The 230686-nt window shown below is 59.4% G+C and carries 204 protein-coding genes, 13 tRNA genes, 3 other RNA genes, 1 pseudogene and 1 riboswitch (2 of these 222 cut by a window edge); of the genes and pseudogenes, 108 read left to right on the top strand and 113 right to left on the bottom strand.

Annotated features, from left to right (window positions below; translation table 11 throughout):
* From L085_RS23065 to L085_RS23025, 9 genes are all read left to right on the top strand, one after another.
* Positions 1-307, top strand: the 3' portion of a protein-coding gene (locus L085_RS23065; RefSeq protein WP_004940264.1) for a YbaB/EbfC family nucleoid-associated protein. It extends 23 nt beyond the left edge of the window; only the last 307 of its 330 coding nucleotides appear in the window; the start codon falls outside the window, past its left edge; the stop codon is at positions 305-307.
* Positions 307-912 (top strand): recombination mediator RecR, encoded by a 606-nt coding sequence (gene recR / locus L085_RS23060; protein WP_004940263.1) that lies wholly within the window; start codon positions 307-309, stop codon positions 910-912. The genes L085_RS23065 and recR overlap by 1 nt, the downstream gene beginning before the upstream one ends.
* 143 nt (positions 913-1055) lie before the next feature.
* Positions 1056-2921, top strand: coding sequence for a molecular chaperone HtpG (gene htpG, locus L085_RS23055; RefSeq protein WP_044031822.1), 1866 nt, complete (start codon positions 1056-1058; stop codon positions 2919-2921).
* Positions 2922-3123: 202 nt separating this feature from the next.
* Positions 3124-3768: an adenylate kinase gene (gene adk, locus L085_RS23050; protein WP_004940261.1), complete on the top strand. Its 645-nt coding sequence runs from the start codon at positions 3124-3126 to the stop codon at positions 3766-3768.
* A gap of 166 nt (positions 3769-3934) precedes the next feature.
* Entirely contained in the window at positions 3935-5068 is a 1134-nt protein-coding gene (locus L085_RS23045) for a sugar diacid recognition domain-containing protein (protein WP_044031821.1), read from the top strand.
* Between the two features lie 119 nt (positions 5069-5187).
* A complete protein-coding gene (locus tag L085_RS23040; protein WP_015376868.1) occupies positions 5188-6453 on the top strand; it encodes an SLC13 family permease in 1266 nt (421 codons plus the stop codon).
* A gap of 9 nt (positions 6454-6462) precedes the next feature.
* Entirely contained in the window at positions 6463-7626 is a 1164-nt protein-coding gene (locus tag L085_RS23035; RefSeq protein WP_044031820.1) for a glycerate kinase, read from the top strand.
* Between the two features lie 119 nt (positions 7627-7745).
* Positions 7746-8708, top strand: a complete 963-nt coding sequence (gene hemH / locus L085_RS23030) for a ferrochelatase (RefSeq protein WP_044031819.1) — start codon at positions 7746-7748, stop codon at positions 8706-8708.
* Between the two features lie 90 nt (positions 8709-8798).
* Complete coding sequence (locus L085_RS23025; RefSeq protein ID WP_004940249.1) at positions 8799-10103, top strand: inosine/guanosine kinase; 1305 nt, start codon at positions 8799-8801, stop codon at positions 10101-10103.
* A gap of 55 nt (positions 10104-10158) precedes the next feature.
* Here the strand turns inward: L085_RS23025 and ybaL are convergent, their stop codons facing one another.
* Positions 10159-11850 carry a YbaL family putative K(+) efflux transporter gene (gene ybaL, locus L085_RS23020; protein ID WP_033633981.1) on the bottom strand — a complete coding sequence of 564 codons (1692 nt, stop codon included), beginning with the start codon at positions 11848-11850 and terminating at the stop codon, positions 10159-10161.
* Positions 11851-12096: 246 nt separating this feature from the next.
* Positions 12097-13317 carry an MFS transporter gene (locus L085_RS23015; protein WP_004940244.1) on the bottom strand — a complete coding sequence of 407 codons (1221 nt, stop codon included), beginning with the start codon at positions 13315-13317 and terminating at the stop codon, positions 12097-12099.
* A 178-nt stretch (positions 13318-13495) separates the two neighbouring features.
* Between L085_RS23015 and ushA the strand changes: the two genes are divergently transcribed.
* Together ushA and dacB are read left to right on the top strand one after the other, a co-directional pair.
* A complete protein-coding gene (gene ushA / locus L085_RS23010) occupies positions 13496-15148 on the top strand; it encodes a bifunctional UDP-sugar hydrolase/5'-nucleotidase UshA (protein ID WP_044031818.1) in 1653 nt (550 codons plus the stop codon).
* Positions 15149-15296: 148 nt separating this feature from the next.
* On the top strand, positions 15297-16763 hold the full coding sequence (dacB, locus tag L085_RS23005; RefSeq protein WP_044031817.1) for a D-alanyl-D-alanine carboxypeptidase/D-alanyl-D-alanine-endopeptidase: 1467 nt from the start codon (positions 15297-15299) through the stop codon (positions 16761-16763).
* Between the two features lie 10 nt (positions 16764-16773).
* On the opposite strand, the gene ybaK is transcribed toward dacB, so the two are convergent.
* From ybaK to L085_RS22920, 17 genes are all read right to left on the bottom strand, one after another.
* Positions 16774-17253 (bottom strand): Cys-tRNA(Pro)/Cys-tRNA(Cys) deacylase YbaK, encoded by a 480-nt coding sequence (gene ybaK / locus L085_RS23000; protein WP_004940240.1) that lies wholly within the window; start codon positions 17251-17253, stop codon positions 16774-16776.
* A 228-nt stretch (positions 17254-17481) separates the two neighbouring features.
* On the bottom strand, positions 17482-18288 hold the full coding sequence (locus L085_RS22995) for a TraB/GumN family protein (RefSeq protein WP_044031816.1): 807 nt from the start codon (positions 18286-18288) through the stop codon (positions 17482-17484).
* A 133-nt stretch (positions 18289-18421) separates the two neighbouring features.
* Positions 18422-21133 carry a copper-exporting P-type ATPase CopA gene (copA, locus tag L085_RS22990; RefSeq protein WP_044031815.1) on the bottom strand — a complete coding sequence of 904 codons (2712 nt, stop codon included), beginning with the start codon at positions 21131-21133 and terminating at the stop codon, positions 18422-18424.
* 205 nt (positions 21134-21338) lie between these two features.
* Positions 21339-22067 (bottom strand): DUF1295 domain-containing protein, encoded by a 729-nt coding sequence (locus L085_RS22985; protein ID WP_015376876.1) that lies wholly within the window; start codon positions 22065-22067, stop codon positions 21339-21341.
* A gap of 18 nt (positions 22068-22085) precedes the next feature.
* Positions 22086-23144, bottom strand: coding sequence for a prodigiosin biosynthesis protein PigM (locus tag L085_RS22980; protein ID WP_044031814.1), 1059 nt, complete (start codon positions 23142-23144; stop codon positions 22086-22088).
* On the bottom strand, positions 23141-23788 hold the full coding sequence (locus L085_RS22975; protein ID WP_044031813.1) for a 4'-phosphopantetheinyl transferase superfamily protein: 648 nt from the start codon (positions 23786-23788) through the stop codon (positions 23141-23143). The genes L085_RS22980 and L085_RS22975 overlap by 4 nt, the downstream gene beginning before the upstream one ends.
* Complete coding sequence (locus L085_RS22970; protein WP_004940233.1) at positions 23772-24086, bottom strand: RedY-like protein; 315 nt, start codon at positions 24084-24086, stop codon at positions 23772-23774. The genes L085_RS22975 and L085_RS22970 overlap by 17 nt, the downstream gene beginning before the upstream one ends.
* A 13-nt stretch (positions 24087-24099) precedes the next feature.
* Positions 24100-26388, bottom strand: coding sequence for a polyketide synthase (locus L085_RS22965; protein ID WP_044031812.1), 2289 nt, complete (start codon positions 26386-26388; stop codon positions 24100-24102).
* Positions 26385-27860, bottom strand: a complete 1476-nt coding sequence (locus L085_RS22960; RefSeq protein WP_226988560.1) for a D-alanine--poly(phosphoribitol) ligase — start codon at positions 27858-27860, stop codon at positions 26385-26387. Before L085_RS22960 ends, L085_RS22965 begins: the two co-directional genes overlap by 4 nt.
* Before the next feature lie 4 nt (positions 27861-27864).
* Positions 27865-29811, bottom strand: a complete 1947-nt coding sequence (locus tag L085_RS22955; protein ID WP_044031810.1) for an aminotransferase class I/II-fold pyridoxal phosphate-dependent enzyme — start codon at positions 29809-29811, stop codon at positions 27865-27867.
* Positions 29808-30071: an acyl carrier protein gene (locus tag L085_RS22950; RefSeq protein WP_004940224.1), complete on the bottom strand. Its 264-nt coding sequence runs from the start codon at positions 30069-30071 to the stop codon at positions 29808-29810. The genes L085_RS22955 and L085_RS22950 overlap by 4 nt, the downstream gene beginning before the upstream one ends.
* A 23-nt stretch (positions 30072-30094) precedes the next feature.
* Positions 30095-31111, bottom strand: a complete 1017-nt coding sequence (locus tag L085_RS22945; RefSeq protein WP_004940222.1) for a methyltransferase — start codon at positions 31109-31111, stop codon at positions 30095-30097.
* A gap of 10 nt (positions 31112-31121) precedes the next feature.
* The gene (locus L085_RS22940; RefSeq protein ID WP_015376883.1) at positions 31122-33683 is read right to left on the bottom strand and encodes an aminotransferase class III-fold pyridoxal phosphate-dependent enzyme; all 2562 of its coding nucleotides are present in this window, start codon (positions 33681-33683) and stop codon (positions 31122-31124) included.
* Positions 33680-36283: a hypothetical protein gene (locus L085_RS22935; protein ID WP_044031809.1), complete on the bottom strand. Its 2604-nt coding sequence runs from the start codon at positions 36281-36283 to the stop codon at positions 33680-33682. Before L085_RS22935 ends, L085_RS22940 begins: the two co-directional genes overlap by 4 nt.
* Positions 36284-36453: 170 nt before the next feature.
* A complete protein-coding gene (locus L085_RS22930; RefSeq protein ID WP_044031808.1) occupies positions 36454-39120 on the bottom strand; it encodes a PEP/pyruvate-binding domain-containing protein in 2667 nt (888 codons plus the stop codon).
* Positions 39117-41132: an FAD-dependent oxidoreductase gene (locus L085_RS22925; RefSeq protein ID WP_226988559.1), complete on the bottom strand. Its 2016-nt coding sequence runs from the start codon at positions 41130-41132 to the stop codon at positions 39117-39119. The genes L085_RS22930 and L085_RS22925 overlap by 4 nt, the downstream gene beginning before the upstream one ends.
* Positions 41129-42301: an acyl-CoA dehydrogenase family protein gene (locus tag L085_RS22920; RefSeq protein ID WP_226988558.1), complete on the bottom strand. Its 1173-nt coding sequence runs from the start codon at positions 42299-42301 to the stop codon at positions 41129-41131. The genes L085_RS22925 and L085_RS22920 overlap by 4 nt, the downstream gene beginning before the upstream one ends.
* Before the next feature lie 392 nt (positions 42302-42693).
* Here L085_RS22920 and cueR point away from each other — a divergent pair, with 392 nt between their 5' ends.
* Entirely contained in the window at positions 42694-43095 is a 402-nt protein-coding gene (cueR, locus tag L085_RS22915) for a Cu(I)-responsive transcriptional regulator (RefSeq protein ID WP_015376888.1), read from the top strand.
* Here cueR and L085_RS22910 read toward each other — a convergent pair.
* The 3 genes from L085_RS22910 to allS all read right to left on the bottom strand — a co-directional run bounded on the left by L085_RS22910 (position 43092) and on the right by allS (position 45448).
* A complete protein-coding gene (locus tag L085_RS22910) occupies positions 43092-43553 on the bottom strand; it encodes an NfeD family protein (RefSeq protein ID WP_015376889.1) in 462 nt (153 codons plus the stop codon). The genes cueR and L085_RS22910 overlap by 4 nt on opposite strands.
* Before the next feature lie 2 nt (positions 43554-43555).
* Positions 43556-44461, bottom strand: a complete 906-nt coding sequence (locus L085_RS22905; protein WP_004940203.1) for an SPFH domain-containing protein — start codon at positions 44459-44461, stop codon at positions 43556-43558.
* Positions 44462-44533: 72 nt separating this feature from the next.
* Positions 44534-45448 (bottom strand): HTH-type transcriptional activator AllS, encoded by a 915-nt coding sequence (gene allS, locus L085_RS22900; protein WP_044031807.1) that lies wholly within the window; start codon positions 45446-45448, stop codon positions 44534-44536.
* A gap of 352 nt (positions 45449-45800) precedes the next feature.
* On the opposite strand from allS, the gene L085_RS22895 reads away from it, so the two are divergent.
* From L085_RS22895 to L085_RS22865, 7 genes are all read left to right on the top strand, one after another.
* Positions 45801-46286 carry an ureidoglycolate lyase gene (locus L085_RS22895; RefSeq protein WP_015376891.1) on the top strand — a complete coding sequence of 162 codons (486 nt, stop codon included), beginning with the start codon at positions 45801-45803 and terminating at the stop codon, positions 46284-46286.
* Positions 46287-46356: 70 nt separating this feature from the next.
* Positions 46357-47172, top strand: coding sequence for an HTH-type transcriptional repressor AllR (gene allR, locus L085_RS22890; protein WP_015376892.1), 816 nt, complete (start codon positions 46357-46359; stop codon positions 47170-47172).
* Positions 47173-47292: 120 nt separating this feature from the next.
* Positions 47293-49074 (top strand): glyoxylate carboligase, encoded by a 1782-nt coding sequence (gcl, locus tag L085_RS22885; protein WP_044031806.1) that lies wholly within the window; start codon positions 47293-47295, stop codon positions 49072-49074.
* A gap of 11 nt (positions 49075-49085) precedes the next feature.
* Entirely contained in the window at positions 49086-49865 is a 780-nt protein-coding gene (gene hyi / locus L085_RS22880) for a hydroxypyruvate isomerase (protein WP_044031805.1), read from the top strand.
* Positions 49866-49875: 10 nt separating this feature from the next.
* Positions 49876-50757, top strand: coding sequence for a 2-hydroxy-3-oxopropionate reductase (glxR, locus tag L085_RS22875; RefSeq protein ID WP_015376895.1), 882 nt, complete (start codon positions 49876-49878; stop codon positions 50755-50757).
* A gap of 255 nt (positions 50758-51012) precedes the next feature.
* Positions 51013-52266 (top strand): MFS transporter, encoded by a 1254-nt coding sequence (locus L085_RS22870; protein WP_226882941.1) that lies wholly within the window; start codon positions 51013-51015, stop codon positions 52264-52266.
* A 128-nt stretch (positions 52267-52394) separates the two neighbouring features.
* The gene (locus L085_RS22865) at positions 52395-53537 is read left to right on the top strand and encodes a glycerate kinase (RefSeq protein WP_044031803.1); all 1143 of its coding nucleotides are present in this window, start codon (positions 52395-52397) and stop codon (positions 53535-53537) included.
* A gap of 53 nt (positions 53538-53590) precedes the next feature.
* Here L085_RS22865 and allE read toward each other — a convergent pair whose 3' ends face one another.
* The 4 genes from allE to allD form a co-directional block, all read right to left on the bottom strand.
* On the bottom strand, positions 53591-54376 hold the full coding sequence (gene allE, locus L085_RS22860; RefSeq protein ID WP_015376898.1) for a (S)-ureidoglycine aminohydrolase: 786 nt from the start codon (positions 54374-54376) through the stop codon (positions 53591-53593).
* Positions 54377-54433: 57 nt separating this feature from the next.
* Complete coding sequence (locus L085_RS22855) at positions 54434-55693, bottom strand: MFS transporter (RefSeq protein ID WP_044031802.1); 1260 nt, start codon at positions 55691-55693, stop codon at positions 54434-54436.
* Positions 55690-56937 carry an allantoate deiminase gene (allC, locus tag L085_RS22850; RefSeq protein WP_019454127.1) on the bottom strand — a complete coding sequence of 416 codons (1248 nt, stop codon included), beginning with the start codon at positions 56935-56937 and terminating at the stop codon, positions 55690-55692. Before allC ends, L085_RS22855 begins: the two co-directional genes overlap by 4 nt.
* A 172-nt stretch (positions 56938-57109) precedes the next feature.
* Entirely contained in the window at positions 57110-58159 is a 1050-nt protein-coding gene (gene allD / locus L085_RS22845; RefSeq protein ID WP_044031801.1) for an ureidoglycolate dehydrogenase, read from the bottom strand.
* 358 nt (positions 58160-58517) lie between these two features.
* On the opposite strand from allD, the gene L085_RS22840 reads away from it, so the two are divergent.
* The 5 genes from L085_RS22840 (at position 58518) to cfa (ending at position 64616) form a co-directional block, all read left to right on the top strand.
* A complete protein-coding gene (locus tag L085_RS22840) occupies positions 58518-60185 on the top strand; it encodes an acyl-CoA synthetase FdrA (RefSeq protein ID WP_044032130.1) in 1668 nt (555 codons plus the stop codon).
* Between the two features lie 9 nt (positions 60186-60194).
* Positions 60195-61460, top strand: a complete 1266-nt coding sequence (locus L085_RS22835) for a DUF1116 domain-containing protein (RefSeq protein WP_015376903.1) — start codon at positions 60195-60197, stop codon at positions 61458-61460.
* Positions 61461-61476: 16 nt separating this feature from the next.
* Positions 61477-62346 carry a DUF2877 domain-containing protein gene (locus L085_RS22830; protein ID WP_044031800.1) on the top strand — a complete coding sequence of 290 codons (870 nt, stop codon included), beginning with the start codon at positions 61477-61479 and terminating at the stop codon, positions 62344-62346.
* A 21-nt stretch (positions 62347-62367) separates the two neighbouring features.
* Positions 62368-63270 (top strand): carbamate kinase, encoded by a 903-nt coding sequence (locus tag L085_RS22825; protein WP_044031799.1) that lies wholly within the window; start codon positions 62368-62370, stop codon positions 63268-63270.
* A gap of 194 nt (positions 63271-63464) precedes the next feature.
* Positions 63465-64616, top strand: a complete 1152-nt coding sequence (gene cfa, locus L085_RS22820) for a cyclopropane fatty acyl phospholipid synthase (RefSeq protein ID WP_015376906.1) — start codon at positions 63465-63467, stop codon at positions 64614-64616.
* Positions 64617-64741: 125 nt separating this feature from the next.
* On the opposite strand, the gene L085_RS22815 is transcribed toward cfa, so the two are convergent.
* The 3 genes from L085_RS22815 to tesA form a co-directional block, all read right to left on the bottom strand.
* On the bottom strand, positions 64742-65596 hold the full coding sequence (locus tag L085_RS22815) for a co-chaperone YbbN (protein ID WP_004940198.1): 855 nt from the start codon (positions 65594-65596) through the stop codon (positions 64742-64744).
* 77 nt (positions 65597-65673) lie between these two features.
* Positions 65674-66450 carry an SDR family oxidoreductase gene (locus L085_RS22810; protein ID WP_004940195.1) on the bottom strand — a complete coding sequence of 259 codons (777 nt, stop codon included), beginning with the start codon at positions 66448-66450 and terminating at the stop codon, positions 65674-65676.
* A 26-nt stretch (positions 66451-66476) separates the two neighbouring features.
* Positions 66477-67115, bottom strand: coding sequence for a multifunctional acyl-CoA thioesterase I/protease I/lysophospholipase L1 (tesA, locus tag L085_RS22805; protein ID WP_162472522.1), 639 nt, complete (start codon positions 67113-67115; stop codon positions 66477-66479).
* Between tesA and ybbA the strand changes: the two genes are divergently transcribed.
* A complete protein-coding gene (gene ybbA / locus L085_RS22800; protein WP_004940192.1) occupies positions 67086-67772 on the top strand; it encodes a putative ABC transporter ATP-binding protein YbbA in 687 nt (228 codons plus the stop codon). The genes tesA and ybbA overlap by 30 nt on opposite strands.
* Positions 67769-70201: a putative ABC transporter permease subunit YbbP gene (ybbP, locus tag L085_RS22795; protein ID WP_044031798.1), complete on the top strand. Its 2433-nt coding sequence runs from the start codon at positions 67769-67771 to the stop codon at positions 70199-70201. The genes ybbA and ybbP overlap by 4 nt, the downstream gene beginning before the upstream one ends.
* A 70-nt stretch (positions 70202-70271) precedes the next feature.
* On the opposite strand, the gene purK is transcribed toward ybbP, so the two are convergent.
* The 4 genes from purK to ppiB form a co-directional block, all read right to left on the bottom strand.
* Positions 70272-71339, bottom strand: a complete 1068-nt coding sequence (gene purK / locus L085_RS22790) for a 5-(carboxyamino)imidazole ribonucleotide synthase (protein ID WP_044031797.1) — start codon at positions 71337-71339, stop codon at positions 70272-70274.
* Positions 71336-71860: a 5-(carboxyamino)imidazole ribonucleotide mutase gene (gene purE / locus L085_RS22785; protein ID WP_004940188.1), complete on the bottom strand. Its 525-nt coding sequence runs from the start codon at positions 71858-71860 to the stop codon at positions 71336-71338. Before purE ends, purK begins: the two co-directional genes overlap by 4 nt.
* 149 nt (positions 71861-72009) lie before the next feature.
* Complete coding sequence (locus tag L085_RS22780) at positions 72010-72732, bottom strand: UDP-2,3-diacylglucosamine diphosphatase (protein ID WP_015376912.1); 723 nt, start codon at positions 72730-72732, stop codon at positions 72010-72012.
* A gap of 10 nt (positions 72733-72742) precedes the next feature.
* Positions 72743-73237 (bottom strand): peptidylprolyl isomerase B, encoded by a 495-nt coding sequence (gene ppiB / locus L085_RS22775; RefSeq protein ID WP_004940183.1) that lies wholly within the window; start codon positions 73235-73237, stop codon positions 72743-72745.
* Positions 73238-73546: 309 nt separating this feature from the next.
* On the opposite strand from ppiB, the gene cysS reads away from it, so the two are divergent.
* Entirely contained in the window at positions 73547-74932 is a 1386-nt protein-coding gene (gene cysS / locus L085_RS22770) for a cysteine--tRNA ligase (protein WP_015376913.1), read from the top strand.
* A 60-nt stretch (positions 74933-74992) separates the two neighbouring features.
* Here cysS and ybcJ read toward each other — a convergent pair whose 3' ends face one another.
* Both ybcJ and folD read right to left on the bottom strand, forming a co-directional pair.
* Positions 74993-75205 carry a ribosome-associated protein YbcJ gene (gene ybcJ / locus L085_RS22765; RefSeq protein ID WP_015376914.1) on the bottom strand — a complete coding sequence of 71 codons (213 nt, stop codon included), beginning with the start codon at positions 75203-75205 and terminating at the stop codon, positions 74993-74995.
* Between the two features lie 10 nt (positions 75206-75215).
* The gene (folD, locus tag L085_RS22760) at positions 75216-76082 is read right to left on the bottom strand and encodes a bifunctional methylenetetrahydrofolate dehydrogenase/methenyltetrahydrofolate cyclohydrolase FolD (protein ID WP_004940177.1); all 867 of its coding nucleotides are present in this window, start codon (positions 76080-76082) and stop codon (positions 75216-75218) included.
* 205 nt (positions 76083-76287) lie between these two features.
* On the opposite strand from folD, the gene L085_RS22755 reads away from it, so the two are divergent.
* From L085_RS22755 to L085_RS22740, 4 genes are all read left to right on the top strand, one after another.
* The gene (locus L085_RS22755) at positions 76288-76497 is read left to right on the top strand and encodes a hypothetical protein (protein ID WP_044032129.1); all 210 of its coding nucleotides are present in this window, start codon (positions 76288-76290) and stop codon (positions 76495-76497) included.
* Positions 76488-76769, top strand: coding sequence for a hypothetical protein (locus tag L085_RS25530; RefSeq protein WP_158499090.1), 282 nt, complete (start codon positions 76488-76490; stop codon positions 76767-76769). The genes L085_RS22755 and L085_RS25530 overlap by 10 nt, the downstream gene beginning before the upstream one ends.
* 140 nt (positions 76770-76909) lie before the next feature.
* Positions 76910-76986, top strand: a tRNA-Arg gene (locus L085_RS22745).
* A gap of 175 nt (positions 76987-77161) precedes the next feature.
* Positions 77162-78373, top strand: a complete 1212-nt coding sequence (locus L085_RS22740; protein ID WP_044031795.1) for an integrase arm-type DNA-binding domain-containing protein — start codon at positions 77162-77164, stop codon at positions 78371-78373.
* Positions 78374-78422: 49 nt separating this feature from the next.
* On the opposite strand, the gene L085_RS22735 is transcribed toward L085_RS22740, so the two are convergent.
* Complete coding sequence (locus tag L085_RS22735; protein ID WP_044031794.1) at positions 78423-80297, bottom strand: UvrD-helicase domain-containing protein; 1875 nt, start codon at positions 80295-80297, stop codon at positions 78423-78425.
* Positions 80294-82591 (bottom strand): AAA family ATPase, encoded by a 2298-nt coding sequence (locus L085_RS22730; protein ID WP_044031793.1) that lies wholly within the window; start codon positions 82589-82591, stop codon positions 80294-80296. The genes L085_RS22735 and L085_RS22730 overlap by 4 nt, the downstream gene beginning before the upstream one ends.
* Positions 82592-83196: 605 nt before the next feature.
* Between L085_RS22730 and L085_RS22725 the strand changes: the two genes are divergently transcribed.
* The 3 genes from L085_RS22725 (at position 83197) to L085_RS22715 (ending at position 90210) form a co-directional block, all read left to right on the top strand.
* Positions 83197-86718 (top strand): AAA domain-containing protein, encoded by a 3522-nt coding sequence (locus tag L085_RS22725; RefSeq protein ID WP_044031792.1) that lies wholly within the window; start codon positions 83197-83199, stop codon positions 86716-86718.
* A 125-nt stretch (positions 86719-86843) separates the two neighbouring features.
* Complete coding sequence (locus L085_RS22720) at positions 86844-88118, top strand: HlyD family secretion protein (RefSeq protein ID WP_044031791.1); 1275 nt, start codon at positions 86844-86846, stop codon at positions 88116-88118.
* Positions 88111-90210 carry a peptidase domain-containing ABC transporter gene (locus L085_RS22715; protein WP_044031790.1) on the top strand — a complete coding sequence of 700 codons (2100 nt, stop codon included), beginning with the start codon at positions 88111-88113 and terminating at the stop codon, positions 90208-90210. The genes L085_RS22720 and L085_RS22715 overlap by 8 nt, the downstream gene beginning before the upstream one ends.
* A gap of 68 nt (positions 90211-90278) precedes the next feature.
* Here the strand turns inward: L085_RS22715 and L085_RS25475 are convergent, their stop codons facing one another.
* The 9 genes from L085_RS25475 to L085_RS25470 all read right to left on the bottom strand — a co-directional run bounded on the left by L085_RS25475 (position 90279) and on the right by L085_RS25470 (position 98588).
* Positions 90279-90491 (bottom strand): hypothetical protein, encoded by a 213-nt coding sequence (locus L085_RS25475; RefSeq protein WP_139159378.1) that lies wholly within the window; start codon positions 90489-90491, stop codon positions 90279-90281.
* Positions 90492-90552: 61 nt separating this feature from the next.
* Positions 90553-90897, bottom strand: a complete 345-nt coding sequence (locus L085_RS24940; protein ID WP_071841658.1) for a hypothetical protein — start codon at positions 90895-90897, stop codon at positions 90553-90555.
* 553 nt (positions 90898-91450) lie between these two features.
* Positions 91451-92218 carry a Qat anti-phage system TatD family nuclease QatD gene (qatD, locus tag L085_RS24935; RefSeq protein WP_071841657.1) on the bottom strand — a complete coding sequence of 256 codons (768 nt, stop codon included), beginning with the start codon at positions 92216-92218 and terminating at the stop codon, positions 91451-91453.
* Positions 92215-93591, bottom strand: coding sequence for a Qat anti-phage system QueC-like protein QatC (gene qatC / locus L085_RS22705; protein WP_044031788.1), 1377 nt, complete (start codon positions 93589-93591; stop codon positions 92215-92217). Before qatC ends, qatD begins: the two co-directional genes overlap by 4 nt.
* Positions 93588-94187, bottom strand: a complete 600-nt coding sequence (gene qatB, locus L085_RS22700; protein WP_343309668.1) for a Qat anti-phage system associated protein QatB — start codon at positions 94185-94187, stop codon at positions 93588-93590. Before qatB ends, qatC begins: the two co-directional genes overlap by 4 nt.
* Positions 94188-94421: 234 nt before the next feature.
* Positions 94422-96380: a Qat anti-phage system ATPase QatA gene (gene qatA, locus L085_RS22695; RefSeq protein ID WP_044031786.1), complete on the bottom strand. Its 1959-nt coding sequence runs from the start codon at positions 96378-96380 to the stop codon at positions 94422-94424.
* A 297-nt stretch (positions 96381-96677) separates the two neighbouring features.
* Positions 96678-96884, bottom strand: coding sequence for an AlpA family transcriptional regulator (locus L085_RS22690; protein ID WP_044031785.1), 207 nt, complete (start codon positions 96882-96884; stop codon positions 96678-96680).
* A gap of 143 nt (positions 96885-97027) precedes the next feature.
* Positions 97028-97597 (bottom strand): inovirus-type Gp2 protein, encoded by a 570-nt coding sequence (locus L085_RS22685; protein WP_044031784.1) that lies wholly within the window; start codon positions 97595-97597, stop codon positions 97028-97030.
* Between the two features lie 784 nt (positions 97598-98381).
* A complete protein-coding gene (locus L085_RS25470) occupies positions 98382-98588 on the bottom strand; it encodes a hypothetical protein (protein ID WP_144240709.1) in 207 nt (68 codons plus the stop codon).
* Between L085_RS25470 and L085_RS22675 the strand changes: the two genes are divergently transcribed.
* The 9 genes from L085_RS22675 (at position 98587) to L085_RS25525 (ending at position 103778) form a co-directional block, all read left to right on the top strand.
* Entirely contained in the window at positions 98587-99438 is an 852-nt protein-coding gene (locus L085_RS22675) for a hypothetical protein (protein WP_044031782.1), read from the top strand. The two genes, L085_RS25470 and L085_RS22675, sit on opposite strands and share 2 nt — an antisense overlap.
* A gap of 771 nt (positions 99439-100209) precedes the next feature.
* Positions 100210-100557, top strand: a complete 348-nt coding sequence (locus L085_RS22670; RefSeq protein ID WP_044031781.1) for a hypothetical protein — start codon at positions 100210-100212, stop codon at positions 100555-100557.
* A gap of 81 nt (positions 100558-100638) precedes the next feature.
* A complete protein-coding gene (locus L085_RS22665) occupies positions 100639-101115 on the top strand; it encodes a hypothetical protein (RefSeq protein ID WP_049870700.1) in 477 nt (158 codons plus the stop codon).
* A 311-nt stretch (positions 101116-101426) separates the two neighbouring features.
* Positions 101427-101885 (top strand): antirestriction protein, encoded by a 459-nt coding sequence (locus L085_RS22660; RefSeq protein WP_071841656.1) that lies wholly within the window; start codon positions 101427-101429, stop codon positions 101883-101885.
* A 27-nt stretch (positions 101886-101912) separates the two neighbouring features.
* Positions 101913-102392, top strand: coding sequence for a DNA repair protein RadC (gene radC / locus L085_RS22655; protein ID WP_044032126.1), 480 nt, complete (start codon positions 101913-101915; stop codon positions 102390-102392).
* Between the two features lie 28 nt (positions 102393-102420).
* Positions 102421-102759 carry a type IV toxin-antitoxin system YeeU family antitoxin gene (locus tag L085_RS24930; RefSeq protein WP_071841655.1) on the top strand — a complete coding sequence of 113 codons (339 nt, stop codon included), beginning with the start codon at positions 102421-102423 and terminating at the stop codon, positions 102757-102759.
* A 58-nt stretch (positions 102760-102817) separates the two neighbouring features.
* Positions 102818-103186, top strand: a complete 369-nt coding sequence (locus L085_RS22650) for a TA system toxin CbtA family protein (protein WP_044031780.1) — start codon at positions 102818-102820, stop codon at positions 103184-103186.
* On the top strand, positions 103183-103512 hold the full coding sequence (locus L085_RS22645; protein ID WP_049870699.1) for a DUF5983 family protein: 330 nt from the start codon (positions 103183-103185) through the stop codon (positions 103510-103512). Before L085_RS22650 ends, L085_RS22645 begins: the two co-directional genes overlap by 4 nt.
* A 104-nt stretch (positions 103513-103616) precedes the next feature.
* Positions 103617-103778, top strand: a complete 162-nt coding sequence (locus L085_RS25525; RefSeq protein ID WP_158499089.1) for a hypothetical protein — start codon at positions 103617-103619, stop codon at positions 103776-103778.
* A 202-nt stretch (positions 103779-103980) separates the two neighbouring features.
* On the opposite strand, the pseudogene L085_RS24925 reads toward L085_RS25525, so the two are convergent.
* Both L085_RS24925 and L085_RS22640 read right to left on the bottom strand, forming a co-directional pair.
* Positions 103981-104176, bottom strand: a pseudogene (locus L085_RS24925) (tyrosine-type recombinase/integrase); the annotation flags it as partial.
* Positions 104177-104296: 120 nt separating this feature from the next.
* Positions 104297-104608: a hypothetical protein gene (locus tag L085_RS22640; protein ID WP_044031779.1), complete on the bottom strand. Its 312-nt coding sequence runs from the start codon at positions 104606-104608 to the stop codon at positions 104297-104299.
* Between the two features lie 357 nt (positions 104609-104965).
* On the opposite strand from L085_RS22640, the gene L085_RS25645 reads away from it, so the two are divergent.
* Together L085_RS25645 and L085_RS22635 are read left to right on the top strand one after the other, a co-directional pair.
* Positions 104966-105109: a hypothetical protein gene (locus tag L085_RS25645; RefSeq protein ID WP_015376917.1), complete on the top strand. Its 144-nt coding sequence runs from the start codon at positions 104966-104968 to the stop codon at positions 105107-105109.
* Between the two features lie 125 nt (positions 105110-105234).
* Positions 105235-106767: a glycosyltransferase family 39 protein gene (locus tag L085_RS22635; protein WP_044031778.1), complete on the top strand. Its 1533-nt coding sequence runs from the start codon at positions 105235-105237 to the stop codon at positions 106765-106767.
* A 180-nt stretch (positions 106768-106947) separates the two neighbouring features.
* Here L085_RS22635 and L085_RS22630 read toward each other — a convergent pair whose 3' ends face one another.
* Positions 106948-108012, bottom strand: a complete 1065-nt coding sequence (locus tag L085_RS22630; protein WP_044031777.1) for an aldo/keto reductase — start codon at positions 108010-108012, stop codon at positions 106948-106950.
* Positions 108013-108109: 97 nt separating this feature from the next.
* Here L085_RS22630 and L085_RS22625 point away from each other — a divergent pair, with 97 nt between their 5' ends.
* From L085_RS22625 to L085_RS22615, 3 genes are all read left to right on the top strand, one after another.
* A complete protein-coding gene (locus L085_RS22625) occupies positions 108110-109015 on the top strand; it encodes a LysR family transcriptional regulator (protein ID WP_015376920.1) in 906 nt (301 codons plus the stop codon).
* Positions 109016-109133: 118 nt separating this feature from the next.
* Positions 109134-109685: a flavodoxin family protein gene (locus L085_RS22620; protein ID WP_004940045.1), complete on the top strand. Its 552-nt coding sequence runs from the start codon at positions 109134-109136 to the stop codon at positions 109683-109685.
* A 628-nt stretch (positions 109686-110313) separates the two neighbouring features.
* Positions 110314-111762 carry a GGDEF domain-containing protein gene (locus L085_RS22615; protein WP_044032123.1) on the top strand — a complete coding sequence of 483 codons (1449 nt, stop codon included), beginning with the start codon at positions 110314-110316 and terminating at the stop codon, positions 111760-111762.
* A 23-nt stretch (positions 111763-111785) separates the two neighbouring features.
* On the opposite strand, the gene L085_RS22610 is transcribed toward L085_RS22615, so the two are convergent.
* Positions 111786-112265, bottom strand: coding sequence for a cold shock domain-containing protein (locus L085_RS22610; protein ID WP_021504633.1), 480 nt, complete (start codon positions 112263-112265; stop codon positions 111786-111788).
* Between the two features lie 166 nt (positions 112266-112431).
* On the opposite strand from L085_RS22610, the gene L085_RS22605 reads away from it, so the two are divergent.
* Entirely contained in the window at positions 112432-112941 is a 510-nt protein-coding gene (locus L085_RS22605) for a VOC family protein (RefSeq protein WP_044031776.1), read from the top strand.
* A 36-nt stretch (positions 112942-112977) separates the two neighbouring features.
* Here L085_RS22605 and L085_RS22600 read toward each other — a convergent pair whose 3' ends face one another.
* The 6 genes from L085_RS22600 to L085_RS22575 all read right to left on the bottom strand — a co-directional run bounded on the left by L085_RS22600 (position 112978) and on the right by L085_RS22575 (position 118896).
* Positions 112978-113805 carry an amino acid ABC transporter ATP-binding protein gene (locus L085_RS22600; RefSeq protein WP_015376924.1) on the bottom strand — a complete coding sequence of 276 codons (828 nt, stop codon included), beginning with the start codon at positions 113803-113805 and terminating at the stop codon, positions 112978-112980.
* 9 nt (positions 113806-113814) lie between these two features.
* Positions 113815-114702, bottom strand: coding sequence for an amino acid ABC transporter permease (locus L085_RS22595; protein WP_033647216.1), 888 nt, complete (start codon positions 114700-114702; stop codon positions 113815-113817).
* Between the two features lie 31 nt (positions 114703-114733).
* A complete protein-coding gene (locus tag L085_RS22590; protein ID WP_004940037.1) occupies positions 114734-115261 on the bottom strand; it encodes a GNAT family N-acetyltransferase in 528 nt (175 codons plus the stop codon).
* 9 nt (positions 115262-115270) lie between these two features.
* Complete coding sequence (locus L085_RS22585; protein WP_004940036.1) at positions 115271-116191, bottom strand: ABC transporter substrate-binding protein; 921 nt, start codon at positions 116189-116191, stop codon at positions 115271-115273.
* A 26-nt stretch (positions 116192-116217) separates the two neighbouring features.
* Positions 116218-117543: an LLM class flavin-dependent oxidoreductase gene (locus L085_RS22580; RefSeq protein ID WP_044031775.1), complete on the bottom strand. Its 1326-nt coding sequence runs from the start codon at positions 117541-117543 to the stop codon at positions 116218-116220.
* A 189-nt stretch (positions 117544-117732) separates the two neighbouring features.
* Positions 117733-118896, bottom strand: coding sequence for a M20 peptidase aminoacylase family protein (locus L085_RS22575; RefSeq protein WP_044031774.1), 1164 nt, complete (start codon positions 118894-118896; stop codon positions 117733-117735).
* Between the two features lie 344 nt (positions 118897-119240).
* Between L085_RS22575 and cspE the strand changes: the two genes are divergently transcribed.
* Positions 119241-119450 carry a transcription antiterminator/RNA stability regulator CspE gene (gene cspE / locus L085_RS22570; protein WP_004940030.1) on the top strand — a complete coding sequence of 70 codons (210 nt, stop codon included), beginning with the start codon at positions 119241-119243 and terminating at the stop codon, positions 119448-119450.
* Positions 119451-119507: 57 nt separating this feature from the next.
* Here the strand turns inward: cspE and L085_RS22565 are convergent, their stop codons facing one another.
* From L085_RS22565 to crcB, 3 genes are all read right to left on the bottom strand, one after another.
* Positions 119508-120698, bottom strand: coding sequence for a multidrug effflux MFS transporter (locus tag L085_RS22565; protein ID WP_044031773.1), 1191 nt, complete (start codon positions 120696-120698; stop codon positions 119508-119510).
* A 6-nt stretch (positions 120699-120704) separates the two neighbouring features.
* Entirely contained in the window at positions 120705-121301 is a 597-nt protein-coding gene (locus tag L085_RS22560) for a TetR/AcrR family transcriptional regulator (protein WP_021504627.1), read from the bottom strand.
* 288 nt (positions 121302-121589) lie between these two features.
* Positions 121590-121973 (bottom strand): fluoride efflux transporter CrcB, encoded by a 384-nt coding sequence (gene crcB / locus L085_RS22555; RefSeq protein WP_004940022.1) that lies wholly within the window; start codon positions 121971-121973, stop codon positions 121590-121592.
* A gap of 78 nt (positions 121974-122051) precedes the next feature.
* Positions 122052-122114, bottom strand: a riboswitch (Fluoride riboswitch).
* A gap of 83 nt (positions 122115-122197) precedes the next feature.
* Here crcB and L085_RS22550 point away from each other — a divergent pair.
* Entirely contained in the window at positions 122198-122626 is a 429-nt protein-coding gene (locus L085_RS22550; RefSeq protein WP_021504626.1) for a GNAT family N-acetyltransferase, read from the top strand.
* A 1-nt stretch (position 122627) separates the two neighbouring features.
* Here L085_RS22550 and L085_RS22545 read toward each other — a convergent pair whose 3' ends face one another.
* Positions 122628-123695: a diguanylate cyclase gene (locus L085_RS22545; RefSeq protein ID WP_044031772.1), complete on the bottom strand. Its 1068-nt coding sequence runs from the start codon at positions 123693-123695 to the stop codon at positions 122628-122630.
* 218 nt (positions 123696-123913) lie between these two features.
* Here L085_RS22545 and tatA point away from each other — a divergent pair, with 218 nt between their 5' ends.
* On the top strand, positions 123914-124129 hold the full coding sequence (gene tatA, locus L085_RS22540; RefSeq protein WP_004940019.1) for a Sec-independent protein translocase subunit TatA: 216 nt from the start codon (positions 123914-123916) through the stop codon (positions 124127-124129).
* A 93-nt stretch (positions 124130-124222) separates the two neighbouring features.
* On the opposite strand, the gene lipA is transcribed toward tatA, so the two are convergent.
* The 13 genes from lipA to leuS all read right to left on the bottom strand — a co-directional run bounded on the left by lipA (position 124223) and on the right by leuS (position 137721).
* Positions 124223-125188, bottom strand: coding sequence for a lipoyl synthase (gene lipA, locus L085_RS22535; RefSeq protein WP_004940018.1), 966 nt, complete (start codon positions 125186-125188; stop codon positions 124223-124225).
* Positions 125181-125849 carry a lipoyl(octanoyl) transferase LipB gene (gene lipB / locus L085_RS22530; protein WP_015376934.1) on the bottom strand — a complete coding sequence of 223 codons (669 nt, stop codon included), beginning with the start codon at positions 125847-125849 and terminating at the stop codon, positions 125181-125183. The genes lipA and lipB overlap by 8 nt, the downstream gene beginning before the upstream one ends.
* Positions 125850-125983: 134 nt before the next feature.
* Positions 125984-126250, bottom strand: coding sequence for a DUF493 family protein YbeD (ybeD, locus tag L085_RS22525; RefSeq protein ID WP_004940012.1), 267 nt, complete (start codon positions 126248-126250; stop codon positions 125984-125986).
* Between the two features lie 104 nt (positions 126251-126354).
* Complete coding sequence (gene dacA, locus L085_RS22520; RefSeq protein WP_004940010.1) at positions 126355-127566, bottom strand: D-alanyl-D-alanine carboxypeptidase DacA; 1212 nt, start codon at positions 127564-127566, stop codon at positions 126355-126357.
* Between the two features lie 180 nt (positions 127567-127746).
* The gene (rlpA, locus tag L085_RS22515) at positions 127747-128829 is read right to left on the bottom strand and encodes an endolytic peptidoglycan transglycosylase RlpA (protein ID WP_044031771.1); all 1083 of its coding nucleotides are present in this window, start codon (positions 128827-128829) and stop codon (positions 127747-127749) included.
* Positions 128830-128839: 10 nt separating this feature from the next.
* Positions 128840-129952 carry a peptidoglycan glycosyltransferase MrdB gene (mrdB, locus tag L085_RS22510; RefSeq protein WP_044031770.1) on the bottom strand — a complete coding sequence of 371 codons (1113 nt, stop codon included), beginning with the start codon at positions 129950-129952 and terminating at the stop codon, positions 128840-128842.
* 8 nt (positions 129953-129960) lie between these two features.
* Positions 129961-131856 (bottom strand): peptidoglycan DD-transpeptidase MrdA, encoded by a 1896-nt coding sequence (gene mrdA / locus L085_RS22505; protein ID WP_004940004.1) that lies wholly within the window; start codon positions 131854-131856, stop codon positions 129961-129963.
* Positions 131857-131894: 38 nt separating this feature from the next.
* Positions 131895-132365: a 23S rRNA (pseudouridine(1915)-N(3))-methyltransferase RlmH gene (gene rlmH / locus L085_RS22500; RefSeq protein WP_004940002.1), complete on the bottom strand. Its 471-nt coding sequence runs from the start codon at positions 132363-132365 to the stop codon at positions 131895-131897.
* Between the two features lie 3 nt (positions 132366-132368).
* Entirely contained in the window at positions 132369-132686 is a 318-nt protein-coding gene (gene rsfS, locus L085_RS22495; protein WP_015376937.1) for a ribosome silencing factor, read from the bottom strand.
* A 194-nt stretch (positions 132687-132880) separates the two neighbouring features.
* Positions 132881-133543 (bottom strand): nicotinate-nucleotide adenylyltransferase, encoded by a 663-nt coding sequence (gene nadD / locus L085_RS22490; RefSeq protein WP_015376938.1) that lies wholly within the window; start codon positions 133541-133543, stop codon positions 132881-132883.
* Entirely contained in the window at positions 133533-134567 is a 1035-nt protein-coding gene (holA, locus tag L085_RS22485; protein ID WP_033633934.1) for a DNA polymerase III subunit delta, read from the bottom strand. Before holA ends, nadD begins: the two co-directional genes overlap by 11 nt.
* Positions 134564-135124 carry an LPS assembly lipoprotein LptE gene (lptE, locus tag L085_RS22480; protein ID WP_015376940.1) on the bottom strand — a complete coding sequence of 187 codons (561 nt, stop codon included), beginning with the start codon at positions 135122-135124 and terminating at the stop codon, positions 134564-134566. Before lptE ends, holA begins: the two co-directional genes overlap by 4 nt.
* A gap of 14 nt (positions 135125-135138) precedes the next feature.
* Positions 135139-137721 (bottom strand): leucine--tRNA ligase, encoded by a 2583-nt coding sequence (gene leuS, locus L085_RS22475; protein WP_044031769.1) that lies wholly within the window; start codon positions 137719-137721, stop codon positions 135139-135141.
* A 286-nt stretch (positions 137722-138007) separates the two neighbouring features.
* Here leuS and L085_RS22470 point away from each other — a divergent pair, with 286 nt between their 5' ends.
* Positions 138008-138490, top strand: coding sequence for a zinc ribbon-containing protein (locus tag L085_RS22470; RefSeq protein WP_004939988.1), 483 nt, complete (start codon positions 138008-138010; stop codon positions 138488-138490).
* 40 nt (positions 138491-138530) lie between these two features.
* Here the strand turns inward: L085_RS22470 and L085_RS22465 are convergent, their stop codons facing one another.
* The 12 genes from L085_RS22465 to miaB form a co-directional block, all read right to left on the bottom strand.
* Positions 138531-139235: an FMN-dependent NADH-azoreductase gene (locus L085_RS22465; RefSeq protein ID WP_015376942.1), complete on the bottom strand. Its 705-nt coding sequence runs from the start codon at positions 139233-139235 to the stop codon at positions 138531-138533.
* A 148-nt stretch (positions 139236-139383) separates the two neighbouring features.
* The gene (gene rihA / locus L085_RS22460; protein WP_044031768.1) at positions 139384-140316 is read right to left on the bottom strand and encodes a pyrimidine-specific ribonucleoside hydrolase RihA; all 933 of its coding nucleotides are present in this window, start codon (positions 140314-140316) and stop codon (positions 139384-139386) included.
* Positions 140317-140429: 113 nt separating this feature from the next.
* Positions 140430-141155: an amino acid ABC transporter ATP-binding protein gene (locus tag L085_RS22455; RefSeq protein WP_004939983.1), complete on the bottom strand. Its 726-nt coding sequence runs from the start codon at positions 141153-141155 to the stop codon at positions 140430-140432.
* Entirely contained in the window at positions 141155-141829 is a 675-nt protein-coding gene (gltK, locus tag L085_RS22450) for a glutamate/aspartate ABC transporter permease GltK (protein WP_004939982.1), read from the bottom strand. The genes L085_RS22455 and gltK overlap by 1 nt, the downstream gene beginning before the upstream one ends.
* Positions 141829-142569, bottom strand: coding sequence for an amino acid ABC transporter permease (locus L085_RS22445; RefSeq protein WP_004939979.1), 741 nt, complete (start codon positions 142567-142569; stop codon positions 141829-141831). Before L085_RS22445 ends, gltK begins: the two co-directional genes overlap by 1 nt.
* A gap of 213 nt (positions 142570-142782) precedes the next feature.
* Positions 142783-143679: an amino acid ABC transporter substrate-binding protein gene (locus L085_RS22440; protein WP_004939976.1), complete on the bottom strand. Its 897-nt coding sequence runs from the start codon at positions 143677-143679 to the stop codon at positions 142783-142785.
* A gap of 394 nt (positions 143680-144073) precedes the next feature.
* The gene (gene lnt, locus L085_RS22435; RefSeq protein ID WP_044031767.1) at positions 144074-145603 is read right to left on the bottom strand and encodes an apolipoprotein N-acyltransferase; all 1530 of its coding nucleotides are present in this window, start codon (positions 145601-145603) and stop codon (positions 144074-144076) included.
* A 7-nt stretch (positions 145604-145610) separates the two neighbouring features.
* Complete coding sequence (gene corC, locus L085_RS22430; protein ID WP_004939973.1) at positions 145611-146489, bottom strand: CNNM family magnesium/cobalt transport protein CorC; 879 nt, start codon at positions 146487-146489, stop codon at positions 145611-145613.
* Positions 146490-146574: 85 nt separating this feature from the next.
* Complete coding sequence (gene ybeY / locus L085_RS22425) at positions 146575-147048, bottom strand: rRNA maturation RNase YbeY (RefSeq protein WP_004939970.1); 474 nt, start codon at positions 147046-147048, stop codon at positions 146575-146577.
* A complete protein-coding gene (locus L085_RS22420) occupies positions 147045-148100 on the bottom strand; it encodes a PhoH family protein (protein WP_004939969.1) in 1056 nt (351 codons plus the stop codon). The genes ybeY and L085_RS22420 overlap by 4 nt, the downstream gene beginning before the upstream one ends.
* A gap of 234 nt (positions 148101-148334) precedes the next feature.
* Positions 148335-148670 carry a zinc ribbon domain-containing protein YjdM gene (locus tag L085_RS22415; protein WP_004939967.1) on the bottom strand — a complete coding sequence of 112 codons (336 nt, stop codon included), beginning with the start codon at positions 148668-148670 and terminating at the stop codon, positions 148335-148337.
* 117 nt (positions 148671-148787) lie between these two features.
* Complete coding sequence (gene miaB, locus L085_RS22410) at positions 148788-150212, bottom strand: tRNA (N6-isopentenyl adenosine(37)-C2)-methylthiotransferase MiaB (RefSeq protein WP_033633929.1); 1425 nt, start codon at positions 150210-150212, stop codon at positions 148788-148790.
* Positions 150213-150409: 197 nt separating this feature from the next.
* On the opposite strand from miaB, the gene ubiF reads away from it, so the two are divergent.
* Positions 150410-151591, top strand: a complete 1182-nt coding sequence (gene ubiF / locus L085_RS22405) for a 3-demethoxyubiquinol 3-hydroxylase (RefSeq protein ID WP_044031766.1) — start codon at positions 150410-150412, stop codon at positions 151589-151591.
* Between the two features lie 87 nt (positions 151592-151678).
* Here ubiF and L085_RS22400 read toward each other — a convergent pair.
* From L085_RS22400 to nagB, 12 genes are all read right to left on the bottom strand, one after another.
* A tRNA-Gln gene (locus tag L085_RS22400) sits at positions 151679-151753 on the bottom strand.
* Between the two features lie 4 nt (positions 151754-151757).
* Positions 151758-151834, bottom strand: a tRNA-Met gene (locus L085_RS22395).
* 41 nt (positions 151835-151875) lie between these two features.
* Positions 151876-151950, bottom strand: a tRNA-Gln gene (locus L085_RS22390).
* A gap of 44 nt (positions 151951-151994) precedes the next feature.
* Positions 151995-152069, bottom strand: a tRNA-Gln gene (locus tag L085_RS22385).
* A 30-nt stretch (positions 152070-152099) separates the two neighbouring features.
* Positions 152100-152184 (bottom strand) — tRNA-Leu (locus L085_RS22380).
* Between the two features lie 16 nt (positions 152185-152200).
* Positions 152201-152277: transfer RNA gene (locus L085_RS22375), tRNA-Met, on the bottom strand.
* Positions 152278-152496: 219 nt separating this feature from the next.
* Positions 152497-154161 carry an asparagine synthase B gene (gene asnB / locus L085_RS22370; RefSeq protein ID WP_044031765.1) on the bottom strand — a complete coding sequence of 555 codons (1665 nt, stop codon included), beginning with the start codon at positions 154159-154161 and terminating at the stop codon, positions 152497-152499.
* Positions 154162-154445: 284 nt separating this feature from the next.
* Positions 154446-155888 carry a glycosyl hydrolase family 18 protein gene (locus tag L085_RS22365; RefSeq protein WP_021504616.1) on the bottom strand — a complete coding sequence of 481 codons (1443 nt, stop codon included), beginning with the start codon at positions 155886-155888 and terminating at the stop codon, positions 154446-154448.
* Positions 155889-156078: 190 nt separating this feature from the next.
* Entirely contained in the window at positions 156079-156831 is a 753-nt protein-coding gene (locus tag L085_RS22360) for an HAD-IIA family hydrolase (RefSeq protein ID WP_044031764.1), read from the bottom strand.
* Between the two features lie 67 nt (positions 156832-156898).
* The gene (locus tag L085_RS22355) at positions 156899-158119 is read right to left on the bottom strand and encodes an N-acetylglucosamine repressor (protein ID WP_004939956.1); all 1221 of its coding nucleotides are present in this window, start codon (positions 158117-158119) and stop codon (positions 156899-156901) included.
* A gap of 27 nt (positions 158120-158146) precedes the next feature.
* Positions 158147-159286 carry an N-acetylglucosamine-6-phosphate deacetylase gene (gene nagA / locus L085_RS22350; RefSeq protein ID WP_015376951.1) on the bottom strand — a complete coding sequence of 380 codons (1140 nt, stop codon included), beginning with the start codon at positions 159284-159286 and terminating at the stop codon, positions 158147-158149.
* Positions 159287-159304: 18 nt separating this feature from the next.
* Positions 159305-160105: a glucosamine-6-phosphate deaminase gene (nagB, locus tag L085_RS22345; RefSeq protein ID WP_004939952.1), complete on the bottom strand. Its 801-nt coding sequence runs from the start codon at positions 160103-160105 to the stop codon at positions 159305-159307.
* A 334-nt stretch (positions 160106-160439) separates the two neighbouring features.
* On the opposite strand from nagB, the gene nagE reads away from it, so the two are divergent.
* From nagE to L085_RS22320, 5 genes are all read left to right on the top strand, one after another.
* Positions 160440-162476 carry an N-acetylglucosamine-specific PTS transporter subunit IIBC gene (gene nagE, locus L085_RS22340; RefSeq protein WP_044031763.1) on the top strand — a complete coding sequence of 679 codons (2037 nt, stop codon included), beginning with the start codon at positions 160440-160442 and terminating at the stop codon, positions 162474-162476.
* Between the two features lie 241 nt (positions 162477-162717).
* On the top strand, positions 162718-164382 hold the full coding sequence (gene glnS / locus L085_RS22335; RefSeq protein WP_015376953.1) for a glutamine--tRNA ligase: 1665 nt from the start codon (positions 162718-162720) through the stop codon (positions 164380-164382).
* 578 nt (positions 164383-164960) lie between these two features.
* A complete protein-coding gene (locus L085_RS22330; RefSeq protein WP_004939945.1) occupies positions 164961-166364 on the top strand; it encodes an OprD family outer membrane porin in 1404 nt (467 codons plus the stop codon).
* Positions 166365-166410: 46 nt separating this feature from the next.
* Positions 166411-166737 (top strand): ChiQ/YbfN family lipoprotein, encoded by a 327-nt coding sequence (gene chiQ, locus L085_RS22325; RefSeq protein WP_004939944.1) that lies wholly within the window; start codon positions 166411-166413, stop codon positions 166735-166737.
* A 13-nt stretch (positions 166738-166750) separates the two neighbouring features.
* Positions 166751-169414, top strand: coding sequence for a beta-N-acetylhexosaminidase (locus L085_RS22320; RefSeq protein ID WP_044031762.1), 2664 nt, complete (start codon positions 166751-166753; stop codon positions 169412-169414).
* A gap of 248 nt (positions 169415-169662) precedes the next feature.
* On the opposite strand, the gene fur is transcribed toward L085_RS22320, so the two are convergent.
* The 4 genes from fur to ybfF form a co-directional block, all read right to left on the bottom strand.
* A complete protein-coding gene (gene fur, locus L085_RS22315) occupies positions 169663-170109 on the bottom strand; it encodes a ferric iron uptake transcriptional regulator (RefSeq protein WP_004939939.1) in 447 nt (148 codons plus the stop codon).
* A gap of 329 nt (positions 170110-170438) precedes the next feature.
* Entirely contained in the window at positions 170439-170978 is a 540-nt protein-coding gene (fldA, locus tag L085_RS22310; protein ID WP_004939938.1) for a flavodoxin FldA, read from the bottom strand.
* A gap of 255 nt (positions 170979-171233) precedes the next feature.
* On the bottom strand, positions 171234-171521 hold the full coding sequence (ybfE, locus tag L085_RS22305) for a LexA regulated protein (RefSeq protein ID WP_004939936.1): 288 nt from the start codon (positions 171519-171521) through the stop codon (positions 171234-171236).
* 256 nt (positions 171522-171777) lie between these two features.
* On the bottom strand, positions 171778-172551 hold the full coding sequence (ybfF, locus tag L085_RS22300) for an esterase (RefSeq protein WP_081835542.1): 774 nt from the start codon (positions 172549-172551) through the stop codon (positions 171778-171780).
* 224 nt (positions 172552-172775) lie between these two features.
* On the opposite strand from ybfF, the gene seqA reads away from it, so the two are divergent.
* The 4 genes from seqA (at position 172776) to L085_RS22280 (ending at position 176168) form a co-directional block, all read left to right on the top strand.
* The gene (gene seqA / locus L085_RS22295; protein ID WP_015376957.1) at positions 172776-173318 is read left to right on the top strand and encodes a replication initiation negative regulator SeqA; all 543 of its coding nucleotides are present in this window, start codon (positions 172776-172778) and stop codon (positions 173316-173318) included.
* 77 nt (positions 173319-173395) lie between these two features.
* Entirely contained in the window at positions 173396-175039 is a 1644-nt protein-coding gene (gene pgm / locus L085_RS22290) for a phosphoglucomutase (alpha-D-glucose-1,6-bisphosphate-dependent) (RefSeq protein ID WP_044032120.1), read from the top strand.
* Positions 175040-175230: 191 nt separating this feature from the next.
* On the top strand, positions 175231-175869 hold the full coding sequence (locus tag L085_RS22285; protein ID WP_015376959.1) for a PadR family transcriptional regulator: 639 nt from the start codon (positions 175231-175233) through the stop codon (positions 175867-175869).
* The gene (locus L085_RS22280; protein WP_044031761.1) at positions 175869-176168 is read left to right on the top strand and encodes a DUF3861 domain-containing protein; all 300 of its coding nucleotides are present in this window, start codon (positions 175869-175871) and stop codon (positions 176166-176168) included. The genes L085_RS22285 and L085_RS22280 overlap by 1 nt, the downstream gene beginning before the upstream one ends.
* A gap of 27 nt (positions 176169-176195) precedes the next feature.
* Here the strand turns inward: L085_RS22280 and kdpE are convergent, their stop codons facing one another.
* The 6 genes from kdpE to L085_RS22250 all read right to left on the bottom strand — a co-directional run bounded on the left by kdpE (position 176196) and on the right by L085_RS22250 (position 184133).
* Entirely contained in the window at positions 176196-176885 is a 690-nt protein-coding gene (gene kdpE, locus L085_RS22275; protein ID WP_033637458.1) for a two-component system response regulator KdpE, read from the bottom strand.
* A 16-nt stretch (positions 176886-176901) separates the two neighbouring features.
* Positions 176902-179598 (bottom strand): two-component system sensor histidine kinase KdpD, encoded by a 2697-nt coding sequence (gene kdpD, locus L085_RS22270; RefSeq protein WP_044031760.1) that lies wholly within the window; start codon positions 179596-179598, stop codon positions 176902-176904.
* Between the two features lie 73 nt (positions 179599-179671).
* On the bottom strand, positions 179672-180241 hold the full coding sequence (gene kdpC, locus L085_RS22265; protein WP_015376963.1) for a potassium-transporting ATPase subunit KdpC: 570 nt from the start codon (positions 180239-180241) through the stop codon (positions 179672-179674).
* A gap of 18 nt (positions 180242-180259) precedes the next feature.
* Positions 180260-182329: a potassium-transporting ATPase subunit KdpB gene (gene kdpB, locus L085_RS22260; protein WP_044031759.1), complete on the bottom strand. Its 2070-nt coding sequence runs from the start codon at positions 182327-182329 to the stop codon at positions 180260-180262.
* Positions 182330-182355: 26 nt separating this feature from the next.
* Positions 182356-184044, bottom strand: coding sequence for a potassium-transporting ATPase subunit KdpA (kdpA, locus tag L085_RS22255; protein WP_044031758.1), 1689 nt, complete (start codon positions 184042-184044; stop codon positions 182356-182358).
* The gene (locus L085_RS22250; RefSeq protein WP_016928742.1) at positions 184044-184133 is read right to left on the bottom strand and encodes a K(+)-transporting ATPase subunit F; all 90 of its coding nucleotides are present in this window, start codon (positions 184131-184133) and stop codon (positions 184044-184046) included. The genes kdpA and L085_RS22250 overlap by 1 nt, the downstream gene beginning before the upstream one ends.
* 441 nt (positions 184134-184574) lie before the next feature.
* Between L085_RS22250 and L085_RS22245 the strand changes: the two genes are divergently transcribed.
* The 12 genes from L085_RS22245 to nei all read left to right on the top strand — a co-directional run bounded on the left by L085_RS22245 (position 184575) and on the right by nei (position 194866).
* On the top strand, positions 184575-184784 hold the full coding sequence (locus L085_RS22245; protein ID WP_004939916.1) for a YbfA family protein: 210 nt from the start codon (positions 184575-184577) through the stop codon (positions 184782-184784).
* A gap of 142 nt (positions 184785-184926) precedes the next feature.
* A complete protein-coding gene (locus L085_RS22240) occupies positions 184927-185883 on the top strand; it encodes a DUF523 and DUF1722 domain-containing protein (protein WP_021504608.1) in 957 nt (318 codons plus the stop codon).
* A gap of 16 nt (positions 185884-185899) precedes the next feature.
* Entirely contained in the window at positions 185900-187330 is a 1431-nt protein-coding gene (gene phrB / locus L085_RS22235) for a deoxyribodipyrimidine photo-lyase (RefSeq protein WP_044031757.1), read from the top strand.
* 22 nt (positions 187331-187352) lie between these two features.
* Complete coding sequence (locus L085_RS22230; RefSeq protein ID WP_044031756.1) at positions 187353-188333, top strand: MBL fold metallo-hydrolase; 981 nt, start codon at positions 187353-187355, stop codon at positions 188331-188333.
* An 18-nt stretch (positions 188334-188351) separates the two neighbouring features.
* The gene (locus L085_RS22225; RefSeq protein ID WP_044031755.1) at positions 188352-189095 is read left to right on the top strand and encodes a type 2 GTP cyclohydrolase I; all 744 of its coding nucleotides are present in this window, start codon (positions 188352-188354) and stop codon (positions 189093-189095) included.
* A gap of 156 nt (positions 189096-189251) precedes the next feature.
* Positions 189252-189908 (top strand): 5-oxoprolinase subunit PxpB, encoded by a 657-nt coding sequence (pxpB, locus tag L085_RS22220; RefSeq protein ID WP_099982407.1) that lies wholly within the window; start codon positions 189252-189254, stop codon positions 189906-189908.
* Entirely contained in the window at positions 189902-190834 is a 933-nt protein-coding gene (gene pxpC / locus L085_RS22215) for a 5-oxoprolinase subunit PxpC (RefSeq protein ID WP_044031754.1), read from the top strand. The genes pxpB and pxpC overlap by 7 nt, the downstream gene beginning before the upstream one ends.
* Complete coding sequence (gene pxpA, locus L085_RS22210; RefSeq protein ID WP_044031753.1) at positions 190824-191564, top strand: 5-oxoprolinase subunit PxpA; 741 nt, start codon at positions 190824-190826, stop codon at positions 191562-191564. The genes pxpC and pxpA overlap by 11 nt, the downstream gene beginning before the upstream one ends.
* Positions 191565-191619: 55 nt before the next feature.
* Complete coding sequence (locus L085_RS22205; protein ID WP_015376970.1) at positions 191620-192351, top strand: DUF969 domain-containing protein; 732 nt, start codon at positions 191620-191622, stop codon at positions 192349-192351.
* Entirely contained in the window at positions 192348-193367 is a 1020-nt protein-coding gene (locus L085_RS22200) for a DUF979 domain-containing protein (RefSeq protein WP_044031752.1), read from the top strand. Before L085_RS22205 ends, L085_RS22200 begins: the two co-directional genes overlap by 4 nt.
* Positions 193368-193375: 8 nt before the next feature.
* Positions 193376-194020 carry a pyroglutamyl-peptidase I gene (pcp, locus tag L085_RS22195; RefSeq protein WP_004939899.1) on the top strand — a complete coding sequence of 215 codons (645 nt, stop codon included), beginning with the start codon at positions 193376-193378 and terminating at the stop codon, positions 194018-194020.
* 54 nt (positions 194021-194074) lie between these two features.
* Positions 194075-194866 (top strand): endonuclease VIII, encoded by a 792-nt coding sequence (gene nei, locus L085_RS22190; protein WP_044031751.1) that lies wholly within the window; start codon positions 194075-194077, stop codon positions 194864-194866.
* A 57-nt stretch (positions 194867-194923) separates the two neighbouring features.
* On the opposite strand, the gene L085_RS22185 is transcribed toward nei, so the two are convergent.
* Positions 194924-196216, bottom strand: a complete 1293-nt coding sequence (locus L085_RS22185) for a citrate synthase (RefSeq protein ID WP_004939895.1) — start codon at positions 196214-196216, stop codon at positions 194924-194926.
* 729 nt (positions 196217-196945) lie between these two features.
* On the opposite strand from L085_RS22185, the gene sdhC reads away from it, so the two are divergent.
* The 8 genes from sdhC (at position 196946) to sucD (ending at position 206702) form a co-directional block, all read left to right on the top strand.
* Entirely contained in the window at positions 196946-197335 is a 390-nt protein-coding gene (sdhC, locus tag L085_RS22180; RefSeq protein WP_004939893.1) for a succinate dehydrogenase cytochrome b556 subunit, read from the top strand.
* Positions 197329-197676 (top strand): succinate dehydrogenase membrane anchor subunit, encoded by a 348-nt coding sequence (gene sdhD, locus L085_RS22175; RefSeq protein WP_004939891.1) that lies wholly within the window; start codon positions 197329-197331, stop codon positions 197674-197676. Before sdhC ends, sdhD begins: the two co-directional genes overlap by 7 nt.
* Positions 197677-199443, top strand: a complete 1767-nt coding sequence (sdhA, locus tag L085_RS22170) for a succinate dehydrogenase flavoprotein subunit (RefSeq protein WP_015376974.1) — start codon at positions 197677-197679, stop codon at positions 199441-199443. It begins immediately after the preceding gene.
* Between the two features lie 16 nt (positions 199444-199459).
* A complete protein-coding gene (locus tag L085_RS22165; RefSeq protein ID WP_015376975.1) occupies positions 199460-200176 on the top strand; it encodes a succinate dehydrogenase iron-sulfur subunit in 717 nt (238 codons plus the stop codon).
* A 275-nt stretch (positions 200177-200451) separates the two neighbouring features.
* On the top strand, positions 200452-203259 hold the full coding sequence (gene sucA, locus L085_RS22160; RefSeq protein ID WP_044032119.1) for a 2-oxoglutarate dehydrogenase E1 component: 2808 nt from the start codon (positions 200452-200454) through the stop codon (positions 203257-203259).
* Between the two features lie 64 nt (positions 203260-203323).
* On the top strand, positions 203324-204541 hold the full coding sequence (odhB, locus tag L085_RS22155; protein WP_015376977.1) for a 2-oxoglutarate dehydrogenase complex dihydrolipoyllysine-residue succinyltransferase: 1218 nt from the start codon (positions 203324-203326) through the stop codon (positions 204539-204541).
* 122 nt (positions 204542-204663) lie between these two features.
* Positions 204664-205830, top strand: a complete 1167-nt coding sequence (gene sucC, locus L085_RS22150) for an ADP-forming succinate--CoA ligase subunit beta (protein ID WP_015376978.1) — start codon at positions 204664-204666, stop codon at positions 205828-205830.
* A complete protein-coding gene (gene sucD, locus L085_RS22145) occupies positions 205830-206702 on the top strand; it encodes a succinate--CoA ligase subunit alpha (protein ID WP_004939878.1) in 873 nt (290 codons plus the stop codon). The genes sucC and sucD overlap by 1 nt, the downstream gene beginning before the upstream one ends.
* A 72-nt stretch (positions 206703-206774) precedes the next feature.
* On the opposite strand, the gene L085_RS22140 is transcribed toward sucD, so the two are convergent.
* Positions 206775-208673 (bottom strand): 5'-nucleotidase C-terminal domain-containing protein, encoded by a 1899-nt coding sequence (locus L085_RS22140; RefSeq protein WP_044031750.1) that lies wholly within the window; start codon positions 208671-208673, stop codon positions 206775-206777.
* A gap of 683 nt (positions 208674-209356) precedes the next feature.
* Here L085_RS22140 and cydA point away from each other — a divergent pair.
* From cydA to pnuC, 22 genes are all read left to right on the top strand, one after another.
* The gene (cydA, locus tag L085_RS22135) at positions 209357-210925 is read left to right on the top strand and encodes a cytochrome ubiquinol oxidase subunit I (protein ID WP_004939873.1); all 1569 of its coding nucleotides are present in this window, start codon (positions 209357-209359) and stop codon (positions 210923-210925) included.
* 14 nt (positions 210926-210939) lie between these two features.
* Positions 210940-212079 (top strand): cytochrome d ubiquinol oxidase subunit II, encoded by a 1140-nt coding sequence (cydB, locus tag L085_RS22130; RefSeq protein WP_015376980.1) that lies wholly within the window; start codon positions 210940-210942, stop codon positions 212077-212079.
* 17 nt (positions 212080-212096) lie between these two features.
* The gene (gene cydX / locus L085_RS24920) at positions 212097-212210 is read left to right on the top strand and encodes a cytochrome bd-I oxidase subunit CydX (protein ID WP_004939868.1); all 114 of its coding nucleotides are present in this window, start codon (positions 212097-212099) and stop codon (positions 212208-212210) included.
* Positions 212210-212506 carry a cyd operon protein YbgE gene (gene ybgE, locus L085_RS22125; RefSeq protein ID WP_004939866.1) on the top strand — a complete coding sequence of 99 codons (297 nt, stop codon included), beginning with the start codon at positions 212210-212212 and terminating at the stop codon, positions 212504-212506. The genes cydX and ybgE overlap by 1 nt, the downstream gene beginning before the upstream one ends.
* 130 nt (positions 212507-212636) lie before the next feature.
* On the top strand, positions 212637-213041 hold the full coding sequence (gene ybgC, locus L085_RS22120) for a tol-pal system-associated acyl-CoA thioesterase (RefSeq protein WP_004939863.1): 405 nt from the start codon (positions 212637-212639) through the stop codon (positions 213039-213041).
* Complete coding sequence (gene tolQ, locus L085_RS22115) at positions 213038-213721, top strand: Tol-Pal system protein TolQ (RefSeq protein WP_004939862.1); 684 nt, start codon at positions 213038-213040, stop codon at positions 213719-213721. Before ybgC ends, tolQ begins: the two co-directional genes overlap by 4 nt.
* Before the next feature lie 12 nt (positions 213722-213733).
* A complete protein-coding gene (tolR, locus tag L085_RS22110; protein ID WP_004939859.1) occupies positions 213734-214162 on the top strand; it encodes a colicin uptake protein TolR in 429 nt (142 codons plus the stop codon).
* 81 nt (positions 214163-214243) lie between these two features.
* On the top strand, positions 214244-215470 hold the full coding sequence (gene tolA, locus L085_RS22105) for a cell envelope integrity protein TolA (RefSeq protein WP_044031749.1): 1227 nt from the start codon (positions 214244-214246) through the stop codon (positions 215468-215470).
* 132 nt (positions 215471-215602) lie between these two features.
* Entirely contained in the window at positions 215603-216895 is a 1293-nt protein-coding gene (gene tolB, locus L085_RS22100) for a Tol-Pal system beta propeller repeat protein TolB (protein ID WP_004939856.1), read from the top strand.
* A 44-nt stretch (positions 216896-216939) separates the two neighbouring features.
* Positions 216940-217455, top strand: coding sequence for a peptidoglycan-associated lipoprotein Pal (gene pal / locus L085_RS22095; RefSeq protein ID WP_004939853.1), 516 nt, complete (start codon positions 216940-216942; stop codon positions 217453-217455).
* A 9-nt stretch (positions 217456-217464) separates the two neighbouring features.
* Complete coding sequence (gene cpoB / locus L085_RS22090; protein ID WP_004939852.1) at positions 217465-218259, top strand: cell division protein CpoB; 795 nt, start codon at positions 217465-217467, stop codon at positions 218257-218259.
* A 178-nt stretch (positions 218260-218437) separates the two neighbouring features.
* A tRNA-Lys gene (locus tag L085_RS22085) sits at positions 218438-218513 on the top strand.
* Positions 218514-218542: 29 nt separating this feature from the next.
* Positions 218543-218618 (top strand) — tRNA-Val (locus L085_RS22080).
* Positions 218619-218625: 7 nt separating this feature from the next.
* Positions 218626-218701, top strand: a tRNA-Lys gene (locus tag L085_RS22075).
* Positions 218702-218716: 15 nt separating this feature from the next.
* Positions 218717-218841: non-coding RNA, RtT sRNA (locus L085_RS24915), on the top strand.
* A gap of 152 nt (positions 218842-218993) precedes the next feature.
* Positions 218994-219069 (top strand) — tRNA-Lys (locus tag L085_RS22070).
* A 13-nt stretch (positions 219070-219082) separates the two neighbouring features.
* Positions 219083-219206: non-coding RNA, RtT sRNA (locus L085_RS24910), on the top strand.
* 45 nt (positions 219207-219251) lie between these two features.
* Positions 219252-219327: transfer RNA gene (locus L085_RS22065), tRNA-Val, on the top strand.
* 6 nt (positions 219328-219333) lie between these two features.
* Positions 219334-219409: transfer RNA gene (locus L085_RS22060), tRNA-Lys, on the top strand.
* A gap of 75 nt (positions 219410-219484) precedes the next feature.
* Positions 219485-219607: non-coding RNA, RtT sRNA (locus L085_RS24905), on the top strand.
* 321 nt (positions 219608-219928) lie between these two features.
* The gene (gene nadA / locus L085_RS22055) at positions 219929-220990 is read left to right on the top strand and encodes a quinolinate synthase NadA (RefSeq protein WP_015376982.1); all 1062 of its coding nucleotides are present in this window, start codon (positions 219929-219931) and stop codon (positions 220988-220990) included.
* Between the two features lie 20 nt (positions 220991-221010).
* Complete coding sequence (gene pnuC, locus L085_RS22050) at positions 221011-221736, top strand: nicotinamide riboside transporter PnuC (protein ID WP_021504601.1); 726 nt, start codon at positions 221011-221013, stop codon at positions 221734-221736.
* Between the two features lie 36 nt (positions 221737-221772).
* Here pnuC and zitB read toward each other — a convergent pair whose 3' ends face one another.
* From zitB to L085_RS22035, 3 genes are read right to left on the bottom strand one after another with little or no spacing between them, the layout of a single operon-like run.
* On the bottom strand, positions 221773-222735 hold the full coding sequence (gene zitB, locus L085_RS22045; RefSeq protein ID WP_015376984.1) for a CDF family zinc transporter ZitB: 963 nt from the start codon (positions 222733-222735) through the stop codon (positions 221773-221775).
* The gene (locus L085_RS22040) at positions 222735-225935 is read right to left on the bottom strand and encodes a transporter substrate-binding domain-containing protein (protein ID WP_044031748.1); all 3201 of its coding nucleotides are present in this window, start codon (positions 225933-225935) and stop codon (positions 222735-222737) included. The genes zitB and L085_RS22040 overlap by 1 nt, the downstream gene beginning before the upstream one ends.
* Complete coding sequence (locus tag L085_RS22035) at positions 225932-226537, bottom strand: response regulator transcription factor (RefSeq protein WP_015376986.1); 606 nt, start codon at positions 226535-226537, stop codon at positions 225932-225934. The genes L085_RS22040 and L085_RS22035 overlap by 4 nt, the downstream gene beginning before the upstream one ends.
* 212 nt (positions 226538-226749) lie before the next feature.
* Here L085_RS22035 and aroG point away from each other — a divergent pair, with 212 nt between their 5' ends.
* The 3 genes from aroG to L085_RS22020 all read left to right on the top strand — a co-directional run bounded on the left by aroG (position 226750) and on the right by L085_RS22020 (position 230305).
* Complete coding sequence (gene aroG / locus L085_RS22030; protein WP_044031747.1) at positions 226750-227802, top strand: 3-deoxy-7-phosphoheptulonate synthase AroG; 1053 nt, start codon at positions 226750-226752, stop codon at positions 227800-227802.
* A gap of 267 nt (positions 227803-228069) precedes the next feature.
* Positions 228070-229260 (top strand): DUF898 family protein, encoded by a 1191-nt coding sequence (locus L085_RS22025; RefSeq protein WP_015376988.1) that lies wholly within the window; start codon positions 228070-228072, stop codon positions 229258-229260.
* Positions 229261-229267: 7 nt separating this feature from the next.
* Entirely contained in the window at positions 229268-230305 is a 1038-nt protein-coding gene (locus L085_RS22020) for a M48 family metallopeptidase (RefSeq protein WP_044031746.1), read from the top strand.
* Between the two features lie 46 nt (positions 230306-230351).
* Here the strand turns inward: L085_RS22020 and gpmA are convergent, their stop codons facing one another.
* Positions 230352-230686, bottom strand: partial view of a 2,3-diphosphoglycerate-dependent phosphoglycerate mutase gene (gpmA, locus tag L085_RS22015; protein ID WP_004939834.1) — the final stretch only. Its footprint extends 418 nt past the window's final position; the window shows 335 of its 753 coding nt (coding positions 419-753); its start codon lies off the right edge, out of view; it ends in the stop codon at positions 230352-230354.

The following is a 230686-nucleotide window of genomic DNA, read 5'->3' as shown; positions in this document are numbered from 1 at the left end:
CAACCTGATGAAGCAAGCCCAGCAAATGCAAGAAAAAATGCAGCAGATGCAGGAAGAAGTCGCCAAATTGGAAGTGACCGGCGAATCCGGCGCGGGCCTGGTGAAAGTCACCATCAACGGCGCGCACAACTGCCGCCGCGTGGAGATCGATCCTAGCCTGATGGAAGACGACAAAGAGATGCTGGAAGATCTGATCGCCGCGGCGTTTAACGACGCCGCGCGCCGCATCGAAGAGACCCAGAAAGAGAAAATGGCCTCCGTCTCCAGCGGCATGCAGTTGCCGCCTGGCTTCAAGATGCCGTTCTGATGCAAACCAGCCCGCTCCTTGAATCCCTGATGGAGGCGCTGCGCTGTTTGCCGGGCGTCGGCCCGAAATCGGCGCAGCGCATGGCGTTTCAACTGCTGCAGCGCGATCGCAGCGGCGGCATGCGCCTGGCGCAGGCGTTGACGCGCGCGATGTCGGAGATTGGCCACTGCGCCGACTGCCGCACCTTCACCGAACAGGACGTCTGCACCATCTGCGCCAATCCGCGCCGCCAGCAAAACGGCCAGATTTGCGTGGTGGAAAGCCCGGCGGATATCCACGCCATCGAGCAGACCGGCCAGTTCGCCGGGCGCTACTTTGTGCTGATGGGGCATCTGTCGCCGCTGGACGGCATCGGGCCGGGCGATATCGGTCTGGATCGCCTGGAGCAACGGCTGGAAAAGGAAAGCATCACCGAAGTGATCCTCGCCACCAACCCGACGGTGGAAGGGGAGGCGACCGCCAACTACATCGCCGAGATGTGCGGCCAGTATGGCGTGCTCGCCAGCCGCATCGCCCACGGCGTGCCGGTGGGCGGCGAGCTGGAGATGGTCGATGGCACCACGCTGTCGCATTCGCTGGCCGGGCGCCACGCCATCAAGTTCTGATGTTTTCCCGGATGGGGCCTCCCGGCCCCATTGTTTTTTGCCAAAAAAATCCCGCCGTCCGCTTGAAAAACAACACCCTGACCCTCATCTGATCCTCATTGTTCGATTTTGGTAGCCATTGTCTTTTGAGGTAATCAATGAGTATGAAAGGTCAAGAAACCCGCGGGTTCCAGTCTGAAGTAAAACAGCTGCTTCATTTGATGATCCATTCGCTGTACTCCAACAAAGAAATTTTCCTGCGTGAGCTGATTTCCAACGCCTCTGACGCCGCCGACAAGCTGCGCTTCCGCGCCCTGTCCGTGCCAGAGCTGTACGCCGGCGACGGCGAGCTGCGCGTACGTTTGTCCTTCGATAAAGAGCAGCGCACCCTGACCATCGCCGACAACGGCATCGGCATGCGCCGCGAAGAAGTGATTGAAAACCTCGGCACCATCGCCAAGTCAGGCACTAAAGCGTTCCTGGAATCCATCGGTTCCGATCAGGCGAAAGACAGCCAACTGATCGGCCAGTTCGGCGTCGGTTTCTACTCGGCGTTCATCGTGGCGGACAAAGTGACCGTGCGCACCCGCGCCGCCGGCGCCGCCGATGACGAAGGCGTGTTCTGGGAGTCCGCCGGCGAAGGCGACTACACCATCGCCGACATCACCAAAGAGACCCGCGGCACCGAAATCACCCTGCATCTGCGCGAAGGCGAAGATGAGTACCTCGACGCCTGGCGCCTGCGCTCGGTGATCGGCAAATATTCCGATCACATCGCTTTGCCGGTGGAGATCGAAAGCAAGAACGAAGAAGACGATACCGTCACCTGGGAGAAGATCAACAAGGCGCAGGCCCTGTGGACTCGCAGCAAGGCTGACGTGACCGACGAAGAGTACAAAGAGTTCTACAAACACATCGCCCACGACTTCACCGATCCGCTGAGCTGGAGCCACAACCGGGTGGAGGGCAAGCAGGAATACACCAGCCTGCTGTACATCCCGGCGCAGGCGCCGTGGGACATGTGGAACCGCGATCACAAGCATGGCCTGAAGCTGTATGTGCAGCGCGTGTTCATCATGGACGACGCCGAGCAGTTCATGCCGAACTACCTGCGCTTCGTGCGCGGCCTGATCGACTCCAACGATCTGCCGCTGAACGTGTCGCGCGAGATCCTGCAAGACAGCCGTGTGACGCAAAACCTGCGCGGCGCGCTGACCAAGCGCGTGTTGCAGATGCTGGATAAGCTGGCCAAAGACGACGCCGAAGGCTACCAGAAATTCTGGCAACAGTTCGGTCTGGTGCTGAAAGAGGGCCCGGCGGAAGACAACGGTAACCAGGAAGCGATCGCCAAACTGCTGCGCTTCGCCTCTACCCACGGTGACAGCTCGGCGCAGACCGTATCGCTGGAAGAGTACGTCGGCCGGATGGCGGAAGGGCAGGAGAAGATTTACTACATCACCGCCGACAGCTACGCCGCGGCCAAGAGCAGCCCGCACCTGGAGCTGTTCCGCAAGAAAGGCATCGAAGTGCTGCTGCTGTCCGATCGCATCGACGAGTGGATGATGAGCTACCTGACCGAGTTCGACGGCAAGCCGTTCCAGTCGGTCAGCAAGGCGGATGAAGCGCTGGATAAACTGGCGGATGAAACCGAAGAGCAGAAGGCCGCCGAGAAGCAACTGGAACCGTTCATCGAACGCGTGAAAACCCTGCTGGGCGATCGCGTGAAGGATGTGCGCCTGACGCACCGCCTGACCGATACGCCGGCGATCGTGGTAACCGACGCCGACGAAATGAGCACCCAGATGGCCAAGCTGTTCGCCGCCGCCGGTCAGCAGGCGCCGGAGGTGAAGTACATTTTCGAGCTTAATCCGGAACATGCTCTGGTCAAACGCGCATCCGACGTGGGCGATAACGAACATTTCGCCGAATGGATCGACCTGTTATTGGATCAGGCGCTGCTGGCTGAACGCGGCACGCTGGAGGATCCGAACCTGTTCATCCGCCGCATGAACAAGTTGCTGTCCGCCTAAAGTTGAAGATATGCGCCCTTAACGGCACCGTTAGGGGCGCATTTTCGGTTTTTCCCCGTCTTTTCTCGCCTTTTGTTCGTCGGTTTTTTTGCACATTCCGCAATCGATTTCCTTCGCGCGCCTTGAGCCTGCCCCCCCTGAAATGGTATCGTTGAGCGTTTTCGCAATTTTATAAAAACTACATAGCAAGGGGATTTACGCAATGCGTATCATTCTGCTGGGCGCTCCGGGCGCTGGTAAAGGTACTCAGGCTCAATTCATCATGGAGAAATACGGCATTCCGCAAATCTCCACCGGTGATATGTTGCGCGCAGCCGTGAAGGCCGGCAGTGAACTGGGCAAGCAGGCGAAAGAGATCATGGACGCCGGCAAGCTGGTGACCGATGAGCTGGTGATCGCGCTGGTCAAAGAGCGCATCGCTCAGGAAGATTGCCGCAAGGGCTTCCTGCTGGACGGTTTCCCACGCACCATTCCGCAGGCTGACGCGATGAAAGAAGCCGGCATCAACGTGGACTTCGTGCTGGAGTTCGACGTGCCGGATGAGCTGATCGTTGACCGCATCGTTGGCCGCCGCGTGCACGCGCCATCCGGCCGCGTATACCACGTGAAATTCAATCCGCCGCAGGTGGAAGGCAAAGACGACGTGACCGGCGAAGAGCTGACCACGCGCAAGGACGATCAGGAAGAGACCGTGCGCAAGCGTCTGGTGGAATACCATCAGATGACCGCGCCGCTGATCTCTTACTACAGCAAAGAAGCGGCAGCGGGCAACACCCAATACCGCAAAATCGACGGCACCCGCAAGGTGGCCGAAGTGAGCGCAGAGCTGGCGACCATCCTCGGTTGATCGCAAGCGCATCGTGCATGACGCCGGGCCCGTGGCCCGGCGTTTTTTTTGGCCGTTTTCCCGTTAAATTGTGATCGCGGCGGCTTGTTGCAACCGTGCCCGTTAATCGCCCGCGCCAAATGGCGTATAACAAGCCTGCGTTTTCACCCTCAGCAGGGAGCCGGGCATGCTCAGACAAACCACTCTTCTGGCGGAAGCCACCGCGCGCCAGATCGTCCAGCGGGCGATGGGCATCATCAGCCATTCCGTCAACGTGATGGACAGCAACGGCGTGATCATCGCTTCCGGCAATCCGCAGCGTCTGTTTCAGCGCCATGAGGGCGCAGTGCTGGCGTTGGCGGAGAATCGGGTGGTGGAGATCGATCGCGCCACTGCCGAGCATCTGAAAGGGGTGCGGCCTGGCATCAACCTGCCGTTCAGCTTTCGCAATCAGCGGGTGGGAGTGATCGGCATTTCCGGCGAGCCGGCCGAGGTGCGCGCCTACGCCGAGCTGGTCAAGATGGCGGCGGAGATGATGGTGGAGCAGGCGGCGCTGCTGGATCAGCACCAGTGGGAAAAACGCTACCGGGAAGAGCTGGCGAATCAGCTGCTGCAGCCGCAGCCGAACACCGCGTCGCTGGAGGCGATGGCGGCGTATCTGGGGTTGGATCTGCGCCAGGCGCGCATCGTCTGGATCGTCGAACTGCAAGAGGCGCAGCCGCACCTGCTGCGCGAGCTGTTGGCGGAGCTGGAGGCCACCCAGCGCGACGCGTTGATCGCCATTACCGGCTTCAATGAAATGACTCTGTTGCGCCCGGCCAGCATGGCGCAAGGCGAATGGAGTTTGAAGCTGGAGCGCCAACAGGCGCAGCGTCTGCAAAACCAGCTCAAGCACCGCTTTCGGGTGCGGCTGATCGTCGGCGGTTTCTACGACGATCCGCAAAGCGCCTACCGCTCCAGCCTGACCGCGCGCGCCACCCAGGCGATGGCGCAGCGCCTGAAATTGCGTCACGCCACGCTGTTCTACCACGACTATCCGCTGCCGTCGCTGCTGTGCGATCTCGGGGAGGACTGGCGCGCGCAAGAGCTGGGGCGCCCCTGGCGAACGCTGGGCGAACAGGACGAAAAAGGCGTGCTGCGCAGTACGCTACGCCACTATTTTTCGCAGAATTGTGATCAGACGCAGACCGCCGCGCAGCTGCATATTCACGTCAATACCCTGCGTTATCGCCTGCAGCGCATCGAGGTGATAACCGGCATGAAAATCAATCAATTAACTGACTCTCTGCGGTTGTATATCGGCATGCTGATGCACGACTGAATTGTGCCAACCCACAAATTCCGCGCCGTTCCCCCGGCGATTTTTTGTTGTTTTCCCTCAGGTCTGCGCCGGGCGCGCGCGATATGTTGGCCTGCACATCAACCACGGAGAAAACAACAATGACAACCGTATCCACTCTGGGGGCGCTGGTGGCGTTAGCCGTCGCCATCGTCCTGATTCTACGCAAGGTGCCGCCGGCTTACGGCATGATTGCCGGCGCGCTGGCGGGCGGGCTGTGCGGCGGCGCCGATCTGGTGCAGACCGTGACGCTGATGATCGGCGGGGCGCAGGGCATCACCAACGCCGTGATGCGCATTCTGGCGGCGGGGGTGCTGGCCGGGGTGCTGATCGAATCCGGCGCGGCGCACACCATCGCCGAAACCATCGTGCGCAAGGTGGGCGAAACCCGCGCGCTGCTGGCGCTGGCGGTGGCTACACTGATCCTGACGGCGGTGGGGGTGTTTATCGACGTGGCGGTGATCACCGTCGCGCCGATCGCCCTGTCGATCGCCCAGAAGGCCGGTATTTCACGCGCGGCGATCCTGCTGGCGATGATCGGCGGCGGCAAGGCCGGCAACGTGATGTCGCCCAACCCGAACACCATCGCGGCGGCGGACAATTTCCACGTGCCGCTCACCTCGGTGATGATGGCCGGCATCGTGCCGGGGCTGTGCGGCCTGGTAGTGGCCTATCTGCTGGCGCGCCGCCTGAGCGATAAAGGCAGCAAGGTGATGGCCGAAGAGCTGACTCAGCATGCCGAAGGGGCGCGGCCGGGCTTCGCGGCGGCGATCAGCGCGCCGCTGGTGGCGATCCTGCTGCTGTCGCTGCGGCCGATCGCCGGGATCGCCGTCGATCCGCTGATCGCGTTGCCGGCCGGCGGTTTGGCGGGCGCGCTGTTGATGGGGCGTATTCGCCAGTGCAATCAGTTCATGGTCTCCGGCCTGTCGCGCATGGCGCCGGTGGCGATCATGCTGCTCGGCACCGGCACATTGGCGGGCATTATCGCCAACTCGGCGCTGAAGGATGTCCTGATTAACGGTTTGACGCATACCGGGCTGCCGGCCTGGCTGCTGGCGCCGCTGTCCGGCGCGCTGATGTCGATGGCAACCGCGTCGACCACCGCCGGCACCGCCGTGGCTTCCGGGGTATTCAGCTCCACGCTGCTGGAACTGGGGGTGAGCGGGCTGGCCGGCGCGGCGATGATCCACGCGGGCGCCACGGTGCTGGATCACCTGCCGCACGGCAGCTTCTTCCACGCCACCGGCGGCAGCGTCAATATGGCGGTGCACGAGCGGCTCAAGCTGCTGCCGTATGAGACGCTGGTGGGGTTCACCATCGCGGCAATCTCGGCGCTGATGTTTGGCGTATTTAACCTGGCGGGATAAGGAACAGTGATGAAAACGCTGAAAAAAGTGGTTATTGCCCCGGATTCTTTCAAAGAGAGCCTGAGCGCGCTCGGCGTCGCCGACGCCATCGAGCGGGGATTCCGTCAGATTTATCCGCAGGCGCACTACGTGAAGCTGCCGATGGCGGACGGCGGTGAAGGCACGGTGGAGTCGATGGTGGCGGCCACCGGCGGCGAGATCGTCCAGGTGACGGTCACCGGGCCGCTGGGGGAGCCGGTGCAGGGATTCTATGGCCTGCTGGGCGATGGCGAAACCGCGGTGATTGAAATGGCCGCCGCCTCCGGGCTGCATCTGGCGCCGCCCGGCCGGCGCGATCCGCGTATCACCACCAGTTACGGCACCGGCGAACTGATGTTGGCGGCGCTGGAACGCGGCGTGAAGGCGATCATTCTCGGCATCGGCGGCAGCGCCACCAACGACGGCGGCGCCGGGATGATGCAGGCGCTGGGCGTTAAATTGCTGGATAAGGATCGTCGCCCGCTGCCGGTGGGCGGCGCGGCGCTGGCGCAGCTGGCGCACCTCGATCTCGCCGGGCTGGACGCGCGCTGGCAACGGGTGAGCGTGACCGCCGCCTGCGACGTCGATAACCCGCTGTGCGGCGAAAAGGGCGCCTCGGCGGTGTTCGGGCCGCAGAAGGGGGCGACGCCGGAGATGGTGGCGCAGCTCGATGCGGCGCTGCACCACTACGGCGAGCTGCTGGAACGGGAAACTGGCCGCGCCGTGCTCACCCAGCCGGGCGCGGGGGCGGCGGGCGGCATGGGGGCGGCACTGCTCGGCATGCTCAGCGCGCGCTTGCGGCCGGGCATCGAGATCGTCACCGAAACTCTGCGCCTGGATGAGGCGGTGCGCGATGCCGATCTGGTGATCACCGGCGAAGGGCGGCTGGACAGCCAGTCGATTCACGGCAAAACGCCGATCGGCGTGGCGCGGGTGGCCAAGCGCCACGGCGTGCCGGTGATCGCCATCGCCGGCAGCCTGACGCCGGATTATTCGGTGGTGCATCAGCACGGCATCGATGCGGCGTTTTCGGTGCTCGATCGCATTGTGACGCTGGAAGAAGCGCTGACGGACGCCGATCGCAATCTGCAGGTGACGGCGCGCAACGTGGCGGCGGTATGGCAGCTGGCGAAGGGAAGAAGCTCACAGGCATAGCCTGTTGCTGTTATCGGTTTCGATGCAGGACTTTTCCGTTACAATAGCCGGCATTAATGGCTGCTGACATCCCGACCCAGAACGGAATGCCGGCCGGAAAGGAAATGAGGGGAACTGAGATGAAGCAAGAGAAACACGGCGTATTGCTGGTGAACCTGGGCACGCCAGATGCGCCGACCTCGTCTGCGGTCAAACGCTATCTGAAGGAATTCCTCAGTGACGATCGCGTGGTCGACACGGCGCCGCTGATTTGGTGGCCGATCCTCAACGGCGCGATCCTGCCGATCCGCTCACCACGCGTGGCGAAACTCTATCAGTCGGTGTGGATGGAAGAGGGCTCGCCACTGCTGGTGTACAGCCGCCGCCAACAGCGGGCGCTGGCGGCGCGCATGCCGAATACGCCGGTGGAACTGGGCATGAGCTACGGTTCGCCAAGCCTGGCGGAAGCCATCGACAAGCTGCTGGCGCAGGGCGTGACCAACCTGGTGGTGCTGCCGCTCTATCCGCAATATTCCTGTTCCACCAGCGCGGCGGTATGGGATGGCGTGGCGCGGGTGCTGAAAGGTTATCGCCGCTTGCCTTCTGTGGCCTTCATTCGCGATTACGCCGAACACCCGGCCTATATCGCCGCGCTGCAGCAAAGCGTGGAGCGCTCGTTCGCCGAGCACGGCCAGCCGGACCGGCTGGTGTTGTCGTTCCACGGCATCCCCAAGCGCTATGCGCGGCTCGGCGACGACTACCCGCAGCGCTGCGAGGATACGCTGCGCGCGCTGAGCGCCACGCTGCTGCTGGCGCCGGAGCGGGTGATGATGACGTACCAATCACGCTTCGGCCGCGAGCCGTGGCTGACGCCGTACACCGATGAAACCCTGAAGGGGTTGCCGGCGCAGGGCGTGAAGCACATTCAACTGATTTGCCCCGGCTTCTCGGCAGACTGCCTGGAAACGCTGGAAGAGATCAAAGAGCAGAACCGCGAGATCTTCCTTAAGGCCGGCGGCGAGAAGTTTGAATATATCTCGGCGTTGAACGACGAGCCGGCGCATATCGACATGATGCAGCAGCTGGTGGCGCAGCGTCTGTAATCATCCATAATCTGTCTATTAGGTGCATCGTGATCGGGCGGGGATGTGTTAACATTCTCCGCTTGTTAAACCGTCACCACCGCCAATCACATGAAATTTCCTGGTAAACGCAAGTCCAAACACTATTTTCCGGTGAGCGCCCGCGATCCGCTTCTGCAGCAGGCCCAGCCCGAAAGTGAAATCAGCACCTCGTATATTGTCGGCATCGACCAGACGCTGGTGGATATCGAGGCAAAAGTGGACGATGCTTTTGTCCAGCGTTACGGCCTGAGCCTGGGCCACTCTTTGGTGATCGAAGACGACGTCGCCGAGGCGCTGTATCAGGAACTGAATGAAAACAACCTGGTCACCCATCAGTTCGCCGGCGGCACCATCGGCAATACCATGCACAACTATTCGGTGCTGGCGGACGACCGTTCGGTGCTGCTCGGCGTGATGTGCAGCAACGTGAAAATCGGCAGCTACGCCTACCGTTATCTGTGCAATACCTCCAGCCGCACCGATCTTAACTATTTGCAGGGCGTTGATGGCGCCATCGGCCGCTGTTTCACACTGATCGGCGAAAGCGGCGAGCGCACCTTCGCCATCAACCCCGGCCAGATGAACCAGCTGCGCCCGGAAAGCATTCCTGAAGAGGTGATCGCCGGCGCGTCGGCGCTGGTGCTGAGTTCTTACCTGGTGCGCTGCAAGGAAGGGGAGCCGATAAAGGACGCTACCCTGCAGGCGATCGAGTACGCCAAAAAACACGATGTGCCGGTGGTGCTGACCCTGGGTACCAAGTACGTCATTGCCGACAACCCGCAGTGGTGGCGCGACTTCCTGAAGGAAAATGTGACGATTCTGGCGATGAACGAAGACGAAGCGCTGGAGCTGACCGGGCTGAGCGATCCGCTGACCGCCTCGGACATGGCGCTGGAGTGGGTGGATCTGGTGCTGTGCACCGCCGGGCCGAATGGCCTGTATATGGCGGGCTACACCGAAGAAGCCAATAAGCGCCAGACCCAGCACCCGCTGCTGCCGGGGCATATCGCCGAGTTCAACCGCTACGAGTTCAGCCGCGCCATGCGCCGCGAGCACTGTGAAAATCCGCTGCGCGTTTATTCGCATATCGCGCCGTATATGGGCGGGCCGGAGAAGATCATGAACACCAACGGCGCCGGCGACGGCGCGCTGTCGGCGTTGCTGCACGATATCGCCGCCAACGGCTATCACCGCCACAACGTGCCGAACTCCAGCAAGCATGTGCGCAGTTACCTGACCTACTCCTCCCTGGCGCAGGTGTGCAAATACGCCAACCGCGTCAGCTACCAGGTGTTGAACCAGCATTCGCCGCGCCTCACGCGCGGCCTGCCGGAGCGCGAAGACAGTCTGGAAGAGTCCTACTGGGAGCGTTAACCCGCTGAAAAAGAAAAGGTCCGGCAATGCCGGACCTTTTTTTATGCGCGGTGCCTCAGATCGGGCAGCCGCCCATTTTTTCTTCTTCGCTCAGGGTGTCCAGCTGCAGGATGTTCAGCATGCTGTTGGCGATCTCGCGTTCGCCCATGACCACCTGATTGGCGCCGCGATCGGTGATGTAGGCCACTTCATCGTCGTAGTGGGCGCGGGCGATGATCTCGATATTCGGCCGCTTGGTGCGCGCCGAGGCGACGATCTCGCCGGCCTCGTAACCATTCGGGATGGTCAGCAGCAGCCAGCGCGCGCAGTCGAGCCTAGCCAGATCCATCACTTCCGGATTGGCGGCGTTGCCCAGCACCGTCTTGATACCCTGTTCGCGCAACGCTTCCACCCGCGGGCGGGAGTTCTCGATCACCACCAGCGGAATGCCCGCCTCGGCCAGTTTGCCGCCCAGCAGGCTGCCGACGCGGCCGTAGCCGACCACCAGCGCGTGATTGCACATATCCACCGGGATCTGTTTCTCTTCTTCCACCGCCTCTTCGAGGATTTGCTCTTCGATGGTTTCGGTTTTGGCCAGATAGCGTTCCAGCAGGGTGAACAACAGCGGGTTGAGCATGATGGACAGAATGGCGCCGGCCAGCACCAGATTGCGGCCGTGCTCCGACATCATGCCGAGCGCGATGCCGAGGCCCGCCAAAATAAAGGCGAACTCGCCGATCTGCGCCAGGCTGGCGGAAATGGTCAGCGCGGTGCGCTTGGAGTGACCGAACATTTTAACCAGCAGGAACGCGGCGGCGGATTTGCCGAACACGATGATCGCCAGCGTCGCCAGCACCGCCAGCGGTTCGTTAATCACGATCATCGGATCGAACAGCATGCCGACCGAGACGAAGAACAGCACCGCGAACGCGTCGCGCAGCGGCAGGGTGTCGTGCGCCGCGCGGTGGCTCAGCTCGGACTCGTTCAGCACCATGCCGGCGAAGAAGGCGCCCAGCGCGAAGGAAACGTCGAACAGCTTCACCGCGCCGTAGGCGATGCCGAGCGCCAGCGCCAATACCGCCAGGGTGAACAGCTCGCGCGAGCCGGTGCTGGCGGTTTTCGACAGGATCCACGGCACCAGGCGGCGGCCGACCACGATCATCAGCGCGATGAAGGCGATGACTTTACCGATGGTCAGCGCCAGCTCCATCAGCAGCTGGCTGCTGCTGGCGTTGTCATTGCCCAGCATATTGCCGAATGCCGGCAGCAATACCAGCGTCAGCACCATCGCCAAATCTTCGACGATCAGCCAGCCGATGGCGATTTGCCCGCGCTGGCTGTCGATCAGTTGCCGTTCCTCCAGGGCGCGCAGCAGCACCACGGTGCTGGCGGTGGAGAGGCAGAGGCCGAACACCAGACCGGAGATCAGATCCCAGCCGAGCAGCTTGGACAGCCCCATGCCGAGCAGGGTAGCGACGGCTATCTGCGCCACGGCGCCGGGAATGGCGATAGATTTTACTGCGAGGAGGTCTTTCAAAGAGAAGTGCAGGCCAACACCGAACATCAACAGGATAACGCCGATTTCCGCCAGTTCCGGCGCCAGTGAGGTGTCGGCGACGAAACCGGGGGTGAACGGGCCGGCGAGCACCCCTGCGGCCAGATACCCCACCAGAGGGGAGATGCGCAGGCGGTTCGCCAGCATGCCGAGGAGGAAGGCGAGTACTAACCCTCCGACGATGGTGGTGATGAGCGGTGTTGAATTATGCATCCATACTCCTTCTGGCTATGCATCGCGGTACGGGAGAAACGCAACAAAGTTACGAAAAGATACATTTAGTTTATTGCATTTGTTCGCGGCTTGCTTGGCTAATTTGGCCTTTTTTGTAAAAAAAGCAGAGGATTTCACTTAAGGAATGGCAATGAGGGGGTTTTGGGGCTGATAAACAAAATAACATTGATTTATCCGTAGGATAACCCGGATGAATAAATAATTTCATCCGGGCAGACAGCGGGGTTATTGCGCTTTATGCTCCATATTGGGCAGTAGTGCGGTAATAATACCGATAAGCGGCAGGAAAGCACAGATTTGGTAGACCAGTTCGATACTGGTCAAATCGGCGACATAACCAAGAACTGCCGCACCTAACCCGCCCATACCGAAAGCAAAACCGAAGAATAAGCCGGAAACCATGCCCACTTTACCGGGGATCAGCTCCTGAGCGTAGACCAGAATGGCGGAGAACGCCGAGGCGAGAATAACCCCGATGATCACCGTCAAAATGCCGGTCCAATAGAGGGATGCATAGGGTAAAACAAGGGTAAATGGCGCAGCGCCGAGAATAGAGCCCCAAATCACGTATTTACGCCCTATCTTGTCGCCAAGAGGCCCGCCGATAATGGTACCTGCTGCTACCGCAAACAGGAAGGCGAACAGGTGAATTTGGGCATTCTGCACTGAAACACCGAACTTATGTATCAGATAAAAGGTGTAATAGCTGCTGATACTGGCCAGATAGAAGTATTTGGAGAAAATCAGCACCAGCAGGATGCCCAGTGAGTAGGCCACGGTACGTTTTGGCAGCGGTTTCAGCAGCGACGGGCTTTTCGGCTGCCCTTTAGTTGCCCGATGCTGATGTTGATACCACTTGCTGACCTGCAGCAACACCACGATCGCCAGCAGCGCCGCCAGCGAGAACCAGGCGACGTTGCCCTTGCCGTAAGGCGCGATGATCAGCGCCGCCAGCAGCGGGCCGAGCGAGCTGCCGAAGTTGCCGCCGACCTGGAACAGCGACTGCGCCAGGCCGTGCCGCCCGCCGGAGGCCATGCGCGCCACGCGCGAGGATTCCGGGTGGAAGACCGATGAGCCGGTGCCCACCAGCGCCGCCGCCAGCAGCACCAGCGGGAAGGTGCTCGCCACCGACAGCAGCAGCAGGCCGGACAGGGTAAAGCCCATGCCGATCGGCAGCGAGTAAGGCTGCGGGTGTTTATCGGTGTAATAGCCGATCAGCGGTTGCAGCAGCGAAGCCGTTAGCTGATAGGTCAGGGTAATCATGCCGATCTGCACGAAGCTGAGGTGGAAATCGGCTTGCAGGATCGGGTAAATCGCCAGGATCAGCGACTGGATCATATCGTTGAGCAGGTGAGACACGCTGATGGCGCCAAGGATGGAGAAGGCGGTGCCTTTCACCGCACTGCCTTTGGCGGGCGGTATCGCGCTTTGGCTACTGTCGGTCATATTATTATTAGCCTGATAAGTTGTTGAGCACAGAGATGACATCTTAGGCAGGACGTTCAATTTTTACCATATCTGAAATAATCAGACTCACATCGCAAAAAATAGAAATCAGCTGTCATTAATTCGCGCTACAATTTCGGCCTCATCATAAAAGCCATTTAATACACGGAGATCCGCCATGCGTTTTTCGCTGAAAACCACCGCATGCGCGTTGGCCGTTTCCCTGACGTTGCTGTCGGGGGCCGCCAGTGCCTGGGAAAAGGATAAGACCTACGCCATCACCATTCTGCACACCAACGATCATCACGGTCACTTCTGGCAGAACGATCACGGCGAATATGGCCTGGGCGCGCAGAAAACGCTGGTGGACGGCATTCGTCAGGAAGTGGCGGCGCAGGGTGGCAGCCTGCTGTTGTTGTCCGGCGGCGATATCAATACCGGCGTGCCGGAATCGGATCTGCAGGACGCCGAGCCGGACTTCCGCGGCATGAACCTGGTGGGTTACGACGCGATGGCGATCGGTAACCACGAATTCGACAACCCGCTGAGCGTGCTGCGCCAGCAGGAGAAGTGGGCGACCTTCCCGCTGCTGTCCGCCAACATCTACCAGAAAAGCACCGGCCAGCGCCTGTTCAAGCCTTACGCCCTGTTCGACAAGCAGGGCATCAAGATCGCGGTGATCGGCCTGACGACCGACGATACCGCCAAGATAGGCAACCCGGAGTACTTCACCGACATGGAGTTCCGCGTGCCGGCGCAGGAGGCGAAGCAGGTGGTGGAGCAACTGCGTAAGGACGAGAAGCCGGACGTGATTATCGCCGCCACCCACATGGGGCACTATGACAACGGCGAACACGGCTCTAACGCGCCGGGCGACGTAGAGATGGCGCGCAGCCTGCCGGCCGGATATCTCGACATGATCGTCGGCGGCCACTCGCAGGATCCGGTGTGCATGGCCGGCGACAACCGCAAACAGGTGGATTATGTGCCGGGCACGCCGTGCTCGCCGGATCGCCAGAACGGCACCTGGATTGTGCAGGCGCACGAGTGGGGCAAATACGTGGGGCGCGCCGATTTCGAATTCCGCAACGGCGAGCTGAAGCTGGTGCATTATCAGCTGATCCCGGTGAACCTGAAGAAGAAAGTGGAGAAAGCGGACGGCACCAGCGAGCGGGTGTACTACACCCGGCAGATTGCGGAAGATCCGGCCATGATGAAGCTGCTGACGCCGTTCCAGGATAAGGGCAAGGCGCAGCTGGAAGTGAAGATCGGCAGCGTCAACGGCAAGCTTGAAGGCGACCGCAGCAAGGTGCGCTTCGTGCAGACCAACCTGGCGCGGGTGATGCTGGCCGCGCAGAGGGAGCGCGCCGACGCCGACTTCGCCGTGATGAGCGGCGGCGGGGTGCGCGATTCGATTGAAAGCGGCGATATCACCTACAAGAATGTGCTCAAGGTGCAGCCGTTCGGCAACACCCTGGTGCATGTCGATATGAAAGGCAGCGAGGTTGAGGAGTATCTGGCGGTGGTGGCCAACATGAAGCCGGATTCCGGCGCCTACGCCCAGTTCGCCAACGTCAGCCTGGTGGCGGACGGCAAGGGCGTCAGCGAGGTGAAGGTCAATGGCCAGCCGCTGCAGGCGGATAAAATTTACCGCATGGCGACGCTGAACTTCAACGCGCTGGGCGGCGACGGCTATCCGAAGCTGGACGGGCTGCCGAGCTACGTCAACACCGGCTTTATCGACGCCGAAGTGCTGAAGCAATACATCGAGAAACACTCGCCGCTGGATGCGGCGGCTTACGAACCGAAGGGCGAAATCGTTTATCGCTAATCGCCACCGCAGCGGCCTGCCCCATGGGCGGGCCGCCTGTTTTCCCGCCGAAAACCCCGCCCCAAACGCACGCAAAAGTCGCCGCCGCCGCCTTCCAATGATAGCCTGAGCGACAATTTGGTTTTGATAACGCAAACAGGAAGATGACATGTTGAAAACCGCAGGCTGGCTGCTGCCCGCCATCGTGGCGCTGGCGGGGTGTTCGTCATCCGGCCAACGTCACGAACAAACCCTCAGCCAGGCGCTGGCGGCCATCGGCCAGGACAAGGCGCTGGTTGGGGCGTCGAGCGGCGTGATGGTGCGCGATGCCGAGAGTGGCAAGGTGCTGTATCAGGCGCACGCGGATCAGCGTTTGGCGCCGGCTTCCAACATGAAGATGTTCACCTCTCTGGCGGCGTTCGGCGTGCTGGGGGCCGATTACCGCTTTGAAACCCGGCTGTTGACCGCCGGCGAGCAGCGCGGCGACACCTTGCGAGGGGATCTCTATCTGCAGGGCAGCGGCGATCCGACGCTGCATCCGGACGATCTCGACACCTTCGCCGCAGCGCTGGCGAAGCGCGGCATCCGTCATATACAGGGGCGGTTGTTGCTGGATGCCGGCGCCTTCGATCAGACGCCATTCGGCGCCGGTTGGAGCTGGGACGATGAACCCTTCGCCTTCGCTGCGCCGATCTCGGCGCTGAACTACGCCTTTACTCCCGGCGGCGATATCAACGTGGTGCAGGTGGCGGTGCGGCCGGGCGCCCGCGCCGGCGCGCCGGGACGGGTGAGCTTCTATCCCGCCAATGACGCGGTGACGCTGGTCAACCGCACCACCACCGGCAGTGACACCGCGCTGACGTACGAGCGCCGGCCGGGCAGCAACCGGATCGTGGTCAGCGGCACCATCGCCGCGCAGGCGGAGGCCAGCTCGCGATTGATTACCGTCGATCAACCGTCCCTTGTCGTCGGCGCTTTATTGCAACATGCTCTGCGCGCGCACGGCATCACCCTGCGCGGCAAGGTTGAAGAGGGCGTGACGCCGGCCGGCGCACAGCTGCTGGCGGAAAAAACCTCGCCGCCGCTCTCCCGCCTGGTCGTAACCTTCCTGAAAGTCTCCAATAACGGCTACGGCGAGATATTGACCAAGGCGATGGGCCGCAAGACGCAGGGTAAAGGGGATTGGGCCGCCGGCCTTCAGGCGATAAACGGATTTGTGCAAAGCCAGGGCGTCGCGGCCGACGCGTATCGCCAGGTGGACGGTTCCGGGCTGTCGCGCATGAACCAAATCACGCCGCAGCAGCTGACGACGCTGCTGCTGGCGGCCAGAAAACAGCCGTGGTTTGCCGACTGGTATCACGCCTTGCCCGTCGCGGGCGAGCCGGGGTTGCTGGTGGGCGGCACGCTGCAAAGCCGCATGGTGAACAGCGCGGCGGCGGGGCGCGCCCACGCCAAGAGCGGTTCCATGACCGGCGTATCGTCGCTCAGCGGCTATGTCGATTCGGCGACCGGGCGGCCGCTGGCATTCGCCATCATCAGCAATAACTATCTGGTGCCCGGCGCGCAGGTGAAGGCGCTGGAGGACCGCCTGGTGGAGACGCTGGCGGCCTGTGACGCCACGGTGGTGTGCCGCTGAGCGCGCGGCGTCAGTCGCGTTTGGCGATGTCGGCGAAGCTGCCGGCCAGCAGGCGGCACAGATCGGCGGCGGCCAGTTCGATGTCCAGCCCGCGTTTGCCGCCGGAAACGTAGATGGTGGCGAACGCTTGCGCCGGGCTGTCGATCACCGTCGGCAGCCGTTTTTTCTGCCCCAGCGGGCTGATGCCGCCCACCAGATAACCGGTGACGCGCTGCGCCAACTGCGGATCGGCCATCTCGGCCTTTTTGGCGCCGAGCGCGCGGGCGACCTTCTTCAGGTCCAACTGGGTCGCGACCGGGGTGACCGCCACCGCCAGGTGTTTGGCGTCGCCGTTCAGCGCCACCAGCAAGGTTTTGTAAACCCGATCGGCATCCAGCCCCAGCTTTCTCACCGCCTCGTCGCCGAAGTTGGTTTCGTCGCTGTCGTGGTGATAAGGATGGAGGGTGAAGGCGACCTTTTGTTTCTCAAGCAGAACGACTGCGGGCGTCATGATGTGTTGTCCAAAATGTCCCCGGCGGGGAAAGGGTGATAACCAGCCTTAAAAATACAAAAATCCAACCTGCCCGGCAACCTGAGCGGCTGTTACATAAAGCGGGTTGCCAAGATATTCACCGGGTTGCTACCCTGTTTACTGTAACCGTTAACACGGTTGCTATGCGTATAACTAGAATACAAGAAATTCCTCTTTGACTGGCCAATAGCGATATTGGCCTCTTTTTTACCCCTGCGGCTGCAGCATCGCCGGCAGGTTATCCTCGCCGTACAGGTGCAATGCGCCAACCGCCACCACATACTCACCGGCAGGCAGCGCCTCCAGCTGATGCCGCCAGTCGCGATTGCGCTGATGCATCAGCACGTCATACAGCCCGGCGCTGAAGGTGGCGGGCAGCGTGTCCAGCGTACCGCGCGGTTTGGCGTCCAGCCACCAGCTCACCATGGTTTGCAGCAGCCGCGCGTTGGTATGCCAGTGCTCCAGCGTATCGCGCAGCAGCGCAATGCCGCCCTCCGGCAATTGTTCCAGCATCGCCAGCTGCTGCTGCGCGCCTTCCAGCTCGATCACCGGTTTGTCCTGCGCCCGGGCGGCTTGCAGCAGCTGATAGTCCACGCCATATTCCGCGCGCAGCCCCAAACGCTGAGCCTGGCGCGCCTGCATCATCAGCGCCACCTGCCAGCCGGGCAGGGTAGCGAAGGCGTGCGGGTCGGCGCCCAGCTCATGGCACAGCGCCAGCAACCGTTGATATTCTTCGGCGGACAGGCGCTGTTCCAGCTCCGGCTGCAGCTCGGCGTGGTCGAAAGGGGAGGCGGAGTCGGTGATATCGGCTTCGACGATCAGCGCGTCGGCCTGCTGCAGCCGGGCCGCCAGCCGGGGCGGCAACGGCGACATATCGACGGTGCCCATATGGATGCTGCCCACCAGATGCAGCCGACGATCGCCAGGCAGGGTGATGTCCAACGCCGGATAAGCGTAACGCTTGGGCGAGATCAGGCCGAGAAAGGCGGCGAGGCGGCGTAACAGTTGACCCATACGGCGTGGCTCCTGAATAACGGGTGCGCGTTTCAGCATGAAAGGCGAGGGGAAATCGTTATTCATGCTAAACGCTATCCGCCGCGCAGGAAAGCCCGGAAAACAGCGGGGCGCCATGACGGCGCCCCAGCGATCACTTCTGCGGTTTAAAACGCAGCAACCGGTTGGCGTTGCTGACCACGGTAATGGACGACAGCGCCATCGCCGCGCCCGCCACCACCGGGCTGAGCAGCGTGCCGGTCAGCGGGTAGAGCACGCCGGCGGCGATCGGAATGCCCAGCGTATTGTAGATAAAGGCGCCGAACAGGTTCTGCTTCATGTTGCGCAGCGTGGCCTTCGACAGCTCCACCGCATCCGCTACGCCGTGCAGGCTGTGGCGCATCAGGGTGATGGCGGCGGTCTCGATGGCGATGTCGCTGCCGCCGCCCATCGCGATGCCCACGTCGGCCTGCGCCAGCGCCGGGGCGTCGTTGATGCCGTCGCCGACCATCGCCACGCGCTGGCCCTGCGCCTGCAACTGTTTGATCGCCGCCGCTTTGCCGTCCGGCAGCACGCCGGCAATCACCCGATCGATACCGGCCTCTTTGGCGATGGCGTTGGCGGTTACCGGGTTGTCGCCGGTCAGCATCACCAGCTGATACCCCTGCTGGTGCAGGCGCTGCAGCGCCGCGACGCTGTCCTCGCGCAGCGGATCGCGAATGGCGAACAGCGCGGCCGGTTTACCGTCCACGGCCAGCAGCACCGGCGTTACGCCGCGTTCGGCCTGGGCGCGCATCGGCGCATCCAGTTCGGCGGTCGCGACCTGATGCTGTTCCAGCAGCGTGGCGTTGCCCAGCAGCACCTGCACGCCGTCGATCTCCCCGCTGACGCCGGCGCCGCGCAGGGTGCGGAACTGCGCGACCTGCGGCAGCGTTTGCCCGGCGGCGCGTTCCATGATGGCGCGCGCCAGCGGGTGGTTGGAGCCTTGTTCCAGCGCGGCGGCCCAGCCGATCGCCTGCTGTTCGCTGACCTGATTGAAGGTCAGGATCTCCACCACCTGCGGTTTCCCTTCGGTCAGGGTACCGGTTTTGTCGAACACCAGGGTGTCCAGCTGGCTGGCCTGCTGCAGGGCGTCGGCGTCGCGCACCAGCACGCCGAACTCCGCCGCGCGGCCGACGCCGGAGATGATCGACATCGGCGTCGCCAATCCCAACGCACATGGGCAGGCGATGATCAGCACCGTGGTGGCGATCACCAGCGTATAGACCAGCTGCGGCTGCGGGCCAAAGAAGTACCATATCGCCGCGCTGAACAGGGCGATCGCCACTACCGCCGGCACGAACACTGCCGAGACGCGGTCAGCCAGTTGGCCAATCGCCGGTTTGCTGCTCTGCGCCTGACGCACCAGTTTGATGATGCGCGCCAGCGTGGTTTGGCTGCCGATGGCGGCGGCGCGGAACAGCACGCTGCCGTCGTCGACCACCGTCCCGGCATGCACCGTGTCGCCGGCGCCTTTCTGCTGCGGCACCGCTTCGCCGGTCAGCATCGCTTCATCAAGCCAGACTTCACCCTGTACGATTTCGCCGTCGACCGGCACGCGATCGCCGGTAGTCAGCCGCAGCGTCATGCCGAGCTGCACCTCCGCCAGCGGGATATCGCGCTCGCCGTCGTCGGTCACCAGCCGGGCGGTGGGCGGCGTTAGATCCAACAAGCGCTCCAGCGCCTGCGAAGAACGCTGGCGGGCGCGCTGCTCCAGCGCATGGCCGAGGTTGATCAAACCGATGATCATCGCGCTGGCCTCGTAATAGAGGTGGCGCGCCGCCATCGGGAAGAAATCGGGCCAAATGTTGACGGCGATCGAGTAAAGCCAGGCGGCGCCGGTGCCGAGCGCCACCAGGGTGTCCATGGTGGCGCTGCCGTTCATTAGCGCGCGCCAGGCGTTGCGGTAGAAGTGCCCGCCGGCGAACACCATCACCGCCAGGGTGATGACGCCGACCAGCAGCCAGGGGCGCTGGGTTTCCGGCGTCAGCGTCATGCTGCCGCCGAACAGCCCCCAGGCCATCAGCGGGATCCCCAGCGCCAGACCGAGCGCCGCCTGCCAGCTAAAGCGCTTCATGTTGGCGCGAGCGGTCTGCTGTTGCCGTTCGCGACGTTCGGTCTCGTCCTGGATCATCTCGGCGCCGTAGCCGGCTTTTTCCACCGCCGCCACCAGCGCTTGCGCATCGGCGGCGCCGGTCACCAGCGCGCTGCGCTCCGCCAGGTTGACGCGGGCGTGCTCCACGCCGGGTACGCTTTGCAGCGCCAGCTGCACTTTATTGACGCAGCTGGCGCAGGTCATGCCGCTGAGCAGCAGCTGTACGCTGTCGTCCGCGCTGTCGGTTGCCGGAAGGGAAGGTTGCGCCGCTGGCTGAACGTCCGGCAACGAAGGTGTTGCGTCAGTCAACGGCTCAGTTTTTGGGACGACGGCGCCCGCCACGCTGGCGTGATAACCGGCGTGTTCTACTGCGGCGATCAGCGCCTGCGGATCGGCATCGCCGTACACTTTCGCGCTGTCGATCTCGACGTCGGCGGCGAACACGCCCGGCACCGCTTCCAGCGCCTTGCGGGTGGTGCCGACGCAGTGCATGCAGCTCAGGCCGCTCAGCTGCAGTTCGGTATCGGCGCGCGGCGCGACTTCGGCCTGATAACCGGCGGCGATCACGCTGTCGATCAATGCGCTGTCCGGCGCTTCGCCGGTCACTTTGGCGTATTGGACGTTAACCTCGGCCTGTTCGACATCGCTGCGACTTTCCAGGGCTTTTTTCACCCGCTGCGCGCAGTTCATGCAGGACAGCCCCTGCAATGCCAGCATAGTGGTGTGTGACATGATTGGACTCCTTGCTTAAGGGCGGTGTTTAAAGGTTAACCGCCTGACCTGTTTTCACTAAGAATGGAGCTTAAACCTTCCAGCAAGGGTAAGGTCAAGGCGGTTTTTACTTGCGCGGGCGTGACGGTCGTTTTGTGTTGTATAACAAGGTGTTTTATCGGCGGCAGCGCGGTCGGCTTGCCCGAACCGCGCTGCCGCGTTGGGGTTACAGCACGAAAGGAATGAAACATTTAACCTGACGTTTATAGTTGCGCCAAACCTCGCCGTAGCGCTTCTCTGCCATTTTCTCGCTTTTGGGAATGGCGTCGGCGAAATACTGCACCAGGTTAGTCAGCGGTGCGATCAGGCCAAACAGGTTGCCGGCAAGCAGCCCGAAGCTGACGAAAATAAGAAAGTCGCCGAAATAATTCGGATGGCGCGCCAACCCCCAAAAGCCACTGTTCAGCAGCCGGCCTTTATTGTTCGGATCCTGTTTGAAGCGCCGTTTTTGATAATCGCTGCCGAAGTGGAACAGCGTGCCTATCAGGTAGACCCCAATGGCCAGCCATTGCAGCGCGCTCCACGGCCCCTGCAGCTGGCTGGCCCAGTAGAAGGGCAGGCAGTACAGGCCGCCGAAGATCATGACCATCATCACCGCCAGCCATGGCACCTGCTGCGTGGGCATCACGTCCTTGAGTTTGGCCGCGGCGGTGTTGCCGTACCAACGTGTCAGCACGATGTTCATGCGCAGCAGGTACAGGCCGACCATGACAAGGATCAGGGCTTTGTGGCTCAGATCGCCCTCGCCGAAATAGCAATAGACCAGGGTAACCGGCCCCATGGCGTTGAACCCCCACAGAAACATCGGGCGAGTGTCCTGAGCGCCGCGGCTGGTAATAAACGCCAGCAGGGCAAGGATCAACAAAACAGCGGCCAAAGCAATCCATACGTTCATTGTGTTCTCCTCAGCGGATTAGGGGAAATCGTTCCCCGGGGGCGCGCATTCGCCGGATGGCGGCGCGGTCAAAATGCTTTGCCAGCTGCGTCTGGGTGCTGCGCTGCCCCATTGTTGCAGGTGGCCGAAGCGGGCAAAAAACACCGGGGGAGCGCTGAGCGCCAGGGTTGCTGCGAGCTCGCGACGCGCCTCGGCGTGTTGCACCAGAACGCTGATCGGATGCAATCCCCAACCCCAGTGTTGCAGCGTGAGCCACAGACGTCCAAGCCGCATGCCGGTGGCGAACAGGTGCTCGGCACTTTCGTCGTTCAGACACAGCGCCAGGTATTGCGGGCCTTCCGCGACGCGTTGCGCCAGCCCTTGCGCCATATAAGCCGGCAAGCGCAGCCCGGTCGCCAGCCTGCTTAAGCGAGGATGAAACGCCACTTGGAAGAAGCGCTTGAATGCTGGGGATACCGGGCCAAACAGGTGGTGCAGGTGAAAACCGTCGTCGGTAGGCTGCCGTTCGTTGAAGCGGATGTATTGATAGGTTTCGCGCCAGGCTTGGCGATCCGAGAAATCGAGCGCGGCGTGACGAGCGGTGAGCTGCGCGACCCGACGGCGAGCGCGTTCGTCACCTGCGATACTGAGCGAACTCGCCGTTCCGTCGAACAGGGTCTGCAGCTGCATCCGCTGCGCTTCATTGATTGGCGTAGGCTGATAGGCCGCTCGTGCGGTATGCCGCTCGCCGATCAGCTGCGCCAATTGGCGATGGGCGGCGCGATCGGGCGCGGCAGGTGCGGCGGGGGCAAAGCTCAGTAAATGCGTGGGGCCATGCTCCCAACGCCAGGCGAGAGGCAAGCCTGCACAGTTGAGCAGCGCGCTGAGGTACTCGAAGAAAATCCCGCAGCTCATCAGCATCTCGCGTTCCAGCGAAGGCAGACTCTGCAAGGCGCGACGGCGGTCGATAGCCAACCGGCCACATCGGGCGTCGGCGTCATAGTGGAGAGACCAGGGTTGGCAGTTGTGTGAAGAGGGCGCCTGCCGCGCGATGTCCACGGCCTGTTGCAGCGCCGCGGCGAAAAGGTCTTGGGTCATGATAAGGCTCCGAAAGCGGAAGGGGCGGGCAGGGAAAATACGGTAACGTTCGCTCTGAACGACATGCTCTCCTCCGCCGGAAAGCAGAGTGCGCATGCCCAGTCCAGGCTGCGCCACAGCCAGAAGCGTCTGCTCGCCAAACTGCCGTCGGCGCTTGAGACCAACCCGGTGTGCCAGTCGATGCCGATCGTCCGCAATTCGTAGGGCAGGCCGCGGCCGTGGCTTTTTAAAAATGCTTCGCGAATGGCCCAGACGGCGCAGGCCTGTATGCGTCCCAATCGCTGTTCCGCCTCGCCAAAGGCCCAGCGCAGCGCCGCGCCGGAGAAGGGGCGATAATGCTGCAGATCGATGCCGAGCGGGATATCGCCGGTGGCGCTGGCGTACCAGGCATGCGAATGGCTGAGAGAAACGTGGCGGCGTCCCAGCAGGAGGTGTTCGCCGAACGGTTGTCCACTCGCCTCATGGCGCAGCGTAAAGCCGGTCGCGTCCCCCCGGCACCATGTCCGGTTCAGCAGCGCGATGGCCTGTGCCCGCGCGTGGTTTTTCACCGCCGACAGATGCCGCAATCCCCGAACGGCGGCGCAGCGGTGGGGGCCGCCCAGCGCGATGACGATACGTGGCGCCACGCTAAGCTCGATAACCATCGGCGATGCGTTCTCCGCTGATTTCGTCAACGACTTCCGCCAACTGATTAAAGCGTTCAACCAGGCTTTGAAACAGCGGGGTCTGCATCTCGCGCTCGAACATTTTCAGCGAGTTCAGCTGAATGATTTCGATAAAGTGAAACGGCGCCTCCGCCGAAGGGCTGACTTCGATGACATCGAAGGCGCGTACCGCATCGAGGTGGCGGCAAGCCTGGTAATCGGTCGTCTCCACCCAGTCGCGAAACGCGGCGCGGTGGGCGATGTCTTTTAGCCGAATCTTATGGACGATAATGTGCATCTGGGCGGCCTTTTTAAATGGGTTGATGGATAAGCAAATGGTAATTGATGCCACCGGTGCCAAAGCCGTTGATCGCCGCCCGACGCCCGTCTTCACCCTGTGGCCAGTCGAGCGCGATTTGTGGGATTTCGGCCGGGATCGCCGCCAGCGGCAGTTCGGCATTCAATGTCGCCACCGGCGTGGGCGGGATTTGACCGTGTTCGAAAGCGCTCAGCACTTTACACAGGCTGAGCGCACCGGCGCCGGCGAAACAGTGGCCGAAGTTGTACTTCACCGAACCGATGTACAAAGGGGCGCGTGCGGCGCGGTGATACCCCTGATGCAATGACGCGACTTCTGCCCGATCGCCCAGTTCGGTGCCGGTGCCGTGCGCTTCGAGATACTGTATATGGCGCGCTTCGACGGCGCTCAGGCTCTGGGTTTTTTCGATTGCCAACGCCTGGCCCTCGGGATCGGGCGCGGTCATGGAATAGCTGTCGCAAGATCCCGATATCGCTTCGATGGTGGCGATGGCCCGCGATGTCGCCTGGCCGGTCAGAATGAAGAAGCCGCCACCGTCGCCGGGAGTAAAACCGTCGGCTTGTCGGGCGAAAGGCCGCATACGCGAAGCGGAAAGCATCATTTGCGCGCTGCACAGCACCATATCGCGTTCGAGCGTCGCCGTTTCTATGCCGCCGACGAGCACCGCATCGTAGCGGCCGGCCTGTAACGCCCTGACCGCATTGTGCAAGGCGGCCAGCGAACTGGCGCAGGCCGCCTCGACCGCGTAGCAGTCCGCCTCGACGCCGAGCTGTTGCGCCAACAGCTGCGCGGTGCCGAGGCCGCAGGCGCCATGCCAGCTCCAGCGGTTGATCGCGGGTTGGGGCGGTGGCGAAAGGGGGACGTCGGCGGAAGGCAATGCCGGCCACAGCGCGCTCATGGCCTGTTGTCGATCGGCGCTCAAAGACAGGTTGCTGGCGACGATAATGGCGATGCGTTCAAAGCGTCGCAGGCTGTCGGGCCACGCCGCGCAGCCGTTGAGGGCGTGCAGTTGTGTGACGTCGAGGCGCTGCTTTTTGGCCGGCATCATAGGCCGCGTCAGCTCAAGCCGCACCGGATCGTGCGTTGGGAAGCACATGGCATGAGCGGTGTAGGCGCTGAGCTTTTGCGGCGTGGGTCGCACGAAGGCGCCGGGGTGCAACTGCTCGGGGCTGTGATCGCGCAGGGCGTCCTCACCGTTGCGCAAGGCCTGCCAGAAACGCGCTTTATCCAGCCCCTGCGCGGTGATGGGCTGATAGTCGATGATGCTGATGCGTGGCGAAGCCGTCGGTTTTAATGAGGGGGGAGACGCCGCGTCAATCCGCCAGCGGTAGCCGGTGAACGAGTGGCCGGCGCACGTCTGTTGCCGTTGCAACAGCATGTCGAGGAGATGGCAGAAAACCTGATTGGCACCGGCAAAATAGCCGGCGCTCGGCGCGGCATCCTGTCGTTCGGCGATCAGGGTCGACAATTGCGCTATCGCTGGCCATCCCTGTTCCTGAGCGACGTCCAGCGGGCAAACGACCAGGCTGATCGCCCCCTCCAGCCAACAGGCCGAAGAGGAAACGCCCTGCGCCAACAGCATGTCCGCCTGGGGTTGATGGTGGAAGCATTGTACGGCGGTCAGCACCGCCATGCGGCTGTCGGCATGGCGAAAACAGTCTTGCGCCAACTGCAGCAAGCGCAGGCCGCCCAGATCGGCGCCGTCGAGGGTTTGGCATTTACCGCGCGTGCGGGCGAAATGGGCGATGCGCGCGGGAATGCTGGAGGCCATTTCCCCTACGCGATCGTGGGATGAACTGCCGAACGCCTGGGCCAGCGGCTGTTTGTAATCGTCAATCCGGCGCATGACCGCTGCCGGTGAGAGCCCCTGAGCGTCAAGCCGTTCGGCCAGCCTGCGCAGCGCGCCGATTTTGGTGGCGTTGCGATAGGCCGCATCACTGCCCAAATGGGTGGCGCAAAATTGATCGCAGCGGTCGCGCAACGCGTCGGATAACGTCAGATGCTGCATGGCGGCGGAGGCGGCCTGCAGCGCCAGGCGGGTCTCGCGGCTGACCGCCAGTCGAAACAGCGGCGGGATGGCGAATTTTTTGAAATCAAACGCGGCGTCGTCGATCTGGCGACCGCGGATCGGCGCGGCCGCATCGCTCCACGGCATCGGCGGCGGGGCGTCGAACAGCGCCGACCAGGCGGCGCCGTTGGACAGATCGATACGATCGATGCCGGGCAGTGCGCAGCCGATGCCGACCAGCGCCAGCGGCGCGGCATGAATTTCCTGGTTCATCGCGCGTTCACCTCGGACAAACGTCCTCTGTCCACCTTGCCGTTGGCATTGGTGGGCAGACTGTCGGCGACCACCAGTTGGCTGGGGAGCATATAGGCGGGCAGCCTGGGCTGCAGGAACTGCTTGAGCTCCAGCAGGTTGGGGCGGAGCGCGCCGGGATGGAGGGTGATCACGGCGATCAGTCTTTGCTTCAGCTCGCCGAGCTCGACATACAGTGCGGCCTGGCTGACCGAGGGATGGTGATGAAGGATCGATTCAATCTCACCCAATTCCACCCGGTAGCCGTTGATTTTCACCATGTCGTCCAGCCGGCCGCGGTAGACCAGCCCATTCGCCGTCGTCTCCACCCAGTCGCCGGTCGCGTGACATTGGCGCGGATGCCATTGCGCTTGCCGCGATGAGGCGACGTTGCTGTAGCCGGGGGTAACGCACGGTCCGCCGATCAGCAATTCTCCGCGTCGGCCCGGCGTACCGTCAATCGGCTGCAGGCGCCCCTGTTCATCGACCAACTGCGCCGTCAAGCCGGGCAACGGATGGCCGATGGGGATCTGCTCCAGCGTCGCCAACTGCGTTCGATCCAGCGCGTAGGCGGTGCAGACATTGGTTTCCGTCGGGCCATACCAGTTGCTGACGCGGCACCGGGCCGGCAGATGCGCAACCAGACGCTTCAGCGCGGCGGCCGGATAAGGCTCACCGGCGAACGTGACCTGGCGCAGCGTTTTCACCGTCGATGGCGCCAGCAACGCGCTCTTTTCCAGCATGGCTAAAATCGAAGGCACGCTGTACCACAGAGTGACGCCGTGCGTTTGCAATCCGCGAACGAGAGCCTGGCAATCTTTCTGTTCATCTTCGCGCACGATCCAGGTCGCGGCGCCGGCGCAAACGCCGGCGAACAGATCGAAGGTGCTCAGATCAAAGGCGAAACTGGCATGATTGGCCAGCACGTCGCGCGCCGTCAGTTGTGTATCGCTGACGGCCCAGCCGATGAAAAACGTCAGCATGTCATGGGTGATTTGCACCCCTTTCGGGGTGCCTGTGGAGCCTGAAGTATAGAGAATGGCGGCGAGGGGGGAGCCGAGCGCGGCGATCGCTTCCGGCCAGGCGCCATCGAGATCGGTGCGGCCATCGAGCGCGCTCAACCAGCCCTCATCGACGATCAGCGCGGGTGAGGCGGCGGCGATAATGCGTTCGATGCGCGCCGTCGGTTGGCTGAAATCGATAGGGACATAGTGGTTGCCGCTCAGCCAACATGCGTACATGGCGGCGACGGCGTCGGGCCCTTTCTGCAGGTTGAGCAGCACGGCCTGCTGCTTTAACCCGGCATGTCGCAGCGCCGCCGCCATCATGCAGGCGCGATCGGCCAGGCGACGATAGCTCCAGCGTCGATCGCCGCACAGCAGAGCGGTGCTTTCCGGCGCTTGGCGGGCGTGCCGGAACAGGGCCTCCAGTATCGGTGAAATGAAGGTTGCCATGATGTCAGACCTCGGCGGCGCGTGCGCGCTCTTCCCGTCGGACATCGCCGTTGACCGGCACGCCGGTCTCCAGCGCCGCCGCCACCAAAATGGCGTAGGCTTCATCCAGATCTTCACGCGTGTGTTCACTGGTCACGCTGATGCGTAAGCGGGCGTCACCCACGCTGACGCCCGGGAAGACCACGGTCTGGCAGAATAGCCCGCGCGCCCGGACGGCGCGGCCGAACAGCAGCGTTTTGGCGTCGTCGCCCACCACCACCGGAATGATGGCCGAGTCGGAATGCTCAAGGTCAAAACCGGCGTTAAGCAGCAGCGTGCGGAAGTAGTAGATGTTGTCCCACAGCTTGGCCAGTCGCTCGGGTTCACGCAGCATCACGTCGATGGAGGCGATCACGCCGGCGGCGACTGCGGCGGGGATGGTGGCGGCGAAAACATAGGAGTTGGAGTAGAAACGCAGGTATTCGACCACTTCGCCATCGGCGCAAACGAAGCCGCCTAACCCCGACAGCGCCTTGCTCATGGTGCCCAGCTCGAGATCCACCCGGCCTTTCATATTGAAGTGTTCCGCCGTGCCCGAGCCGGTTTTGCCCAAGACGCCGGTCGCGTGCGCGTCGTCGACCAATACGCGTGCGCCGTAGCGTTCGGCCAGCTTCATCAGGCGCGGCAGATCGACAATATCGCCGTGCATACTGAAAACGCCATCGGTGACGATCAGCTTGCCGCCGGGGTGATCGGCGTATTTGGCCAGCGATTTCTCAAGGCTGGTCAAAGAGTGGTCATAAATTTTCCGCTGCGCGCCCGCCAACTTGCAGCCGTCCTGGATGCTCATGTGGTTGATGGCGTCGGTGAACACCAGGTCGTGTCGGCTGGTCAGAGCCGAGATGCATCCCAGGTTGGCCGAGTAGCCGGACGGATAGACGATGCAGTCTTCGCGCCCTTTGAGCTTGGCCAGTTTGCGCTCCAATTCCAGATGCAGCACGTTGCTACCGGCGATGATGCGGCATCCGGTATTGGTGGCGCCGTACAGGCCGGCGGCGTCCTGGATGGCGTGGATCACTTCCGGATGGTTCGACAATCCCAGATAGCTGTTGGAGCCGAACATCAGAAATTCGCGGCTTTTGCCGGTGACCTCGTCGAACATGACCGCGCGGTTTTTGCACGGCGTTTCAAGCGGCATGCCGTACCAGTAAAGCTGACGCTGTTTTTTATCGCGATAAAAAGCGCCAAACTCACGCGTTTTATGGAACAAATCCGGGTGCTCGATGCCGACGAAGTCCCGCATGGTGCGCGGATCGCCGAGCTCATCGCGCGCGTCCGGCGACGCGGGCGCCTTGGTGGGCTGCGGCGCAGCGGATGCGGCGGTGTGCTGGCCAAAGCGGCTGAACCACGCTTCGCCCTGTTCCTGAAGCAGCCGCGCCGCCAGGTTGTGCTCCAGCTCAGCCAACGTGCGGCACTCCGCCAGCGCTGTGTTATCGTCCAGGCTCAGCGTTTTGAGCAGCTCGTTGCGCGCCATCACCACCGCGACGGAGTCGATCCCCAGGTCGCCTTCGATGGCGGCGTCGGGGGGCAGATCACGCACTTCATATCCGCTGTGGGTGGCGAACACCTGGCGCACGAGAGCGCTCAACCAGGCCTGAGGCGTCTCGGGGGCAGGTTGCGCGGCGGCGTTCGGCGTCGGCAGCGTGAAACCGCGCTGCAAAATACCATCGAGCGCATCCTGAATGGTTTTGATCTCCTGGATCTCCAGCGGCGTATTTAATTGAAACTGACGGTTCAGCACCATGGCAATTTCCGCCAGCGCGATGGAGTCGACGCCCAAATCGTTTTCCAGATGGCTGGTCAGGGCCAGTGCCGACAGTTCATACTCGGTCAGCCGGGCGAAGGTGTGCAGCACCGACTGCCGGACGGCTTCATGCGCGTTTGCGGCGCTATCGACGGCGTGAACGCTCATGCGACACCCCCTGCGGCGACTTGCGCTTGCAACCGTTGCACCAGCGCGACCATCGCCTGCACCGAGGCGAAGTTCGCCGGATGTATCTCATGCATGCCGATGGCGACATGAGACTCCTGACGCAGAAAATCCACCAGATCGAAAATGGAGGCGGAATCGACGACGTTCAGTTCAAACAGCGGGGTTTGAGCGTTCAGGCCGTCGTGATCGCCATCCAGATACTGGGTGGCGATATGCTGGATCAATTTGCTTTCTAACATTGCGAGCTCCCGTTGCTAACTGGTTATTTTTCGCCGACGATCAGGGTGCGTGGGCCGGCAATTTTCATGATGCGCGCGTTGCTGAACCCCGCCAGACGGAATCTGTCCAGGTATTCCTGCGCGCTGCTCTCTATGCCACCGTCGGTGGAGACCAGCATGTTCAGCGACAGCAGGGCGGTAAATTCCGGCCCTGACTTGTCTTCGTTCAGCGGCGTTTCGGAAGCGATGAAGCGACCGCCGGCCGGCATCGCCCGATAGATGTTGCGCAGGATGGTCAGTTGGGTTTCCGGGGCGTAGTCGTGCAGCATCCATCCCAGGTGGATCAGGTCATAGCCGCCGATCGGCAGATCGCCGCTGATGACATCGCCCTCCACGACGTCAATGCGTTCGCCATAGCCTTGCAGCGTCAGCTTGTCGCGCAAAAACGCCGAGGCCTGCGGCAGTTCGCAGATCGCCAGTGCGATCCCCGGATAAGCGTCGGCGATCGCCATCGGCAGGCTGCCGATCCCGCTGCCGATATCCAAAAACGCACGGTGTTGCGAGAAGTCGTAATCGCGAACAAAGCCGGCGATAAAGGGCGCGGCGAATTTACCGAGAAACTCCTGGAAGTCCGCTACGTCGTCCGGATTTTGGTACAGGATGTCGAACCAACTGCGGTCATCGCCGAATACCGTGCGGCGTTGGTGGGCATCGTTTCGCACCGCCGTTTTCAGCTCGCCCCACAGCGGATACAGGAAGGTATCGATGTGGCGGCCCAGCCATCCCAGCCACTGCGGTTCGTCGCTCAACAGAAAAGCCCGGTGGGCGGCGGGCAGATGATAAAGGCCGTCTCGTTGGTCGAGATACCCCATGGCCCGCAGCGCGATGAGCAACTGCTCGGTCGAACGCGCCGGGCAGTCAAGCCGCGCGGCGATGTGCGCCGCGTCGGCGTCCCGATCGCGCAGCTGATCGAACAGCTTCAGCGCCAGCGCGGCGGTCAGCGCCTTGGCCTGGAAAAAGCCCATCATCTGATTGACGGCATCTTGCTTGGTTAAAGGCATTGCTGGCTCCCTAGTCTAAAAAGGTGGAGAGTTCCTCGCACACCGTGGCAAAGGCGCCGACGAAACGGTCGATCTCGGCTTTGCTGATGATGAGCGGGGGTTGAATACGGATCACCGTCGAGCTGTTGGCGGTAATGAAGGTCAGGATCTTGTGGTCCTGGCACAGCTTGGTGACGAATTTCATGCAGAACATTTCGCCGAGCGCCTGTTCCATGCGATCCATCGCCGCCCGCAGATGGGCTTGCACCGGATCGGGCAAGAATTTCCAGGTGGTGTGCCAATCGCCCGGCAGCCGGGTGGCGAATTCGCGGGCGGAGGCGTTGACCGCGCCGGTGAACGCCTGGTCGAACTGGATCCCCAGCATCAGGCCGCGGCCGCGCACCTCGCTGACGAACGGATAGCGGGCGGCGATCTCGCTCAGTGCCTGCTTAAAGTAGGCGCCCATCCGTTCGGCATGGCCGACCAAATCCTGCGCCAGGATCTCGCGCAGCGCGCTGAGGGCGACGACCGAGGCGAGGTTGCCGCCGCCGTAGGTGGAGCTGTGCACCAGGAAGCGATCCGCCGTGCCATAGGCTTTTTGCCAAAGATCGGCTCGGCACAGCGTGGCGCCGATGGGGATCAGGCCGCCGGACAGGGATTTCGACAGCATCAGCACGTCCGGTTCGATACCGTCCCATTCGCAGGCGAAAAGTTTGCCGGTGCGCCCAAGCCCGGTTTGCACTTCGTCCACCATCAGCAGCACGCCGGTCTCGCGGCAGAGCTGCTGCACCGCCTGCAGGTAACCGGCGGGCGGGATATGCACGCCGCCTTCGCCCTGGATCGGTTCGATCATCAGCGCGCCGACGTCTTCACGGTTCAGCGCTTCCCGCAGCGCGGCGAGATCGCCGAACGGCACTTCCACCATCGCGTCCAGCAGCGGTGTGAAATAGCGGCGGTGTTTGTCTCGTCCGGTGATGGACAACGCGCCCAGCGTTTTACCGTGGTAACTGTTGCGCAGATAGGCGATGCCCGGCTTGCCCGTCGAGGCCTTGGCGATCTTCATCGCGGCCTCGACGGCTTCGGTGCCGGAGTTGCTGAAGAACACCCGGCCCATGTTGCCCGGCGCCAGACGACAGAGCACTTCGGCCAGCTTGGCGGTCTGTTCGGGAATGGAAATGTATTGAATGAAGTTGGGGCCTTGAGCGTCGAGGTAGTTTTTCAGCGCGTTGACCACTGGCTGCGGGTTGTGGCCCAGGTTTAGGCACCCGTAGCCCGCCACCATGTCCAGGAAAGCCTCGCCCGCATCGTCATACAACTGGGTGCCGGCGGCGCTGCGGAAAACGTTGTCGCAGCGCTGCAACTTGAGGAAGTCCACCATCATGGGGTTGATGTATTGATGATAGCGGTCGAGGGTGTCTTCCCTGGCCGGCGTTTGGGCGATGACCGCGTCGATAAACGCCAGGCGCGATGCGGGCAACGCCGCATCAGCCGATTCCCCGGCATAGATGTCATGGTGGTAGTAGCGCTTGAGATTGGTCACGCTCTGCCGATCGATGCGCTCGCCGTACGAGGCCAGCGGATAGGCGAAGAACCCGTGGCGCTCGGCGATTTCACCGATCTCCAGCACTTTTTCCGGCGCCAGATAGCGGCCCAGCGAAAAGTTTTCCCGCCGGTTTTCCAGCGCCAGCACAATGGTTTCCGCCATGCAGCCGTTCAATTGTTGCTTGATGGTGACGTTGAGCGATTCTCCACCCAACTTGACCGCATCGGTGGCGGTGACGCAGCCGCCGTCGATGATCAGAATGTCATCCCGCGCCGGGCGCGTTTCCGAAGCGATATCGCGCGGCAGCGCCACGTCGATGAAGATCGAGCCGGGTTGCAGTCTGGCGGGGTCGATCACGCCGCCGGCGGAGGTCGCGGCGGCAAACAGTTTGCAGCGCGGGTAGAGATCTTCGGGATCGCTGGTCAGGGTGACGCGCGAGTGATACTCCTCGGGCAAATGGCTGAGCAGTTCGCTGCGATCGTGGTTGCCGGCGCGGTGCAGCAAATGGAGAGAGAAACCGTGCGCCAGCAGCAGACGGCTTAGCGCCAGGCAGATCGATCCCGGATAGCCGACGATGGCGACGGGTTCCTCCTCCGGGCGGATTTCCAGCCAGGACTGGATCTGCATCAAGGCCTTGTAGCCGGCGTAGGTGGTCAGCGAGTTGCCGGAGGTGACCGGCACCGGCGACTTTTCCGCAGTGGCTTCGCCGCGTCGCCCAACGATAGAGGTAAAACCGCCGAGACCGACCAGTTCGGCGCCATCGCCGGCCAGCTCTTCGATGCCTTGGACCACCCTGGCGGCGATACCGCGTGCGTCGGCCAGCATTTCATCCGCCACCAGCGGCATGTATTTGATCACCCCTTCGCAAGTGGCGCCGGTCGCCGAGGTGATCCTGGCGAAGTTCATAAAGGGAACCAGGTTTTGTCGTTCCCACAGTTCACGCGTATAGCCGCTGTGCTGCTCGGTCGAGTTGCGTTGCAGCAGATCGAGCATTTTGACGTAACGTTTCAACCCCAGCGAGGTGGGATGAGCGATGAATCCGAATTTCATGAGGTGGCTTCCTGTGTAGGATCTTGGTCGAAGGCGGTGCTGGTCGATTCGGGCTGTTGGGCCGCCCAGGCTTTGCGCTCCTGCAGGGCGTCGTGGTCGCTCGGATCGCGCTGCCAGCCTTTGGCGGTGGCCAGCGAGATACCGTCGCCTTCATTGTTGTGCCCCAGCACCACGGAGAACAGATTGAGTCGGTGCGGCGTGGTCAGCGCCTGGCGAATGACGTCTTCGTCGAAATGCGTAAGCGTTTTGCTCTGGATATGGAAGTTATTGACCGTTTGTTCGACGTCCGGCTGTTCGACGTTCACCAACCGCATTTGCCGTGAGGTGCGGTTGAACAGAATGCGTTCCTGATAGGTATTGATGACGGACAGCCCGCCGTTGCATAAATAGAAGACGGTGATGCTTTTATTCAGCAACTGTGGATGGGTAAGAATGTTGTCGATAAAAGCCGGCAGGATGTCCGGTACGATCCCTTTAGCGCCGTCGCCGATAAACGCCATCACGTGGCTTGGGCTGGTGTAAGCCAGGTAGCCGGTGGCCAGCAGAGCGTCGCCCATCAGGGCGCGGCCATACCAGCCGGAAAAGCCGCGGCGCGTTTTGGCGACGTTGCGCGCGGCGGAGATGCCGCACCGGCCGACGTCATATACGCCGGTAAAATCGAACCCCTCCGTTTCGATCAGCTCTTCAATCACTCGGTTCAACTGGCAGAAGAAGTAGTTGGCCGACATGGGCAGACTGGGAAGCTGGCTGACCACGTCGGAAGGCGAGTCGAGATAGGCGGCGATCAGCGCGCGGCGTCTTTCCCGCAATGCCGGATCGACGTCGAGATGCGCTTTCACCGTGCGCAGGAACGCCAGACAGTTCATGTGCAGGTGCAGATCGGCATAGGGCGACAGATGGCGCTCATCGTGCGTAAGCTGCACCAGGTGAACCTTGCGCTCCAGCCTGCCGTCGGAGAAGGGGGTGGTGATCTGAGCGACGCGGCTTTTGATCATAAACAGGCTCTGCTCGCTCATGGCGTTGAGCTTGTCGTTGGTGTGCAGGAAGTTGTAGACGCGCGGGCTGTAGCCGTAAATCGCCAGGGTGCCCAGGTAGTGGGGATTGCGCCGACCCTGATAATATTTCGGCGCCGAGCCTGGATGGGCCAACGAGTCCACCAGGGCGATCCCGGCGGCGTCGGCGATGTCATGGATCAGGGCGTATTCGTCGTCGCTGACCGGGCCCAACTGCCACACCAGCCGTTCCGGCCCGCGGTTGATCAGCGCTATCGCCTGGGCCAGGCTTTCGCTCATCGGCAGCGGATCGTCCGCCGACAGAACCGGGATCGGCGAGGGATCGCAGACGGCGCCCTCCAGCGACAGGGTCGACTCCAGCACGTTTTGCGTCGCCAGAATCACCACCGGCCCCTGGCCTTGATGATAAAGGCGGAAGGCTTCCGTCAAACCGGTGCCGATCGTTTCGACGTCATCGATATAAACGAACGGGATGCGGCGGGCGACGAGCACTTCACGCATGTCTTCCGTCGGCGTCAGCGTTCCCTGGAAGCTGTACCATTGATTGCCGCGGTTTTCCGCCGCGACGATGATGCCCTGGGCGGCGGTTTCCTTGAGGTTGGCCAGCGTCCCCTTGAATTCATCCATCATCCCGGAGGTCACTACGCCGAGGAACGGCATGCGATACAGCTGCCAGTTGGCCATGGCGCCGCAGGCGATGGCGTGTTCGTTAGGGCCGCGCAGGATCAGCGCGCCGCGCGCCTCCGCATGCCGATCCAGATAGCCGATCAGATTGGAGATGATCGACCCGGTGTAATAGGACACCAGCCAGCGTTCGGCGGCGGTACGCTCGAAAAATTGAATCAACTGCTCACCCAGCGTGTTGTGCAGCGCCAGCGCGCCGATCGGCTTGACCCGGCGGTTGGTGTAGTTCATCTCGAAGAAGTCCATCCACAGGCACAACAGCTCGGTTTGGAAGATCGCCGGATCTTCGCTGCGCACGATTTCGCGGTATTGCTGCGGCAGGTAGCGGAAGGGCGATCGCAGCTGGCGAATGAACGCAACGGTGGAGAAGGTGGTGTAAAACGCGGGAATGCCGCTGCGCTGCAAGGCGCTGTAAAAGGCGTCCAGATCGCGATCGATCTGTTCGATGCTGTCATCGACGCCGGCCGGCGTGGTCTGATCGTAGAACAGCATGCCCAAATGAAATTCGGGACGCTGTTCCAGCGCATGGGTATAGATGATCTTGCCGGTGGCTTCGGCCAGGCTGGCGCATTGGATGATGCGAACGTTGATAGCCTTGTTTTGGCCTTTGAGAAAGTGCAACGCCTTTTCGCGCGCGGCCAGATAAAGCGAGTCCGCCGCCAGATCCAACAGTTTCAGCGGCATCTCGGACTGTATATGCACGCGGTTGAAAACATAATCGCGGATATCGTTCAGTACGCTGAGCCCGGTTTGGAAAAACACCGGGTTGCGCGTCACCACCACCACGCCGACCGTCAGAGTGTCGGGATCTGCGTCGGTGCGGCAGGCCTGGCGCTCCGCTTGCCACACTTGCTCGTAGGCGGCGGAGTTGGTGAGTCTTGCTTGTCCTGTCAGGGTCGTCATGATGAGTTCCTTGTGCAGCCAAAATGGAGTGACGGCTTCAGCCAGGCGGGCAAATTCGGCACGACAAAGCCCGCGACGGTCTCTGCAGGCGGCGGTTGCCGCGCGCATCACCTTCGTTGAATTGTGCTGTTTTCAGGCGGATGGTTTACCTTCGCCGGATGTGGTGCTGACTAGCCATCGGCACGTTCTCCGCGTTGAATAATGACCGTCCCGCTGTCGCCGTCGAGAATCAAGGTGTCGCCGCTGTTGATCAGCTGGGTGGCGTTCTTGAGATTGACCGCCGCGGGGATGCCGAATTCGCGTGCGACGATGCAGCTGTGGGACAGCGCGGAGCCGATATCGGTGACGATGCCCGCCGCCAGCGCGAAGAGCGGGGTCCAACTGGCGTCGGTAAAGCGCGCCACCAGGATTTCGTTGGGCTGCAGCTCGCCGGCCTGCGCCAGCAGATCGGTGATGACGCGCGCCTTCGCCACCACTTTGCCAGGGCTGGCCGCCAGGCCGGACAGCATGCCGGCGGCGTTTTCCGCCGTGGGGGCTTTCATCCTGGGCTGATACCCCCCGACGATCGCCATCGGCGGCTCTTCCGCATGCAGGTTCAGCAGATGCTGGTGGCGATTGCGCTCGATCAGATCGGCGGCGAACGCCTCCTGCGCCGACTGTTCCCCCGCCATAAACGCGCGGAAGCGCTCGAAGTCCACATAGGGCAGATCGGCCTGTTTGACCAGGCCTTGCGCCTCCAGGCGCCGCAGCACTTCCAACATGATGCGGCGGTAGAACCAGGTTTCGGTGACGAAGGTTGGCCGGGTCGCTTCGCGGCGTTCGGCCATCACGCCATACAGTTTGGTGATGAACTTCAGCTTCATCCGGCCAAACCAGGGCATCGCTTTAAGCAGCGTCGCGCTGTCTTCATGGCGCAGCCGCTCTGTTTCCCGCAGTTTCGTGTGCAGATCCACCGGATGTTGCAGATACATTTTCATCACTTGCAGCAGGTAGCTGGGATCGTCGTTCCAGCGCGGAAGACTCAATTCGAACTCCTGGCGGCCACGGGCGCCGAACTCGAACAGGAAGGCGCTGAAGTCGCTTTGCCAGAAGGCGCGCGATTCGGGATCGGTGGGCAGGACGGTGACCAGTTCCTGTGCGCTGTGTCGCTCGAACACGGCCTTCAACGCCGGTTGACGATTGACCGTCTCCACCAGGCTGAGAATGCCCAGCGTGACTTCGATGGTGCGCAGGTTGTTCATCGACGCCTTGATGCGATTTTGCAATCCGTTGCCGCGGCCTTTGAGGTAACGTTCGCAGGTCAGCGCCAGCGCATCGTAGAGCGCGAACGACTGAAGGAAGAAGGGCATATAGGCGGCGCAGCTGTCGAGGAAGTAATCGTCGATGCGGCTGAGTTCCCGCTCCAGCTCCTGATGCGTCATGGTGGTCAGATCCAGCGCCAGAAAGCGGCGCGTCTCGCGCTGGCGCAGGGCGATCATGGCATCGACGGTCGCGCCGGCGCTGCGCAGGTTATGCCTCTGCTGTTTCAGCCAATGCCAGGCGCTCTTGAGATAGGCCCATCCCTGTACGCCGGGACCATAGGGGTTTTTGTACCCGCTGAAATCGATATCGGCGGTGGCGTAGCGGGTCGTGAACTTCATTTCGTCGCGGGTGGGCGGGCATTGGCGGAGCATGTAGGCCGATCCGGAGATATTCAGATAGACGTAGCCTTGCAAATACCCCATATAAATCTGCCAATCGCCGATATCCGCCAGCCCCATGGTTTTGATCGCCGGGCCATGAATATGCTTTTGGTAGAACTGGCAAAACGACAGCCCCAGCGGCGTCATCAAGCCGGTGACGATCTCGCCGGTGTCCATTCGGGAGAAAAAGGCCCGTTCCTTGATCGCCGGATCGCTTTCCCACGGGTTGGCGTAAAGCATCTGAACCGGTTTGGCCTGCGTGGTGATCGGCCGCGCCTGCAGGAGCCACACGCGATCGTCTTTCACCGCCCATTCGATATCCAGTTCCGCGCCGTAAATCATCCGCGTTTGCCTGGCCAGCCTGGCAAGCTGTTGCAGCTGTTCCGGGGTTAGGCTGGGAGCGTCTCGCCTGGCTTCAGGCGTTTGCAGCAGCGTGACCCGTCCCTGCGGATCGCGTTGGCAATAGTGCGGTTTGTGACGAATTTGCTGCTCGCGGATCTCGCCGCTCGCCTTATCCAAAATGAAGCTGTCGGTGGTGACCTGTCCGGAGACCACGCCTTCCCCCAGCCCCCAGCAGCTGTCGATGACGATGTGGTTGGCATCGCCTGTCAGCGGATCTTGGGTAAACATGACGCCGGCGGCGTCTGCATCCACCATGATTTGCAAGACGACGGCGATATCGCTCTGCGCCGCCGATGTCCGGCTATACTGGGCGGCGCGTTCCGCCCAGAGCGACGCCCAGCAGGATTGCACCTTGCGCACCACCTCGTCATCCCCGCGCACGTGCAGGTAAGTGTCGTATTGCCCGGCGAAAGAGTGGGTCAGGCCGTCTTCTTCCAGCGCCGAAGAGCGCACGGCGAGCGAGGCGCCGTCGCCCAACTGTTTGCAGGCGTGACGGATCGCCAGATCGAGCGGGGCGGGGATGGCGGCGCTCAAAATCATATCGCGCACGTTGCCCGGCGCGCCCGTGTCGAGCAGCGCTCCCGGCACGGCGAATTCGATAAACTGCCGGTAAGCCTGCGCGGTGATGCAAAACGCCGGCGGCACCGGCAAGCCCGCCTGAATCAAATGATTCAACGAATGGGCTTTGCCGCCCAGGCGATGGGGTTCCAGCGTTTTATCGCCGGAAAGTTCAACCACCAGGGTAGGATTCATGACATCACCTCCGCAGGCGTAACGGGTATTGCGAGGCGTTCTCTCACCGCTTTGGCGGCGTTCAGCCCGGCTAACACCGCGCTTTCGATATTACCGATGCCCACGCTGTCCTGATTGGCGAAGTGAATATTCTCAAACGGCATGCTGGCCTGGTGAAACACGCCCTGAGCCTGTTGTCCGGCGACCGAGGTCACCAGACCCGCGGGCCAGAACCAGATTTGAATGTCTTCAATGATGTCGGCGTCAATGCCCATGTTGCCCAGCACTTTGGCGATTTCGACATAGGTCTGTTGCTGCAGCGCCGGGAACTCGTTCTGCGCGGTGCGACCTTGCCGCTCTGGGCGAGTGGTCGGTTTGAGCAGGGTTAATACCCCGGTTTCCGCGCTGAGGTGATTGTCCATCCAATTGGCGATCAGGCAGGTGCCGGCTTTGCTCCAATAGTAAGGTGTGCGGGTGTTTTCCGGCTCGATCAGATAGCCGCCGAACGAGTGTTCGAGGATCGGCTTTTTCAACAGCACGTTCGCCAGGTAGTAATCTTCATGGCGGATCTGACGGATCGCCGCCAATTGCTCTTTGGGCAGGGTGGGTAACCAGGTGGGCACATGCGTTTTGGGGGCTGCCCAGATCACTTGTTTGGCTCTGATTTCGCTGGCCGCGCCATTGACGCTGAACCGGATCACCGTTTCGTCGCCGCCGGGCGTGATGCTTTGAAGCTGTACGCGGCTTTGCAGCCTGACGTTGTTTTGCTCCTCAAGATAGTCGAGCAGCCCGGCGCTGATGCTGCCGTTACCGCCCGGCAGCGTGACCAGATTGCCGCGTAAATACCCCACCAGAAAGTGCAATCCGACATAGGCGGAGACTTCGCGAATATCGAGACATTCCACGCGCAGCGTGGTGCTGACGGCATTCTCTACCAGCTTGCCGAATTTTCTCGGTGGCCGCAGATCCGCCGGGATCTGATCCAGTTTGTGCGGTTCGAACAGATAAGTGTACAGCGGGATAGTGTCGAGCAGCGCCATATTCGCTTTGCTCCAGGCGCTCTGCGGCGTCCAGGGCAGGCTGGGGTACCGCTCGCCGCGCGGCGAGAAGGTATCGAGGAAGGCGTACAGATCGGCAAAGATCGGATCGCCCAGCTGTTTTGCCGCGATAACATAAGGTTTACCGATCAAGGCATGCAGGAATAGTTGTCCCGTCAGGCGCCAGACGGCGGGTTTCAGCAGGTAGACCGGCTGTTTGAGAAAACCAACGACGACTTCACCCAGGCATCGGAGCAGCAAGAAGGTGTCGAAAAACACCAGCGTGTCCTTTTCATTGGACTTGTAGGCGCCGCTCAGACCGATTTTCTTCAGCAGTTGCAACATGAACGAACCCGGCAATGGCTCCTGGAAGCAGACGCCGGCGATGGGAAACTTCAGGCGATTCACCGCGCGGTAGCGCGCGTTGCCGCCAAAGGAAGCGCTTTTTTCCAGCACCAGAACCCGGCGTTCGGTCAGTTCGCTGGCCGCGGCCAAACCGGAGACGCCGCCGCCGATGATCACCACGTCATACTCGCCGTCCAGCGTGGGGGTTACCGAGCCGGCTGACGCCGGCGTGGGCGTGGAAAAGTCGCGCGTGGGGAACGTGCGTGGCTTGGGTTTGCGGTGGTGTTGCTGCCGCAGCATGTACAGCGCCGCCAGCGCGAAAATCGCATCGAGCAATATGACCTGCGGCTGGGCGCGGTGCAGGATCGTGACAAATCCCGCCATCATCAGCAGCTGGCAGTAGATGATCAATGGCGTCCAACGCGGGTTGAACATCAAGACCGCACCGGAGGCAAACAGCGCCACGCCGATCAGCGCGTTAACCGCTGTACCCTGCGCCGCCAGCCAAGCCGTCGCCCCGGCGTACCAGGTGCCCTGGTTCGCCACGGCCGCCTGCTGCAGAATATCGGCGACGTTTTCCAACTGAGGGAAGGCTTTCGCCAGGCCGGCCAACATATAGAGCACGGCAAAAACGCGTTGAACGATCATCATGCGCCTCCCCTCAGACCCAGCTTGCGGGCGACAATTTCTTTTTGTATCTCGTTGGTGCCGGAGAAGATCCGGCTGGGGATCACGTTCAGCAAGTGGCGCACCAGACCGAGTTCTTGATCCATGCCGGCTCCGCCGAAGATTTGAATCGCGTCCAGCGCGGACTGCACGGCATATTCGGAAATCAACAGTTTGCTCATGGCGATGTCGATCTCGGCATCCTGGCCCCGATCGTGTTTCCAACAGGCGCGGTAGAGCATTAGCCGACACTGTTCCAGACGCAGTTTCATCTCGATGATGCGGTTGGAGACGGACTGAAATTGGCCAATCGCTTTGCCGAATTGTCGGCGTTGTTTGGCATAGTCCAGCGCGCTGTCGAACACGCGCTCCATTGCGCCGATAAACAGAGCCGACAGGCAGCCTTTTTCCCAGATCATTGAATCGTGGAAGATGGCGCCGCCGGCGCCCGGCATGCCGAGCCGTTGGGCCTCTGGAATGAAGACGTCGTTGAAGGTCAGTTCGCTCCACGGGCAGTTGGAGAGGCAATCTTTCGGGCTGACGGCGCCTACGTTTAAGCCTGGCATCCCTTTCTCGAGCACAAATGCGGACACGCCCATAAAGCCATGTTCGGGATGGGTTTTCGCATAGACGATGAAGATGTCGGCAATCGGCGCGTTGGTGATGAAAATTTTGTTTCCGTTGAGCCGGTAGCCGCCTTCACAGGGTTGAGCGGTTGATTTCATGGCATAAATATCGGAACCGGCGTCCGGCTCCGTCGCCGCATTCGCCGCGATCAGTTTTCCGGCCGCCAACGCTTCGAGATACTGCGCTTTTAATGCTTCGGAACCGAAGCGGGAAAGCGGGATCACGCAGGCGCACAGATGGGCGCAGAGCGAAAAGGACATGCCGATGTCGCGGCTGCCTTTACCCAGCGCTTCAATCATCAGCGCAGTATCGAGCGCGCTCATGCCCAATCCGCCGAACGCGGTCGTCACGGGGGCTCGGGTAAAACCATAGGCGGCGGCTTGTCGCCACAAATCCAGGCTTAATACCTGCCGTGAAAGCCGATCATGCGCATCCTGATCCAGCACCTCGCGGGCAAAACGCTGAGCGGATTCGCTTAGAGCCTGCTGCTCGCTTGATAAGTTAAAATCCATGACGAACTCCGCCATCGGGTTGAGAGATTAAATTAGCTAATATTTCTAGTTTGGAGGTGGCCAAAACTCAAACAGGCGCAGTAATGGCAAATGTAAATAAATGTTTATTTGTGTGGTCTATTATTACAATTTTGTTAATTTGTGTTTTTATTTTGTTGTTTTAATTGTGTTTTATTTTGTGTTATTTATACACAAAAATTTACATATAATAAAAATCTTAATTTGATCAAATTTTAATAGGTTAGATTGTCTATTGTTTTTTTGATGAATACTTTGCAGGTGAAGTATCTATCTTTTGGCTGTGGCTATCGGTTTCTCATCGCTATCGACGGTAGGGCGTTGAGGCTTGGTGAGTGGCGGAAAGCGTCTTAAGATAGAAGGTGAGCAGGAGCATTCCGGAGGAAAAAATGAATATTAGCGACGTCGCGAAAAAGACCGGGTTAACCAGCAAGACGATTCGTTTTTACGAGGAGAAAGCGCTGATTACCGCCCCGATCCGCAGCGATAACGGTTATCGCCATTATTCCGCCAGGCACGTTGAAGAGCTGACGCTGCTGCGCCAGGCGCGGCAGGTGGGCTTCAACCTGGACGAGTGCCGTGAGCTGGTGGCGTTGTTCAACGATCCGGCCCGCCACAGCGCCGACGTGAAGGCGCGCACGCTGCAGAAGGTGGCGGAGATCGAAAGGCACATCAGCGAACTGGGAGAAATGCGCCAACGCCTGTTGACGCTGGCGGAACAATGTCCGGGCGACGAGGGGGCCGAGTGCCCCATCATCAATAATCTGGCGGGATGCTGTCGTTCGAATTAACGGCTGATGGCGCGGATCACCAGTGTGACCCCTTCCACCGCCACCACTTCCACTTCGGTACCGGCGGGCAGATCTTCCGCCGCCTGCGCGCGCCAGCTGCTGTCGCCGATATTGATGCGGCCCATGCCGTTGTGCATCGGTTCCGTCAGCGTGGCGCGGGTGCCGATCAGCTGACGGTTGCGCTGGTTGAGCACCGGTGAACCGCCGGACGCGGCCGCCGGGCGCCGGCGCAGCCAGTACCACCACAGGTAGGCGACGACGACGGTCAGGACGGCGAAGATCACGCCTTGCCATTCCCAGGTGAGCGTCGGCAGCAGCCAGATCAAGGCGCCGACCAACAGCGCCGCCACGCCGCTCCACAGCAGGTAGCCTCCGGCGCCGAGCATTTCCGCCGCCAGCAACACGCCCCCGAGGGAGAGCCAGAACCACAGCGGATTCGCCGCGATCAGTTCGAGCATGATTATTTGCCTTTGCTTTCTTTCAGCAGTTCGGTAATGCCGCCGATCGAGCCGAGCAGGCTGCTGGCGTCCAGCGGCATCATCACCACTTTGCTGTTGTTGGAGGAACCGATCTTCTGCAGCGCGTCGGTGTATTTCTGCGCCACGAAGTAGTTCACCGCCTGAATGTTGCCGCTGGCGATGGCGTCGGACACCAGCTGGGTGGCGCGCGCCTCGGCCTCGGCGGCGCGCTCACGCGCTTCCGCCTGCAGGAACGCCGACTGGCGTTCGCCCTCGGCCTTCAGGATTTGCGATTGTTTCTCACCCTCGGCGCGCAGAATGGCCGCCTGGCGCACCCCTTCCGCCTCCAGGATGTCGGCGCGCTTGGTTCGCTCGGCCTTCATCTGGGCGTTCATCGAGGCGATCAGTTCCGCCGGTGGGCGCACGTCGCGGATCTCGATACGGGTGATCTTCACCCCCCAAGGGTTGGTCGCTTCATCGACGATGTGCAGCAGGCGGCTGTTGATGCTGTCGCGCTGCGACAGCATTTCGTCCAGCTCCATCGAGCCGAGCACGGTGCGGAAGTTGGTCATGGTCAGGTTGACGATCGCCTGTTCGAGGTTGCTGACCTCGTAAGCGGCGCGCGCCGGATCGACCACCTGGATAAAGCACACCGCATCGATGGCCACGTTGGCGTTATCGCGGGAAATCACTTCCTGCGAAGGGATGTCCAGCACCTGCTCCATCATATTGATTTTACGGCCGATGCGGTCCATGAACGGCACCACCAGGTTCAGGCCCGGCATCAGCGTTTTGGTGTAGCGGCCGAAGCGTTCTACCGTCCATTGGAACCCCTGCGGCACAATTTTGACGCCGGCGAACACCACAATCAGCGCGACGACGATCACGATGGGAATAAAAGTAAGCATGCAAACCTCCTGTCAGACATATGTAAACAGATATTACGCCAGCGCAGGAAAAATGCCTACCGATACCGCGACTTAATCCAGGGCGCTGACCAAACCCGCGATTAACGGATCCCGCGTCTGGAACAGGCTGATCAGGGTGCGCACCGCTTCGCCGCCGCGAGCATCGGACCAGGCCAGCGACAGGGGTGAAGGTTGGCGCGGATATCTGAGCTGCTTGGCCACCAATTCGCCGCTATCAAGATAAGTTTGGCACAGCTGGCGCGGAAGGAAACCGATCCCGAGACCGCGCAGATGGCATTCCAGCTTGGTGCGCAGATCCGGCACCTTGATCTCCTGCTGGCCGGACAGCAACCAGGCGGTACGCTTGGCCAGATGGCGCGCGGTATCTTCGACGTTGATTGCGGCATAAGGGCGCAGCTGCGTTTCGTTCAACGGATCGGCGGCAGCGGCCAGCGGATGCGTCGGCGAAATGGCGAACACCCAATCGATCTTGCCGAGCGGCAGCACCTTGATGCTGTTTTCCAGCGATTCATTGCCCGCCGCGCCGATCGCCAGATGGCAATCCTCATTCAGCAGCGCGTCCCACACGCCCATGTACACCTGGCGGGAAATGTGGAATTGGGTGAACGGGTATTTGTCGTGCAGGTGAGTCAACAGCCCGGCTACGGCGGCGGCGTCGTACAGCAAGTTGTTGATCACGATATTCACCTGATGCTCTACGCCGTCGTTGATTTGCCGCAGTTCGCCCGGCATGGCGTCCAGCCAGGTGTGCCACTGGCGGCAGCGCTCCAGCAAATACTCCCCGGCCGGCGTCAGGTTGACGGTGCGGGTGGTGCGGATAAACAGCTGCGTGCCGATGCTCTCTTCCAGCGTTTTAATGCGGTAGCTGATGGTGGCGGTGGTTTTATGCAGCAACTCTGCCGCGCGCGAGAAGCTTTGGCACTCGGCAACTTTGATAAACGAACGAATGGTTTCGTGATCCAGCATGTGGGGTCCTTGGCTGACACCGCCTTTTCGGTTATCGGTGAGAAGAATCTACTGATGTTGCGACACGATAGGCAGCGGCAAAGCCCAACCCCACGATCCAGGTCACAGAATCACCGGATAGCGATGAGCATACGCAGCCCTATTCTTGTCGATAGTGGAACAGGTGTTTTTTAATTCATTGATTTCAAGCAATTAATATGGGCTTCCGATCGTGAAATGTGCGGACGATCTTGTTGTGGAAAAATTTTCCAAAAAATTGCTGTCAAATTTGCCATGCGCTGTCTAGAGTGAAGGCGTTGGGTGAAATATCGCCGTTTAATCGTCGTCTGGGTCATGCGCTTTGGAGAATCACATGGATTTAGTCATCGAAGAATTAACGCCGGCGGCCTTTGCGCCTTATGGCGATGTATTGCAGATAGAAGGCTCGCGTTTCTTTCATATCAATGACGGAAAAACCGAGCGTTATCACGATCTCGCCAAGATTGAGGTGTCGGACGGCAACCGGGTGCTGGCCAGCATCAACCGGGCGGAACCCTGCGAGCTGCCGATGACCTTTTCCCTGTTGGAAAAGCATCCGCTCTCGTCGCAGGCCTTTGTGCCGATGAATGGCGAACGCTTCGTGGTGATCGTCGCCGAACCGGGCGAAACGATCCCCGTTGGCACGTTGCGCGCCTTTATCACCAACGGCAAACAGGGGATCAACTATCATCGTAACGTCTGGCATCACCCGCTGTTCGCCTATGCGAAAGTCACCGACTTTTTCACCATCGATCGTGCAGGCGCCGACAACTGCGTAGTCAGCCGCTTGCCGGAGCCGTATCGCATAGTTTTGGCATAGCGCTGGCCGCATGCCGCGCAGGGCGTTTATCATAGCGTCACCCATGCCGTCACTGACAAAGGAAGCTTGAATGACCGAATTACGCAGGAAAGGACGACCCGCCACCGAAGCCGGCGCGACCAAAGGGGCGCAGGCGTTGGATCGCGGGCTGGAGATCCTCCAGTATCTGGCCAACGCCGGGGGAAGCTCGTCGGTTTCCGTGCTGTCCGAGAAGCTGGAGTTGCCGCTGTCAACCACCTTCAGATTGTTGAAAGTGCTGGAGAAATCGGAATTCGTCTTTCAGGATCCGCAGCTGGGCTGGTGGCATATCGGCATTCAGTCATTCACCGTCGGTTCCGCTTACATGAACGATCGCGACGTGGTATCGGTAGCCGGGCCGTTCATGCGGCGGCTGATGCTGCTGTCCGGCGAGACCGCCAACCTGGCGATCCGCAACAATTTCGATGCGGTGCTGATTCGCCAATGCGAATGCCAGGCGATGGTGCGCATGTGCGCGCCGCTGGGCAGCCGCTTGCCGCTGCACGCATCGGGCGCCGGCAAGGCGCTGCTGTATCCGCTGGCGGAAGAAGAGATGCTGGATCTGATCGTGCGTTCGGGGCTGCAATCCTATACGCCGAAAACCCTGACCAGCGTGAACCTGCTGCGCAAGGATCTGCATCAGTCGCTGGAGCAGGGCTACACCATCGACGATGAAGAGCACGCGCTGGGCCTGAACTGCCTGGCTTCGGCGATTTTCGATCGCAACAACAACGTGATCGCCGCTATTTCCATTTCCGGGCCCAGTTCGCGGGTCGGCAAAGAGCGGTTCAAAGAGCTGGGTGAATTGGTGGGTGAAGTGGCCAGAGATATCAGCGCCGCGCTGGGTGAATCGCGCAGCAAGGCGTAATCGCCGCGCGCCGGGGTGCGCCGGCGCGGAACAAGACTCCCCGTTTGATGAGCAAACGGGGTTTTTTTGACGGCATTTTAAGTTTGGAAAATTTTTCCAATAAATTAAGGAGAGCATCACATGGCAATTATGCGAGCGGTAGACGCGGCAATGCACGTGCTGGAAAAAGAAGGGATCACCACCGCGTTCGGCGTGCCCGGCGCGGCGATTAACCCGTTCTACGATGCGATGCGGCGACACGGCGGCATCAAACACTACCTGGCGCGGCACGTGGAAGGGGCCTCGCACATGGCGGAAGGTTATACCCGCGCCGCCGCCGGCAACATCGGTGTGTGCATCGGCACCTCCGGCCCGGCGGGCACTGACATGATCACCGGCCTTTACTCCGCCTCCGCCGATTCGATTCCGATCCTGTGCATCACCGGCCAGGCGCCGCGCGCGCGTTTGCACAAAGAAGATTTTCAGGCGGTGGACATCGAGTCGATCGCCAAGCCGGTGACCAAGATGGCGGTCACCGTGCAGGAACCGGCGCTGGTGCCGCGCGTGCTGCAGCAGGCGTTCCATCTGATGCGTTCCGGCCGGCCGGGCCCGGTGTTGATCGACCTGCCTTTCGACGTGCAGATGGCGGAGATCGAGTTCGATCCGGACACCTACTCGTCGCTGCCCGCCTATAAGCCGGCGGCCACCCAGGCGCAGATCGACAAAGCGCTGGATCTGTTGTGCGCGGCGAAAAAGCCGTTGATCATCGCCGGCGGCGGCATTCACAACGCCGATGCGGCGGATCTGCTGCAACGGCTGGCGGAGATCTGCAATGTGCCGGTGATCCCGACGCTGATGGGCTGGGGCGCCATTCCGGACGATCACCCGCTGATGGCGGGCATGGCGGGCCTGCAAACCTCGCACCGCTACGGCAACGCCAACCTGCTGGACTCGGATCTGGTGTTCGGCATCGGCAACCGCTGGGCCAACCGCCACACCGGTTCGGTGGATAAGTACACCGCCGGGCGCAAGGTGGTGCATATTGATATCGAGCCGACACAGATTGGCCGGGTGATCTGCCCGGACCTGGGCATCGTTTCCGACGCGCGCATCGCGCTGCAAATGCTGGTGGACACGGCGCAGCGCCGTTTCGAACGCGGCGAGTTGCCGAATCGCGACGCCTGGTGCGCCGCCTGCCTGCAGCGCAAGCAAACGCTGCTGCGCAAGACCCATTTCGACAACGTACCGGTCAAGCCGCAGCGGGTGTATGAAGAGATGAACCGCGCCTTCGGCCGCGACGCCTGCTACGTCACCACCATCGGGCTGTCGCAGATCGCCGCCGCGCAAATGCTGCACGTTTTCGAACCGCGTCACTGGATCAATGCCGGTCAGGCCGGCCCACTGGGTTGGACGCTGCCTGCGGCGCTGGGCGTATGCGCCGCCGATCCGCAGCGCAAGGTGGTCGCGCTGTCGGGCGACTATGATTTCCAGTTCATGATCGAAGAGCTGGCGGTCGGCGCGCAGTTCAAGCTGCCGTATATCCATGTGCTGGTGAACAACGCCTATCTGGGGCTGATCCGTCAGGCACAGCGCGGGTTCGATATGGATTACTGCGTGCAGCTGTCGTTTGAAAACATCAACAACGCGGAAATTGGCGAGTACGGCGTCGATCACGTCAAGGTGGCGGAAGGCCTGGGTTGCAAGGCGCTGCGGGTGTTCAAACCGGAAGAGATCGCGCCGGCGTTCCGTCAGGCCCAGGAACTGATGCGGCAGCACCGGGTGCCGGTGGTGGTGGAAATCATCCTGGAGCGCGTCACCAATATTTCCATGGGCACCGAGCTGGATAACGTCAACGAGTTCGAGCCGGTGGCGGCAATGCCGGAAGACGCGCCGACCTCGGTCAACTTCTTTGATTACCGCTGAGGAGCCTTACCATGCCGAAATTTTCAGCCAACCTGTCGATGCTGTTCACTGAAGTCGATTTTATGCAGCGTTTCCGCCGGGCGAAGGAGCAGGGCTTCAGCGCGGTGGAATACATGTTCCCTTACGACTATCCGATCGCGGCGCTGCGCAGCGAACTGGAGGCGCACCGTCTGAGCCAGGTGCTGTTCAACCTGCCGGCCGGCGACTGGGCGGCCGGCGAACGGGGCATCGCCTGCTTGCCGGGGCGCGAAGCGGAGTTCCGCGACGGCGTCGGGCGCGCGATTGAGTATGCGCAGGCGTTGGGCTGCGATCGCATCAACTGCCTGATCGGCAATCCGGATCCTGCCGTCAGCCGCCACACCACTGACGAACGGGTGAAGGAGAACCTGAGCTACGCCGCCGACACCCTGGCGCGGCAAAATATTCGCCTGCTGATCGAACCGATCAACCGCTACGACATGCCGCAGTTCTACCTGCAAACCTCCCGGCAGGCGATCGAACTGATCGAGGCGATCGGCAGCCCCAACCTGTATCTGCAGTACGACCTCTACCACATGCAGCGCATGGAAGGAGAGCTGACGCAGACCCTCGAGCGCCTGCTGGCGAGGATCGACCACATCCAGGTCGCCGATAACCCGGGGCGGCACGAGCCCGGCACCGGCGAAATCAACTGCGAGTTTATCTTCGCGCAGCTGGATCGCATGGGGTATCGCGGCTGGATCGGCTGTGAATACAAACCGCTCACCACCACGGAAAGCGGCCTGTCATGGATTAAAAAATACCTGTCTTGAGGAGATGAAAATGAAAGTGGGATTTATCGGTCTGGGCATCATGGGCGCGCCGATGGCGGAAAAGCTGCTGGCGGGCGGGCACACGCTTTACGCCCACACCCGACATGAGGTGCCGGCAACGTTACTGCAACAGGGGGCCATCGCCTGCCGCGATCCGCAGCAGGTGGCGGATGAGGCGGACGTGATCTTCATCATGGTGCCGGATACGCCGCAGGTGGAGGAGGTGCTGTTTGGTGAACGCGGCTGCGCCGCCGGCAAGCTGAACGGCAAAGTAGTGGTGGACATGAGCTCCATTTCACCGCTGGAGACCAAAGCGTTTGCGCAGCGCATCAACCAGCTGGGCGCCCAGTACCTGGACGCGCCGGTTTCCGGTGGCGAAGTGGGCGCCAAACAGGGCACGCTGACCATCATGGTGGGCGGCGAGCAAGCGACCTTCGAACGGGTGCAACCGCTGCTGGCGCTGATGGGCAAGAACATCACGTTGATCGGCGGCAACGGCGACGGGCAAACCTGCAAGGTCGCCAATCAGATCATCGTGGCGTTGACCATCGAAGCGGTCAGTGAAGCGCTGGTGTTCGCCTCGCGCGCCGGCGCCGATCCGGCCCGGGTGCGTGAAGCCCTGATGGGCGGCTTCGCCTCGTCGCGCATCCTCGAGGTGCACGGCGAGCGGATGATCAAGCGGGCGTTCGCGCCGGGGTTCCGCATCTCGCTGCACCAGAAGGATCTCAATCTGGCGCTGCAGGGCGCGAAGGCGCTGGCGCTCAGCCTGCCGAATACCGCCACCTGCCAGGAGTTGTTCAACGTCTGCGCCGCCAATGGCGACGGCGAACTGGATCACTCCGCGCTGGTGCGGGCGCTGGAAATCATGGGCAACCACCGGGTAGCCGGCTAAGGCGCCCGCCGGCGTTTCATTCGCCGGCTTATCATTAGAATCAGAGATGTTCGACATTAATAACGCCCTCTTTATGATAAATAAAGAGGGTCCCCGCCAATCCAATAAAAAATGATTCAGCACAATAAAAAGTAAAAAGCAGGATGCCAACCCAAGGAGACACTGAATATGGCAACCGATAATGCTGTTATTAATAAAGATATTCTTACCGCCCCTGACAAAAATCGTTTATATCGAAAAATCGCCTGGCGTATTATGCCCATTCTATTAGTGAGCTATATCGTCGGTTATCTCGATCGGGTGGGGATTTCGTTTTCGAAATTCCAAATGATGCCCGATATTCTGAACGGCAATGTCTCGATGGCCGAAGCCGTTTACGGGCTGGGGGCCGGGGTATTTTTCATCGGCTATATCATCGCCGGGGTGCCCAGCAATATTCTGCTGAGCCGCTACGGCGCCAGAAAGATCATCGCGCTGCTGATGGTGGTGTGGGGGGCGATTTCGATGCTGAGCATCTTCATCACCAACCCCTGGCAATTCTACCTGGCGCGTTTTCTGCTGGGGCTGGCGGAAGCCGGCTTTTACCCCGGCGTGATCCTCTACCTGACGCTGTGGTTCCCCTCCAGCCAGCGCGCCAAGATGACGGCGCTGTTCGTGTGCGGCATCCCGGTCAGCAACATCATCGGCGGCCCGCTGTGCGGCTGGATCATCGAACACATGAACGGCCTGATGAACCTCTCCGGCTGGCAATGGCTGTTCTTTATCAGCGGCCCGCGCGCGCTGTTGATCGCCATCGTCATTTTTTGCTTCCTGGATAATACCTATCAGAGCGCCAAGTGGCTCAGCCCGCAGGAGAAGGCGCTGATCAAAGAGGATATGGCGCAGAGCGCGCCGCGTCAGGGCGCCGCCGGCGGGCAGGAGTGGACGATGAAAAGCATGCTGAGGTCGTCCGCGTTCACCAAAATGTGGCTGATTTGCTTCTGTACCGTGATGGGGCAAGGCGGGCTGGCGTTTTGGGTGCCCACCATCATTCGCGACACCGGCGTGACCTCGGTGATGGATATCGGGCTGCTGACCATGCTGCCGTATATGCTGGCGGTGGTGGCGATGCTGGTGGCCGCGCGCAGTTCGGACAAGCATCGCGAGCGGCGCTGGCACATTATCGTGCCGTTCTGCATCGCGGCGGTGTCGCTGATCTTTATCGGCCTGTTCCCGGACAACAAGCACGTGGTGATGGCGGCGCTGTGCGTGGCGGTGGCGTCGAGCCTGGTGCCGTCGCCGCTGTTCTGGAGCCTGCCGAATGCCATCTTTACCGGCACCTGCGCCGCAGCGGGCATTGCGCTCATCAATTCCATCGCCAATATCGGCGGATTTATTTCACCTTACATTATCGGCTATTTCAAACAGCTGACCCACAGTAACTTGGCGGCGATGTGCGTTTTGTCGGCGATGATGATCGTGGGCGCATTATTGACCTACAGCGTGCCGGCGAAATGGGTCAATAAATAACACTTTTCTTCATCTCAATTAAATAGTCGGCAACAGTTTTATTTTATTCCGCCATGCGTTCTTCATCTGATTAATTCAGCGGGAGAAGGCATGGCCGTTTTTATTTCCGTTCGAATAAAGGATGCGTCATGAAAATTGTTATTGCACCGGATTCATTTAAAGAAAGCGTCAGCGCGGAATTGGCGGCGCGGGCGATCGCGCGCGGCTTTCACGAGGTTTATCCCGATGCCGAGTGCGTCTGCCTGCCGATCGCCGACGGCGGCGAAGGCACGGTGGACGCGCTGGTGGCCGCCACCGGCGGGCGCAAGGTGAGTGTGACCGCCACGGGCCCGCTGGGGGAACGGGTGGCGGCGTTTTACGGCGTCAGCGGCGACGGCAAGACGGCGGTGATCGAGATGGCGGCGGCCAGCGGATTGATGCTGACGCCGGCGGAACGCCGTAACCCGCTGCTGGCCACCAGCTACGGCACCGGCGAACTGATCCTGCATGCGCTGGATCAGGGCATTCGCCACCTGATCCTCGGCATCGGCGGCAGCGCCACGGTGGATGGCGGCGTCGGCATGGTGCAGGCGTTGGGCGGCCGTTTTTATCGTCCGGACGGCAGGGCGCTGCCGTGGGGCGGCGGCGAGCTGGCGACGCTGAACGGTATCGATCTCAGCAGGCTGGACGTGCGCCTGCGGCAGTGTCGGATTGAGGTCGCCTGTGACGTAGACAACCCGCTGGTGGGGCCGCGCGGCGCGGCGACGGTGTTCGGCCCGCAGAAGGGCGCGACGGCGGCGATGGTGGCGCAGTTGGAGCAGGGCCTGGCGCAGTACGCCGAGGTGATCCGTCAGAGCTCCGGACGCGACGTGCGGCAGGTCGCCGGCGGCGGGGCGGCGGGCGGAATGGGGATCGCCTGCCAGGTATTTCTCGGCGCAACGCTGAAGCCGGGTATCGAGATCGTGATGGCGGCGCTGGGCCTGGAGCAGGTGTTGGCGGAGGCAGATCTGCTGGTCACCGGCGAAGGGCGCATCGACAGCCAAACGCTGGGCGGCAAGGCGCTGTCCGGCGTCGCCCGTCTGGCGCGGGCGCGCGGCCTGCCGGTCATCGCATTGGCCGGCGTGGTGGAGGAAGGGGCGGAGGCGCTGCACGCGCAGGGGATCGACGCGATGTTCAGCATTTTGCCGCGTCTGAGTACGCTGGAGGTTGCGCTGTCGCAAGGCGAGCTTAACCTGCAGCGCAGCGCCGCCAACGTCGCCCGCGCGATGCGCGTCGGCCAGCTATTGGGATAAAAAAGAAGGCCACGCTGCGCGGGCAGGTGGCCTGGGTTTTGGCGGCGAAGTGCTTATGGCTCGACGTCGCGGTTGCAATCCTTGGAGTAGATGTAGCTGAAGGTTTCCTGGCCCACCGCATAGCCCGCCTGCTGCACATAGGCGCCCATGAAGATGTAATCGCCTTGCTTCACCGGCATCCATTCATTGTCCAGGTTGTACACGCCGGCGCCGCTGAGAATATAGGCGCCATGCTCCTGCACGTGGGTCTCGATATAGCCGTGGCTGGCGCCGGGGGCGAAGGAGAGGATGTGCATATTCATGTCGAAACCCAGATCTTTCGGCAGAAGATCCTGCAGGATCACCTCGCTCATGCCCTCGTAGTGGATCTGCTCCAGGTTGGCGACGTTGTTGCTGACCACGTGCGCCTCGTAGCCCTTGATGCGCTGGTAGCGGCGCTTGTAGAGGAACAGGCGGCTGGATTGGCCGCCGTTGGCGTTTTCCAGCCGCATCGTGACGCCCGCCGGGCAGTAAAGGTAGCCGCCGGCGCTCAGCGGGTAATCGGTGGCGTCGGCGGAAGCGGTGATGGCGCCGTCGATGACGTACACGAAGGTTTCGATCTCTTCGCCGCCAAAGCCTTTGGTGTTGCGGCCGCAGTCGTGCAGCGTCACCAGATAATCGACGAAGGTGGCGCCCAGTTTCGGCGTCGACAAGATGGTGACGTCGCAGTTTTCAAAACCGGGAATGACGTTGCGCACCAGGCCGTTCGGCGGGATCAGCGCATAGTTGCCGCGTTTGATGATGGCGCGCGTTGACAGAATGTCGGTTGGATAACCGGTTTGATTGTTGAAGTAACCCACGTTGATTCTCCTGATCGTTGAAAGGGCGCCGCGGCGGCGCCCGGTAAAAAAGCGCCGTCAGGCCTCGGTGGCCGTTCGGGTTGGCGTAGTGCGTTTCATCAAGACATTGACGGTGAAGAAAATGGCGGTGCCCACCAGCAGGATGGCGGCGGAGATGTAAAAGCCCATCACCTTGGAGCCGGTGCTGTCGGAGATCACGCCGGTGAGGAAGGGGGCGATCACCGACGAGGACATGCCGAAGAAGTTGAACACGCCGAAGCTGGTGCCATAGCCTTTCTTCGGTGCGTTGTCGGCGACGAAGGAGATCATGATCGGATCGACCGCCAGCTTACCCAGCAACCCGTACAGGATCAGGCTGATCAGCAGCATGGTGGAGTCCGGCGAAATGACGGTGCAGACCAGCATTACCGCCGCGCACAGCTCGAGGAAAATGATCAGCTGCACCTTCTTGTTGCGGAAACGGTCGGACATGCGGCTGAAGAACAGCGCGCCCGGCACCGACGCGAAGGCCACCAGGGCGGAGGAGAAGCCGATGGCTACCCCTTCAAAGCCGCGTTCTTGCTGCAGGAACGAGGGCAGCCAGGTGACTATCATGTAGTAGCCGTAGCAGGTGGCGAAGTACATCGCGTAGGCGGAGATCATGCGCAGGCTGAACAGGCCGCTGGCCTGGCCATCTTCTTCGGGCGCGAGCGCCGCCGGCGCAACGGTCTGGCTGACGGCTGCCGGGGCTCGGGGTTGCGAACCTTTGATGACCACGGCGAATACCAGCGTCATCACCACCAGCAGGCCGGTGATGATGAACAGCATGATCTGCCAGTTCATGTTGAAGCTTTTCACCAGCAGGCTGGAGGCGATCAGTCCGATGGCCATGCCGAGCGCCGAGCCGCTGTTGATCACCGCGGTCGCCAGGCCACGGCGCTCCAGGGGGATATTCTCCGACGACAGGGAGTAGGCCGAGCCGTAATAAGAGCCGCAGCCCATGCCCGCCAGCAGGCTGCCGGCATAGACCATGGTCAGGCTGGTGGCGTTGCCGATCAGCAAGGTGGCGATGATGAACAGGCAGAAGCCCGGGATCAACACCACCTTCTTGCCGAATTTGTCCACCAGGATGCCCGCCGGGATCTGCATGCCGGTATAGGCGAAGAAGTAGAAGCTGGCGATCAGCCCCATTTCCGCATTGGAGTGCGCGCCGATGGTCTGTTGGATCTCGGGAAAGATCGGCGTCAGGACGGTGCGGTAGATCCAGATCACCGCCCAGCCCAGGCAGAGCACGACGACGATCTTTTTCCAGTAGCGCGGGTCGATGTCGTTGCTCATGCCTCGGCCCCCTGTTCGGTGTAGGCCAACTGATACAGCGTCTGCGCCAGGATTTTCACCCCTTCGTTCAGATCGGCGACGGCGGTTTTTTCCGCCGGGTTATGGCTGATGCCGGCGATGCTCGGCACGAACATCATCACCGTCGGCACGCGCGGGGCGAAAATTTGCGAGTCGTGCCCGGCGCCACTGTGCATCATGCGGTAATTCAGCCGCTGCGTTTCGCACAGGCGGCTGACGCAGGCCACCAGCTGTTCGTTCATCGGGATCGGCGCTTCATCCATCCACAGATCGATCTCGGCCTCGATGCCCATCTCGGCGCAGATGCGCTGGATATCCTGCTCGATCTCCTGCGTGAAGCGCAGCAGCGCGGCCTGGTCGGTATGGCGGCAGTCGAGGGTGAAGTGGGTGAAGCCCGGCACCACGTTGACGGTGTTCGGCTTCGGCTCCACCTTGCCGAAGGTCAGCACCAGCGGATCGCCCTCTGCGCGCGCCTTGGCGATCGATTCGCAGCAGATGCGGCTGAAGGCGTGCACGGTATCCCGGCGGTAGCTCATCGGGGTGGTGCCGGCGTGGTTGGCTTCGCCCTGCAGCCGCACGTCATAGCGCCGTTGGCCGACGATGCTGGTCACCACGCCGAGGGTTTTGCCTTCGGTTTCCAGCACTTTGCCCTGCTCGATATGGATCTCGACGAAGGCCGCGATATCACTGCGCAGCGGCTGATGCGGCGGCGGGAAATCGAAACCGGCGTCGCGCATGGCGTTGACGAAGCCGACGCCCTTGGCGTCCGTAATGTGTTGCACGTCCTCCCGCCGGGCCAGGCCGACGATGTTCTTGCTGCCCCAGAACACATAGGGGAAGCGGCTGCCTTCTTCTTCCGCCAGCGCGATGACTTCCAGACTGCGCAGCGGCGGGCCGTAGGTATCCTTGAGGTATTTGATCGCCATAAAGGCGGCTTCGATGCCGAACTGGCCGTCGAGGTTGCCGCCGTTGACCACCGTATCGATGTGCGAACCGGAGAGAATTACCTGGTCGGGGTATTTGCTGCCCTCCAGCCGCCCGAACAGGTTGCCGACCGCATCAAAATGGGTGCTCAGCCCGGCGGCGTCGAAGGCGTTTTTCAACGCGTGCTGCGCCTCGATCCATTCCGGGGTATAAAGCAGACGCGTCATGCCGCCGCTGGGGTCGGCGCCGATTTTCGATAACCAGCCGGAAATATCACGGATTTCTTGTTGGAAGTCTTTCATGTTTACCTGCCCGCATGTTATGTCTCAGCGGCGATGCGGCCAGGGCGGATGATATTCGCCGCCGGCCGACCTATTGCGCTGAGCGCGCTGATGAAGGTTTTCTTTTTTCTCCCCGGCTCTGAAATATCAATCGCGAGCCGTGGCGTAAAAAGCCCACGATAATAAGATTGCGTTAACTGGCGAAGGGGTCTTTGTGGTCGTAAGAACGCTGGTAAATAGCATTTGAAATTAAGTATTGATAAATATCGTCGACGATTTCGATACCGTTTTTCTCGCTTTCCATTTCACGCGCATGGCTGTTCTGTCCCGGGTAAAGCACTTTACTGACGCCCGGCGCCGGTTTAACGGCGTTCAACTCTTTCATGACCTGGCTGATATTTTTACGGAACGCCGATTCGTTGGTGAAATAACCTGGGTTCAGGACGATATGCAATTGGCCCAATTCCCGGCCGGCGCTGAGATCGTGATACATCGAGCTGACGTGTTTGCCGAACGGCAGGCCGAGCAAAATGCCCGACAGCACGTCGACCATCATCATCAGGCCGTAGCCTTTCGGCCCGGCGATCGGCAGCAGCCCGCTGACGGCGAACGGATCGGTGGTGTGCTTGCCCTCGGCGTCCACCGCCCAGGTGTCGGGAATGGCGGCGTTGCGCGAGCGGGCGTCCAGCACTTTCCCCCAGGCTTGCACGGTGGTGGCCATATCGAAGGTGATCAGCTCGTCGCCTTCGCCTGGTGCGGAGAAGGCGATAGGGTTGGTGCCGTAGTAGACCTCGGCACCGCCGTACGGCACCACCATCGGATCGGATTGGCACAGCGAGATGCCGACCATGCCGGCGCGCGCCGCCTGCTGCACGAAGTACGACAGCGCGCCGCTGTGGCCGATGCGGCGAACACCCACCACCGCAACGCCGTTCTCTTTCGCCATCTCGATGGCGCGATCCATGCTCAGCTTGGCCGCCACGTGCCCGGCGCCGTTGTCGCCGTCGAAAATGGCGCTGCATGGGCCGGTTTTTTCAAAGGTGAAATGGGGGTGATTGTTGGTGCCACCCTTGCTGATGCGTTCGGAATAGTATTCGACCCTGACCGCGCCGTGGGAGTGGATGCCGCGCGCATCGGCATGAACCAGCACGTCGGCGACGATGCCGGCGTGCTCCTGGCTCAGGCCGGCGGCGTGAATTTTTTGCTGGATAAGCTTATGCAATTGTTGTTTAGAGACCTTCATATACAGTCCTTTTATCACTACGGTTTATTTAATTCGCCTCTGCGTTGTAATGTATAAATACCGGGGGGGAATAATGTGATCCAGATGCGTTTTATTCTATTGAATTAAAAATTCGTTGAATTAAATCGTCATTGTTAGAAGTTTTTTATAAATGATTTTCCCACGTCTGGATTAACTAATATTCAGACGATTAAGTTATTTTTTCTAACAATGAATAAAGTGTGACCGCACTCACCTCTGGGCGTGATTTTAATTTGTAGCTTGATAATTAACCTTTTCGCTGGATTCAATGCATCGCCGCGCCGCCGGTGCGGGAAATATTGCCGATATTATTAAATGCTGTCGTAAGGATATCACCATGATCCATGCTTTTATTAAAAAGGGGAGCTTTCAGGATTCCGTCAGCCTGATGTTGATCTCCCGCAAACTCAGTGAGTCTCCCAAGGTTGAGGAAATATCCGTCATGATGGGGACGCCGGCCAATAAATCCTTATTGGAGGTGACCGGTTTCTGGCATCCGCAGTTTAGCGAAGCGACGCCGAACGATATTTGCGTGGCGATCAAAGCGGAGTCCGCCGACGAGTCGATCGCCGAGGAGATCGGCGCGGCGCTGGAGGCGGCGCTCAAGGCGATTGCGCAGGGCGGCCAGGGCGGTAAAAAACTGCTGCGGGCGCGCAGCTGGCGCACCGCCCGGCAGAAGCTGCCGGCCGCCAATCTGGCACTGATCTCGATCGCCGGCGAATACGCGGCGGAGTTGGCGGATCGGGCGCTGGAAGACGGCTGCAACGTGATGATGTTCTCCGACAACGTCAGCCCGGCGCAGGAAGTGGCACTGAAAACCAAGGCGCGCGAGCGTGGGCTGATCGTGATGGGGCCGGACTGCGGCACTGCCTGCATCGCCGGCGCGCCGCTGGCGTTCGCCAACGTGGCGCCCGCCGGATCCATCGGCGTGGTCGGCGCCTCCGGTACCGGCATTCAGGAGCTGATCTCGCAAATTACCCTGGCGGGACAGGGCATCTCGCACGCTATCGGCCTGGGCGGGCGGGATCTGACGGCGGAGATCGGCGGCATCAGCGCCATCAGCGCGCTGCGCATGCTGGCGGCGGATCCGCAGAGCCAGGTGCTGGCGTTCGTGTCCAAACCGCCGGCGCCCGAGGTGCGTCAGCGGGTGATCGACGAAATGAAAGCGCTCGGCAAGCCGGTGGTGGCGCTGTTCCTCGGCGCGCAGTCCGCCGTGCGTCAGGATGGCAACATCACGTTCGCCGCCACGCTGGATGAAGCGGCGCGGCTGGCGGCGATGCTGGGCTGCGTGCAGCAACAGGCGGCGCAACAGCCCGCGGTGCCCGGCGGCAAAATCGCCGGACTGTACGCCGGCGGCACGCTGGCGGCCGAATGCGCGATGTTGCTGGCGGAAAAACTGCGCTTGCCGGTGGATAGCGAACACCCGCGCGGAGCCATGCTGGTGGCCGACGGCCATCGCATCATCGACATGGGCGATGACTTTTATACCCAGGGGCGCCCGCACCCGATGATTGATCCGACCGCCCGCAATCAAGAGATCGCCCGCCTGGCGCAGCAGCCGCAGACCGGCGTGTTGCTGCTGGACGTGGTGATCGGCTTTGGCGCCCAGGACGATCCGGCGGCGTCGCTGGCGGACGAGGTGGCCAACGTGCGCGCGGCGCGCGGCGCGGCCCACCCGCTGGCGGCGATCGCTACCGTCACCGGCACCGAACAGGATCCGCAGCAGCGCTCGCGGCAAATCGCCACCCTGCAGGAGGCCGGCATCGCGGTGATGCCGTCGCTGCCGGCGGCGGTCGCGTTGGCGCATCAGCTGATTACCCCCGTCTTACCCGCACCTGAACGTGAACGGCCGGCCTTGCTGGACGGCGTCGCGGTGATCAACGCCGGGCTGCGCAGCTTCGCCGATGACCTGCAAACCAGCGACATCCCGGTGGTGCATTACCAGTGGGCGCCGGTGGCCGGCGGCGATCAACGATTAGCCAACATCTTGAAAAAATTAAAGTAAGGAACCGCTATGTACGCAACGATTGAGCAAGCAAACGCCGCCGTTATCGCCCGTATCCGCGAGGCGCGCCCGCACTGGCAGGATGTGGATCTGGCGCATCGGTTGATCCCGCAGCTGGCTGAAGGACGCAAGCTGCTGCACGCCGGGCCGCCGGTCACCTGGCAAGAGATGAGCGGTCCGGTGCGCGGTGCCTGCATCGGCGCCTGCCTGTTCGAAGGCTGGGCGCAGGATGAACAGCAGGCGCTGGCGCTGCTGGAGCAAGGGGAAATCGAGTTCATCCCATGCCACAGCGTGAGCGCGGTGGGGCCGATGGGCGGCATCACCTCGGCCCACATGCCGATGGTGGTGGTCAGGAACACCGTCCACGGCAACTACGCCTACTGCAACATGAACGAAGGCATCGGTAAGGTGATGCGCTTCGGCGCCTATGGCGAGGATGTGCAGCAGCGTCTGCGCTGGATGCGCGACTCTTTGGCTCCGGTGCTGAAAGCGGTGCTGGCGACGCTGGAGGAGGGGATCGATCTGACCGCGCTGATGGCGCAGGCGATCAGTATGGGGGACGAATTCCACCAGCGCAATATCGCAGCCTCAGCGCTATTGATGCGCAGGTTGGCGCCGGAGATTAGCCTGCTGCCTCGCGATAAGGCGGAGCTGGCGCAGGTGATGCAGTTCCTCAGCATCACCGATCAGTTCTTCCTCAATCTGGCGATGGCTTACTGCAAGGCGGCGATGGATGCGGGAGCAGAAATTGAGCAGGGCACTATCGTCACGGTAATGACCCGCAACGGCAAGAACTTTGGCATCAAGATCAGCGGCATGGGCGATCGTTGGTTCACCGCGCCGGTCAATACGCCGGAAGGGCTGTTCTTCTCCGGCTTCAGCCAGGCGGACGCCAACCCGGACATCGGCGACAGCGCGATCACCGAAACCTTCGGCATCGGTGGGGCGGCGATGGTCGCGGCCCCGGGCGTGACGCGTTTCGTCGGGGCTTCCGGCGGCATGAGCGCCGCCACCGACATCTCCGAGGAAATGGCGGAGATCTATCTTGAGCGCAACATGATGCTGCAGATCCCGACCTGGGACTTCCAGGGCGCCTGCCTGGGGCTGGATGCCCGGCGGGTGGTGGAAACCGGCATCACGCCGCTGATCAACACCGGCATTGCTCACCGCGAAGCCGGGGTCGGGCAGATCGGCGCAGGCACGGTGCGTGCGCCGCTCGGTTGTTTCGAGAAGGCGATCGAAGCGCTGGCCGATAAGCTCGGCATCACGGCGTAAGTGAACGGAGGGGCGTATGGACATTGTCGCGCTGGCCGGCAGCCGCCATGTGACGCGGGACTATGGCGCGCTGCGCTGCGTCGGCAGCTTCACCAACGCGATCAATTTCCTGACGGAAAACGCGCGGCTGCTGACGCTGCACCGCGCCGGCAGCGGCCTGAGCCCGATGGGGTGGCAGCTCGGCGCGCGGGATTTCGATCGCGTGCGGCGTGCGGTGCCGTCTGTACGACGCTGCACTTTCTCCGCCGCAGGCATCACGTTGGATGCGCTCCTTGTTCGGCCCGCCGCGACGGCGCGGGATCTGGGGCTGGCGCAGCGGGCGGCCATTGCCGATCGGCCGCTGGCGGCGGTATTGCAGCGCTGCACGGCGCAGTGCGGGTTGCACGGCGAAATCGGTCGGCTGGTGAAGCGGCCGTTAACGCCGGAGCCGGCCGGGCTGGCGCGGGATTTCTCCCGTTGGCTGCGGGGCGGCGCGGTCGACTGGCGCCATACGCTGGGCAAAGGGCCGGGGCTGACGCCGAGCAACGACGACACCTTGCTCGGTCTGTTGCTGAGCGCGCACCTCGACAGCCGCATCCAGGTCGCCGGGCTGACGCCGTTTTTCGCCCAGACGCCACCGCTGGAAGCGTTGACCACGCTGGTGAGCGCGCACTACCTGCACTACGCCGAGCGGGGCGTGTTCGCCACGCCGCTGCATATGCTGGCGCAGGGGATGCAGGTACCTAACGGTGTATCGGCGGCGGTGGCGGCGGTGCTGAACCTGGGGCATTTCTCGGGGGCGGACACGCTGCTGGGCGTGTGGCTGGGGGTGACGACGATTAACGCACTGTGCGGCGCGCGGTGTGAACATGAGGGCCGGATCGCGGATCCGGCCGGGACGGTATGATTTCAACTACGGGTGCAAACCATGAAAACCTTGGTCATTGCGTTGGGCGGCAACGCCTTATTGCAACGCGGAGCCGTGCTCTCTGCGGAAAATCAGTATAAGAGCATCGCCCTCATCGCCGACGCCATCGGCAAGCTGGCGCAGAAATACCGCATCGCCATCGTGCACGGCAACGGCCCGCAGGTGGGGCTGCTGGCGTTGCAAAACCTGGCGTACCGCGATGTGCCGCCCTATCCGCTGGATATTCTGGTGGCCGAAAGCCAGGGCATGATCGGCTATATGCTGGCGCAGCAGCTGAATGCCAGCCATCCGCAGCAGCCGGTGTCCACGCTGCTGACGCGGGTGCTGGTGGATGCGCAGGATGCGGATTATCAGGCGCTGAGCAAGTTCATCGGGCCGGTGTATGCGCCGGAACAGCGGCAGGCGCTGGAGGCCAAGTTCGGCTGGACGCTGAAGGCGGACGGCAACTATATCCGCCGGGTGGTACCTTCGCCGGCGCCGCAAAAGATCCTCGACATCGAGGCGATCACCTTGCTGCTGTCGCAGCGGCATATCGTGATCTGCAACGGCGGCGGCGGCATCCCGATGATCGCCGGCGAGCATGGGCTGACGGGCAGCGAAGCGGTGATCGACAAAGATCTGGCGGCGGCGCTGTTGGCGGAACAGGTGGGGGCCGATCATCTGGTGATCCTCACCGACGCCGACGCGGTGTACCAGGAGTGGGGCACGCCGCGCCAGCGCGCCATTCGTCGCGCCACCACGCAGGAGCTGGCGCCGATGGCGGTGGCGGACGGCGCCATGGGGCCGAAGATCATGGCGGTCAGCCGCTTCGTCGATCGCACCGGGCGGACGGCGCATATCGGTGGCCTGCAGGATATCGACGCGGTGCTGGCGGGCCAGGCCGGCACCTCTATTTTACCTTAGCTGCCTTCGGTTTATCCGCGCCCGCGTTGGCGCGGATAAGTATGCCTAAATGGCATGATTTCAATAATTTTTATTCATTTCATGATGTTGCTCGCCTTGGCTAGAGTAAAAACACCCCCGTGTTTACCGTCAAAAATTTGTCATTTTTATTTGCGACTATGCTTTTTGAAATGACATTTCGGCCAAGGATTGTTATGGATTCGCTCAGTGTTGATGAACTCGCCCAGAAGAAAGACCGCTGGTATCGCATTGTAGAGGAGATGCTGGCCGAAGCCGGCGTCGCCATCAACGGCCCGCGTGCCTGGGATATCCGGGTGCATAACCCGGCGCTGTTCAAACGCATTTTGCAGGAAGGCTCGCTCGGCTTCGGCGAGAGCTATATGGACGGCTGGTGGGAATGCGAACGGCTGGACATGCTGTTTACCCGCATTCTGCAGGCCGGCGTCGATGAGCGGCTGCCGAAAAGCCTGAGCGACATCGCGCGCATCGCCTATGCCCGGCTGTTCAACCGCCAATCGCGCAAGCGCGCCTGGCAGGTGGGCAAAGAGCATTACGACATCGGCAACGACCTGTTCCGGGCGATGCTCGATCCTTACATGCAATACTCCTGCGGCTACTGGAAAGAAGCGCAAACGCTGGAGCAGGCGCAGCAGGCCAAGCTCAGGATGATCTGCGAAAAACTGCAGCTGAAACCGGGCATGACGCTGCTGGATATCGGCTGCGGCTGGGGCGGGTTGGCGCAGTTTGCGGCGCAAAACTACGGCGTCTCGGTGCACGGCGTGACCATTTCAGCCGAGCAGCAGAAGCTGGCGCAGGCACGCTGCGCCGGGCTGGACGTCGAGATCTTGCTGCAGGATTACCGCGATCTGGATCGTCAGTTCGATCGCATCGTGTCGGTCGGCATGTTCGAGCACGTCGGGCCGAAAAACTACGAGACCTATTTCAGCGTCGCGGCGCGTAACCTGAAGCCCGACGGCCTGTTTTTGCTGCACACCATCGGTTCCAATCAAACCGACCTTAACGTCGACGCCTGGATAGACAAATACATCTTCCCCAACGGCTGCCTGCCTTCGGTGCGGCATATCGCCGAGGCCAGCGAAGGGCGTTTCGTGATGGAGGATTGGCACAACTTCGGCGCCGATTACGATCGCACGCTGATGGCCTGGCTGGAGAATTTCAAACGGGCGTGGCCGGAATTGGCGGGCGGTTATTCCGAGCGCTTCGAGCGCATGTTCACTTATTACCTGAACGCCTGCGCCGGCGCGTTTCGTTCGCGCAACATTCAGCTGTGGCAGGTGTTGTTCAGCCCGGCGGGCGTGGAGGGCGGGGTGCGGGTCTATCGTTGATATCCCTGCGTCTTTTCCGCCGCATCGTTGTTGGCTGCACGTTCGATCCCCTGGTCACTTAGTTATCTAAGCTCCCAGGGCTTCTCACGTTTGCCGCCTGGATGCAGCTTCAGGTATGACGGATATCAGTACAGCAGGGAGTACAGCTGGCGGCGATATTTAGCGGCCAGCGCGTCGCCGGTGCCGAGTGCGGCCAGAATGTCCATCAGGGTCTTGCGCGCGTTGCCGTTGGCGGCGGCCAGATCTTTCTTCAGATGCCCCATCAGCAGTTCCAGCGCTTCTTCGTTACGCCCGACCTGATGCAGTTGCAGCGCCAGCTGCACCGCCAGCTCGACGTTGTCCGGCTCTTGCTGCACCTGCTGTTGCAGCTGTTGGATTTCCGGCGTGTCCGCTGCCTGCTTCAACAGTTCAATCTGCGCCACCAGGCCCTGATAGCGCGTATCGCGATCCTGCAGCGGGATAGTCGCCAGCACCGCTTCAGCGTCTTCGCTGCGGCTGAGCGCGATCTGCGTTTCGGCCAGCGTCAGGCCGATGTCGCTGCGCTGCTGGCTGCTCTGCCAGGCGTCTTTCAGCAGCGGCAGCGCTTCGGCGGCGTTGCCGGCGGCCAGCAGTTCCTGCGCCTGCGCCAGTTTCAGATCTTCTTCCTTCGGCAGGAAACGCTGCAGCAGGTCACGGATCGCTTCTTCCGGCTGCGGGCCCTGGAAGCCGTCGACCGGTTGGCCGTCTTTAAACAGGTAGACCGTCGGAATGGAACGCAGCCCGAATTGGGAGGCGATCATCTGTTCGGCGTCGCAGTCCACCTTGGCCAGAATGAACTGACCGGCGTATTCCGCCGCCAGCTTGTCCAGCACCGGCGTGAGCTGCAGGCAGTGTTGGCTGCGCTCGGACCAGAAGTAGAACAGCACCGGAATGGACATCGACTGTTCCAGCGTCTGGTGCAGGTTAGTTTCGTTAATATCAACAACAGCTTGAGCTAGCATCTTTTTTCTCTCTGATCGTGCGGAGCCATGGGGTGTAAATGGGGGCGCGCCGCCATTCTTCAACCCCGTCGGGCGAATTAAGCGTTGCTGCGCAGCAGCCAATCCAGACAGCGGCCCGGCAAAATGCGGCGCAGCACGCTCATCGCGTGCGCCAGCAGGGTGACCGGATAGCGCAGTTTGGCGCGTGGGCTTTCCAGCGCGTGGCGCAGTTTGGGCAGGATGGCCTCCGGCGGCAGCGTCAGGCGCTTGGCGATGCCGGGGTTGTGCACCGGCTTGTCGCTCTGCGCCTGGTTGACGTTCTGGCTAAAGTGGGTGGAGATCGGCCCCGGTTCGATCAGGCTGACCTGAATGCCGCTGCCGTGCAGTTCCATGCGCAGCGCGTCCGACCAGGCTTCCAGCGCGAACTTGCTGGCGGCGTAGGCGCCGCGCCCGGCGCTGGAGACCAGGCCCATCACCGAGCTGGTCTGAATGATGCGCCCTTCGCCGTGCGGCAACATCGCCGGCAACAGCAGCTGGGTTAGCTGGTGGGTGCCGAACAGGTTGGTGGCGAACTGCCGCTCCAGCTGGCTGCGCGAAATGCGGCTGAGCGGGCCGTAAACGCCGAACCCCCCATTATTGAACAGGCCGTACAGGCGGCCGTCGGTCAGCGCGATCACCTCGGCGGCGGCGCGCTCGACACTGGCGCTGTCGTCCAGATCCAGCTCGATGCCTTCCAGCCCGAGCTGGCGCATGTTTTCCACGTCCTGCGGCTTACGGCAGGCGGCCAGCACCCGGTAGCCGCGGTTGCGCAGATCCTGCGCCGCAATCAATCCAATCCCGCTGGAACAGCCGGTTATTAATACCGCTTTTTGCATAACTTTACCTAGTGTACGACCCTAATTTAGTGAGACTCATGCTTTACTAGCGGTTCCAGGCGCTCCGCCATCCAGGTGGCGATAAACGGCTGAGCGTCCCCATTGGGGTGCAATCCGTCATCCTGCATCCATTCCGGCTTCACCACCACCTGTTCCATATAGAACGGCAGCAGCGGAATGTTGAACTGCTTGGCCAGCGCCGGGTAGACGGCGCCGAACGCTTCAGTATAGCGGCGGCCGTAGTTCGGCGGGATGCGGATCTGCATCAGCAGCGGCTGCGCGCCGGCCTGCTGCACCAACGTGATGATTTGGCCGAGATCGCGCTGTACGTCCTGCGCCGGGAAGCCGCGCAGGCCGTCGTTGGCGCCCAGCTCGATCAGCACCCAGCGCGGCTGATGCTGTTTCAGCAGCGCGGGCAGACGCGCCAGCCCCTGAGCGGCGGTGTCGCCGCTGATGCTGGCGTTGACCAGCTGCGGCGCGCCCGGTTTTTTCTGCCACTGTTCGGCCAACAGCGTCGGCCAGGCCCGCTCGATCGGCAGGCGATAGCCGGCGCTTAAACTGTCGCCCAAAATCAATAAGGTATCGGCGGCGGCAGCGCGTAAACTGAATAATCCCAACAGCAAAAGGAAGGGAAGATGCCAGCGGAAAACGTTCTTGAAGTTCATCATCTTAGTAAACACGTTGGTCAAGGTGAGCATCAGCTCACCATCCTTACCGGAGTCGAGCTGCTTGTCAAACCCGCGCAGACGATCGCCCTGATCGGCGAATCCGGATCGGGGAAATCGACCTTGCTGGGCATTTTGGCCGGACTGGACGACGGCAGCGAGGGCGAGGTGCGTTTGCTCGGCGAGTCGCTGACCGCGCTGGACGAAGAAGGCCGCGCCGCGCTGCGCGCCAGGAACGTCGGCTTCGTGTTTCAGTCGTTCATGTTGGTGCCGACGCTGAACGCGCTGGAGAACGTGCAGCTGCCGGCGCTGCTGCGCGGCGAGAGCGACAGGCAGAGTCGCGAGCAGGCGGTGCAGTTACTGGAACAGTTGGGGCTGGGCAAACGTCTCGATCACCTGCCGGCGCAGCTGTCCGGCGGCGAGCAGCAGCGCGTGGCGCTGGCGCGCGCCTTCAGCGGCCGGCCGCGGGTGCTGTTCGCCGATGAACCGACCGGCAACCTCGATCGTCAGACCGGCGATCGCATCGCCGACCTGCTGTTCTCTCTCAACCGCGATTTCGATACCACCCTGATCCTGGTGACCCATGACGAAACCCTGGCGGCGCGCTGCCAGCGGCGGCTGCGGCTGCGTGAAGGCAAGCTGTGGGAGGAAGCATGATCTGGCGCTGGTTCTGGCGCGAATGGCGCTCGCCGTCGCTGCTGATCGTGTGGCTGGCGCTGACGCTCTCCGTCGCCTGCGTGCTGGCGCTGGGCAGCATCAGTGATCGCATGGACAAAGGGCTCAGCCAGCAGAGCCGCGATTTTATCGCCGGCGATCGGGTGCTGCGCAGCGCGCATCCGGTGCCGGAAGGCTGGCTGCTGGACGCGCAGCAGCAGGGGCTGAAGGTGAGCCGTCAGCTGTCGTTCACCACCATGACCTATGCCGGCGATCGGCCGCAGCTGGCGGACGTGAAAGCCACCGATTTGGCCTATCCGCTGTACGGCAAGCTGGAAACGCGCCCGGCCAACATCAAACCCGAACCGGGCAGCGTGCTGGTGGCACCGCGTTTGCTGGCGCTGCTGAACGTGAAAGTGGGGGATTCGCTGGAGGTGGGCGATACCACGCTGCGCATCGCCGGTGAAATCATTCAGGAGCCGGACGCCGGTTTCAATCCGTTCCAGACCGCGCCGCGCATCATGATCAACCTGGCGGACGTTGATAAGACCGGCGCAGTGCAGCCGGGCAGCCGCCTGACCTACCGCTACATGTTCGCCGGCGCCGAGCCGGATATTCAGCGTTACGAAGCGCGGCTGACGCCGCAGTTGACGCCGGATCAGCGCTGGTTCGGGCTACAGGAATCCGGCAGCGCGCTCGGCAAGTCGCTGCAGCGCTCCCAACAGTTCCTGCTGTTGTCGGCGCTGCTGACGCTGCTGTTGTCGATCGCCGCCGTGGCGGTGGCGATGAGCCACTATTGCCGCAGCCGCTACGATCTGATCGCGGTGCTGAAAACCCTTGGCGCCGGGCGCGGCGCGCTGCGCAAATTGATCGTCGGCCAGTGGCTGGCGGTGATGGCGCTGGCGGCGGCGTGCGGTGGAGCAATCGGGCTGGCGTTTGAAGCGTTGCTGATCCGCCTGCTGAAGCCGGTATTACCGGCTGCGTTGCCCGCCGCCGGCGCCTGGCCGTGGCTGTGGGCGCTCGGCGCGCTGGTGCTGATCTCGCTGCTGGTCGGGCTGCGACCGTATCGCCAACTGCTGGCCACCCAGCCGCTGCGGGTGCTGCGCCGCGACGTGACGGCCAACGTCTGGCCACTGCGCTACTTCCTGCCGGTGACGGCGGCGATCGTGGTGGCGCTGTTGGTGGCGCTGATGGGGGCCAGTACGCTGCTGTGGGCGATTTTGGCCGGTATGGCGGTGCTGGCGTTGCTGTTGGGCGGCATCGGTTGGGGCAGCCTGCTGCTGCTGCGCCGCATCACGCTCAAGAGCCTGGCGCTGCGGCTGGCGGTCAATCGCCTGCTGCATCAGCCGTGGGTGACCATCAGCCAGCTGGCGGCGTTCTCGCTGTCGTTCATGCTGTTGGCGCTGCTGTTGGTACTGCGCGGCGATCTGCTCGAACGCTGGCAGCAACAGCTGCCGCCGGACAGCCCGAACTATTTCCTGCTCAACATGACCGAGGCGCAGGTGCCGCAGGTGAAAACCTTCCTGCAGCAGCACCAGATCAAGCCGGAAACCTATTACCCGATCGTCCGGGTGCGCCTGACCGAGATAAACCAGCAGGTGGCGACCGAGCGGGTGCATGAAGACGATCCGGGCGGCGAGGCGGTGAACCGTGAGCTGAACCTGACCTGGCTGGCTGAACTGCCGGATCACAATCCGCTGGTGGCGGGCAATTGGCCGCCGAAAACCGGTGAGGTTTCGATGGATGAAGGCATCGCCGGGCGGCTGAAGATCAAGCTGGGCGATACGCTGACCTTCAGCGGCGATACCCAGGCGTTCAGCGCCAAAGTCACCAGCCTGCGCCAGGTGGATTGGGAAAGCCTGAAGCCGAACTTTTACTTTATCTTCCCGCCGGGCGCATTGGACGGCCAGCCGCAGACCTGGCTCACCAGCTTCCGCTACGACGGTGACGGCCAGATGCTGACCCAGCTCAATCGCCAGTTCCCGACGCTCAGCCTGCTGGACATCGGCGCGATCCTGAAACAGGTCGGCGGCGTGCTGCAACAGGTCAGCCGCGCGCTGGAAGTCATGGTGGTGCTGGTGGTGCTGTGCGGCGGCCTGCTGCTGCTGGCGCAGGTGCAGGTCGGCATGCGTCAACGCCGCCAGGAGCTGGTGGTGTACCGTACGCTGGGGGCCGGCAAGCGGCTGCTGCGCCGCACGCTGTGGTGCGAGTTTGCTCTGCTGGGGTTGGTAGCGGGCATCGCGGCGGCGGTGGGCGCCGAGGCGGCGCTGTGGCTACTGCAGAGCCGGGTGTTTGACTTCCCGTGGACGCCGACGCCGGTGCTGTGGTGGGCGCTGCCGCTGGCCAGCGCGCTGCTGCTGTCGTTGTGCGGCGGCTGGCTGGGCGTGCGCCTGCTGCGCGGCAAGGCGCTGTTCCGCAGTTATGAGGGGTGATGTTGGCTTAGTTCGATGAAAAAAGGGGTTAGCTTAAGGCTAACCCCTTTTGCTTTCGGTGGCGTGCGCTTTAGGCCAGCTTCTTCTGTGCCCAGGCCAGCCCGCTTTGGTACTCGCCCGGCAGCAGCGGCACCAGCGCCTGCAGCGCCTGGCGCAGATCGGCGGCGCTCGGATCGTTCAGATTGAGGTGGCCGACCTTGCGGCCCGGGCGCACCTCTTTCTCATACCAGTGCAGATGCACCAGCGGCAGCGACAGCCACTGTTCGTTGACGGCGGTGCCGATCAAGTTGACCATCACCGATGGCGTGCTCACCACCGGCTGCGGCAGCGGCAGGCGGAGGATGGCGCGCAGGTGCAGCTCGAACTGACTGATGGACGCGCCGTTTTGCGTCCAGTGGCCGCTGTTGTGCACGCGCGGCGCCAGTTCGTTGATCAGCAGCCGATCGCCGACGATAAAGCACTCCATCGCCATCACGCCGACGTAGTTCAGCTCGTTCAGGATCGCCGCCAGCATCTGCTCGGCCTGTTGCTGCAGCGCCGGGTTGGGCTGCGGCAGCGCCACGCTGGTGCGCAGGATGCCGTCTTCATGCAGGTTATGGGTCAGCGGGTAGAATACCGAACGGCCGTCGTGGCCGCGCGCGCCCACCAGCGATACTTCGCCGGAGAAATTGATGCCTTGCTCGACGATGCACTCGCCATAGGCGTCGGCCGGCAGTTCGGCTTCCTGGCCCGGGCGCAGGCGCCACTGGCCGCGGCCGTCATAGCCGCCGACCCGGCGTTTGACGATCGCCAGCTCGCCCAGCGAAGCGAATACCTGCGGCCATTCGGCGGCGCTCGCCAGCAGCTGCCACGGCGCGGTCGCCAGGCCGAGCTGGTCGAGCAGCTGTTTTTGCGTCAGGCGATCGGCCAGACGCGGGAAGATGTCGCGGTTGACGAAGGCGCTGTGGGTCGCCAGTTCGCGCGTCAGCGCGGTTTCCGGCCAGCGTTCGATCTCGGCGGTAATGACGCTGTTCTGATACGGCACCGCCTCGGGTTCGGCATCGATGCCGATGGGGTAGACGGCGATGCCCAGCGGTTCGCCGGCCTGGCGCAGCATGCGCCCCAGCTGGCCGTTGCCCAGTACGCAAACCGGCTTCATGCGTCCTCCCGCGGATCGGGGTGGTTCAAAACGTCTTCAGTCTGCGCCTGACGCCAGTCCGCCAAACGCTGCGCCAGCGCGGCGTCGTGCAGCGCCAGGATCTGCATCGCCAGCAGCCCGGCGTTGGCGGCGCCGGCTTTGCCGATCGCCAGCGTCCCCACCGGAATGCCGCGCGGCATCTGCACGATGGAGTAGAGGCTGTCTACGCCGCTCAGCGCGGCACTTTGCACCGGCACGCCCAGCACCGGCACCAGGGTTTTCGCCGCCAGCATGCCCGGCAGATGCGCCGCACCGCCGGCGCCGGCGATGATCACGTCAAAGCCGTTGGCGGCAGCCTGCTCGGCGAAGCTGAACAGCTTGTCCGGCGTGCGGTGAGCGGAAACGACTTCGACATGGAAGGGGACATCGAGTTGGGTCAGGACTTCGGCGGCGAACTGCATGGTGGCCCAGTCACTTTTCGATCCCATTACAATTGCGATTTTAGCCCCGGCATTGGCGGCTGAAGCGGCGTTGGCTCCCATGGGTGTAAGGCTCCTGTGATTTGTCTGGCGTCGGCTGAGGGCCGAATGAGGGCGTAGAGCATACCATGAGCGCACGGCGAGGAAAACGGTTGCGTCGCCGGTTTTCACCGGCGAAAGCGCGAATTTTCACTCGCGCGCCTGCGCGGAACTCAGAATGGGAATTGGATCAGCTCGACGGCGTCGGCGCTGACTTTGATCATCGATCCTTCGACGTGCCAGGCACCCAGCACCGCGCGATGGGCTTCGCCGTTGCTCAGCGCCAGCCGGTGCACCGCCGGGCGATGGGTATGGCCGTGGATCATCCAGTGCACGTCGTGGCGCAGCATCGTTTGCTCGACCGCCTGCGGGTTGACGTCCATGATGGCTTCCGACTTGTACTGGTTGGATTGCTGGCTGCGGGCGCGCATGTTGGCGGCGATCTTCAGTCGCCAGCGCAGCGGCAGCGCGAGGAACAATTTTTGAATCAGCGGGTTGTGCACTTTACGGCGGAATTGCTGATAGGCTTGATCGTCGGTGCACAGGGTGTCGCCGTGCAGGATCAGGATCCTGCGGCCGTACAGTTCCAGCACTTTTTCTTCCGGCAGCAGCTGCATGCCGCTGGCGCGGGCGAAGCGCTTGCCGAGCAGAAAATCGCGGTTGCCGTGGATGAAATAGCAGGGCACGCCGGCCTGTTGCAGCGCTTTGAGCGCCGCGGCGATCTCCGCGTGCAGCGGCTCGGGATCGTCGTCGCCGATCCAGGCTTCAAACAGGTCGCCGAGGATGTACAGCGCGTCGGCGTGCACCGCTTCGCGCCGTAAAAAACGCAGAAAACCGGCAGTGATTGCCGGTTCCTGTGCGCACAAGTGCAGATCTGCGATGAACAGCGTACTCATGCAGCCGCGATTACTCGCTGACGGTCACGCTGTTGATGACGACGTCTTCTACCGGTACGTCCTGGTGCATGCCGCTGCGGCCGGTTTTCACGCCTTTGATCTTGTTGACCACGTCCATGCCTTCAACCACTTCAGCGAACACGCAGTAGCCCCAGCCCTGCACGTTTTCGCCGCGGAAGTTCAGGAAGTCGTTGTCAGCCACGTTGATGAAGAACTGTGCGGTGGCGGAGTGCGGATCGTTGGTGCGCGCCATTGCCAGGGTGCCGATGGTGTTTTTCAGACCGTTGTTGGCTTCGTTCTTGATGGTCGCGTTGGTCGCTTTCTGGTTCATGCCCGGTTCGAAACCGCCGCCCTGGATCATGAAGCCGTTGATCACACGGTGGAAGATGGTGTTGTCGTAGAAACCGGCGCGGCAGTAGTTCAGGAAGTTTTCAACGGTAACCGGCGCTTTGTCAGCAAAGGTCTTGATAACGATATCGCCGTGATTGGTGTGGAAAGTAACCATAGTTTTAATCCTAACAAGGTGAAGTGAGACGTCACGTAAAGCGAGTGAACATTCAGACCGCCCTTATAACATATCCGCCCCAGCGAGTCAGCAGCGGCTCAACCGCGCACTGTCTGTGGTAATTGCATTTGTGTTATATTATAACAATTGCGCCGGCCGGCGAATTTCGCGCATTTTATTCGCGTGAAGTCAGCAAAGCTTGGCCTTAACCTTGCAATAGATCAGGCTTCAGGTTTCAATACGCTACCGGGCGTAAAACCTGAAGCCCGGTTATCTTTTTTGTTATCACGCACACCACGGAATCTCCCGATGCTAAAGATTTTTAATACCCTGAGTCGTCAAAAAGAGGAATTCAAACCCATTCATGCCGGGAAAGTGGGCATGTACGTGTGCGGGGTAACCATCTATGACCTGTGTCACATCGGCCACGGTCGTACCTTTGTCGCTTTCGACGTGGTGGCGCGTTATCTGCGCTATCTCGGCTATTCGCTGAACTACGTGCGCAACGTCACCGACGTAGACGACAAAATCATTCGCCGCGCGGCGGAAAATCATGAGACCTGCGACCAGCTGACCGAACGCATGCTGGCGGAAATGCACGCCGACTTCGACGCGCTGCTGATCGATCGCCCGGATCAAGAGCCGCGCGCGACCCAGCACATCGCCGAGATCATCGAGATCACGCAGCGCCTTATCGATCGCGATCACGCTTACGTGGCCAGCAACGGCGACGTGATGTTCTCCATCGACAGCGATCCGCAATACGGCCTGCTGTCGCGTCAGGATCTGGATCAGCTGCAGGCCGGCGCGCGCGTGGAGATCGACGACGTGAAGCGCAATCCGATGGACTTCGTGCTGTGGAAAATGTCCAAGCCGGGCGAGCCGAGCTGGCAGTCGCCGTGGGGGCCGGGCCGTCCGGGCTGGCATATCGAATGCTCCGCCATGAACTGCAAACAGCTGGGCACCCACTTCGACATCCACGGCGGCGGTTCCGATCTGATGTTCCCGCACCACGAGAACGAGATCGCGCAGTCGAGCTGCGCCCACGACGGCCCGTACGTCAATTACTGGATGCACTCCGGCATGGTGATGATCGACAAAGAGAAGATGTCCAAATCGCTGGATAACTTCTTCACCATCCGCGACGTGCTCGGCCATTACGATGCGGAGACGGTGCGTTACTTCCTGATGTCCGGGCACTATCGCAGCCAGCTGAACTACAGCGAAGAGAACCTTAAGCAGGCGCGCACCGCGCTGGAGCGCCTCTATACCGCGCTGCGCGGCACCGACGCCGATGCCGCGCCGGCCGGCGGCGAAGCGTTCGAAGCCCGCTTCCGCGAAGCGATGGACGACGACTTCAACACTCCGGAAGCCTACTCGGCGCTGTTCGATCTGGCGCGCGAAGTTAACCGCCTGAAGAGCGAAGACATGGCGGCGGCCAACGGCATGGCGGCGGAGCTGCGCAAGCTGGCGAAAGTGCTCGGCCTGCTGCAGCAGGAGCCGGAGCAGTTCCTGCAAGGGGGCGCACAGGTTGACGACGGTGAAGTGGCGGAGATCGAAGCGCTGATCAAACAGCGTAACGAAGCGCGTGCCGCCAAGGACTGGGCGCTGGCGGACGCCGCTCGCGATCGCTTGAACGAGATGAACATCGTGCTGGAAGATGGGCCGCAGGGCACCACCTGGCGCCGTAAGTAAGCCGGCCGAAGTGAAAACAAAAAAGGCGCTGAATTCAGCGCCTTTTTCTATGGCTGCAGGTTAGGGTTTAACCATGACCTTGCCGCCGTTGAACTCCACCACCTGATCGGCGACGATCTTGCAGCGCTTGCGGGTTTCGACCTTGCCGTCGACTTTCACCAGCCCTTCGGCGATGACTTCTTTGGCGGCGCCGCCGCTTTCACACCAGCCCTGGAACTTCAGCAGATCGCACAGTTCGACGTGGGGATGATTGTCCAGATTGAAAATTTCCATACTGCCTTACTTATTTAGGTTGAACGTCGTGATATTCCTCGCAGGCCTGCAAGGTATTTTGGATCAGTGTAGCCACGGTCATCGGGCCAACGCCACCCGGCACCGGGGTGATGTAGGCGGCGCGCTCGCTGGCGGCGTCGAAATCGACATCGCCCACCACTTTACCGCTTTCCAGACGGTTGATGCCGACGTCTACCACGATGGCGCCCGGTTTGATCCAGTCGCCCGGGATGAAGCCCGGTTTACCGACCGCCACCACCAGCAGATCGGCGTTCTCGACGTGGTGACGCAGATTTTTGGTGAAACGGTGGGTGACGGTGGTGGTGCAGCCGGCCAGCAGCAGCTCCATGCTCATCGGGCGGCCGACGATGTTGGAGGCGCCGACCACCACGGCGTTCAGGCCGTAGGTATCGATGTTATAACGCTCCAGCAGGGTGACGATGCCGCGCGGCGTGCACGGGCGCAGCTTGGGCGCACGCTGGCACAGGCGGCCGACGTTGTAGGGGTGGAAGCCGTCGACGTCTTTATCCGGATGGATGCGCTCCAGCACCTTGACGTTATCGATGCCGGCCGGCAACGGCAGCTGCACCAGAATGCCGTCGATTTCCTCATCGGCGTTCAGCTGGTCGATCAACGCCAGCAGCTCGGCTTCACTGGTGGCAGCGGGCAGGTCGTAGGAGCGGGAGAGGAAGCCGACTTCATCGCAGGCGCGGCGCTTGCTGGCGACGTAAATTTGCGAAGCCGGGTTCTCGCCGACCAGCACAACCGCCAGGCCTGGGGCGCGTTTGCCGGCCGCCAGACGTTGTTTCACTTGCTCAGCCACTTCGTTTCTAACCTGCTGCGCAATCGTTTTACCATCAATAATCTTTGCTGACATCAGTGTGGAAATCCATCAATTAAGAAAAGCGGGGATGCCGCTATTCTGGCAGAAGCTGAGCGCGCTGTCAGGCGCAGAATCACCCTCGCCGCCGTTGGCGAGGCCGATTTATGCTTTTTTTATGCCGGCTTCAGGAACCTCTACGCCATTTTTACCGGCATTTGCATACGCTGGGGCCATACACAGGGCGAAAGAGGGCAGGATCATGAGAGCGATAACCCGGCTTTATCCGTTGCATCACCAGCCTGGCGCGCAACCGGCGCAGCCTAAACACGTGGGGGAGACGGTGTTCGATTCTTCGCTGCATCCGGCGGACAGTGAGCAACTCACCGCGCTGCATCAGCTCGGCAAGCATGAGGCGGCGCCGTCGTGGCGGGCACGCCTGAATGCGCTGTGGCGGAAGTTATGCGTATGAAGGGCTGCGCCTGGGCAGGCTGTACGCTGTTGCTGGTTTGGGCATCGGGGAGCCAGGCTTCTTTAAACAGCGCACGCCCTAACGTTGCATGGGTTGAAAACGTGGCGGCGACGTGCAACACACGGGTGATTGAGCATGCCGATTGGGGGGACATTGCCGCAGTGGTGATGTCTGCTCGCCTCTGCCAGCGGCGGGACAACGGGCGGCAAGGGCGTGAGCACGCGCCGATTTACGTAGGCGCCGGGCTGGCTCAGCGTAACGGCGCCCGTTGACGAGAACCCTCGCCGCGCGGGCGCTGGTGGAAAAAACGCCATAAAGCACGGCCGCCGCCGTAACGTCATGAAAAGGCATTGACTCGCTAACCTCTGACCGTATAATCGCAACCCGCAGCCGCAGGTTGCCGCATCTCAATGCGCCCTTAGCTCAGTTGGATAGAGCAACGGCCTTCTAAGCCGTAGGTCATAGGTTCGAATCCTATAGGGCGTGCCATTTTGAAGTCAACTCACCTCTACTGAATTCGCTTTTTATCCCTTATACTCCCTGAAATTACTGAATTTTTCTGTCACGAGCTCTATCGAGGTCAACTCAGTTATACCCAAATCAAGTGGTGTCTGGGGGCCTTTGAGGGGGCTCATCTCGTTCAATGGAAATTAGGGGCCCCTTTATGCCACTAAATGCACGACAGATTGATACTGCAAAACCCAAAGAAAAAGAATACAAGCTCACCGATGGTGGTGGTCTGTATCTGTTGGTGAAGCCTAACGGTGCGAAGTACTGGCGCTTGAAGTACCGTTTTTTAGGGAAAGAGAAAAAGCTTTCTATCGGTGTTTATCCTGATATCTCTCTGGCCGACGCTCGCCTGAAGCGTGAGGAGGCTCGGAAGATCATCGCTTTGGGCGGTGATCCTGGAGAAGAAAAGAAAGCTGAAAAGTTGGCTAAAAAAACCAATGCCGAAAATACCTTTAAAGCTATTGCACTGGAATGGCATGGCTACAAACGGCCCAACTGGTCGAAAGGCTATGCTGACGATCTGATGGAGGCGTTCGAGAACGATATCTTCCCTGATATTGGTAAGCGCCCTATTGCTGAGATCAAGCCTCTTGAAGTGCTCAATACGCTGCGCAAACTTGAAAAGCGAGGTGTGCTCGATAAGCTGCGTAAAATCCGCCAGGCCTGCAATCAGGTGTTCCGCTATGCCATTGTTACCGGCAGAGCCGAAACGAACCCTGCCTCAGAATTGGCGAGCGCGCTGACTGCACCTAAATCTACCCATTATCCCCATCTGCTAGCTGATGAACTCCCTGATTTCTTACAAGCCCTTGCCGCTTATTCTGGTAGCCCGATAACCCGACTGGCTACTCGAATTCTAATGTTGACCGGCGTTCGCACCGTCGAACTCCGCCAGGCTGAATGGAAAGAGTTTGATTTCGATAAACGTATTTGGGAAGTCCCGGTCGAAAGAATGAAGATGCGCCGCCCGCATCTGGTCCCGCTATCCGATCAAGTTGTGGTATCACTTCGTGAGATCCAGGCAGTGACGGGCCGTTACAACTTAGTGTTTCCAGGCCGTAACGACATTACGAAACCTATGAGTGAAGCGAGTATCAATCAGGTACTGAAACGGATTGGGTATCATGGGAAGGCTACAGGACACGGTTTCCGGCACACGATGAGTACTATTCTGCATGAACAGGGCTATAACACAGCTTGGATTGAGTTACAGCTTGCTCATGTGGATAAGAACACCATTCGTGGCACCTACAACCATGCACAGTATCTGGAGCAGCGTAGGGAGATGTTGCAGTGGTATGGGGATTATGTGGATGCGTTAATGAATGGGATAGTGTTATCCGAATCTTTTGGGAAAACAGGATGACTCAAGGAGATGCCGGGCCATTGTAATGGCCCGGCATCTCCATCCACGATTACTCTGGTATTCCGATGACAATTTCACCAGCATTAAACCAGTCTTGGTTTATCACGAATTGGCGAACTTGTTCCGGTGACGTTGCATAGGCCACGAGAGCCAAGCTTTGCTGCGCCCTGCTGCAGGTAACGTAGAACAGTCGGCGAACCGCTTCAACCGAGGGATCGGCCACGCTTTTCGCCCCGAAAAGGTTCTCATATTTGAACATAAAACCCCGGGCTTCTTCATCGTCCATAATGACCATCACTCTCTCAAATTCCAGCCCTTTCACGCCTTGGTGCGTATCGAAAGGCGCTTTTCCAGATACGTAGGATGCAAATTTCTCGACCTGAGAGAAGGGTGCAAGTAAAAACTCGCCTATCGCCGCTGTACGCTCAGTCTGGTGGTCGGCATCACTTTCATCGACATGCGGTGTTACGTTAGATGGCGTATTATCGCTCGTTACGCTGAGCAGCAGAGATTCAGGAATAGGCAAGAGCGCGCTATCCGCTACGAAACGAAGGACATCGCCAAGCGAAGGATCAGCACCCTGTGCGAACAGCGTCATAAGGCGTTCCAGTGCTGCCGATGCTAACTTCAGTTGCGAGCGTTGATCTGTTGCGTATTGCAAGGCATCTGGGCTGACTAGCGACGATCGTTTTTTTAGAATTCTGGCGATGGCAAAACGGTCTTCGGCAAACTTTGCCTGAATTAATGGCAGCATCTCATCAGTAAAGAATCGAACGCAGGGCAAAGATCCATCGAGAAGATTGGTTCGCCAACTTTTCACGCTATACAAAGGGGCAAACAGCTCTAAAAAGCCTAACCGACTGGCGGCCATGTGGTGCTCCAATGTGAGGCATTTGCAGAGTGCCAAATTCCGCCATTGTTCATCATCGGCAACCTCGGCCATATGCATCGCAATTTTTCGCTCGGCAGCAGGTTTATCAACGGTATGACTAGGAAGGACGAAAAGCCTCACGCTGCCTTCAAGGCTGTTGGTTCGTGGCCGTTGTACCTGTTTGTCCACTGCGCTACGTACGGCGTTAATTAATTTTACGATGCGTTTTGGGCAACGGTGATTCATCTGTTTTCCGGGGGTTGCCCAGTCGGCAGGCAGATTGTTATCCAGTCCGTCTTTACCATCGCTATAAATACGCTGCATCATGTCACCAATCAGGCCGAGAACGAATGTCTCTTTATGTTGAGCCTGAACGGCAAATAAGGCATCTATCAGAAGTTTATTGGTATCCTGACTCTCATCGATAAGCAGAATGGGGTTACGGCCGATCAAGATGTTCTGCATGGTCGGTTTTGTTGTTAAAAAATAGGCGGTGAGATGAATCACTTCGGCATGGTTCAGCGAGTCGCGGCCGAGATTTTCTCCGGTTGGGCTGTAAACGAAGCGTTTAACGTTATCGAGGCTTTGAAGGCGTTTGGTTCTCGAGGCGATTTTTTTTAAGCGGGTTCTTGATGCTTCCGTACCTTTTCTCCCTTTTGCTTCTTCTGCTTCAAGCTTTGTGATATCGGTGGTTATTTTCGCGCGAAGCCATTCACGGATATCACGGTTAAGCCCTTCTATCAGAGACCAGGCGAAGCTATGTATAGTCGAAACGTCTATAGTTGGATCAAAATCCAGGCGGCGTTGAATTTCTTCGCTCGCCGCATTGGTATAAGTGATGACAGCGACTCGTTGTCCTTTCAGCCGAAGTTCATCCCCGAAGGTGTCGCGCACATACTGGAGAGCGGATACCAACGACCTTGTCTTTCCTGAACCGGCGCCGGCAAAAAGAAAGAAACTTTTTGGGGAGCTGAGGTCAAGACATTTTCTGATTTCCGCATCAGCCGACATGTCTATCTCATCGTCGGGAATTATCACTTCCAGCCTGCTCATTCTCCCACCTCCGCTTTTCCAAGAACATCATGCTCTTTACGTTTTAGCTGTTCTGCTAGCCAGACTAACCCTTCGTCAATGTACTGAGGGACCTTCAGCCGATCGATTTCCTCACTAAAAAGGACATCGAGAGCGAATTCGGCCTTTGTCCCATTTTTCAGTGCCTCAAAAATCCTTGTTGCCAACTCGCTGAGATCGGCGGACTCCTTTAGCGCTTCACGAAACTTTGCGATGAGTCCATGACCGTCCAGGTTGGAGAATAGCGCCGGATTTTCATACACGAGGGCATCTTCGAAAGTGTTGGCCACTGCTTCAAGCACTTCTGCAGACTTGAATGGCATGAAAATAGGTGTTTGATACGCCACTCGGATAGCATAGCCGCTTGGTTCGGCAAGCACTTTGCGCTCACTTTTCATGTCGAGGAGTGCATCGAAAGATTCTTCCTTAGGTAGCCACGTTTTCACCGTCTCATTGCGGGCTCGTTGGCCCATGCCTCGTTTCGGAACAACCGCAGTATTGGTGGTGCCGTCTTTGGCGTCAATGTCTGTGATGATCAAGGTATTGATCCCCAGATGTTCAATCAAATTCTTCAATCGGTGTGCATGGCTCCCGCCTATTTCAAGCCATGTGATATAGCTACGCTTTAAGTAAGCATAGGCTTCACGCTCACGAACAAAATGGGGAACGAGAATACGCTCAGCCGGACCTTCCACGAGTATCGCTCCATCGGCGAAGAATAGATCGCAGTGAGTAGCTTTCAAATATCGTTTCACGAAACGTTCGGTTTTGTCTTTGCCATCGAAGACTTCCGAAAGATTGATAACGGAAGTTAAGGGTACGGCACCGCTTTGTGCGAGTGCCGGTAGCCGCCGAAAGTAACGCAAAGACGAAAACTCAGCTTCATGGGTAAGGTGGCTGGAGTGGGTACTGATGATCAGTTGAGTTTGAAGGTGTGGAGAGTCCTCTAGCTTGTCATGTTTTCGCAGAACTCCGTAGGCTTGCTTAATAAAAACCTGCTGAACTTGTGCATGTAAATGCGCTTCAGGTTCTTCAATCAAAACAAGATGAAGCGGTGGAATGAGCGTTTCTTCCGCCCCTTTTGATTTTCCAGCCTTTCCGACCTTCATCCAGTTATCACGAAATGCCATGAGTGCGAAGACGATGGAGACGAGATTTTGGTAACCGAGTCCGTTCGAGTCTTCGGGAAGGCGATGTGCGCCAAAAGAGCCGGTAACATGGGTCGGCACTTCGTATTGCACTGCGGACGGATGATTAAGCCCATCGATAGGCCTGATATTGGTGGTTATGGTCAGCTTGGGGTCGGTAACGCCGGGATAGCCAATATTTTCCAGTTCGGTCAAGGCATCTGAGAAGCAATCTGCTAAACGCGTGCCGAAAGCCGTTTGTGCTTCATGCAATGCCATCAACGCCTGAAGGTCTTTGGGTTCCGGCGTATCGAAAGGATCCAAGTGTTGGCTATAGTAGTTGCGCAGCTGGCTGGAAAGTTTTTTCCCCATTCTGGGTTCAGTTATGTCCTCTCGTGATTCGTTACCCTGCGTATACCCTGTTTGATCGCTGTGCCCAAATCCACGCTGTGCGCTAATCTCGTCGATACGAATAAGACCATTAAACGGATCCCCGCCATCGATGGGGTCACTGTTTTCTGGGAGTGTTTGAGGGGAGGCTCTACCTTTTTCCGGCATGTTCAGTTTTGAAGGATCAAGCAAATAAGCACGGATCTCGAAAGTAGAGCGCATTCTTTGGGCTAAAAACTCCATCATCGAACGTGGCCAAAGTGCAAATGCAGTCGTGGAGCCCGCTTGTTCACCGAATTCTTTGGCTTGTGCCATAACTTCGGCCGCTGCGCGTTTTGCCGTGAGATATTCGTGTTGCAGTGCGTCGGGGTCTTTGGGTTCAAAACGCAGGCGCACACCTATGCTTTCCCCATCCCAATCCAGCGTGGGTAAAATCTTTTGTACGTGATGAAGTTCATTAGGTGGGACGTCGAGCCATACATCCAGGAATGGTGAGAAGCGCTCCCATTGAATCGGTTCTTGAGCATCAGGGGCAGCTTCCCACTGCATTGCTGCTGCATCAATTTGTGGCCAATAAGATAAGGTGAGATCATTGATGGAGAAACCGGAGCGATCAACCAGAAATCGACGGAGTGCAATCATGGCGGATGTTTTCCCGCTGTTGTTTGCTCCGACGAAAATGGTTGTTTCTTCTGAGAAATCTATATGAACTGCTTTCAACTTGCGAAAGTTAGCGATTTCTATGTGTTTTATCCGCATAATTACCCCACGAGATATCTTATTTGTTGAACTGCTAGCGTGGAAAGAGAGGATTATTCCCTGTTTTTCATGTTGGCAGAGTTTTACTCATTAAACCATTAACTTAATACAGGTGTACGAGCATGGCCAAGCCTTGTTTAGAAATCATGTGACCGACCATTCATTGTACGCTTTATATAGACAATTATTCAGGTATTAAGTAAGGCTAACCAAAACAATGGTTTCAAGCTAATTATTATCATGAAAATAATCTCATTGTGGATTTAATGGCTAAGGTTTTAATAAAATAAGCGACAGTCCCCTGCTTAGAAATTCTATGGGGGCGGCTGGCGGCTATAATAACTCTGATTTATGAGGAAATTACCGGGTATATGGTGACCTGAATGAGATCGGGGAAGCCTGCGATCGGGTGTAAACTGGAGTCAGCATTTCATCTTGGCCTTAATTTATGTGTTGCCAACCGTCAGCGCAGGTATCTTTCATGACTCGATCAATCCCAATACAAACAAATTATTGCGATCGTGTGCGCATCGTGGACAATGTTTAATCATGAATTGCATGTATATCAACGAAATCAATAAATCTCATTAGATTATGGGGCATGGATGGACAGTAATACTCAAGGATTTACATCATACTGGCGTAACTCCTTAGCAGATGCCGAATCTGGCAAAGGGGCATTTGAGCATAAAGATGCAGATAAATTCACCCGGTGGATAGATATCACCACGGGACGGCTGGATGAAGAGAGCGCCCGTGCGTTCTTTGAGGGAGAAGGCGATACGGTTAAAACGGTCGAGGTGATATTGCGGCCAAAAGTCTGGAATCGTCTGCTAAAGCATGGCAAAGCGCGGACGGCAGGCGCGCCAGCTATCATTACACCATTGGTGACTTCAGCACTCCTGAACCGCGAAGGTTTCCTATTCCCCATAGCACCTGCCACTATCCCTCGTGACCTGCTCGAACCGCTTCCCAAGGGCACCTTCTCTATCGGCGAGATGGAGCAGTATGACAAATACAGAACGACGCACAGTTCATTCACCTTTGGTGTTGATGGCGAACAGGAACGGCGTGAAGAAACCGATGAACAGCGGTCAGAGCGGTGTGCCAGATATCAGCAGTTGTGGCAGAGGTACCTGACCGAGACAAACATTCTTTTGAAAAATGTGGCTGGAAAATGGGTTGACACCCACGAGCAATATGAATTGGCAGGATATGGCTATATTATTAAAGCCAACCAACCCGGTGGGGCCAGCATCCATATTCTTCCTCTGTACGATCATCTGTTGATGTGTAAAAAAGATGTTCCGCTACTATCTCGTTTTGCCTCGATGGCCAGGCCGCTTGTAGAGCCGCTACTTGCCGCTAATGTAAAATTCAGTGAGCGGCTGGGGCATTCCGGGGATGAGTTCCCGCTGGCTATGGCGCAGCGCGATGCTCTGAGCCATTACCTCACCCAGCAGCCGGGTGATATCCTCGCCGTCAATGGCCCGCCAGGAACCGGAAAAACCACTCTGGTTCTCTCTATTATTGCTACTGAATGGGCACGAGCGGCCCTTAATAAAACTGAGCCACCGGTAGTGATTGCTACATCAACCAACAATCAGGCTGTGACCAACATCATTGAAGCGTTCGGTAAAGATTTTGCCATCGGCAGCGGAACAATGGCTGGACGCTGGTTGCCTGAGCTGAAAAGTTATGGTGCTTACTTCCCGTCTTCGGGCCGTAAGGCCGAAGCGGTTAACAAATACCAGACGGATGACTTTTTTAATCGCGTTGAATCCCTGGAGTATGTTGAAGATGCGCGGGTATTTTATCTTGAAAGAGCGAGGATGGCGTTCCCATCGTCGGATTGCAGCTCGCCCGAACGTGTCGTGGCTCTTCTACATGACTGTTTAACCAAGCAGTACGCGCAGCTTAAGCAAATCGAGCTCGCATGGGACAGACTGAGCTGCATCCGCCAGGAACGGAATGCCATCAGCGAAGATCTTGACCAGTATATTCAGGACAAAAGTACGCTACTGCTCGGCAGCACGGATGAGATCACATTTTTAAACCAAGGTAAAAAGCAGTGGCAGCAATATCGCGCTAGCGAGTCGATGATATATGCGTTCTTTTCATGGATCCCTGCTATCCGTACTAAGCGCCATTATAAGATCAAGCTCTTCTTGGACGCTACGTTTGGCCCAAAAATGACCGAGTTCCAGGGGATTGTGCCGGAAGGAATAGACGCCTATATCGACGGTCTTATTGCTCAAGTACAAAAAGAGCAAAGCGGGTATCAACAGCAAATCGATCTTGCTCAGGGCGTTTCCCAACGTGAAAGTGAGGCTGCCCGATGTTGGCACGTTCTGCTCCAGTCATTAGGTCATACGGGCGAGGAGGAGTTTAGTTTAGCTGAAGCCGACGGGCTTGCTGATACACAAATCCGCTTCCCTGCATTCCTGCTCGCGACCCATTACTGGGAAGGGCGCTGGCTGATGGATATGAGCGCTATTGATAATCTTCAAAAAGAAAAAGGTCTTAAAGGGGCTAGAGCGATTAAGGCTCGCTGGCAGCGCAGGATGAAGCTCACCCCTTGTGTAGTGATGACCTGCTATATGCTTCCTCGTCATCTGGCCATCAGGGAACATGTTGGTGGGAAAACATTTGAGGATAGTTATTTATATAACTTTGCCGATCTGCTGATCGTCGATGAAGCGGGGCAGGTGCTTCCAGAAGTAGCAGCTGCTTCCTTCGCGTTGGCGAAAAAAGCGTTAGTGATTGGCGATACGGAACAGATTGCGCCTATCTGGAACAGTTTACCTGCCATTGATATAGGCAATATGGTGGAGGAGAAAGTCCTCCCTGGAGGCACTCAGGAAGAACTGACGGATGCCTATTCTCTGATATGTGATTCAGGTAAAAGCGCTGCGTCGGGTAGCGTAATGAAGATTGCACAGTTTAATTCTCGCTATCACTACGACCCGGATCTGGCACGTGGGATGTACCTGTATGAGCACCGTCGTTGCTTCGATAACATCATCAACTACTGTAACGCGCTTTGCTACCATGGCAAGTTACAACCTAAGCGGGGGAACGAAAAAGAGACTCTTCTTCCGGCGATGGGCTATTTGCATATTGATGGTCTGGGTCAGCAGGCGAATGGTGGGAGCCGTTACAACACTTTTGAGGCTGAGACGATAGCCGCTTGGCTAGCTGTGCATAAAGAGGAAATAGAGCGTCATTACGGCAATTTGCTGCACAAAGTGGTAGGGATCGTTACGCCATTTTCGGCGCAGGTTAACGCCATCAAGGCCGCATTGCATAAGCTCAATATTAACTGTAACGGTGATGACGATTCGCTAACGGTTGGTACAGTGCACTCCCTGCAAGGAGCAGAGAGAGCGCTCATACTCTTTTCCCCCGTCTATTCCAAACATGAGGATGGTGGGTTTATCGATAGCGAAAGCAGCATGCTGAACGTTGCCGTCTCCCGGGCAAAAGATAGTTTCCTAGTCTTCGGTGATATGGATCTGTTTGAGGTCCAACCGGGCTCTTCGCCGCGAGGATTGCTGGCAAAATATCTGTTTGCTTCGAATAGCAACGCATTGCAGTTTGAGTTCCAGGAACGTAAAGATTTAAGTGCAAAGCAAACGCAGATATCGACCCTGCATGGCGTGGAGCAACATGATGCGTTTTTGAACCAGACCTTTGACTCCATTGGGAAGAGTATTACCATCGTTTCTCCGTGGTTGACCTGGCAAAAGCTAGAACAAACCGGATTTCTGGCGTCTATGGTCCAAGCACGTTCACGAGGTATTGAAATTACTGTCGTGACGGACAAAAGCTTTAATACTGAACATGCTAATTATGAAAAGCGCAAAGAGAAACAACGGCGCCTTAACGACGCCATGGAAAAATTAAACGATATAGGCATCACTACGAAGTTGGTCAATCGTGTGCACAGTAAAATTGTGATTGGGGACGAAAGGTTACTATGTATAGGTTCGTTTAACTGGTTCAGTGCTGCGCGAGAAGAAAGGTATCAACGGTACGATACATCGATGGTGTACCGAGGCGAGAGCTTGAAAGGAGAAATTCAAACGATTTATACCAGTTTGGAACAGCGTCAATTGCAAGGCTAGTTTATGGCGTAGATACCTCAATTGTTAAACAGGGGCTGACGCTAAAATGATTTTTTTTGGCTGTAATTCTGTGGGGTATTCCCTTCCGCCAATAATATTGGATTGATGAACAAGGCAGGTATACATTGTTTCGCCAGGAAGCGATCGATAATCAGAAAATGAAATGGCGTGGCCGGGCATTGCTGTTGCCCGGCATTCCCTTTTGGCTCACGGCAGGGCTCTGCCTCTTTTTCCTCGTTGCTTTTCTCACCTTCGTTATCGCCGGTACTTATACCCGGCGGCTCAACGTGACCGGAGAGATCAGCACCTATCCCCGCGCGGCCAACGTTTACTCCACGGTTCAAGGGGTAGTGGTCAAACAATTTGTCACCGAAGGGCAGGTGATCACCGTTGGTGCCCCCATTTACCAGATTGACGTCAGCAAAAGCACACGCAGTGGTGTAGTCAGTGATAACCAGAGACGGGATATCAATGGCCAGTTGGCACGCATTGCGCAAATCATCAGCCGACTGGAAAGCAGCAAGCAGGCCACGCTTATCATGCTGGAACAACAGAAGGCGCAATACACCGCTGCATTCACCCGTTCCACCGATATCCTCAAACGTGCCCAGGAAGGGATACGTATCATGAAGGAAAACATGGAGAACTACCGGCACTATCAGACCAAGGGGCTGATCAATAAGGATCAACTCACCAATCAGGTGGCGCTGTATTACCAGCAGCAAAACAACCTGCTGGGCTTGTCCGGCCAGAACGAACAGAATGCCCTGCAGATCACTGCGCTGGAAAGCCAAATCCATATTCAGGCTGCCGAATTTGACAATCAGATTTACCAGATGGAGCTGCAACGTTATGAGCTGCAAAAGGAGTTGCTCAACATCGATGCCGGCGGGGAGATCATCGTTCGTGCGCTGGCCGACGGTCGCGTCGATTCGCTGAGCGTCACGGTTGGCCAAATGGTCAACGTAGGCGACAGCCTATTGCAGGTACTTCCCCATGACATCGATCACTATGCCCTGGTGCTCTGGGTGCCTAACGACGCCATCCCTTACATCGCCGCCGGCGATAAAGTTAATGTGCGCTATGACGCCTTTCCGGCGGAGAAATTCGGCCAGTTCGCCGGTACGGTGGCCGTCATCTCCAAAGCCCCGGCCTCGCCGCAGGAAATGCTGACCTACCAGGGAGCGCCCAAAGCGGCGCTGACCGCTGCCGTGCCGTACTACAAGGTGATCGTTATCCCGGAAAAACAATCCATTGCTTACGACGGTAAACGTCTGAGCCTGGAAAACGGCATGAAAGCGCAAAGCACCCTGTTTCTGGAAAAAAGGAAGATTTATCAATGGATGCTGTCACCGTTCTACGACATGAAGCACAGTGCAACGGGGCCGGTCAATGAATAAGCTCTCGTTCAAAAAATTGGTTAGCCAGTTGGATCTGCGGCTGCGCCACCGGGTTCCGATGGTGCATCAGACCGAGTCTTCGGAGTGCGGACTCGCTTGTCTGGCGATGATTTGTGGCCACTATGGCAAAAATATCGACCTGATCGCGCTGCGCCGACAGTTCAATCTGTCAACCCGCGGTGCCACATTGGCTGGATTGAGCGGTATTGCCGAACAGCTGGGGTTGAGTACCCGCCCTCTGTCGCTGGATCTGAACGAACTTGGCGCACTGAAAATGCCTTGTCTGTTGCACTGGGAATTCAACCACTTTGTGGTTCTGGTCAGCGTCAAAGGCCACCGCGCAGTGCTGCATGATCCGGCGCGCGGGCGCCGAACTGTCAGCCTGACGGAACTGTCGCACAGCTTCACCGGCGTAGCGCTTGAGGCCTGGCCCGGCAGCGCCTTTACCGCCGACAGCGTTCGCCACCGCATACACCTGCGTACGCTGATTGGCAGCGTACACGGTCTCAAGGGGGCGCTCGGCAAAATCTTTTGCCTGTCTCTGGTGTTCGAAACCATCAACCTGGTGATGCCCATCGGCACGCAGCTGGTGATGGATCACGCCATTCCTGCTGGCGATCGCGGGTTACTGACGCTCATCTGCGCCGGGTTGATGCTCTTTATCTTGTTGAGGGCTGCCATCGGCATGGTGCGTTCCTGGTCCGGACTGGTCATGGCAACGCTTATCAACGTTCAGTGGCAGTCCGGGTTGTTTACCCACCTGCTGCGCCTGCCACTCGGTTACTTTGAACGTCGTAAGCTGGGTGACATTCAGTCACGCTTCGGTTCACTGGATACGCTGCGTAGCACTTTCACCACCAGTATCGTCGGCGCCATCATGGACGGCATCATGGTGATCGGCGTGCTGGTGATGATGGTACTGTATGGCGGCTGGCTGACCTGGGTAGTGCTCACTTTCACCGCGCTTTATGTGTTGATGCGGCTGCTTACCTATGGATATTACCGTCAGCTGTCCGAGGAGGCGCTGGTGAGAGAGGCTCGGGCCGGCTCGTATTTTATGGAAACGCTGTACGGTATCGCTACCGTCAAAATGCAGGGTATGGCAGAACGCCGCATCGCTCACTGGCTAAACCTTGAAATTGATACCATCAACACGGGTATCCGTGTCACGAGGATGGACATGCTATTTGGCGGGATCAACACCTTCATAGCGGCGTGTGACCAGATCGTCATTCTGTGGCTGGGAACCAGCCTGGTGATCGATAACCAGATGACCATCGGCATGTTCGTGGCGTTCGGCGCCTTTCGGGGCCAGTTCTCCGACCGCATCGGGTCGCTGACGGAATTTTTGCTGCAGCTGCGCATGATGAGCCTGCATAATGAACGTATTGCTGATATCGCCCTCCATCCGCGGGAGGACCGCAAACCTGACCTTCCTTATGCACCGGACTTAAAGCCTCTGGGATTGATGACCCATGCTCTGAGTTATCGTTACGACAGTCAGTCACCGGCTATTTTTGATGGCCTGGACATCAGCGTTGCGCCGGGCGAAAGCGTGGCCATCGTGGGTCCGTCCGGTGCTGGTAAGACAACGTTAATGAAGGTGCTATGTGGGCTGTTTCCCCCGGATGCAGGGCGTGTTGAGGTAAATGGTATAGATATCCGCCAGATCGGCATTAATAATTACCACAAGATGATTGCCTGTGTGATGCAGGACGATAAATTGTTCTCCGGCTCGATCCGAGAAAACATTTGCGGGTTCGCGGACGAGATGGACGATGCCTGGATGGAAGCCTGTGCCCGTGCCAGCTATCTGCATGAAGTGATTTTACGCATGCCTATGGGATATGAAACACTGATTGGCGAACTAGGGGAGGGGCTGTCCGGTGGGCAAAAGCAACGATTGTTCATTGCCAGAGCCATTTACAAGAAGCCGGCAATTTTGTTTCTGGACGAGGCCACCAGTGCGTTGGATCAGGAAAGTGAAGCGAGTGTGAATCAGGCGATAAAGGCGCTTAGCATTACGCGGGTGATCATTGCTCACCGAGAAACGACGATTGCTTCCGCCGATAGAGTTATCCGATTAGTCTAGTAATCTCCATCCGTACTCGCGAGTACGGATGGAGGATATAGTTACCCCTGAAAACAATACTCTAAAATCTATTTCTTTCTTGATGTATTAGGAAAGCAAAGTTTGGTAGCTATATCAAAAATTTTCACGATCGCAAGTACGAAGATAATTGTAATTACAAAAACAGAAAGGTTTTTAGGCGCTGCATAAAATGTCGTAAATGCTACGCCCGCACCGCTAAGCAGTGATGCAGCAACAATAATTCCTACAATGGTGCTAAAAGAGCGAAAAATAATGTTCATATTCATCCCTATAATTATCAAGCATAGGCAATGTATTGCCTATGCTTGAATTTAACTAAAATTACCAGCTGCAACCACCAGAACCGTTTTTACCACTGCAGCTACCTGCACTGCTTTTATTGCCGCCTTTGCCCATGCCAACGTTACCACCACCACTTTTCGCATCTTTGAAACAGCCTCCCGTAAGAGCGCCTACTGCCAATCCGACTGGGCCTCTCAAGGTACCGCCGATTATGCCGTTAACGCAGTCTGGCGAAGTATACTTTCCGTACATATCACCCGAGTAGTTTCCATTTCGTCCGTTTTTAGAACTTGAAGTTCGGCCTCCGTTATCTGTGCGATCACCGCCATTATTACCGCGTCCCCCAGAGACAAAATCCAGCATAGATGGATCAATAACTTTCATAAACAACTCCTTTTGATGATGAAGCCACTATGTAAATTTGTGTAAAGCACTCAATTATTAACCTACTCGCGAGAAGGATTCAAGAGGGATCTGTTAGAAAGATTTAAGTTTTCTTCTTACAATCGTTACTGGCTGAATGAGTCTTTCTTTCGCATTCGCTTGCGTTATTACCCAGTGCGATCATTTCTAAATGCGTTTGAAATGGTAAGTTAGCTTGCTCAGTTTTATGTTGATGCTGGCTTGACCTGCTTCAGCCCGCTGTTCACCACTGATATTGCCGGGGCTGATTATGTTCGTTAAAAATCTACGTTGTTTAGAACAATGCCCTAGCTTTGATAGAACTTAGGAAGCAGTGTCTCTAAAGTGGTTAATGATAGTGTTATGTAACCATTCGCATTCAGGAACATCGCGGAGCTGCTGTAGTAGGGATCGGAACCCAACACGGCTCCGGCTTTATGGACCACCGGTAGGATGGTTGGTGAGTTCTAACACCGGTCGGCGTTCCATGAACCGGAAGCTCAATACCGACAGTGAGTTCCAGACAATTCCTCTATCAGGGAGTAACCAGTCGTTTGAGGTTGCGCAAGACAAGTGTTGCCATCTGTTCTACAGCCAGTCCATGTATCTCGGCAATGGCTTCCACCGTGCGATCAACTTGGCAGGGGCGCAGTGACCTGCCGTCGCGTATGACGAACGGGCCATCCGTCTCAGTCAGCAGATGTTCCACTGGCAGGCCGGCGACCAGTTTGCGGTGCCGGGGAGAGCGAAGCATCTCCTCGTTAACCGAGAAGTAGCAGCCCATCTCTGCGGCTCGCCGGGCTTCGGCAACAGAACCCGTGAACCAGTGCAGGATAACTTTTCCTCGATCGGGCAAGAGCGAACGTTCAAGGTGCCCGAGCACTTTGCCGACTGTGCGGACACTATGAATGCTCAGGATCTTGTCACCGTGTTCAGCGCATGCCTGCAAAATACGCGTGAATATCCTTTCCTGGATTTCGAAGCTACTGTAAAAACGCGGTCCGGCATCCAGGCCGATCTCTCCGACATAACGAGCATCTGGCAGATAGCGTTCGAATAGAGGAAGCTCTCCCGCTCGCTCGGCGACGAGTTGCGGGTGTAACCCCAGGCCGACCCGAACATAGGGTGAATCCCACGCCAATTCACAGTTGCGCGGCCAAGCTTTCGGCGTAGTCGTCACGGCAAGGGTTGCCACCTGTTCGCGATTGCACTCGGCAATGAGCGCCTCATGATCCTGATAAAGGTCCAAGTGACAATGAAAGTCGACCAAGCGGGGGGCTGGTATGGATATTGGGGCTGTCATGATAAAGGACTCGACTGTACACCTTGCAACAGGCGCCCAACTTCACGCAGCCCTCTGGTATAGACCCCGGCGTAGTCCGATATCCTGTCGGGGTAGTCGATCAATGGTCCGGGTTGGTGAATATCGAATCGCGCCCGGCCAGGATTTTTCTCCAGCCTCGCTAACGCGAGCTGGAACGAACGCACATGTTCGCCCTCTGCTTTAGTACTATCGAGCACCTGCGCGCCCAAATCCTGTATTCGATACGGTGTAGCATCGGTGCCAAAGGCCTCGAGCAGCGCGGCACGCCTGATCAGGCATGGAACGCAGCGACCACAGTGCTTGGGCTGGCGCTCTGTCGGATCGGGATCATAACGGCGACTCAAGGGGGACGAGCAGGACATGGTGCTAGCGGCTGTGCTCTGCAGGAGCGCTGGTTCGCGACATTGTGCCGCCATCTCCCCCTTCGTCATGAATGCATAAGGGTTTTCAAGGTGTGCGTGGATCCCCAAGCAATGTAGTAATTCGTCGAAACGCGCCATGTAGAATGGGTGCGTTGTTCGCGTACTCAAGGCCCCTACACGCAGCGGATCCAGCGGTACGTTGAGAGAGATCAGGCCGTTTTCCGGAACGTGAATGACTACCTCGGAACCATCGCCCACGGCATCCGCCGCCATGGCTGCGAGTGAGAAGAAGAGGAAAGAGCGCCCTCGCAACGTATCTTCGCCACCATTCGTGTCCACGGTGTTATTGGGAAAGCCAACTCTCGCGCGGATATGGTGTAGTTCCCCAAAGCGGGACGTCAGAAGTTCGGAACAAAGCGACTGATGCGAACTGGTGACCCCATCCCAGTAATGACTCACCAGCAAGGGAGCCTGCCCGTCGGAGTACAAATCGATCGCACCGATGAAACTGTCCAGGCCACCGGAAAACAGACACACGGAGGAGGGTTCAACAAGGCGAAGACCCTGTTGCTCTCCGACAAATTTGCCTAAGGTGGGCGGACGGCGGTGGAAGTGAATGCTCCAACGATCCCCGGTAAGGAAGTTCAGCAATGTTTCGAGTAGCGAAGTCTGACTGTTCCACAGAGCCGGGTCAGCAACCGGCAGGTGGATATCGATTTCCCGGGTCCAAGAATCCTGAGCATCCGTATTGCGAGAAATTCGGGTATCAGCCGCAGTTACCGCAGCGGCTAGCAGAGCCAGATCGACAGCGGTTTCCGTAGGTGTCAGGCCAAGCTCGTTCAATGCATCCAACGCGTGCCCCAGCCCGAAACCAAGACGACCTTGTCCATCCAGGAAGTTGATCGGTGTCGTCTGTGTCGTCTGTCTGCGAAGATTGATCCCGTATGTATCTGTGTTACCGAGCCTGGCGATGATGGTGTGATGGGTCACTCGACGTCCTCCCCTGCGATGGCGATCAGATTGAACGCCGCCTCATAGATTTGATTGACTCGCTGCTCGATGTCGCGATCCGATAGGCTCACAATGCCCTCCAGACGTCCGGCAAGCTGTCCACGTGTTGCACCCGAAATGAAATCGTGCAGTTCGTCCTGCATATGCTCAACCGCCGCGATATCATTCGAGACCTGGACGCCGCGGTGTCCCAGATCGGCAATAACCCGCCCCTCGATTGAGTGAGCGATAAAATTCAGGAACATGTCGTTGAGTTGTTCCCGGCTCAGGGTATCGAACGAACCCAGCCCAGCTTCGGCCATGTCTGTGATCGTCTCCATCATCGCATGCCGGGCAATACCCTCATCGACGCTTCCTCCCGGCGGACAGAGGAACTCTACCAGTGACACGAACACGTCCGCCGCCGGTTGCCCAGCCAAGCCACCGAGATTAAGTTGACGTAATGTCTGGGCGGCACCCTGGCTCTGTATATCGCGGACAATGCCGAGCAAGCCCCTGGCCGCCGCCTGGGAAGATCCCATGCGGCGACTGGCTCGTCGGGCTCCACCATTGCCGCCACGTACGTAACTTGACATTGCCTTGCCCAGCGAACTTCGGCTGCTGGTACGGGCAAAACGGGTGAAATTAGCCCGAGCCCCTCTGAAACTACCCGCTGCGCCAGTATCTGGGGCAGATGCCGGCTGTGCCGGTGCACTTCCCGGTGCTACTTGCGGTTGCGGGCGAGGTGAAGTCGGTGCGGGAGGGGTGTCCACAAAGGAAGGCACCAGGCCATTCGAAGGGCCACCATAGGCTTTGGAAGTCCCCATCGTTTATCCTCTCTGGCCGAAATCGAGAATACCCTGCGCCGCGACACGAAGCTTCTGGTTTCCGTCCTGGACAGCCCAGGCTGCCAGGATCTGGCGAAACTCATCAGCGATCCCTCCGTCCTTGAAGCAACTGCTCCAACTGGAAGCCGCCCACGCGCCAATTTTGCCGACAGGCAGGTCGCGCACGAACTCCAGCAATCGGCGTTGCAGCTGAGGGTGAATCTCCACGACGCGTACTAGGCCATCGATTCCCTTAGGCTGCCGGATAAAACGATCCTCCTGAAGAACCCGGGCCCGGATAGTTTCGAAGACCTCCTCTTGTTCCGGAGGTGTCAGTTTGCCGATCTCGTCAGTTAGACCGCTGACCGCCAGCGAACGCCCCATTAGCTTCTCAACCAAGGCCTCAAGATGGCTGGCGGCGATCAACCCGCCCAGCGAGCTACGCTTATCCCGCGTGACAAAGACATATGGCCGCAGATCCAATCCTCCCAGCGCCGGCTCAATGGCCGCCCATCCGGACGCCCATTCGTTCTTGCTCCACACCTCTACTTCGGAAGTCGTTGAGTGCACATCGGCGACCTTGTGCGTCTTTCTCTGGGGTTCTGTTTCGCACCCCTCTTTGATATCTGTTTTACCGACTACGCGGATCTTCTGCTCAAACTGGGCAAGTGCCTCCGGTTTACCCTCCGGATGAGCCGCCGCCAGACGAGCAAGCTGTTCGTAAAACTCTGGGTAGAAACGCTCGGCGAGCATGATCTTTGCCAGAACAGGTCGTTGGAGCTCGTTACCGAAGCCGCGTTCTTCGGCTATGGCATGGCGCAGCATCAACGAGTTCAGGAAGCGTTTAACCTGTCGTGGGTTCCCCCGCGTTCCCTCGCTAAGGAGTCTGGTCACGTGCGCACTAATCACCAACGCCTGATCGACCTCCTTCGGCACATTACCCTTCAGGGTGTCCTCGACCATTCTTCTGTCCAGGCCTCGACTCATCCATGGCCGTCGCATGTCCTCGCGTGCAACTTCCAGCAGTTTCTGGAACTCGATGCTACCCGCACCCAACGCATTCTCGGCCAACAACAGTGTTACATACACGCGAGTCTCCGCGACGCCTAACGCAGGAATACGAAATGGGACCTGGATCAGTTTCTCCAGGTAGTTGCGTGCGTAAGTCGCAGGCCCAATGCTCTGCGGCAGATCCGGGAAATGTTCGCGCACCGCATATTCGATCATCGCTTCGTCCGCTCCTATGACAAACGCTGTGCGTTCGACGAAGAGGAACAGCCGGATGGCCTCCAGCGTAGCGATAGCAGTCTTCGGCAAGCAACGGTCCAGGTCGTCGACGATAACGACCAGCTTGTCGATATCGGCAGCATTGAGCAATTCTTTGAACTCTTCGCGGAAGGCATGGATATGTTCGGGCAAGTGTTCGGCCACATAATCAGCATCCTTGATGAAGTCACCAGCCCGCTCAGCAAAGGTCTTGATGTCCTCGGCTGAAATATGGTCCTGTGGCTTGGCCAAGATTCCGGAGACCATATCGTAGGCCCCCTTTAACTGATCCAGCGTCGGGATCCCGGTGACGGCAGTCAGCGCAAATCCGCCGGTCTTGCGCGCAAGTTTCAACCAATCGACGCGCTTGAGTACCTTCTTCGCCGCCTCGGCGACCTTTGCGCTCCCGGGTCTGGCCCGACGTAGTTCATCAACAAGTGTCTCGATGACGACGGTCTTGGCATCTTCGAATCCTTCGAAGGTCCAGCCGTTGAACCAGAGGCACAAGGTTCGCTCGTCATCAGTATAGGAAGCCTCCAGCATTTTGAGCACGCTGGACTTTCCCGCGCCCCAGTCGCCATGGACGCCGATGGTGATCGGCGCCGTTGGAGTGTTTCCGACTAGCTTGACCACTGTTTTGGCAATCGCTTCGTAGTACAGCAAATCGGTTGCCGTTTCCTGATCGTTCAAAAACATGCGGTTCCCTCCTAACCTAAGCCAACACGTACCTCAACCATCGCTCGCCAGCCGGCTTCGCGAATGAAAAGACATCAGGAAGCTGGTGACGCAATCTCCCCGACATCGACGCAAGAAATTCCCCCTATTGCGCCAAGACATTCACTTTCCATTTAATTAGTCTTATATTCAAGCTCACATCAGGGATCGTCATCACGTTTTTGAGCGCAATAGATATCTGGAAACCAAATTCTCGCTCACAAAGCCAAGGATAACTCAGGCGTTTATCGATAATACCCCGGTATTGGTACTGATGAATTACGCACGGGATTTATCTATACGACATTGCAGCCAGATGTTAACTTCGCTTTGCAACCAGCGAGAGCTGCGTCCCAGCTTTATGGGTTTCGGAAAGTCCCCGTCTTTTATCAACTTGTAGAACCACTTATCCGTCAGGCCTGTCAGCCGAGTGATAAAGGCCATGTCAACAAATTGGTCGCTGAGTAGAGGGTATTTGTTTGTCATCGTTTTATCTCCTGAGGTGGAAGGGAGAAGGCGTTTGTGAAACCAGCGAAACGTCTTCAAACGATGTCGGAGCGACGTAATTTTTAACCTCTTGCCTTATGCCATCCCTGGCGGGTTAAGACCTCGCTGTCCAGGCCGGCTTGTCAGCGGCGAGGTCGCCCTCTTCTGACAGGGGGCGGAACAGTACTCACCCGGTAAATGGGCCGCGCCGTACGTTGCTCCTGTTTCCCCATATAGCTCAGAATGTATTGCATCCCTCTGCGGCCTCGCACATCAGACGCCGCCACAACTCTCTCGCCCCGAACCCGATAACAGGACTTGGGCTCACACCAATGTGCATATCCTTCAAGTTCCGTGATCCTCTCCCAGAGATGTTTTATCTGTTCCCAGAACAACCAGATCTTCCGGTGGTGTTGTCCATCGATATAAAATGCGGCATGGACATGGAAGCGATGCCGTTCCGCGTATTCCATCACCCATGCATACCCGACTATTCCCGGGATATCAGAACACTGCTGCATTAGGTAAGTCATTTGGGCAGCCATTTGATTTTCGTCAGCAAAATGAAATGACAAGCTTTCACGCCGATAGGCAAAATCCACACGGAACATCAGTAGTTTTGAATAGCGTTCAAACAGCGCATCCTGATGCGTTAACAAAATACGCTGTATCGACTTATCCGCGGGGTGATTTTCGTTTATGACATGATTCATCGGTTTTCCTGTTTACTGTTTAGGTCCTCATGGAATACCCCGATGGCGTATTTTATTATCTCCGACCCCAGATGCATGACTCGATTGCGTCTCCTCAGCGTTACACGGAAGATGCGCCTACCGATATTCAGTGCACCCTGCATTTTTCAGAATGGGCTATTAATTCGTGGCGATGACATTAACTACATCGCTAAGCGACATAAACTAATAATTGAAGAGTGGTAGCAGAAGCACACGCGATGCGATTGGACGTGTGGTATGACACTGAATCGTCACCCGCGTTATGCATAAACGCGAGCTGAATGTGTACAGTGATATGCCTGATGAAATATTGACACCATAGACTCTAATGAGTGGTTCCATAAATCGACCTGTTATTCGATATCACAATGATAACGTACAGATGAGAGTGGAGCCCAGTAAATATTCATGGATGCGGATGATTCATAGAAATGAGTGCGTGGATGCACAGATGAAAATACGTATTGTTACTTTCTTTATTAAATAACACTAAGTACCTTAATGTTTTATTTCGTCGTCTAAAATACTGCTGATGTTCATGCCATAAAAATGTTCCCACCTATGTTGCTACCGGGCTTCTTAGGTGCGGAAGTGGATGAATACGGTATTATTTGCTGTATACCAGGGTACCACCTCCTTGCTCACTCAGTCGCCGATTTTATAATGTCATGCATCAAGATAGCTTCCAGGGGGCCACTCAGATCCCCCCTCTTCGAAAACATCCTTATACCGACAGACTGTCAGCCGCGACACCTCATTCTGGTTAACCCTGGGTCATGGCGATAATGGCGGGATAGAGAAATCCCGAGAGAACAGGCATCCCTGCGATAAAAACAGTGAAAATAGTCAGTGAAAAATTCTGCGAAAACAACGGAATAACAAGATGAAAAACGCGCAATAATCGTGCTATAATCACGCCATAATTACGGTGTAAATACACTGTTTTTCTCGGCTCAGGAGAACTGTCCATGTCACCGCCTAAAATTGCCTTGCTGTTTACCCATGATTGGGATGAATGCGATTTTTTCATCGACTATTTAGATCGGAAGAATATTATAAGAAAAAACAGGTTCGCGAATTTTGATGGCCCGGCAGATATCTGCCACTATCTCACTGACTCGCTGCAGAAACACTTCAGGGATACCCCTGAAAAAATTAATGGCGTGGTCTCTGACATGCTTTATGCACTCAACGAAAAAATCCCGTCTGAGGAAGAGGTCGCCTGGCTGAAGAACGACAAGCGCGCCTGTTTTTGGTTATGGACAGAACTCAACAATATCATTCTTGACGTCTTGCCACTTGAGAAAGTTAAAGAAATCATTCCACACAGCCATCAGGAACGGCTTCGAGAGGTTTTAAAAAAACATAAAGTATTCCACCTGAAAGATGAACATCAGCGTTGGGGGGAACTGGTTAGCCAGTGGAGTGAAATAAAAGAAGATGGTTCACTGGTGGGCCATCTTTCGCCAGATGATGAGGATGTTGTTTCGTATGCGTGGAAATACTTATGCTCCCATGGGCATGACATCGCGCAGAAATACGCCCCGTTAGAAAATGAGGAGCGTTACTTTTCCATCCTGAATTACATGGATTTTTACCTCACCAATCCTCTGGAAAAAGAATTGCTCCTTAGAAAAATAAAACCGGCAATTCATCAGTACAGTTACAGAGTGAAAAAACAAGACACCAGCGTCAGTAAGAAATTTTATCTAAAAAATGAAAATGCGGGCAAGCTAAAAGCATTGCTGAATAAAAACAGAATGACCCTGGATGAATACTTTAATGCGCTCATTGAGCAGGAGTCTGACAAACTGACGTAAACAGGGTGCAGGAAACAGGTCACGTAATACTCCCCAGCACAACGGAACGGTATGTTGGGGAAATACTCTACACAATGGCTATCAGCGCTTCCTCATCGAACAACACTTTCGAAAAAATCTCACGCTTATATTCCCGGTATGCATATCCAGCAGAACCGTATTTCTGTTTATTGACCACATCACAACTGGAGATATTGCCATGCCTTCTTCTTACCATGCGCTGAAGCAACGACGCTGGACTCTCTTTTTTTCCTGGCAAACCCTGTGCCGTATTTTTCGAACGCTCGGCACGTTACTGACTTTAGTCCTGCGTCTGTGGCTCATGCTGCAACCCGGTGGGCCACCGTTTCCATCGGTCCCAAAATCGTCCTCTTCCACCCGGTCCGACGCACACGGGCCCGACAAGCACAAGGGTTGAACTGCCTCTAACCTTCCCATGTCACTCCGAGCAGATATGAAATAAAACGCGTTACAACAATGCGTTACGCGTTATCGTATCTGCACTATCGCGGCCCCATCGATTGATCGTTTTCAACGATCGGTTTCGCGTTATTGATCTGTACAACCCATTATCTTTGGCCTTCAACCGTCATTAAGATCGGCCAGGGCGCCGTTGCGGATACCGTATTTCTCTCCTCCCAACGGATTTCAGCCCTTCAAGCAACCACGCCGGAATCCTTTCCCTGCGCGTTGGTACACCACCATACCCGGCAGCAGGAAGCCGGACTGCCGTTCCTCACGATATGACTGTCACACAGGAGACAACCGTCTATGGAGACTTCGCCACAGCATGCACCTTCACGCCTTACCCCTTCTTTACTTGGCTGGGGGATTGGCGCTTTGCTGTTTTCACTTCTGGTGGTTACGCGCAATACCGCCGGCCAGATCCAGGAGGCTGGCACCGGTACGCTGATACTCGCGGTTATCGTCGGCACGGCGCTGGGATGCCTCGGTGCCTTGCTGGGCCAGTTCTTGCGTAATCTCGCGCATCCCGATGCGGTCTATACCACCGGCGGCTTCTTCAGCCTGGTGGGGCTGCGTCTGTTCTGGCTTTGTGGCCCCCAGCTGATTGGCCTAGCCGGTGGCGTATTCTTGGGCATTGCGCTGATAGTGCACTGATAACGACTGACTGGCAGGGGTGAGCGCACCTGACCTACCGCAATAAATTGGAAAACACGATTAACGAAAGGAAACAACCTCATGAAGACACTGATGAAAGGGCTTTTTTGCTGTGCCCTGGCGGCACCTTTTATGGCTCAGGCCGAAACCGGCCCATGGACCAGCGGGTGGGGGCAGGGAACGACAGAATACAGCGTGCGTGGTCAGGGACAATCGCAGCTTTACATCGGCTGCAATCCCTATAAGGCCATGTTCGTGATGTTCACCGATGCTGCGGGGCGCTCACTGACCAACTATGATGCGCGGACGCAAACGCGGTCATTTTATGTCTCTGTTGATGGCAGTGACCCCATCCTATTCAACGACGTGCTCTCCCGCGTGGGTGCGGATAGCGTACGCTTCGCCTGGGACAAGCTGCGCAAAGGCAAGACGGTGATCCTTAGCGGTGAAGGGATGCAAACCACCCGTTTTACGCTGAAAGGCGCCGGACAGGTTTTGCCCGCGTTTTCGCAATCCGACTGTAAAGTCGGCGCCGCCATTCCCAACGGTGAAAACTAATCTTTACCCCTCCACGTTTGTTCGCTAACGATAACTCACTTCCCGTGCCGGGCTCTCAGGTCGGGGAGTGAGTTCAGCCTCAACACGTAGGGACTCCCCCCCAACGTGATAGCTGGCTGAGGCGCCTCAAAACTACACTCTTGTCAGAGAGGCCTCTCCGGCAATGACAACCTGTCATCTCCGAGCAACACCAAAATGCCCCGTTCATCTGAGCGGGGCATTTTTTATGGCGTGATACCACCGTTTCTAGCTGTACCCATCGTGGCCGGCCGTTGCCCGGCCCAGTCCACCTCTATGTAAGGATAATTCCTGTGAAAGAGAATACTGCCAATAACACACCATCAACACGTCCGATAAGCAACCACTCAACACTGACAGCGAGTCTCGTTCGCGACGCGGATCGCCTGTCATTTTGGCTACAGCATTTTGGTGACATTCCGCAATGGCTTCATATCGAGTCACCAATATTTTCCTGGCTCAACCTCTTGTGTAAGGACTACCACGGAGATTATTGGGAGTTTTACACCCTCAGTAACAGCGGCGCCTTTATCATCCCTTCAACGGAGAGAAAATACGCCCTCTTTAACGCCCTTAACGGCAATAGTGCAACGGTGGGACATGAAGCCGCCGGCATCATTGCTTGCCTTATCACTTACAGCCACCATGCCTGCCGCACCGAATGCGATGCCATGACCGAACACTACTATCGCCTGCGGGATTACGCCCTCAGCCATCCCGAAAGCAACGCCATTATGCGCATCATCGACTAACCCTCCAGACAACGGCACCCCATCATGATGAATATCACCTTATCTCCGGCAACCTCCGATCTGCCCTTACCCACCCAACGCACCATTCAACGCGCACTGGCGTTGTTGGAGCAGCATTTACGCAAACCGGGTGAGCCCTTCACAGCCCCGTTCATGGTGCGTGACTGGTTGCGCCTGCAGATGGCCCGGCTGGAGCGCGAAGTCTTTATGGCGCTCTATCTCGATAACCAGCATCGCTTGCTGGCGCATGAGTCCCTGTTTAGCGGCAGCATTGCCAGCACCCAGGTGCATCCGCGTGAAATCGTGAAGGGCGCACTGAAACATAATGCCGCCGCAGTTATCGTTGCGCACTGCCATCCCTCAGGTCATGCCGACCCCAGCGAGGCCGACCAGCTCATCACCCAGAGAATACAGGATGCGCTGGCACTGATTGATGTCCGGGTCCTGGACCACTGCATTGTCGGCGGCCTGACGGTGTACTCGTTCGCCGAACACGGGCTCTTATGATTTATCCGACTCAATCAGGAGGTACTACATGCCATCACCCCATAATGTTCCCGCCTGGGGACTAAAACGTAATGTCACGCCGCAGTTTGGCGCCCGTTTGGTACAGGAGGGGGAACGACTGCATTTTCTGGCCGACCGCGCTGACATCGGCGGAATTTTCAGCGACGCCCAGCGCCGTGACTTGGAGAATGCTTTTCCGCGATTTATCAAGCATCTGGAATTGATGCTGCTATCTGGCGAGCTCAATCCGCGCCATCAGCACTGTGTCACGCTGTATTGCCATGGCCTGACCTGTGAAGCAGACAGCCTCGGCTCATACGGCTACGTCTACATTTCGATTTATCCGACAACTGAAACGCCCAGGTAAAACGCCCTGCATTTTTAACCTCACGCCATTCTTACTATCCAACAAAGAGATATCCCTTATGCGAACACTACACGCGCCACCCTCACGGGCGGCCCAAACATGCCAGTCCCCCATCACTGTCTGGCAATCCTTGCTCACCTACCTGCTGGCGCAGCACTATGGCCTGACACTCAACGACACCGCATTCAGCGACGATGCCGTAATACAGGCCCATATCGGTGACGGTATATCCCTCGCGGATGCGCTGAATGCCATGGTGGAAAAGTTTGATCTGGTACGCATTGACCGCCGGGGCTTCAGCTGTGAGGCTCAATCGCCCCTCGTGACCGCCATAGATATTCTACGTGCCCGCCGGGCCTGCGGCCTGATGACGCGAGCCGGTTACCAGGATGTCACACGAACGATTCAGGGAGGCAAGCGCCCATGAACCGCGACACACTTCCTAGTGACGCACTGCTCAAAGGGATCCAGTGTAGTACGGCACACATCACCGATGAGGACAACACGCTGCTGTATCACATTTCACATCGAAGAGAAGAGTTCGGGCACTGCGAGTGGTGTCATTTCACCGGTACGGGGTACCTCATTCGGCTCAACGCCTGGCTGCACCCGGTATTGCAGCTTAAACGCCTGGGGCTATCAAAAGCCGGCTGCCGGCTGGTTGTTACGCTGATGCAACGCCACCACATAGCATTCCTGCACTTGGACGCTGCGGGCGATCTTTTGCCTGGATTTTCCACGTTTGACTGGTGACCCCTGCAGCATCGCTACCGCCATTTCCCCAGGATACATTCCCCGACATCACTGTATAACGCCCGCCTCTCAACTGGCGGGCGTTTGTACTTATGGAGAAAAACATGCAGAACGAACCTGAAGTGCGCACCGGGCATATCAAGGCGGGACGAGCGAACGTATTGTCACAGGGTGCAACGCCGCGCTGGCGCAGATTGAGAACCGCACATCTGACATCCAATCACTTGAGGCCTATAGAAAAGATGAGCGACATCTTCGCCAAGTAACATTTGGAGATGTTGGCAGCATGGTAGTTTACCGTTACCATCACCGGGCTCGAAATTGCTGATGTTTTCAGCGAAATACGATTGGGGGCCTAATTGGGGGCTCCTGCGTTTTTTGAACAGATAAAAAGCTAGTAATAACAATGGTTGCATGGCCGATATTCGAATCCTATAGGGGCCATTAAGTATCAATGAGTTACGCATTTCATCCCGTCTTTCCAATTTCATCATGGGACAGATTTGGGACTAAACCTTCGAAAATCGCATCAATTTGCCTCGCATGCTCAGTGTGCAAGGTGAGCGTATCGCTGTACCATTCCTATGCTCTCCCAGTCGCCCATTTCTTGCAGTACCGAAAGTGGCACACCGGTCTGAAGCAATTTGCTTGCCCACGTATGCCGCTGTTTTTTGCGTCATGTGGGCGCGATATGAGAAAGGCATAAAAATGGCCACGCCAAAGGATAGGCTATTTGATAGAGCGGCAATTAATACGCGAAAAGGATTAAAGGCGCTGAAGTGAATTAAAGAATTTTCCCTTCCATCACGTAAAAATCTCCACTCATCGTTGTGTAGTAAGCATAAGAAATGTGTTTTTCGAAGTTATCGCAGTGAACAACGGTATTTTTATCGGATTCTTGCCAGGAAATCATGAAATAGCCGTCAGCCAATGAACGCCACTGGAAAGGCACATTCATAATGGTTCCGCGAAGTTCTCCGTTTAGAAACTCAACGGTAATGGTGTTTTCACTGGCATGGTAGGCGTTTTTAACTTCGAGACCATTGTCCATCTTGATGGTAAAAGATTGGCCTGCATAAGGAAATTTTACAGCCATTGTCGCAACTCCTTTAATGTGTCGTAGCTGAAAAGCGGCGGTGAAGCACGCTGCTATCCCGAATCACTCATGCCTAAGGCGGTAGTGAGGTCAGCCAGCTGAGCGTTAAGCGGCTGGATAGGTCCAATAGTAGAGAGGGCGCATCGGTGGAAAAAGGGACCGGCGGGCAATTCACTTTTCTCTTTTTGTTCATAAAGGGGATGGGCGGCAGGTTACTGTTCACTGCGGGGGTTGTGGGGTTTAAGTGACGGGACTTTGTCTGACACCGAGCGCGGTCACAGGAAACGGCAAGAGGCATTGAACCTTCGTTTAGTTTGTCGCGCTACAATAGGCGAAAATTTCCCCATGGAGCCTATCGTGCGCAAATCCAGATTCTTTCTCGTGACCTTGCTGTGCCTGTGCGCCGCCGCCGTGCTGTACGTGATGGCATATCGGGCGCTGGGGCATTACCTCAGTGACGGCGAGAAGGCCTACCCGGATATCAGCGTTGAAATTCGCTGAGAGCCGTGCGGCCTGAAGGGGACTGCGCCGACTTTTTCGCACTGATTTACCCGCCATTTACCCGCCGTCGGCAATGATGACGCAGCGTCTCCACACGGTGTGGTTCTTTTGGGCGGAATGCGGTTATGTCATTGCAGCAGGTTTCGAATGTCTCTTTAAGCAACAACGGCTTAAAGGGCATCGGCTATAAACATTACGCGTTGGCGATCGTGGCGTTTGCGGCGGTCGTGCGGTTTATTTCCTTAACGGACAGGTATTTTTGGTGCGATGAGGCCTCCAGCGTGCTGACCAGCCGCTATGACGTAGGCGCTTTGCTGTACCACGCTTCCTTCGATGTTCACCCGCCGCTGTATTACCTGTTGCTGCATGGCTGGATGGCGCTGTTCGGCGACGGCATTCTGGCGGCCCGTTCGCTGAGCCTGGTGCTCGGCGTGGCGACAGTGGCGCTGGCGATGCGCTTTACGCGTTGGCTGGCCAACGAGCGGGCGGCGCTGATAGCGGGCTGGCTGATGGCGATCATGCCGATGGCGGTGCGTTACAGCCAGGAGGCGCGCATGTATGCGCTGATGGGGCTGCTGGCGATCGCCGCCGCCATGGCGTTGGCGAAGTGGCTGAAAACGCCGGATAACCGCCGTTATCTGGCGCTGTATGCGCTGTTGATGACGCTGAGCTTTTATACCCATTACTTCACGATTTTTACCCTGATCGCGCATTGGCTGGTGGTATTGGCGCTGTCGTGCCGCCGCGAAGGCGAGTGTTATATCAAGCAACCGGCGTGGTGGCTGGCCAATGCGGCGATCGGGGTGGCCTACATTCCCTGGCTGCTGGTGTTGTTCAATCTGCTCGCGCATATCGCCGAGCTGCGGGTCGGCGGCGACGTCGGTTGGATCCCTCAGGTTTCCTGGAGCGATCTGCCGGCGATGTTCTGGCGTTTTCTCACCGGCCATGATGGCAGCAACTATCCCACGATCATTCTCTGGCTGTTGCCGGCGATGTTTGTCGCTTTATGTTCACTGCTGCTGTGGCGGCGCCAGATGCAGAGAAAATACGCTCTGCTGCTGCTCGGCGGCATGCTGATCCCGGTAATGTTGGTATTCGCCATTTCCTGGCGCTCGCCGCTGTTTGTCGATCGCTATCTCTATTCCGCCGCGCTCGGCATTCCGCTGGTGTTGGGCGTGCTGATCGCCGGAACGAAAAACCGAGTGCGCGGGATCTCTTTGCTACTGTTCTTCAGCCTGCTGTTCGGCTGCGGCGTGCGTAACGACTACCCGGTCGAGAAAGATGAGTTCAAGGTGATGGTGCACTATATCAACAGCCACTATCAGCCTAACGATGCGGTGGTGGTCAGCAACATGTTCAACTACCTGAGCTATGTGTATTACAACAAGCAGGGCTACCGCGCCTTGCTGTATACCCCGGCCAGGCCCAACGGCATCTCGGGTAAGCCCAATGCCTATGGTTTCGGCACCTTTTTCCACGATCGGGCGGCGCAGACCTACGTCGATAAGCTCAGCGCCTTATCGAAGGGCCATCGCCGGATTTGGCTGGTCAGCGGCGGCGATTTCAACCAGGACTTCGGCCGTTCGCCGCCGGGGTGGGTCAACACTGTTACCTTCAAGAGCGGCGGGTTCGAGTCGCGCCTGTTCGTGGTGCATTGAGCGAAATGTCATATTTCCCATTCGGCGTTACATCTGGCCGAGCAAACTTACGCGGGGATGACAGTTCTATACATTGAGATTGATACTGTAGCTCTACCCGATGATGTTGTGTGTTATCCATTCCCTGTAGTGTATTACCCCATCCCTGTTAAGTTTATCCCGCCTTGTGCGGGATTTTTTTTATCTGCGCGGGGCGAGATGCAGGCCGCCGGTCATGATGTTGCGGGTGGCCGGCAGGGCGAGAAAATCGTGTGGGAATCCCAGCTCGATGGCACTGAGATCGTCCAATCGCCGCCAATGATCTTCCGTCAGCGCCACCTTCAATGCACCGAGGTTATCTTCCAATTGCGCCAGGGTTCGGGCGCCGACGATCGGCGCGGTGACCGTCGGCTGGCGCAACGTCCAGGCCAGCGCGATTTGTGATGGGGTATACCCGGTCTCGTGAGCGATCAGGTTGACGACATCGGCGATACCGAGATTGCGTGCGTTCAATGTCCCCTTGGCGCGTACGGCTTCGCGCCGAGTGCCCGCTTCATCTGGCGATGGCTGCAGATCCTGTCGCCGGTATTTGCCGCTCAGCACGCCGCCGGCCAGCGGCGACCAAGGGATAACGCCCATCCCCAATTCTTGCGCCATCGGCAGCAGTTCGCGCTCGACGGTGCGTTCCAGCAGGCTGTACTCGATTTGCAAGGCGATAAGCGGCGACCAGCCGCGCAGGTCCGCCAGCGTTTGCATCCTGGACGCCTGCCAGGCAGGGAGATCAGACACCGCCACATACAGCACTTTTCCGGCGCGCACCAGGTCGTCCAGGGCGCGCATGATCTCTTCCACCGACGTGGTGAAATCCCAGGCGTGCAGATAGAGCAGATCGATGTAATCGGTATTGAGCCGTTGCAGGCTTGCTTCAACCGATCGCAGCATGCTTTTGCGATGGTTGCCGCCGGAATTGGGATCGTCTGGCTGCATCGGCAGGGTGTATTTGGTGGCGATCACCAACCGATCGCGGCGCCCGGCGGCGAACTCACCCACGAAAAGTTCGGCGCTGCCCTCGGTATAGCGGTTGGCGGTATCGATAAAGTTGCCGCCGCGTTCGACATAAACGTCAAACAGACGTCGAGCCTCGGCCAGTTCGGCGCCCCAGCCCCAGTCGGCGCCGAAGGTCATGGTGCCGAGCGCCAACGGTGAAACGCGCAGACCGGAACGGCCCAGCAGGCGATAGTGATCCAGTGAAAGTGTGGTGTTCATAGGCATTCTCCCGTGTAGATGCCGTCCACGATAGCGCCCGTAGGTTGTTTAAGGAATGGGCTATAATCTTCATGAATTATTAAGTAGGAAGAGCATAATGAGGGGCAGTGATTTCGCCGAATTGCGCGCCTTTGCCGCTATTGTCGAGCACGGCGGCTTCGCCCGCGCAGCCGCACATTTGGGTATATCCGCTTCGGCGCTCAGCCAAACGCTGCGCAACCTGGAGGCGCGTCTGGGTGTGCGTTTACTGAATCGCACCACTCGCAGCGTGGCGCCGACTGAAGCCGGAAGACTGATGTTGGCGCGCCTGACGCCCGCGATGGCCGAGATCGACGCGGCGGTGGCGCAGGCGGTAGAGCAACGCCAGAACCCCTCGGGTCTTTTGCGGCTTAACGTAACCCGCGTGGCGGCGTTGCATTTTCTGGCGCCCTTGATCGCGCCGTTTCATCATCAATACCCCGATATTACGCTCGATCTCAATGTTGAGGAGCGGCTGGTGGATATCGTTGCCGGCGGTTTTGATGCCGGCGTGCGGCTGCACGAGAAATTGGCGAAAGATATGGTGGCGGTCAAGCTGGGCGGGGAGGTGCGGATGCGTGTCGTTGCTTCGCCGGCGTATTTGGCGCGTCACGGCCGGCCGTTAACACCGGGCGATCTGCATCGGCATCGGTGTTTGAATTACCGCTGGCCGACCAACGGCAATGTGTATCGCTGGGAGTTTGAGTGTGACGGTGAAAAGCAGGAGATCGCCGTGAAAGGGCCGGTGACAGTCGATGAGCCGGAAATATTGGTGAGGGCTGCGATGGATGGGGTAGGCATTGCCTACCTGTTTGAGCAACAGGTTGCCACCGGCCTGGCCGAGGGGAGGCTGTTACCGCTGCTCGATGCCTGGACCCCTCCGTTCCCCGGTTTCTATCTGTACTATCCGGCAAACCGCCAAACGCCGCGCCCGCTACGCGCTTTTATCGACTTCGCCCGTCAACAGGCAGAACAGGGCGCGTAACGCGATTTTTTTGAATAACACCGTCAGTTTTATTCGGTATTCAGTCGCTGTGCGCTTGATTAGATTGAACGCGAGAGGGGCGCCGTCGGCGCCTTTGTGCAATGAGTGGAGAATTTCTATGGCGAAGACAGTAGTGGTGTTTCATTCCGGCTACGGCCATACCGAGCGTTTGGCGAAAGTGGTGGCGGAAGGCGCCGGGGCGGAACTGATCGCCATCGATCAGAACGGCGATATCAGCGACGAAGCCTGGCAGACGCTGGATGAGGCGGACGCCATCATCTTTGGTTCGCCGACCTATATGGGCGGCCCATCCTGGCAGTTCAAGAAATTCGCCGACGCCAGCTCTAAAGCCTGGTTCGGCCGCAAGTGGCAGGATAAAGTGTTCGGCGGTTTTACCAACAGCGCCAGCCTGAACGGCGACAAACAGGTGACGCTGATCGCGCTGCAGACGCTGGCTTCGCAACATGGCGGCCTGTGGGTCAGCCTGGGGCTGCTGCCGGCCAACACCAAATCGGCGCAGCGCACCGACGTCAATAACCTGGGCGGTTCGGTGGGGCTGCTGGTGCAGACCCCGGCGGATGCCGGCGTGGATGAGATGTTGTCGGGCGATCTGGCGACCGCCAAGCTCTATGGTCAGCGCGTAGCGGGCTTTGCCGCCAAACTGGCGTAAGACCTATCGTGTAGATGGGACGGCGGTGCGGTTGAACGGATGCCGCGTTCATTTTCTCTGCACAATTGGCGTGTAATCTGCGAAATGTTATTAGCCTGCTTGGGCTAACACTGCATTTCGTACAAATATTCCCGGTTCCTAGGCCGGGTTTTTTGTTGCTAAGGTCTGCTTAAGCTTTCACCGCTATACTGCGCGTCAGCACGGTCATGCAATGCATGGCCGTGTCGTAACTGTCGATTTGCTGTTGTTCAAGCAAGCCCGCTTCATGCGGGCTTTTTTTGGGTTGTTATTGCACAGGCGGCCCAGTTGCAGGAAAATAATCGCACAGTGATTCAAACATCATTTAATGACCAATAACCACAAGTTTATTAATGTAATTAACGCTCTCGGCGGCCTATTACGCTATGCGCTATGCTGACAGCAGAGCGAGCATTATTTGCTGACGCTATGCGGGGAGTTACGCCGCGGCCGCATCAGGCTAAGAAAATTCTGTTAATTAAATGTTAATGTTTTTATTGTTGATTTGTCTGGCTTTTTTGGTTGAAATTCGGATTGACTATCCCTCACTGGCCGGGCGAGAGAGTATGCATATTATTATTCTGGTTATTAGCAAAATATGGGCGAGGCGATGAGCGCCAGAATAAACGCCAGGCATGGCCTGCCGCTAACGGTGCAGCTGATCAATCTTTTCATGCTGGCCTTTTTACTCTCCCTGGTGGGTATTCTTAGCCGGCCGATAGGTTCACTTTCTTTATTTTGGCCGGTCAACGCGATTCTGCTCGGGCTGCTGCTGCGTAAACCCGTTTACGCTACGCCGCTCGGCTGGCTCACCACTTATCTGGGCATGGTCGCCGCCGATCTCAGTACCGGCGAGGGCTGGTCCCTGGCGCTGTGGCTGAACGCCTGCAACATGTCGCTGATCGCCGTCGGTTACGGCATCATGCTGATGCTGCCGCAATCTCAACGGCGCATGGGCAAACCCCAGGCGATACTCTATATGTTCAGCGCCAGTCTGGCCGGATCGGCGGTGGCGTCGACGCTGTCGGTGCTGCGTAACGACAGCCTGTACAACAATACGGTGGTGGTCGCCTGGTTGGCCTGGTTCAGTGAGCAGTTCTCGACGACCTTGCTGTTGTTGCCGGTGCTGATGGCGGCGCCGCGGTTGAAACAGCTGTTTCGCATGCAGGTGCGTTGGCGCCTGAAAGGCTGCCTGCCGCTATTGGCGCTACTGCTGTCGCTGGCGTTCAGCGTCTATATCGGCGGGCCGGGCGCCATCGCCTTCCCGATCCCGGCGCTGCTGTGGTGCGCAGTGCGCTACCAGTTGTTCCCCGTGACGCTGTTGACGTTGTTGACCGGCATGACCGAGATCAGCAACATTTCAGCCAACCTGGTGCTGTATGAAACGCCGAACAATCACAACGCCTTCCTCGACACCCTGATGTCTGCCCGCTTGGGCATCGCCATGCTGGTGATGGGGCCGCTGATCCTCGCCAGCTCTATCGCCGCCAATCGCAAGCTGATGCGGCGTCTGGAGCACAGCGCCAACCACGATTTCCTGACCGGGGTGCTGGCGCGCAGCGCGATGACGCGCAAAGCGGGCGAGCTGCTGGAGCACAAGCACCGCTCGAAAGAGGCGGTGTCGCTACTGCTGATCGACATCGATCATTTCAAGCAGATCAACGATACGCACGGCCACAGCGCCGGCGATCAGGTGTTGGCGTCGTTCGCGCACATCGTGCGGCGCGAGCTGCGGCACGATCAGCTGTTCGGCCGCCTGGGCGGGGAAGAGTTCGCCATCATGCTGCCGCGCGCGCTGGCGGCGCAGGGCGTGGCGCTGGGGGAGCATCTGCGCCGGTTGGTGGAGCAGACGGAACTGCAGGCGGAAGGCAAACAGACGCTGAAAATCACCATCAGCGTCGGCGTCGCCAGCCTGGCGATGAACGAGGTGAAATCGCTGGAGCAGCTGATGAATATGGCGGATATCGCGCTGTATCGCGCCAAATCGCAGGGGCGGAATCGGGTGGAGTCGTTCAACGTGGTGAACGGCAACAGCGTCGAGCATATTCTGTTCCGTTAAGCTCGACGCTGGGTGAGCGGCGCTTACAGGTTTTTCAACGCCTTGATGGTTTCATCCATGTCGATCTCGTGCTCGGAGAAGGTATGGGTGGTGTTCTGGAAGGTGGTGATGGTCAGCATGCGCAGCGTTTGCATGGCCTGCGCCTGGTCTTCGGACTGCGGGCGAATGCGGTTCATCAGCAGGCCGACTGACAGCACGGTGTTCTCTTTATCCACGTCGGCTTTGACCGGCACTTCCTTGGTGAAGGTATTGAAAGACTTGATGCTGGCGATCTTGATTCTTTCATTGGCGATGATGATGTATTTGCTGGGCGCCAACACTTTGACCGCATAAGCCGACGGGCCTTTGGTGTTGTTGGTCGGTTCGAAGGTCACCGCCGCGTTTTTCTTAATCAGCTCCGGATTTTGCACTTTAATCACGTGAAAATAACGATTTTCTCCGTTCTCGTCGGTAATAAAGCCGAAGCCTTTGTCTTCAAAAAAAGTCGTTATCTTGCCGTTCATCGTTATTCTCACAAAAGGGATCAATACAGCGCTTATGATAGCGCGGAATGCCTTGCAGCGACAGATTGCGCGGGCGGCATTTAGTCATGCGATAACGGCATTTAGCGGCTTTTCCCCCACATGCTATGTTCATGCTGACTTCATTCAATGCGAAAAAGGAATATCGATGGGTATCAAACGTCTCAATCACGCCGTGCTGTATGTCAGCGACGTGCGGCAGAGCGCCGACTTTTATCATCAGGTCTTGGGCTTCAAGCTGAAGCCGTCCGACAGCCCCGATCGGGCGGTATTTACCCAGGCCGCCGACTCGGACAACGATCACGATTTGGCGTTGTTCAGCAAGAACCTGGGCCAGCAGCGCGCCGGGGTGTTTCGCGCCAACGGCGAGCCGCCGGCGGAGCATGAGCCGCCGGCCGGGCTGTACCATCTGGCCTGGGAAGTGGACAGCCTGGAAGAGCTGGAGCGCATTCGCCATCAGCTGGCCGAACACGGCATTCTCGGGCTGGAAGAGGATCACGGCGTGCACAAAAGCATTTATGGTCACGACCCGGACGGGCTGCTGTTCGAGGTGACCTGGTTTATTCCCCCGGCGTTGCTGACCGAAGAGGACAAAAACCAGCAGGGGATCCGCCCGCTGGATTTCGCCGCCGAGAAGCGGCGTTTCGCCGGCCTCTAACCTGCTCCTGCGCGGGACGCATCGGCGCCCCGACGCTCACAGCACTTTGTTGAGAAAGTTAACGGTGCGGGGGTGCTGCGGCTGAGCCAGCACCTGTCTGGCATCGCCCTGCTCGACGATCTGCCCGTCGACCATAAACACCACCCGATCCGCCGCTTCGCGCGCAAAGCCGATTTCATGCGTGACGACCACCAGCGTGACGCCCAGATCCGCCAACCCTTTAATCACGTCCAGCACTTCGCCGACCAGCTCGGGATCGAGCGCGGAGGTCGGCTCATCGAACAGGATCACCTTCGGGTTCAGCGCCAGCGCGCGCGCGATGGCGATGCGCTGCTGTTGGCCGCCGGAGAGGTGGCGCGGATAGGCATCCGCCTTGTGGCGCAGCCCGACGGTATCCAGCAGCTCATAGGCCACCGCCTTCGCCCGTTCGCGGGAGTGAATTTTGTGCACCACCGGCGCTTCGATGATGTTTTCCAGCACCGTCAGGTGCGGGAACAGGTTGAAGTTTTGGAACACGTAGCCGACGTTGATACGCTGCCGGAGAATGGCCTTTTCCTTCAGCTCGTACAGCCGGTTGCCCTTGCGGCGGTAACCGACGTAGTCGCCGTCGATGCGGATAAAGCCCTCGTCCACGCGCTCCAGATGGTTGATCGCCCGCAGCAGCGTCGATTTGCCCGAGCCGGAAGGGCCGAGGATCACGGTCACGGTGCCCGGCTGCAGCGTCAGGCTGACGTCGTCCAGCGCCTTGTGTTTACCGAAAAACTTGCTGACGTTGCTGATTTCGATCAGGCCGCGCGCCGGCACCGGGGTGAGGTTGCGTGCCGGCTGTTCGGGCAAGGCGTAATAATCAATGGCTTCAGACATGCGGGTCTCCTAACGTTTTAGCCAGCCGGCCAGTTGCTGCCAGGGCGTCGGCGGCAGTTCGCGCACCGCGCCCCGGGCGAAATAGCGCTCGATGTAGTATTGGATCACCGACAGGGCGGTGGTGATGAACAGATACCAGACGGTGGCCACCATCAGCAGCGGTATCACCTGCTGGGTGCGGTTATAGATCACCTGGATGGTGTAAAACAGCTCCGGCAGCGCCAGCACGTACACGATCGAGGTGCCTTTCGCCAGGCTGATGATCTCGTTGAAACCGGTCGGAATAATGGATCGCAGCGCCTGCGGCAGAATGATGCGGAAGGTGCGGCGATAGCCCGGCAGGCCCAGCGCCGCCGCCGCCTCGTGCTGGCCGTAATCCACGCCCAGGATGCCGCCGCGTATGATCTCGGCGGTATAGGCGGACTGCACCAGCGTCAGGCCCAGCACCGCCACGGCGAACTGGCCGAGGATATCGATGGTCGGGTAGCTGGCGAACACCACCGAGGTAAAGGGAATGCCCAGCGAGATGGCGTCGTACAGATAGGAAAAGTTATATAGGATGATCAGCACCAGGATCAGCGGCAGCGAACGAAACAGCCAGATATACCCCCAGGCCAGCGACGCCAGCAGGTAAGAGCGCGACAGCCGCGCCAGCGCCAGCAGGGTGCCGAACAGGATGCTGAACAACGTGCCGAGCAGCGTCAGCAGCAGGGTCTGCCCCAGCCCCGCCAGCACCGCCGGGGCGAAGAACCACTCGGCGAACACGCCCCATTCCCAGCGCGCGTTGCCCGCCACCGATTGCACGATGGCGGCCAGAATAAACAGCGAGAACAGGGCGCCGATCAGCCGCAGCGGATAGCGGGCGGGCACCACTTTCAAGACTTCTTGTTTGGACATGTCATGTCTCCTGACTACAGATAAAGGGGGGTTAGGCGATTTTCCTTTCCGACGCGCAACAACACGCGTCCTCTGCAATCAGGCTTTTGCGGAACGGCAGGCGGCCATCGTAGGGCGGGTGGCTGTAAACCTCGCTGTCAACGGTGGGATCGAACTGCGGCTGATAACCGTTGCTCAGGTACAGGCCCACCGCTTCGGGCTGGCGAAAGCCGGTGGTCAGGTAGAGCCGGCGATACCCCTGCGCCAGCGCCAGCGTTTCCAACTGCTGCAACACCCGCTGCGCCAGGCCCTGGCGGCGCAGATCGCCCCGGGTCCAGATGCGCTTCAGCTCGGCGGTTTGCGCGTCATAGCGTTTGAAGGCGCCCATGGCGATCGGCGCACCGGCGCGCAGCAGTACGATGAAGGCCCCTTGCGGCGGTGCATACAGGTCCAGCGGTTCCGGTTCCTGGTCACCAAAATAGTCGCCGTAACGCTGGCGATATTCACCGAACAGCCCCTCGATCACCGGGGCGATCAGCGGGTCGGTCGGCAACGTCTGAATGAAGGTGTCTTGCGTCATTGCGCGCTCCTAATCGCCCAGGCCGGGCGGGTTGATTTCCGACTGCGCAAGGCGTTCGACGCTCTCGCCCCAGCGATTGAGCACCTGATCGTACTGTCCGCCGCGGATCGCGCCGTTCAGCGCTTCATTCACCGCCTGCACCAGCCCGTTGCCTTTACGGGTGGTGACGGCGATGTGCGCCGCCTTGGGCCAACCGCCTTCCACCGTGCCCGCCAGCCGGGTACGGCCGTTCAGCGCCGCTTTATAGGCGCCCAGCACGTTCGGCCCGAAATAGGCGTCGGCCCGGCCGGACTGGATCGCCAGCGTGGCGGCCGCATCGTCGGTCACGTAGATCGGCTGGAAGGGTTTGAGCCCCTGCTGCCGGTTCTGTTTGTCCCACGCCAGCAAGATGGCTTCCTGATTGGTGCCGGAGCCGACGATGATCTTTAATCCGGCGATATCGGCAGGCTGTTTGATCGTTGCGATCTTGCCGCCGGTTTTGACGTAAAAGCCGAGCGAGTCGATGCGGTAGGTGGCGAAGTCGAAGCGGGTTTTGCGCTCTTTGGTCACGGTGACGTTGGTGATGGCCGCGTCATACTTGCCGGAAACCACCCCCAGCGGCCAGTCTTCCCACGACGTTTGCACTACGTTCAGCTCCAGGCCCAGGCTGTCGGCCACCAGCTGCGCGATATCCACTTCGCTGCCGATAAGCCGCCGGTTGTCGGCAGCGAACAGCGCCAGCGGCGGCGTGTTGAGCGCGGCGATTGCAACGGTGAATTGGCCCGGCTTCACGAAGTGGAAATCGGCCGGCAGTTTGGCGATCGCCTGCGGGTTTTTCGGCGCGTGGATCGGGGTTTCATTGGCCTGTAAATCGATGCCGGTGCCCGCCTGCGCGGCGCCGGTCAGGCTCAGCAAGGCCGCCACGAGAGCGGCGGTAACGGTTTTCTGCATAGCGGGTATCCCTGAAAACGATCTTATTATTGGGTGAATCTGTTCAACGGGCGCGTGAGGCCCAGGTGTTCGCGCAGCGTATCGCCGTGGTACGCCCGGCGGAACAGGCCACGTTGTTGCAGGATGGGCACCACCCGATCGACGAAGTGCCCGAAGGCGTTGGGCGTACCGCCGCTGATGATGAAGCCGTCGGCGGCTTCGCCGTCGAACCAGCGTTGCAGGCCGTCCGCCACCGCCTCCGGCGTGCCGCTGAACACCGGGCGTGGCGAGGCGGCTTCCAGCGCCACCTGGCGCAGCGTGAGGTTCCGCTCGCGGGCGTTGCGCTTGATGGCGTCGGTGGTGCTGCGGAAGCTGTTTTGCCCCAGATCGCCGATGTCCGGGAAGGGGGCGTCCAACGGATGGCGGGAAAAGTCGTAATGTTCGAAGTAGCGGCCAAGGTAGTTGAGGGCGTTCTCGATGCTGACCAGACGGGCGGTCTCCTGGTACTGACGCTCGACGTCCGCATCGTCGTCGCCGACGATCACGCTGACACCCTGGAAGATGCGCAGGTCGTCCGGTTCGCGCCCCTGTTCCACCAACTGCCGCTTCACGTCCTGGTAGAAATCCTGCGCCTGCTCCAGCGTGTCGTGATGGGTGAAGATCGCATCGGCGTGCTTGGCCGCCAGCCGTTTGCCGTCTTCAGAGGCGCCGGCCTGGAACAGGATCGGGCGGCCCTGCGGCGTGCGGCCGATGTTCAACGGCCCCTGCACCGAGAAGAACTCCCCCTGGTGATTGAGGGTGTGCAGTTTCCCGGCGCGGAAAAATTCGCCGCTGGCCTTATTGCGCACGAAGGCATCGTCTTCCCAGGAGTCCCACAGCCCTTTGGCGACGTCGAGAAACTCGCCGGCAATGCGGTAACGCAGGCTGTGCTCCGGGTGTTCTTTGCGCGAGAAGTTTTTTGCCGACCCCTCCAGCGGCGATGTCACCACGTTCCAGCCCGCGCGCCCGCCGCTCAGGTGATCGAGACTGGCGAACTGGCGGGCGACGGTGAACGGATCGCTGTAGGAGGTGGAGAGCGTGCCCACCAGGCCTATTTTGTCGGTGGCGGCGGACAGCGCGGCCAGCAGGGTGAGCGGTTCGAAACGATTAAGAAAATGCGGAATGGACTTTTCGTTGATATATAACCCATCGGCGACAAACACGAAATCGAATTTCCCCTGTTCGGCTTTTTTCGCCGAGGCGATATTAAATTCGAGGTTAATGCTGGCGTCGGCGGTGGCATCCGGGTGGCGCCAGGCGGACATATTTCCCGATGCGCCATGCAGAATGGCGCCCAGCCGTAATTGCCGTTGATTATTCGCGTTGTCGCTCATCGTGATTATCCTGTCATGCGCCGCAAAGGCGCGCGGTGTCTGATGCGTCCACTATTGATGAGCGGCAACGGGATGTAAAACAACAAAACAGCATATTCAAATGTTGAAAACTGCAAATATCACGGCGAGCGAAAATAATAATCCCCGCCGCGGCATCAGCGGCGTCGGGGAAATACTATTTCATGTTATTCAGGCGTTGCTGAGGGCTTTTTTCGCTGCGGTGGTTAATTGTTGCAGCGTGCGCTCCGCCAGCAGCGAAAAATAGTGGGCGGCAGGGAAGAGGGCGCGCTCATCGGGATTGAAACGCGGATGGTGCAGGCCGAATTCGCTGGCGGAGCCGATGCTGACGAACGCGCCCGGCACGTGATGCAGATACAGTGCGAAATCCTCGCCGCCCATCTGCAGCTCCGCCTCTTCGACCCGGTAGCCGGCTTCGGCGGCGACGGTTTTGCTGAACGCCGCCCAATGGGCGTCGTTGATCACCGCCGGCGGTCCCGGCTGCCAGTGCAGTTCGGCCTGCGCGCTGAGCGCGGCGGCGACGCCGTCGATCACCTGGCGAATTTTATCCGGCACCTGGCGGCGCACCGCGTCGCTGTGGGTGCGCACCGTGCCTTCCAGCTCCACGGTTTGCGGCAGCACGTTCCAGGTATTGCCGCCTTCGATGCGCGTCACGCTCACCACCAGCGATTCCAGCGAGCTGAAGCTGCGGCTGGGCAGCGTCTGCAGCGCGCCGACGATCTGGCTGGCGGTGACGATGGTATCGACGCCCTGTTCCGGTTTGGCGGCGTGGGCGCCTTTGCCGGTGATGCGGATCTGGAAGCGATCGACGTTGGCGTAGAACGGCCCGGCGCGGGTGGCGAAGGTGCCGGTGGGCAGCTCCGGCGCGTTATGCAGACCAAATACCGCCGCGACGTTATCCAGCGCGCCGGCGTCGATCAGGTGCCGGGCGCCGTTGAAGGTCTCTTCCGCCGGCTGGAAGAAGATGCGCACCGTGCCGGGCAGCTCGGCTTCACGCGCTTTGAGCAGGTGCGCGGCGCCGAGCATCACCGAGGTGTGAAAGTCGTGGCCGCAGGCGTGCATTACGCCGCTGTTTTGCGAGCTGAAGGGCACGTCGGCGATTTCGTCGATTGGCAGGGCGTCGATGTCGCCGCGCAGGGCGATGATCGGCCCCTTGCCGCTGCCGATCTCCGCCACGACGCCGGTTTTCAGCGCCAACGGCAGAATACGAATGCCCGCCTCTTGCAGCCAGCGGGTCAGGCGGGCGGTGGTGGCGAATTCGTGATTGGAAAGCTCCGGGTTTTGGTGCAGTTCACGCCGATAGGCGATGATCTTGTCTGCCAACTGGCTGGTCATAGGCTTGGCTCACAGTGGGAAATAAACCCTAACCCTAGTGCAGGGGCCGCCGAAGCAAAAAGACCATCTGGTTATATTTCATAGCGATTGTGTCTGCTCGACGCGTCAACGATGGGGGAAAGGGCAGGTTTAGGCGTTCGCGCGTTGTTCGCCGGCGCAGGGAGAGGATTGGCCTGGAACGGTAACGTATCGCAACCGGTGCAATGCATTTACACCGGGCAACACGGATTTTTTCACTCTTTATCGGATTTCTGTGATCGCGGTGGTGGACAAAATCCTGCCTGCTTGCTGTACTGTAATCGACACAGGTTTTGTGTCTTTCATTCACGTTAAAGGTAAGTTTGATGTCTAAGATTAAAGGTAGCGTTAAGTGGTTTAATGAATCCAAGGGCTTCGGTTTCATTACTCCGGAAGATGGTAGCAAGGACGTTTTCGTTCACTTCTCTGCCATCGTTAGCAACGGTTTCAAAACGCTTGCTGAAGGCCAGCGTGTAGAATTTGAAATCACGAACGGTGCCAAAGGCCCATCTGCCGCTAACGTTACTGCTATCTAAGCTGCGTAGCTGAATTTCTTAAAACCCGCTCATTGAGCGGGTTTTTTATTGGGCGCGTTATGCGTCGCTGCGGCGGGCCAACAGGCTGAACAGCAGGATGGCGACGGCGTAACAGCCGACGATGGTCAGCGCCATCGACAGGCCTGAGGTGCCGCCCAGCCCGGTGAGCGGCACGGCGCAGGCGCCGAGCGCGAACATGCACACGCCGATCAAGGCCGACGCGCTGCCGGCTTTGTCCCCCTGGCTTTGCATCGCCAGCGACGAGGCGGTCGGGCCGACGATGCCGATCACCGCCACCGAGAAGAACAGCGGCACCAGCAACACGACCAGCGGCGCATGCAGCGCGGCGGCCAACAGCAGCAACAGCGACGCGACGGCCGCCAGCGTTAACCCGCCCCTCAACACCCGGCGTTCCCCCCAACGTGAACTGAGACGGCTGGCCAGCTGCGCCGCAATGATCAGCCCGACGCCGTTAATGGCGAAGCACAGGCTGAACATCTGCGGGCTGAGGCCGTAGATCTGCTGCAAGACGAAAGGCGAAGCGCCGATATAGGCGAACATGCCGGCCATTACGAAGCCCTGCGTCAGGCACAGGCCCATGAAATAGCGCTGGGTCAGCAACCCGCCGAGCGACATCAGCATCGCCAGAATGCCGCCCTGGCTGCGGCGCTCGACCGGCAGGGATTCGCGCAGCTTCAGCGCCGACAGGCTGAACAGCAGCACGGCGATGGCCGCCAGCACGCCGAAGATGCCGCGCCAGTTCATCACCTGCAGCATCACGCCGCCCAGCACCGGCGCGACGATCGGCGCCAGGCCGTTAACCAGCATCAGCAAGGCGAAGAAACGGGTCAGCTCATGGCCGGCGTACAGATCGCGAGCAATGGCGCGAGAAATCACCGCGCCGCCGGCGCCGGCGATGCCCTGGAGCAGGCGAGCGATCAGCAGTTGGTCAATGGTGGGCGCCAGTGCGCACCACAGCGAAGCGACCAGCAGCAGGATCAGCGACAGCAGGAGCGGACGCATACGGCCCAGCTTGTCGCTGTAAGGGCCGAAAATCAGCTGGCCGACGCCCAGGCCGAGCAGCCCGGCGGTCAGGCTGAGCTGAGCGGCGGCAGTGGAAGTATTCAGCTCGCCCGCCATTTCCGGCAGGGCGGGCAGATAGAGATCGGTGCACAGCGGCCCCAGCGCGGCCAACAGGCCAAGCACGACGGCGTACACCAGACGTTGTCTGGCTAAGTGTTTGGTCATGGGAGATTAAGATTTCCTGAACAGGTGAGAAATGGCCTGCTGATACAGATCGCGCAGCAGGGACGCATCGGCTTTTTGCGTGGTAAGGATACGGTAACCGGTGCCTTCGCTCATGACGGCGATAAACTCCACCCGGGCGGCGATCTCTTCCGCGCTGAAATCGGGATACAGCCGCTGCAGGTTGTGGCACACGTGGCGAAACAGCCGCGCTTCCGCATCGCTGAGCAATTTGGCCACCACCGGGTTGCGCGTGGCCTCGGCGGTCACTTCCAGCATCAGCATGTGATCGGTTTCGCTCTCGCCCGGTTGCTGAAACAGCGTGCGCGCCGCCAGCGTACCGGCGATCAGGTTGATGTGATCGCCAAGGTTTTCCAGGCGCTGCATCTTGCTGGTGATGATGCGGTTGACGATCTCTTCGATGATCGCGTCTTTATTGGCGAAATAGCGATAGATTTGCCCGACGCTAAGCTGCGAGCCTTGGGCGATCTCCGCCATGCTGGCGGCGTGGAAGCCGTGGCGGCGAAAGCTGGTTTTCGCCGCTTCGACGATCTGATCGCGGCGAGCCTGCACTTTGGCCTGTTTACTGTCGTTGGGGGGGAGCATCTGCCCGATCCTTTGCTACGCGTGAGCCGGGTTCACATTTTTGGGTGTGAACGTTCATTCTCAATTGTAGTGTAACCGACCGGAAAGACGCAAGATGAACGCGTGCTGCGATAAAAGGCGTTTAAGCGAACAGGTAGGATTTGATAAAGGCGGCGACGATCAGCACGCACAGCGCAACGGCGATCGCTTCGGCGGCGGTTTTCGGCAGGCTAAACATAGCGATTTCTCATCCAGTCAGGGGTACTGGATGAGATTATGCGCATGCAAGATTAAGGAAACATTAAGGCCTTATCGCCCGTTGACCCACATCACCAGCATAAAGGCCAGCAGCGTCATCGCCAGCGAGCCGGCCAGGTTGAGCAGCATGTTGGCCAGCGCCCAGCCGAAGCGGCCATCCTGCATCAGGTATACCACCTCCAGCGAAAAGGTGGAGAAGGTGGTCAGGCCGCCGCAGAATCCGGTGGTGATCAGTAATTTCCAGGTGGGATCCAGATGCGTCATGCGGGTGAAAATCGCCATCGCCAGGCCGATGATAAAACCGCCGATCAGATTGACCATCAGCGTACCGAGCGGAATGTGGGCGTTCAGCGGATTCATTTTCATACTTACCGCCCAGCGCAAAACGCTGCCGACGCCGCCGCCGATAAATACGGCCAGTAAAGAGCTCAACATGGGGCAACTACCTTTCAATCAGAGAAATTCACGAGGCTCGGAAAGGACAGGCGTAACGCTACGCGCCTCTCTCCGAGAGGTTACGTAGACATCATCAGCCTGTGAAGGCGGTTAGGGAGGAATGTCATCTCCAGCGTGCCGCACGGCCTTTTTCGCCGCACCCGGTGGATGTTACACCTAATGCCGCCTATTTTGTAGTATCGACACTCTGCGAGGTAAAACGGATGGAAATCAGAACGGCGCGTCTGAGCGACCGGCACGCTATCGCTGAATTAATGGCGGCGCTGGATTATCCCGGCACCGAGGCGTTTCTGACACAGCGGATGCACCAACTTCTGGCGCACCCGGACGAGGCGTTGCTGGTGGCGGAGCAGGGCGAACAAGTGCTGGGCGTGTTGTCGTTGCATTTTCTGCCGCAGTTGGCGTTGGCCGGCGACATTGGCCGCATCAGCTATTTTTGCGTCGACGATCGGGCGCGCGGCGCGGGCGTAGGGCGGCGGTTGCTGGCGGCAGGCGAGGCGCTGGCGCACCGTCGCGGCTGCGATCGGCTGGAAGTCCATTGCCACAGCCGCCGCGAGCGGGCGCATGCGTTTTACCGGCGTGAAGGCTTTGTCGAAGCGCCGAAGTATTTTGCCAAGTTATTAAGTCAGTAAGTTACTCCCCTGGCGGCGCTGCCGTTTCCAGCCGGTTGCGGCCATTCTGCTTCGCCCGATAGAGCGCGCCGTCGGCCGCTTTCAGCCAGTCCAGATAGCCGCCCAGCGCGGGGTGGAAGTTAGCGATGCCGGCGCTGATCTGCAGCCGCAGCTGCGGCGCCTCCTTGAAGCTGACCGCGTCCAGCCGCTGCTGGATGCGGCGCAGAACGATTTCCGCCTGTTCAGCACTGGTGTTCGGCAGCACTGCGCCAAACTCGTCGCCACCGTAGCGCCCGACGATATCCACGTTGCGCATGCCGATCAGCAGCTCTTCCGCCAACGCCGCCAGGGCTTCATCTCCCAGCGGATGGCCGAAGGTGTCGTTGATGGTTTTGAAGCGATCGATATCCATCAGGATCAGCGTGGCGTTGTCCTGGTAGCGGCGGCAGCTGTCGAACTGGCGATGCAGCAGGTGCTCCCAGTGGCGGCGGTTATACAGGCCGGTCAGCCCATCGCGGGTGCTGATGCGCTGCAGCTCCTGTTTCTTTTCCGCCAACCGTTTGGCGGTGCGGTAGGTCACCAGCCCGAGCAGCGTCGGATAAAGGTAGATCATCGGCAGGCACAGATAGATTTGCAGCGGCGTGCTGTGCGGGTGGAACGGGAAGCCGAGCAGCGCGCCGGTCAGCGCCGCTGCGGCCAGTTGAACGGCCAATCCTTTGATAAACAGCGCTTTGCCGGCTGAAGCGATGTTATTCATGCTCATCATCGACAGGATGACGATGGCGGGCAGCGCGTTGAACGCCATCATCGCTGCCCAGAAGCCGCCGAAGGCGGAGTCGATCAACAGGTTGCGGATCTCGGCTTTGAAAGGATCTTTGGCGCGGCAGGCCAGGCGATAGGCGAGATGCGGCCAGAGAAAGCCGTGAAAGGCCAGCAATAGCCAGACCGCCGTGGGCGGAGCCAAGGGGTAGAGTGCGGCGCAAACGCAGATAAAGCCGAGCCCCAGACCGGCGACGCGGGGCAGATAGGTGCGTTTGGCGAAGCTGAGGCCGGATTTTCGGGCATCGAAAATGGGTGGAGCAATATACATCCGGCATCTCCCTGATGAGTATCACGGCAGCGTATCATGTGGGTGATAAACTAAGAATAGTCTGGGATTCACGCTGCGGGGGTGCGTGGTATTCCTGCGACCGATCTCACTCTGTTACATGTTGCTGTTGTGCGAGCCGAAGGAAAGTCGCTAAATATTCGCAGGCAAGGTCAGTTTTTCTCGCTGTTCACGCAGCGCTCTATGATAAGAAGGTGAGTATGGAAGGTATCAGCATTACCAAACTTCTGGTGATTGCGGTGTTGGTGATTTTACTGTTCGGCACCAGCAAACTGCGCACGCTCGGCGCCGATCTTGGCGCGGCGCTGAAAGGCTTTAAAAAAGCCGTAGGCGACGACAGTACGCCGCCGGCCGCCGGCAACAATGCCGCCGAAAGCCAGTCCGCGCAGCAGAGCGTCGAGAAGAAAGACGTTTAATCCCGTCTGATGGCGCACAATAAAAAACGGATGCCTTGCGGACATCCGTTTTTTGGCGTTTCCGCCGTCTATAGCGTAACAAACTATTACGCGTTATTTCACTTCCATCCCTTTGGCCTGCAGATCGGCGTGGTAAGACGAACGCACGAACGGACCGCAAGCAGCGTGGGTGAAGCCCATCGCCATCGCTTCTTCTTTCATTTCGTCAAACTCGGCAGGGCTGACGTAGCGCTGCACCGGCAGGTGGTGACGGCTTGGCTGCAGGTACTGGCCCAGCGTCAGCATGGTCACGCCGTGGCGACGCAGATCGCGCATCACTTCAATGATTTCCGCGTTGGTTTCACCCAGGCCGACCATCAGGCCGGATTTGGTCGGGATATCCGGGTGCGCTTCTTTAAAGCGCTCCAGCAGCTTCAACGACCACTCGTAGTTGGCGCCCGGGCGCACCTGGCGGTAGACGCGCGGCACGTTTTCCAGGTTGTGGTTGAACACGTCCGGCGGTGTGGCGGTGAGGATCTCCAGCGCGCGATCCATACGGCCGCGGAAGTCCGGCACCAGCGTTTCAATTTTGATGTTCGGGCTCTTGGCGCGGATGGCCGAGATGCAGTCGGCAAAGTGCTGAGCGCCGCCGTCGCGCAGATCGTCGCGGTCAACCGAGGTGATCACTACATAACGCAGCGCCATGTCGGCGATGGTTTGCGCCAGCTTTTCCGGCTCGTTGGCGTCCGGCGCGATCGGGCGGCCGTGGGCCACGTCGCAGAACGGGCAGCGACGGGTGCAGATGGCGCCGAGGATCATAAAGGTGGCGGTACCGTGGTTGAAACACTCGGACAGGTTAGGGCACGAGGCTTCCTCACAGACGGAGTGCAGGCCGTTTTTACGCATGGCGGCCTTGATGCCCTGAATGCGCGTAGAGTCGGCAGGCAGTTTGATCTTCATCCACTCGGGTTTACGCAACAGCTCCTGCCGTTCGGTGACCACCGTTTTGACCGGGATCAGCGCCATTTTGTCAGCATCGCGGTATTTGACGCCGCGTTCCATCTGAATTGGTTTACTCATAATCGTGCAGGTTCCAGTTACGAAGCTCGACCGTCTGGTAGCCGAGTAAATGAACAAATTCCTGTACCAGGATTGGGTGTATGTCTTCAATGCCAACGCCGGGCGCCAGCGCGCTGACCTGCGTCATCTGCATGCCGGCGTAACCGCAAGGGTTGATGCGTTGGAAGGGGCTGAGATCCATCGCCACATTCAGGGCCAGGCCGTGGAATGAGCTGCCTTTGCGGATCCGCAAACCCAACGAACAGATTTTCTGCTCCCCCACGTACACGCCGGGCGCATCCGGACGGGCGCGCGATGCGAGGCGGAAGTGGGCGAGGGTGTTGATAACCGTATCTTCTATCGCCGTGACCAATTGGCGTACGCCGACCTTATTGCGCTTCAGATCGACCATCACGTACATCACCTGCTGGCCCGGCCCGTGGTAGGTCACCTGGCCGCCGCGATCGCTCTGGACAACCGGGATATCGCCGGGCATCAGCACGTGTTCGGCTTTGCCGGCCTGGCCCTGGGTGAATACCGGGTGATGCTGCACCAGCCACAGCTCGTCCGGCGTAGTCTCGGTACGACTGTCGGTGAAGTTATGCATGGCTTGGGATACAGGCGCGTAGGGCTGCAACCCCAGCTGACGCAAAATGATCTTGTCTGGTTGCAAAAGAGTCATCGTCAGGTTACAGAAGTGGTAAAGCCATTATACCGGGCGCTCCGGCTGGCGGCCAGCCTTTCGCTGACCAAAAATGCGCAACCCGGGAAGACGCTGCGCCATCCCGGGTTGATAAGCAGGGTTTTATGCTGGAATTACAGCACCATGCGAACAATTTCAATGTTGCCCAACTCCTCGTACAGGGTTTCGACCTGCTCGATGTGAGTGGCGTTGATGGTGATGGAGACCGAGTGGTAGTTGCCTTTGCTGCTTGGCTTAACCTGCGGGTTGTAATCGCCCGGCGCATGGCGCTGCACCACTTCAACTACCTGGTCAACCAGCTCAGGCTGCGCCAGGCCCATCACCTTGTAGGTAAACGAGCAAGGGAATTCGAGCAGTTCGTTCAGTTTAGTTTTTTGCATGTGCGTGCGCTCCAGAGTGCTAGCTAATCTATAAATTATAACTCCCGCCGGGGCGGGAGTTAATGTTATTCAGTATATGGGGACAATTTCGCCCGTTTCAACCGTTAACCGAACCAGTGGTGGAACATCAGTTTGATGTAGTCCACGATGCGGCTGAAGAAACCACCTTCTTTCACTTCGTTCATCACCACCAGCGGACGCTGGTCGATGGTTTTGCCGTCCAGCTGGAAGTTGATGCTGCCCACCACCTGGTTTTTCGCCAGCGGCGCGTGAATTTCCGGCGTGTTCAGCACATAGCTGGCCTTCAGATCTTTCATGCGGCCGCGCGGGATGGTCAGGTAGACGTCTTTATCCACGCCCAGCTCAACGCGGTCGGCATCGCCGAACCAGACCGGCTCGGAGGCGAACTCTTTACCGACTTTCAGCGGCGCCACGGTTTCGAAGAAGCGGAAGCCCCAGGTCAGCAGTTTCTTGCTCTCGGCTTCGCGGCCTTTGTAGGTGCGGCCGCCCATCACGGCGGAGATCAGACGCATCTGGCCTTCGGTCGCCGAAGCCACCAGGTTGTAACCCGCCGCGTCGGTGTGGCCGGTTTTGATGCCGTCGACGTTCAGGCTGTTATCCCACAGCAGACCGTTGCGGTTCATCTGGCGGATATTGTTGAAAGTGAACTCTTTTTCTTTGTAAATCGCGTACTCTTCCGGCACGTCGCGGATCAGCGCCTGGCCGATCAGCGCCATGTCGCGCGCCGAGCTGTACTGGCCCTGGGCATCCAGGCCGTGTACCGTCTGGAAGTGAGTGTTCTGCAGGCCCAGCTTGCTGACGTAGGTGTTCATCAGGTTGACGAACGCATCCTGGCTGCCGGCGACGTAGTCGGCCATCGCCACGCAGGCGTCGTTACCGGACTGCAGGTTGATGCCGCGGGTCAGTTTGGAGACCGGCACGCGATCGCCCGGCTTCAGGAACATCAGCGAGGAACCTTTGAACACCGGGTTGCCGGTTGCCCAGGCGTCCTGGCCGACGGTCACCAGATCGTCCTGGCCGATTTTACCCGCTTTCAGCGCCTGGCCGATGACGTAGCTGGTCATCATTTTGGTCAGGCTGGCCGGATCGCGACGCGCATCGGCGTTCATCTCGGCCAGCACCTTGCCGGAGTTGTAATCAATCAGGATGTACGCTTCCGCATCGATCTGCGGGACACCTGGGATCATGGTTTTGATGTTAACGTCATCGGCATGTGCAACGGAGGCTGCGCTCATTGCGATAACGGTGCCGAGTGCGATGCTTTTGATTAAGCGAAAAGAAGTTACTTGTTTCATGATCGGGACTACAACATCCGTGAAAGTAAAGTTAAAAAACGAGCCACACTATAGCAGATGCGATCCCGGCAGGCATTATCCATTCATCTGACTAATTGCGGTTAGTGCCCTTTTAGCTGCAAGAAAATGTTTCAGCTAAATAACCGCTTAACAGCCGTGAATGCCCGCCGGGTTTAACGCTCAGGGTGCAGCAGTAACGAAAGACTGTTGTTGCGCTTCGCTGGCCAGGCGTTGTTGCAGTTGGGCCGCCTGCTGACGGCTGCTGAACGGGCCGAGCTGGACGCGGTAAACATTGCCGTTGGCCGCTACTTTGCCTGGCACGCCAAACTGTTGGCTCAGGCTTTGCTGCCAGCTCTGGGCGCGCTCGGCGCTGCTCAACGCACCGACCTGCACCACGTAGCCGCCGGAGGAGGAAGCGGCAGCCATGCCGGCAGCGGCAGCGCCGGCCGCGACCGGTACGGCTACTGCGGCGGCTTCAGGCTCGGCACTTTCCAGCACGCCGGCCGGTAATGCGCTTGGCGCGCCGAGGAAACCACTGCGGCCGTTGGCGGCGTTGCCGGCATTCGCAGGCGCGTCGTCATCGGTGCGCAGGGTGCTGTTATCAATAGGGCGCACCGCCGCGCCGCTGGCGACCGGCACGTCCTGTTGGATCGGGGTGCCCATGCCGCTGGAGCCAAGATCCGGGCGCGCCGGCAATGCGTAGCTCTGTTTCGCCACGATGGTGCCGATGGTGCCAGGGCCGCTCAGCGTGCCGTCCGGCGCCACGTTGATGAAATCGACCTTGACCTTGGTGTTGTTGGACAGGTTGAGACGATCGGCGGCGGCTTTCGACAGATCGATGATACGGCCCTTGGTGTAAGGCCCGCGATCGTTGACGCGCACCACCAACTGACGGCCGTTGGCCAGATTGGTGACGCGCACGTAGCTTGGGATCGGCAGCGTTGGGTGGGCCGCAGTCAGGCCATTAGGATCGAACTGCTCGCCCAGCGCGGTGGTGTTGCCGTTGGCCTCTTCGCCATACCAGGCCGCCAGGCCGGTCTGCGAGAAGTTCTGCGGATCTTTTACGATGCGGTAAGTATCGCCATTAACCTTATAATCCTGCATGTTATTAGGGTTATAGGGTTCATATTGAGGCTCGACGCCGCCGATTTCCACCACCGGGCCGTTGTACGGCTGCGGAGGGGCTTGCTGTTCCGTGGTCGGGGCGGTACAGGCGGAGAGCAACACCGCCGCGACGCCGATCCAAAGCCATTCCTTACGCATTACTCACCTCTTATAAACTTTTAGACAGCATTTTCCGATGCGTGTGGATCGACATGATGATGCCGAAACCGGCCATCAACACTATCAGCGCCGAACCCCCGTAACTGACCAGAGGCAAAGGTACGCCAACTACCGGCAAAATGCCACTGACCATACCGATGTTAACAAAGACATAAACGAACAAAATCAGCATCAAGCCGCCGACCATCACGCGGCCAAAGGTGGTTTGCGCCTTGGCGGCGATCATCAGCCCGCGAATGATCACCAGCAGGTAGAGCGTCAGCAGCACCAACACCCCGATCAGCCCCAGCTCTTCGGCCAACACGGCGAAGATAAAGTCGGTATGGCGCTCCGGCAGGAACTCCAGCTGCGACTGGGTGCCGTGCAGCCAGCCCTTGCCGGACAGGCCGCCGGAGCCGATGGCGATCTTGGATTGAATGATGTGATAACCGGCGCCGAGCGGGTCGCTTTCCGGATCGAGCAGCATCATCACGCGGTCGCGTTGATAACCGTGCATCAGGAAGAACCACAGCACCGGGATAAAGGCCGCCAGCGCGACGGCGGCGACGGCGATCAGTTTCCAGCTCATGCCCGACAGAAACAGCACGAACAGGCCGGAGGCGGCGATCAGGATCGACGTGCCGAGATCCGGCTGCGCGGCCACCAGCAGCGTCGGCAGGAAGATCAGCACCAGCGCGATGGCGGTGTTTTTCAGCGAAGGCGGGCAGACATCGCGGTTCATAAATCGCGCCACCATCAGCGGCACGGCGATCTTGGCGATTTCCGACGGCTGGAAGCGCACCACGCCGAGATCCAGCCAGCGCTGCGCGCCTTTACTGATCTGCCCGAAGGCGTCCACCAGGATCAGCAAAATCACGCAGAAGATATACAGATAGGGCGCCCAGCTTTCGTACACGCGCGGCGGGATCTGCGCCATGACGGCCATCACGATCAGCCCCATGACGATCTGCCCGATCTTGCGCTCCATCATGCCGATGTCCTGGCCGCTGGCGCTCCACATCACGAAGGCGCTGTAGACCAGCAGAGCCAGGATCAGCAGCAGGAACGTCGGATCGATGTGGATTTTGGTCCAGATCGAGCCTTTTTGTTGGCTTTCAGTCATGTTCTACCTTAGTCACCTTCTACGCCAGGCGGCAGCGGGGCCTCGCTTGGCAATTGCGTATTGTTGTCGCCCAGCAGAATATGGTCGAGGATCTGGCGGGTGATGGTGCCCACCGCCGGACCGGAGCCGCCGTTTTCCAGAATGATGGCGACCGACACCGTCGGGTTATTGAACGGCGCAAAGGCGGTCATCAGCTTGTGATCGCGCAGGTGCTCCGCCAGTTTATGGGCGTTGTAGGTTTCGTAACCGAAGACCTGTGCGGTGCCCGATTTCGCCGCGGCTTTATAAGATGCGTCCGCAAAGTACTTGCGCGCCGTCCCGTTCGGACGGTTGGCCACACCGTACATGCCGTCTTTGGCGATTTCCCAGAAGCCGGAGTGAATATCGCCGATCTGCGTGCTCTCTTCCTGTTTGAACGGCACCAGCGCGCCGTTGACGCGGGTGCTCTGCAGCAGGTGCGGCGTTTTGACGGTACCGTCGTTGATCAGGGTGTTCAGCGCCTTGGCCATCTGGATCGGCGTGGCGGTCCAGTAACCCTGGCCGATGCCCACCGGAATGGTGTCGCCCTGATACCACGGTTTTTTATAGCGTTTCAGCTTCCATTCGCGCGTCGGCATCAGGCCGGAGCGCTCTTCGGCCAGATCGATGCCGGTGTACTGGCCGTAACCGAATTTGGTCAGCCAGCTCGACAGCCGATCGATCCCCATATCATAGGCGACCTGATAGAAGTAGGTATCCGCGGATTCTTCCAGCGCTTTGGTGACGTTCAGGCGGCCGTGACCCCATTTTTTCCAGTCGCGAAAGCGTTTTTCCGAGCCGGGCAGTTGCCACCAGCCGGGATCGAACACTACGGTGTTCTTGGTGATCACGCCGGCGCTGAGTGCCGACACGGCGATATAAGGTTTCACCGTTGACGCGGGCGGATAAACCCCTTGCGTGGCGCGGTTGATCAGCGGGCGATTCGGATCGTTCAGCAGACCCTGATAGTCCTTGCTGGAAATGCCGTCCACGAACAGGTTCGGATCGTAGCTCGGATTGGACACCATCGCCAGGATGGCGCCGGTGCGCGGATCGCTCACCACCACCGCGGCGCGGCTGCCAACCAGCAGCTGTTCGATATAGCGCTGCAGATCAAGATCGAGCGTCAGGTAGACGTCCTGGCCGGCGGAAGGCGGCTGCTCGTGCAATTGGCGGATCACCCGGCCGCGGTTGTTGACTTCAACCTCTTCGTAACCGGTTTTACCGTGCAGCGTGTCTTCGTAATAGCGTTCGATGCCCAGCTTGCCGATATCGTGGGTGGCGGCGTAGTTGGCCAGCTTGCCGTCTTTGTCCAGACGTTCAACGTCGCGGTCGTTGATCTTCGACACATAGCCGGTGACGTGGGTGAGGGCGGATCCGTAAGGATAGTAGCGGCGCTGATAGCCTTTCACTTCCACGCCGGGGAAGCGGAACTGATTGACCGCAAAGCGGGCGACCTGCACCTCGGTCAGCGCGGTTTTCACCGGAATGGAGACGAAACGGCGCGAGCGCTTGCGCTCTTTTTCGAAATTGGCGATGTCGTCGTCAGTCAGATCGACCACCGTGCGCAGCGCCTGCAGCGTGGCCTTGAGATCGTCGACCTTCTCCGGCATCAGCTCCAGCTGATAAATGGTGCGGTTGAGCGCCAGCGGGGTGCCGTTGCGATCGTAGATAATGCCGCGGCTGGGCGCGATGGGCACCAGTTTGATGCGGTTTTCGTTGGAGCGGGTGCGGTAATCCTCGACGCGGACCACTTGCAGATTATACAGGTTGGCGATCAGGATGCCGGACAGCACCAGGATGACCAGGAACGCCACCAGGGCACGGCGTACAAACAGGGCGGATTCAGCCGTATAGTCGCGAAAAGGGTTACGTTCTATTTTCATCCCGCTGCTTTATTTCACTCTGTCACGGTCACCACCGGCTATTCCCGGTGGTAAGGATGATTTGTTGTAATACTCCAGGCGCGGTAGAGGCTTTCGGCCACCAGGACGCGCACCAAAGGATGCGGCAGCGTCAACGGAGAAAGCGACCAGCTCTGCTCGGCAGCGGCTTTGCAGGCGGGCGCCAGCCCTTCCGGGCCGCCGATCAGCAAGCTGACATTGCGGCCATCCTGCTTCCAGCGCTCAAGCTGCTGCGCCAGCTGCGGCGTTTCCCACGGCGTGCCTGGGATATCCAGCGTAACGATGCGGTTGCCTTTGCCCACCGCCGCCAGCATCTGTTCGCCTTCCTTGTCCAGAATGCGCTTGATGTCGGCGTTTTTGCCGCGTTTGCCGGCCGGGATCTCGGTCAACTCAAACGGCATGTCTTTGGGAAAGCGGTGCAGGTAATCCATAAAGCCGGTTTGCACCCAGTCTGGCATTTTGGTGCCGACCGCCACCAATTGCAGTTTCACCGCTTAGCTCCAGAGTTTTTCCAGCTCGTACAGGCGACGGCTTTCTTCCTGCATCACGTGCACGATCACTTCGCCCAGATCGACCACGATCCAGTCGGAGGCTTCCTGGCCTTTCATGCCGTACAGCTCCATGCCCGCGGCGCGGGATTCCTGCACCACGTGGCTGGCGATCGACATCACGTGGCGCGTTGAGGTGCCGGTGCAGATGATCATGCAATCGGTGATGCTGGATTTGCCCTGGACGTCCAGAGCGACAATGTCTTGGCCTTTCAGATCATCGATTTTATCGATGACGAAATCTTGGAGCGCTTTACCTTGCAAAGGTTCCCCCTCGGGTGTGTTCTGTTCAGTCGGCTGCGGCGGGCAAAATGCGCGCGCCGCGGCGTAACCGGATAATGGTTTCGGCAGGCTGCCGCTGAAAGCCAGCTAACTGGTGACTGCCCGGCCAGCTAAGGTTTCCGGGGTTTTCAGCGGATACCTGAAAAATAGCGGCGCAGTATATCACGCACCTTTCACTAGCGATATAAACCCTGCAACTCGATATAGCGCTGCACCGGGCGCGGCAGCAGGTCGTCACAGTTGAGGCCCTGATGGCGGCGCTGGCGGATCTCGGTGGCTGAAATTTCCAGCTCCGGCGTATCGGCCAAATAGATATGGCCGTGCGGGCGACGGCTGAGCAGCGCCGGGTCGGCGGTGCGATGGCGTTCCAGCCACTGCTGCAGTTCCGGCGTGTCCATGCGATCGTTATAGCCCGGGCGCGCCAGCACCAGCAGGTGGCAGACGTCCAACAGCGCCTGCCAACGGTGCCACTTATGCAGCGTCAGCAGCGAGTCCTGGCCAATAATAAACGCCAGCGGCTGGGCGGCGCCACGCTCTTTACGAATCGTTTCCAACGTCTCGATGGTGTAGGAGGGCGTGGTGCGGTGCAGTTCGCGATCGTCGACCGCAAACAGCGGGTTGCCGGCGATCGCCAGCTCGACCATCTTCAGGCGCTGTTGCGCATTGGCCTCCGGCTGCGGGCGGTGTGGCGGCACATGGTTAGGCAGCAGCGTGACGCGATTCAGGCCCACTTCGGCGGCCAGCGCCTCCACCGGCCGCAGGTGGCCGTAGTGGATCGGATCAAAGGTGCCGCCGAACAGCGCGTGCAAAACGGTGGGGTGTTCCGGGTTAGTGGGCATCGCTAAAACTCGTGGCCAGGGGTTTGCCGCACAGCAGCATCGACAGGGTTTCCAGTTCCGGCCAGACCGACTGGCCATAGTCCTGCTTGAGGGTCAGCTCGATTTGCGTCAGCAGCTGTACCGCCTGCTGCAGCTGGGGGCCGGACAGGCGTTGCAACGCCTGGGTCACCAACGGGCGGCGGTTCTGCCAGACCTTGTGCTGATCGAACAGCGAGCGCAGCGGCGCGGAAGCCATGCGGCGCTGCAGCGTCAGCAGCAGCAGCAGTTCGCGCTGCAGGGTGCGCAGCAGGATCACCGGCTCCACGTCCTCTTGCTGCAGCTGCTGCAAAATATGCCAGGCGCGCTTGCTCTTACCGGCCAGCAGGGCGTCCAGCCAGTGGAACGGCGTGAAGTGGGCGGCGTCGTTCACCGCCTGTTCGACGCGCGGCAGCGTGAGCTTGCCGTCCGGGTGCAGCAGCGACAGCCGCTCCAGCGCCTGCGACAGCGCCAGCAGGTTACCTTCGTAGCAGTAGCACAGCAGCTGATTGGCCGCGTCGTCCAACTCCAGTTTCATCGACTTGGCGCGCGCGGCGACCCAGCGCGGCAGCTGCGCCTGTTCAGGCGTCTGGCAACTGACGAGAGCGCCGTGCGGGCTGAGCGCCTTGAACCAGGCGCTGTTTTCCTGCGCTTTGGTGAGGCGCGGGCCGCGCAGGATCAGCAGAATATCCTCGTGCAGCAGCGTGGCGAGCTTGGTCAGCTGTTCGCCGATCGGCGCCGTCGGGCCGTTTTCCGGGAAGATCAGCAGCAGCGTCTGGCGGCTGGCGAACAGGCTCATCGCCTGGCAGATGCCGAAGATGGCGTCCCAGTCAGTATGGGCGTCGAGGGAAATGCTGTAGTGCTCGCTGAACTGCTGCTGTTGCGCGGCCTGCCGGAGTAAATCCTGGCTTTCCTGCAGCAGCAGCGGTTCATTGCCGCTCAATAAATAACAAGCGCGCAGCCCCTCTCGGAGCTGCGCGGCAAGTTGTTCCGGATAAATACGGATCATTGTGCGGTTTGGCTTGCCGCTCGTTCGCCGGCGGCAGCGGCTTTCTGCCGGTTCTCTTCTTCCGCCGCATGCACGGTCAGCAGTTTACGCACCAGTTGCTGCGCCGCCTGCTCACGCATTTCCTGGCGAATGATCTCCTGCTCGGAGTCCTTGGCCAGCGCGGTCAGCGGGTTGTCGAAGAACGAACGGAACACTTTCACCGACAGCGGATACAGGTCGTGGCCCGGGAGCAGCACCTGCGCCTGCACGGTCAGCACCAGCTGGTACTCGGCGGTTTTACCGTCCTGGAAGATCGAGGCGGTATCCTGGCTTTCCGTCGCGCCGACGATGCGCAGGGAAGGCACGTCTTTACGCTTCGGATCGCTGACGATGGTCACGGCGTTCAAACGCAGCTGCTCACGCACCGCGCGCGTCAATGGCCCGTAAGGATCCGAACTGTCCAGGATCAGCGTTTTCATTTCATTAGGCACCTGCGTGGTGCCACGCAGGTGAAAACCGCAGCCGGCGGTGACCAACACCGCCAACCCCAGCAACAGCGTCAGAATACGTTGTCGCACAACTCCTCCTTGTGTTAACCCACAACCAGGTTAAGCAGTTTGCCCGGAACGTAAATCACTTTGCGAATCGTGACGCCGTCCAGATATTTAGCCACCAGATGCTCTTCGGCAGCGCGCGCGCGCACTTGCTCTTCGGTCGCATCGGCAGATACGGTGATTTTAGCGCGAACCTTGCCGTTCACTTGCACCACCACCAGCTTGGAGTCCTCGACCATCGCCTGTTCGTCGGCAACCGGCCATGGCGCGGTGTCCACGTCGCCTTCGCCGCCCAGCGCCTGCCACAGGGTGAAGCACACGTGAGGGGTGAACGGATACAGCATGCGCACCACGGCCAGCAGCGCTTCTTGCAGCAGCGCGCGATCCTGCTCGCTCTCCTGCGGCGCGCGGGCCAGCTTGTTCATCAGCTCCATCACGGCGGCGATTGCGGTGTTGAAGGTCTGACGGCGGCCGATATCGTCGGTCACCTTGGCGATGGTTTTGTGCAGATCGCGGCGCAGCGCTTTCTGATCTTCGTTCAGCGACGCCACGTCCAGCGGCTGCACCGCGCCTTTTTCCACGTGATCGTAGGCCAGTTTCCATACGCGTTTCAGGAAGCGGTTAGCCCCTTCCACGCCGGATTCCTGCCACTCCAGCGTCATTTCTGCCGGTGAAGCGAACATCATGAACAGACGCACGGTGTCCGCGCCGTATTTTTCCACCATCTCCTGCGGGTCGATGCCGTTGTTCTTCGACTTCGACATTTTGCTCATGCCAGCATAGACCAGTTCACGGCCTTGCGGATCCGTAGCCTTGATGATGCGGCCCTTGTCGTCGCGCTCGACGGTGGCGTCAACCGGGGATACCCAGACGCGCTCGCCGCTGTTGCCGGTGTAGTAGAAGGCGTCGGCCAGCACCATGCCCTGACACAGCAGGCGCTTGGCCGGCTCATCGGAATCCACCAGGCCCGCATCGCGCATCAGCTTGTGGAAGAAGCGGAAGTACATCAGGTGCATGATGGCGTGCTCGATGCCGCCGATATATTGATCGACCGGCAGCCAGTAGTTGGCGGCGGCCGGATCCAGCATGCCCTGGTCATACTGCGGGCAGGTGTAGCGCGCGTAGTACCAGGAGGACTCCATAAAGGTGTCGAAGGTGTCGGTTTCGCGCAGCGCCGGCTGGCCGTTGACGGTGGTCTTCGCCCACTCAGGGTCGGCCTTGATCGGGCTGGTGATGCCGTCCATGACCACGTCTTCCGGCAGGATCACCGGCAGCTGGTCTTCCGGCGTCGGCATTACGGTGCCGTCTTCCAGCGTCACCATCGGGATTGGCGCGCCCCAGTAACGCTGACGGGAGACACCCCAGTCGCGCAGACGGTAGTTAACCTTACGCTGGCCTACGCCCTTGGCGACCAGTTTGTCGGCGATGGCGTTGAAGCCCGCTTCATTGTCCAGACCGTCGAACTCGCCGGAGTTGAACAGCGCGCCTTTGTCGGTCATCGCTTCGGCGCTCACGTCAGGCTGGCTGCCGTCGAGGTTCAGGATCACCGGTTTGATCGGCAAATCATATTTGGTGGCGAATTCCCAGTCGCGCTGGTCGTGCGCCGGTACCGCCATCACGGCGCCGGTGCCGTATTCCATCAGCACGAAGTTGGCGACCCACACCGGCAGCTTCTCGCCGCTCAGCGGGTGGACCACGAACAGGCCGGTCGGCATGCCTTTCTTCTCCATCGTCGCCATTTCGGCTTCGGCCACTTTGGTGTTGCGGCATTCGTCGATGAACTCGGTCAGCGCCGGATTGTTGCGCGCGCCCTGTTGCGCCAGCGGGTGGCCCGCGGCGACCGCCACGTAGGTGGCGCCCATGAAGGTGTCCGGGCGGGTGGTGTAAACCGTCAGCTTCTCTTCGCTGTCCGCCACGTCGAAGGTGATTTCCACGCCTTCGGAGCGGCCAATCCAGTTGCGCTGCATGGTTTTCACCTGCTCCGGCCAGCTTTCAAGCGTGTCCAGATCGTTCAGCAGCTGATCGGCGTAAGCAGTGATTTTGATGAACCACTGCGGGATCTCTTTACGCTCGACCTTGGTGTCGCAGCGCCAGCAGCAGCCGTCGATAACCTGTTCGTTGGCCAGCACGGTCAGATCGTGCGGACACCAGTTCACCGCCGAGGTCTTCTTGTAGACCAGGCCTTTTTCATACAGCTTGGTGAAAAACCACTGTTCCCAGCGATAGTATTCCGGCTGGCAGGTGGCGATTTCGCGATCCCAGTCGTAGCCGAAGCCCAGCAGTTTCAGCTGGTTCTTCATGTATTCGATGTTGTCGTAGGTCCACGGGGCCGGCGCGGTGTTGTTTTTCACCGCTGCGCCTTCCGCCGGCAGGCCGAACGCATCCCAGCCGATCGGCTGCAGTACGTTTTTGCCCAGCATGCGCTGATAGCGCGAGATCACGTCGCCGATAGTGTAGTTACGAACGTGGCCCATGTGCAGTCGGCCGGACGGGTAAGGCAGCATGGATAGGCAGTAGTACTTTTCCTTGCTGTCGTCTTCGGTAACTTTGAAAGTCTGCTTCTCTTGCCAGTGAAGCTGTACGTTCGATTCTATGTCTTCTGGACGGTATTGCTCTTGCATGGCGGCCGGTGGTCCTGTAGGTGTAAACCGTTGCCCCGGTCAGAGGCAACGCAATGAACATTTAGTATTCGTAGATCCGCATAGCATAGCTGATAAGACCTCCCGGCAACAACTCCAAGCGCCTGACTCGGCGCATTTAAAAAAAACGCCGTCATGACGCGGCTCACAACCTGCGGATCCCGCGTCTTGCCAAGTGACATCAGTCATTTACGGCTAAAATAAGAACAAGTAGCTTAGGGGGGATCCCTACAGCCAAGTCCGGCGCAGCGTTTATCGAGGAGAGTCTATGAACAAGGTTGCTCAGTATTATCGCGAATTGGTGGCATCGCTGAGCGAACGCCTGAAAAACGGCGAACGCGATATCGATGAACTGGTGGCCAGCGCGGAGCGGCGCTTGAACGAGGCCGAAGATTTGACCCGCGATGAAGTGCGGCAGGTGACGCAGGCGGTGCGGCGCGATCTGGAGGAGTTCGCTCGCAGCTATCAGGAGAGCCGGGACGAGTTTACCGACAGCGTGTTTATGCGCGTGATCAAAGAGAGCCTGTGGCAGGAACTGGCGGATATCACCGACAAAACCCAGCTGGAGTGGCGCGAGGTGTTCAAGGATGTCAGCCACCACGGCGTTTACCACAGCGGTGAAGTGGTGGGGCTGGGCAATCTGGTGTGCGAGCAGTGTCACTACCATTTGGCGTTTTACACGCCGGAGGTGCTGCCGCTCTGCCCGAAATGCGGTCACGACCAGTTCCAGCGCCGGCCGTTTGAACCTTGATGACGTTCCCCGCCAGGGCGGGGAACGCTAAGGCCGGCGTTTAACGGAACAGTTTCTTCAGCAGGTTGCTCAGGAAACCGCCGCTGACGGTTGCCGGGGCAACGTCCGCCTGCGCCGGTGCGCTGGCCGGTACGGCGACGCCGGCCGGGATTTTCTGCACGACTGCGATGCGGCTGTCCTGGGCGGCTTTCTCCGCCGCTTCCGGGCCATAGGCGAAGCCTTCCGCCAGCACGAATTCAACGTCGGTGATGCCGATAAAGCCCAGGAACAACTTCACGTACGGTGTGATCAGATCCGTCGGCGTGTCGGCGTGGATGCCACCGCGGCTGGAGATGACGATCGCTTTCTTGCCCGTCACCAGCCCTTCGGCGCCGGCGGAGGTATAGCGGAACGTCTGGCCGGCGCGGGCGATAAGATCGAAGTAGATCTTCAGCTGCGTCGGGATGTTGAAGTTGTACATCGGGGCGCTGATGATCAGCGTGTCGTGCGATTTCAGCTCGGCAATCAGCTCATCGGACAGCGCCAGGGTGCTTTGCTGATGCGGCGTCAGCGGTTTGTCGCCGGCGGTAAAGCCGGCCATCACTTCACCATCCAGCTCCGGCAGCGTTGGGTTGGCCAAATCGCGCACGGTGAACGTGTCTTCAGGGTGAGTTTCACGCCATTGTTCAACAAAAAAATCGACTAATTTTCCAGACTGGGAATATTCACCCAGAATGCTTGATTTCAGGACCAGTACGCGGCTCATTGGCTTATCTCCAGGCGAAGGCTAATCGGTAACGATGTCAGTCGGTGTAAATGCATGGTAGAGGCAAGCCATGAACAGTGATAGCGCAAAAGTTCGCTGAGTTAAATCAAAAAAGTTGAATGATGGGCGCGAGCGCGCCCCGATAGGATCAATAACGCGCTACGCGCTCGGCCAGCAGATCGATAAAGCCCTCGCGGTTGATGCCGGTCAGCACTTCCACGTTGGCCGCGTTGCCGGTTTGCTGGAAATAGTCCACCACCGTCATGCCGACGGTGTATTCCCCTTTGGTCTCCACGCCGACCCAGCGTTCAACGCCGGTGAACAGCTGTGGCGCCAGCAGCCAGGCGATGGTGCAGGGATCGTGCATCGCTGCGCCGGGCAGGCCGCGCGGATGGCTGAGGTACAGCGGCAGGTAAAAATCGAGCATCTCCGCGACCGCCTGCGCGACCGGATTGTCTATCTGACGAATGCGCTCGATATCCTGCGGCAACACCAGCGCCTGATGGGTGACGTTCAGCCCGGCCATGGTCAGCGGCACGCCGGATTTCAGCACCATTTCGGCGGCTTCGGGATCGACGAAGATGTTGAACTCCGCCACCGGCGTGGTATTGCCGGCGTTCATGCCGCCGCCCATGAATACGATGCGCTCGATGCGGCTTTTCAACTCGGCATGCTGGGCCAGTAGCAGGGCGATATTGGTCATCGGGCCGGTCACCACCAGGGTTATCGGCTGTGGGCTGGCGCGCAGCAGGTCGGCGATCAGCTCGACGGCGCCGCGGGGATCGGGTTTGAGGGTCGGCGTCGGCAGGTGGGTGTTGCCCATGCCGGTTTTGCCGTGGACATAGTCGGCGATCACCAGCTCGCGCATCAGCGGGCCGTCGGCGCCGGCGGCGACCGGTATGTCCTCGCGCTGCATCAGGGTCAGCAGGCCCAGCGCATTATGCAGGGTTTTCTCCGGCGTCTGGTTGCCGGCGGAGGTGGTAATGGCTTTGACGTCCAGCTCCGGCGAACGCAGCGCCATGGCCAGCGCGATGGCGTCGTCGAGGCCGGGATCGCAATCGATGATAATAGGGCGGGGCATGTTCTTTCTCCTCTGTTTGTTATCCAGCGAGCATCGGATCAAAACCGGGGAGAAACAAGCGCTTTTAGTGCCGGGAGAAAAGATGCGCCCCTGGCGGGGCGCATCGAGAGCGTTTAGTGCAGGATCTTGGCCAGGAAGTCCTTGGCGCGATCGGACTCGGGGTTGTTGAAGAAATCGTCTTTGTTGCGGTCTTCGACGATTTTGCCTTCGTCCATAAAGATTACCCGATTCGCCACCTTGCGGGCGAAGCCCATTTCGTGGGTTACCACCATCATGGTCATGCCTTCGTTCGCCAGTTCGACCATCACGTCCAGCACTTCGTTGATCATTTCCGGATCGAGCGCCGAGGTCGGTTCATCGAACAGCATGGCGATAGGATCCATGCACAGCGCGCGGGCGATGGCGACGCGCTGCTGCTGGCCGCCGGACAGCTGGCCGGGGAACTTGTTGGCATGGGCGGAGAGGCCGACGCGTTCCAGCAGCTTCAGGCCCTTCTCGCGTGAGGCGGTCTTGTCGCGCTTGAGCACTTTCACCTGCGCCAGCGTCAGGTTGTCGATGATAGAAAGGTGCGGGAACAGCTCAAAGTGTTGGAACACCATGCCGACTTTGGCACGCAGCTGCGCCAGGTTGGTTTTCTTGTCGTTGACCGGGGTGCCGTTCACCAGGATGCTTCCCTGCTGGATCGGCTCCAGGCCGTTGACGGTTTTGATCAGGGTGGATTTGCCGGAACCTGAAGGACCGCAGACGACGACCACTTCGCCTTTTTTCACTTCGGTGGTGCAATCGGTCAACACTTGGAAGTGACCGTACCACTTGGAAACATTTTTCAGGGATATCATCAAACAGTCCTTTTCTTCAAATAGCTTACCAGCGCAGAGGCGGCGAGGCTGATAACAAAATAGACAAAACCGGCGAACAGGATCATTTCAACCTGGGTGCCGTCGCGTTCGCCGATGGTCGACGCGGTGCGGAAGAAGTCGGCCAGGCTCAGTACGTAAACCAGCGAGGTATCCTGGAACAGTACGATGCCCTGGGTCAGCAGCAGCGGCACCATGGCGCGGAACGCCTGCGGCAGGATCACCAGCCGCATGGACTGCCAGTGGGTCATGCCCAGCGCCAGCGCGGCGGAGGATTGGCCGCGCGAGATGCTGATGATACCGGCGCGGATGATTTCCGAGTAATAGGCCGCTTCAAACAGGGAAAAGGCTACCATAGCCGAGATCAGGCGAATATCGGTTTTCGGCGACAGCCCTAGAACCTGTTGTAATAAGCTTGGAACCACCAGATAGAACCACAGCAGCACCATCACCAGCGGCACCGAACGGAACAGGTTGACGTACAGGGTGGCGAACCAGCTTATCGGCTTGAACGGCGACAGACGCATCACCGCCAGCACGGTGCCCCACAGGATGCCGACCACGATGGCGGTCACGGTGATCTTCAGCGTGATCACCATGCCTTGCAGCAGATAAGGGAAGCTTGGGACGATCGACGCCCAGTCAAATTCGTACATTATTTACTCCCCAGGTTGCCAGGCAACTGCACTTTCTTTTCGACCAGACGCATAAACAGCATGATAACGGCGTTGATGCCGATATAAGCCAGCGTGATGGCGGTAAAGGATTCATAGGCGTGTGCGGAGTAATCCAACAGCTTGCCGGCCTGTGCGGCCATGTCCACCAGGCCGATGGTGGAGGCGATGGCGGAGTTTTTGACCAGGTTGAGCATCTCCGAGGTCATCGGCGGCACGATCACCCGGTAGGCGTTCGGCAGCAGCACGTAGCGGTAGGTTTGCGGCAGCGTCAGGCCCATCGCCAGCCCGGCGGCTTTCTGGCCGCGCGGCAGGGACTGAATGGCGGCGCGCACCTGTTCGCAAACGCGGGCGGCGGTAAACAGCCCCAGGCAGAGCATGGAAGAGACGAAGAACTGCACGTTGGGATCCAGCTCGGTTTTGAACCAGGTGCCGATATTGGCCGGCAGCAGCTCGGGGATCACCAGATACCAGGTAAAGAATTGCACGATCAGCGGCACGTTGCGGAACAGTTCGACGTAACAGGTGCCGAGGGTGGAAAGAAAGCGGTTGGGCACGGTACGCAAGATACCGAACAGTGAACCGACGAAGAAAGCGATAATCCAGGCACAGACGGAGAGGGCCACCGTGACCTGAAAGCCGGACCAGATCCAGCCGAGGTAAGTGGTGTTCCCAAACGGGGCCTGCTGCAGGAAGATACCCCAGTTCCAATCTATTGACATAACAAACTCCGATAAACGGGCGCAGGGCGCCGAAGATTGATGACTTGATGAGCGCCGATCGCCGTGCGGCCAGTCTGGCTGGCTTGTTGTGTACGGGTGTCGGTGATGCGCCTTGGGGAAAATGAGGGAGGGGAACGGCCCCCCTCATTCCTGTCTGTCCCAGTCATCAACTGGGCCGGTTTGGCCTGGCGGCCGCGCCGGCTTTTGTTCTATTTAGTTCAACGCTTTGTCGTTTGGCTCTTTGAACAGTTGCTTCATGTCGTCCGACAGTTCGAAGTTCATGTTGAGGTTTTTCGGTGGAATCGGCTGCTTGAACCATTTCTCAAACCACTTGGCCGCTTCACCGGAGGTCTGCGCCTGGGCGATGGTGTCATCGACCAGCTTTTTAAACTCAGGATCGTCTTTGCGCAGCATGCAGCCGTAGGCCTCTTTCGACTGCGGCGTGCCGATGATTTCCCACTGATCCGGTTTCTTGGCCTTGGCGCGTTCGCCCGCCAGCAGGGCATCATCCATCATGAAGGCCACGGCGCGGCCGCTTTCCAGCGTGCGGAAGGAATCGCCGTGGTCTTTGGCGCTGATGATGCGCATGTTCATCTTGTCGCTGTCGTTCAGCTTGTTCAGCAGCACTTCGGAGGTGGTGCCGGAGGTGACCACCACCGGTTTGCCGGCCAGGTCTTTAAAATCTTTGATGTCGGAGCCCTTTTTCACCAGCAAGCGGGTGCCGACCACGAAAATGGTGTCGGAGAAGGCGGCCTGTTTCTGGCGCTCGAGGTTATTGGTGGTGGATCCGCACTCGAAATCATAGGTGCCGTTTTGCAGCAGCGGGATGCGGTTCTGCGAGGTAATCGGCAGCATTTTCACCTGCAGATTCGGCGCATTCAGCTTTTTCTTAACGGCTTCAACGATTTGGTTGGAGTAGTCCTGAGAGTAGCCCACAACTTTTTGTTGGTTGTCGTAGTAGGAGAACGGCACTGACGATTCGCGGTGGCCGACAACGATCACGCCATTGTCTTTGATTTTCTTCAGCGTACCGGTCAGGTCTTCCGCATGCGCCACGCTACCTGCCGCACCGAGCAGCAGTAACGATAACGCCAATTTACGCATTTGCATGGTCCAACTCCTTTGCTGTTGTTGTGGCTCTGACTAAAGAGCGTCAGGTTAAATCGACTGTTTATTGCTCAAGTTATAAAGATAGTCTTATGAACTGAACGCTGTTAAAAAATAACCGATTGTGAACACCTTGAAACTAAAATGTTTCATTTTTTGAGACGCCGCGCGCACCAAATCAATGCAACAAAACGTCGGCGCACCCGCGCGGTGCGCTTAATGCACCCAAAATGTGCGCAGGTGCGACAAAACGTCAGCAAAAGTAAACCGGCGCGCGATGTCGCCATAGATAAAAGCAAGGAGTGTGCCAGCCGCGTTGATTTAACGACGTTTTCTGACTGAGGCGGGGATATTGACGGGAACGCGGGGCGCGGCGGGCGCGCCCCGGCGAAGAGGATTATTTGCGGCGCAAGCCCAACATCAGCGCCCAGCCGCCCAGCAGCAGGGTAATCACCCACAGCGGTGTGGCGCCGAAACGCGCATAAGGCGTGACGCCGGTGGTCGGCGTGACCTTCACTTCGAGCACCTGGCGGGTAAACTGCGGGATCTCGGCGATCACCTCGCCGTTGGCATCCACCGCGGCGGTGACGCCGTTATTGGTGCTGCGCAGCAGCGGCCGGCCGAGCTCCAGCGCCCGCATGCGCGCCATCTGGAAGTGCTGCCACGGGCCGATGGAGTGGCCGAACCAGGCGTCGTTGGAGATGGTCAGCAGGAAGTTGGTGTCCGGGCGGAAGTTATCGCGCACCTGCTGGCCCAGCACGATCTCGTAACAGATGGCCGCCGTCAGGTTGTAGCCGCGTACGCTGAGCTGCGGCTGCACGTAGTCGCCGCGGCTGAAACCGGACATCGGCAGATTGAAGAACGGCGCGATAGGGCGCAGCAGTTCACCCAGCGGCACAAACTCGCCGAACGGCACCAGGTGATGCTTGTTGTAGCGATCTTTGGCCGGGTAGCTGTACGGCGTCGGTTCGCCCAGCACGATGGCGCTGTTGTATTCCTGCACGCCTTGTGGGGTGGCGCGCGCATCGACGATGCCGGTGATCAGGCTGCTGTTCTTCGCCCGCATCAGGTCATCCATCATGATCAGGAAGCCGTTCTGACGCGGCTCGAAGTCAGGGATGGCGGACTCTGGCCAGATGATGATCGGTGCCTTGCCCATGTAGGGGCGGGTTTCGTCCAGATAGGTTTGCAGCGTGCTGAGCAGAATGCTCGGATCCCACTTCATTGACTGGGGAATGTTGCCTTGCACCATGGCGACGTTCACCGCTTTCTCCGGCTGCGGGGTAAACCACTGCAGCTGGCGCAGCGGCCACGGCAACAGCAGCAGCGCGGCGGCGATCACGGCTGCCGACAGGCGCCGTTGATTGACGGCGTACACCAGCAGGCCGGCGATGGCCATCAGCACAAAGGTGATGGCGTCAACACCCAGCAGCGGCGCGATGCCCTTCAGCGGGCCGTTGATCTGGCTGTAGCCGAACTGCAGCCACGGGAAGCCGGTCAGCACCCAGCCGCGCAGGAATTCGGTCACCTGCCACAGCGCCGGCGCGGCGATGGCCAGCCGCCACCAACTGGTGGCCGGCCACAGGCGCGTCAGCAGCCCGGCGAACAGCCCGGTGTACAGCGACAGGTAAGCGGCGAGCAGTACCACCAGGAAGACGTTGACGGCGAACGGCATGCCGCCGAAATCGGCGATGCTGACATACACCCAGTTGATGCCGCTGCCGAACAGCCCGAAGCCCCAGACAAAGCCGAGTAGGGCGGACTGTTTGGTGGTGCGATTGAGGGTAACGGCCAGCAGGCCGAACAGGGAGACGATGGCCGCGGGCCAGAAGTCGTAGGGCGAGAACGCCAGCGTCCCGCCGGCACCTGACAACAGCGCCAGCAGGGCGCGAACCCGCTGGCGTTCAAGTAATGAGGCTTTAGCCATGTTGGATTTAATCTTCCAGTTTCGGTGGTGGAGAATCGTCCGGAATTTTTACATGAACCTGGATGATACGTCGACTGTCGGCCATGGCAACTTTAAATAGGTAACCTTCGATTTCAATGGTTTCCCCGCGCGCCGGCAGGTGGCCGAAGGCCTGCATCACCAGACCGCCGATGGTATCGACCTCGTCATCGCTGAAGTGGGTGCCGAAGGCTTCGTTGAAGTCTTCGATCGGGGCCAGTGCGCGCACGGTGTACATGTGGCGGCTGAGCTGGCGGATATCCAGATCGTCTTCGTCGTCATATTCGTCTTCGATCTCGCCGACGATCAGTTCCAGGATATCTTCGATGGTGACCAGGCCGGACACGCCGCCGAATTCGTCAATGACAATCGCCATGTGATAGCGCTGGGAGCGGAATTCTTTCAGCATCCGGTCGACGCGCTTGCTTTCCGGCACCACCACCGCGGTGCGCAGCACCTTGTCGATGCTGAACGGCTCGGAATCTGCGCGCATGAACGGCAGCAGATCCTTGGCCATCAGGATGCCTTCGATGTGATCTTTGTCTTCGCTGATCACCGGGAAGCGCGAGTGGGCGGAGTCGATAATCACGTCCAGGCACTCTTCCAGCGTCTGGTTGCGCTTGAGCGTCACCATCTGGGAGCGGGGGATCATGATGTCGCGCACGCGCTGTTCGGCGATATCCATCACGCCTTCCAGCATGTCGCGGGTATCGGGATCGATCAGGTCGTTTTGTTCGGAATCGCGGATCAGCTCGACCAGATCGCCACGGTTTTTGGGCTCGCCGTGGAACAACTGGTTAAGGATAAGAGTAAAGAACCCCTTCTTGGGACTGGGGCTGTCATTGCTTTGTGAATGGTCGTCGCTCATGGCGTTTTCGTTACTGTCACTCATGTCAGAGTTAAGGGGCGTCAGCGACAGCCCCGCAGAGGGGCTGTAGGGTAAACGGCTGACGTCAGACGGGGTCTTTTTCCGCCAGGTACGGATCAGGATAGCCCAGTCCGTGCATGATTTCGGTTTCCAAAGACTCCATTTCTTCGGCTTCATCGTCTTCGATGTGGTCATACCCTAGCAGATGGAGGCTGCCGTGGACAACCATATGCGCCCAGTGGGCCTCCAGCGCCTTGCCTTGCTCAATCGCTTCCTGTTCAACCACCTGGCGGCAGATGATCAGATCGCCGAGCAGCGGCAGCTCGATGCCCGGCGGGGCTTCGAACGGGAAAGAGAGCACGTTGGTCGGTTTGTCTTTGCCGCGGTAGGTCAGGTTCAGCTCGTGGCTTTCCGCTTCGTCCACCAGACGCACGGTCACCTCGGCCTCTTCCTGAAATTGCGGCAGCACGCCTTCCAGCCAGCGCTGGAAGGTGGCCTCGTCCGGCAGGCCGTCGCTGCTTTCACAGGCAATCTGCAAATCCAAAATCACCTGGCTCATGGTGTCTCCTGCTCGGAGGCGGCGAGCGCCTCGCGCTTACGTTGTTCGGCAATTGCGTCTTTGCGTTTCTGTTCGGCCGCTTCCCAGGCCTCATAGGCGATGACCACGCGGGCCACCACCGGGTGGCGCACCACGTCTTCGCTGTGGAAGAAGTTGAAGCTCAGCTCTTCCACGTCCGACAGCACTTCCACCGCGTGGCGCAGGCCGGATTTCTGGTTGCGCGGCAGGTCGATCTGGGTGACGTCGCCGGTGATGACCGCCTTCGAGTTGAAACCGATGCGCGTCAGGAACATCTTCATCTGTTCGATGGTGGTGTTCTGGCTCTCATCCAGAATGATAAAGGCGTCGTTCAGCGTGCGGCCGCGCATATAGGCCAGCGGCGCGACTTCGATCACGTTGCGTTCGATGAGCTTCTCCACGCGCTCGAAGCCCAGCATTTCGAACAGGGCGTCGTACAGCGGGCGCAGATAAGGATCGACCTTCTGGCTCAGATCGCCCGGCAGGAAGCCCAGCTTTTCGCCGGCCTCGACCGCGGGGCGGGTCAGCAGAATGCGGCGAATTTCCTGGCGTTCCAGCGCATCCACCGCGGCGGCGACCGCCAGGTAGGTTTTGCCGGTGCCCGCCGGGCCGATGCCGAAGGTGATGTCGTGATCGAGAATGTTGGCGATGTATTGCGCCTGGTTAGGCGTGCGCGGTTTCACCATGCCGCGCTTGGTTTTAATGGTGACCGCCTTGCCGTAATCCGGCACGCTGTCGGCCACCTGTTCCAGCACCCGGCTCTCTTTGATCGCCAGATGGATTTGCTCTGGATCGATATCCGGGATCACGCCGCGAATCGGCGCGGTATCCACGTAAAGATGGCGCAGGATATCGGCGGCGGCGACCACGCACAGGTTCTTGCCGACCAGCTTGAAACGGTTGTCGCGGCGATTGATTTCGATGCCCAATCGGCGCTCGAGTTGCTTGATGTTGTCATCAAACGGGCCGCACAGGCTGAGCAAACGCTGGTTGTCTGCGGGCTCTAACAAAATTTCTTGTGTTGCGACGTTCAAACTATTCCTCTAGGTCACATCGGGCCTGGTTGATGTCACATAGCGCGTCCGGGACGCGCGCGTTCAGGACGAGCCTGAATACTCTCTTTCTTGAATTATTCATGGTGCGCCGCAACGGCGCAAGTTTACCGCTGATCTATCTGTGCGCCGTCGGCGGAATTCAAGGGAAGACAAGGAAAAAACGCGGCGGGGCGCAAAGCCCGCCGTGTCATCACAGGACAAGATCGCTGGGAATCAGTTCTTTTTCACGAATTCGGATTTCAGTTTCATCGGGCCGAAACCGTCGATTTTGCAGTCGATGTTGTGATCGCCTTCCACCAGACGAATGTTTTTCACCTTGGTGCCGATTTTCAGCATCGAGGAACTGCCTTTGACCTTCAGGTCCTTGATCACGGTGACCGCGTCGCCGTCCGCCAGCAGGTTGCCGTTGGCGTCTTTGACGATCAGCGCGTCCTGATCTTCCGCCGGGGCGCTGTCGCTCCACTCATGGGCGCACTCAGGGCAGATGAACAGGGCATTGTCCTGGTAGGTGTATTCGGAGTTGCACTTCGGGCAGTGTGGGAGTTGCATGTTATGTCGCCTCTTCAACAATAAAAAATAAAAAAGAACATCACCGGGCGCGGACGCCCGGCGGAGAAACGGTAAGGAGTAGCGCGAACGGGCGGCGATAAGGCGGCCGCCGCGGCGTCAGGGCTGGTAAATGCCGACGCCCAGCGCGTTTTCTTTGCGGGTACGGGCGATCACCGACTGCGGGGATTCATGTACGCGCAGATCCATCTGCTGTTCGGTGCGCACCACTGCGCCACGCAGGGTGTTGGTCAGCACCTCGGTAATTTCCACGTCGACAAACTGGCCGATCATGTCAGGCGTGCCTTCGAAGTTTACCACACGGTTGCATTCCGTGCGCCCGGCCAGTTCCATCACGCTTTTGCGCGAGGTGCCTTCCACCAGAATGCGCTGGACGGTGCCGAGCATGCGGCGGCTGAACTGCAGCGCCTGCTGGTTGATGCGATCCTGCAGAATGTACAGCCGCTGCTTTTTCTCTTCTTCGCTGACGTCGTCAACCATGTCCGCCGCCGGGGTGCCCGGGCGCGACGAATAGATGAAGCTGAAGCTGACGTCGAAGTTGACGTCGGCGATCAGGTTCATGGTCTGTTCGAAGTCGGCCTGGCTCTCGCCCGGGAAACCGACGATGAAATCGGAGCTGAGCTGAATGTTCGGGCGCGCCTTGCGCAGCTTGCGGATAATCGCCTTGTACTCCAGCGCGGTATGCGCGCGTTTCATCATGGTCAGGATGCGATCCGAACCGCTCTGCACCGGCAGGTGCAGGAAGCTGACCAGTTCCGGCGTGTCTTCGTACACCGCGATGATGTCGTCGGTGAACTCGATAGGGTGGCTGGTGGTGAAGCGAATGCGATCGATGCCGTCGATGGCCGCCACCAGGCGCAGCAGTTCGGCGAACGAGCAGATATCGCCGTCATGCGTGGCGCCGCGGTAAGCGTTGACGTTTTGGCCGAGCAGGTTGACCTCGCGCACGCCCTGCGCCGCCAGCTGGGCGATTTCGAACAGCACGTCGTCGCTCGGGCGGCTCACTTCTTCACCGCGGGTGTAAGGCACCACGCAGAAAGTGCAGTATTTGTTGCAGCCTTCCATGATCGACACGAACGCGGTCGGGCCTTCGGCGCGCGGTTCCGGCAAACGGTCGAATTTTTCGATCTCCGGGAAGCTGATATCAACCACCGGGCTGCGGGTGCCCTGAACGTGGTTGATCATTTCCGGCAGGCGGTGCAAGGTCTGCGGGCCGAATACCACGTCGACGCACGGCGCGCGGCTGCGGATCAGTTCCCCTTCTTGCGAGGCCACGCAACCGCCGACCCCGATGATGACAGACGGGTTCTTTTCTTTCAGCAAGCGCCAGCGCCCCAGCATGGCGAAAACTTTCTCCTGCGCTTTTTCACGGATCGAGCAGGTGTTCAGCAACAGCACGTCCGCTTCTTCGGCGTTTTCGGTCCACTCGAAGCCGTGCGTGCTGTTCAACAGGTCGGCCATTTTCGATGAATCGTACTCATTCATCTGGCAGCCCCAGGTTTTGATATGTAGTTTTTTCGTCATTGACTTGCCATTACTCAGTGCGGAGCGAAAGTTGCGTTACGCGACATGCAGGGCGCGTATTGTAATCATTTGCCGCCGTTGTGACCAGCGCGGGGGAAAATGGCACGCAACCTGAAGCCGACGCGAAAATCCGGTACACTGCGCAAAACGCCATGCCGGGTGGGATGGCGAGCATTCACACAGAAAACATAGCCAATATGAAGACATCTCAAAATCGGTATGACGCGGTGGTAGTGGGCGGCGGCATGGTCGGCGCGGCGGCGGCTCTGGGCCTGGCGCAGGCGGGCTGGTCGGTGGCGTTGCTGGAACATCAGGCGCCGCAGGCGTTCGAGGCGCAAAGCCCGCCGGATCTGCGCATTTCCGCTATCGGCTGCACCTCGGTGGGGCTGCTGAAACAGCTTGGCGCCTGGCCGGCCGTGACGGCGATGCGCACGGCGCCGTATCGCCGGCTGGAGACCTGGGAATGGGCATCGTCGCGGGTGGCGTTTGACGCGGTGTCCCTGGGGTTGCCGGAGCTGGGCTTTATGGTGGAAAACCGTATTCTGCAGCTGGCGCTGTGGCAGCAGTTCGCGCAGTGCGCCAATCTGACGTTGCTGTGCCCCGTCAGGCTGCAATCGCTGCAGCGGGCGGACAAGGCCTGGCAGTTGACGCTGGACAGCGGTGAAACGCTGCAGGCGCGGCTGGTTATCGGCGCCGATGGCGCCAACTCGCAGGTGCGCAAGCTGGCGGCGATCGGCACCAACGGCTGGCAGTATCGTCAGGCGTGCATGTTGATCACCGTCGATACCGGCGCGCCGCAGCAGGATGTGACCTGGCAGCGCTTCTTCCCGTCCGGGCCGCGCGCCTTCCTGCCGCTGTACGACAGCTGGGCATCGCTGGTGTGGTATGACAGCCCGCAGCGCATTCGCCAACTGCAGGCGATGCCGCCGGCGCAGCTGGAGCGTGAGATCGCCACCGCTTTTCCAGCGCGGCTGGGCCCGGTCAAGGTGCACGCCGCCGGATCGTTCCCGTTGACGCGGCGTCATGCGCAGCGTTACGTGCTGCCGGGGTTGGCGCTGCTGGGGGATGCGGCGCATACCATCAACCCGCTGGCGGGGCAGGGCGTCAATCTGGGATATCGCGACGTGGATGCCTTGCTGAGCGTGTTGAGCGAGGCGCGGGAGCAGGGAGAGGACTGGAGCAGCGAGGCGGTGCTGCTGCGTTATCAGCGCCGCCGCCGTACCGACAATCTGCTGATGCAGAGCGGCATGGATCTGTTCTATACCGCCTTCAGCAATAACCTGGCTCCGCTGAACGTGGCGCGCAATCTGGCGCTGATGGCCGCGCAGCGGGCGGGCAAGCTGAAAGAACATGCGTTGAAGTACGCCTTGGGATTGTAACCGACAGGGCTCAGCTGCGGCTGGGCCTATTAAGGATGGCTGAACGCCAGACAGCAAAAAGCCCGCCGAAGCGGGCTTTTCTAAATATGGCTGGGGTGCCAGGATTCGAACCTGGGTATGCTGGTATCAGAAACCAGAGCCTTACCGCTTGGCGACACCCCAATTATGGTGGCTACGACGGGATTTGAACCTGTGACCCCATCATTATGAGTGATGTGCTCTAACCAGCTGAGCTACGTAGCCGATGTTACTTTTTACTTCTTTGATTTGCAAGCAGTTTGTTATGGCTGGGGTACCTGGATTCGAACCAGGGAATGCCGGTATCAAAAACCGGTGCCTTACCGCTTGGCGATACCCCACCTGCAAACAAATCTTATGTTGAAACCCCGTTCCCGAAAGAATATGGCTGGGGTACCTGGATTCGAACCAGGGAATGCCGGTATCAAAAACCGGTGCCTTACCGCTTGGCGATACCCCATCAACATACTGCGCCGACGATGAAGAGAAATGGTGCGGGAGGCGAGACTTGAACTCGCACACCTTGCGGCGCCAGAACCTAAATCTGGTGCGTCTACCAATTTCGCCACTCCCGCAAATGCAAAAAAGAGATGGTGGCTACGACGGGATTCGAACCTGTGACCCCATCATTATGAGTGATGTGCTCTAACCAGCTGAGCTACGTAGCCCTCTTTTTTTGCTTTGCCTTCATCGGCGTTGCGGGGCGCATTATGCGTATATGACCGATTTGCGTCAACAAGTTTTTTCCCGAAAAAGCGCCCGGAAGCGCCGTTTGTCTGGGTTGTGAACATTATGGCGATAAAATCGGCAATTCAGGCAGTTGGCGGGCGGAAAAGGCAACAAAAAGGCGGGCCAAAAGGCCCGCCCCAAGGGAAAACGCCGCGCGTTTATTTATAGGCGGCCTGGTGCACGCCGACGGCGCGGCCGGAAGGATCGTCCATCTTCTTGAACGATTCGTCCCATTCGATGGCCTTGGCGGACGAGCAGGCGACGGACGGGCCGCCCGGCACGCATTCGGCGGCGCTCGGCAGCGGGAACAGCTCTTCGAAGATCTCGCGGTACAGGTAGCCTTCTTTCGAGGTCGGCGTGTTGTACGGGAAGCGGAAACGCGCGGTTTCGAGCTGTTGATCGCTGATTTGCTGCGCAGCCACCTCTTTTAGCGTGTCGATCCAGCTGTAGCCGACGCCGTCGGAGAACTGCTCTTTCTGGCGCCAGGCCACGCTGGCCGGCAAATAGGACTCGAAACATTCGCGAACGATGTGTTTCTCCATTTTGCCGTTGCCGCACATTTTATCTTTCGGGTTGATGCGCATCGCCACGTCGAGGAATTTCTTGTCCAGGAACGGCACGCGGGCTTCGACGCCCCAGGCGGACATCGCCTTGTTGGCGCGCGCGCAGTCGAACATGTGCAGCGCCAGCAGTTTGCGTACGGTCTCTTCGTGGAATTCGCGGGCGTCCGGCGCCTTATGGAAGTACAGGTAGCCGCCGAACACTTCGTCCGCGCCTTCACCGGAAAGCACCATCTTGATGCCCATCGCCTTGATTTTGCGCGACATCAGGTACATTGGCGTCGAGGCGCGAATGGTGGTGACGTCGTAGGTTTCGATGTGATAAATCACGTCGCGGATGGCGTCCAGGCCTTCCTGTACGGTGAAGTGGATTTCATGGTGCACGGTGCCCAGATGGTTGGCCACCTCTTGCGCGGCGCGCAGATCCGGCGAGCCCTCCAGGCCGACGGCGAAGGAGTGCAGCTGTGGCCACCAGGCTTCGCTGCGTTCCTGATCTTCCACACGGCGCGCGGCGTACTTCTTGGTGATCGCCGAAATGACCGAGGAATCCAGCCCGCCCGACAGCAGCACGCCGTAAGGTACGTCGGACATCAGGTGGCTTTTCACCGACTCTTCCAGCGCGGTGCGCAGGGCGGCGGCGTCGGTCACGTTGTCCTTGACGCTGTCGTAATCGAACCAGTCGCGGCGATAGTATTCGCGGATCTGGCCGTCCTGGCTCCACAGGTAGCTGCCGGCCGGGAATTCCTTGATGGTGCGGCACACCGGCACCAGCGCTTTCATTTCCGAGGCGACGTACAGGTTGCCGTGCTCGTCGTGGCCCATGTACAGCGGAATGATGCCCAGGTGGTCGCGGCCGATCAGGTAGGCGTCTTTTTCGGTGTCATACAGGGCGAAGGCGAACATGCCTTGCAGATCGTCGAGGAAGTCCGGGCCTTTCTCCTGGTACAGCGCCAGGATCACTTCACAGTCGGAACCGGTCTGGAACGCGTAGCGGTCGCTCAGCTGTTGGCGCAGCGCCTGATGGTTGTAAATTTCGCCGTTGACCGCCAGAACGTGGGTGTGCGCAGCGTTGTACAGCGGTTGAGCGCCATTGTTGACGTCGACGATCGACAGGCGTTCGTGAGCCAGAATGGCTTTGTCGCTGGCGTAAACGCCGGACCAATCCGGGCCGCGGTGGCGCATCAGACGTGACAGCTCCAGCGCTTTCTTACGCAGTTCAACGGGATCGGACTTCAGATCGAGCACACCGAAAATAGAACACATACAACTCTCCTAACGGGCTTTTATGACTGTGATGTTGTTTTTTACTGTTATGGGCAGCATTGCCGATTTATCAGCGATAACCCGGTTTTGCTGCGCTGTGGTTATGAAAATGCGCCAAAAGCTGCGGGAGATGCAAGCGTTTTAGCCATGCGTTGAGAAATAGTTGTTTGCTTAGGTGTGGTTTTTAACGGATGTTCAGTTATCGACGTGAAAAATTATCGATTATGCAATTTTTAGCGTGATGGCGGGATTGCCGGCCAGTTTGGCCGGCAATCGATTAGCGATTAGGCGATGAGCTGCCACAGGGTGAAGGCGGCGTCCGGCGTCCAGCCGGCGTTGGAGGTGTGCGCCTGGATACAGGTATATTTCTTGCCTTTATAGCTCACCACGTCGCCAGCCTTGTAGCTGTGGTTGTTCTGCCACTCGGGCGCCCCCGGATCGGGCGGCGTGCCGTCGTTGGCGGTTTTGACCGCCAGCGCGCTGCTCGGCAGCGAGGTATTGCCCTGGCTATCGGTCGCGGTAACGAAGTAGCTGTACTGGGTCGCCGGCGTCAGACCGCCGTCAGCCAGCGACAGACCGGCGGTTTGGCCGATCGGGTTGCCGTTGCGGTAGACGGTGTAACTGGCGATCGGGAAAGCGCCGGTGGCGGCGGCCCAGCTCAGTTTCAGCGAGGTGGCGCCCAGCTCGGCGACCGTCAGCGCCGTCGGTGCATTAGGCTTTCCCGGCGGCGGGGTGACGCCGCCCTGAATCAGCGGCGCATAGCGGGTTTTGAACTCCCAATTGTAGGCGACGCCGGCTTTGCTCTTGCCGTTATCCCAGTTGATTGACCAGGTCATCAGGCCCTTGATCGACAGGTTTTTGGCGTCGAGACGCGAGAAAGCGTTATACACCGCCTGTTTGTTGACCACGTAGCCGGTGGCGGCGGCGTCGTTGTTGCTCGGCAGGCCGATGACGAATTTCGCCGCCGGGATCTTCGCATAGCCGCGGGTGCCGGTAACCAGGCTTTCCGTCAGGTAGTAGAGGAAGTCCTCTTTCATGGCGTCGTTATTCTGCGTGATCCAGGCATTGAGTTCATCCACCCAAATACCGTCGCCGCCCTGGTTATAATATTGCGGCGCGATAAAGTCGTAATAGCCTTCGAGGGCATTAATATAATCCAGGTAGGTGCCGTTGGTGCGTAAATACGGGAATTCCGGCGCCATGCTGATAATAAAGTTTTTTCCCTGCGCGGCGTAATGGTCTTTTACTTTTTTCAACGCCGCAGGCAAGACGGTTTTATTATTGGCTGCACCGATCGCCGCCTGTTCCAGATCGATATCCAGGCCGTCGAAGCCATAGACTTCCACCAGGCGAATAATCTCGTCTTTCAGCTTGTCTTCGTCGCCGGTTTTCAGCTCGATATGCGCGTCTGCGCCGCCGAGGGAGATCAGCACCGCGCGGCCCTGGCTGTTCAGCACGCCCACCTGGCGGCGGAACTCGGTGTCGGACAGGTTGTAAGGCTTGAAGGTCGGGATGCCCTGGCCTTTCATAAAGGCGACGGCCACCACGTTGTACTCGGTGGGAATGTCGGTCAGGTTCATATTGGCGAACTGCCCTTGCTGGTAGCCGTCACTGGCGCCGGCGGCCCAGTTGTGCCAGAAACCCATCAGGATCTTTTTATTGGCGATAGACGGCATAATGGCCGCGTCATCGGCGGCGACGGCATTAATAGTGTTATTTGTGCTCATGGTAGCCTCATTAATTAGGGGTAAGGGTTTTCCGCTCGCCGGCAATATCAGCTATTGGCGGGGCGTAACGTTATAATGAGGATTTTTAACGCAGGCAGGCTGAAACCTTTTACGGCCATGAACGAATTAAATTCAAACTGACGCTGGGGGAGAAGGAAATAACGGCGGCCGGGCGGCCGCCATGGTCGCATCAGAAGATGGTGATATCGGCGACGGAAGGGTAAACGTAGCTCGGGCGGAACGGCATGGTTTCGATGTCGCTCAGCGTGGAGACGCCGGACAGCACCAGCACGGTTTCCAGGCCGGCCTGGAAGCCCGCCAGAATGTCGGTGCGCAGGTTGTCGCCGACGATCACCGTCTCTTCCGAGTGCGCCTGCATTTTGTTCAGTGCGGCGCGAATGATCCACGGGCTGGGCTTGCCGACATAAAACGGCTTGCGGCCGGTGATTTTCTCGATGGGCGCGCACAGGGCACCGCAGGCCGGCGAGAAGCCGTGGCCGTGGCTATCCGGATTAGTCGCGATAAAGCGCGCGCCGTTACTGACGAAGTAGGCGGCTTTGTGCATCATGTCCCAGTTGTAAGAGCGAGTTTCACCGACGATCACAAAATCCGGGTTGATGTCGGTGATGGTGAAACCGGCTTTGTACAGCTCATGGATCAGCGCGCCTTCGCCGACCACATAGGCTTTTTTGCCTTCCTGACGGCGCAGGAAGTCGGCGGTGGCCATCGCCGAGGTATAGAACGCGCTCTCCGGCACTTCCAGCCCGGCGGTGGCGAAGCGGTTCGCCAAATCCTGTGCGGTCTGTGACGGGTAGTTGGTCAGCACCACCAGCGGCATGCCTTGTTCCTGAATGCGCGCCAGGAACAGATCGGCGCCGGGCACCGGCGTATTGTCATGCAGCAGCACGCCGTCGATATCGCATATAACGTTTTTGATTTTCATTTGTCGCTGTTTCTCATGATTACGGCAGGCAAGAAGTGACGATAACACACCTGCCAGAAGCGGCGGATCAGCTTTCCAGCAATCGCTGCAAGAGCACGCCGTTGAGCATCGCGCGTTTGGCCAGGGCGAAAGCGCCGATCGCCGAGCGATGATTGAGTTCGGAGGTCACCACCGGCAGATTTTTGCGGAAGTCCTTCAGCACCTGGGTATTGATGCAGCTCTGGATCGCCGGCAGCAGCACCTTGTCCGCTTCGGTGATCTCACCGGCGATCACCACCTTCTGCGGATTGAACAGGTTGATGGCGATGGCCACCGCCTTGCCCAGATAGCGGCCGACGTGTTCGATCACTTCGCTGGCCAGCAGATCGCCGCGGTTGGCGGCCTTGCAGATGGCGTTGATGCCGCAGTCTTCCAGCGTCAGTTTGCTCGGGTAGCCCTGGCTCAGCAGCTGGCGCACGCGCTGTTCGATCGCCGCGTTGGCGGCCACCGTCTCCAGGCAGCCGAAGTTGCCGCAGTGGCAGCGTTCGCCGAGCGGATCGATCTGGATATGGCCGATCTCGCCGACGTTGCCGTTGTTGCCGAGAAAAATCTGCCCGTTGACGATGATGCCGGCGCCGGTACCACGGTGCAGGCGCACCAGAATCGAGTCTTCACAGTCGCGGGTGGCACCGAAGTAGTGCTCCGCCAGGGCCAGGCTGCGGATGTCGTGGCCGACGAAGCTGGTGACGTTGAAGCGCTGCTGCAGGTTGTCTACCAGCGCCCAGTTGCTGACGCTGATGTGCGGCATATAGCGCACCACGCCCAGCGCCGGATCCACCAGGCCAGGCAGGATCACCGCGATGGCGATCAGTTCGCGCAGGCGGCGCTGGTTCGCTTCAATGAATTGGGCGATGGCGGCAAACAGCGCATTCTCCAGCGTTTCCTGGGTGCGTTCCGGCAGCGGATAGTGTTCTTCGCTGAGCGATTTACCGCTCATGTCATACAGGGTGATGGTGGCGTCGTGGCGGCCGAGACGCACCGCGACGGTATGGAAATGACGGGTTTCCGACACGATGGAGATCGCGCGGCGGCCGCCGGTGGAGGCTTGCTGATCGACTTCTTTGATCAGCCCGCGCTCCAGCAGCTGGCGAGTAATTTTGGTGACGCTGGCGGGGGCGAGCTGGCTGAGTTCGGCGATTTGAATGCGCGAGATCGGGCCCTGCTGGTCGATCAGGCGATAAACTGCCGCGCCGTTAAGTTGTTTGACTAAGTCAACGTTCCCTATTTGTGCTTGTCCGCCAGTGCTCATCAATAATGTTACTCGCTGTTCATTGAATTAAACCTCGTTACCGTTAACGAGCGTTTTGGTGATCTTGAAATCACGGGTGAAGGCGGTCAGGTTAGCCACCTTGCCGGCTTCGATGGTGCCCAGACGGCGATCGGCGCCGATCGCGCGCGCCGGGTACAGCGTCGCCATGCGCAGCGCTTCGTCCAGCGCGATGCCGATATGCTCGACGCTGTTTTGCACCGCTTCGATCATGGTCAGCGCGGAACCGCTCAGGGTGCCGTTCTCATCCACGCACAGCCCGTCCCGATAGTATATTGTTTTACCGGCGAAAATAAATTGGTCAATATCTGCACCCGCCGGTGCGGTCGCGTCGGTGACCAAGACCAATTTATCACCTTTCAGGCGTTTGGCGTTACGGATACTCGCCCAGGCCACGTGATGGCCGTCGGCGATGATGCCGGTATAGACCTCCGGCGTATCGAAGATAGCCCCCATCAGCCCCGGTTCGCGGCCGGTGATATACGGCATGGCGTTGTACAGGTGGGTGGCGAAGCTGATACCGGCGGCGAAGCCGGTGCGCGCCTGATCGTAGGTGGCGTTCGAGTGGCCGGCGGAGACCACGATGCCGGCCTCGGTCAGCTGCTTGATAAAGTGCGGCTCAACCATTTCCGGCGCCAGCGTCACCTTGGTGATCACGTCGGCGTTGGCGCACAGGTAATCGATCATGTCCTGGGTCGGCTTGCGAATGAACGCCGGGTTGTGGGTGCCTTTTTTCACCGGGCTGAGGTACGGCCCTTCCAGGTGCAGGCCCAACGCCTGGTTTTGGTGCTTTTTCAGATAAGCGCGCATCACGTCGACGCTGTGCTTCATGAATTCGTCGCTGCTGGTGATCAGCGTCGGCAGATAGCTGGTGCAGCCGGATTTCTCGTTGGCGCGCTGCATGATCTCCAGCGTTTCTTCCGAGATCGCTTCCAGCGAATCGTTGAACTGGACGCCGCCGCAGCCGTTCAGCTGCACGTCGATAAGCCCGGGGGCCAGGATGGCGCCACCCAGGTCGCGCGTTTCGATGCCGGCGGGCAATTCAGCCACCGGGCAGACTTTCTCGATCAGCCCATCAGCGATAATGACTGCATGGTCATCAAGTACGTCGTGGCCGGTATAGATTCGGCCGTGGGTTAAAGCGAACATCGTAGCCCCCTGCAAAGATTAAAGACTTTTCACGCTTTCCGCTTCTAACTCGCGGAAGTATTTGACGGTTTTGACTTTCAGTTCCATGGTGGCCGGTTCGTCGCACACCACCACCGCTTTGGCGTGCAGCTGCAGGCAGCTGATGGTCCACATGTGGTTGATATTGCCTTCCACCGCGGCTTCCAGCGCCTGCGCCTTGGCGTGGCCGGTCACCAGGATCATCACTTCTTCCGCGTCCAACAGCGTACCCACGCCGACGGTCAGCGCATATTTCGGTACCAGGCTGACGTCGCCGCCGAAGAAGCGCGAGTTGGCGATGCGGGTGTCTTCGGTCAGCGTTTTGATGCGGGTGCGCGAAGCCAGGGACGAAGCCGGCTCGTTGAACGCGATATGGCCGTCGATGCCCACGCCGCCCATGAACAGGTTAATTTTGCCGTAAGACTTGATCTTCTCTTCGTACTGGCGGCACTCGGCGTCGACATCCGCGGCGTTGCCGTTCAGCAGGTTGATGTTTTCACGAGGAATATCAACGTGATCAAAGAAGTTGCGGTACATGAAGGTGTGGTAGCTTTCCGGGTGTTCCTGCGGCAGGCCAACGTACTCGTCCATGTTGAAAGTCACAACATGCTTAAAGCTTACTTCACCTGCTTTGTGCATCGCAATCAGATGTTTGTAGGCTTCCAGCGGCGTGCCGCCGGTAGGCAGGCCGAGTACAAACGGGCGCTCTGCGGTTGGCTTGAATGCGTTGATGCGTTGAACGATATGACGCGCGGCCCATTTGCCGACTTGTGCGGTATCTTTCAGTGGGATAAGTCTCATCTAACACCTCTTGGGATAAGTAAACTAAAGCTATACTGTACGGGCCTGCGGGAGTCCTAAGCGTAACCCAGCTTTATGATTCTCGCGTGAATCGTCCGTCCGGTTGATTTTTTGAATGATAAAATAAGTTTTGTGTGATGGCCAGCAATCTGGGAGGTAAAGACTACTTTTTGGTGATATTTATCACAAAAAGGGAGGTTTTAATTTGCGATACAAAATAAATTTTTTACACTCGGCATGAGTGATACGTGCCATGCGTTGTTTCTAAAAAGGTAGTGAGAGCTCCAAATAAACTACTAATAGGGTCCGTCCGCGGACAACATAGGGGGAAAAGGTGAACATTCTTAGTTATTTGCAAAAGGTGGGACGGGCGCTGATGGTGCCGGTTGCCACGCTGCCCGCCGCCGCCATCTTGATGGGCGTCGGGTACTGGATTGACCCTGTTGGTTGGGGCGGCGACAACGCGCTCGCCGCTTTCTTCATTAAATCCGGCTCCGCTATCATCGACAACATGTCGGTGCTGTTCGCTATCGGCGTGGCCTACGGCATGTCCAAAGACAAGGACGGCGCCGCCGCGTTGACCGGCTTCGTCGGCTTCCTGGTGCTGACCACCCTCTGTTCACCGGCCGCCGTGTCGATGATTCAGAAGATCCCGCTGGATCAGGTGCCTGCCGCGTTCGGCAAGATCCAGAACCAGTTCGTCGGTATTCTGGTGGGCATCATTTCCGCCGAAGTGTACAACCGCTTCAGCGGCGTCGAGCTGCCTAAGGCGCTGTCGTTCTTCAGCGGCCGCCGCCTGGTGCCGATCCTCATCTCCTTCCTGATGATCCTGGTCGCTTTCATTCTGATGTACATCTGGCCGGTGATCTTCAACGGTCTGGTGAACTTCGGTGAACACATCCAGAAAATGGGCTCGGTCGGCGCGGGCATCTATGCCTTCTTCAACCGCCTGCTGATTCCGGTTGGCCTGCACCATGCGCTGAACTCGGTGTTCTGGTTCGACGTGGCCGGCATCAACGATATTCCTAACTTCCTCGGCGGCCAGCAGTCGATCGAAGCCGGTAAAGCGGTTGTCGGCATCACCGGCCGTTACCAGGCGGGCTTCTTCCCAATCATGATGTTCGGTCTGCCGGGTGCGGCGCTGGCCATTTATCACTGCGCGCGTCCTGAGAACAAAGCCAAAGTGGCGGGCATCATGCTGGCGGCCGCGTTCGCCGCCTTCTTTACCGGTATCACCGAACCGCTGGAATTCTCCTTCATGTTCGTGGCGCCGGTGCTGTACGTGATCCACGCCGTGCTGACCGGTATCTCGGTGTTCATCGCCGCCAGCATGCACTGGATCGCCGGTTTCGGCTTCAGCGCCGGCCTGGTGGATATGGTGTTGTCGTCCCGCAACCCGCTGGCGACCCACTGGTACATGCTGATCCCGCAAGGCCTGGTGTTCTTCGTCATCTACTACGTGGTGTTCCGCTTCACTATCAACAAGTTCAACCTGATGACCCCGGGCCGCGAGCTGGCGGTTGCCGGTGACGAAACCGACGGCTACGACGTCAACGTCGACAGCAACGCGGGTAAAGACGAGAACGAAACCACCACGCTGGCCCGTCGCTACGTCGGCGCGATCGGCGGTTCCGACAACCTGACCGGCATCGATGCCTGCATCACCCGCCTGCGTCTGAATGTGAAAGACTCCGCGCTGGTGAACGACGCGTTGGCGAAACGCCTCGGCGCATCGGGCGTTATCCGCCTGAACAAGCAGAGCGTGCAAGTGATCGTCGGCACCCGTGCTGAACTTATCGCCAGCGCGATGCGCAATGTGATCGCGGCCGGCCCGGTAGCGGCTGCGGCGGCTCCGGCGGCGGCCCCTGCTGCAGAAGCCAAACCGCAGGCGGTGCCGAACGCACCGAAAGCCGCGTTTGAAACGCTGGTGGCGCCGGTAACCGGTGAAGTGGTGGCGCTCGATCAGGTGCCGGACGAAGCCTTCGCCAGCAAGGCGGTAGGCGACGGCCTGGCGATTCGCCCGACCGACAACATCGTCGTGGCGCCGGCTGACGGCACCGTGGTGAAAATCTTCAACACCAACCACGCCTTCTGCCTGGAAACCGACAAGGGCGCCGAGATCGTGGTGCACATGGGGATCGACACCGTCGCGCTGGAAGGCCAGGGCTTCAAACGCCTGGTGGAAGAGGGCGCGGAAGTGAAAGCCGGTCAACCGATTCTGGAACTGGATCTGGATTACCTGAACGCCAATGCGCGTTCGATGATAAGCCCGGTGGTAGTCAGCAACTCTGACGACTATGCCGGCCTGGCGGCGCTGGCCAGCGGCTCGGTGGTCGCCGGTCAGACCAAGCTGTACGAGATCCAGAAATAAGGCTGTTTTTACCTGAGTAGTACCCGGGGCCGGTCACGCATCATGGCGGAGTTTGCCCCGACTTGGCGGGAAGAGAGCGATCTCTTCCCGCTTTTTTTATCCCATTTCGCTCCAACGGCGGTGCGCTGCGCGCCGATGGTGCAATATGCCGCATTTTTCGTGAAACAAACGGTTGTTTCCAGACGTGGCTTGTTGGATCATAGGCGGTTATGTGTAGCGCTTTGCATTGAGGAACAGTGAAATGAGTGAGGCTGAAGCCCGCCCAACCAATTTTATCCGTCAGATCGTCGATGAAGATCTGGCGTCGGGGAAACACACGTCGGTACATACCCGTTTCCCGCCGGAGCCTAACGGCTATCTGCATATCGGCCACGCCAAGTCCATCTGCCTGAACTTCGGCATCGCCAAGGACTATCAGGGCCAGTGCAACCTGCGTTTCGATGACACCAACCCGGTGAAAGAAGACATCGAGTTCGTGGAGTCAATCAAGCACGACGTGGAGTGGCTGGGCTTTGAGTGGAGCGGCAACGTTCATTACTCCTCAGACTATTTCGATCAGCTGCACCAGTATGCGGTTGAGCTGATTACCAAGGGGCTGGCCTACGTCGATGAGCTGTCGCCGGAGCAGATCCGTGAATATCGCGGCACCCTGACTTCGCCGGGCAAAGACAGCCCGTACCGCGACCGCAGCGTGGAAGAGAACCTGGCGCTGTTCGAGAAGATGCGCAACGGCGAGTTCGCCGAAGGCGCCGCCTGCCTGCGCGCCAAGATCGATATGGCTTCGCCGTTTATCGTGATGCGCGATCCGGTGCTGTACCGCATCAAATTTGCCGAACACCACCAGACCGGCAACAAATGGTGCATCTACCCGATGTATGATTTCACCCACTGCATTTCCGATGCGCTGGAAGGGATCACCCATTCGCTGTGCACCCTGGAGTTCCAGGATAACCGCCGTCTGTATGACTGGGTGCTGGATAACATCACCATTCCTTGCCACCCGCGGCAGTACGAGTTTTCGCGTCTGAACCTCGAATACGCCATCATGTCGAAGCGCAAGCTGCACCAACTGGTGGCCGAGAAGATCGTCGAAGGTTGGGATGACCCGCGCATGCCGACCGTCTCCGGTCTGCGCCGCCGCGGTTATACCGCCGCCTCGATTCGCGAGTTCTGCCTGCGCATCGGCGTGACCAAGCAAGACAACAACGTCGAGATGGTGGCGTTGGAATCCTGCATTCGCGACGATCTGAACGAGAACGCCCCGCGCGCCATGGCGGTGCTGGATCCGGTGAAAATCGTCATCGAGAACATGGGCGACGCGGTGGAAATGGTCACCATGCCTAACCACCCGAACAAGCCGGAAATGGGCAGCCGCGATGTGCCGTTCAGCCGTGAGATCTATATCGATCGCGCCGACTTCCGCGAAGAAGCCAACAAGCAGTACAAGCGTCTGGTGCTGGGTAAGGAAGTGCGTCTGCGCAATGCGTACGTGATCAAGGCCGAGCGCGTCGAGAAGGACGAAGCGGGCGAGATCACCACCATCTTCTGCAGCTACGATGCGGAAACGCTGAGCAAAGATCCTGCCGACGGCCGCAAGGTGAAGGGCGTGATCCACTGGGTGTCCGCGGCGCACGCGCTGCCGGCGGAAATTCGCCTGTACGATCGCCTGTTCAGCGTGCCTAACCCGGGCGCGGCGGAGGATTTCCTCTCCACCATCAACCCGGAATCGCTGGTCATCAAGCACGGTTTCGTTGAGCCGAGTCTGGCGGCCGCCCAGCCGGAGAAGGCCTACCAGTTCGAGCGTGAAGGCTACTTCTGTGCCGACAATCGTTACTCGTCGGCCGAGCATCTGGTGTTTAACCGCACCGTTGGCCTGCGTGATACCTGGGCGAAAATCGAAGGCTAATCTTATTCGCCTTGGAAATTAATGAATCAGCGCGGCTTAGGCCGCGCTTTTTTTATGTCTGCCATCGAGCAAATCATCTATTCCTGCAGTGTTATTCCGGGCTGTGCTTAATTAACCGCGGTACGTTAATCAATAAGTTTTCTGATATTGGGCTTAATAGTCTTAATTTTTACTTATATATTCGTGATACGAATTAATTTCATTTGGAGAGCGCTCTCAATTTTTATTGTCTGAATGACGCATTTAGTCAGGCTGAAACCATTAATCGTCTCTGGTTGACCTCGTATCTCAATTTATTCTGATTTAATTGAATTTTTTATTCAACACCTTCCATGAACACCGGCGTAACAAAATCTCACTGATATGTGCTCCTTGTCATATTTTGACAAATCTCCCGCATTTTTCATTTGATAATTCGCGTCGCGAAAAATAGTCTGTCTGTAGCAATTAGTGCTGTGGGAATAACATCTCGTCGGCAATTTTTTTTACCCGTTCGGGTTTTTTATTGGCAGTCGTGCAGGGCAGTGGTGAACACAGGCGGCTGCAACTTTTAAGTTAAGTCAAAGAGGAATTTCAATATGGGTACGCACGGTGCTCAGCGTAAAACGCTGGCGCTCGCAGTCGCGGGCGCGCTGTTGGGAACAGGGTTTGCCATGGCGCCTGAGGCGAAAGCCGCAGGGTTTATCGATGATTCCACGCTGACCGGCGGCATCTATTACTGGCAACGTGAGCGCGACCGTAAAGATCTCAATCCGGACAGCAAGGATTACAACCAATACACCACCAACCTGTCGCACTCTACCGCTAACCTGAGCCTGGATTTCGCTTCGGGCTACGCCTGGGACATGTTCGGCCTGGACGTCGGTGCCTTTACCGCCATCGAGCTGGCGGAATCCAGCGCCAGCGGCCACCCGAACGAGATCGCGTTCTCCTCAAAAAACCGTACCTACGACGAAGACTATTCCGGTGACAAAGGCGGCGTCAGCCTGTACAAAGCCGCCGCCAAGTTCAAATACGGCCCGGTCTGGGCACGCGCCGGCTATATTCAGCCGAGCGGCCAAACCCTGCTGGCGCCGCACTGGAGCTTTATGCCGGGCACCTATCAGGGCGCCGAGGCCGGCGCCAAGTTCGACTACGGCGATGCCGGCGCGTTGAGCTTCTCCTACATGTGGGCCGACAAATACAAGGCGCCGTGGCATATCGAAGTGGACGACTTCCGCCAGAACGATAAGAAAACCCGCGTCTCCTACCTGCACTCGCTGGGCGCCAAGTACGATTTCAAAAACGATCTGGTGCTGGAAGCCGCCTTCGGCCAGGCCCAGGGTTACGTGAATCAGTACTTCACCAAGGCGTCTTACAAATTCGATGTGTTGGGCAACCCGCTGACCACCAGTTACCAGTTCTACGGTGCGGAAGATCGCATCAGCGACAAGAACGATCCGAACAGCATCTACGACGGGCTGGCCTGGCTGCAGGCGCTGACCTTCGGTTACACCACCGGCCAGTTCAACTGGCGTCTGGAAGGCACCATGGTCAAGGCGGAAGGCAACCAGGGCTTCTTCCTGCAGCGCATGACCCCGACCTACGCCTCGTCCAACGGCCGCCTGGACGTGTGGTGGGATAACCGCTCCGACTTTAACGCCAACGGCGAGAAAGCGGTGTACGCCGGCGTGATGTATGACCTCAGCAACTGGAACCTGCCGGGCATGGCGGTCGGCGGCTCCTACGTTTACGCCTGGGACGCCAAGCCGAGCACCAACCCGATCTACGATCAGAGCCAGCGCCTGAAAGAGAGCGCCTGGAGCCTGGACGCGATGTACACCATCCAGGAAGGGCGAGCCAAGGGCACGCTGATCAAGCTGCACTACACCCAGTATGACAACCACACCAACATCCCGAGCTGGGGCGGCGGTTACGGCAACATCTTCCAGGACGAGAAAGACGTCAAGTTCATGGTCATCGCGCCATTCACCATCTTCTGATGCGTTCCCCGGCCTCGTCGCCGGGGGCAGTTAAGGGAATTCAACGATGAAAAAAATCATGCTGATGTTGGCGGCCGCCGCGGCCTTGAGCGCCTGCGCGCAACCCGCCGCGCCGCCGGAAGACGCCAAATTGAAGCAGGCTTACAGCGCCTGCATCAACACCGCCGAAGGTTCGCCGGAGCGTCTGCAGCCGTGCAAGGCGGTGCTTAACGTGCTGAAACAAGAGAAACAGCACCAGCAGTTCGCCGCGCAGGAAACGGTGCGGGTGATGGATTATCAGAACTGCATTATGGCGGTGCACAGCGGTAACGGTCAGGCTTACGACGCCAAGTGCGGCAAGCTGTGGCAAGAAATTCGCGATAACAATAATTAAGAAGGACGAGAAGATGAACGCATTCAAACTGAGCGCACTGGCCGCCTTGACGGCAACGATGGGATTCCTGGGCGGCATGGGTAATGCCATGGCCGATCAACAGCTGGTGGATCAGCTGAGCCAGCTGAAGCTGAACGTGAAAATGCTGGATAACCGCGCCGGCGAAAACGGCGTGGATTGCGCGGCGCTGGGCGCCGACTGGGCCTCTTGCAACCGGGTGTTGTTCACCCTCAGCAACGACGGGCAGGCGATCGACGGCAAGGATTGGGTCATCTATTTCCACAGCCCGCGCCAGACCCTGCGGGTGGATAACGATCAGTTCAAGATCGCGCATCTGACCGGCGATCTGTACAAGCTGGAGCCGACCGCCAAATTCAGCGGTTTCCCTGCCGGCAAGGCGGTGGAAATCCCGGTGGTCGCCGAATACTGGCAGCTGTTCAGAAACGACTTCCTGCCGCGCTGGTATGCCACCTCTGGCGACGCCAAGCCGAAAATGCTGGCGAATACCGACACCGAAAACCTGGACCAGTTCGTGGCGCCGTTCACCGGCGATCAGTGGAAGCGCACCAAGGACGACAAAAACATTCTGATGACGCCGGCTTCGCGCTTTGTCAGCAATGCCGATCTGCAGACGCTGCCCGCCGGCGCGCTGCGCGGCCAGATCGTGCCGACACCGATGCAGGTGAAAGTGCACGCACAGGACGCCGACCTGCGCAAAGGGGTATCGCCGGATCTGAGCACGCTGGTCAAGCCGGCGGCGGACGTCGTCAACCAGCGCTTCGCGCTGCTGGGCGTGCCGGTTCAGGCCAACGGTTACCCGATCAAGACCGACATCCAGCCGGGCAAGTTTAAAGGCGCGATGGCGGTGCCGGGCGCTTATGAGCTGAAAATCGGTAAGAAAGAGGCGCGGGTGATCGGCTTCGATCAGGCCGGGGTGTTCTACGGGTTGCAGTCGATCCTGTCGTTAGTGCCGAGCGACGGCAGCGGCAAGATCGCCACGCTCGACGCCAGCGATGCGCCGCGCTTCCAGTATCGCGGCATTTTCCTTGACGTGGCGCGCAACTTCCATAAGAAGGACGCGGTGCTGCGCCTGCTGGATCAGATGGCGGCTTACAAGCTCAATAAATTCCACTTCCACCTGAGCGATGACGAAGGCTGGCGCATCGAGATCCCCGGTTTGCCGGAGCTGACGGAAGTCGGCGGCCAGCGCTGCCACGATCTGAGCGAAACCACCTGCCTGCTGCCGCAGTACGGCCAGGGGCCGGACGTCTACGGCGGCTTCTTCAGCCGTCAGGACTATATCGACATCATCAAATACGCCCAGGCGCGCCAGATTGAGGTGATCCCGGAGATCGATATGCCGGCGCACGCCCGCGCCGCGGTGGTGTCGATGGAGGCGCGCTATAAAAAGCTGCATGCTGCCGGCAAAGAGCAGGAGGCCAACGAATTCCGCCTGGTGGATCCGACCGATACCTCCAATACCACCTCGGTGCAGTTCTTTAACCGCCAGAGCTACCTGAACCCGTGCCTGGATTCCTCCCAGCGCTTTGTCGACAAGGTGATTGGCGAGATTGCCCAGATGCATAAAGAAGCCGGGCAGCCGATCAAAACCTGGCACTTCGGCGGCGATGAGGCGAAAAACATCCGCCTGGGCGCCGGCTATACCGACAAGGCGAAACCGGAGCCGGGTAAAGGCATCATCGACCAGAGCAATGAAGACAAGCCGTGGGCCAAGTCGCAGGTTTGCCAGACGATGATCAAAGAAGGCAAGGTGGCCGACATGGAACACCTGCCGAGCTACTTCGGCCAGGAGGTCAGCAAGCTGGTGAAGGCGCACGGCATCGACAGAATGCAGGCCTGGCAAGACGGCTTGAAAGACGCCGAGAGTTCGAAGGCGTTCGCCACCTCGCGCGTGGGCGTCAACTTCTGGGATACGTTGTACTGGGGCGGTTTCGATAGCGTCAACGACTGGGCCAACAAAGGATATGAAGTGGTGGTCTCCAACCCGGACTACGTCTACATGGACTTCCCTTACGAGGTGAACCCGGACGAGCGTGGTTACTACTGGGGCACCCGCTTCAGCGACGAGCGCAAGGTGTTCAGCTTCGCGCCGGACAACATGCCGCAGAACGCGGAAACCTCGGTCGACCGCGACGGCAACCACTTTAACGCCAAAAGCGACAAGCCGTGGCCGGGCGCCTACGGTCTGTCCGCTCAGCTGTGGAGCGAAACCCAGCGCACCGATCCGCAGATGGAATACATGATCTTCCCGCGCGCGCTGTCGGTGGCGGAACGCGCCTGGCACCGCGCCGGTTGGGAGCAGGACTATCGCGCCGGCCGCGAATACAAAGGCGGGGAAACCCACTTTGTCGATACCAAGACGCTGGAGAAAGATTGGCTGCGCTTCGCCAATATTCTGGGCCAGCGTGAACTGGCCAAGCTGGACAAAGGCGGCGTCGCTTACCGTCTGCCGGTGCCGGGGGCGCGCGTGGCGGGCGGCAAGCTGGAAGCGAATATCGCGCTGCCGGGATTGGGCATCGAGTACTCCACCGACGGCGGCAAGCAGTGGCAGCGTTATGACGCCAAGGCCAAGCCGGCGGTATCGGGTGAGGTGCAGGTGCAGGTGCGTTCGGTCAGTCCGGACGGTAAACGTTACAGCCGCGCCGAGAAGGTCTAAGCCCGGCACATCGGCCTGTCGTCATGGCGGCGGGCCGCTTAACGAAGGGGGAATGCGTTCGCCCCCGCGCGTGCCGGCGTGGGGCGGATGTTGAAGTGAGAGCAGTACGTGGAGTCGCAGTGCCGCTGCAATTGTAGTATTTCATGACATGATCTTTCCCCGGCTGGTCCGGGGATTTTTTTGCCCGTTGTACGGCGGGCATAAAAAAACCGCCTCAATGTGAGGCGGTTTCTCATAGCCGGTGAGGCTTATTTCTTGTCGTGCAGCGATTCGTCTTCGCGGCAGTCACCGGTTTCACAGTGGCCGTACAGGTACAGACTGTGGTTGGTAAGCTTGATGCCGTGCTGCTTGGCGATATCACGCTGGCGCACTTCGATGGATTCGTCGCTGAATTCGATCACTTTGCCGCAGTCCAGGCAAATCAGGTGATCGTGGTGATGCTGTTGGGTCAGCTCGAACACGGACTTGCCGCCTTCGAAGTTGTGACGTGTCACAATGCCCGCATCGTCAAACTGGTTCAGTACGCGATAAACCGTTGCCAGGCCGATCTCTTCGCCCATATCAATCAGTTTTTTGTACAAATCTTCCGCACTGACGTGATGGCATTCCGGATTTTGCAGTACTTCCAGGATTTTGAGTCGCGGAAGCGTGACTTTTAAGCCGGCCTTCTTCAATGCGATGTTGTTGTCGGTCATGCGAATTCAGTCCTGTTACTATGCTAATCAAGTTGAGGCGTACTCGCCTGTGGCATCGGTCGGCACAAAGAGTTAATGCGTCTCATTATAGAACCGGTTGTACTAAATGGAAACCGCCGGTTGTTAACAAAGATATAATTGCACTATTGCATGTTTTGCATGCAACGCCTTGATGGATGGGATAAACCGATATCTCAGTCTACCGTGACGGGGTGGGAAGTTACAAATCTGTAGCTTCTATCGCAGCAATCCCTGTTGCCGATGACGGCCCTGTCGGCACACTATGCACTTTACAGGGCCTTTGTTCAACCTTTCGCCAGTCCCGGCGTTTAGCCGACGATATCGGCCAGGCTCAGCTCTTCGACAATCTGTTTGACCCAGGCGTCGACGCGCTCATTGGTCAGCTCCGGCTGACGGTCTTCGTCGATCGCCAGACCGATGAAGTGGTTGTCGTCCGCCAGGCCTTTGGAAGCTTCGAAGTGGTAGCCTTTGGTCGGCCAGTGGCCCACGATGGCCGCGCCGCGCGGTTCGATGATGTCGCGGATGGTGCCCATCGCGTCACAGAAGTATTCCGCGTAGTCTTCCTGGTCGCCGCAGCCGAACAGCGCCACCAGTTTGCCGTTGAAATCGACTTCTTCCAGCGTCGGGAAGAAATCGTCCCAGTCACACTGCGCTTCACCGTAGTACCAGGTCGGGATACCCAGCAGCAGGATATCGAACCCTTCCAGGTCTTCTTTGCTGCTTTTGGCGATGTCGTGCACTTCAGAGACGTCGTCGCCAAACTGTTTCTGGAGAATTTTCTGGATCATTTTGGCAATGTTTTCGGTATTGCCAGTGTCGCTGCCAAAGAAAATGCCTACAGTAGCCATATCGCGTATAACCTTTAAATTCAATTAATTGCATTACTCGGCGCCGGCACTGCCGCCGATTAAAATGATGCCATGGCAAGAGCCTTTCGCCACGGTGGCGGGCGCCGACAGGCGCAGTCTCTTACCGGTAAATGCGTATCATGCCAGAAAGTGGCGCCGGGGTTTTATCGCATTTATGCGATGCCGAAGGATGAAGAAAAGCGTGGTCGATCCGGCGTTGTCCTTAACGCCGCGCCGCGCGTGCGGCCGAAGAGATCAATGTTCCGGCTGTTCTTCCGCCAGTTGCGCCAACAGCATCTGCTCGATGAGTTCGCTGCGGCTGATGTTGCGCTGTTCCGCCAGTTTGTTCAGGGCGTCCACCGCATCCGCGTTGATTTTCAGCTCTACGCGCCGCAATCCGCGCACTTTATCGCGCCGTAACTGATTGCGCTTATTGATTCTAAGCTGTTCATCGCGGGAAAGCGGGTTGGTTTTCGGGCGCCCCGGACGGCGTTCATCTGCGAACAGATCCAGCGTCGTGCGATCCGTTTGTTCTTTTGCCATAGGTAGCGGTACTGCAAGGGAGTTTGCATCAAAAAGCGCTCGCACGCTTCCGGAGGCATCGGTTAACACACTTCGGGCCAATAAACCCTAACCCAAATTTACCCCCGAACCGGCGTTCGCGAACGCGCTGGCGCGGCGGCAAAATTATAGCGCGCCATATTACCCCAGCAGATGGAGCGGCGACAATGCCTAACTGTGGGCTAAACGCGCTAAGCCGTTATCTTTAGCGCGTTTTTTCGCCAGGTGAGCGCGTTTTTCAGGCTTCGCCGAGGAAACGGTGGATGGCGCGCAGCACCGCTTCCGGTTTTTCGGCGTGCACCCAATGGCCGGTGCCGGCGACGACGTGCGCGCGTGCCTGCGGGAATTGGCGGGCGATGTCTGCACGGTAGCTGTCCTGCACGTACGGCGACAGGCCGCCGCGAATGAACAGGGTCGGGTGTGGCCAGGCCGGGACTTCCTGCCAGCCGGTGATGTCTTCGTAGCGTTCGATCAGCACCGGCAGGTTGAAGCGCCATTCACCGTGATGGAAGGACTTCAGCAGGAACTGGATCACGCCTTCTTCCTGCAGGTAGTCGCGCATCAGCTGGGCGGCCGCCTGGCGCTGGGTGATGCCGGCGGCGCTGACGGCCTTCAGCGCGGCGAAGATCTCGTCGTGGCGTCGGGTCTGGTAATCCACCGGCGCGACGTCGATCACGATCAGCCTGGCGATGCGCTCGGGCGCGATGGCGGTCAGCGCCATCGCCGCTTTGCCGCCCATCGAGTGGCCGATGACGATCGCTTTCTCCAGCTGCAGTTCGTCGAGCAGCGCCAGCAGATCCTGCGCCATGGCGGGGTAGTTCATGTCGTCGGCGCGCGGGGAGAGGCCGTGGTTGCGCAAATCGACCTTGATCACACTGTGCTGTTTATGCAGATCGCGCGCCAGCACGCCCAGGTTGTCCAGATTGCCGAACAGCCCGTGGATCAGCAGCACCGGCAGCGCGTCTGACTCGGCGGCCAGCAGTTGATAATGTAATTTCATGGCGAAGTTCATACTGAGAGAGATTCAGATTAGGGTATCATGATTGAATCGCACGATGAATCATGCGGAATTTTCGCGGCGCGGGCTTGGCAGTGCCGGCTATAGGTATTAGTCTGCATTTGCCGTCCGGAGGCACATTGTTGTGTTCGCCCCAGCGCTTTTAACCTTATAATCCCATGGCTTGAATGCAGGATCTGGCTTCAGGTTCTAAGTAGAAAAAACAGTATTGGATAAAGATGAAAACTATTGAAGTCGACGAAGAGCTTTACCGTTATATTGCCAGCCACACGCAACACATCGGTGAAAGCGCGTCCGATATTTTACGCCGCATGTTGAAATTCACCGCCGGGCAGCCGGCGCGCGCGTTGCCTGCCGCCAGTGCGTCGCAGTCCGTCGAGCTGGAAAAAGCGGCGCCGGTTCAGCGCCCGCGCGATCGCGTACGCGCCGTGCGTGAACTGCTGCTGTCGGATGAATACGCCGAGCAGAACAAAGCGGTCAACCGTTTCATGCTGGTGCTGTCCACGCTGTACACCCTCGATGCCGCCGGTTTTGCCGCCGCCACCGAGGCGTTGACCGGCCGTACCCGCACCTATTTCGCCGGCGATCAGCAGACCCTGCTGGCCAACGGCACGCATACCAAGCCGAAGCATGTGCCTGGCACCCCTTACTGGGTGATCACCAATACCAATACCGGCCGCAAACGCAGCATGATCGAACACATCATGCAGGCGATGCAGTTCCCGGCGGAACTGATCGAGAAAGTTTGCGGTACCGTCTAATTTAGCGAACAGCCCGTCATGATGGCCGTGCGCGACGTATTTGCCCGGTCACCGACAGGGATGAGGGAGATATGTCGATGGCGAATAATCCACGTGCCGGGCAGCCCGCCCGCCAAAGCGATCTGATCAACGTAGCCCAGCTGACGTCGCAGTACTATGTGCTGCAACCGGAAGCCGGCAATGCCGCACATGCGGTGAAGTTTGGCACCTCCGGCCACCGCGGCAGCGCGCAGCGCCACAGCTTCAACGAAGCGCACATCCTCGCCATCGCTCAGGCGATCGCCGAAGTTCGTCATCAGCAGGGCACCACCGGCCCGTGCTACGTGGGTAAAGACACCCATGCGCTGTCCGAACCGGCCTTTATTTCCGTGCTGGAAGTGCTGACCGCCAACGGCGTCGATGTGATCGTGCAGGAAAACAACGGCTTCACGCCAACGCCGGCGGTATCGCACGCCATTCTGTGCCACAACCGCCGCGGCGGCGCGCAGGCCGACGGCATCGTCATTACGCCGTCCCACAACCCGCCGGAAGACGGCGGCATCAAGTACAACCCGCCGAACGGCGGTCCGGCTGACACCAACCTGACGTCGGTGATCGAAAAGCGCGCCAACGAACTGCTGGCGGAGCAGCTGAAAGGCGTTCAGCGCCAGTCGCTGGACAAAGCCTGGAACAGCGGCCACCTGCACGCCAAAGATCTGGTGCAGCCTTATGTCGAAGGCCTGGTTGACGTGGTCGACATGCCGGCCATTCAACGCGCCGGCCTGAAACTGGGCGTGGATCCGCTCGGCGGCTCCGGCATCGCCTATTGGCAGCGCGTGGCGGAACACTACAAGCTGGATCTGACGCTGGTGAACGACTCCATCGATCAGACCTTCCGCTTTATGCACCTGGATCACGACGGTATCATCCGCATGGACTGCTCGTCCGAGTCGGCGATGGCCGGCCTGCTGGCACTGCGCGACAAATTCGATCTGGCGTTCGCCAACGATCCGGATTACGACCGCCACGGCATCGTCACGCCGAAGGGCCTGATGAACCCGAATCACTATCTGGCGGTAGCCATCAACTACCTGTTCCGGCATCGCCCGCAGTGGGGCGCCGATGTGGCGGTAGGTAAAACGCTGGTGTCCAGCGCGATGATCGATCGCGTGGTGGCTGACCTGGGCCGCAAGCTGGTGGAAGTGCCGGTCGGTTTCAAATGGTTCGTGGACGGCCTGTTCGACGGCAGCCTGGGCTTCGGCGGCGAAGAGAGCGCCGGGGCCTCGTTCCTGCGCTTCAACGGCCAGCCTTGGTCGACCGACAAAGACGGCATCATCATGTGCCTGCTGGCGGCTGAAATCACCGCGGTAACCGGTGAAAATCCGCAGCATCACTATGACGATCTGGCCAAGCGCTTCGGCGCGCCAAGCTACAACCGCATCCAGGCGCCGGCAACCCATGCGCAGAAAGCGGCGCTGTCCAAGCTGTCGCCGGAGATGGTCAAGGCCAGTACGCTGGGCGGGGACCCGATCACCGCGCGTCTGACCGCAGCGCCGGGCAACGGCGCGTCGATCGGCGGCCTGAAAGTGATGACCGACAACGGTTGGTTCGCGGCCCGTCCTTCCGGTACCGAAGAGGCATACAAGATCTACTGCGAGAGCTTCCTCGGGGCGGAACACCGAGAGAAAATCGAGCACGAAGCGGTCGAGATCGTCAGCGAAGTGCTGGCTTCCGCCAAATAATCGTTGTTCTCGTCTGATAAAAAGCGCTGTTTTTACAGCGCTTTTTTTATGCCTGTAATTTAGATATATCTTTTTCACGGCACGCGCTTGCGCATTTAGATATATCGATCTAGATTAGTGTTATCGACGCTGTTTAGATATATCTAAACAACCTCGTATTGATGTTCACTGTTAAAGCGAGGTATCACCCTATGTTTCATCGATTAGGTTTACACCGGCATCATCACCATCATGAATGTGAAGAGGGGCGCCGTCATCGCGGTGGGCGCCATCACTTCGGCGGCGACGGCGAAGAGCATGGCCGTGGCGGGCGCGGCGGCAGGGGCGGGCGTCATCGTCTGTTCGAACACGGCGATCTGCGTCTGGTGTTGCTGGCGCTGGTGGCGCGCAAGCCCAGCCACGGGTACGAGTTGATCAAAGCAATAGAAGAAGCTTCTTCCGGCCTGTATGTGCCGAGCCCGGGGGTGATTTACCCCACGCTGACGCTGCTGGAAGAGCAGGATTTCCTCGAACCGCTCACCACCGGCAACGGCCGCAAAAGCTACCGCATCACCTCGGCGGGCGAGGGCGAGCTGCAAAAGCATCAACAGGTGGTTGAGGTCATTCTGGCGCGTCTGGCGGGCGCCGGCCGCGAGCATCATCGGCACGGCAACCTGGCGGAAGGCATTTACGACGCCATGAACCGTCTGCGCAGTCTGCTGCGCGGCAACGTGATGCGCGCCGATCTTACGCCGCAGCAGGTGGAGCGCATCAACGCCGCACTGTTGACCGCCGTGGCGGCGATCGAAAGCGAAATGCACATTCAACCCACGCAGCAGGAGGAGAACTGATGCCCGGCTACCGTTTTAACATTACCGTTGAAGCCCTGAGCGACCGCCAGGGCAACCCCGTCGAGAAGGCACCGCTGAGTTTTGAGGTGACCAACCATGACGATATTCTCGAGATCGTCGAGCGCATTCGGGCGCGTGACGATCTGAACTTCGGCCCTGAGCAGAGCGCGGCCTTCGCCGTGGGGTTGAAACTGTTCTCCGAAGTGATGATCGAAAACCGCAAACACCCGGTGTTCGCTCCGCTGCGCGAGGCGTTCAAGGAATTTATGGTCGGATTGAAGAAGGGCCCGGTGGCGTAACGGCGCGGCAAACCGCGCCCGTCGGGGTTAAGGCATGAAACGGTAGCCGACGCCGGTTTCGGTCAGCAGGTGTTTGGGCCGGGCCGGATCGGCTTCCAGCTTCTGCCGCAGATGGCCCATGTAGATGCGCAGGTAGTGGCTGTGTTCCACGTAGTTCGGCCCCCAGACGTGGCTCAGCAGCTGGCGTTGGGTGATCACCTTGCCGGCGTTGGCCAGCAGCTCCGCCAACAGGCGAAACTCTATCGGCGTCAGGTGCAGATCTTCGTCGTTGCGCAGCACCCGGCGATTCACCAGATCGACGGTGATCGCCGAAAAGCTCACCAGCGGGCTTTCCTGCTGGCTGGCGGAGTGACGGCGCAGCGCGACCCGCACCCGCGCCAGCAGCTCGCCGATGCCGAACGGTTTGCTGAGATAGTCGTCGGCGCCGGCGTCCAGCGCGGCGATTTTGTCCTCTTCGGCGTTGCGCGCCGACAGCACGATCACCGGAATGGCGCTCCACTGCCGCAGATCGCGGATGTAGCTCAGCCCGTCGCCATCCGGCAAGCCCAAATCCAGGATGATCAGATCCGGTTTGCGCGTGCCGGCCTCAATCAGCCCACGCTGCAGGGTTTCACTTTCAAACACCCGCAGGCCTTCGCTCTCCAGCGCGGTGCGCACGAAGCGGCGGATCTCTTTTTCATCTTCAACAATCAGAATGTTGGTTGGCGTTATGCTCACGTTTCCCCTGCGTTGATTACAGATCGAAGGCGTCGCCGTCGATCTCGGGCGGTTTTTCCAGCGGCAGCACGAAGCGGAAGCTGGCGCCGCCGTTGGCGCCGTTTTCCGCCCAGATGCGGCCATCATGCACTTCAATAATGGCACGGCAAATGGCTAACCCCAAGCCGACGCCGGGGATCGCCGACTCTTTATTGCCGCGTGAAAACTTGTCGAAAATCAGCTGCAGCTGATCGGCGGGGATGCCGGGGCCGTTATCCCAGACCTCGACTTCCAGCCACTCGGGCAGCGTGCGGGCGCGAATGCCGATGGTGGCCTCGGCGCCGGCGTATTTATTGGCGTTTTCCAACAGGTTGGTGAACACCCGTTCCAGCAGGCTGCCGTCGCAGTTGACCAGGATCTGTTCCGGCGGCAGCTCGACCACGATCGGATGCTGGCTGAGCAGCGGCTCCAGCATGTGCAGCGAGGCGCCGACGATCTCTTCCAGTGACTGCCACTCTTTACGCAGGCTGAAACCGCCGGACTGGATGCGCGCCATATCCAGCAGGTTGTTCACCAGCCGGGTGGTGCTCAGCACCTGCTGGCGGATCTGGCTGGCCTGGGTGGCGTGATTGGAGCCTTCGGCCGCCAGGTCCAGCGTGAGAATTTCCGCCTGGCCGAACAGCACGGTCAACGGGGTGCGCAGATCGTGCGACAGCGCCGCCAGCAGCGAGTTGCGCAGCTGCTCGCGTTCGGCGTCCAGCTTGGCTTCTTCGGCGCTGCGCGCCAGGTGCAGCCGTTCCAGCGCGCTGGCGATCAGCACTGCGAAGGTTTGCAGCAGCCGCTGTTGTTCCGGCACCATCAGCTGGCGCAGGTTGTTGGGTTCGATCGCCAACAGGCCGAAGGTCTGTTTGGGGGTATTGAGCGGCAGCAGCTGGTAAGGCACGCCGGGCAGAGTGTCGGTGCCGGCACCGGCCGGCAAGCCTTTATCGAAACTCCAGCGCGCGATGGCTTCGTCTACCGACAGCAGACCGCCTTCCTCGCCGATCATTTGCTGCAGCCGGCCGTCTTCCTGCGGCAGCAGCAGCACGGTTTTCGCCTGGAAGCTGCTGGAGAGGAAATGACGGCTGGTGTTGGCGATGTCGGCCACGGTCAGCGCGCGGCTCAGCCCGCGTGACATTTCGTACAGGTGGCGCGCCCGCTGCTCGCGATAGCGCGCCACCCGGGCCTGATAACGCACCCCGGCGGTCAGGTTGCCGATGATGATGCCGACGGCGAGCATCACGCCGAAGGTCAGCAGATACTGCATATCGCTGACGGCGAACGACCATTCGGGCTGAACGAAGAACAGATCGAAACTGGCGACGTTGATCACCGCCGCCAGCACCGATGGCCAGCGGCCGAAGAACAGCGCGACGATCGCCACGCCGAGCAGGTAGACCATCACCAGGTTGGCCTGATCGAAGCCCGGCAGCAGCCACTGCGAGAGCAGGGTGATCAGCGCGCACAGCGCCACCGCCACCGCGCAGCCGCGCAGCTGCATGCGCCATTTCTCATTGAAGCTGCGGCCGTCGTGCTCCTTGCCCGGCGGCGGCGGTGCGGCGTCGTTGTCCAGCGCGACGATCACCAGATCGAGATCCGGGCCCAGCCGGCCGAGGCGATCGGCGAAACTGCCGCGCAGCTTCCAGCGCTGCTCGCTGCGGCGGCCGATGATGATTTTGCCGAGGTTATGTTCGCGGGCGTAGCGCAGCACCGCGCGCTCTTCGGACGGATCGGCCAGGGTGGCGGTTTCGGCGCCCAGCTCCTGCGCCAGCCGCAGCGCGCGCAGAATGGCGCGGCGCTGGTTTTCCGGCAGCCGATGCAGCTTGGGGGTTTCCACGTAGACCGCATGCCAGTGGCAGCCGAGCCGCGCCGCCAGCCGGGCGGCGATGCGCACCAGCTTTTCGTTGCCGCTGTTGTGACCGACGCACAGCAGAATGCTGTCGCGGGTGTGCCACACTTTCTCGCGCCCCTGGGTGTCGCGAAACTCGCGCATCTGGTCATCGACCCGATCGGCGGTGCGGCGCAGCGCCAACTCGCGCAGGGCTATCAGGTTGCCTTTACGGAAAAAATGCTCGATGGCGCGCTCGGCCTGGCCGGGAATATACACTTTGCCTTCGTGCAGCCGTCGGCGCAGATCGTCCGGCGGCAGATCGACCAGCACCACTTCGCTGGCCTCGTCAAACACGTGGTCGGGCACCGTTTCGCGCACCCGCACGCCGGTCACGCCGCCCACCACGTCGTTCAGACTTTCCAAATGTTGCACGTTGACGGTAGTCAGCACGTCGATACCGGCGTCCAGCAGCTCTTCCACATCCTGCCAGCGTTTGGGGTGGCGCGAACCGTGGGCGTTGCTGTGCGCCAGTTCGTCCATCAGGATCAGCGCCGGATGGCGCGCCAATGCGGCGTCGAGGTCGAATTCATGCACCAGTCGCCCACGATGCTGGATGCGCTTTTGCGGCAACAGCGCCAGGCCGTCGAGCAGGGCGGCGGTCTCGCTGCGGCCGTGGGTTTCCACCACGCCGACCAGCACGTCCAGCCCCTGAGCGCGCAAACGCTGGGCCTCCTGCAGCATGGCGTAGGTTTTGCCCACGCCGGCGCAGGCGCCGAAGAATACCTTCAACCGGCCGCGCGGTTTTTCATTGGCCAGCGCCAGCAGGCTATCGGGATCGGGACGCTGCTGTTCTTCTTCGACCATGACAATTCCTTGTGTTACCAAGCAAAAAGGGGTTCGGCACGCCGAACCCTATCACTATGCTGAATACGGCGCGTTACTTCAACGCATCCAGCGCCAGGTTCAGCTTCAGCACATTGACCACCGATTCCCCCATAAAGTTGGGCGTGGCCCGATCGGTGTTGTCTTCGATCAGTTTGGCGACCTGTTCCGGCGGCAGATGACGCGCCGCCGCGACCCGCGCCAGCTGATACCGCGCCGCGGCGATCGAAATCTGCGGATCCAGCCCGCTGCCGGAGGCGGTCAGCAGATCCACCGGGATCGGGCCGCTCATGGCCGGATTGGCCTGGCGCAGCTGCGCCGCGCGTTCGGCGATAGCCTTATCCAGCGCCGGGTTGGTGGCCGCCAGGTTGCTGCCGGCGGAGGCCTGTGGATTATAAGCCGAATCGCCGGTCGCCGACGGGCGGCCCCAGAAATAGTCGGCGCGCGTGAAGTTCTGGCCGATCAGCGCAGAGCCGACCGCCTTGTCGCCCTGGTACAGCAGCGAACCGTTGGCCGCGCCCGAAAACAGCAGCTGCGCCAGCCCGGTGGTCAGCAGCGGATAGGCGATGCCGGTGATCAGAGTCAGCAGGATCAACATCACCAGCGCAGGTCGTAAATACGTCATGTTCATTTCCCTCAATGGTTAACCGGCGACGTGCAGCGCGACCAGGATCAGGTCGATCAGTTTGATGCCGATGAACGGCACCAGCAGACCGCCGACCCCGTACAGCCACAGGTTGCGGCGCAGCAGGGCCGCGGCGCTCATCGGTTTGTAGCTCACCCCTTTCAACGCCAGCGGGATCAGAAACACGATCACCAGGGCGTTGAAGATCACCGCCGACATGATGGCGGAGGCGGGGGAGTGCAGGTGCATCACGTTCAGCGCGTTCAGCTGCGGATAGGTGGCCGCGAACGCCGCCGGAATGATGGCGAAGTACTTGGCCACGTCGTTGGCGATGCTGAAGGTGGTCAGCGAGCCACGCGTCATCAGCATTTGTTTGCCGATATGCACCACTTCGATCAGCTTGGTCGGGTTGGAATCCAGATCGACCATGTTGCCCGCCTCTTTGGCGGCCTGGGTGCCGGAGTTCATCGCCACCGCCACATCGGCCTGCGCCAGCGCCGGGGCGTCGTTGGTGCCGTCGCCGGTCATCGCTACCAGACGGCCTTCCGCCTGATACTGGCGGATCAGCGCCAGCTTGGCTTCCGGCGTGGCTTCCGACAGGAAGTCGTCCACCCCGGCTTCGGCGGCGATCGCCGCCGCAGTCAGCGGGTTATCGCCGGTGATCATCACCGTTTTGATGCCCATCTTGCGCAGCTCATTGAAGCGTTCCTTAATGCCGCCCTTGACGATATCCTTCAGCGCTACCACGCCCAGTACCCGGGCGCCTTCCGCCACCACCAGCGGTGTACCGCCGGTGCGCGCCACGCTTTCCACCAGATCGTCCACCGCCCGCGGGAAGTGCCCCTGATTGGATTCGACGTGACGGCGAATGGCATCCACTGCGCCTTTGCGGATCATGCGCTCCTGCACGTTGACGCCGCTCATGCGGGTCTGGGCGGAGAAGGGCACGAAGGTGGCGTTCAGCGCCTGCAGATCGCGCTCGCGCAGGTTGAATCGTTGTTTGGCCAACACCACGATGCTGCGGCCTTCCGGCGTTTCGTCCGCCAGCGAGGCCAGCTGCGCGGCATCCGCCAGCTCTTGCTCTTTCACGCCCGGCGCCGGCAGGAACTCCGAAGCCTGGCGGTTGCCCAGCGTGATGGTGCCGGTTTTATCCAGCAGCAGCACGTCCACGTCGCCGGCGGCTTCCACCGCGCGGCCGCTGGTGGCGATCACGTTGGCGCCGAGCATGCGGCTCATCCCGGCCACGCCGATGGCGGACAGCAGGCCACCGATGGTGGTGGGGATCAGGCAAACCAGCAGCGCGACCAGCACGGTGATGGTGACCACGCTGCCGCTGCCGGCCGCCTCGACGCTGTATTGCGAGAACGGGAACAGTGTGGCGGTGGCCAACACGAACACGATGGTCAGCGCCACCAGCAGGATGGTCAGCGCGATTTCGTTCGGCGTTTTGCGGCGTTTGGCGCCTTCCACCATGGCGATCATGCGATCGAGGAAGGTTTCCCCCGGGTTGACGCTGCACTGCACCACCAGCCAGTCGGACAGCACGCGGGTGCCGCCGGTGACCGAGGAGAAGTCGCCGCCGGACTCGCGGATCACCGGCGCGGATTCGCCGGTGATGGCGCTTTCATCCACCGAAGCGCCGCCTTCCAGCACCTCGCCGTCGCACGGGATGGTATCGCCGGCTTCCACCAGCACGATATCGCCTTTGCGCAGGCTCTCGGCGGCCACTTTCTCCGTGGCGCCGTCGCGGCGCGGGCCGGCCAGCTTTTTCGCCCAGCTGGTTTTCTTGGTGCCCTTCAGGCTTTCCGCCTGGGCCTTGCTGCGGCCTTCGGCCAGCGCTTCGGCGAAGTTGGCGAACAGCACTGTGAACCACAGCCACAGGGAGACGCTGCCGGTAAAGGCGGCGGCGCCGTCGGTTTGGCCGGTGAGCATCGCCAGCCAGATAGCGGTGGTCAGCAGGCTGCCGATATACACCACGAACATCACCGGGTTGCGCCATTGAACGCGAGGGTCCAGTTTTTTCAGCGCATCGATCAGCGCGGTGCGCACCAGAGCCGGTTCAAACAGCGCGCGTTGTTTGCGAGTCATCTCTTATTCTCTCTCTGTGACGTCGGTTAGTTTGCCAACCAAAGCTGCAAATGCTCGGCCACCGGGCCCAGCGCCAGCGCCGGCACGAAGGTCAGCGCGCCCACCAGCAGCACGGTGCCGATCAGCAGGCCGATAAACAGCGGCCCATAGGTTGGCAGGGTGCCGTTGCCCGCCGGCTGGCGTGGCTTGGCGCTCAGCGAACCGGCGATCGCCAGCACCGGCAGGATCACCCCGAAGCGGCCGACGAACATGGCGAAGGCCAGCAGCAGGTTGTAGAACGGCGTATTGACGCTCAACCCGGCGAAGGCGCTGCCGTTGTTGTTGGCGGCGGAAGACAGGGCGTACAGCACTTCGCTGAAGCCGTGGGCGCCCGGGTTGAGGATGCCGGCGCGGCCCGCGTCGGTGCCGATGGCCAGCGCGCTGCCCAGCAACACCAGCGTCGGCGTGACCAGGATCGCCAACGCGGTCATCTTCATGTCATAGACGTCGATCTTCTTGCCCAGGTATTCCGGGGTGCGGCCGATCATCAGACCGGCGATAAACACCGTCAGCAGCACGAACAGCAGCATGCCGTACAGGCCGGAGCCGACGCCGCCGAACACCACTTCACCGATCTGCATCAGCCACATCGGCACCATGCCGCCCAGCGCGGTGAAGGAGTCGTGCATGGCGTTGACCGCCCCGCAGGACGCGGCGGTGGTCACCACCGAGAACAGGCTGGTGGCGAGAATGCCGAAGCGCGACTCTTTGCCTTCCATATTGATGTTGCTGTCGGCGCCCAGCGCGCTCAGGTGCGGGTTGCCCGCCAGCTCGGCGACCATCACCACCACCACCGCCACCACGAAGATCAGCGCCATCGCCCAGATCAGCGCGTGGCCCTGACGGTTTTCACCGGCCAGTTGTCCGAAGGAGAAGCACAGCGCGCAAGGGATCAGGAAGATGGCCAGCATCTGCACGAAGTTGGTCAGCACGGTCGGGTTTTCGAACGGGTGCGCCGAGTTGGCGCCGAAGAACCCCCCGCCGTTGGTGCCGAGCATCTTGATCGCTTCCTGCGAGGCGACCGGCCCCATCGGCAGCGTTTGCTGCGCGCCTTCGAGCGTGGTGACGTGCAGGTAAGGCAGGAAGTTTTGCAGCGTGCCTTGGCTGACGAAGAACAGGGCAATCAGCAGCGCGATCGGCAGCAGCACATACAGCGTGATGCGGAACAGATCGGCCCAGGCGTTGCCGACGGTCTTGCCGGCGCGGCGGGTAAAGGCGCGGATCAGCGCAAAGGCCACGGCGATGCCGGTGGCGGCGGAAACGAAGTTCTGCACCGCCAGCCCGGCCATCTGGCTGAAATAGCTGAGGGCGCTTTCACCGCTGTAGGCTTGCCAGTTGGTGTTGGTGACGAAGCTGACGGCGGTGTTGAGCGCCAGATCCCAGGAGAGGCCAGGGAAGCCTTGCGGGTTGAGCGGCAGCGAGCCCTGCGCCATCAGCAGGGCGAACAGCAGCGCCAGGCCGAGCAGGTTAAACGCCAGGATCGCCAGCGCGTACTGCCACCAGTTCATCTCGGTGGCGCGGATGCCGCAGGCGCGCCAGACGCCGGCTTCCACTGCGCGCAGCGCAGGCAGCGGCTCACCTTCGATCAGGCGCGCGATAAAACCGCCCAGCGGCCGGGCCAGCAGCAGAAGCACCAGCAGGAAACTGGCGATCAGTAAAAAGGCTGAAGCCGCCATCAGAAATCCTCCGCGTTAAACAGGGCGTAGACCAGATAGGCCAACAGCAGCAGGACCAACAGCGCACCACCAATAACGCTGAAACTCACGGGACACCTCCAGAGGTGTTGTTTTTGATAGAGGCAGTGTAGGGAGAGGGGTAGAAAGAAGATGAAAAAATCGCGCGGGCAGGTGTAAAAAAAGTATAAAAATGGCTGAAATTTCAGCGGAAATTGAGCATTTCAAGCAGCAGGTTGGCGGCGAGATTGCGCCTGATGAGTGAATAAGCAAGGGCAGAGGCGTGGAAGCAGGAACCAGATAATAACCACAACGTAACCCATGTTAAGTTAAAAATTAACTTGGTTGTAACAAAATTACGAATCACCGCGGCGATTAGCGATTTTTTGTGCGATTTAGTGGTCGGATGAGTAGTAAACTTTCATCAAGTGCGCTAAAATTTTGTCCAGTTACCAAATTACCGATTGTTCATTTGATACGCCGACGCCGTTTTCCCTGACAAATCAACGGCAGGCGTTTTTAAGGAGGTTCGCATGTCTACGACCTATCACGCTTATTCACTGCATCGGATTCTCCTGCGCCGCAGCGCAGTGGTTATCGCGGGCATTTTGGCCCTGCCGGTGATGCTGTTCCGCAGCGATCGCGGGCGTTTTTACAGCTACCTGCATCGCGTCTGGTCAAAAACCAGCGATAAGCCGGTCTGGCTGCAGCAGGCGGAACTGGCGTCCTGCGACTTCTACTGAGTCACTGCCGACTCACGAACAACCCTCGCCCTGCGGCGGGGGTTTTTTTATGCCCCAAGCCCGCTGCCGTCAAGCGCAAGGTCGTATTTGGCAAGCCATTCTTCTACACTTTCCCCATCGACCAACACCACGAGAGAACGGTATGAGTGACAAGATCCCTATCGGCATCAGCGCCTGTTTACTGGGCGACGCGGTGCGTTTCGACGGTGGCCACAAGCGGCTGGCCTTCGCGGTGGAACAGTTGGCGCCCTATGTGCGCTTTGAGCCCGTATGCCCGGAAATGGCGATCGGCCTGCCCACGCCGCGCCCGGCGCTGCGCCTGGTGAAACAGGCGCAGCCCTGGCCGGCGATGCGCTACAGCAACGACGCCGGCGTGGATCTGACCGAGGAGATGCGCAGTTTCTCCACGCAGCGCGTGGCCGCGTTGCAGCACCTGTGCGGTTATATCGTCTGCGCCAAGTCGCCGAGCTGCGGCCTGGAGCGGGTGCGGGTCTACAGTGAGAACGGCAAGGACTCGCGTAAAAACGGCGTCGGGCTGTTTACCGCCGAACTGCTGCGTCAGATGCCGTGGCTGCCGGTGGAAGAGGATGGGCGCTTGCAGGATGCGGCGCTGCGGGAAAACTTTATCGAGCGAGTGTACGCGCTGTATGAGTTGAACATGCTGTGGCGTCAGGGGCTGACCCGCGGCGGGCTGATCGCGTTTCACAGCCGCTACAAGCTGTCGCTGCTGGCGCATTCGCAGCCGGCGTACCGCGAACTGGGGCGTTTCGTCGCCGACATTCATCGCTGGGACTCGCTGGAGGCCTTCGCCGTGGAATATCGCAGCCGCCTGATGGCGCTGTTGGCGCACAAGGCGACGCGCCGCAACCATACCAACGTGCTGATGCACGTGCAGGGTTACTTCCGCCGCCAGCTCAGCGCGGCGCAGCGCCAGGAGCTGGCGCACCTGATCGACCGCTACCGGCAGGGCATGCAGCCGCTGCTGGCGCCGATCGCCTTGCTTAAGCATTACATGGCGGAATACCCCGACAGTTATCTGGCGGAACAACGCTATTTCGAACCTTATCCGGAGGCGCTGCGTTTGCGTTACGGCCATTGATTGACAAGGGAATTTTATGACCACGCATCTGGTCTGGTTGCGTAACGATCTGCGTATCACCGACAACAAAGCGCTGCACGCTGCCTGCAGCGATCCTAAAGCCCGGGTGCTGGCGGTGTTTATCGCCACCCCGCAGCAGTGGCGAGAACATGAGATGGCGCCGCGGCAGGCGGCGCTGATCTACGCCAGCCTGCGGGCGGTACAGCAGGCGCTGGCGCAAAAGGGCATTGCGCTGCATTGCCATGCCGGCACGGACTTTGCCGCGTCGATCGACTGGCTGGCGGATTATTGCCGGCGAGAGCAGGTGGACGCGCTGTTTTACAACCGCCAGTACGAACTGAATGAACGGCGACGCGATGCGCGGCTGGAGCAGCAGTTGAATGGACGGGTAACGTGCCACGGTTTTGATGACAGCCTGCTGTTGCCGCCGGGCAGCGTGCTAACCGGCGGCGGCGAGATGTACAAGGTTTATACGCCGTTTCGCAACGCCTTTATTCAGCGCCTGACTGCGTCCGACGTGAGCTGCCTGCCGGCGCCGAAGATCCGTGCCGATGGCGCGTTGCCTGCGCCTGAAGCGCCGGCGGCGTTCGATTATCCCGCGGCGGACATCGGGGATGATTATCCCGCCGGCGAGGAGGCCGCGCTGCAGCGGCTGCGCGCCTTTTGTCGTGAGCAAGTGCAGGATTACCTTCGCCAGCGCGATCTGCCCGCCATCGCCGGCACCAGCAGCCTGTCGCCCTATCTGGCGATCGGCGTGTTGTCGCCGCGCCAGTGTTTTAACCGCCTGCGCGCCGAATGCCCGCAGCTGCTGGAAGATCGCGAGAGCGGCGCTTTCGCCTGGCTGAACGAGCTGATTTGGCGCGAGTTCTATCGCCACCTGCTGGTGGCCTACCCCGAGCTGTGCCGCCATCGTCCCTTTATCGCCTGGACGGACAAGGTGCGCTGGTGCGATGACGCGGCGAAGCTGCAGGCCTGGCAGCGGGGCGAGACCGGCTATCCGATCGTCGATGCCGCCATGCGCCAGCTGAACGCTACCGGCTGGATGCACAACCGGCTGCGCATGATCAGCGCCAGTTTTCTGGTGAAGGACCTGCTGATCGACTGGCGGGCCGGGGAGCGCTACTTCATGTCGCAACTGCTGGACGGGGATCTGGCGGCCAATAACGGCGGCTGGCAGTGGGCGGCCTCCACCGGCACCGACGCCGCGCCGTATTTCCGTATCTTTAACCCGACCACCCAGGGTGAACGTTTTGATCCACAAGGCACTTTCATCCGTAAATGGTTGCCGGAACTGGCGGATGTGCCCGACAATGACATCCATTACCCCCACCGCTGGGCGGAAAAGCAGCGCCGTACGCTGAACTACCCGCTGCCGATCGTCGATCACAAACAAGCCCGCGTGGAGACGTTGGCGGCGTTCGAGGCGGCGAAACGGGGAGAGTCTTGAGGCAACTGCAAGGAGCGACGTAATGATGAAAAAGGTGCTGGCCCTGTGCCTGAGCGGCTATTCCGCGCTGGCGATCGCCGGCTTTGACGTGGTGGCGCTGGGTGTCGACGGCGGCGTCAGCGACGGCAACCTGACCTCTTATCTGATCCGCAGCGATAATCAGCCGCAGTATGTGGCGCTGGACGCCGGCTCGCTGCTGCCGGGCATCGCCAAAGGGCTGGAGAAGGGCAGTTTCCCGCAGGTGACCCCTGAGCTGGCCGCGCCTTACACGCCGCAGGGCTATGTGTTCCGGCAGTTGATCGGCGGCTATTTCATCAGCCACGGCCATCTGGACCACGTGGCGGGGCTGATCGTCGGCTCGCCCGAGGATAATAAAAAAACCGTTTACGCCCAGGCGGACACCGTGCTGACCCTGCGCAACCATTACTTCAACTGGAAGGCCTGGCCGAACTTTACCGACGCCGGCAACGGCTCGCGGCTGGGCACCTACCGGCTGCAAACGGTGCGGCCGCAGCAGCGCTTTACCCTCGGCCTGACCGGGTTGACCGGCGTGATGTACCCGCTCAGCCACGATCGCTACCCGTCGTCAATGCTGCTGATTTCCAACGGCAACGAGTTCTTCGCCTACTTCGGCGATACCGGGCCGGACAAGGTGGAGCAGTCGCGCGATCTCGATACCGTGTGGCGCGTGCTGGGGCCGCTTGTCGAGCAGAAAAAGCTCAAGGGCATGATTATCGAAACCTCTTACCCCAACGGGGTGGAGGACAAACATCTGTACGGCCATCTGACGCCGGCCTGGCTGCTGAAGGAGCTGAAGAACCTGACGCAGTACAGCGGCGGCGAAGGCTCGCTGAACGGTCTGCCGGTGGTTGTCAGCCACATCAAGCCGAGCCTGAAGCAGGGCGAAGACGCGCGCGCCGCCATTGCGCAGCAGCTGGCGCAGGGCAACGATCTGGGGGTGAAATTCATCCTGATGGCGCAGGGCGACCGGCAGACATTTTGACTATGAAGAGAGAAGAGAATGCGTAACCTCGATCTGGAACAACTGATCAACACGGAACTGAACGCCACGGCGTTTCAGGACTATGCCCCCAATGGATTGCAGGTGGAAGGGCGCCCGCACGTGCAGCGCATCGTGACCGGTGTCACCGCCTGTCAGGCGCTGCTGGACGCCGCGGTGGCGCATCAGGCCGACGCGATCATCGTGCATCACGGCTATTTCTGGAAAAACGAGGCGCCGGCGGTGCGCGGCATGAAGCGCAACCGCCTGAAAACGCTGTTGACCCACGACATCAATCTGTACGGCTACCACCTGCCGCTGGACGCGCATCCGGTGCTGGGCAACAACGCGCAGCTGGCGCAGGCGCTGGGCATTCGGGTGATTGGTGAAATCGAGCCGCTGGTGCCGCACGGGGAATTCGAACAGCCGCTGACCGGCGAAGCGCTGCAACAGCGCATCGAAAGCCGGCTGGGGCGCGCGGTGCTGCACTGCGGCGATAACGCGCCTGAGCATATTCGCCGAGTGGCCTGGTGCACCGGCGGCGGCCAGGGCTTTATCGACAGCGCGGCGCGCTTCGGTGTCGATGCTTTCATCAGCGGTGAAGTCTCTGAGCAGACCATTCACAGCGCGCGCGAAATGGGCGTGCATTTCTTCGCCGCCGGTCACCACGCCACCGAGCGCGGCGGCGTGAAGGCGTTGGGGGACTGGCTGGCCCAGCACCACGGCTTTGATGTGACCTTTATCGATATCCCGAATCCCGCCTGATCTTTTTCTTCCCCGGATCCAGCCCGGCCTGCGCGCCGGCTGAATCCTTTTACCGCGCTATTTCCTTATTTTCCTTATGGTTGCGTTCTATTGACAGCCGGGGCCGCGTCACGCATAACTGGTGTGTTTTTCAGCGCGATAATAAGGAGAATAAGGGTGCAACAAGCACGTTATTACCTGTTGGGTGAAAGAGCGGTAGTGCTTGAACTGTCGCCGCCGGTGACGTTACCGAGCCAGCAGCGCATTTGGGCGCTGGCGGAAAAGCTGAATCACCACCCCGACGTGCGGGAAGTGGTGCCGGGGATGAATAACCTGACGCTGTTGCTGCATACGCCGCAGGCCGACGCCGAAGCGATGCTGGCATTGCTGCAGCAGGGGTGGGAGAGCAAAGAGCGCCTGACGCCGGAATCGCGTCAGGTGGATATTCCGGTTATCTACGGCGGGGAACAGGGCCCCGACCTGGATGAGGTGGCGCGTCATACCGGCATGACGCCGCAACAGGTGGTGGAATGCCACGCGGCGGCGGCCTATGTGGTCTATTTCCTCGGCTTTCAGCCGGGCTTCTCCTATTTGGGCGGCATGCCGGAACAACTGGCGACGCCGCGCCGCGCTGAACCGCGTCTGGCGGTGGCGGCCGGCTCCGTCGGCATCGGCGGCGGCCAGACCGGTATCTATCCGCTGGTGACGCCCGGTGGCTGGCAGCTGATTGGCCGCACGCCGCTGGCGCTGTTCAATCCGCATGAAATGCCGCCGACGTTGCTGCGTCCGGGCGATAACGTACGCTTTGTGCCGCAGAAGGAGGGCGTATGCTGATTATTCTGCGCGCCGGCATCTATACCACGGTGCAGGATTTGGGCCGTGAAGGATTTCGCCGTCTGGGCATCAGCACCGGCGGCGCGTTGGATCAACCGGCGCTGAAGATCGCCAACCTGCTGGTGGGCAACGCGCCGGAGGCCGCCGGGCTGGAGATCACCCTCGGCCAGTTCAGCGCCGAGTTTACCCGCGCAGGCTGGATCGCCCTGACCGGCGCCGGCTGCGACGCGCAGCTGGACGGCAAGCCGCTGTGGACCGGCTGGCGCTATCCGGTGAAAAAGGGGCAGCGGCTGACGCTGGGCACGCCGAAACGCGGCATGCGCAGTTATCTCGCGATCGCCGGCGGTATCGCCGTGCCGGAAATGCTGGGCTCGCGCAGCACCGACATGAAAGCCGCCTTTGGCGGATGCGAGGGGCGTAATCTGAAGGACGGCGACCGGTTGCCGCTCGGCAACTCCGCCGCTCAACCGCAACATTCCTGCGGCGTGAAGCAACTGCTGTTCACCAACCGCATCCGCGCGTTGCCGGGGCCGGAGTACGCCGAATTCAGCGAAGAGGCACAGGAGACGTTCTGGCGTACCGCCTGGCAGCTCAGCCCGCAGAGCAACCGCATGGGCTACCGTCTGCACGGCGGCACGCCGCTGGCGCGCACCACCGGCCGCGAAATGCTGTCGCACGGCCTGTTGCCCGGCGTGGTGCAGGTGCCGCACAACGGCCAGCCGATCGTGCTGATGGCCGATGCGCAAACCACCGGCGGTTACCCGCGCATTGCCTGCCTGATCGAAGCCGATCTCTACCATTTGGCGCAGATCCGTCTCGGCGAACCGATCCATTTCGTTCTCTGTTCACTGGCCGAGGCGCAGCGCGCCAAGGCCGAGCAGGATCTTTTCCTTCGACAGATTGCCTGGGGGTTACATGATCGTTGATTTGAACGCCGATCTCGGCGAAGGCTGCGCCAACGACCAGGCGCTGCTGCAATTGGTGAGTTCGGCCAATATCGCCTGCGGCTTCCACGCCGGCGATGCGCAGACCATGCGTCAGTCGGTGCGCTGGGCATTGCAGTACGGCGTGGCGATCGGTGCCCACCCGAGTTTTCCCGATCGGGAGAATTTCGGCCGCACCCGCATGCAGCTGCCGCCGGAAACGGTCTACGCGCAGGTGGTGTATCAGCTCGGGGCGCTGGCGGCCATCGCCCGCGCCGAGGGCGGGGTGATGGTGCACGTTAAGCCGCACGGCATGCTGTACAACCAGGCGGCGGTTGAGCCGGCGCTGGCAGAAGCCATCGCCCGGGCGGTGCAGGCGGTCGATCCGGCGCTGCGGCTGGTGGGGCTGGCCGGCAGCGAGCTGATCCGCGCCGGGCAACGGCTCGGTCTGACCACCCGGCAGGAGGTGTTCGCCGATCGCGGTTACCAGGCCGACGGCACGCTGGTGCCGCGCGGTTTGCCGGGGGCGTTGATCGAGAACGACGAACAGGCGCTGGCGCAAACGCTGGAGATGGTGCGCCATCACCGGGTGCGCAGCGTCGATGGCGTTTGGACCGCCGTACAGGCGGAGACCGTCTGCCTGCACGGGGACGGCGAGCATGCGCTGGCGTATGCGCGCAAGCTGCGGGACAGTTTTGTTCAACAGGGCATCCGCGTCAGCGCAGAGCAGTAAAGCAAGACACAACATCACAAACAAAAAAATTATTAGAAAATATCGAGGGAAGACTATGGAACAGGCCGTGAATCTCTGGCCACTGATCGGCATCGCCGCGATCGTGGTCGGGTTTGTATTGCGTTTCAATCCGGTGCTGGTGGTGATCGCCGCCGGCATCATCACCGGTCTGGCGGCGCTGATGCCGCTGGACGTCATTCTGGAAAAGCTCGGCGAGGGCTTTCTCAATACCCGCAACCTGCCGCTGATCCTGCTGTTGCCGCTGGCGGTGATCGGCCTGCTGGAGCGCCACGGGTTGAAAGAGCGGGCGCAGGCGTGGATCGCCAGGATCAAAAGCGCCACCGCCGGCCGTTTGCTGATCGTGTACCTGTTCGTGCGCGAGATCACCGCGGCGATGGGGCTGACCAGCCTGGGCGGGCACCCGCAGATGGTGCGGCCGCTGCTGGCGCCGATGGCGGAAGGGGCGACGGAAAACCGTTACGGCGAGCTGCCGGAGCGTACCCGCCACCGCCTGCGTGCCATGTCGGCCGCCACCGACAACGTCGGGCTGTTCTTCGGCGAAGATATCTTCGTGGCCTTCGGCGCGATCATCTTCATGCACAACTTTATGCTGGAGTCCGGCGGCATTCAGACCGAGCCGCTGCATATCGCGCTGTGGGGCATTCCGACCGCCATTTTCGCTTTCCTGATCCACGCCTTCCGGCTGTATCGGATGGATAAACAGCTGAGTGCCGAGCTGGCGCAGCTGAATCAGGCGGCGCTGCAGGCGAAGGGGGAAGCACGATGAACTTCCAGCAACAATATCTCTACTGGCTGGCCGGCGCGGTGCTGCTGATTGTGGCGGTGATGTCCTTGCGCGATCGCGCCAACCCGCGCCGCATCACCACCGGGCTGTTTTGGGGGCTGTACGGCCTGGTGTTCCTGGTCGGCGACTGGACTTACCGCCTGCTGGGCGACGTGCTCGGCGAAGGCAGCAACGAGAAACGCATGCTGCACATCATCGTTGGCGTGGTGGTGGTAGTGATGGCCCTGATCGCCGGCTTCGGCGGCGTGCGCCTCGGCAGCTATCATCAGCGAACGCCGCAGGAGCGCGAGGCCAGCGCCAAGCGCCTGGGCAACAAGCTGTTTATCCCCGCATTGGCGATCCCGGTGGTGACGGTGATCGGCGTGCTGCTGTTCAACAATATTCCGGCGTTGCAAAGCGCGGTGTTTGGCAGCGGTAACCATGCGACACTGATCACCCTGTTCTCTATGACCGTCGGCTGCCTGATCGGCCTGGCGATCGCGGTGAAAATGACCCATGAGAAGGCGTTGCAGCCGATACAGGAAGCGCGGCGCCTGCTGGATTCGATCGGCTGGGCGTTCATTCTGCCGCAGATCCTCGCCACGCTTGGCCTGCTGTTTACCGTCGCCGGCGTCGGCACCGCGATCTCGCATTTGACCCAAGAGTATCTGGCGGTGGATAACCGCTTCATCGCCGTGGCGGTCTACGCTATCGGTATGGCGGTGCTGACCATGGTGATGGGTAACGCCTTCGCCGCGTTCCCGATCGTCACCGCCGGCATCGGCATTCCGATCCTGGTGCTGCAGCACGGCGGCAACCCGGCGGTGATGGCGGCGATCGGCATGTTCTCCGGCTATTGCGGCACCCTGATGACGCCGATGGCGGCGAACTTCAACATTGTGCCGGCGGCGCTGCTGGAGCTGCCGGACAAGAATGCGGTGATCAAGGCGCAGGTGCCGACCGGCGTGCTGCTGCTGTTGGTTAACGTGTTCCTGCTGTATTTCCTGATGTTCCTGTAGGAGTAAGGATGCAAAAAGTATTGATTACCGGCTTTGAGCCGTTTGGCGGCGAGCGGCTCAACCCTTCCTGGGAAGTGGTGAAGCAGCTCAATGATATGGAGCTGGTGGGTACGCGCATTGTGGCGCGCCAGCTGCCGTGCGTGTTCGGCGCGGCGCTGGAGGCGCTCAATGCGGCGATCGACGAGGTGCAGCCGCTGATGGTGCTGGCTGTCGGCCAGGCCGGCGGCCGCACCGACATCACGATTGAACGGGTGGCGATCAACGTCGACGACGCACGTATCCCCGATAATCAGGGGCAGCAGCCGGTGGATGAGCCGATCGTCGCCGGCGGCCCGGCGGCCTATTTCAGCACCTTGCCGATCAAGGCGATGGTCAGCTCGATGCGCGAGGCCGGCATTCCGGCCTCCGTTTCGCAGACGGCCGGCACCTACGTGTGCAACCATGTCATGTACGGCCTGCTGCACCGGTTGAGCGGCCAGCGCGAGGTGAAGGGCGGGTTTATTCATATCCCGTACCTGCCGGAACAGGCGGCGGCGCACCCCGGCGCACCGAGCATGGCGGCCTCGACGGTGCTGTTTGCGCTGGAGCTGGCCGTTTCCATCGCGTTGCAGGTGGAACACGATCTGAAAGTGGCGGGCGGCGCAACGCATTAATCAAGAGAATCCCCGGCGCATCGGGCTGCGCCGGGTCTACGCAAGGAGTGGTCTATGCCGGAAGGACCGGAGATCCGCCGGGCGGCGGACAAACTGGCGGCGGCGGTGATCGATCAGCCGCTGACCGCCGTCGATTTCGCTTTTCCTCAGCTGAAACATTATCGCCAGCGTTTGCTCGGCGAGCGCATCGTCGCCATCGAGCCGCGCGGCAAGGCGCTGTTGACCCACTTTTCCAACGGGCTGACGATGTTCAGCCATAACCAGCTGTACGGCGTGTGGAAAGTGGCGGCGGCGGGGGAGACGCCGGAGACCAAGCGCGATCTGCGGGTGCGGCTGGAAACCGCCCACCGCGCGATATTGCTCTACAGCGCTTCCGACATTACCGTCGGGCCGCGCGAGGAAATAGAGCAACACCCGTTTTTGCAACGCATCGGCCCTGACGTGTTGGACATGTCGCTGACGGTAGACGATGTGGTGGAGCGGTTGCTGACGCCGCGTTTTCGCCGCCGGCAGCTGAGCGGCATGCTGCTCGACCAGGCGTTTCTCGCCGGATTGGGCAACTATCTGCGCGCCGAAATCCTGTGGCAGGCCGAGTTGGCGCCGCAGCACAAACCACAGGATCTGGCGCCAGAGGCGCTGCGGCGCCTGGCGGAGGCATTGCTGGCGGTGCCGCGCCTTTCCTACCAGACGCGCGGGCAGGCGGATGACAACCGCCATCACGGCGCGCTGTTTCGCTTCAAGGTGTTTCATCGCAGCGGCGAGCCCTGTGAGCGCTGCGGTGGGATGATCGTGCGCACCGAGCTGTCGTCGCGGCCGTTTTATTGGTGCCCGGGCTGCCAGAAATAAGCAAAAAAAACGCCGCCCGAAGGGGCGGCGCTGTGCGGTTTCAGCCGGGGAAGCGGCTTACTTGGTTTTCAGCTGGGATTTGAAATCACGCTCGGCATAGCCGGTGTACAGCTGACGCGGACGGGCAATTTTGATGCCTTCGTCGTGCATTTCGTTCCAGTGGGCGATCCAGCCGATGGTGCGCGCGATGGCGAAGATCACGGTGAACATGGAAGAAGGAATGCCCATCGCCTTCAGGATGATGCCGGAGTAGAAGTCGACGTTCGGGTACAGTTTCTTCTCGATGAAGTACGGGTCGTTCAGCGCGATGTGTTCCAGCTCCATCGCCACCTGCAGCAGGTTGTCGTCCTTCTTGTTCAGCTCTTTCAGCACTTCGTGACAGGTCTCGCGCATCACGGTGGCGCGCGGATCGTAGTTCTTGTACACGCGGTGGCCGAAGCCCATCAGGCGGAAGGAGTCGTTCTTGTCCTTGGCGCGCTTGATGAATTCCGGAATGTGCTCGACGGTCTTGATCTCTTCCAGCATTTTCAGCGCCGCTTCGTTGGCGCCGCCGTGCGCCGGCCCCCACAGGGAGGCGATGCCGGCCGCGATGCAGGCGAACGGGTTGGCGCCGGAAGAGCCGGCGGTGCGCACGGTTGAGGTAGAGGCGTTCTGCTCATGGTCGGCGTGCAGGATCAGGATGCGATCCATGGCGCGTTCCAGTACCGGGTTCACCACGTACTCTTCGCACGGGGTGGCGAACATCATGTGCAGGAAGTTGCCGGCGTAGGACAGATCGTTGCGCGGGTAAACGAACGGCTGGCCCAGGGAGTATTTGTAGCACATCGCGGCCACGGTCGGCATTTTGGACAGCAGACGGAACGCGGTGATTTCACGGTGACGCTCGTTGTTGACGTCCAGCGCATCGTGGTAGAACGCCGCCAGCGCGCCGGTCACGCCGCACAGCACCGCCATCGGGTGCGAGTCGCGACGGAAGCCACGGAACAGATGGGTGATCTGGTCGTGGATCATGGTGTGGCGGGTCACGGTGGTCTTGAAGGTTTCGAATTCTTCCGGCGTTGGGGTCTCGCCGTACAGCAGGATGTAGCACACTTCCAGGTAGGAAGATTCTTTCGCCAGCTGCTCGATAGGGAAGCCGCGGTGCAGCAGCACGCCTTTGTCGCCGTCGATGAAGGTAATCTTGGATTCGCAAGAAGCGGTGGAGGTAAAGCCGGGATCAAATGTGAAATAACCTTTGGAACCCAGAGCGCGGACATCGAGGACATCGGGGCCCAGTGTCGGTGTCAATACGCCCAGTTCGATCGGAGCTTCGCTGTCGTTAATGGTTAGCGTCGCTTTCTTATCAGTCATTTACTGTCTCCTTAGCGCCTTATTTTAAAAACCACTAACAACTGAAATACCTTAAATCTCTGCAGGTTGCCCGCAAAAAAATGGTGCGGACGCTAACTCTGTGAGCGACTGCGCAACTGTGCGCGGGTAGGGTACAGAGTGCTGACCAGGCGAACGAGACGGGTGACCAGTTGTTAACGATTCATAGTAATTCGTTATAGTCTGTTAATCTTACCTATGAGCTGTTCGAAGAGATGTGAACCTATCCCAATAATCTGTTTTTGTGTGCTTTATTTGCTTTAGACGCCGGCAAACTCGAGCGGGAAACAACGGCTATTGGGATAGGTTCGCCAAATACACTGTTGCATAACTCGAACCCGGGAGGAAGTGTATCTGCTGACCCATAGCGCATCATAGGACCGTTTGTGCCCCTATATGTAATGGAAATGTTGATCTCTTGTCAAATCAGATAATTAATTTTGCACTAATTGTGAAATCCGTGATCTGAATCACTGTTCGGGGGAAATGTTATCAAAGCGGTTGTATGAGAATTGTAATCAGAATGTGATCCTCCTATACTGCCGCCAGGTCTCCGGATTACCCTGAAGTAGGAGCACCCAGCGTTATAAATGCGCGCCGTTTGAGCACAGAGGATGTTGATGTTTGAGCGCGTGACGTGTAAGGGTTTTAGGCTCTTAACGCTGTCTGATCCCCGCCCAGGCCCGGAGGAAGGAAAATAATAAGAGCTGTGTGGGCAAATACGTGAAAAAACAACGACCTGTCAACTTGGATCTGCAAACGATCCGGTTCCCCGTAACTGCGATAGCGTCTATCTTACACCGAGTCTCTGGCGTAATTACCTTCGTTGCCGTGGGTATCCTCCTCTGGCTGCTGGGCCTGTCACTCTCTTCCCAAGAGGGGTTCCTGCAGGCGGCCGCCATCATGAATAGCTTCATCGTCAAATTCATATTCTGGGGCATCCTCACGGCGCTGGCCTATCACATTTGCGGTGGCATCCGTCACTTGTTAATGGATTTTGGCTACATCGAAGAGAGTTTGGCCGCCGGCACCCGTTCCGCCCAGGTGGCGATCGGTCTGACCGTCGTGCTGTCAGTTCTGGCTGGAGTCCTCGTATGGTAAACAACGTTTCTGCATTAGGGCGCAACGGCGTGCACGATTGGCTGCTGCTGCGCGCTTCCGCTATCATCATTACCCTGTACGTCCTGTATATCCTGGGCTTTTTCGTCACGGCTCCGGAACTCACTTATGACATCTGGCGCGGTTTCTTCGCCACTTCCATTACGAAAGTGTTCACTCTGCTGACCCTGCTGTCGATTCTGGTGCACGCCTGGATCGGGCTGTGGCAGGTGCTGACGGACTACGTCAAGCCGCTGGCGGTTCGCCTGGTGTTGCAGCTGGCTGTCGTGGTCGCGTTGCTGGTCTATTTACTGTACGGAACAATCGTAGTGTGGGGTGCTTAAATGAAACTGCCAGTCAGAGAGTTTGATGCCGTCGTAATCGGCGCCGGCGGTGCGGGCATGCGTGCCGCGCTGCAAATTTCCCAAGCGGGCTCTACCTGTGCCCTGCTGTCCAAAGTTTTCCCGACCCGTTCCCATACCGTGTCCGCACAGGGCGGCATCACCGTCGCGCTGGGCAACAGCCACGAGGACAACTGGGAATGGCATATGTACGACACGGTGAAAGGTTCCGACTATATCGGTGACCAGGACGCCATCGAATATATGTGTAAAACCGGCCCGGAAGCGATTCTGGAACTGGAACACATGGGGCTGCCGTTCTCTCGTCTGGACGACGGCCGCATCTATCAGCGCCCGTTCGGCGGCCAGTCGCTGAACTTCGGCGGCGAGCAGGCGGCGCGTACCGCAGCCGCAGCCGACCGTACCGGCCATGCGCTGCTGCACACCCTGTACCAACAGAACCTGAAAAACCACACCACCATCTTCTCCGAGTGGTATGCGCTTGATCTGGTGAAAAACCAGGACGGCGCGGTGGTCGGTACCACGGCTATCTGCATCGAAACCGGTGAAGTGGTTTACTTCAAAGCCAAAGCCACCGTGCTGGCGACCGGCGGTGCAGGTCGCATTTACCAGTCCACCACCAACGCCCACATCAACACCGGCGACGGTGTCGGCATGGCGCTGCGCGCCGGCGTGCCGGTGCAGGACATGGAAATGTGGCAGTTCCACCCGACCGGCATCGCCGGCGCGGGCGTGCTGGTAACCGAGGGTTGCCGCGGCGAAGGCGGTTACCTGCTGAACAAACACGGCGAGCGCTTCATGGAGCGTTATGCGCCGAACGCCAAAGATCTGGCGGGCCGCGACGTGGTTGCCCGTTCGATCATGATCGAAATCCGCGAAGGCCGCGGCTGCGACGGTCCTTGGGGCCCGCACGCCAAGCTGAAGCTGGATCACCTGGGTAAAGAGGTGCTGGAATCCCGTCTGCCGGGCATTCTGGAGCTGTCCCGCACCTTCGCGCACGTCGATCCGGTGAAAGAGCCGATCCCGGTTATCCCAACCTGTCACTATATGATGGGCGGCATTCCGACCAAGGTGACCGGTCAGGCGCTGACCGTGAACGAGAAAGGCGAAGACGTGGTGATCCCGGGGCTGTTCGCCGTGGGCGAAATCGCCTGCGTATCGGTGCACGGCGCCAACCGTCTGGGCGGCAACTCGCTGCTGGACCTGGTGGTGTTCGGCCGTTCCGCCGGCATGCACCTGCAGGAATCGCTGGAAGAGCAGGGCGTGAGCCGTGACGCCAGCGACTCCGACGTGGAAGCCTCGCTGGACCGTCTGAACCGCTGGAACAACACCCGTTCCGGCGAAGACCCGGTCGAAATTCGCAAAGCGCTGCAGTCTTGCATGCAGCACAACTTCTCGGTATTCCGCGAAGGCGATGCGATGGCCAAGGGCCTGGAAGAACTGAAAGTGATCCGTGAACGTCTGAAGAACGCACGCCTGGACGATACCTCCAGCGAGTTCAACACCCAGCGCATCGAATGCCTGGAGTTGGATAACCTGATGGAGACCGCGTATTCCACCGCCGTGTCGGCCAACTTCCGTACCGAGAGCCGTGGCGCGCACAGCCGCTTCGACTATCCGGAGCGCGATGACGCCAACTGGCTGTGCCATTCGCTGTATCTGCCGCAATCGGAAAGCATGACGCGCCGCGAAGTGAACATGCAACCGAAGCTGCGCCCGGCATTCCCGCCGAAAGTGCGTTCTTACTAATTGCGGAGATCGACAGATGAAACTCGAATTTTCCATTTATCGCTACAACCCGGATGTCGACGATGCCCCGCACATGCAGGACTATACCCTGGAAGCGGAAGAAGGCCGTGACATGATGCTGCTGGATGCGTTGATCCAGCTGAAAGAAAAAGACCCGACCCTGTCGTTCCGTCGCTCATGCCGCGAAGGCGTGTGCGGTTCCGACGGCCTGAACATGAACGGTAAAAACGGCCTGGCGTGCATCACTCCGGTTTCGTCGCTGCGCAAAGGCAACGGCAAGATCGTGATCCGTCCGCTGCCGGGCCTGCCGGTGGTGCGCGATCTGGTGGTGGATATGGGGCAGTTCTACACCCAGTATGAAAAGATCAAGCCTTACCTGCTGAACGACGGCAAGAACCCGCCGGCGCGCGAGCACCTGCAGTCGCCGGAGCAGCGCGCCAAGCTGGACGGTCTGTACGAGTGCATCCTGTGCGCCTGCTGTTCGACCTCTTGCCCATCGTTCTGGTGGAACCCGGACAAGTTCATCGGCCCAGCCGGTCTGTTGGCGGCGTATCGCTTCCTGATCGACAGCCGTGACACGGAAACGCAAGAACGTTTAGATGATCTGGACGACGCTTTTAGTGTTTTCCGCTGCCATAGCATTATGAATTGTGTCAGTGTATGTCCTAAAGGCTTGAACCCGACGCGTGCGATCGGGCATATCAAGTCCATGCTGCTGCAACGCGGCGCATAAACGGAATGAGATGCTGCGCCGGGCTCTTTTCCGGCGCACGTCCCATAGGGGAGGGAACCTCTAAAAACTGACCCGCGGCTGCGGCGCTATGCAGCCTGGTTCTTCCGCCGGTTTTTAGAGGTTCCTTGTAAGGGACCGCAAGGTCCATAACAGAACGTATCGGGCCGACATGGCCGCAAGTACGTCGAGTGAACCGTTTTACGGCAAACCGTATTCATCACGGTAATTATGTTAACCACGGCGAAAACTAAAGCTTCAAAGCTTAAGGGATCATGATGCAGAACGGCGCAATGAAGGCCTGGCTGGATTCCTCCTATCTGGCGGGCGCGAACCAGTCTTACATAGAGCAGCTCTATGAAGACTTCTTAACCGATCCGGGTTCCGTTGAAGATAGCTGGCGTTCCATTTTTCAACAGCTACCAACCGCGGGTGTCAAACCCGATCAGCTTCACTCTCAAATGCGCGATTACTTCCGCCGCCTGGCGAAAGACTCCGCGCGCTACAACACCACCATCACCGATCCGGAAACCGACGCCAAACAGGTCAAGGTACTGCAGCTGATCAACGCCTTCCGCTTCCGCGGACATCAGCATGCCAACCTCGATCCGCTCGGCCTGTGGCAGCGCGAGCAAGTTCCTGACCTTGATCCCGCTTACCACAACCTGACCGAAGCCGATTTCCAGGAAACCTTCAACGTGGGCTCTTTCGCCATCGGCAAAGAAACCATGAAGCTGGGCGATCTGTACGCCGCGCTGAAGCAGACCTATTGCGGGTCGATCGGCGCTGAGTACATGCACATCACCAACACCGAAGAGAAACGCTGGATCCAGCAGCGCATCGAGTCGGTGGTGGGGCGCGCCAGCTTTACCGCCGACGAAAAACGCCGTTTCCTGAACGAGCTGACCGCGGCGGAGGGCCTGGAGCGCTACCTGGGCGCCAAATTCCCGGGCGCCAAACGCTTCTCGCTGGAAGGCGGCGACGCGCTGGTGCCGATGCTCAAAGAGATGGTGCGCCACGCCGGCAAGAACGGCACGCGCGAAGTGGTGTTGGGCATGGCCCACCGCGGCCGTCTGAACGTGCTGATCAACGTGCTGGGCAAAAAGCCGGCCGATCTGTTCGACGAATTCGCCGGCAAGCATAAAGAACACCTCGGCACCGGTGACGTGAAATATCACCAGGGCTTCTCCTCCGACGTGGAAACCGAAGGCGGCATGGTTCACCTGGCGCTGGCGTTCAACCCGTCGCACCTGGAGATCGTCAGCCCGGTGGTCATGGGGTCGGTACGCGCCCGTCGCGATCGTCTGGACGAAGCGCGCAGCAACATGGTGCTGCCGATCACCATCCACGGCGACGCCGCCATCACCGGCCAGGGCGTGGTTCAGGAAACCCTGAACATGTCTCAGGCTCGCGGCTACGAAGTGGGCGGCACCGTGCGCATCGTCATCAACAACCAGGTTGGCTTCACCACCTCCAACCCGCTGGATGCGCGCTCTACCGAATACTGCACCGACATCGCCAAAATGGTTCAGGCACCGATCTTCCACGTTAACGCGGACGATCCGGAAGCCGTGGCCTTCGTCACCCGCCTGGCGTTGGATTTCCGTAACACCTTTAAGCGTGACGTGATGATCGATCTGGTCTGCTACCGTCGCCATGGGCACAACGAGGCCGATGAGCCGAGCGCCACCCAGCCGGTGATGTATCAGAAGATCAAGAAACACCCTACGCCGCGCAAAATCTACGCTGACGTTCTGACCGAGCAGAAAGTGGCCAGCCTGGAAGATGCCACGGAAATGGTCAACCTGTACCGCGACGCGCTCGACCGCGGCGATTGCGTGGTTGAAGAGTGGCGTCCGATGAACCTGCACTCCTTCACCTGGTCACCGTACCTGAACCACGAGTGGGACGAAGAGTACCCGAGCAAGGTTGAGATGAAGCGTCTGCAGGAACTGGGCCGCCGCATCAGCACCGTGCCGGAAGCGATCGAAATGCAGTCGCGCGTGGCGAAAATCTACGCGGACCGCGCCGAGATGGCCGCAGGCAACAAGCCGTTCGACTGGGGCGCCGCCGAAACGCTGGCCTACGCCACCATGGCGGATGAAGGCATTCCAATCCGCATCTCCGGCGAAGACGCCGGCCGCGGCACCTTCTTCCACCGTCACGCGGTGGTGCACAACCAGAAAAACGGTTCGGTCTATGTTCCGCTGGCGAACATCCACAGCGGCCAGGGCGAATTCAAGGTCTGGGACTCCGTGCTGTCTGAAGAGGCGGTGCTGGCGTTCGAATACGGCTACGCCACGGCGGAACCGCGCACGCTGACCATCTGGGAAGCGCAGTTCGGTGACTTCGCCAACGGTGCGCAGGTTGTTATCGACCAGTTCATCAGCTCCGGCGAGCAAAAATGGGGCCGTATGTGCGGCCTGGTGATGCTGCTGCCGCACGGTTATGAAGGCCAGGGCCCTGAGCACTCCTCCGCGCGTCTGGAACGTTATCTGCAGCTGTGCGCTGAGCAGAACATGCAGGTGTGCGTCCCGTCTACGCCGGCGCAGGTTTACCATATGCTGCGTCGTCAGGCGCTGCGCGGTATGCGCCGTCCGTTGGTGGTGATGTCGCCGAAGTCGCTGCTGCGTCACCCGCTGGCGATTTCTTCGCTGGACGAGCTGGCCAACGGCACCTTCCTGCCGGCGATCGGCGAGATCGACGACTTGGATCCGAAAGCGGTCAAGCGCGTCGTGCTGTGCTCCGGCAAGGTCTACTACGACCTGCTGGAACAGCGTCGCAAGAACGAGCAGAAAGACGTGGCCATCGTGCGCATCGAGCAGCTGTATCCGTTCCCGCATCAGGCCGTGCAGGCCGTGCTGGAGCAATACTCGCACGTGCATGATTTCGTCTGGTGTCAGGAAGAGCCGCTGAACCAGGGCGCCTGGTACTGCAGCCAGCACAACTTCCGTGAAGTGGTGCCGTTCGGGGCTTCTTTACGTTACGCAGGACGTCCGGCCTCCGCTTCTCCGGCGGTGGGCTATATGTCCGTACACCAGAAGCAGCAGCAGGCTCTGGTGAACGACGCGCTGAATATTGACTAATGTTCGCTCGCTTGCCGGCCGAGGGGCCGGCAAGCAGATGATAAAAAACTTAAGGGAAAGCTAAATGAGTAGCGTAGATATTCTGGTTCCTGACCTTCCTGAATCGGTTGCCGATGCGACCGTAGCCACCTGGCACAAAAAACCGGGCGACAGCGTGCAGCGTGATGAAGTCCTGGTTGAAATCGAAACCGACAAAGTGGTGTTGGAAGTGCCGGCCAGTGAAGCGGGCATCCTCGATGCTATCGTGGAAGAAGAGGGCGCGACCGTGCTGTCTCGCCAGCTGCTCGGCCGCATCCGCCCAGGCGACAGCTCCGGCAAACCGACCGCCGAGAAGAGCCAGGAGAAAGAGTCCACGCCTGCACAGCGCGCGACCGCGAGCCTGGAAGAAGAAAGCAATGACGCGCTCAGCCCGGCGATTCGCCGCCTGATCGCCGAACACGACCTCGATGCCGGCGCCATCAAAGGCACCGGCGTGGGTGGCCGCATCACTCGTGAAGACGTGGAAGCGCACCTGGCCAAAGGCGGCGCCGCCGCCAAACCGGCCGCCGCCGCTGAAGCCGCACCGCAGCCGGCTCTGGCCGGCCGCAGCGAAAAACGCGTGCCGATGACCCGCCTGCGCAAACGCGTCGCCGAGCGTCTGCTGGAAGCGAAGAACAGCACCGCGATGCTGACCACCTTCAACGAAATCAACATGCAGCCGATCATGGATCTGCGCAAGCAGTACGGCGAAGCCTTCGAGAAACGCCACGGCGTGCGTCTGGGCTTCATGTCCTTCTACATCAAGGCGGTGGTTGAAGCGCTGAAGCGCTTCCCGGAAGTGAACGCGTCGATCGACGGTTCCGACGTGGTTTACCACAACTACTTCGACATCAGCATCGCGGTTTCTACCCCGCGCGGCCTGGTGACGCCGGTACTGCGCGATGTAGATGCCATGAGCATGGCTGACATCGAGAAGAAAATCAAAGAGCTGGCCGTTAAGGGCCGCGACGGCAAACTGACCGTGGAAGAGCTGACCGGCGGTAACTTCACCATTACCAACGGCGGCGTATTCGGCTCGCTGATGTCCACCCCGATCATCAACCCGCCGCAGAGCGCCATCCTGGGCATGCACGCCATCAAAGATCGCCCAATGGCGGTCAATGGTCAGGTGGTGATCCAGCCGATGATGTATCTGGCGCTGTCTTATGACCACCGCCTGATCGACGGTAAAGAATCCGTCGGTTATCTGGTGACGGTCAAAGAGATGCTGGAAGATCCGGCTCGTCTGCTGCTGGACGTCTAGTAACCCTTGCCGGGCGCGGCATGCCGCGCCCGCACTCTGTGCTATGTGGCCGGAAAACCATGCGGTTTACCGCGTAATAATGGTCCGGCTAAAAACCTTCAGAACTGAATGGATAGAACATCATGAATTTACACGAATATCAGGCAAAACAGCTGTTTGCTCGGTATGGCATGCCGGCACCGACCGGTTACGCCTGTACCACTCCGCGTGAAGCAGAAGAAGCCGCATCCAAAATCGGCTCCGGCCCGTGGGTGGTGAAATGTCAGGTTCATGCTGGCGGCCGCGGTAAAGCGGGCGGCGTTAAAGTCGTCAACAGCAAAGAAGATATCCGTGCTTTCGCGGAAGCCTGGTTGGGCAAGCGTCTGGTGACTTACCAGACTGACGCGCTGGGCCAGCCGGTTAACCAGATCCTGGTTGAAGCGGCGACCGACATCGATAAAGAACTGTACCTGGGCGCCGTCGTAGACCGCGCGACCCGTCGCATCGTATTCATGGCGTCAACCGAAGGCGGCGTGGAAATCGAGAAAGTGGCGGAAGAAACCCCAGAACTGATCCACAAAATGACCATCGATCCGCTGGCGGGTCCTCAGCCTTATCAGGGCCGTGAGCTGGCCTTCAAACTGGGCCTGACCGGCAAGCAAGTCAGCCAGTTCGCCAAGATTTTCATGGGCCTGGCGACGCTGTTCCTGGAGCGCGACCTGGCGATGGTTGAGATCAATCCGCTGGTGATCACCAAGCAGGGCGATCTGGTGTGCCTGGACGGCAAACTGGGCGCCGACGGCAACGCCCTGTTCCGTCAGCCTGAACTGCGTGAAATGCGTGACCCTTCCCAGGAAGACGAGCGTGAATCCCGTGCGGCTCAGTGGGAGCTGAACTACGTTGCCCTCGACGGCAACATCGGCTGCATGGTGAACGGCGCCGGTCTGGCGATGGGCACCATGGACATCGTTAAACTGCACGGCGGCGAACCGGCCAACTTCCTGGACGTGGGCGGCGGCGCGACCAAAGAGCGCGTGACCGAAGCGTTCAAAATCATCCTGTCCGACGACAAGGTGAAAGCGGTTCTGGTTAACATCTTCGGTGGTATCGTACGTTGCGATCTGATCGCTGACGGCATCATCGGCGCAGTGGCTGAAGTGGGCGTTAACGTCCCGGTCGTGGTGCGCCTGGAAGGGAACAACGCCGAACTGGGCGCCAAGAAACTGGCGGACAGCGGCCTGAATATCATTGCTGCGACCAGCCTGACTGATGCGGCTCAGCAAGTTGTTGCAGCAGTGGAGGGTAAATAATGTCCATCTTAATCGATAAAAACACCAAAGTAATTTGCCAGGGCTTCACCGGTAGCCAGGGGACTTTCCACTCCGAACAAGCTATCGCTTACGGCACCAAAATGGTTGGCGGCGTCACCCCAGGCAAAGGCGGCACTCAGCACCTGGGTCTGCCGGTGTTCAACACCGTGCGCGAAGCGGTTGAAGCGACCGGCGCGACGGCCTCTGTCATCTACGTTCCAGCGCCGTTCTGCAAAGACTCCATTCTGGAAGCGATCGATGCCGGCATCAAACTGATCATCACCATCACCGAAGGCATCCCGACCCTGGACATGCTGACCGTGAAAGTGAAACTGGACGAAGCCGGCGTGCGCATGATCGGGCCGAACTGCCCTGGCGTGATCACCCCGGGCGAGTGCAAAATCGGCATCATGCCTGGCCACATCCACCTGCCGGGCAAAGTGGGCATCGTTTCCCGCTCCGGCACCCTGACCTATGAAGCGGTGAAACAAACCACCGATGCCGGTCTGGGCCAGTCCACCTGCGTGGGCATCGGCGGCGACCCGATCCCGGGCTCCAACTTCATCGATATCCTGAAGATGTTCCAACAGGATCCGCAGACCGAAGCAATCGTGATGATCGGTGAGATCGGCGGCAGCGCTGAAGAAGAAGCGGCGGCTTACATCAAAGAACACGTCACCAAACCGGTTGTCGGCTACATCGCCGGCGTGACCGCGCCGAAAGGCAAGCGTATGGGCCACGCAGGCGCCATCATCGCCGGCGGCAAAGGCACGGCGGACGAGAAGTTTGCTGCGCTGGAAGCGGCGGGCGTGAAAACCGTTCGCAGCCTGGCGGACATCGGCGATGCGGTAAAAGCGGTGCTGAAGCGCTAAGAACCTAGTACGAAATAACAATATCTCGACATGTTTGGCCACCCATTGGGTGGCCTTTTTTATGGGCGAAACTCAGAAAACGTTGAGCGCCTTGATCAGCGCGATCCGATCCTGCAGGCGGCGCTGCTGCACCGGATCCGCGGCGGCTTGCCGCTGCTGCTCCAGCGAGGCGAGGGCGGCGCGGTAATCGTCGGCGTTGCGGAACAGCGCGTCTTTGACGTTGATCGAGGCGACGTTGGTGTAGCGGCCATCGTCGGTGGTCGGCACCTGAATAACGCCTTCATTCAGCAGCCGTTTAACGATCGCCCGCTGCGGTTCGTATCCCTCCATGCCGATCAGTTTCCAGCGCTGCGGCGGCACGCCCTGGTATTGGCCGTGTTTCACTTCTGTCAGGTAGCGCAGGGCCAGGTGGCGAATGGTGCCTTCTTCTTCACCATACTGCGCTTTGCTGTCGAACAGCACCGGGAAGGATTGCCCTTCCAGCGCGCCGCCCTTTTGCGTCAGGTGGCCCATGCGGTAACTGTTCATGCCCAGACGGATCGGCATGTCGTCCGTGACCGGCGTGCCGTCCGCCAGATGCAGATCGACGATGCGTGAACCGGCGGGTTGGCGCAGATCAATGGTATAGGTGACGCCATCGAAGAAATCGTTGGTGGAATATTTGGACGAACGCCGCGCCGGGTTAAAGCTGTAGGTGACGTCGCCCGGCTGCAGTTGATTGAAGTAGCCGGCGGACCACTCCATGTAGCGTTTAAGCGCTTTACCGTTAAGCTGATAAACGGTGATCTCGCCGCCGGCGTATTGGTAGTTAAAGGCAATATCCTTGGCCTTGATGTCGCCGACGTCCAGTTTGGCGCGATCGTTGTCGATCTGCAGGGCGATCACCTGCGCCAGCGGCGCATAGTGCCGGGCGGCCTGCTGGAACAGCGCGCTGATGCCGGTGTCCTGCACGTGCACCTGAGGAATGCCGCGGAACTCGTCGGCAGGCACCAGATCGCTGCCGCTCAGCTTCGCTACCACCCGGTTGGCGTTGGCGCGCAAAATGTCATGATACGGCTGGTAGAGAGCCTGCATGGCGCTGTCCGGCGTCAGCCCTTTGATCGGGTAGGTGTAGCTGTTTTTGTCGATCAGCGTGAATTTGCCGTCGCGGCGTTCAAATTGCAGATCGATGCGTGACAGCGCGCGGCCGTATTTGTCCGGTTCGGTGATGATGACGCCGTTGACCACCGCCTTGTCGATCTTCACATGCATGTGGCCGGCGACGATTGCCGCCAGTTCCGGGTTGGCGTTGGCAATGTCGGCCACGCCGGTGCCCGGGCGCTGGTTCTCGTTGTCGATGCCCATATGCGCCACCAGTACGATGGCGTCGACCTGGCCGTCGATTTGTTTGATGACCTGTTTCACCGCCTGCACCGGATCGGTGAAGTTCAGCCCTTTGATGCGATCGGTGCCCTTGGCGAATTCAGCGGTCATCGGCGTGTCCATGCCGATAATGCCGATCTTCACGCCCTGACGTTCGAGGATGGTGTAGGCCGGCAGATAAGGCTTGCCGTTGTCCCAGACGATGTTGCCCGCCAGCGCCGCGCCCTTGAACTGCTTGAGCGGGGTGGCCAGCACCGGCAGGCCGAAGTCGAACTCGTGATTGCCCATCACCCAGACGTCGTAATTGAGCGCATTGAGGCCCAGCATCATCGGGCTGACGGCCTCATGCTTGAAGGTTTCAACGAAGTTGCCCTGAATAGTGTCGCCGGCGTCCACCAGGATCAGGTTAGGCTGCTCGGCGCGCACCTTTTTGACCTGAGTGGCTATCTGGCTCAGGCTGCCCGCCAGGTTTTCCGTGTCGCTGGCGTAGTCCCAGGGCACGAAGGTGCCGTGCAGATCGGAGGTGCCCAGCAGGGTGATGTTTACCGTTTCGGCGGCCATGGCGTTTCCCGAGAGTCCCAAGACAGAGGCAAAGATGATTTTTTTCATAACTTATTGTCACTCAATGGAATTTTAACATAAGTGGTCATTTTGCTACAAAATCGCAACCTTTACGATCCCATCGCGAGAAATAGACTAATATTGGAGAGAGATTTGTTGTTTTGTGACTGCAATCACTGTCACGGCTTAATGGAAATAAAAGGTTAATTATGTCGCAGAATAAGCGCGTAATAATACAATGGTGGCTCTTTTAAATTACATTTATTTAACACAAAAATATCATTAAAAAACAATTAAACCATTGCGCAACATGCCCTCAAGAAAAATAGGCGAAATGTGCTGATGAATATGGAAATAATATGCGGATAGGCTTAAATTGTCTCAGATCAAATTAGCCCGAAGTACCTCTTTCGGCTAAGATTTGACCTGTAACCAAAAGTCCAACCCACGTCACGTAAAAACCTATTTATTGTGTGGGATTGGGCGAGTATCATCCATGTTGTGATTATGGATGGTTGATCTTGTTGCATTTGTTACCCGTTGTCGGTTTTCAGTGGCGTGCTTGTCGGCGGCCCGAGGGGCTATTGGCCGAGTGTGCGGTTGAAAGCGGAGAAGCTGGATCAAATTTGTTGTGTTTAAGGGCATTCACTGCGGGGCGTTACTGGCGGCTTTGAAAGAAGTATGCCGATAACCGCGTGTCGGAGTCTTCCTGCGAGGAGCAAGGAGTCAAGATGTTTGATATTGTCGAACTGTCGCGCTTACAGTTTGCTTTAACGGCGATGTACCATTTCTTATTTGTCCCATTAACGCTCGGTATGGCGTTCTTGCTGGCAATTATGGAAACGGTATATGTCCTGTCTGGCAAACAAATCTATAAAGACATGACCAAATTCTGGGGAAAGTTATTTGCGATTAACTTTGCTCTGGGTGTGGCCACCGGTTTGACCATGGAGTTCCAGTTCGGGACTAACTGGTCGTATTTCTCTCACTACGTCGGCGATATCTTCGGGGCCCCACTGGCCATCGAAGGTCTGATGGCGTTCTTCCTTGAATCGACGCTGGTCGGCCTGTTCTTCTTCGGCTGGGATCGTCTGAGCAAGGTGCAGCACATGGCGGTAACCTGGTTCGTGGCCCTCGGCTCAAACCTGTCCGCGCTGTGGATCCTGGTCGCCAACGGCTGGATGCAGAACCCGATCGCGTCGGATTTCAACTTCGAAACCATGCGCATGGAGATGGTCAGCTTCTCCGAGCTGGTGCTTAACCCGGTTGCGCAGGTGAAATTCGTTCACACCGTGGCTGCAGGCTACACCACCGGCGCCATGTTCGTGCTGGGCATCAGCGCTTACTACCTGCTGAAGGGCCGCGACATCGCTTTCGCCAAACGCTCCTTCGCCATCGCCGCCAGCTTCGGCATGGCTGCGGTGCTGTCGGTGATCGTGCTGGGTGACGAATCCGGTTACGAAATGGGCGACGTACAGAAAACCAAACTGGCCGCCATCGAAGCGGAGTGGGATACCCAGCCGGCACCGGCGTCCTTCACCCTGTTCGGCATTCCCGATCAGGACAAGATGGAAAACTCCTTCTCTATTCAGATCCCGTATGCGCTTGGCCTGATCGCCACGCGTTCCACCGACACGCAGGTCACTGGCCTGAAAGATCTGCTGGCGCAACATGAAGTGCGCATCCGCAACGGCATGAAAGCCTACCAGCTGCTGGAAGAGCTGCGCGGCGGCAATACCGATCCTGCGGTGCGTGCGGAATTCAACAAAACCAAGCAAGACCTGGGCTACGGCATGCTGCTGAAGCGTTATACCCCGAACGTCAGCGATGCGACGGAAGCGCAGATCCAGCAGGCGACCAAGGACTCCATTCCACGCGTGGCGCCGCTGTACTTCGCCTTCCGCATCATGGTGGCCTGTGGCGTGCTGATGCTGCTGATTATCGGCCTGTCCTTCCTGAGCGTGGTGCGCGGCCGCATCGGCCAGAAGAAATGGCTGTTGCGTGCGGCGCTGTATGGCCTGCCGCTGCCGTGGATCGCGGTGGAAGCCGGCTGGTTCGTGGCGGAATACGGCCGTCAACCGTGGGCGATTGGTGAGGTGCTGCCGACCGCAGTCGCCAACTCTTCGCTGACCGCGGGCGACATTCTGTTCTCGATGGGGCTGATTTGCGGCTTGTACACCCTGTTCCTGGTGGCTGAAATGTACCTGATGTTCAAGTTTGCGCGTCTGGGTCCAAGCAGCCTGAAAACCGGCCGCTACCACTTTGAACAACCGACTGCCGCCGTGCAGGAAGCGCGCTAAACAGGAGTCCACGTATGTTTGACTATGAAGTACTGCGATTTATCTGGTGGGTGCTGGTTGGCGTACTGCTGATCGGCTTCGCCGTCACCGACGGTTTCGACATGGGCGTCGGCATCCTGGTGCGCATCATCGGTAAAACCGATACCGAGCGCCGGGTGATGATCAACTCCATCGCCCCGCACTGGGACGGTAACCAGGTGTGGCTGATCACCGCCGGCGGCGCGCTGTTCGCCGCCTGGCCGATGGTCTACGCAGCGGCCTTCTCGGGCTTCTACGTCGCCATGATCCTGGTGCTGGCGGCCTTGTTCTTCCGCCCGGTCGGTTTTGACTACCGTTCCAAGCTGGAGAGCAGCCGCTGGCGCAACATGTGGGACTGGGGCATCTTCATCGGTTCCTTCGTGCCTGCGTTGGTATTCGGCGTGGCGTTCGGCAACCTGCTGCAGGGCGTGCCGTTCCATGTGGACGAATACCTGCGTCTGTTCTACACCGGCAACTTCTTCCAACTGCTGAATCCGTTCGGTCTGTTGGCAGGCGTGGTCAGTCTGACCATGCTGGTCACTCAGGGCGCGACCTACCTGCAGATGCGCACCACCGGCGAGATCCACCTGCGGTCACGCGCCGCAGCGCAGATCGCGACGCTGATCATGGCGGTATGCTTCCTGCTGGCGGGTGTGTGGCTGGTGAAAGGCATCGACGGCTACGTGATCACTTCGGCGCTGGACACCATGGCGGAATCCAACCCGCTGCGTAAAGAAGTGGCGCATCAGGCCGGCGCATGGCTGATCAACTTCAACAAGTATCCGCTGCTGTGGGCCTTGCCTGCACTGGGCGTGGTGCTGCCGTTGTTCACCATCCTGTTCTCGCGTCTGGAGAAAGGCGCGCTGGCGTTCGTCACTTCGTCGCTGACCATCGCCTGCGTCATCCTCACCGCCGGGGTCACCATGTTCCCGTTCGTGATGCCGTCCAGCACCGTGCCTAACGTCAGCCTGACCATGTGGGACGCGACCTCGAGCCTGTTGACGCTGAAAGTGATGACCGTCGTGGCGGCGATCTTCGTGCCTATCGTTTTGGCGTACACCAGCTGGTCGTACTACAAAATGTTCGGTCGTCTCGACAAGAACTACATCGAAAACAACAAGCATTCGCTGTACTAAGGATAAGGAGCTAAACCATGTGGTATTTTGCCTGGATTCTCGGAACGCTTCTTGCCTGCGCCTTCGGCATCATCACGGCGCTGGCGCTTGAGCAGAGCGAAGCGACCAAAGCTCAGCAAGACGGTAAGTAATGAGCTCGTCCGTGATTGACAAGCTGTACGCTGTCACCGACAAGGGCCCGGTTCGGGCCCTTTCCCTGGTGCTGGCGTTGATTTTGGCGGGGTGCGTGTTCTGGGATCCGACGCGTTTCGCCGCCAAAACCAGCTCGCTGGAGATTTGGGAAGGGCTGTTGCTGATTTGGGCCGTATGCGCTGGAGTGATCCACGGTTTCGGATTTCGCCCGCAGCGCAGCGTCTGGCGCGCTTTTTTCGCGCCGCTTCCTGCAATTGTGATCTTGTGCGCAGGATTACTTTACGTTTCTTTATAATCTCCCCGATGTCCCCACGTTATGGGCCCTCACGGCCCATAATTATTTTCATTCCCATCTTGTAACCCATTCCCAACCCGATCCGTCTTGCGTATAGTAGCAGCGTTAAATTGCATTGCTGGGAAGTAGAGTGAGTAATACGTTGTTTCGATGGCCGGTTCGCGTTTACTACGAGGATACCGATGCCAGTGGTGTGGTCTATCACGCCCGCTACGTCGCCTTTTTTGAAAGAGCGCGCACAGAGATGCTGCGTCAGCACAACTTTCATCAACAGCAGCTGCTCAGTGAACAAGTCGCTTTTGTCGTCCGGCGCATGACGGTGGATTATCTGGCTCCGGCTCGTCTCGACGAGCAACTGGAGGTCCAGAGTGAAATCACCTCTCTGCGCGGGGCTTCTCTCACGTTTGCTCAACGCATTGTCAATTCTGACGGGGCCCTACTGAGCCAGGCAGATGTCCTGATTGCCTGTATTGATCCACACCAAATGAAGCCAAGAGCGCTTCCTAAGTCTATTGTCGCGGAGTTTAAGCAGTGACTGACATGAACATCCTAGATTTATTCTTGAAGGCGAGCCTGCTGGTTAAGCTTATCATGTTGATTTTGATATGCTTCTCGGTAGCCTCCTGGGCGATCATCATTCAGCGCACCCGCATCCTCAATGCGGCGACGCGTGACGCCGAAGCCTTTGAAGACAAATTCTGGTCCGGTATCGAGCTTTCCCGTCTGTACCAGGAAAGTCAGGCGCGTCGCGATAGCCTGACCGGTTCCGAGCAGATCTTCCATTCCGGGTTCAAAGAGTTCGCCCGCCTGCACCGCGCCAACAACCATGCGCCGGAGTCGGTGATCGAAGGGGCGTCGCGCGCGATGCGCATTTCGATGAACCGCGAGCTGGAAACGCTGGAAACCCATATTCCGTTCCTCGGCACCGTCGGTTCGATCAGCCCGTACATCGGCCTGTTCGGCACCGTGTGGGGGATCATGCACGCCTTTATCGCGCTGGGCGCGGTGAAGCAAGCCACGCTGCAGATGGTGGCGCCGGGTATCGCCGAAGCGCTGATCGCCACCGCGATCGGTCTGTTCGCCGCCATCCCGGCGGTAATGGCCTACAACCGTCTCAACCAGCGCGTCAACAAGCTTGAGCAGAATTACGACAACTTTATGGAAGAGTTCACCGCTATTCTGCATCGTCAGGCCTTCTCCAGCGACAGCAAATAAGTAGGAGGTAGCATGGCGAGAGTACGTGGACGTAGTCGGCGTGAGCTGAAGTCCGAAATTAACATCGTTCCGCTGCTCGACGTGTTGCTGGTGCTGCTGCTGATTTTTATGGCAACCGCGCCAATCATCACGCAGAGCGTGGAGGTTGACCTGCCGGACGCCACCGATTCCAAGACGGTGTCCAGCGATGACAATCCGCCGGTGATCCTCGAGGTTTCCGGCGTAGGTCAATACACCCTGGTGGTGGATCACAACCGTATGGAGCTGCTGCCGCCTGAACAAGTCGCGGCCGAAGCCAAGTCGCGTTTGGCGGCTAACCCGAAAACGGTCTTTTTGATCGGCGGTGCGAAGGAAGTCCCTTACGATGAGATTATCAAAGCATTGAATATTCTCCATCAGGCGGGCGTGGCTTCCGTGGGGCTGATGACCCAGCCGATCTGACCGTAAGGCGAACGGCAACCCGGTTCCTGCGCTGTGGCCCAGGAACCCCGTATAAGCAACACCAGTTTTTGGGAATCTATTTTGGTAAAGGCAACTGAGCAAAACGATAAGCTGAACCGCGCCGTTATTGTTTCGGTCGTTCTGCACTTCATATTGATTGCCCTGCTGATTTGGGGATCGCTGCAGGAAAAGGTCGACATGGGCGCCGGCGGTGGCGGTGATGGCACCGTGGTGGGCGCGGTGATGGTCGATCCCGGCGCGGTGGTGGAGCAGTACAACCGCCAGCAGCAGCAGAGCAACGATGCGCAGCGTGCCGAGAAGCAGCGCCAGAAAAAAGCGGAGCAACAGGCCGAAGAGCTTCAGCAGAAGCAGGCGGAGCAACAGCAGCGCCTGAAAGAGCTGGAGAAAGAGCGTTTGGCGGCGCAGGAGAAAGCCGCGCAGAACGCCAAGGCGCAGGCTGAGCAACAGCAGAAGGCGGCGGAGCAGCAGAAGCAGGCCGCCGAGCAGCAAAAAGCGGCGGAAGCCGCCGCTGCGAAGGCCAAAGAGCAACAGAAGGTCGCCGAAGCCGCCGCCGCCAAGGCGAAGGCCGAAGCGGACAAGGTCGCCAAGGCGCAGGCGGACGCGCAGAAGAAAGCCGAAGCGGAAGCCAAGAAAGAAGCGGCTGCTGCCGCCGCCGCCAAGAAACAGGCGGAAGAGGCGAAGAAAGCCGCCGCCGCTGCCGCAGAGCAAAAAGCTGCAGAGGCCGCGGAGAAGAAAGCGGCTGCTGAAGCCGAGAAAAAAGCCGCAGCGGAAGCCGAGAAGAAGGCAGCCGCCGAGGCAGAGAAGAAAGCGGCCGCCGCTGAGAAAGCTGCGGCAGCCAAGAAAGCCGCTGCAGAGAAGAAAAAAGCCGCCGCCGAGGCTGCGAAGCAATCGGCGGAAGTTGATGACCTGTTTGGTGGCCTGGCGGACGGCAAGAACGCGCCGAAAGGTGGTGGTGCCAAATCGAAAGGTGATGGTAAACCGGCCGGGCAGGGCAATGCCAAGGCGGCAGGCGCCAGCGGGGCGGATATCAGCGGTTATATGGGGCAGATTCAAGGGGCGATTCAGAGCAAGTTCTATGACGCCAGTTCGTTCGCCGGCAAAACCTGCGACCTGCGTATCAAGCTGGCGCCGGACGGCCTGCTGATAAGTGTACAAGCGGCGGGCGGCGATCCTGCTTTGTGTCAGGCCGCGGTCTCTGCCGCCAAGTTGGCGCATATACCGAAGCCGCCGAGCGATGCCGTTTATCAGCACTTTAAGAATTCTATCCTTGAATTCAAACCGCAATAACGGTTGATTGAGTGAGTAATATCACAGGGATGTACTAAGGTAACCAACAGGGATTATGTAGTTTTGCGTAAGTTGGTTTGTTAAAATTCTGCTAATTTATCGCAGGCATCCCGCCTGGATAAGGGAGATGAGATGAAGCAGGCATTTCGAGTAGCGCTAGGTTTTTTAATTCTGTGGGCGTCCGTGTTGCACGCGGAAGTTCGCATTGAAATCACCCAAGGGGTCGACTCCGCTCGCCCGATTGGTGTGGTGCCGTTTAAATGGGCGGGCCCAGGCACGCCGCCGGAAGATATCGGCAAGATTGTCGGCGCGGATCTGCGCAACAGCGGCAAATTCAACCCGATCGACGTGGCGCGCATGCCGCAGCAACCGACCTCCGCGTCTGAAGTGACGCCGGCGGCCTGGACCGCGCTGGGCATCGACGCCGTGGTGGTCGGCCAGGTTCAACCTGGCGCCGACGGCAGCTACCTGATCTCCTACCAGCTGGTGGATACCTCGGGTTCGCCGGGCACCGTATTGGCGCAGAACCAGTATAAAGTGACCAAACAGTGGTTGCGTTATTCTGCCCATACCGCCAGCGACGAAGTGTTCGAGAAGCTGACCGGCATCAAGGGCGCGTTCCGCACCCGTATCGCCTACGTGGTGCAGACCAACGGCGGGAAATTCCCGTACGAGCTGCGCGTAGCGGATTACGACGGTTACAACCAGTTCACGGTGCACCGTTCGCCTGAGCCGCTGATGTCGCCGGCCTGGTCGCCGGACGGCAGCAAACTGGCTTACGTGACCTTCGAGAGCGGCCGCTCTGCGCTGGTGGTGCAGACCCTGGCTAACGGCGCTATCCGCCAGATCGCCTCGTTCCCGCGCCACAACGGTGCGCCGGCGTTCTCGCCGGACGGCAGCAAGCTGGCCTTCGCGCTGTCCAAGAGCGGCAGCCTGAACCTGTACGTGATGAACCTCGGCTCCGGCCAGATCACGCAGCTGACCGATGGCCGCAACAACAACACCGAACCGACCTGGTTCCCGGATGGCCAGTCTCTGGCGTTTACCTCCGACCAGGGCGGGCGTCCGCAGATTTATAAAATCAGCGCCAGCGGCGGTGCCGCACAGCGTCTGACGTGGGAAGGCTCTCAGAACCAGGATTCTGAAGTCAGCTCCGACGGTAAATTCCTGGTGATGGTCAGCACCAACAGTGGTGCACAACACATCGCCAAACAAGATCTTGGATCGGGCGCCGTTCAGGTTTTGACCGGCACCTTCCTGGATGAAACGCCTAGTATTGCGCCAAACGGCACCATGGTGATCTATAGCTCCACGCAAGGTATGGGCTCCGTGCTGCAGTTGGTGTCAACTGATGGGCGTTTCAAAGCGCGTCTTCCGGCAACTGATGGACAGGTCAAATTCCCTGCCTGGTCGCCGTATCTGTGATGCATGTGTAAATATGTATGGCAAACTATAAAAGGATCAAAGAAATGCAACTGAACAAAGTGCTGAAAGGGCTTCTGCTGGCACTGCCAGTTCTGGCTGTAGCAGCTTGTAGTTCTAACAAAAGCGCGAACAACGACCAATCTGGTATGGGCGCTGGCGCCGGCACTGGTATGGAAAACGGCAGCAGCAACCTGTCTTCCGAAGAACAAGCTCGTCTGCAGATGCAAGAACTGCAGAAGAACAACATCGTTTACTTCGGCCTGGACAAGTATGACGTAAGCTCCGAATTCGCTCAGATGCTGGACGCGCACGCTGCATTCCTGCGTAACAACCCGTCTTACAAAGTGACCGTTGAAGGCCACGCTGACGAACGCGGCACGCCGGAATACAACATCGCTCTGGGTGAGCGTCGTGCTAACGCCGTTAAAATGTACCTGCAAGGTAAAGGCGTTTCCGCTGACCAGATCTCTATCGTTTCTTACGGTAAAGAAAAACCAGCAGTACTGGGCCACGACGAAGCGGCTTATGCTAAAAACCGTCGTGCCGTTCTGGTTTACTAAGAGAATCGCATGAACAGTAACTTCAGACGTCACCTGTTGAGTCTGTCGTTACTGGTTGGCGTAGCGGCCCCTTGGGCCGCTACTGCCCAAGCGCCAATCAGTAATGTCGGCTCCGGCTCGGTCGAAGACCGTGTCACCTCGCTTGAGCGCATCAGCAATGCTCAAGGCCAGCTTTTAAACCAACTCCAGCAGCAACTCTCTGACAATCAACGCGATATTGATTCTCTCCGTGGGCAGATCCAGGAAAGCCAGTATCAGTTGAATCAGGTCGTTGAACGCCAGAAGCAAATCTATCAACAGATGGATAGCCTCAGCCAGGGCGGCGCTCAGAGCGCCTCTGCGGCAGCGGGCGCTGCCGGCGGGGCAGCCGCAGGCGCATCTTCCGATGCGGGCAGCAGCGCGCCTGCAGCCGCCTCTGCAACACCGAGTGGCGGTGATGAGAACAGTGACTACAACGCCGCTGTTTCTCTGGCGCTGGAAAAAAAACAGTATGACCAGGCGATTTCCGCCTTTCAGTCCTTCGTAAAACAGTACCCGAAGTCTACTTACCAGCCCAACGCCAACTATTGGCTGGGTCAGTTGTTCTACAACAAGGGTAAAAAAGACGATGCGGCCTATTATTTTGCGGTGGTGGTGAAGAATTACGCTAAATCACCGAAGGCGCCGGACGCCATGTACAAGGTGGGTATCATCATGCAGGAAAAAGGGCAGGCTGATAAAGCCAAGGCCGTGTTCCAGCAGGTGATTAAACAATACCCAACCAGTGCGGCGGCCAAGCAGGCGAAAAGTCGCGTAGGCGGTTAACGGTTAGAAAAATGAGCCCAGAAGTTAGTCGATTTGACCGATTTCTGGGCTCATTCGCGTGAAGAACAAGCAGTTGAACGCATCAGTAAAAAATTTAGGTTGCGCTGCCAAGATAAATTAGTAATATATGCCGCCGTTGCCAAGACATCTTGCAAGATGTTAAAGCGGCAGGGAAATTGGGTCGTTAGCTCAGTTGGTAGAGCAGTTGACTTTTAATCAATTGGTCGCAGGTTCGAATCCTGCACGACCCACCAATTTCTGAAGTAGCAGTAACCACAACAGTGGGTGATTAGCTCAGTTGGTAGAGCATCTCCTTTACACGGAGGGGGTCGGCGGTTCGAGCCCGTCATCACCCACCACTGTTATGGGTCGTTAGCTCAGTTGGTAGAGCAGTTGACTTTTAATCAATTGGTCGCAGGTTCGAATCCTGCACGACCCACCATTCTTAGAGAATGGCTGCAATAGAGAATCGTAAAGGATGAGAACCGTAAAGGTTCGAGTCTCGCAAAGCGAGACAACATCACTCCGGTGATGGCCCGCAAGGGCGAGGCCAAAGGCCGAGTTATCCTGCACGACCCACCATTCTTAGAAAATGGCAGCTTCAGAATAGGTTTGATGTGGCAAAGTAAAGGTCCGAGTCGAGTACCCGTCGAGTTGTCCTGAACATCCCCATCCTTGTTTTCCGCGAGTCGGTTTTTGTAACCTATTCGCCACCAGCAGTAAACCACATCAGTGGGTCGTTAGCTCAGTTGGTAGAGCAGTTGACTTTTAATCAATTGGTCGCAGGTTCGAATCCTGCACGACCCACCACTCTTTGATAGAGCAAGGTGTTAAATCGTCAGGATGAGAACCGTAGAGGTTCGAGTCTCGCGAAGCGAGACAACATCACCCCGGTGATGGCCCGTTAGGGCGAGGCCAAAGGCCGAGTTATCCTGCACGACCCACCACTCTTTGATAGAGCAAGGTGTGAAAAATAGCAGTACCACAGCAGTGGGTGATTAGCTCAGTTGGTAGAGCATCTCCTTTACACGGAGGGGGTCGGCGGTTCGAGCCCGTCATCACCCACCACTCTGCGGGTCGTTAGCTCAGTTGGTAGAGCAGTTGACTTTTAATCAATTGGTCGCAGGTTCGAATCCTGCACGACCCACCAATTCAGAAAAAAGCGCCTTTTGGCGCTTTTTTCGTTTCTGTAATACCCAAACCTGACTTTATCCTCTTGCCAACAGAGTTCACCGAATCGTGCAGGATGAGAACCGTAGAGGTTCGAGCATCGCGCAGCGATACGACAACGCGTAGCGTTGCCCGCAGGGTGAGGCCACAGGCCGAATCAATCCTGCACGACCCACCAATACAGAAAAAAGCGCCTTTTGGCGCTTTTTTCGTTTCTGTAATACCCAAACCTGAATCCCTGCTTTCTCGTTTCAACACTGCATCGATCGGCATCTCGCTCTTCTCTGAACGCCATACGCCCCCACCAGGACATTATCCGTCGTGATCTGCGTGGTCAATGTCTGTGTTTTTAATCTATTAAACACTGAGTGCGTAAATATGAAAATATCAGCGGACTTTTCGCGCGGTTTTAGGTATTTTGTTTAGTATATAAAACGAGGGGCGTTGCGGCAGGCGATATTCACGCGGCAGGCGCCCAGCCTAGCATGAGATTGCAGCGATGAGTGAAATGTTTGATGTCAACGCGGCGGTGTATCCCTTCCCGCCGAAACCGGTACCGCTGGACGTAGCGGAAAAAGCCTTTTATCGCGAGAAGATCAAAACCCTGCTCAAGCAGCGCAACGCGGTAATGGTCGCCCATTATTATACCGACCCGGAAATCCAGGCGCTGGCGGAAGAAACCGGCGGCTGCGTGGCGGATTCGCTGGAAATGGCGCGCTTCGGCAGCGCGCATCCGGCTTCGACGCTGTTGGTGGCCGGCGTGCGTTTCATGGGGGAAACCGCCAAGATCCTCAGCCCGGAAAAGCAGGTGCTGATGCCGACGCTGTTTGCCGAATGTTCGCTGGATCTGGGCTGCCCGGAAGAGGAATTTCATGCGTTTTGCGACAGTCATCCCGATCGCACCGTGGTGGTTTATGCGAATACCTCGGCGGCGGTCAAAGCGCGCGCTGACTGGGTGGTGACCTCCAGCATCGCCGTCGAACTGATCGAGCATCTGGATAGCCTGGGCGAGAAAATTATCTGGGCGCCGGATCGTCATCTCGGCAGCTATGTGCAGAAGCAGACCGGCGCCGACGTGCTGTGCTGGCAAGGTGCCTGCATTGTCCATGACGAGTTCAAGACCCAGGCGCTGCGGCGCATGAAGGCGCTCTATCCGCAGGCGGCCATCCTGGTGCATCCCGAATCGCCTCAGGCGGTGGTCGAGCTGGCGGATGCGGTGGGATCGACCAGCCAACTGATTCAGGCGGCGAAAACATTGCCGCATCAACAGCTGATTGTCGCCACCGATCGCGGTATCTTTTACAAGATGCAGCAGGCTTGTCCGGACAAGGAACTGTTCGAGGCGCCGACCGCCGGAGAGGGCGCGACCTGCCGCAGCTGCGCGCATTGCCCGTGGATGGCGATGAATGGCCTGAAGGCGATTGCCGAAGGGCTGGAGCAGGGGGGCGCGCAGCATGAGATCCACGTGGACGCCGCGCTGCGTGAGAAGGCGCTGGTGCCGCTGAACCGCATGCTGGATTTCGCCGCTCAGCTTAAGATGCAGGTTAAAGGCAACGCTTAACCGTTTAAAAGGATGACCTCATGAGCTTCTTCAGTACCAGCAATATTCTGGTGCATATTCCGCTTGGCGCGGGCGGTTACGATCTGTCGTGGATCGAAGCCATCGGCACACTGTTCGGGTTGCTGTGCATCTGGTACGCCAGCAAGGAAAAAATCATCAACTACCTGTTCGGCCTGATCAACGTCACGCTGTTCGCGGTGATTTTCTTCCAGATCCAGCTGTACGCCAGCCTGCTGCTGCAGCTGTTTTTCTTCGGCGCCAACATTTACGGTTGGTATGCCTGGAGCCGCCAGACGCAGGATAATCAGGCCGAGCTGCAGATCCGCTGGCTGCCGCTGCCGAAAGCGTTGGCCTGGGCAGCGGTTTGCGTTATCGGCATTGGCCTGATGACTTTCAACATTGACCGCGTGTTCGCCTGGCTGACGCAGATTGCGGTAGCGGTGATGCAAGGGCTGGGGCTGAACGTGCAGATGCCGACGCTGCAGCCGGACGCGTTCCCATTCTGGGATTCGGCGATGATGGTGCTGTCCATCGTGGCGATGATCCTGATGACGCGCAAGTACGTGGAAAACTGGTTGCTGTGGGTGGTGATCGATGTCATCAGCGTGGCGATCTTTGCCTACCAGGGCGTGTATGCGATGGCGCTGGAGTATGTCATTCTGACGCTGATCGCCCTGAACGGCTCCTGGCTGTGGATCAAGAGTGCCGGGCGCAACCATTCCAATCCGTTATCTTCCGCTCCGTAATAACAGCAGAGGGCGCCGTGATGGCGCCCTCTTGGCTTAGTGGCGATGCCCCAGGTGCGAATGCGCTTCGGCATGTGAGTGTTCACTCGGCTCCGGCGCCCGGTTGATGCCGCAGTCCGGCGTCTCACAGTGCCGGTACTCCATCTGAATGGTCACGTGGCCAATCTTGTAGTGTTCCAACAGATAAGCCTGAATGCGTTGCAACAGCCCATCGTGGTCATGCGGCGGGATCACCTGCGCATGCAGCGTCATCAGCTTCTGTTCGCCGATCTGCCAGACGTGTACGTGGTGGATATTGCGCACTTCCGGGATGTTCAGGCACAGGTCTTTTTGCAGCTTGGCGATGTCGACCTCCTGCGGCGTGCCTTCCAGCAGCTCGTGGAAGCTCTCCTTCAGCAGCCGCCAGGCGCTGCGCAGCACCAGACAGGAGACCAGCACCGACAGGATCGGGTCAATCGGCGTCCAGCCGGTGGCAAGAATGACGATGGCGGCGACGATGGCCCCCACCGAGCCGAGCAGGTCGCCCAGTACATGCAGCGCGGCCGCCCTCACGTTGATATTTTTCTCTTCGTTGCCGCGATGCAGCAGCCAGAAGGCGAACAGGTTCGCCAGCAGCCCCGCTATGGCGATGATCAGCATCGGAGTGCCCATCACCGGCTGGGGTTCGAAGAAACGCCGTATCGCCTCCCACAGGATGAATACCACGATCACCAGTAGCGCCGCGGCGTTGAGGAAGGCCGCCAGGGTGGTCAGGCGCAGATAGCCAAAGGTGTGGCGCGCGTTGGGCTTGCGCTGGGAAAAGTGCACCGCCATCAGCGCCACCAGCAGCGCGGCGGCATCGGTCAGCATGTGCCCCGCGTCGGCCAACAGCGCCAGCGAGCCGGACAACAGGCCGCCGACCACCTCGGCCACCATAAAGACGGCGGTGACTAAAAAAGCGGTCAGTAGGCGTTTACTATTACTGTCTTTCGGCAGGTGTACGTGTGGAGTGTCCGACATTATTCATCCTTATGCATAGCGAAAGTGGGGGCGGCGGCGAGCAGAGCGTCCAGCTCCGGTTCTATCTGCGCCACTAACGCCTTTAATTTAGTATAAGCGGCGGCGGCAAGCTCGCCCCGACGTGCGGTTTCCACCAGTTGCTGGCACAGCTGCGCGGCTTCCGGCAGCTGCAGCATCAGCAGGCTGCCCTTGATGCGGTGCGCCGCCTGTTCCAGGCGTGACCAGTCGCTCGCGGCGACGGCATCCGCGAGCCGCTGCCGGTCTTGCCGCAGCGTGCCGCTGAGCGTCTGCGCCAGCCGCTGCATCATGGCGCGATCGCCGCCCGCCATTTCGGCCAGCGTTTGCCGCAGGTCAGTAAGGACTAACTTTTCTTCCTGAACCTGCGGTTGCTGAGCCAATACCTGGCCGATCGCCGCCAGTGAAATCGGCTTGGTCAGGAAGTGGTCGATCGCCACCAGCCCTGGCGGGATGCGGGTAAACTCCTGCACGTCTGCCGAGCAGAGCACGATGCGGCAAGGCGGGCGCCGTAGCCGCTGTTCGTCGCGGCGGATCAGCCTGGCCAGCGTCAGGCCGTCCGGGCGCGGCATGTTATAGTCGATAAACAGCAGATCGAAAGGCTGCCGGCGCTGAGCCTTCAGCAGCGCATAGCCTTGTTCAAAGCGGGCCGGCTGCAGCCCGAAGTGGCGCAGCTGGCGTTCCAGCAACAACAAATTGGTGGGATGGTCGTCGATCAGCGCGGTACGCAAGGCGGAAGACGGCAGAGCAAAGGTGCGCTCCTCCTGGGCGCCAGCCGGCGCGGCGCCGCTCAGCTCGACCGGTATCGCGACCTCGACGCGGGTGCCGACGCCCGGCTGCGAGTGCAACTCGATGCGGCCGCCCATCTGTTCGACGATTTCTTTGCAGATCGACAGGCCCAAACCGGTACCTTGCACCGAGATGCGTTGCGCGCCGCGCGCGCGGTAAAACGGTTGGAACAACTTGCCTACCTCATCGGCGGCGATGCCGCAGCCGCTGTCGTTCACCGTTAACTGCAACTCTCCCCGTCGTTCATCCTGTGCGCGCCAGCCGACGTCGACCTGAATGGCGCCGCGCGGCGTGAACTTTATCGCGTTGTTTATCAGGTTGTTAGCCACCTGAAGTAAACGCTCACCATCAATAATCACCGCCTCCGGCAGCGCCGGATCCGCCACCACGCTCAAGGTCAACGGCCGTTCGCCGATAAGCGGCCGGTAAAGGGCGTCGATGCGCGCGACCCAGGGGTGCAGCGCCACCGGTTTCGGCGCCAGCGTCAACGACCCGGTTTCCAGCCGCGCGTGATCCTGCAGGTCGTTGAGCAGGTTGAGCAGCGATGAGGCCGAACTGTAAATCACCGGCAGGCCTTCCGGCGCAGGTTGGCGTTTGAGCTCCAGTTCCAGCAGGCCGAGGATGGCGTGCATCGGCGTGCGCAGTTCATGGCTGACGGTGGCGAGGAATTTGCTCTTCATGCGATTTTCCGCTTCGGCGCGGCGGCGCGCCTGCTCGAGCTCTTCGCGTTCGCGTTTTTCACGGCGCTGCAGCATGAAACGGCGCAGCGTCAGCGCCAGCAGCAGCACGGTGGCGGCGGCCAACAGCGCCAGCAGCCAGGTGGTCTGCGGCGGCATGCGGTTGTCGTTCACCGCGTCGATAAGGTTGCTGCGGTCGACGATCCACTCGTCGCGCAGCGATTGCAGGGTATCCGCCGGGATCTGCATCAGGTTCTTATCGAGGATCGCCAGCAGCAGCGGTTGATCGCGGCGCACGCCGAAGGCCACCGGATAGGGGATGTTGTTGGCGGCGAAGGCCAGCTTGATGGCGCCGGAATAGCGCGACAGCGCCAAAAAGTTGGCGGAGATGACGTTATCCACCAGCGCATCCAGCTGGCCGTTGGCCAGCGCGTCGTACATCGACTTGCTGTCGGCGAAGCTGACGGTCTGTTCCTGCTCCGGCACCAGCCCCTGAGCCAAATCGCCCTGCAGTACGCCGATGCGCTTGCCGGCCAGATCGCCCCAGGTCGAGACGCCGTTGGCATACTGGCCGACGTAAACGCCCCACAGCGAACGGTGGATCGGCATGCTGGCGCCATAGCGCGCCTTGACGCCGCGCGCCAGCGGCAGGGCGGCGCGGAAGCTGGCCTGGCCGGACTGCACCAGCTGATCGGCCTGCTCGGCATTGCGCGCCCACAGCGGCGCGAAACGCAGCCCGGTGTTTTGCGCGATGATGTTGAGAATATCGATGGCATAGCCGCGCGGCTGGCCGTCGGAACCGCGGTAGGCGAACGGGAAGTTGTTCTCGATGGCGGCGTAGTAAACCACGCGGTGGCTCGCCACCCAATTCTTCTCCATCGTCGTCAGATCGGCATTGCCGGTATCGAGGTAGCTGGGGATCTTTTTGCTCCAGCGGCTCTGCAGGGCATTCATCAGTTCCATCGGCGCGTCGGCGATGGCGGTGTCCAGCGTGTCTATCAGGCGCGGGTCGGCGGCGGCGAACACGAAGGAAAGGTTGCCCAGGTTCTCGTTGCTTTCAATTTGATAGAGCTGGCCGAGCTGCAGCTGGTCGATGATAAAGCTGGCGCTGGCCTCGTCGGCGATAAAGTAGTCGCTGCTGCCGTTGAGCAGCGAATAGACAGCCTGCAGGTTGTTGTCGTAGCGCTGGATCTGCGACGCCACCGCCTGCAGGGCGCCGCCGGACTGCATGTCGGTCAGCGCGCCGATCGCGACGCGGGCGTTGGCGGAATTGAGCATCACCGGCCGATCGTTGCTGCGATCGCGCAATACGCGCAGGTTGCTGATGTAGTAAGGCTGGGAGATCTCCAGCCCGTGCAGCGCTTCGCTCTGCGGGATGCCGTACAGCAGATCGACCTTGCCGTCGTGCAGCGCCTGTTCCAGCTGGGTCAGATCGGCGAAGCCGTAAATGGCGAAGCGGATGCCGGTTACCTGCTGGATATAGCCGAGGTAGTCGGCGTTCAGCCCATACAGATCGTCGTCCACGATGATGTTGTACGGGCTGGTGTTCTCACTGATGATGCCGACGCGCAGCGTGCGATCGCGCCAGGGATTTTTCTCGCCGACGATCAGCATATTCTCGGGGGGATTCAGGTTGCTGACCAGCTGATAGCGCACCGGCTCCGCCGCCTGCGCCAGGCCGCACCACAGGATCAGCAGCAGCAGGGCGCGGCGCATCATGGCGCCAGCTCTTTAAACACCGCCACCAGTTCCAGCAGGTTGCCGGCGCCGGTTTTGCGCTGGATGTTTTTCTTGTGCGTGCTGACGGTCTTGTTGCTGATGTGCAGCCGGTCGGCGATCTGCAGGTTGGACAGCCCCTGGCTCAGCAAGCCCAGCACCTCGAGCTCCTTGGGCGTGAGCAGCCCGCCGTCCGCCGTCGGCGCCTCTTCGGCCAGCGCGGCGGCGGGGAAGCTGGTTTCACCGTCCAGCACCTGCTCGATCGCCTGCACCAACTCCGCCAGCGAGCTGCCTTTATTGACGAAACCGTCGGCGCCGGCGGCATGCGCCATGCGTGCGTACACATCGGCTTCCTGCGCGGTGTAGATCAGGATCTTTTGTTGCGGGTAGTGGCGGCGGATTTTTTTCAACAGCTGCAGCCCGTCGACCTGCGGCAGGCCGATATCCAGGATCACCAGGCCGAAAGCGGCCTCGGCCAGCAGGGCCAGCGCCTGAACGTCGTCCTGCGCCGCCTGCAGGCGGTAGGCGCGGGCTGATTTCATTAGCGCCGCTTCCAGTGCGACATGGACCACCGGGTGGTCATCAACTAATAACAGAGAGGGCATGTTCAACTCGGGTCACTTTATATTCCGATCGCTAGCATAGCGAAAAAGGAGGCTCTGCGCTCCCCTGATGAAACAGCACAATCTGCTGTTAATTTGGCGGTTCCAGCGGCGGGGGGCAAAGGTGATTTACAGCGCCATTCTCACAGGCTAGATTGTTGAGATCTACACCGTTACGCACTGCGAAAGACCCCACGATACCGAATGGAAAAGCTATGAATTACCAAAACGACGATTTACGCATTAATGATATTAAGGAACTCCTGCCGCCGGTGGCTCTGCTGGAGAAATTCCCGGCCACTGAACGCGCGGCAAAGACGGTGTCCCAGGCCCGCAGCGCAATTCACAATATCCTCCGCGGCAGCGACGATCGCCTGCTGGTGGTGATTGGCCCTTGCTCCATCCATGATACCCAAGCCGCCAAAGAGTACGCGGGGCGCCTGCTGGCGCTGCGTGAAGAACTGAGCGGCGAGCTGGAAGTGGTGATGCGCGTGTACTTCGAAAAACCGCGCACCACCGTGGGCTGGAAAGGCCTGATCAACGATCCGCAGATGGACAACAGCTTCAACATCAACGACGGCCTGCACCTGGCGCGCAAGCTGCTGGTGGAGATCAACGACAGCGGCCTGCCGGCCGCCGGCGAATTCCTCGACATGATCACGCCGCAGTACCTGGCGGATCTGATGAGCTGGGGCGCCATCGGCGCGCGCACCACGGAATCGCAGGTGCACCGCGAGCTGGCCTCCGGCCTCTCGTGCCCGGTCGGCTTCAAGAACGGTACCGACGGCACCATCAAGGTGGCGATCGACGCCATCAACGCCGCCGGCGCGCCGCACTGCTTCCTGTCGGTGACCAAGTGGGGCCACTCGGCGATCGTTAACACCAGCGGCAACGGCGACTGCCACATTATCCTGCGCGGCGGCAAAGAGCCGAACTACAGCGCGGCGCACGTGAAGGACGTCAAAGCCGGCCTGAGCAAAGCCGGGCTGCCGGCGCAGGTGATGATCGACTTCAGCCACGCCAACAGCAGCAAACAATTCAAAAAGCAGCTGGACGTGAGTGCGGACGTGTGCGGGCAGATCAGCGGCGGTGAAAAAGCGATCATCGGCGTGATGATCGAAAGCCACCTGGTGGAAGGCAACCAGAACCTCGAAAGCGGCGAACCGCTGGTTTACGGCAAGAGCGTGACCGACGGCTGCATCGGCTGGCAGGACACCGAAACCGTGCTGCGCGATCTGGCGGCGGCGGTAAAAGCGCGCCGCGGATAACCGCAAACAATGAAAAGGGCCCGATAGCGGGCCCTTGTTTTATCCTTGTCATTGCACTTCTCTGTATTCCACGACTTTAAGGCTTACAGTTAATGGGCCAATTAAGTCTTTAAGCGACCCCCTTCGCATTATTCCTATTTAAGAAAAGAATAATTGTCACTGCTCGCGGCATTGTGCTTATATAAGACGCTTTTTTTATTCCATAAACCCCGCAGGCCTAATAAGTGGGGAGTGGTATGACCTTATTCCTTTCAGGATGAAAGAATTATGACAAACAATACCTCGCAGCCGCTGGGGCTGCACCGGATTAAATTCCATGGGAAAGGTGGTGAGTACTTCGCTATTTGGTTAGTCAATGCATTATTGACCGCCCTGACCCTGGGCATCTATTCCGCCTGGGCGACGGTGCGCCGTCGCCGCTATTTTTACGGCAACACGGAATTGGACGGCGATCGTTTCGACTACCATGCACAACCGCTGCAAATTCTGAAAGGGCGGCTGTTGGTGATCGGCGGCATCATCGTGTTTTATATCTTGCTGGCGATAACGCCACTGTTGGGGCTGCTGGCTTTGCTGGTGTTGCTTGCCCTGCTGCCGTGGATCGTTATCCGCAGCTGGCGCTACAATGCGATTATGTCGAGCTATCGCGGCGTGCGTTTTAATTATGTCTGCCGCACCGGGCGCGCCTATTGGGCTTTACTGTTCTGCCCGTTATTGCTGATTATCGGGCTGTATGTCGGTCTGATCATCTTGCTCGGCATTGGCAGCGGTCTTGGCAGCATCAACGCCATCGCTTTTATGCTGGTGCTGACGTTGATTTTGGCCGTGCCGGCATTTGCGGCGGTAAATGGTATTATTAGCGCACTGCAGCATGATTTGTACGTTAATAACCTGTTCTTCGGGCGCACACCGTTTATTGCCGAACTGAAGAAATCGGCCTTTATCAAATTTGCCTTGATCGGCCTGCTCATATTCCTGCCATTTATGTTGGTCGCGTTGGTGTGCATCGGTTCGTTCTTCTTTACTCTCTATCAGATGGTGTTGATGGGTCTGTTGACCAACGAAGCCATTGATGTGCTGGTGCTGGACAATATCAGCAGCCTTCTGCTGATGATGGTGGTGCTGTTGATCGGCGCGCTGGTGGCCAGCAGCTACCAGGTCGTTGCCCAGCGCAATTATCTGTTTAACCAGGCAAGGCTGAACGGCGACATCAAGCTGCATTCCTCAATGAAAACGCTGCCATACATGGGATTGTTGATCACCAATACCCTGATTACCCTGTTCTCGCTCGGTTTGGCGACGCCGGTGGCGGAAGTGCGTCATGCCCGTTATCTGGCGGCCTGCACGGCGGTTGAAGGCGATCTGGCGCTGCTGGACATTACGGCGCATCAGGAAAGCGCCAACAGCGCGGTGGCCGAAGAAGCGCTGCAGGCGCTGGATCTGGGCGGCAACTTCTGAGGCGCCGATGATCCTTGAAGGCGCTTATCAGTTGCCGGGACGGGCCGCACGTGAGGCGGCTCGTCTGCTGGTGAACGAAAGCGGCGAAGGCGTGACGTTGCAGCGGCAGGATGAACAGCGTTACATCCCGCTGACGGACATCACCGTTTCTGCCGCGCTGGGCAATATTCCGCTGACGCTCACCTTCAAGGGCGGCGGGCGCTTTGTACCTGACGACGACGCGGCCTTTCGCCGCTGGTTCTATCAGCGCCGTTCGCCAGGGTGGGTGCATCGTCTGGAACGCCATAAACGCGGCGTCGCCCTGGCGCTGCTGATGACGCTGCTGGCGGTAGTGGCTTACGTTTATGTGGTGCTGCCGTGGGCGAGCAGCGAGATCGCCATGCGCATCCCCACCTCGGTGGAACAGACGCTGGGCAAACATACGCAGACGTTTTTGGACCAGAGCGGCTTCGCGCCCTCTGCACTGCCGGCCGAGCGGCAACGGGCGTTGCAGCAGCTATTCCGGCAGGTGATGTCGGCCGAGATGCGCCAGGAGCGCACGCCGCTCTCGCTGAAGCTGATGGCGGCGCCCGGTGCGCCGAACGCCTTTATGTTGCCCGACGGCACGCTGGTGCTCAGCGATAGCCTGGTCACCTTGTCAAAAAACGACGATGGCCTGGCGGCGGTGATGCTGCATGAGATGGGGCATCACGCTCATCGTCACCCGATGCGCATGTTAGTGCGTTCGTCACTGGTGGCGTTGACGCTGATGTGGATGACGGGTGACGTCAGCGGCATCGGCGATACGCTGCTGCAGTCTGCGTCCTTCGTGAATGAGATGCAGTTTTCTCGCAGGATGGAGCGTGAGGCGGATGCGTTTGCGATAGCGGAAATGCAGCGCCAGGGGCGTTCGCTGGCGGAAATGGCGGCGATCTACCGCGCGTTGGCGCAGGCGCCTGAACGAGAAAAGACCGATGACTGGGCGCTGCCTGCCTGGCTCAGCACCCATCCGGCGATGCAGGAACGGCTGGACGCGGTGAATGAGGCGATGGCGCAGCAGCAATAAAAAAGCCCCCGGTGAAAACCGGGGGCTTTTTCGTGAACGGGCGAAATTACTTCGCTTTACCCTGGTTCGCTACGGCCGCCGCTTTTGCTGCGATCTCGTCGGCGTTACCCAGGTAGTAACGTTTGGTTGGCTTGAAGTTCTCGTCGAACTCATACACCAACGGCACGCCGGTTGGGATGTTCAGCTCGAGGATTTCATCTTCGCTCAGGTTATCCAGGTATTTCACCAGCGCGCGCAGGGAGTTGCCGTGCGCCGCAACGATCACGCGCTCGCCGCTCTTGATGCGTGGCAGGATCTCTTCGTCCCAGTAAGGGATAACGCGATCGATGGTCAGCGCCAGGCTTTCGGTCAGCGGCAGCTCTTGCTCGGTCAGCGAAGCGT

This window comes from Serratia sp. FS14 (assembly GCF_000695995.1).
GTDB classification, from domain to species: domain Bacteria; phylum Pseudomonadota; class Gammaproteobacteria; order Enterobacterales; family Enterobacteriaceae; genus Serratia; species Serratia nematodiphila.
Note: the sequence above shows the minus strand (reverse complement) of the source record. Positions and strands in the feature narration are given on the sequence as shown.

Bases quoted from the DNA above. Each gene is read 5' to 3' on its own strand.
- L085_RS22965 (WP_044031812.1), bottom strand. From the start codon at position 26,388: ATGAACCAGGAAATTCATGCCGCGCCGCTGGCGCTGGTCGGCATCGGC.
- glnS (WP_015376953.1), top strand. From the start codon at position 162,718: ATGAGTGAGGCTGAAGCCCGCCCAACCAATTTTATCCGTCAGATCGTC.
- dacB (WP_044031817.1), top strand. From the start codon at position 15,297: ATGTTGAAAACCGCAGGCTGGCTGCTGCCCGCCATCGTGGCGCTGGCG.
- tesA (WP_162472522.1), bottom strand. From the start codon at position 67,115: ATGAACTTCAAGAACGTTTTCCGCTGGCATCTTCCCTTCCTTTTGCTG.
- L085_RS22035 (WP_015376986.1), bottom strand. From the start codon at position 226,537: ATGCCCTCTCTGTTATTAGTTGATGACCACCCGGTGGTCCATGTCGCA.
- ybgE (WP_004939866.1), top strand. From the start codon at position 212,210: ATGAGCTCGTCCGTGATTGACAAGCTGTACGCTGTCACCGACAAGGGC.
- odhB (WP_015376977.1), top strand. From the start codon at position 203,324: ATGAGTAGCGTAGATATTCTGGTTCCTGACCTTCCTGAATCGGTTGCC.
- L085_RS22855 (WP_044031802.1), bottom strand. From the start codon at position 55,693: ATGAGCAACGACATCGACCCGCGCTACTGGAAAAAGATCGTCGTCGTG.
- ybcJ (WP_015376914.1), bottom strand. From the start codon at position 75,205: ATGGAAATTTTCAATCTGGACAATCATCCCCACGTCGAACTGTGCGAT.
- L085_RS22605 (WP_044031776.1), top strand. From the start codon at position 112,432: ATGGGTATCAAACGTCTCAATCACGCCGTGCTGTATGTCAGCGACGTG.
- hyi (WP_044031805.1), top strand. From the start codon at position 49,086: ATGCCGAAATTTTCAGCCAACCTGTCGATGCTGTTCACTGAAGTCGAT.
- ushA (WP_044031818.1), top strand. From the start codon at position 13,496: ATGCGTTTTTCGCTGAAAACCACCGCATGCGCGTTGGCCGTTTCCCTG.
- L085_RS22645 (WP_049870699.1), top strand. From the start codon at position 103,183: ATGAACCGCGACACACTTCCTAGTGACGCACTGCTCAAAGGGATCCAG.
- L085_RS22415 (WP_004939967.1), bottom strand. From the start codon at position 148,670: ATGCAACTCCCACACTGCCCGAAGTGCAACTCCGAATACACCTACCAG.
- nadA (WP_015376982.1), top strand. From the start codon at position 219,929: ATGAGTGAAATGTTTGATGTCAACGCGGCGGTGTATCCCTTCCCGCCG.
- L085_RS22870 (WP_226882941.1), top strand. From the start codon at position 51,013: ATGCCCATTCTATTAGTGAGCTATATCGTCGGTTATCTCGATCGGGTG.
- L085_RS22625 (WP_015376920.1), top strand. From the start codon at position 108,110: ATGAGGGGCAGTGATTTCGCCGAATTGCGCGCCTTTGCCGCTATTGTC.
- seqA (WP_015376957.1), top strand. From the start codon at position 172,776: ATGAAAACTATTGAAGTCGACGAAGAGCTTTACCGTTATATTGCCAGC.
- ubiF (WP_044031766.1), top strand. From the start codon at position 150,410: ATGAAGACATCTCAAAATCGGTATGACGCGGTGGTAGTGGGCGGCGGC.
- L085_RS22230 (WP_044031756.1), top strand. From the start codon at position 187,353: ATGATGAAAAAGGTGCTGGCCCTGTGCCTGAGCGGCTATTCCGCGCTG.
- L085_RS22025 (WP_015376988.1), top strand. From the start codon at position 228,070: ATGACAAACAATACCTCGCAGCCGCTGGGGCTGCACCGGATTAAATTC.
- L085_RS25475 (WP_139159378.1), bottom strand. From the start codon at position 90,491: ATGAACATTATTTTTCGCTCTTTTAGCACCATTGTAGGAATTATTGTT.
- L085_RS22560 (WP_021504627.1), bottom strand. From the start codon at position 121,301: ATGCTCCCCCCCAACGACAGTAAACAGGCCAAAGTGCAGGCTCGCCGC.
- phrB (WP_044031757.1), top strand. From the start codon at position 185,900: ATGACCACGCATCTGGTCTGGTTGCGTAACGATCTGCGTATCACCGAC.
- L085_RS22980 (WP_044031814.1), bottom strand. From the start codon at position 23,144: ATGACCCAAGACCTTTTCGCCGCGGCGCTGCAACAGGCCGTGGACATC.
- radC (WP_044032126.1), top strand. From the start codon at position 101,913: ATGAATATCACCTTATCTCCGGCAACCTCCGATCTGCCCTTACCCACC.
- kdpD (WP_044031760.1), bottom strand. From the start codon at position 179,598: ATGGTCGAAGAAGAACAGCAGCGTCCCGATCCCGATAGCCTGCTGGCG.
- L085_RS22665 (WP_049870700.1), top strand. From the start codon at position 100,639: ATGAAGACACTGATGAAAGGGCTTTTTTGCTGTGCCCTGGCGGCACCT.
- L085_RS22935 (WP_044031809.1), bottom strand. From the start codon at position 36,283: ATGACGACCCTGACAGGACAAGCAAGACTCACCAACTCCGCCGCCTAC.
- L085_RS22205 (WP_015376970.1), top strand. From the start codon at position 191,620: ATGGAACAGGCCGTGAATCTCTGGCCACTGATCGGCATCGCCGCGATC.
- cfa (WP_015376906.1), top strand. From the start codon at position 63,465: ATGGATTCGCTCAGTGTTGATGAACTCGCCCAGAAGAAAGACCGCTGG.
- gltK (WP_004939982.1), bottom strand. From the start codon at position 141,829: ATGTACGAATTTGACTGGGCGTCGATCGTCCCAAGCTTCCCTTATCTG.
- aroG (WP_044031747.1), top strand. From the start codon at position 226,750: ATGAATTACCAAAACGACGATTTACGCATTAATGATATTAAGGAACTC.
- L085_RS25525 (WP_158499089.1), top strand. From the start codon at position 103,617: ATGCAGAACGAACCTGAAGTGCGCACCGGGCATATCAAGGCGGGACGA.
- L085_RS22825 (WP_044031799.1), top strand. From the start codon at position 62,368: ATGAAAACCTTGGTCATTGCGTTGGGCGGCAACGCCTTATTGCAACGC.
- L085_RS22950 (WP_004940224.1), bottom strand. From the start codon at position 30,071: ATGTTAGAAAGCAAATTGATCCAGCATATCGCCACCCAGTATCTGGAT.
- L085_RS22165 (WP_015376975.1), top strand. From the start codon at position 199,460: ATGAAACTCGAATTTTCCATTTATCGCTACAACCCGGATGTCGACGAT.
- sdhD (WP_004939891.1), top strand. From the start codon at position 197,329: ATGGTAAACAACGTTTCTGCATTAGGGCGCAACGGCGTGCACGATTGG.
- L085_RS22455 (WP_004939983.1), bottom strand. From the start codon at position 141,155: ATGATATCCCTGAAAAATGTTTCCAAGTGGTACGGTCACTTCCAAGTG.
- L085_RS22200 (WP_044031752.1), top strand. From the start codon at position 192,348: ATGAACTTCCAGCAACAATATCTCTACTGGCTGGCCGGCGCGGTGCTG.
- dacA (WP_004940010.1), bottom strand. From the start codon at position 127,566: ATGAAACAAGTAACTTCTTTTCGCTTAATCAAAAGCATCGCACTCGGC.
- L085_RS22365 (WP_021504616.1), bottom strand. From the start codon at position 155,888: ATGAGCACAAATAACACTATTAATGCCGTCGCCGCCGATGACGCGGCC.
- hemH (WP_044031819.1), top strand. From the start codon at position 7,746: ATGAAGCAAGAGAAACACGGCGTATTGCTGGTGAACCTGGGCACGCCA.
- L085_RS22895 (WP_015376891.1), top strand. From the start codon at position 45,801: ATGGATTTAGTCATCGAAGAATTAACGCCGGCGGCCTTTGCGCCTTAT.
- nagA (WP_015376951.1), bottom strand. From the start codon at position 159,286: ATGTTCGCTTTAACCCACGGCCGAATCTATACCGGCCACGACGTACTT.
- L085_RS22040 (WP_044031748.1), bottom strand. From the start codon at position 225,935: ATGATGCGCCGCGCCCTGCTGCTGCTGATCCTGTGGTGCGGCCTGGCG.
- L085_RS22610 (WP_021504633.1), bottom strand. From the start codon at position 112,265: ATGAACGGCAAGATAACGACTTTTTTTGAAGACAAAGGCTTCGGCTTT.
- allR (WP_015376892.1), top strand. From the start codon at position 46,357: ATGACCGAATTACGCAGGAAAGGACGACCCGCCACCGAAGCCGGCGCG.
- lipB (WP_015376934.1), bottom strand. From the start codon at position 125,849: ATGACTCTTTTGCAACCAGACAAGATCATTTTGCGTCAGCTGGGGTTG.
- L085_RS22940 (WP_015376883.1), bottom strand. From the start codon at position 33,683: ATGAAATTCGGATTCATCGCTCATCCCACCTCGCTGGGGTTGAAACGT.
- L085_RS22615 (WP_044032123.1), top strand. From the start codon at position 110,314: ATGAGCGCCAGAATAAACGCCAGGCATGGCCTGCCGCTAACGGTGCAG.
- L085_RS22755 (WP_044032129.1), top strand. From the start codon at position 76,288: ATGAGAGCGATAACCCGGCTTTATCCGTTGCATCACCAGCCTGGCGCG.
- corC (WP_004939973.1), bottom strand. From the start codon at position 146,489: ATGAGCGACGACCATTCACAAAGCAATGACAGCCCCAGTCCCAAGAAG.
- L085_RS22670 (WP_044031781.1), top strand. From the start codon at position 100,210: ATGGAGACTTCGCCACAGCATGCACCTTCACGCCTTACCCCTTCTTTA.
- L085_RS22280 (WP_044031761.1), top strand. From the start codon at position 175,869: ATGCCCGGCTACCGTTTTAACATTACCGTTGAAGCCCTGAGCGACCGC.
- L085_RS22910 (WP_015376889.1), bottom strand. From the start codon at position 43,553: ATGCTCGAACTGATCGCGGCGAATCCGCTGTGGTTCTGGCTCTCCCTC.
- cydA (WP_004939873.1), top strand. From the start codon at position 209,357: ATGTTTGATATTGTCGAACTGTCGCGCTTACAGTTTGCTTTAACGGCG.
- L085_RS22830 (WP_044031800.1), top strand. From the start codon at position 61,477: ATGGACATTGTCGCGCTGGCCGGCAGCCGCCATGTGACGCGGGACTAT.
- L085_RS22925 (WP_226988559.1), bottom strand. From the start codon at position 41,132: ATGATGATCGTTCAACGCGTTTTTGCCGTGCTCTATATGTTGGCCGGC.
- allC (WP_019454127.1), bottom strand. From the start codon at position 56,937: ATGAAAGACTTCCAACAAGAAATCCGTGATATTTCCGGCTGGTTATCG.
- nei (WP_044031751.1), top strand. From the start codon at position 194,075: ATGCCGGAAGGACCGGAGATCCGCCGGGCGGCGGACAAACTGGCGGCG.
- kdpC (WP_015376963.1), bottom strand. From the start codon at position 180,241: ATGACGTATTTACGACCTGCGCTGGTGATGTTGATCCTGCTGACTCTG.
- leuS (WP_044031769.1), bottom strand. From the start codon at position 137,721: ATGCAAGAGCAATACCGTCCAGAAGACATAGAATCGAACGTACAGCTT.
- L085_RS22565 (WP_044031773.1), bottom strand. From the start codon at position 120,698: ATGACCAAACACTTAGCCAGACAACGTCTGGTGTACGCCGTCGTGCTT.
- asnB (WP_044031765.1), bottom strand. From the start codon at position 154,161: ATGTGTTCTATTTTCGGTGTGCTCGATCTGAAGTCCGATCCCGTTGAA.
- L085_RS22550 (WP_021504626.1), top strand. From the start codon at position 122,198: ATGGAAATCAGAACGGCGCGTCTGAGCGACCGGCACGCTATCGCTGAA.
- L085_RS22355 (WP_004939956.1), bottom strand. From the start codon at position 158,119: ATGAGCACTGGCGGACAAGCACAAATAGGGAACGTTGACTTAGTCAAA.
- gcl (WP_044031806.1), top strand. From the start codon at position 47,293: ATGGCAATTATGCGAGCGGTAGACGCGGCAATGCACGTGCTGGAAAAA.
- kdpA (WP_044031758.1), bottom strand. From the start codon at position 184,044: ATGGCGGCTTCAGCCTTTTTACTGATCGCCAGTTTCCTGCTGGTGCTT.
- L085_RS22995 (WP_044031816.1), bottom strand. From the start codon at position 18,288: ATGGGTCAACTGTTACGCCGCCTCGCCGCCTTTCTCGGCCTGATCTCG.
- L085_RS22465 (WP_015376942.1), bottom strand. From the start codon at position 139,235: ATGAGCCGCGTACTGGTCCTGAAATCAAGCATTCTGGGTGAATATTCC.
- L085_RS22600 (WP_015376924.1), bottom strand. From the start codon at position 113,805: ATGTCTGAAGCCATTGATTATTACGCCTTGCCCGAACAGCCGGCACGC.
- L085_RS22920 (WP_226988558.1), bottom strand. From the start codon at position 42,301: ATGGCGGAGTTCGTCATGGATTTTAACTTATCAAGCGAGCAGCAGGCT.
- miaB (WP_033633929.1), bottom strand. From the start codon at position 150,212: ATGACGAAAAAACTACATATCAAAACCTGGGGCTGCCAGATGAATGAG.
- ppiB (WP_004940183.1), bottom strand. From the start codon at position 73,237: ATGGTTACTTTCCACACCAATCACGGCGATATCGTTATCAAGACCTTT.
- L085_RS22445 (WP_004939979.1), bottom strand. From the start codon at position 142,569: ATGTCAATAGATTGGAACTGGGGTATCTTCCTGCAGCAGGCCCCGTTT.
- fldA (WP_004939938.1), bottom strand. From the start codon at position 170,978: ATGGCTACTGTAGGCATTTTCTTTGGCAGCGACACTGGCAATACCGAA.
- L085_RS22620 (WP_004940045.1), top strand. From the start codon at position 109,134: ATGGCGAAGACAGTAGTGGTGTTTCATTCCGGCTACGGCCATACCGAG.
- purK (WP_044031797.1), bottom strand. From the start codon at position 71,339: ATGAAGCCGGTTTGCGTACTGGGCAACGGCCAGCTGGGGCGCATGCTG.
- L085_RS22590 (WP_004940037.1), bottom strand. From the start codon at position 115,261: ATGACGCAAGACACCTTCATTCAGACGTTGCCGACCGACCCGCTGATC.
- L085_RS22185 (WP_004939895.1), bottom strand. From the start codon at position 196,216: ATGACTGATAAGAAAGCGACGCTAACCATTAACGACAGCGAAGCTCCG.
- ybbP (WP_044031798.1), top strand. From the start codon at position 67,769: ATGATCTGGCGCTGGTTCTGGCGCGAATGGCGCTCGCCGTCGCTGCTG.
- L085_RS22020 (WP_044031746.1), top strand. From the start codon at position 229,268: ATGATCCTTGAAGGCGCTTATCAGTTGCCGGGACGGGCCGCACGTGAG.
- fur (WP_004939939.1), bottom strand. From the start codon at position 170,109: ATGACCGACAACAACATCGCATTGAAGAAGGCCGGCTTAAAAGTCACG.
- recR (WP_004940263.1), top strand. From the start codon at position 307: ATGCAAACCAGCCCGCTCCTTGAATCCCTGATGGAGGCGCTGCGCTGT.
- cydX (WP_004939868.1), top strand. From the start codon at position 212,097: ATGTGGTATTTTGCCTGGATTCTCGGAACGCTTCTTGCCTGCGCCTTC.
- adk (WP_004940261.1), top strand. From the start codon at position 3,124: ATGCGTATCATTCTGCTGGGCGCTCCGGGCGCTGGTAAAGGTACTCAG.
- L085_RS22225 (WP_044031755.1), top strand. From the start codon at position 188,352: ATGCGTAACCTCGATCTGGAACAACTGATCAACACGGAACTGAACGCC.
- L085_RS22470 (WP_004939988.1), top strand. From the start codon at position 138,008: ATGAACAAGGTTGCTCAGTATTATCGCGAATTGGTGGCATCGCTGAGC.
- L085_RS23040 (WP_015376868.1), top strand. From the start codon at position 5,188: ATGACAACCGTATCCACTCTGGGGGCGCTGGTGGCGTTAGCCGTCGCC.
- ybfF (WP_081835542.1), bottom strand. From the start codon at position 172,551: ATGAACTTCGCCATGAAATTACATTATCAACTGCTGGCCGCCGAGTCA.
- L085_RS22245 (WP_004939916.1), top strand. From the start codon at position 184,575: ATGTCTACGACCTATCACGCTTATTCACTGCATCGGATTCTCCTGCGC.
- L085_RS22835 (WP_015376903.1), top strand. From the start codon at position 60,195: ATGTACGCAACGATTGAGCAAGCAAACGCCGCCGTTATCGCCCGTATC.
- L085_RS22715 (WP_044031790.1), top strand. From the start codon at position 88,111: ATGAATAAGCTCTCGTTCAAAAAATTGGTTAGCCAGTTGGATCTGCGG.
- qatA (WP_044031786.1), bottom strand. From the start codon at position 96,380: ATGTTTTTGAACGATCAGGAAACGGCAACCGATTTGCTGTACTACGAA.
- lipA (WP_004940018.1), bottom strand. From the start codon at position 125,188: ATGAGTAAACCAATTCAGATGGAACGCGGCGTCAAATACCGCGATGCT.
- cysS (WP_015376913.1), top strand. From the start codon at position 73,547: ATGCTAAAGATTTTTAATACCCTGAGTCGTCAAAAAGAGGAATTCAAA.
- sucD (WP_004939878.1), top strand. From the start codon at position 205,830: ATGTCCATCTTAATCGATAAAAACACCAAAGTAATTTGCCAGGGCTTC.
- pcp (WP_004939899.1), top strand. From the start codon at position 193,376: ATGCAAAAAGTATTGATTACCGGCTTTGAGCCGTTTGGCGGCGAGCGG.
- L085_RS22970 (WP_004940233.1), bottom strand. From the start codon at position 24,086: ATGCACATTATCGTCCATAAGATTCGGCTAAAAGACATCGCCCACCGC.
- holA (WP_033633934.1), bottom strand. From the start codon at position 134,567: ATGATCCGTATTTATCCGGAACAACTTGCCGCGCAGCTCCGAGAGGGG.
- L085_RS22740 (WP_044031795.1), top strand. From the start codon at position 77,162: ATGCCACTAAATGCACGACAGATTGATACTGCAAAACCCAAAGAAAAA.
- rihA (WP_044031768.1), bottom strand. From the start codon at position 140,316: ATGCCCCGCCCTATTATCATCGATTGCGATCCCGGCCTCGACGACGCC.
- rlpA (WP_044031771.1), bottom strand. From the start codon at position 128,829: ATGCGTAAGGAATGGCTTTGGATCGGCGTCGCGGCGGTGTTGCTCTCC.
- allD (WP_044031801.1), bottom strand. From the start codon at position 58,159: ATGAAGGTCTCTAAACAACAATTGCATAAGCTTATCCAGCAAAAAATT.
- folD (WP_004940177.1), bottom strand. From the start codon at position 76,082: ATGTCAGCAAAGATTATTGATGGTAAAACGATTGCGCAGCAGGTTAGA.
- mrdB (WP_044031770.1), bottom strand. From the start codon at position 129,952: ATGACTGAAAGCCAACAAAAAGGCTCGATCTGGACCAAAATCCACATC.
- sucC (WP_015376978.1), top strand. From the start codon at position 204,664: ATGAATTTACACGAATATCAGGCAAAACAGCTGTTTGCTCGGTATGGC.
- L085_RS22690 (WP_044031785.1), bottom strand. From the start codon at position 96,884: ATGACAAACAAATACCCTCTACTCAGCGACCAATTTGTTGACATGGCC.
- L085_RS22650 (WP_044031780.1), top strand. From the start codon at position 102,818: ATGCGAACACTACACGCGCCACCCTCACGGGCGGCCCAAACATGCCAG.
- L085_RS22320 (WP_044031762.1), top strand. From the start codon at position 166,751: ATGAACGCATTCAAACTGAGCGCACTGGCCGCCTTGACGGCAACGATG.
- qatB (WP_343309668.1), bottom strand. From the start codon at position 94,187: ATGTCAAGTTACGTACGTGGCGGCAATGGTGGAGCCCGACGAGCCAGT.
- L085_RS24940 (WP_071841658.1), bottom strand. From the start codon at position 90,897: ATGAAAGTTATTGATCCATCTATGCTGGATTTTGTCTCTGGGGGACGC.
- ybeY (WP_004939970.1), bottom strand. From the start codon at position 147,048: ATGAGCCAGGTGATTTTGGATTTGCAGATTGCCTGTGAAAGCAGCGAC.
- L085_RS22240 (WP_021504608.1), top strand. From the start codon at position 184,927: ATGAGTGACAAGATCCCTATCGGCATCAGCGCCTGTTTACTGGGCGAC.
- L085_RS22730 (WP_044031793.1), bottom strand. From the start codon at position 82,591: ATGCGGATAAAACACATAGAAATCGCTAACTTTCGCAAGTTGAAAGCA.
- ybbA (WP_004940192.1), top strand. From the start codon at position 67,086: ATGCCAGCGGAAAACGTTCTTGAAGTTCATCATCTTAGTAAACACGTT.
- sucA (WP_044032119.1), top strand. From the start codon at position 200,452: ATGCAGAACGGCGCAATGAAGGCCTGGCTGGATTCCTCCTATCTGGCG.
- htpG (WP_044031822.1), top strand. From the start codon at position 1,056: ATGAAAGGTCAAGAAACCCGCGGGTTCCAGTCTGAAGTAAAACAGCTG.
- ybeD (WP_004940012.1), bottom strand. From the start codon at position 126,250: ATGCAAAAAACTAAACTGAACGAACTGCTCGAATTCCCTTGCTCGTTT.
- L085_RS22635 (WP_044031778.1), top strand. From the start codon at position 105,235: ATGTCATTGCAGCAGGTTTCGAATGTCTCTTTAAGCAACAACGGCTTA.
- L085_RS22545 (WP_044031772.1), bottom strand. From the start codon at position 123,695: ATGTATATTGCTCCACCCATTTTCGATGCCCGAAAATCCGGCCTCAGC.
- ybfE (WP_004939936.1), bottom strand. From the start codon at position 171,521: ATGGCAAAAGAACAAACGGATCGCACGACGCTGGATCTGTTCGCAGAT.
- cydB (WP_015376980.1), top strand. From the start codon at position 210,940: ATGTTTGACTATGAAGTACTGCGATTTATCTGGTGGGTGCTGGTTGGC.
- L085_RS22675 (WP_044031782.1), top strand. From the start codon at position 98,587: ATGTCACCGCCTAAAATTGCCTTGCTGTTTACCCATGATTGGGATGAA.
- L085_RS22725 (WP_044031792.1), top strand. From the start codon at position 83,197: ATGGACAGTAATACTCAAGGATTTACATCATACTGGCGTAACTCCTTA.
- ybaK (WP_004940240.1), bottom strand. From the start codon at position 17,253: ATGACGCCCGCAGTCGTTCTGCTTGAGAAACAAAAGGTCGCCTTCACC.
- qatD (WP_071841657.1), bottom strand. From the start codon at position 92,218: ATGACAGCCCCAATATCCATACCAGCCCCCCGCTTGGTCGACTTTCAT.
- L085_RS23025 (WP_004940249.1), top strand. From the start codon at position 8,799: ATGAAATTTCCTGGTAAACGCAAGTCCAAACACTATTTTCCGGTGAGC.
- crcB (WP_004940022.1), bottom strand. From the start codon at position 121,973: ATGTTGAGCTCTTTACTGGCCGTATTTATCGGCGGCGGCGTCGGCAGC.
- L085_RS22575 (WP_044031774.1), bottom strand. From the start codon at position 118,896: ATGACCAGCCAGTTGGCAGACAAGATCATCGCCTATCGGCGTGAACTG.
- chiQ (WP_004939944.1), top strand. From the start codon at position 166,411: ATGAAAAAAATCATGCTGATGTTGGCGGCCGCCGCGGCCTTGAGCGCC.
- tatA (WP_004940019.1), top strand. From the start codon at position 123,914: ATGGAAGGTATCAGCATTACCAAACTTCTGGTGATTGCGGTGTTGGTG.
- tolR (WP_004939859.1), top strand. From the start codon at position 213,734: ATGGCGAGAGTACGTGGACGTAGTCGGCGTGAGCTGAAGTCCGAAATT.
- L085_RS22580 (WP_044031775.1), bottom strand. From the start codon at position 117,543: ATGAGCGACAACGCGAATAATCAACGGCAATTACGGCTGGGCGCCATT.
- L085_RS22780 (WP_015376912.1), bottom strand. From the start codon at position 72,732: ATGAGTACGCTGTTCATCGCAGATCTGCACTTGTGCGCACAGGAACCG.
- L085_RS22630 (WP_044031777.1), bottom strand. From the start codon at position 108,012: ATGAACACCACACTTTCACTGGATCACTATCGCCTGCTGGGCCGTTCC.
- tolB (WP_004939856.1), top strand. From the start codon at position 215,603: ATGAAGCAGGCATTTCGAGTAGCGCTAGGTTTTTTAATTCTGTGGGCG.
- L085_RS22640 (WP_044031779.1), bottom strand. From the start codon at position 104,608: ATGGCTGTAAAATTTCCTTATGCAGGCCAATCTTTTACCATCAAGATG.
- pxpC (WP_044031754.1), top strand. From the start codon at position 189,902: ATGCTGATTATTCTGCGCGCCGGCATCTATACCACGGTGCAGGATTTG.
- L085_RS23045 (WP_044031821.1), top strand. From the start codon at position 3,935: ATGCTCAGACAAACCACTCTTCTGGCGGAAGCCACCGCGCGCCAGATC.
- L085_RS22905 (WP_004940203.1), bottom strand. From the start codon at position 44,461: ATGCTTACTTTTATTCCCATCGTGATCGTCGTCGCGCTGATTGTGGTG.
- L085_RS25530 (WP_158499090.1), top strand. From the start codon at position 76,488: ATGCGTATGAAGGGCTGCGCCTGGGCAGGCTGTACGCTGTTGCTGGTT.
- pal (WP_004939853.1), top strand. From the start codon at position 216,940: ATGCAACTGAACAAAGTGCTGAAAGGGCTTCTGCTGGCACTGCCAGTT.
- L085_RS22985 (WP_015376876.1), bottom strand. From the start codon at position 22,067: ATGAACGTATGGATTGCTTTGGCCGCTGTTTTGTTGATCCTTGCCCTG.
- L085_RS25470 (WP_144240709.1), bottom strand. From the start codon at position 98,588: ATGGACAGTTCTCCTGAGCCGAGAAAAACAGTGTATTTACACCGTAAT.
- pxpA (WP_044031753.1), top strand. From the start codon at position 190,824: ATGATCGTTGATTTGAACGCCGATCTCGGCGAAGGCTGCGCCAACGAC.
- cpoB (WP_004939852.1), top strand. From the start codon at position 217,465: ATGAACAGTAACTTCAGACGTCACCTGTTGAGTCTGTCGTTACTGGTT.
- pgm (WP_044032120.1), top strand. From the start codon at position 173,396: ATGGCGAATAATCCACGTGCCGGGCAGCCCGCCCGCCAAAGCGATCTG.
- mrdA (WP_004940004.1), bottom strand. From the start codon at position 131,856: ATGAAAATAGAACGTAACCCTTTTCGCGACTATACGGCTGAATCCGCC.
- glxR (WP_015376895.1), top strand. From the start codon at position 49,876: ATGAAAGTGGGATTTATCGGTCTGGGCATCATGGGCGCGCCGATGGCG.
- L085_RS22810 (WP_004940195.1), bottom strand. From the start codon at position 66,450: ATGCAAAAAGCGGTATTAATAACCGGCTGTTCCAGCGGGATTGGATTG.
- sdhA (WP_015376974.1), top strand. From the start codon at position 197,677: ATGAAACTGCCAGTCAGAGAGTTTGATGCCGTCGTAATCGGCGCCGGC.
- lnt (WP_044031767.1), bottom strand. From the start codon at position 145,603: ATGGCTAAAGCCTCATTACTTGAACGCCAGCGGGTTCGCGCCCTGCTG.
- copA (WP_044031815.1), bottom strand. From the start codon at position 21,133: ATGTCACACACCACTATGCTGGCATTGCAGGGGCTGTCCTGCATGAAC.
- L085_RS22685 (WP_044031784.1), bottom strand. From the start codon at position 97,597: ATGAATCATGTCATAAACGAAAATCACCCCGCGGATAAGTCGATACAG.
- L085_RS22285 (WP_015376959.1), top strand. From the start codon at position 175,231: ATGTTTCATCGATTAGGTTTACACCGGCATCATCACCATCATGAATGT.
- allS (WP_044031807.1), bottom strand. From the start codon at position 45,448: ATGCTGGATCACGAAACCATTCGTTCGTTTATCAAAGTTGCCGAGTGC.
- zitB (WP_015376984.1), bottom strand. From the start codon at position 222,735: ATGTCGGACACTCCACACGTACACCTGCCGAAAGACAGTAATAGTAAA.
- L085_RS22945 (WP_004940222.1), bottom strand. From the start codon at position 31,111: ATGCCTTTAACCAAGCAAGATGCCGTCAATCAGATGATGGGCTTTTTC.
- ybaL (WP_033633981.1), bottom strand. From the start codon at position 11,850: ATGCATAATTCAACACCGCTCATCACCACCATCGTCGGAGGGTTAGTA.
- L085_RS22865 (WP_044031803.1), top strand. From the start codon at position 52,395: ATGAAAATTGTTATTGCACCGGATTCATTTAAAGAAAGCGTCAGCGCG.
- L085_RS22960 (WP_226988560.1), bottom strand. From the start codon at position 27,860: ATGGCAACCTTCATTTCACCGATACTGGAGGCCCTGTTCCGGCACGCC.
- nadD (WP_015376938.1), bottom strand. From the start codon at position 133,543: ATGCCCACTAACCCGGAACACCCCACCGTTTTGCACGCGCTGTTCGGC.
- L085_RS22840 (WP_044032130.1), top strand. From the start codon at position 58,518: ATGATCCATGCTTTTATTAAAAAGGGGAGCTTTCAGGATTCCGTCAGC.
- kdpB (WP_044031759.1), bottom strand. From the start codon at position 182,329: ATGACTCGCAAACAACGCGCGCTGTTTGAACCGGCTCTGGTGCGCACC.
- L085_RS22360 (WP_044031764.1), bottom strand. From the start codon at position 156,831: ATGAAAATCAAAAACGTTATATGCGATATCGACGGCGTGCTGCTGCAT.
- cspE (WP_004940030.1), top strand. From the start codon at position 119,241: ATGTCTAAGATTAAAGGTAGCGTTAAGTGGTTTAATGAATCCAAGGGC.
- L085_RS23035 (WP_044031820.1), top strand. From the start codon at position 6,463: ATGAAAACGCTGAAAAAAGTGGTTATTGCCCCGGATTCTTTCAAAGAG.
- pnuC (WP_021504601.1), top strand. From the start codon at position 221,011: ATGAGCTTCTTCAGTACCAGCAATATTCTGGTGCATATTCCGCTTGGC.
- L085_RS22440 (WP_004939976.1), bottom strand. From the start codon at position 143,679: ATGCAAATGCGTAAATTGGCGTTATCGTTACTGCTGCTCGGTGCGGCA.
- L085_RS22140 (WP_044031750.1), bottom strand. From the start codon at position 208,673: ATGAAAAAAATCATCTTTGCCTCTGTCTTGGGACTCTCGGGAAACGCC.
- L085_RS23015 (WP_004940244.1), bottom strand. From the start codon at position 13,317: ATGACCGACAGTAGCCAAAGCGCGATACCGCCCGCCAAAGGCAGTGCG.
- nagB (WP_004939952.1), bottom strand. From the start codon at position 160,105: ATGAGACTTATCCCACTGAAAGATACCGCACAAGTCGGCAAATGGGCC.
- L085_RS22930 (WP_044031808.1), bottom strand. From the start codon at position 39,120: ATGAATCCTACCCTGGTGGTTGAACTTTCCGGCGATAAAACGCTGGAA.
- L085_RS22330 (WP_004939945.1), top strand. From the start codon at position 164,961: ATGGGTACGCACGGTGCTCAGCGTAAAACGCTGGCGCTCGCAGTCGCG.
- L085_RS22735 (WP_044031794.1), bottom strand. From the start codon at position 80,297: ATGAGCAGGCTGGAAGTGATAATTCCCGACGATGAGATAGACATGTCG.
- L085_RS22815 (WP_004940198.1), bottom strand. From the start codon at position 65,596: ATGCTAGCTCAAGCTGTTGTTGATATTAACGAAACTAACCTGCACCAG.
- purE (WP_004940188.1), bottom strand. From the start codon at position 71,860: ATGGGAGCCAACGCCGCTTCAGCCGCCAATGCCGGGGCTAAAATCGCA.
- L085_RS22585 (WP_004940036.1), bottom strand. From the start codon at position 116,191: ATGCAGAAAACCGTTACCGCCGCTCTCGTGGCGGCCTTGCTGAGCCTG.
- L085_RS22595 (WP_033647216.1), bottom strand. From the start codon at position 114,702: ATGTCCAAACAAGAAGTCTTGAAAGTGGTGCCCGCCCGCTATCCGCTG.
- L085_RS22955 (WP_044031810.1), bottom strand. From the start codon at position 29,811: ATGAGCGTTCACGCCGTCGATAGCGCCGCAAACGCGCATGAAGCCGTC.
- L085_RS22975 (WP_044031813.1), bottom strand. From the start codon at position 23,788: ATGGTTATCGAGCTTAGCGTGGCGCCACGTATCGTCATCGCGCTGGGC.
- L085_RS24930 (WP_071841655.1), top strand. From the start codon at position 102,421: ATGCCATCACCCCATAATGTTCCCGCCTGGGGACTAAAACGTAATGTC.
- cueR (WP_015376888.1), top strand. From the start codon at position 42,694: ATGAATATTAGCGACGTCGCGAAAAAGACCGGGTTAACCAGCAAGACG.